This window comes from Pseudoalteromonas lipolytica (assembly GCF_003515105.1).
In the GTDB taxonomy this organism is placed as follows: Bacteria; Pseudomonadota; Gammaproteobacteria; order Enterobacterales; family Alteromonadaceae; genus Pseudoalteromonas; species Pseudoalteromonas lipolytica.
On sequence record NZ_CP032090.1, the window covers coordinates 1,996,545 to 2,227,230 of the forward strand.

Annotated in this window: 185 protein-coding genes, 9 tRNA genes and 1 riboswitch (1 of these 195 running past the window's edge); of the genes, 80 read left to right on the plus strand and 114 right to left on the minus strand. The window is 41.3% G+C overall.

All coding sequences use genetic code 11. The features are described from left to right. Window positions 1-126: 126 nt before the first annotated feature. The gene (gene bla, locus D0907_RS09110) at window positions 127-882 is read right to left on the minus strand and encodes a subclass B1 metallo-beta-lactamase (protein WP_118844353.1); all 756 of its coding nucleotides are present in this window, start codon (window positions 880-882) and stop codon (window positions 127-129) included. A gap of 288 nt (window positions 883-1,170) precedes the next feature. Here bla and D0907_RS09115 point away from each other — a divergent pair, with 288 nt between their 5' ends. Continuing rightward, window positions 1,171-2,079 (plus strand): substrate-binding periplasmic protein, encoded by a 909-nt coding sequence (locus D0907_RS09115; RefSeq protein ID WP_036968026.1) that lies wholly within the window; start codon window positions 1,171-1,173, stop codon window positions 2,077-2,079. A gap of 15 nt (window positions 2,080-2,094) precedes the next feature. Here D0907_RS09115 and D0907_RS09120 read toward each other — a convergent pair whose 3' ends face one another. The 8 genes from D0907_RS09120 to D0907_RS09155 form a co-directional block, all read right to left on the minus strand. Continuing rightward, complete coding sequence (locus D0907_RS09120; RefSeq protein WP_118844354.1) at window positions 2,095-3,963, minus strand: hypothetical protein; 1,869 nt, start codon at window positions 3,961-3,963, stop codon at window positions 2,095-2,097. Window positions 3,964-3,972: 9 nt separating this feature from the next. Further along, window positions 3,973-5,064, minus strand: coding sequence for a hypothetical protein (locus D0907_RS09125; RefSeq protein WP_075593509.1), 1,092 nt, complete (start codon window positions 5,062-5,064; stop codon window positions 3,973-3,975). 59 nt (window positions 5,065-5,123) lie between these two features. Next, window positions 5,124-8,198, minus strand: coding sequence for a hypothetical protein (locus D0907_RS09130; protein ID WP_118844355.1), 3,075 nt, complete (start codon window positions 8,196-8,198; stop codon window positions 5,124-5,126). A 362-nt stretch (window positions 8,199-8,560) separates the two neighbouring features. Further along, complete coding sequence (gene prpF, locus D0907_RS09135) at window positions 8,561-9,730, minus strand: 2-methylaconitate cis-trans isomerase PrpF (RefSeq protein WP_118844356.1); 1,170 nt, start codon at window positions 9,728-9,730, stop codon at window positions 8,561-8,563. A 2-nt stretch (window positions 9,731-9,732) separates the two neighbouring features. Beyond that, entirely contained in the window at window positions 9,733-12,324 is a 2,592-nt protein-coding gene (gene acnD / locus D0907_RS09140; protein WP_118844357.1) for a Fe/S-dependent 2-methylisocitrate dehydratase AcnD, read from the minus strand. Between the two features lie 116 nt (window positions 12,325-12,440). Further along, on the minus strand, window positions 12,441-13,565 hold the full coding sequence (gene prpC, locus D0907_RS09145) for a bifunctional 2-methylcitrate synthase/citrate synthase (protein WP_118844358.1): 1,125 nt from the start codon (window positions 13,563-13,565) through the stop codon (window positions 12,441-12,443). A 24-nt stretch (window positions 13,566-13,589) separates the two neighbouring features. After that, the gene (prpB, locus tag D0907_RS09150; RefSeq protein ID WP_036968012.1) at window positions 13,590-14,465 is read right to left on the minus strand and encodes a methylisocitrate lyase; all 876 of its coding nucleotides are present in this window, start codon (window positions 14,463-14,465) and stop codon (window positions 13,590-13,592) included. Between the two features lie 87 nt (window positions 14,466-14,552). Further along, on the minus strand, window positions 14,553-15,254 hold the full coding sequence (locus D0907_RS09155) for a GntR family transcriptional regulator (RefSeq protein WP_036968009.1): 702 nt from the start codon (window positions 15,252-15,254) through the stop codon (window positions 14,553-14,555). A gap of 281 nt (window positions 15,255-15,535) precedes the next feature. On the opposite strand from D0907_RS09155, the gene rsmF reads away from it, so the two are divergent. Both rsmF and D0907_RS09165 read left to right on the plus strand, forming a co-directional pair. After that, a complete protein-coding gene (gene rsmF / locus D0907_RS09160) occupies window positions 15,536-16,975 on the plus strand; it encodes a 16S rRNA (cytosine(1407)-C(5))-methyltransferase RsmF (RefSeq protein ID WP_118844359.1) in 1,440 nt (479 codons plus the stop codon). Window positions 16,976-17,285: 310 nt separating this feature from the next. Further along, on the plus strand, window positions 17,286-18,101 hold the full coding sequence (locus tag D0907_RS09165) for a polysaccharide deacetylase family protein (RefSeq protein ID WP_118844360.1): 816 nt from the start codon (window positions 17,286-17,288) through the stop codon (window positions 18,099-18,101). Here the strand turns inward: D0907_RS09165 and D0907_RS09170 are convergent. The 14 genes from D0907_RS09170 to yceD form a co-directional block, all read right to left on the minus strand. Further along, window positions 18,098-19,951, minus strand: coding sequence for an alkaline phosphatase D family protein (locus D0907_RS09170; protein ID WP_118844361.1), 1,854 nt, complete (start codon window positions 19,949-19,951; stop codon window positions 18,098-18,100). The genes D0907_RS09165 and D0907_RS09170 overlap by 4 nt on opposite strands. Before the next feature lie 2 nt (window positions 19,952-19,953). Further along, window positions 19,954-20,733, minus strand: coding sequence for a TatD family hydrolase (locus D0907_RS09175; protein ID WP_118844362.1), 780 nt, complete (start codon window positions 20,731-20,733; stop codon window positions 19,954-19,956). Between the two features lie 12 nt (window positions 20,734-20,745). After that, window positions 20,746-21,072 carry a PilZ domain-containing protein gene (locus D0907_RS09180; RefSeq protein WP_036967997.1) on the minus strand — a complete coding sequence of 109 codons (327 nt, stop codon included), beginning with the start codon at window positions 21,070-21,072 and terminating at the stop codon, window positions 20,746-20,748. 8 nt (window positions 21,073-21,080) lie between these two features. Further along, on the minus strand, window positions 21,081-21,974 hold the full coding sequence (locus tag D0907_RS09185) for a DNA polymerase III subunit (protein WP_118844363.1): 894 nt from the start codon (window positions 21,972-21,974) through the stop codon (window positions 21,081-21,083). A gap of 1 nt (window position 21,975) precedes the next feature. Beyond that, window positions 21,976-22,602: a dTMP kinase gene (tmk, locus tag D0907_RS09190; RefSeq protein WP_036967991.1), complete on the minus strand. Its 627-nt coding sequence runs from the start codon at window positions 22,600-22,602 to the stop codon at window positions 21,976-21,978. A 15-nt stretch (window positions 22,603-22,617) separates the two neighbouring features. Beyond that, window positions 22,618-23,598, minus strand: a complete 981-nt coding sequence (gene mltG, locus D0907_RS09195) for an endolytic transglycosylase MltG (protein ID WP_118844364.1) — start codon at window positions 23,596-23,598, stop codon at window positions 22,618-22,620. Further along, window positions 23,595-24,407 (minus strand): aminodeoxychorismate lyase, encoded by an 813-nt coding sequence (gene pabC / locus D0907_RS09200; RefSeq protein WP_065978484.1) that lies wholly within the window; start codon window positions 24,405-24,407, stop codon window positions 23,595-23,597. Before pabC ends, mltG begins: the two co-directional genes overlap by 4 nt. 59 nt (window positions 24,408-24,466) lie before the next feature. Next, window positions 24,467-25,705: a beta-ketoacyl-ACP synthase II gene (gene fabF, locus D0907_RS09205; protein ID WP_118844365.1), complete on the minus strand. Its 1,239-nt coding sequence runs from the start codon at window positions 25,703-25,705 to the stop codon at window positions 24,467-24,469. A gap of 117 nt (window positions 25,706-25,822) precedes the next feature. Next, window positions 25,823-26,059, minus strand: a complete 237-nt coding sequence (gene acpP, locus D0907_RS09210; protein WP_016707440.1) for an acyl carrier protein — start codon at window positions 26,057-26,059, stop codon at window positions 25,823-25,825. 238 nt (window positions 26,060-26,297) lie between these two features. Beyond that, window positions 26,298-27,044: a 3-oxoacyl-ACP reductase FabG gene (fabG, locus tag D0907_RS09215; RefSeq protein ID WP_036967976.1), complete on the minus strand. Its 747-nt coding sequence runs from the start codon at window positions 27,042-27,044 to the stop codon at window positions 26,298-26,300. 11 nt (window positions 27,045-27,055) lie between these two features. Then, the gene (gene fabD, locus D0907_RS09220) at window positions 27,056-27,982 is read right to left on the minus strand and encodes an ACP S-malonyltransferase (RefSeq protein WP_036967973.1); all 927 of its coding nucleotides are present in this window, start codon (window positions 27,980-27,982) and stop codon (window positions 27,056-27,058) included. Between the two features lie 71 nt (window positions 27,983-28,053). Then, window positions 28,054-29,082: a phosphate acyltransferase PlsX gene (plsX, locus tag D0907_RS09225; RefSeq protein WP_036967971.1), complete on the minus strand. Its 1,029-nt coding sequence runs from the start codon at window positions 29,080-29,082 to the stop codon at window positions 28,054-28,056. Window positions 29,083-29,093: 11 nt separating this feature from the next. Continuing rightward, entirely contained in the window at window positions 29,094-29,264 is a 171-nt protein-coding gene (gene rpmF, locus D0907_RS09230) for a 50S ribosomal protein L32 (protein WP_036967969.1), read from the minus strand. 10 nt (window positions 29,265-29,274) lie between these two features. Continuing rightward, window positions 29,275-29,799, minus strand: a complete 525-nt coding sequence (gene yceD / locus D0907_RS09235; RefSeq protein ID WP_036967966.1) for a 23S rRNA accumulation protein YceD — start codon at window positions 29,797-29,799, stop codon at window positions 29,275-29,277. A gap of 141 nt (window positions 29,800-29,940) precedes the next feature. On the opposite strand from yceD, the gene D0907_RS09240 reads away from it, so the two are divergent. Further along, window positions 29,941-30,549, plus strand: coding sequence for a Maf family protein (locus D0907_RS09240; protein WP_036967964.1), 609 nt, complete (start codon window positions 29,941-29,943; stop codon window positions 30,547-30,549). On the opposite strand, the gene D0907_RS09245 is transcribed toward D0907_RS09240, so the two are convergent. Both D0907_RS09245 and rluC read right to left on the minus strand, forming a co-directional pair. Beyond that, window positions 30,485-31,177: an HAD family hydrolase gene (locus D0907_RS09245; RefSeq protein ID WP_118844366.1), complete on the minus strand. Its 693-nt coding sequence runs from the start codon at window positions 31,175-31,177 to the stop codon at window positions 30,485-30,487. The two genes, D0907_RS09240 and D0907_RS09245, sit on opposite strands and share 65 nt — an antisense overlap. Continuing rightward, window positions 31,164-32,132: a 23S rRNA pseudouridine(955/2504/2580) synthase RluC gene (rluC, locus tag D0907_RS09250; protein ID WP_036967959.1), complete on the minus strand. Its 969-nt coding sequence runs from the start codon at window positions 32,130-32,132 to the stop codon at window positions 31,164-31,166. Before rluC ends, D0907_RS09245 begins: the two co-directional genes overlap by 14 nt. Before the next feature lie 622 nt (window positions 32,133-32,754). On the opposite strand from rluC, the gene rne reads away from it, so the two are divergent. Beyond that, window positions 32,755-36,024: a ribonuclease E gene (rne, locus tag D0907_RS09255; RefSeq protein WP_118844367.1), complete on the plus strand. Its 3,270-nt coding sequence runs from the start codon at window positions 32,755-32,757 to the stop codon at window positions 36,022-36,024. 79 nt (window positions 36,025-36,103) lie between these two features. Here rne and D0907_RS09260 read toward each other — a convergent pair whose 3' ends face one another. From D0907_RS09260 to D0907_RS09290, 5 genes are all read right to left on the minus strand, one after another. After that, the gene (locus D0907_RS09260; protein ID WP_118844368.1) at window positions 36,104-36,973 is read right to left on the minus strand and encodes a PhzF family phenazine biosynthesis protein; all 870 of its coding nucleotides are present in this window, start codon (window positions 36,971-36,973) and stop codon (window positions 36,104-36,106) included. Between the two features lie 279 nt (window positions 36,974-37,252). Continuing rightward, window positions 37,253-37,672 (minus strand): hypothetical protein, encoded by a 420-nt coding sequence (locus D0907_RS09265; protein ID WP_118844369.1) that lies wholly within the window; start codon window positions 37,670-37,672, stop codon window positions 37,253-37,255. Window positions 37,673-38,651: 979 nt separating this feature from the next. Then, window positions 38,652-38,924: a hypothetical protein gene (locus D0907_RS09280; protein WP_162898039.1), complete on the minus strand. Its 273-nt coding sequence runs from the start codon at window positions 38,922-38,924 to the stop codon at window positions 38,652-38,654. A 24-nt stretch (window positions 38,925-38,948) separates the two neighbouring features. Beyond that, window positions 38,949-39,314, minus strand: a complete 366-nt coding sequence (locus D0907_RS09285) for a cupin domain-containing protein (protein WP_074989399.1) — start codon at window positions 39,312-39,314, stop codon at window positions 38,949-38,951. A gap of 155 nt (window positions 39,315-39,469) precedes the next feature. Next, window positions 39,470-39,973 carry a DinB family protein gene (locus tag D0907_RS09290; RefSeq protein ID WP_118844372.1) on the minus strand — a complete coding sequence of 168 codons (504 nt, stop codon included), beginning with the start codon at window positions 39,971-39,973 and terminating at the stop codon, window positions 39,470-39,472. 383 nt (window positions 39,974-40,356) lie between these two features. Here D0907_RS09290 and D0907_RS09295 point away from each other — a divergent pair, with 383 nt between their 5' ends. Further along, window positions 40,357-41,370 carry an IS110 family RNA-guided transposase gene (locus D0907_RS09295; protein ID WP_065979998.1) on the plus strand — a complete coding sequence of 338 codons (1,014 nt, stop codon included), beginning with the start codon at window positions 40,357-40,359 and terminating at the stop codon, window positions 41,368-41,370. 383 nt (window positions 41,371-41,753) lie between these two features. Here the strand turns inward: D0907_RS09295 and yejK are convergent, their stop codons facing one another. After that, complete coding sequence (yejK, locus tag D0907_RS09300) at window positions 41,754-42,770, minus strand: nucleoid-associated protein YejK (RefSeq protein ID WP_118844373.1); 1,017 nt, start codon at window positions 42,768-42,770, stop codon at window positions 41,754-41,756. 63 nt (window positions 42,771-42,833) lie between these two features. On the opposite strand from yejK, the gene D0907_RS09305 reads away from it, so the two are divergent. The 6 genes from D0907_RS09305 to D0907_RS09330 all read left to right on the plus strand — a co-directional run bounded on the left by D0907_RS09305 (window position 42,834) and on the right by D0907_RS09330 (window position 48,511). Continuing rightward, complete coding sequence (locus D0907_RS09305) at window positions 42,834-43,046, plus strand: YejL family protein (RefSeq protein WP_036967930.1); 213 nt, start codon at window positions 42,834-42,836, stop codon at window positions 43,044-43,046. 5 nt (window positions 43,047-43,051) lie between these two features. Beyond that, complete coding sequence (locus tag D0907_RS09310) at window positions 43,052-44,545, plus strand: DUF3413 domain-containing protein (RefSeq protein WP_065978494.1); 1,494 nt, start codon at window positions 43,052-43,054, stop codon at window positions 44,543-44,545. 75 nt (window positions 44,546-44,620) lie between these two features. Beyond that, on the plus strand, window positions 44,621-45,094 hold the full coding sequence (locus D0907_RS09315) for a DUF4124 domain-containing protein (protein WP_036967925.1): 474 nt from the start codon (window positions 44,621-44,623) through the stop codon (window positions 45,092-45,094). A 100-nt stretch (window positions 45,095-45,194) separates the two neighbouring features. After that, complete coding sequence (gene aceK / locus D0907_RS09320; RefSeq protein ID WP_036967922.1) at window positions 45,195-46,919, plus strand: bifunctional isocitrate dehydrogenase kinase/phosphatase; 1,725 nt, start codon at window positions 45,195-45,197, stop codon at window positions 46,917-46,919. 16 nt (window positions 46,920-46,935) lie between these two features. Further along, window positions 46,936-47,874, plus strand: coding sequence for a LysR family transcriptional regulator (locus tag D0907_RS09325; RefSeq protein WP_036967919.1), 939 nt, complete (start codon window positions 46,936-46,938; stop codon window positions 47,872-47,874). 193 nt (window positions 47,875-48,067) lie between these two features. After that, a complete protein-coding gene (locus D0907_RS09330; RefSeq protein WP_036967916.1) occupies window positions 48,068-48,511 on the plus strand; it encodes a ferritin-like domain-containing protein in 444 nt (147 codons plus the stop codon). 57 nt (window positions 48,512-48,568) lie between these two features. Here D0907_RS09330 and D0907_RS09335 read toward each other — a convergent pair whose 3' ends face one another. Beyond that, entirely contained in the window at window positions 48,569-49,546 is a 978-nt protein-coding gene (locus D0907_RS09335; RefSeq protein WP_051501756.1) for a catalase family peroxidase, read from the minus strand. Window positions 49,547-49,835: 289 nt separating this feature from the next. Here D0907_RS09335 and D0907_RS09340 point away from each other — a divergent pair, with 289 nt between their 5' ends. Continuing rightward, window positions 49,836-50,234, plus strand: a complete 399-nt coding sequence (locus D0907_RS09340; protein ID WP_036969180.1) for an ExbD/TolR family protein — start codon at window positions 49,836-49,838, stop codon at window positions 50,232-50,234. A gap of 58 nt (window positions 50,235-50,292) precedes the next feature. On the opposite strand, the gene D0907_RS09345 is transcribed toward D0907_RS09340, so the two are convergent. From D0907_RS09345 to D0907_RS09355, 3 genes are all read right to left on the minus strand, one after another. Further along, window positions 50,293-53,199 carry a TonB-dependent receptor plug domain-containing protein gene (locus D0907_RS09345; protein WP_065978534.1) on the minus strand — a complete coding sequence of 969 codons (2,907 nt, stop codon included), beginning with the start codon at window positions 53,197-53,199 and terminating at the stop codon, window positions 50,293-50,295. A gap of 125 nt (window positions 53,200-53,324) precedes the next feature. After that, window positions 53,325-54,395 (minus strand): FecR family protein, encoded by a 1,071-nt coding sequence (locus D0907_RS09350; protein ID WP_036967913.1) that lies wholly within the window; start codon window positions 54,393-54,395, stop codon window positions 53,325-53,327. Further along, window positions 54,392-54,952, minus strand: coding sequence for an RNA polymerase sigma factor (locus D0907_RS09355; protein WP_118844374.1), 561 nt, complete (start codon window positions 54,950-54,952; stop codon window positions 54,392-54,394). Before D0907_RS09355 ends, D0907_RS09350 begins: the two co-directional genes overlap by 4 nt. Window positions 54,953-55,626: 674 nt before the next feature. Between D0907_RS09355 and D0907_RS09360 the strand changes: the two genes are divergently transcribed. The 8 genes from D0907_RS09360 (at window position 55,627) to D0907_RS09395 (ending at window position 67,364) form a co-directional block, all read left to right on the plus strand. Further along, window positions 55,627-56,832: an efflux RND transporter periplasmic adaptor subunit gene (locus D0907_RS09360; RefSeq protein ID WP_065978498.1), complete on the plus strand. Its 1,206-nt coding sequence runs from the start codon at window positions 55,627-55,629 to the stop codon at window positions 56,830-56,832. A gap of 14 nt (window positions 56,833-56,846) precedes the next feature. Then, a complete protein-coding gene (locus tag D0907_RS09365; protein WP_036967904.1) occupies window positions 56,847-60,020 on the plus strand; it encodes an efflux RND transporter permease subunit in 3,174 nt (1,057 codons plus the stop codon). 117 nt (window positions 60,021-60,137) lie between these two features. Then, window positions 60,138-60,731, plus strand: a complete 594-nt coding sequence (locus D0907_RS09370) for a hypothetical protein (protein ID WP_065978500.1) — start codon at window positions 60,138-60,140, stop codon at window positions 60,729-60,731. 84 nt (window positions 60,732-60,815) lie between these two features. Then, complete coding sequence (locus D0907_RS09375) at window positions 60,816-61,874, plus strand: agmatine deiminase family protein (RefSeq protein ID WP_118844375.1); 1,059 nt, start codon at window positions 60,816-60,818, stop codon at window positions 61,872-61,874. Beyond that, a complete protein-coding gene (locus D0907_RS09380) occupies window positions 61,867-62,760 on the plus strand; it encodes a carbon-nitrogen hydrolase (protein ID WP_118844376.1) in 894 nt (297 codons plus the stop codon). The genes D0907_RS09375 and D0907_RS09380 overlap by 8 nt, the downstream gene beginning before the upstream one ends. Window positions 62,761-62,782: 22 nt before the next feature. Beyond that, on the plus strand, window positions 62,783-66,256 hold the full coding sequence (gene mfd, locus D0907_RS09385) for a transcription-repair coupling factor (RefSeq protein ID WP_118844377.1): 3,474 nt from the start codon (window positions 62,783-62,785) through the stop codon (window positions 66,254-66,256). After that, window positions 66,256-67,089: a CsiV family protein gene (locus D0907_RS09390; RefSeq protein ID WP_036967893.1), complete on the plus strand. Its 834-nt coding sequence runs from the start codon at window positions 66,256-66,258 to the stop codon at window positions 67,087-67,089. Before mfd ends, D0907_RS09390 begins: the two co-directional genes overlap by 1 nt. Before the next feature lie 11 nt (window positions 67,090-67,100). Further along, window positions 67,101-67,364 (plus strand): lipoprotein, encoded by a 264-nt coding sequence (locus D0907_RS09395; RefSeq protein ID WP_036967891.1) that lies wholly within the window; start codon window positions 67,101-67,103, stop codon window positions 67,362-67,364. A 26-nt stretch (window positions 67,365-67,390) separates the two neighbouring features. On the opposite strand, the gene D0907_RS09400 is transcribed toward D0907_RS09395, so the two are convergent. The 3 genes from D0907_RS09400 to D0907_RS09410 all read right to left on the minus strand — a co-directional run bounded on the left by D0907_RS09400 (window position 67,391) and on the right by D0907_RS09410 (window position 72,568). Further along, window positions 67,391-68,758 (minus strand): hypothetical protein, encoded by a 1,368-nt coding sequence (locus D0907_RS09400; RefSeq protein WP_036967889.1) that lies wholly within the window; start codon window positions 68,756-68,758, stop codon window positions 67,391-67,393. A gap of 108 nt (window positions 68,759-68,866) precedes the next feature. After that, a complete protein-coding gene (locus tag D0907_RS09405) occupies window positions 68,867-71,569 on the minus strand; it encodes a TonB-dependent receptor (protein WP_075593483.1) in 2,703 nt (900 codons plus the stop codon). Window positions 71,570-72,145: 576 nt separating this feature from the next. Next, window positions 72,146-72,568, minus strand: a complete 423-nt coding sequence (locus D0907_RS09410) for a hypothetical protein (protein ID WP_118844378.1) — start codon at window positions 72,566-72,568, stop codon at window positions 72,146-72,148. 343 nt (window positions 72,569-72,911) lie between these two features. Here D0907_RS09410 and ccoN point away from each other — a divergent pair, with 343 nt between their 5' ends. The 11 genes from ccoN to ttcA all read left to right on the plus strand — a co-directional run bounded on the left by ccoN (window position 72,912) and on the right by ttcA (window position 82,840). Then, on the plus strand, window positions 72,912-74,345 hold the full coding sequence (ccoN, locus tag D0907_RS09415) for a cytochrome-c oxidase, cbb3-type subunit I (RefSeq protein WP_036967883.1): 1,434 nt from the start codon (window positions 72,912-72,914) through the stop codon (window positions 74,343-74,345). A gap of 12 nt (window positions 74,346-74,357) precedes the next feature. Further along, window positions 74,358-75,032: a cytochrome-c oxidase, cbb3-type subunit II gene (gene ccoO, locus D0907_RS09420; RefSeq protein WP_036967880.1), complete on the plus strand. Its 675-nt coding sequence runs from the start codon at window positions 74,358-74,360 to the stop codon at window positions 75,030-75,032. 5 nt (window positions 75,033-75,037) lie between these two features. Continuing rightward, the gene (locus tag D0907_RS09425) at window positions 75,038-75,223 is read left to right on the plus strand and encodes a cbb3-type cytochrome oxidase subunit 3 (RefSeq protein WP_010373992.1); all 186 of its coding nucleotides are present in this window, start codon (window positions 75,038-75,040) and stop codon (window positions 75,221-75,223) included. Then, window positions 75,220-76,185 carry a cytochrome-c oxidase, cbb3-type subunit III gene (ccoP, locus tag D0907_RS09430; protein ID WP_036967877.1) on the plus strand — a complete coding sequence of 322 codons (966 nt, stop codon included), beginning with the start codon at window positions 75,220-75,222 and terminating at the stop codon, window positions 76,183-76,185. The genes D0907_RS09425 and ccoP overlap by 4 nt, the downstream gene beginning before the upstream one ends. Window positions 76,186-76,335: 150 nt before the next feature. After that, window positions 76,336-76,827 carry a FixH family protein gene (locus tag D0907_RS09435; RefSeq protein WP_036967874.1) on the plus strand — a complete coding sequence of 164 codons (492 nt, stop codon included), beginning with the start codon at window positions 76,336-76,338 and terminating at the stop codon, window positions 76,825-76,827. 9 nt (window positions 76,828-76,836) lie between these two features. Then, complete coding sequence (locus tag D0907_RS09440; RefSeq protein WP_036967870.1) at window positions 76,837-79,212, plus strand: heavy metal translocating P-type ATPase; 2,376 nt, start codon at window positions 76,837-76,839, stop codon at window positions 79,210-79,212. Next, on the plus strand, window positions 79,209-79,376 hold the full coding sequence (gene ccoS, locus D0907_RS09445) for a cbb3-type cytochrome oxidase assembly protein CcoS (RefSeq protein WP_036967866.1): 168 nt from the start codon (window positions 79,209-79,211) through the stop codon (window positions 79,374-79,376). The genes D0907_RS09440 and ccoS overlap by 4 nt, the downstream gene beginning before the upstream one ends. After that, window positions 79,369-80,040, plus strand: a complete 672-nt coding sequence (locus D0907_RS09450; protein WP_036967863.1) for a sulfite exporter TauE/SafE family protein — start codon at window positions 79,369-79,371, stop codon at window positions 80,038-80,040. The genes ccoS and D0907_RS09450 overlap by 8 nt, the downstream gene beginning before the upstream one ends. A 38-nt stretch (window positions 80,041-80,078) precedes the next feature. After that, the gene (locus D0907_RS09455; protein ID WP_036967860.1) at window positions 80,079-80,813 is read left to right on the plus strand and encodes an FNR family transcription factor; all 735 of its coding nucleotides are present in this window, start codon (window positions 80,079-80,081) and stop codon (window positions 80,811-80,813) included. A gap of 102 nt (window positions 80,814-80,915) precedes the next feature. After that, complete coding sequence (uspE, locus tag D0907_RS09460) at window positions 80,916-81,839, plus strand: universal stress protein UspE (protein ID WP_036967857.1); 924 nt, start codon at window positions 80,916-80,918, stop codon at window positions 81,837-81,839. Between the two features lie 95 nt (window positions 81,840-81,934). Continuing rightward, window positions 81,935-82,840: a tRNA 2-thiocytidine(32) synthetase TtcA gene (gene ttcA, locus D0907_RS09465; RefSeq protein ID WP_065978506.1), complete on the plus strand. Its 906-nt coding sequence runs from the start codon at window positions 81,935-81,937 to the stop codon at window positions 82,838-82,840. Window positions 82,841-82,914: 74 nt separating this feature from the next. On the opposite strand, the gene D0907_RS09470 is transcribed toward ttcA, so the two are convergent. The 4 genes from D0907_RS09470 to D0907_RS09485 all read right to left on the minus strand — a co-directional run bounded on the left by D0907_RS09470 (window position 82,915) and on the right by D0907_RS09485 (window position 85,763). Next, window positions 82,915-83,490, minus strand: coding sequence for an NAD(P)H-dependent oxidoreductase (locus D0907_RS09470; RefSeq protein WP_075593481.1), 576 nt, complete (start codon window positions 83,488-83,490; stop codon window positions 82,915-82,917). Window positions 83,491-83,536: 46 nt separating this feature from the next. After that, window positions 83,537-83,896 (minus strand): MerR family transcriptional regulator, encoded by a 360-nt coding sequence (locus tag D0907_RS09475; RefSeq protein ID WP_118844379.1) that lies wholly within the window; start codon window positions 83,894-83,896, stop codon window positions 83,537-83,539. A 387-nt stretch (window positions 83,897-84,283) separates the two neighbouring features. Continuing rightward, the gene (locus D0907_RS09480; protein WP_374027199.1) at window positions 84,284-84,862 is read right to left on the minus strand and encodes a DUF2987 domain-containing protein; all 579 of its coding nucleotides are present in this window, start codon (window positions 84,860-84,862) and stop codon (window positions 84,284-84,286) included. Between the two features lie 82 nt (window positions 84,863-84,944). Further along, the gene (locus D0907_RS09485) at window positions 84,945-85,763 is read right to left on the minus strand and encodes a glucosaminidase domain-containing protein (RefSeq protein WP_075593478.1); all 819 of its coding nucleotides are present in this window, start codon (window positions 85,761-85,763) and stop codon (window positions 84,945-84,947) included. Between the two features lie 214 nt (window positions 85,764-85,977). Between D0907_RS09485 and D0907_RS09490 the strand changes: the two genes are divergently transcribed. Beyond that, a complete protein-coding gene (locus tag D0907_RS09490) occupies window positions 85,978-87,273 on the plus strand; it encodes an anti-phage deoxyguanosine triphosphatase (RefSeq protein ID WP_036967839.1) in 1,296 nt (431 codons plus the stop codon). 97 nt (window positions 87,274-87,370) lie between these two features. Beyond that, entirely contained in the window at window positions 87,371-88,462 is a 1,092-nt protein-coding gene (locus D0907_RS09495; protein ID WP_083202724.1) for a DUF481 domain-containing protein, read from the plus strand. Window positions 88,463-88,541: 79 nt separating this feature from the next. On the opposite strand, the gene D0907_RS09500 is transcribed toward D0907_RS09495, so the two are convergent. From D0907_RS09500 to D0907_RS09525, 6 genes are all read right to left on the minus strand, one after another. Beyond that, window positions 88,542-90,695, minus strand: a complete 2,154-nt coding sequence (locus D0907_RS09500) for a prolyl oligopeptidase family serine peptidase (protein ID WP_036967836.1) — start codon at window positions 90,693-90,695, stop codon at window positions 88,542-88,544. 159 nt (window positions 90,696-90,854) lie between these two features. Then, entirely contained in the window at window positions 90,855-91,850 is a 996-nt protein-coding gene (locus tag D0907_RS09505; protein WP_118844380.1) for a branched-chain amino acid aminotransferase, read from the minus strand. Between the two features lie 182 nt (window positions 91,851-92,032). Next, complete coding sequence (locus D0907_RS09510) at window positions 92,033-92,821, minus strand: SDR family oxidoreductase (RefSeq protein ID WP_065978510.1); 789 nt, start codon at window positions 92,819-92,821, stop codon at window positions 92,033-92,035. Between the two features lie 35 nt (window positions 92,822-92,856). Then, the gene (locus D0907_RS09515; RefSeq protein ID WP_118844381.1) at window positions 92,857-93,360 is read right to left on the minus strand and encodes an Mpo1 family 2-hydroxy fatty acid dioxygenase; all 504 of its coding nucleotides are present in this window, start codon (window positions 93,358-93,360) and stop codon (window positions 92,857-92,859) included. 92 nt (window positions 93,361-93,452) lie between these two features. Then, on the minus strand, window positions 93,453-93,857 hold the full coding sequence (locus D0907_RS09520) for a hypothetical protein (RefSeq protein WP_118844382.1): 405 nt from the start codon (window positions 93,855-93,857) through the stop codon (window positions 93,453-93,455). Between the two features lie 53 nt (window positions 93,858-93,910). Beyond that, window positions 93,911-94,573, minus strand: coding sequence for a Crp/Fnr family transcriptional regulator (locus D0907_RS09525; RefSeq protein WP_036967820.1), 663 nt, complete (start codon window positions 94,571-94,573; stop codon window positions 93,911-93,913). 54 nt (window positions 94,574-94,627) lie between these two features. On the opposite strand from D0907_RS09525, the gene D0907_RS09530 reads away from it, so the two are divergent. Beyond that, on the plus strand, window positions 94,628-95,917 hold the full coding sequence (locus tag D0907_RS09530) for an amidohydrolase (RefSeq protein WP_118844383.1): 1,290 nt from the start codon (window positions 94,628-94,630) through the stop codon (window positions 95,915-95,917). Between the two features lie 70 nt (window positions 95,918-95,987). On the opposite strand, the gene D0907_RS09535 is transcribed toward D0907_RS09530, so the two are convergent. From D0907_RS09535 to D0907_RS09570, 8 genes are all read right to left on the minus strand, one after another. Beyond that, window positions 95,988-96,443, minus strand: coding sequence for a GNAT family N-acetyltransferase (locus tag D0907_RS09535; RefSeq protein WP_036967814.1), 456 nt, complete (start codon window positions 96,441-96,443; stop codon window positions 95,988-95,990). Further along, window positions 96,430-98,463 (minus strand): exodeoxyribonuclease V subunit alpha, encoded by a 2,034-nt coding sequence (gene recD, locus D0907_RS09540; protein WP_081759723.1) that lies wholly within the window; start codon window positions 98,461-98,463, stop codon window positions 96,430-96,432. Before recD ends, D0907_RS09535 begins: the two co-directional genes overlap by 14 nt. 5 nt (window positions 98,464-98,468) lie before the next feature. Beyond that, the gene (recB, locus tag D0907_RS09545) at window positions 98,469-102,050 is read right to left on the minus strand and encodes an exodeoxyribonuclease V subunit beta (RefSeq protein WP_118844384.1); all 3,582 of its coding nucleotides are present in this window, start codon (window positions 102,048-102,050) and stop codon (window positions 98,469-98,471) included. Next, complete coding sequence (gene recC / locus D0907_RS09550) at window positions 102,037-105,339, minus strand: exodeoxyribonuclease V subunit gamma (protein WP_118844385.1); 3,303 nt, start codon at window positions 105,337-105,339, stop codon at window positions 102,037-102,039. The genes recB and recC overlap by 14 nt, the downstream gene beginning before the upstream one ends. A gap of 113 nt (window positions 105,340-105,452) precedes the next feature. Beyond that, a complete protein-coding gene (locus tag D0907_RS09555) occupies window positions 105,453-106,502 on the minus strand; it encodes an alkaline phosphatase D family protein (RefSeq protein WP_118844386.1) in 1,050 nt (349 codons plus the stop codon). Continuing rightward, window positions 106,499-107,626 (minus strand): alkaline phosphatase family protein, encoded by a 1,128-nt coding sequence (locus D0907_RS09560; RefSeq protein WP_118844387.1) that lies wholly within the window; start codon window positions 107,624-107,626, stop codon window positions 106,499-106,501. The genes D0907_RS09555 and D0907_RS09560 overlap by 4 nt, the downstream gene beginning before the upstream one ends. A gap of 57 nt (window positions 107,627-107,683) precedes the next feature. Beyond that, window positions 107,684-110,041, minus strand: a complete 2,358-nt coding sequence (locus tag D0907_RS09565) for a TonB-dependent receptor domain-containing protein (protein ID WP_118844388.1) — start codon at window positions 110,039-110,041, stop codon at window positions 107,684-107,686. Between the two features lie 212 nt (window positions 110,042-110,253). Further along, window positions 110,254-111,297: an alkene reductase gene (locus D0907_RS09570; RefSeq protein ID WP_065978515.1), complete on the minus strand. Its 1,044-nt coding sequence runs from the start codon at window positions 111,295-111,297 to the stop codon at window positions 110,254-110,256. Window positions 111,298-111,423: 126 nt separating this feature from the next. Here D0907_RS09570 and D0907_RS09575 point away from each other — a divergent pair, with 126 nt between their 5' ends. Together D0907_RS09575 and D0907_RS09580 are read left to right on the plus strand one after the other, a co-directional pair. Next, window positions 111,424-112,005, plus strand: coding sequence for a TetR/AcrR family transcriptional regulator (locus tag D0907_RS09575; protein WP_074989412.1), 582 nt, complete (start codon window positions 111,424-111,426; stop codon window positions 112,003-112,005). Window positions 112,006-112,637: 632 nt separating this feature from the next. Beyond that, complete coding sequence (locus D0907_RS09580) at window positions 112,638-113,036, plus strand: DUF2750 domain-containing protein (protein WP_074989413.1); 399 nt, start codon at window positions 112,638-112,640, stop codon at window positions 113,034-113,036. A gap of 119 nt (window positions 113,037-113,155) precedes the next feature. Here the strand turns inward: D0907_RS09580 and D0907_RS09585 are convergent, their stop codons facing one another. Beyond that, window positions 113,156-114,568, minus strand: coding sequence for a pectate lyase family protein (locus D0907_RS09585; protein ID WP_118844389.1), 1,413 nt, complete (start codon window positions 114,566-114,568; stop codon window positions 113,156-113,158). A gap of 174 nt (window positions 114,569-114,742) precedes the next feature. On the opposite strand from D0907_RS09585, the gene D0907_RS09590 reads away from it, so the two are divergent. Both D0907_RS09590 and D0907_RS09595 read left to right on the plus strand, forming a co-directional pair. Next, window positions 114,743-117,700, plus strand: a complete 2,958-nt coding sequence (locus D0907_RS09590; RefSeq protein ID WP_118844390.1) for a TonB-dependent receptor — start codon at window positions 114,743-114,745, stop codon at window positions 117,698-117,700. An 80-nt stretch (window positions 117,701-117,780) separates the two neighbouring features. Then, entirely contained in the window at window positions 117,781-123,948 is a 6,168-nt protein-coding gene (locus tag D0907_RS09595) for a pectate lyase family protein (protein WP_118844391.1), read from the plus strand. 94 nt (window positions 123,949-124,042) lie between these two features. Here D0907_RS09595 and D0907_RS09600 read toward each other — a convergent pair. From D0907_RS09600 to D0907_RS09705, 21 genes are all read right to left on the minus strand, one after another. After that, window positions 124,043-124,130 (minus strand) — tRNA-Ser (locus D0907_RS09600). Between the two features lie 150 nt (window positions 124,131-124,280). Then, entirely contained in the window at window positions 124,281-125,321 is a 1,041-nt protein-coding gene (gene nadA, locus D0907_RS09605) for a quinolinate synthase NadA (RefSeq protein WP_036967789.1), read from the minus strand. A gap of 130 nt (window positions 125,322-125,451) precedes the next feature. Beyond that, a tRNA-Lys gene (locus D0907_RS09610) sits at window positions 125,452-125,527 on the minus strand. 53 nt (window positions 125,528-125,580) lie between these two features. Next, a tRNA-Lys gene (locus D0907_RS09615) sits at window positions 125,581-125,656 on the minus strand. 53 nt (window positions 125,657-125,709) lie between these two features. Then, window positions 125,710-125,785: transfer RNA gene (locus tag D0907_RS09620), tRNA-Lys, on the minus strand. A gap of 64 nt (window positions 125,786-125,849) precedes the next feature. After that, window positions 125,850-125,925, minus strand: a tRNA-Lys gene (locus tag D0907_RS09625). A 62-nt stretch (window positions 125,926-125,987) separates the two neighbouring features. After that, window positions 125,988-126,063, minus strand: a tRNA-Lys gene (locus tag D0907_RS09630). Between the two features lie 61 nt (window positions 126,064-126,124). Then, window positions 126,125-126,200, minus strand: a tRNA-Lys gene (locus D0907_RS09635). A 64-nt stretch (window positions 126,201-126,264) separates the two neighbouring features. Then, window positions 126,265-126,340 (minus strand) — tRNA-Lys (locus D0907_RS09640). A gap of 168 nt (window positions 126,341-126,508) precedes the next feature. Next, window positions 126,509-127,267, minus strand: coding sequence for a tol-pal system protein YbgF (gene ybgF / locus D0907_RS09645; RefSeq protein WP_036967786.1), 759 nt, complete (start codon window positions 127,265-127,267; stop codon window positions 126,509-126,511). A gap of 12 nt (window positions 127,268-127,279) precedes the next feature. Beyond that, window positions 127,280-127,822, minus strand: a complete 543-nt coding sequence (pal, locus tag D0907_RS09650) for a peptidoglycan-associated lipoprotein Pal (RefSeq protein ID WP_036967784.1) — start codon at window positions 127,820-127,822, stop codon at window positions 127,280-127,282. Window positions 127,823-127,856: 34 nt separating this feature from the next. Continuing rightward, window positions 127,857-129,215, minus strand: coding sequence for a Tol-Pal system beta propeller repeat protein TolB (gene tolB / locus D0907_RS09655; RefSeq protein WP_036967780.1), 1,359 nt, complete (start codon window positions 129,213-129,215; stop codon window positions 127,857-127,859). 9 nt (window positions 129,216-129,224) lie between these two features. Continuing rightward, complete coding sequence (gene tolA / locus D0907_RS09660) at window positions 129,225-130,163, minus strand: cell envelope integrity protein TolA (protein WP_036967778.1); 939 nt, start codon at window positions 130,161-130,163, stop codon at window positions 129,225-129,227. A 2-nt stretch (window positions 130,164-130,165) separates the two neighbouring features. Further along, on the minus strand, window positions 130,166-130,600 hold the full coding sequence (gene tolR / locus D0907_RS09665; protein ID WP_036967776.1) for a protein TolR: 435 nt from the start codon (window positions 130,598-130,600) through the stop codon (window positions 130,166-130,168). Further along, on the minus strand, window positions 130,587-131,291 hold the full coding sequence (gene tolQ, locus D0907_RS09670) for a protein TolQ (protein WP_036967773.1): 705 nt from the start codon (window positions 131,289-131,291) through the stop codon (window positions 130,587-130,589). The genes tolR and tolQ overlap by 14 nt, the downstream gene beginning before the upstream one ends. A gap of 478 nt (window positions 131,292-131,769) precedes the next feature. Next, entirely contained in the window at window positions 131,770-132,012 is a 243-nt protein-coding gene (locus tag D0907_RS09675) for a hypothetical protein (protein ID WP_036967770.1), read from the minus strand. Window positions 132,013-132,391: 379 nt separating this feature from the next. Further along, on the minus strand, window positions 132,392-133,396 hold the full coding sequence (gene ruvB / locus D0907_RS09685) for a Holliday junction branch migration DNA helicase RuvB (protein ID WP_036967767.1): 1,005 nt from the start codon (window positions 133,394-133,396) through the stop codon (window positions 132,392-132,394). Window positions 133,397-133,403: 7 nt separating this feature from the next. Further along, window positions 133,404-134,024, minus strand: coding sequence for a Holliday junction branch migration protein RuvA (ruvA, locus tag D0907_RS09690; protein WP_036967766.1), 621 nt, complete (start codon window positions 134,022-134,024; stop codon window positions 133,404-133,406). 1 nt (window position 134,025) lies between these two features. After that, a complete protein-coding gene (gene ruvC, locus D0907_RS09695) occupies window positions 134,026-134,550 on the minus strand; it encodes a crossover junction endodeoxyribonuclease RuvC (RefSeq protein WP_036967765.1) in 525 nt (174 codons plus the stop codon). 126 nt (window positions 134,551-134,676) lie between these two features. Further along, complete coding sequence (locus D0907_RS09700) at window positions 134,677-137,178, minus strand: ABC transporter permease (protein ID WP_118844392.1); 2,502 nt, start codon at window positions 137,176-137,178, stop codon at window positions 134,677-134,679. After that, entirely contained in the window at window positions 137,168-137,887 is a 720-nt protein-coding gene (locus D0907_RS09705) for an ABC transporter ATP-binding protein (RefSeq protein ID WP_036967761.1), read from the minus strand. Before D0907_RS09705 ends, D0907_RS09700 begins: the two co-directional genes overlap by 11 nt. On the opposite strand from D0907_RS09705, the gene D0907_RS09710 reads away from it, so the two are divergent. Together D0907_RS09710 and D0907_RS09715 are read left to right on the plus strand one after the other, a co-directional pair. Then, window positions 137,888-138,505, plus strand: coding sequence for an arylesterase (locus D0907_RS09710; RefSeq protein ID WP_065978522.1), 618 nt, complete (start codon window positions 137,888-137,890; stop codon window positions 138,503-138,505). A gap of 103 nt (window positions 138,506-138,608) precedes the next feature. Beyond that, window positions 138,609-138,685, plus strand: a tRNA-Pro gene (locus D0907_RS09715). Window positions 138,686-138,707: 22 nt separating this feature from the next. Here D0907_RS09715 and D0907_RS09720 read toward each other — a convergent pair. Further along, window positions 138,708-140,039, minus strand: a complete 1,332-nt coding sequence (locus D0907_RS09720; RefSeq protein WP_118844393.1) for an ABC1 kinase family protein — start codon at window positions 140,037-140,039, stop codon at window positions 138,708-138,710. A gap of 280 nt (window positions 140,040-140,319) precedes the next feature. Between D0907_RS09720 and D0907_RS09725 the strand changes: the two genes are divergently transcribed. After that, complete coding sequence (locus D0907_RS09725; protein WP_118844394.1) at window positions 140,320-141,618, plus strand: diguanylate cyclase domain-containing protein; 1,299 nt, start codon at window positions 140,320-140,322, stop codon at window positions 141,616-141,618. An 87-nt stretch (window positions 141,619-141,705) separates the two neighbouring features. Continuing rightward, the gene (locus D0907_RS09730; RefSeq protein ID WP_036967749.1) at window positions 141,706-142,599 is read left to right on the plus strand and encodes a TIGR01777 family oxidoreductase; all 894 of its coding nucleotides are present in this window, start codon (window positions 141,706-141,708) and stop codon (window positions 142,597-142,599) included. Between the two features lie 109 nt (window positions 142,600-142,708). On the opposite strand, the gene D0907_RS09735 is transcribed toward D0907_RS09730, so the two are convergent. Then, window positions 142,709-143,668, minus strand: coding sequence for a LysR family transcriptional regulator (locus D0907_RS09735; protein ID WP_036967747.1), 960 nt, complete (start codon window positions 143,666-143,668; stop codon window positions 142,709-142,711). Between the two features lie 108 nt (window positions 143,669-143,776). Here D0907_RS09735 and D0907_RS09740 point away from each other — a divergent pair, with 108 nt between their 5' ends. Together D0907_RS09740 and D0907_RS09745 are read left to right on the plus strand one after the other, a co-directional pair. Further along, a complete protein-coding gene (locus D0907_RS09740; protein WP_065978525.1) occupies window positions 143,777-144,721 on the plus strand; it encodes a sodium-dependent bicarbonate transport family permease in 945 nt (314 codons plus the stop codon). An 85-nt stretch (window positions 144,722-144,806) separates the two neighbouring features. Beyond that, window positions 144,807-145,226: a hypothetical protein gene (locus D0907_RS09745; RefSeq protein WP_065978526.1), complete on the plus strand. Its 420-nt coding sequence runs from the start codon at window positions 144,807-144,809 to the stop codon at window positions 145,224-145,226. A 10-nt stretch (window positions 145,227-145,236) separates the two neighbouring features. Here D0907_RS09745 and D0907_RS09750 read toward each other — a convergent pair whose 3' ends face one another. The 3 genes from D0907_RS09750 to D0907_RS21040 form a co-directional block, all read right to left on the minus strand. Further along, entirely contained in the window at window positions 145,237-145,617 is a 381-nt protein-coding gene (locus D0907_RS09750; RefSeq protein ID WP_036967741.1) for a hypothetical protein, read from the minus strand. A 125-nt stretch (window positions 145,618-145,742) separates the two neighbouring features. Beyond that, entirely contained in the window at window positions 145,743-146,318 is a 576-nt protein-coding gene (locus D0907_RS09755) for a hypothetical protein (RefSeq protein ID WP_074989318.1), read from the minus strand. Between the two features lie 88 nt (window positions 146,319-146,406). Next, a complete protein-coding gene (locus D0907_RS21040) occupies window positions 146,407-146,583 on the minus strand; it encodes a hypothetical protein (protein WP_162898040.1) in 177 nt (58 codons plus the stop codon). Window positions 146,584-146,849: 266 nt separating this feature from the next. Here D0907_RS21040 and sbcB point away from each other — a divergent pair, with 266 nt between their 5' ends. Next, complete coding sequence (sbcB, locus tag D0907_RS09760) at window positions 146,850-148,295, plus strand: exodeoxyribonuclease I (protein WP_118844395.1); 1,446 nt, start codon at window positions 146,850-146,852, stop codon at window positions 148,293-148,295. A 103-nt stretch (window positions 148,296-148,398) separates the two neighbouring features. Further along, window positions 148,399-149,202 carry a hypothetical protein gene (locus D0907_RS09765; protein ID WP_118844396.1) on the plus strand — a complete coding sequence of 268 codons (804 nt, stop codon included), beginning with the start codon at window positions 148,399-148,401 and terminating at the stop codon, window positions 149,200-149,202. 65 nt (window positions 149,203-149,267) lie between these two features. On the opposite strand, the gene D0907_RS09770 is transcribed toward D0907_RS09765, so the two are convergent. Further along, entirely contained in the window at window positions 149,268-150,149 is an 882-nt protein-coding gene (locus tag D0907_RS09770; protein WP_118844397.1) for an NAD(P)-dependent oxidoreductase, read from the minus strand. Between the two features lie 119 nt (window positions 150,150-150,268). Between D0907_RS09770 and D0907_RS09775 the strand changes: the two genes are divergently transcribed. Together D0907_RS09775 and D0907_RS09780 are read left to right on the plus strand one after the other, a co-directional pair. After that, a complete protein-coding gene (locus tag D0907_RS09775) occupies window positions 150,269-150,784 on the plus strand; it encodes a glutathione peroxidase (protein WP_065978532.1) in 516 nt (171 codons plus the stop codon). Then, window positions 150,750-151,733 carry a 2-hydroxyacid dehydrogenase gene (locus D0907_RS09780; protein WP_118844802.1) on the plus strand — a complete coding sequence of 328 codons (984 nt, stop codon included), beginning with the start codon at window positions 150,750-150,752 and terminating at the stop codon, window positions 151,731-151,733. Before D0907_RS09775 ends, D0907_RS09780 begins: the two co-directional genes overlap by 35 nt. A gap of 117 nt (window positions 151,734-151,850) precedes the next feature. Here D0907_RS09780 and D0907_RS09785 read toward each other — a convergent pair whose 3' ends face one another. Next, window positions 151,851-153,176 (minus strand): sodium-dependent transporter, encoded by a 1,326-nt coding sequence (locus tag D0907_RS09785; protein ID WP_036967729.1) that lies wholly within the window; start codon window positions 153,174-153,176, stop codon window positions 151,851-151,853. 148 nt (window positions 153,177-153,324) lie between these two features. On the opposite strand from D0907_RS09785, the gene D0907_RS09790 reads away from it, so the two are divergent. After that, the gene (locus D0907_RS09790) at window positions 153,325-154,065 is read left to right on the plus strand and encodes a 4'-phosphopantetheinyl transferase family protein (RefSeq protein WP_074989314.1); all 741 of its coding nucleotides are present in this window, start codon (window positions 153,325-153,327) and stop codon (window positions 154,063-154,065) included. Here D0907_RS09790 and lysC read toward each other — a convergent pair. Further along, complete coding sequence (gene lysC, locus D0907_RS09795) at window positions 154,042-155,421, minus strand: lysine-sensitive aspartokinase 3 (RefSeq protein WP_118844398.1); 1,380 nt, start codon at window positions 155,419-155,421, stop codon at window positions 154,042-154,044. The two genes, D0907_RS09790 and lysC, sit on opposite strands and share 24 nt — an antisense overlap. Window positions 155,422-155,502: 81 nt before the next feature. Continuing rightward, window positions 155,503-155,675: riboswitch (Lysine riboswitch) on the minus strand. Window positions 155,676-155,760: 85 nt separating this feature from the next. Then, window positions 155,761-157,008 (minus strand): sodium:proton antiporter NhaD, encoded by a 1,248-nt coding sequence (nhaD, locus tag D0907_RS09800; protein WP_118844399.1) that lies wholly within the window; start codon window positions 157,006-157,008, stop codon window positions 155,761-155,763. A gap of 148 nt (window positions 157,009-157,156) precedes the next feature. On the opposite strand from nhaD, the gene D0907_RS09805 reads away from it, so the two are divergent. The 5 genes from D0907_RS09805 to D0907_RS09825 all read left to right on the plus strand — a co-directional run bounded on the left by D0907_RS09805 (window position 157,157) and on the right by D0907_RS09825 (window position 164,501). After that, window positions 157,157-158,431: a hypothetical protein gene (locus tag D0907_RS09805; protein WP_118844400.1), complete on the plus strand. Its 1,275-nt coding sequence runs from the start codon at window positions 157,157-157,159 to the stop codon at window positions 158,429-158,431. Window positions 158,432-158,433: 2 nt separating this feature from the next. After that, window positions 158,434-158,979 (plus strand): condensin complex protein MksE, encoded by a 546-nt coding sequence (locus D0907_RS09810; RefSeq protein ID WP_062564547.1) that lies wholly within the window; start codon window positions 158,434-158,436, stop codon window positions 158,977-158,979. Beyond that, complete coding sequence (locus D0907_RS09815; RefSeq protein ID WP_118844401.1) at window positions 158,979-161,765, plus strand: AAA family ATPase; 2,787 nt, start codon at window positions 158,979-158,981, stop codon at window positions 161,763-161,765. Before D0907_RS09810 ends, D0907_RS09815 begins: the two co-directional genes overlap by 1 nt. Before the next feature lie 164 nt (window positions 161,766-161,929). Next, window positions 161,930-162,481 carry a DUF4136 domain-containing protein gene (locus D0907_RS09820; RefSeq protein ID WP_036967710.1) on the plus strand — a complete coding sequence of 184 codons (552 nt, stop codon included), beginning with the start codon at window positions 161,930-161,932 and terminating at the stop codon, window positions 162,479-162,481. 181 nt (window positions 162,482-162,662) lie between these two features. Next, complete coding sequence (locus tag D0907_RS09825) at window positions 162,663-164,501, plus strand: TonB-dependent receptor plug domain-containing protein (RefSeq protein WP_118844402.1); 1,839 nt, start codon at window positions 162,663-162,665, stop codon at window positions 164,499-164,501. Window positions 164,502-164,552: 51 nt separating this feature from the next. On the opposite strand, the gene D0907_RS09830 is transcribed toward D0907_RS09825, so the two are convergent. Together D0907_RS09830 and D0907_RS09835 are read right to left on the minus strand one after the other, a co-directional pair. After that, complete coding sequence (locus tag D0907_RS09830) at window positions 164,553-164,804, minus strand: hypothetical protein (protein WP_065978689.1); 252 nt, start codon at window positions 164,802-164,804, stop codon at window positions 164,553-164,555. Between the two features lie 107 nt (window positions 164,805-164,911). Then, window positions 164,912-165,160 carry a YkgJ family cysteine cluster protein gene (locus D0907_RS09835; RefSeq protein WP_174403858.1) on the minus strand — a complete coding sequence of 83 codons (249 nt, stop codon included), beginning with the start codon at window positions 165,158-165,160 and terminating at the stop codon, window positions 164,912-164,914. A gap of 162 nt (window positions 165,161-165,322) precedes the next feature. Between D0907_RS09835 and D0907_RS09840 the strand changes: the two genes are divergently transcribed. The 5 genes from D0907_RS09840 (at window position 165,323) to D0907_RS09860 (ending at window position 174,095) form a co-directional block, all read left to right on the plus strand. Then, a complete protein-coding gene (locus tag D0907_RS09840; protein ID WP_036967700.1) occupies window positions 165,323-166,495 on the plus strand; it encodes an efflux RND transporter periplasmic adaptor subunit in 1,173 nt (390 codons plus the stop codon). Window positions 166,496-166,498: 3 nt separating this feature from the next. After that, a complete protein-coding gene (locus D0907_RS09845) occupies window positions 166,499-169,651 on the plus strand; it encodes an efflux RND transporter permease subunit (RefSeq protein WP_036967697.1) in 3,153 nt (1,050 codons plus the stop codon). Between the two features lie 320 nt (window positions 169,652-169,971). Continuing rightward, on the plus strand, window positions 169,972-171,591 hold the full coding sequence (locus tag D0907_RS09850) for a L,D-transpeptidase family protein (RefSeq protein WP_118844403.1): 1,620 nt from the start codon (window positions 169,972-169,974) through the stop codon (window positions 171,589-171,591). Window positions 171,592-171,599: 8 nt separating this feature from the next. After that, the gene (locus tag D0907_RS09855) at window positions 171,600-172,463 is read left to right on the plus strand and encodes a D-Ala-D-Ala carboxypeptidase family metallohydrolase (RefSeq protein ID WP_065978691.1); all 864 of its coding nucleotides are present in this window, start codon (window positions 171,600-171,602) and stop codon (window positions 172,461-172,463) included. A gap of 189 nt (window positions 172,464-172,652) precedes the next feature. Then, window positions 172,653-174,095 carry a serine hydrolase domain-containing protein gene (locus tag D0907_RS09860; protein WP_118844404.1) on the plus strand — a complete coding sequence of 481 codons (1,443 nt, stop codon included), beginning with the start codon at window positions 172,653-172,655 and terminating at the stop codon, window positions 174,093-174,095. A gap of 166 nt (window positions 174,096-174,261) precedes the next feature. On the opposite strand, the gene D0907_RS09865 is transcribed toward D0907_RS09860, so the two are convergent. Continuing rightward, complete coding sequence (locus D0907_RS09865) at window positions 174,262-175,200, minus strand: LysR family transcriptional regulator (RefSeq protein ID WP_118844405.1); 939 nt, start codon at window positions 175,198-175,200, stop codon at window positions 174,262-174,264. Window positions 175,201-175,303: 103 nt separating this feature from the next. Here D0907_RS09865 and D0907_RS09870 point away from each other — a divergent pair, with 103 nt between their 5' ends. Then, window positions 175,304-175,960, plus strand: coding sequence for a nitroreductase family protein (locus tag D0907_RS09870; RefSeq protein WP_074989299.1), 657 nt, complete (start codon window positions 175,304-175,306; stop codon window positions 175,958-175,960). Window positions 175,961-176,004: 44 nt separating this feature from the next. On the opposite strand, the gene D0907_RS09875 is transcribed toward D0907_RS09870, so the two are convergent. From D0907_RS09875 to dapB, 5 genes are all read right to left on the minus strand, one after another. Continuing rightward, the gene (locus D0907_RS09875) at window positions 176,005-177,048 is read right to left on the minus strand and encodes a S66 family peptidase (protein ID WP_065978695.1); all 1,044 of its coding nucleotides are present in this window, start codon (window positions 177,046-177,048) and stop codon (window positions 176,005-176,007) included. 118 nt (window positions 177,049-177,166) lie between these two features. Further along, window positions 177,167-177,643, minus strand: a complete 477-nt coding sequence (greA, locus tag D0907_RS09880; protein ID WP_036967677.1) for a transcription elongation factor GreA — start codon at window positions 177,641-177,643, stop codon at window positions 177,167-177,169. 51 nt (window positions 177,644-177,694) lie between these two features. Then, a complete protein-coding gene (carB, locus tag D0907_RS09885) occupies window positions 177,695-180,913 on the minus strand; it encodes a carbamoyl-phosphate synthase large subunit (protein ID WP_036967675.1) in 3,219 nt (1,072 codons plus the stop codon). Window positions 180,914-180,929: 16 nt separating this feature from the next. Next, the gene (gene carA / locus D0907_RS09890; protein WP_036967672.1) at window positions 180,930-182,066 is read right to left on the minus strand and encodes a glutamine-hydrolyzing carbamoyl-phosphate synthase small subunit; all 1,137 of its coding nucleotides are present in this window, start codon (window positions 182,064-182,066) and stop codon (window positions 180,930-180,932) included. Between the two features lie 207 nt (window positions 182,067-182,273). Next, complete coding sequence (gene dapB, locus D0907_RS09895) at window positions 182,274-183,071, minus strand: 4-hydroxy-tetrahydrodipicolinate reductase (RefSeq protein WP_065978698.1); 798 nt, start codon at window positions 183,069-183,071, stop codon at window positions 182,274-182,276. Window positions 183,072-183,361: 290 nt separating this feature from the next. Between dapB and D0907_RS09900 the strand changes: the two genes are divergently transcribed. Then, window positions 183,362-184,675, plus strand: a complete 1,314-nt coding sequence (locus D0907_RS09900; protein WP_036967666.1) for a Na+/H+ antiporter NhaC family protein — start codon at window positions 183,362-183,364, stop codon at window positions 184,673-184,675. Window positions 184,676-184,801: 126 nt separating this feature from the next. After that, window positions 184,802-185,584 (plus strand): nucleoside-binding protein, encoded by a 783-nt coding sequence (locus tag D0907_RS09905; protein ID WP_065978699.1) that lies wholly within the window; start codon window positions 184,802-184,804, stop codon window positions 185,582-185,584. A 78-nt stretch (window positions 185,585-185,662) separates the two neighbouring features. Here the strand turns inward: D0907_RS09905 and D0907_RS09910 are convergent, their stop codons facing one another. After that, a complete protein-coding gene (locus D0907_RS09910; protein ID WP_118844406.1) occupies window positions 185,663-187,570 on the minus strand; it encodes a hypothetical protein in 1,908 nt (635 codons plus the stop codon). A gap of 95 nt (window positions 187,571-187,665) precedes the next feature. After that, a complete protein-coding gene (locus D0907_RS09915; RefSeq protein WP_065978701.1) occupies window positions 187,666-188,463 on the minus strand; it encodes a M48 family metallopeptidase in 798 nt (265 codons plus the stop codon). A 195-nt stretch (window positions 188,464-188,658) separates the two neighbouring features. Between D0907_RS09915 and D0907_RS09920 the strand changes: the two genes are divergently transcribed. Continuing rightward, window positions 188,659-189,858: a multidrug effflux MFS transporter gene (locus tag D0907_RS09920; protein WP_036967656.1), complete on the plus strand. Its 1,200-nt coding sequence runs from the start codon at window positions 188,659-188,661 to the stop codon at window positions 189,856-189,858. Between the two features lie 24 nt (window positions 189,859-189,882). Here D0907_RS09920 and grpE read toward each other — a convergent pair whose 3' ends face one another. Both grpE and D0907_RS09930 read right to left on the minus strand, forming a co-directional pair. Next, a complete protein-coding gene (gene grpE, locus D0907_RS09925; protein ID WP_036967654.1) occupies window positions 189,883-190,491 on the minus strand; it encodes a nucleotide exchange factor GrpE in 609 nt (202 codons plus the stop codon). Between the two features lie 58 nt (window positions 190,492-190,549). Further along, on the minus strand, window positions 190,550-191,494 hold the full coding sequence (locus tag D0907_RS09930; RefSeq protein ID WP_036967651.1) for an HrcA family transcriptional regulator: 945 nt from the start codon (window positions 191,492-191,494) through the stop codon (window positions 190,550-190,552). Window positions 191,495-191,615: 121 nt separating this feature from the next. Here D0907_RS09930 and nadK point away from each other — a divergent pair, with 121 nt between their 5' ends. From nadK to D0907_RS09950, 4 genes are all read left to right on the plus strand, one after another. Further along, window positions 191,616-192,500 (plus strand): NAD(+) kinase, encoded by an 885-nt coding sequence (gene nadK / locus D0907_RS09935; protein WP_036967648.1) that lies wholly within the window; start codon window positions 191,616-191,618, stop codon window positions 192,498-192,500. 95 nt (window positions 192,501-192,595) lie between these two features. Further along, window positions 192,596-193,159, plus strand: a complete 564-nt coding sequence (locus D0907_RS09940) for a hypothetical protein (protein ID WP_118844407.1) — start codon at window positions 192,596-192,598, stop codon at window positions 193,157-193,159. Between the two features lie 68 nt (window positions 193,160-193,227). After that, a complete protein-coding gene (recN, locus tag D0907_RS09945; RefSeq protein WP_036967644.1) occupies window positions 193,228-194,901 on the plus strand; it encodes a DNA repair protein RecN in 1,674 nt (557 codons plus the stop codon). 78 nt (window positions 194,902-194,979) lie between these two features. After that, the gene (locus D0907_RS09950) at window positions 194,980-195,378 is read left to right on the plus strand and encodes a hypothetical protein (protein ID WP_118844408.1); all 399 of its coding nucleotides are present in this window, start codon (window positions 194,980-194,982) and stop codon (window positions 195,376-195,378) included. A 206-nt stretch (window positions 195,379-195,584) separates the two neighbouring features. Here D0907_RS09950 and D0907_RS09955 read toward each other — a convergent pair whose 3' ends face one another. The 3 genes from D0907_RS09955 to gltB all read right to left on the minus strand — a co-directional run bounded on the left by D0907_RS09955 (window position 195,585) and on the right by gltB (window position 203,801). Then, entirely contained in the window at window positions 195,585-197,702 is a 2,118-nt protein-coding gene (locus D0907_RS09955) for a S8 family serine peptidase (RefSeq protein WP_118844409.1), read from the minus strand. Window positions 197,703-197,918: 216 nt separating this feature from the next. Next, window positions 197,919-199,334 carry an FAD-dependent oxidoreductase gene (locus D0907_RS09960; RefSeq protein WP_118844410.1) on the minus strand — a complete coding sequence of 472 codons (1,416 nt, stop codon included), beginning with the start codon at window positions 199,332-199,334 and terminating at the stop codon, window positions 197,919-197,921. 9 nt (window positions 199,335-199,343) lie between these two features. After that, the gene (gene gltB / locus D0907_RS09965) at window positions 199,344-203,801 is read right to left on the minus strand and encodes a glutamate synthase large subunit (protein WP_036967633.1); all 4,458 of its coding nucleotides are present in this window, start codon (window positions 203,799-203,801) and stop codon (window positions 199,344-199,346) included. A gap of 697 nt (window positions 203,802-204,498) precedes the next feature. Between gltB and D0907_RS09970 the strand changes: the two genes are divergently transcribed. From D0907_RS09970 to D0907_RS09995, 6 genes are all read left to right on the plus strand, one after another. Then, the gene (locus D0907_RS09970) at window positions 204,499-205,752 is read left to right on the plus strand and encodes an efflux RND transporter periplasmic adaptor subunit (protein WP_118844411.1); all 1,254 of its coding nucleotides are present in this window, start codon (window positions 204,499-204,501) and stop codon (window positions 205,750-205,752) included. A 21-nt stretch (window positions 205,753-205,773) separates the two neighbouring features. After that, entirely contained in the window at window positions 205,774-206,481 is a 708-nt protein-coding gene (locus D0907_RS09975; protein ID WP_036967628.1) for an ABC transporter ATP-binding protein, read from the plus strand. 2 nt (window positions 206,482-206,483) lie between these two features. Continuing rightward, the gene (locus D0907_RS09980) at window positions 206,484-207,797 is read left to right on the plus strand and encodes an ABC transporter permease (protein WP_118844412.1); all 1,314 of its coding nucleotides are present in this window, start codon (window positions 206,484-206,486) and stop codon (window positions 207,795-207,797) included. Window positions 207,798-207,808: 11 nt separating this feature from the next. Beyond that, the gene (locus D0907_RS09985) at window positions 207,809-209,014 is read left to right on the plus strand and encodes an ABC transporter permease (RefSeq protein ID WP_036967624.1); all 1,206 of its coding nucleotides are present in this window, start codon (window positions 207,809-207,811) and stop codon (window positions 209,012-209,014) included. Between the two features lie 117 nt (window positions 209,015-209,131). Beyond that, the gene (locus tag D0907_RS09990) at window positions 209,132-210,460 is read left to right on the plus strand and encodes a sigma-54-dependent transcriptional regulator (protein ID WP_036967620.1); all 1,329 of its coding nucleotides are present in this window, start codon (window positions 209,132-209,134) and stop codon (window positions 210,458-210,460) included. Further along, window positions 210,460-211,743, plus strand: coding sequence for a sensor histidine kinase (locus D0907_RS09995; RefSeq protein ID WP_118844413.1), 1,284 nt, complete (start codon window positions 210,460-210,462; stop codon window positions 211,741-211,743). Before D0907_RS09990 ends, D0907_RS09995 begins: the two co-directional genes overlap by 1 nt. Window positions 211,744-211,783: 40 nt before the next feature. Here the strand turns inward: D0907_RS09995 and D0907_RS10000 are convergent, their stop codons facing one another. Beyond that, window positions 211,784-212,122 carry a Grx4 family monothiol glutaredoxin gene (locus D0907_RS10000; RefSeq protein ID WP_036967616.1) on the minus strand — a complete coding sequence of 113 codons (339 nt, stop codon included), beginning with the start codon at window positions 212,120-212,122 and terminating at the stop codon, window positions 211,784-211,786. Between the two features lie 262 nt (window positions 212,123-212,384). Between D0907_RS10000 and D0907_RS10005 the strand changes: the two genes are divergently transcribed. From D0907_RS10005 to D0907_RS10025, 5 genes are all read left to right on the plus strand, one after another. Continuing rightward, the gene (locus D0907_RS10005; RefSeq protein ID WP_036967613.1) at window positions 212,385-212,966 is read left to right on the plus strand and encodes a superoxide dismutase; all 582 of its coding nucleotides are present in this window, start codon (window positions 212,385-212,387) and stop codon (window positions 212,964-212,966) included. 239 nt (window positions 212,967-213,205) lie between these two features. After that, the gene (locus tag D0907_RS10010) at window positions 213,206-215,128 is read left to right on the plus strand and encodes a PrkA family serine protein kinase (protein ID WP_036967610.1); all 1,923 of its coding nucleotides are present in this window, start codon (window positions 213,206-213,208) and stop codon (window positions 215,126-215,128) included. Between the two features lie 26 nt (window positions 215,129-215,154). After that, entirely contained in the window at window positions 215,155-216,441 is a 1,287-nt protein-coding gene (locus D0907_RS10015; RefSeq protein WP_036967607.1) for a YeaH/YhbH family protein, read from the plus strand. Window positions 216,442-216,461: 20 nt separating this feature from the next. Then, complete coding sequence (locus tag D0907_RS10020) at window positions 216,462-217,976, plus strand: SpoVR family protein (RefSeq protein WP_036967604.1); 1,515 nt, start codon at window positions 216,462-216,464, stop codon at window positions 217,974-217,976. 5 nt (window positions 217,977-217,981) lie between these two features. After that, window positions 217,982-218,863, plus strand: coding sequence for a universal stress protein (locus tag D0907_RS10025; RefSeq protein WP_118844414.1), 882 nt, complete (start codon window positions 217,982-217,984; stop codon window positions 218,861-218,863). A 203-nt stretch (window positions 218,864-219,066) separates the two neighbouring features. On the opposite strand, the gene D0907_RS10030 is transcribed toward D0907_RS10025, so the two are convergent. Continuing rightward, window positions 219,067-220,032 carry a sensor domain-containing diguanylate cyclase gene (locus D0907_RS10030; RefSeq protein ID WP_036967597.1) on the minus strand — a complete coding sequence of 322 codons (966 nt, stop codon included), beginning with the start codon at window positions 220,030-220,032 and terminating at the stop codon, window positions 219,067-219,069. Between the two features lie 3 nt (window positions 220,033-220,035). Beyond that, on the minus strand, window positions 220,036-221,040 hold the full coding sequence (locus D0907_RS10035) for a response regulator (protein ID WP_036967595.1): 1,005 nt from the start codon (window positions 221,038-221,040) through the stop codon (window positions 220,036-220,038). 207 nt (window positions 221,041-221,247) lie between these two features. On the opposite strand from D0907_RS10035, the gene tpx reads away from it, so the two are divergent. Next, window positions 221,248-221,829 (plus strand): thiol peroxidase, encoded by a 582-nt coding sequence (gene tpx / locus D0907_RS10040; RefSeq protein WP_065978729.1) that lies wholly within the window; start codon window positions 221,248-221,250, stop codon window positions 221,827-221,829. Window positions 221,830-221,893: 64 nt separating this feature from the next. On the opposite strand, the gene adk is transcribed toward tpx, so the two are convergent. From adk to D0907_RS10080, 9 genes are all read right to left on the minus strand, one after another. Beyond that, window positions 221,894-222,538 (minus strand): adenylate kinase, encoded by a 645-nt coding sequence (gene adk / locus D0907_RS10045; RefSeq protein ID WP_036967590.1) that lies wholly within the window; start codon window positions 222,536-222,538, stop codon window positions 221,894-221,896. Window positions 222,539-222,718: 180 nt separating this feature from the next. Further along, a complete protein-coding gene (htpG, locus tag D0907_RS10050) occupies window positions 222,719-224,632 on the minus strand; it encodes a molecular chaperone HtpG (RefSeq protein WP_036967589.1) in 1,914 nt (637 codons plus the stop codon). Window positions 224,633-224,791: 159 nt separating this feature from the next. Continuing rightward, the gene (gene recR / locus D0907_RS10055) at window positions 224,792-225,400 is read right to left on the minus strand and encodes a recombination mediator RecR (protein ID WP_036967569.1); all 609 of its coding nucleotides are present in this window, start codon (window positions 225,398-225,400) and stop codon (window positions 224,792-224,794) included. 10 nt (window positions 225,401-225,410) lie between these two features. After that, entirely contained in the window at window positions 225,411-225,737 is a 327-nt protein-coding gene (locus D0907_RS10060) for a YbaB/EbfC family nucleoid-associated protein (protein WP_036967566.1), read from the minus strand. A gap of 59 nt (window positions 225,738-225,796) precedes the next feature. After that, on the minus strand, window positions 225,797-228,184 hold the full coding sequence (dnaX, locus tag D0907_RS10065) for a DNA polymerase III subunit gamma/tau (RefSeq protein ID WP_075593167.1): 2,388 nt from the start codon (window positions 228,182-228,184) through the stop codon (window positions 225,797-225,799). A gap of 3 nt (window positions 228,185-228,187) precedes the next feature. Beyond that, the gene (gene apt / locus D0907_RS10070) at window positions 228,188-228,733 is read right to left on the minus strand and encodes an adenine phosphoribosyltransferase (RefSeq protein ID WP_036967559.1); all 546 of its coding nucleotides are present in this window, start codon (window positions 228,731-228,733) and stop codon (window positions 228,188-228,190) included. A gap of 139 nt (window positions 228,734-228,872) precedes the next feature. Beyond that, a complete protein-coding gene (locus D0907_RS21205) occupies window positions 228,873-228,995 on the minus strand; it encodes a hypothetical protein (protein ID WP_256213662.1) in 123 nt (40 codons plus the stop codon). Between the two features lie 86 nt (window positions 228,996-229,081). Beyond that, window positions 229,082-229,840 (minus strand): HvfC family RiPP maturation protein, encoded by a 759-nt coding sequence (locus D0907_RS10075; protein ID WP_259369851.1) that lies wholly within the window; start codon window positions 229,838-229,840, stop codon window positions 229,082-229,084. After that, window positions 229,833-230,686, minus strand: partial view of an HvfB family MNIO-type RiPP peptide maturase gene (locus tag D0907_RS10080; protein ID WP_118844415.1) — the 3' portion only. 10 nt of this gene lie beyond the right edge of the window; 854 of the gene's 864 nt are visible here — the last part of the coding sequence; the start codon falls outside the window, past its right edge — the gene reads right to left on this strand; its stop codon occupies window positions 229,833-229,835. The genes D0907_RS10075 and D0907_RS10080 overlap by 8 nt, the downstream gene beginning before the upstream one ends.

A 230,686-nucleotide genomic window follows, 5' to 3' on the forward strand; every position in this document is an offset into this window, starting at 1 on the left:
AGAGGATTAGCGACAGAATTTAGGTTTTCTAACGCGTAAAAAAAAGGGGGATAAACGGGGGCCATTGGGCTTTTAATCATTGCGAAATATTCCTAATAATTTTATTAAAAACCCAACGTTTTGACGTTACTTAAGTTGATTGAGAATGAGTTTTTCGGTGTGGCTCAATAAGTCATAACCGCCTATTTCACCGTGTCCGGGAACCACTCTTCGTAATTTTTGGTAATCATTCTTCAACTGCTGAGTAATTTTCAGCCATGAATGAATATCTCCATGGGCCATATTCCCTACATAGTTAGACTGTAATGCACGAACCGCACAGCCTGCGTATAAGATACGTTTATCTGGTAACCATACCATTATATTATCCATCGCATGACCGGGGCCTGGGAAAAACACATTCAATGAGCCAAATTTCACCTGTGCACCGACTGTTGCAAGTTCGGTTATCACATTGTTTGGCACAGCAGTCCCTTGCTCTATTGTCAATTGCTGCGTCAAAGGGTGAGAATACACTTTGATACCACGCGCTTCTAATACATCAACCCCTGAAGCTCGGTCTGCATGTGCATGAGTGACAAGTGCCTTGGTTATCGGCAAGTTTATTTCTGTGTTAATGACGCTTAATAACTGTTGTGTTTGTAACTCTCCCCACGCCGTGTCAATCAGGGTTAAACTTTGCCCCTCCCTGACAATCAAACCATTCGAAGGGAATGTTGTCCCGTTAGGATAAACATAAAAAGAGGTATGCAACCAAACGCCTTCATCTATTTTCGTGATAAAGACTTCATTCTCAGCGTGTATATTCGCTAAACTACTTTGAGTAAAGACACCGCAAACAACAAAAAATAATACACCCAATATCCTTTTAAATATCATCATAATTCCTAATCTTCTTGACGTTATAATATTATAATTTTTTACATGATCGTTTTGTACCAAAAACAACGCTAATTTTAAAAGTGGACTCAATTTACTCGATACGAATGCTCGCCCTAGTTCAGCCTCTGATAGCAGTGATTAAAAACGGGTGCATCGGCCCTTTATTCCCTGCTTTTAATTCTGCCAACTCGTTTAAGCGTATATTCTATTTACACGGTTACTTTTCGATGTTGTATATTTGCAACAAGAGGCTAAGCTTTATATACATAACAAATGCTTAGAAAAAATATGAAATTATTAGTAATGCTCTTTTTTTTCTTCTCTACTCAAGTGGTTGCAATGCTTACACCCGTGACCTATGAAAAAGATGGAGAAGTCATTACCAAAAATGCGGTACGCTACAAAGACGGCTATGGTTACAACGTAAATGCCGAACATGTATTAAGACTTGTTACGCTTGATTGGCCACCCTATATCGATGAACACCTATGTAACAAAGGCTGGCTTTACCAGTTTACAATTCAATCTTTGCTTAAAAAAGGCTATGGCGTCTATATCGGCTTCTACCCATGGGCACGGGCAGTAAGGGAGGCAGAGCTTGGCAAAGCAGACATCCTTTTTCCTGAATACTTTATTGAAAGCACGGTTATTTCAGATAACTTTTTAGACAAGACACGCAACGAGTTATTAGCTCTCAGCCAACCGATTCCTGGTGGGGATCTCTCATTTGTTGCCTTGAAAGGAAACCAAATTCGTTTTAATGGCGACCTAAACTCTGTTAAAGACCAGGTGATTGGCGTTGTCAGATCTTACAAAAACACTCAGCAACTTGATGAAATGATTGATAATAAACAAATTGACACCATCGTTGCAAACAATGAGTACCAACTTATCCACCTACTACTAAGCAATCGCGTTAGTCTCATTGTTGCAGATCTTGAAGTGCTTAAAGCCAGTGTTTATAAATCAGAGTTATCGATTAATGGCAAAAGACAAATCATTGAATCATTGGTTGCGCTTGAACCAAAACTTGAATATAAGCCCCTCTATTTTTCTATTAGTAAATCAACACCACACTGGCAAAAAGTACTGAAAGATTTAAATGACGAGATCAAGCAAAAACGACAAAGCGGCCAATTTGAAAACTTCATTAAAAAGATGAAACAGCAATGCTATGGAGTCGAAAAAGCGGCATGAATGCCGCTTCTTAACTTAAAATAATGATTCAAACGTACCATCAGGGAACAAGATACCGGGTGCCCCCCTCACAGTAGTAACATCACCAATCTGGGTATCTCCAAAATAAAGTCCACCACTAAAATTACGTCCTTTTTGTTTCAAATCTAACCATCGGCCATCAGCACCTTTGATAACTGCGTTTACATTATTACCAACAGTTCGTAGGTTAATATCTAGTGCTCGGCTATTCTGCCTGATAAATATATCTGTATTCGTCAACTGCGCTAAAGCAGTTAACTTACCAACAAAGCCAAACTCAAAATCTGTAGCACCATTTAGTGGCGTGCCTAAATGTAATGCGAAAACAAGATTTTCAGTTTCCTCATTTATAAAAGGCGTAGCCTCAATAGCCTGAAGATTAAATGATGTTGTTTTCGATGCGGTTGAAAACTCACCATCAAGATCAAAGTCAGATACAATAGTAAGCAACTCTTCAAACGGTGACACAAAGCGATTAAGTGTCAAGTTTAGGTTTCCTACAAGTTCGCTGTCTTTTTTTACTAAGGTAATATCTGTATTAAGAGTCCCTTCACCAGTAGAGTCCTCACTTAAAATTGTAAAGGGATCATCCGTTCCATCAAACGATAACAGTAACTCACTAACATCAACCAATAACTGAGTCTCATTGCTGCTAATTTGGGCGCTCATAACGCCTGTTATTTGATTTCCTAGTAGACTACTAATCCGCCATTGAGGAACGTTTATATCCATATTCACATCGATGCCATCGTATTGCCCTGAAATTGACCATCGATAAGGGGAATGTTGATACTGCACTGTAAGACCATTTACAGTATAAAGTCCCGGTAAGGTATCATCTGCGGGCGATACATTTGAGAGAACATCAAATAGTACATTTGCTAATGCAACTACAACCGACTGTGAATCATCATCCAATGCATTCGTGAAGCCATTTAAATGTGACGACAACTCAGCGCTGTATTGTTGTTCTTGTAACCTTACGACGCCGATAACATTACGAATATCATCCAATAATTCGCGCGATTGAAGTATGGGAGGTTGTTCATCCAATGCTGAAAGTTCAGAAACCTTGCCTAATCCAACTAAACGTTGCTTTAAATTCCCCACAACCGTTTGAATAAGTTGATTTCCTTTTACATTCAATAAATTTTCACGAATATAGCGATTTGCATACTGCGCGTACTCAGGGAAGCGTGAAATTTGCGCCTGGCTTTCAAGTTCAATAAGCTCAGGTTGCGATAAGTTTGCTTCTAATTCAGCCGCACGCTTTAAAATGACTCCAAAACTTAACGCGTTAGTTAATAGTTCAGCTTCTAATGAATCATTCAATTGGCTATGTGTTAAGTGATAAAATGGAGTTGCGCTAACGCTCTGTGATGTAACATCTAGCTTTTGAGCGCTAATTACGGCACTGACTGGCGATAAAAATAGCCTATTTTCACCAGGAGCTGCAAAAAATGACGCACTGTAATCTAACGAAAGCGGTAAAACTTCTTCAAAATCAATTTGACGATTTACGTTTGTGTCATCAGGATTGTCACGATACGTTCTGCCGCACCCTTCATAACTTGGACACAAAACAAAGTCATCATTTGATACAAACTCAACTGAATAATTTGCTAGACTCGTTAGTGAGATATCTAAACTATTGAGATCTGAAGTTTCAAACGTTTGTCGTTCACCACTTGCGTTATTTGTAAGTATCAGCGTTCCAGCATTTGACTGCCATGGCGCAATGTAGAAGTTTGCTGTCGAGGTAGTTTTAATCACGACTTGTTCGGGTACGATGTTTTGCTCTGATGAGCCTCCGCATCCTACCAAAAATAAAAAAATGCCTAAGGGCGCTATTCTTTTTACCATGCTTTATCCTTAGAAATTCACTCTAACAAACCAATTCAAATTTGCATAATATGCTTCGTCTAAATCTAAGCTATCAGTTTGCAAAGTTAACCCTATGTATTCATTTTCTATTCCGACTAAAAATGCCTGGCTGTTACTCTCATATCCACCAAGTAGTTTCCATGTATCTGCAAAATGATAGCGTCCAGTTACTTGAGTAAACGTGTCACTTTTTATTTGTTTAGCCATTAAATGCGCAGAGAATGCGTTGTTAATACGATAATTTAATGATGCTTTTAGCCGTACTGGCATTTCAAATGTATGATCAACCTCATGACCATTCGCTGAGGTAGTAAGCCTTATTGTAGGCTCAGTAATGATGCTACCACTCTCACTTTCAGTGAATGGCACTTCGGTTGTATAGCCTTGAACAAAACCCGCCTCTTTATATTCTGTTTCATACGCGAGGTCTTGAGCTTGTACATTCAACTCTAGCTCTGGTGTAATTTGCCAATTAATATTTAGATCGAAGCTATAGCCTAAACCCGTCGGGTTTTCATCTGAAGTAAATCGCTTAAAAAGTAGGTCCTTAGAGTAATAATAATCAACCTCCAAAGCTCCTTGAATTTCATCACTAAACACCGTGCCATCGACCTTGGCGTCTTGGAAATGTGCACTTGAAAAAATGGTGATTTTGGGGGTAATTGTCAGCGCATTATTATCTAAAAATTTAAAATCATAAGCGACAAAAACACCATTAGTAGTTGCTTGTTTGCCGTCTAAAAAATAACGATAATCACGTTCTTCAAACGGCAGATCATTTTTTTCTGTGTGTAAGTATCGTGCGGTATCAGGATCAAATTCAAGCAAGTAATCAAATCGACTTTGTACACCCACTGTATAATTTCGGGTTTTAATACCTAACTCAAAAATATTAAAAGTAAACGCACTATCTCCGCTTTTTAAAGGAGCATCAAAGTCATCTATAAAAGACTTTACAGGTTGAGATTCAGTGTAAACTTCTGCATCTAGGGTGGTGAAAAAAGTAGTTGGCTCTGCGGCAGCTGTAAAGGAAGAAAATAAAGAGCTTGTTATAGCCATAACAAGTAGTGTTTTTTTCATAGTTTATCCACTTATTATTATAAAGGGGAGCAAGCTCCCCTCTTTTTTATACTGCGTTATTACTTAGTCATGTCTAAAAAACTAATATCAGTGTAGTCAATAACTTCACCATCAATATATTCTATAGAGATACCATTGGTAATTTCAGTCACTGTACCAAACTTCATCATTTTCCCTGAATATAATGCATCAACAGAACCAGAGAAGTCAGCACTTTCAACAGCACTGAGTGACATCATATAAGCAATATCGTTATGAAGCTCTACGCTGACCATGTATGTTTCCATCTCATCAACAGCACTGTCTAAGCCAATCATCGCCGTAAATTCAGTGTCACCGGTCATACCTGATGCTTTAATATTAGCAAGACTAGTTAGATCAGAGCCTTCTAAACTTAACATCCCCGTAAAGCCAGAATCGCCATCAGTTACTTGAACTCGAGACCATGCTTCGATAGTTTCAACTTCACCATCCACTAATGTATCTGAAGATATCTCATCGTTAAATTTAACAATCAAACATGAATCAGATAAATCTGCAGCGATCTTACCGTCTTTTACATCAACACAATCTTGCGTTGCTTGCGCTGTATCCTCAAGCGTTTCAACGATAACGGTGACTCCATCTTCGGTGGTAACTGTACCACCAAATGCGAACACAAGTGTATCTGTTTCAATAACACCATTAACACTGATCATTTCAGATGTTGTGTCGTTAGACAACGATAACTCTAACGCATCTTTATCAAAGCTGTATGTCCATTCAGGGAAACGAGTAGACTGTACATTGTCGGCTTCGTCACCTAAGTCCCAAGCTTCTGTTAGAATGTCGTAGATTACTTCAGCTTTATCAAAAAGTGCTTTACCGCCTGACTTCGTAAGAATCGTTGCTTGAGTAACAGTCTCTGTTCCCGCTTTCACGTCGACTAATACTGTGAACTTAGCAATTGCATCCATAGCAGTATCATAAAGCGCTTGTGCTGCTAATAGTGCATCATCTGCGTTATCTGCATACATAGCGGCTGACTTAAGTTCAGCTGCTGCAGTTTCGAGTTGCGCATCCGCCATTGCAATATCATCAGCTTCAGTGGCGACTTTCTTGAATGCTGTGGCAGCATCTGTTGATAAATTAGACGCAGAAATTGAAGCCGCAGCTTTCATTTGCGAGTCTGTTGCAGCCGCTATTGCTTGTTCTGCTGCCTCTAAAGCCGCAGTCGCACTTTCAAGGTTTGATACATCAGCAGCTTCAACGGCGATCATCGCAGTAGCCAAAGTTGTATCAGCTGTCATTGCAACCGTTGCGGCTTCAAGTGCAGCAGCTGCTGCAGCTACCGCATTCGCTTTCGTTACTTCAAACTCTAAACCTAATGCCGATACCGCTTCATCTGCTCGTACAACTTCAGCTTCGATACCTGCAATCAATGACACAACGTTGTCGTATTCCTGTGCTACCGCATCACGGACACTTGCAGCTTGATCTGCAAGTTGTTGGTAATCACTATTTTTAGCTGCAAATGCCGCAGCTGCTTTCGCAATACCATTCATCTTAGATTTAACTGATTTTAATTGCTTCTGCCATACCGTGTAAGTATCTACATTACCATTTAGTAAATATACCGCTGAACTATATGCTATTACTTGCTCATTGGTCTCAAGTCCTGCATCACCTAATTCAGTAACATCGGCAAGTGACGCTTGCGCAGTATCAATAAGAGCCATCACAGCATCTAGATCAGCTTGGGCTTCAATCACTTTTTCATTTAGTTTTTGTGCAGCTTTCGAATCAAAGTCATCCCCAGCATCACATTCTTCACCAGAACAACCAATCTTACTTAGCGCATCTTTTACATTCTTAGCTGTTTCTTTAAGCTCATCATCAGCGCCTGCTTTCTTAGCGTCTTTTACTACTTTTTCAACAGCTTTCGTTGCTTTCGATTTTAGTTTTGCGATAGCGTCAGAATCCGTTATACCTAAGCTTTGAGCTACCGCGGCAAAAGCTTCGTCAACACCTTCACCTGTTACAAGGGCTGCAAAAATTAAACTCGTATTAATTACCGATTGTTGTAATGCCGCAGCAACAGCTTTGACAGTATCATCATCATTATCGGCGACTTTGCCATCAGAAACACCTTTAGCAAGCTGTGACATCAGTTCATTAAGCGAACCGTTTGTACCCGTGCCAGCCATTGATTGTAGAGATATAGCAGTTTGAATTAGCGCTAATGTACCCGCGTCTAATGAATCACCGTCTTCAAGTTCGGTAAAATCTACCGCACCACCTGTTGAAATATCAGCTAACAAGGCTGCAGCCTCAATGGCAGTATCGGGACCAAGTAGTTGAATTAATGTTTTTAGACTTGCTTGAGAGATTGCGTCTTCAGAAATTGCTTCACCGTTACCCGCACCTTCAAGTAGAAGCTCTGCAGCAATACTGGTAAACAACGTTAAATTAGCAAAATACTGAGTTGACTTATTTTCGCCTTCAGCATAACTCATACCACGAACAGATGCCGCTGCAGCAGGAGCACTTATAAATTTAACAACTTGCAATGTTACATCGTCTTTATACCACTCGCCGAAATCGATGTTGCTATCACCATTGTTTTCCATGCCCGCTTCTTCTGATACACCTGGTGCTGTATCGTAGTCGCCACATCCTGTGAAAGAGTCACATTTGACCATACTGTCATCACCTTCAGATGAGGTTGTAACTGTGATATATAATGGTCCAGTAAAATCATCTTCAACAAATAGTGAGTAACCACCATTCATTGCCGTTAAAACTGACTCTGGGTTTGCAGCAAGAACTTTTGCTTTTGCCATCGCATCAGCTTCAGCTTGTGTGTTAGCAGTTGCTGTAAACGATTCGTCTGCAGAAGCTGCTAAACGAAATGCAACCGGTATCATCTCTCCTGCATCATTCATCGTTTTGACAACGACCGCTGCGTTTGATAATGAGCCTTTTACAGCTCGACCTGTTACTTCTGTTCCAAAGCTTGCAGAAGCTGAACCTTCAAATGTTTGAACCGGCTTGACTGTTTCTTTTTTATTGTCGTCGTCAAACCAATTACAACCCGTTAACCCAAGTGATAAAGCAACAGAAGCTGCTATCGGGGTAAATTTATTAATTCGCATTGTCGTTATTCTCCTTAATGGCTACTTCTGTAGCTTAGCAGTAATAAAATACTAGGTTACAATTTATTATCAAACATTAATTAAACGTAACCGAGAAACTATGCAGGCATAATTCCTTTTTATGGCGTGACAAAATAACGGATGTTTATGACATTCATAAGAAAATGGAATATAAAATGCAGAAATACACAGAGTATTTCATCTAAGAAATAAAAAATAAGACATTGATTTTCATTAGGTTACATAAAAACCCTCCGTAAATTACAAAAAAAAATGTGAATAACTAAAAACAGTGCCATAAGGCGTTATCCCTGTTTACAATTATTCACATTTACAATGTAACTTTTTGTAACTGAAAGCTGTTAAGCTGGCACTCTTACCCACCCTTCCATGAGTACTCGCGCACTGCGGCTCATACTGGCTTTTTTTACTTGCCAATCTTCACCAACTCGTTCTGCTGCGGCTCCCACTTTTAACGTACCCGATGGGTGCCCAAAATTTACTTCATGGCGCTGTCCGCCACCTGCAGCTTGATTTACTAAGGTGCCGGGTATCGCAGCTGCAGTGCCAATAGCAACCGCTGCCGTGCCCATCATGGCATGATGCAGTTTACCCATCGACATAGCACGAACGAGTAAATCAATACTGTCGGCTGTTACTTCTTTTCCACTGGATGCATGGTAGCTTTTAGCGGGTGCAACCCACGCAACTTTGGGTGTATGCTGGCGTGATTTAGCTTCCTCTACGTGCTGAATTAAACCCATTTTTAGCGCACCATAGGCACGAATTGTTTCTAGCTTTTCAAGGACTGAAGCATCACTATTGATAGCATCTTGAAGCTCAGTACCGTCATAACCGATTTCACTGGCATTAATAAATACAGTAGGAATACCCGCATTAATCATGGTCGCAGATAGCACCCCAACGCCCGGAACGTCGAGTTCATCAACGAGATTACCCGTTGGGAATAACGCGCCTTCACCATCAGCCGGATCCATAAACTCAAGCTTTACTTCGGCTGCAGGGAATGTCACACCATCTAGTTCAAAATCACCTGTTTCTTGAACTTCACCATGGATAATGGGGACATGTACAATGATGGTTTTACTAATATTTACTTGCCAAACTTTAACTTCTACAACGCCGTTATCTGGAATCTTGCTGGCATCAACCAAGCCATTACTCACCGCAAATGCGCCCACTGCAGAGGTTAAGTTACCGCAGTTACCACTCCAATCAACGAATGCCTTATCGATAGCAACTTGACCAAAAAGATAATCAACATCGTGATCGTCCTTGCTGCTCTTCGATAAAATAACGGTTTTACTGGTGCTTGATGTAGCTCCCCCCATACCATCCGTTTGTTTACCGTATGGATCTGGGCTACCAATAACACGCAGAAGTAAATTATCGCGTGCTTCACCTGCCTCTTGGGCAGGTTCAGGTAAATCAGTTAAATTAAAGAACACCCCTTTACTGGTGCCGCCACGCATATAAGTAGCAGGCACTTTAATTTGTGGTTTAAAGGCCATAATTAATGCTCCTCAGACTCTAAAAAGTCTTGAGCAAAGCGCTGAAGTACACCACCAGCTGAGTATATTGATACTTCTTCGGCTGTGTCTAAGCGACAGGTCATCGGTACTTCAACCACCTCACCACTTGTGCGTGTAATGAGCAGAGTTAATGTCGCACCAGGTGTTGGCTCGCCTTTAACGCTAAAGGTCTCACTACCATCAATGCCTAATGTAGTTCGTGTTGTGCCCGCTTTAAATTCAAGTGGTAACACACCCATACCAATAAGGTTTGTGCGGTGAATTCGCTCAAAGCCTTCTGCAGCAATAACTTGTACACCAGCAAGACGAACTCCTTTTGCAGCCCAGTCACGTGATGAACCTTGACCATAATCAGCACCCGCCACAATGATGAGTGGTTGTTTACGCGCCATGTAGGTTTCGATTGCCTCCCACATACGGGTCACTTTACCTTCAGGCTCAATACGAGCATAAGAACCTTGCTTTATTTCACCATTTTCTTTAACCATTTCGTTCAATAGTTTAGGGTTTGCAAACGTTGCACGTTGAGCAGTTAAGTGATCCCCTCGGTGAGTAGCATACGAGTTAAAGTCTTCTTCGGGTAAGCCCATTTTAGCAAGATACTCACCCGCAGCACTTGATGCTAAGATTGCATTCGAGGGTGATAAGTGATCAGTCGTAATATTGTCACCTAATACAGCTAATGCACGCATATCAGTTAAACTACGCTCACCAGCCAATGCACCTTCCCAATATGGCGGGCGACGAATATAAGTGCTTTGCGGACGCCATTGATAAAGTGGGTCGTTGTCTTCACCATAATCAACACTTAAATCAAACATAGGCTCGTAAACCTTTCTAAATTGTTCAGGTTTAACGCTTTGTTTAATCACTGCATCAATTTCTTCATCTGATGGCCATAGATCCATTAAGCGGATTTCGTTGCCGTGTGAATCGATTCCCAATACGTCTTTTTCGATGTCAAAACGAATAGTACCTGCAATGGCATAAGCAACCACTAAGGGAGGTGACGCAAGGAACGCTTGTTTGGCATAAGGGTGAATACGACCATCGAAGTTACGGTTACCCGACAACACAGCAGTTGCGTATAAGTCACGGTCAATAATTTCTTGTTGAATTTTAGGATCAAGCGCGCCACTCATCCCATTACAGGTTGTGCATGCAAATGCCACAATGCCAAAGCCTAACTTTTCAAGCTCTGGTAATAAATTGGCTTCTTCAAGGTATGATTTAACCGCTTTAGAACCTGGTGCCAAAGAGGTTTTAACCCACGGTTTACGTGATAAACCTTTCGCGTTCGCATTGCGCGCAAGTAAACCAGCAGCAATCACGTTACGCGGATTACTGGTATTAGTACAACTCGTAATTGCTGCGATAATACATGCACCATCAGGCATTAAGCCTGCTTCATTTTCAACAACCCCTGTGATCCCTGCTTTAGCAAGGTCACTGGTTGCAACACGACGGTGTGGATTAGATGGGCCCGCAATATTACGGCCAACGGATGATAAATCGAACGTTAAAACACGTTCATATTCAGCCGTTTTTAAACTATCGCTCCACAAGCCAGTTTCTTTTGCATAGGTTTCCACCAGCTTAACTTGCTCTTCTTCGCGGCCGGTTAGACGCAAGTAATCAAGTGTGTTGTCGTCAATATAGAACATAGCTGCTGTGGCACCAAATTCAGGTGTCATGTTTGAAATCGTTGCACGGTCACCTAACGTCAGTGCATCAGCCCCTTCACCATAAAACTCAAGGTAAGTTGAAACAACTTTCTCGTTACGTAAAAACTCCGTGATCGCAAGTACGATATCGGTTGCAGTAATGCCTGGTTGTGGTTTACCGGTAAGTTCAACACCAACAATATCAGGTAAGCGCATGTACGAAGCACGGCCAAGCATGACGCTTTCAGCTTCAAGCCCGCCCACGCCCACAGCAATAACGCCTAATGCATCAACCATAGGAGTATGGCTGTCTGTGCCGACTAAGGTATCTGGAAATGCAACGCCATCACGTTTTTGAATAACAGGCGACATTTTCTCTAAGTTGATTTGGTGCATGATGCCGTTACCCGGTGGAATAACATCAATGTTCTTAAATGCCGTTTTTGTCCAATTTATAAAGTGAAAGCGATCATCGTTACGACGATCTTCAATGGCGCGATTTTTTTCAAACGCATCGGGTTCAAAACCTGCGTGTTCTACTGCTAACGAATGGTCAACGATTAATTGAGTAGGTACCACTGGGTTTACTTTCGCAGGATCGCCGCCTTTAGCGGCAATTGCATCGCGTAAACCGGCTAAATCAACCAGCGCTGTTTGGCCTAAAATGTCATGACACACGACACGTGCAGGAAACCACGGAAAATCTAGGTCACGTTTACGTTCAATTAATTGCGAAAGTGCATCGTTTAACATTTCAGGTTCACAGCGGCGAACTAAGTTTTCAGCTAATACGCGTGATGTGTAAGGAAGTGTGGCGTAGCTGCCTGGCTTAATAGCATCAACAGCAGCGCGAGTATCAAAATAATCAACGCCGGTGCCTGCTAATGGTTTTCTATATTCTGTATTCATGATGACTCTACTTGTACTTGGTGACGATGAAGGAAGTTGGGCTTGTTTTTAGTGTTTTTATGCCCTTTTATAAAAGGGCGGCTTAGCCGCCCCTGTCATTGGTTTGATTGGTGTTATTAACGCTCAGTAATTGGCGTATAGCTTCGTGCTTCTGGGCCCGTGTAATCAGCGCTTGGGCGGATAATACGGTTATTAGCACGCTGCTCTTTAACATGAGCAGTCCAACCTGTTACACGGCTCATCACGAAAATAGGCGTGAACAACTTCGTTGGAATGTCCATGAAGTGATACGCTGATGCATGGAAGAAATCAGCGTTACAGAACAATTTTTTCTCGCGCCACATAACTTCTTCACAACGAACAGATACCGGGTATAACACAGTATCACCCACTTCTGCTGCCAGTTTTTCAGACCATTTTTTGATGATCACGTTACGTGGGTCAGACTCGCGGTAAATGGCATGACCAAAACCCATAATCTTATCTTTGCGCTCAAGCATGCCCATTAATGCTTCTTCAGCTTGATCGGCGCTCGTAAAGCTTTCAATCATATCCATCGCAGCTTCGTTCGCACCGCCATGTAGTGGACCACGCAAACTACCAATTGCACCTGTCACACATGAATGAATATCAGACAAAGTTGAAGCACACACACGCGCTGTGAATGTCGATGCATTAAACTCGTGCTCTGCGTATAGAATGAGCGAAACATTCATTACTTGCTCAAATAATGCCGATGGCGCTTTGTCATGTAACAAATGTAAGAAATGTGCGCCAACCGAATCATCATCTGTTTCTGTATTAATACGTACACCGTCATGACTAAAACGGTACCAGTAACAAATAATGCTTGGGAATACAGCCACCATGCGGTCAATTGCATCATTGGCTTCACTAAAATCTTGCTCCATTTCTAGGTTACCTAGCATAGAACAACCCGTACGCATAACATCCATTGGGTGTGCATCTTTAGGAATGTTTTCTAGTACTGTTTTTAGTGCGTCTGGTAAACCGCGAAGTGTTTTTAATTTAGCTTTATATTCAGTAAGCTCTGCGGTTGTTGGTAATTCACCGCGCGATAGTAAAAAAGAGACTTCTTCAAACTGGGCTTTATCAGCCAGTTCACTAATATCATAACCACAATACGTTAAACCAGAGCCTGACTTACCTACTGTACACAGAGCTGTTTCACCTGCTACTTGACCACGTAAACCTGCGCCGCCTAATGCTTTATCTACCATGAGTGTTCTCCTTCAATGTTGTCGTTATGATTTTTTAGCTGAGAAAAGGTTATCAAGTGTATTTTCATATGAGTGATAGTCTAAAAACTCATATAACTCAGCACGTGTTTGCATATTATCGATTTGGCTTTGTTGTGAGCCTTCGTTAAGAATAGATGCATACACGTTAAGTGCTGCTTTGTTCATGGCTCTGAATGCACTTAATGGGTAAAGCACCATTTCAACACCCACTTCACTTAACTGCTCTTTGGTATAAATCGGTGTTTGGCCAAATTCTGTGATATTCGCAAGGATTGGCACATTTAACGCTTTCGCAAACGCTTGATAATCGGCTAAATCATGAACTGCTTCAGCAAAAATTGCGTCAGCGCCCGCTTCAACACAAGCTGCTGCACGGTCGATAGCTGCATTTAGGCCTTCTTTTTGGAATGCATCAGTACGCGCCATAATGTAAAAATCGCTATCCGTTTTTGCATCAACCGCGGCTTTAATACGGTCAACCATTTCATCTTTAGAAACGATTTCTTTATTTGGACGATGACCACAGCGCTTTTGTGCTACTTGGTCTTCAATATGAAAACCCGCCGCGCCCGCTTTCGTCATTTCTTTAACTGTACGCGCAATGTTAAATGCCCCGCCCCAGCCTGTATCGGCATCAACAAGAAGCGGTAAGTCGGTAGCGCTGGTAATTCGACGAATATCTTCAAGTACGTTGTCTAGGCTGGTCATGCCTAAATCTGGCATGCCGTATGATGCATTAGCCACACCAGCGCCTGAGAGGTATAACGCTTGGTGGCCTGTTTTTTCAGCCATCATGGCACAATACGCATTGACAGTGCCGACCACTTGCAGTGGCTTATTGTTGGCTATCGCCTGTTTGAACTTTAATCCTGCTGACATTGGATAACTCCTATCTTTGAACGGTCACAGCTCTTTGGCTGTGTCTAATTTTTAAAATTAATCTGTGACGATTTGACGACAACTCGGCTATTTTTTTGCCGCGTGTAAATCAAACTTAGTCTGTATATTGGCCTGAGATGCGCTTATATGGCGCTTCATTAGCATTTCAGCTAACTCCCCATCATGATTTTCAATGGCATTAATAATTGCAAGATGCTCATCAAAAGCCTTTGATACGCGAGGCCCCGCCATGCCCATTTGTACACGGTACATACGGATTAACTGATACAACTCATTACATAAAAGATGAATTAAGTGTGCGTTTTTAGAGCCTTTGATTATGCGATAATGAAAATCAAGGTCACCCGCTTCTTGGTAGTAAGATTCACCTTCTTTGACACGTTGTGTTTGCAAGTGTTGATTAAGTAACTGCTTTAAACCTTGCACTTCTTGTGGCTCCATATTGTCGGCAGCTAAACGACACGCAAGCCCTTCAAGCGCACTACGAACCTGATACACTTCAATAAGTCGCTCAGCAGTCAGTGCCACAACACGACAACCCACGTTTGCTTTACGTTCAACTAAGTAGCAACTTTCTAAACGATTAAGTGCTTCACGTAATGTAGCGCGACTAACGCCATAACGCTTCGCAAGTTCAGGCTCAGAAATTTTACTACCCTGTTCAATAGTGCCTTGAACTATTTCACGGCGCATGTCGACAAACACTTGGTCTGACGCTGTCGTTATCGTGATATCGTTATAGTTATCGTTGGCTTTTTGCTCTGTCATAGTCACTTCTTTAAACGTGCTGAATTTAGATTGTCGACAATTAATAACGTCACTATGCGCGCTATCGTATAAACTGTCAACCTTCAGACCATGAAAATAGGCTAAAAAAACAGCTAAATGTCGACATAAAGTGATATCTTTTGAAAATATTGACCATAAACAGTGTTTATAGGGGTGAAGTGTCGACAGTTTAGTCATACGTGTAAAACTATAAAAAAGTCCCCCGTACACATCAAAAATGATATGATCAGCACATTATCACGTGACTTGAGAGCCCTTTCGTGGACGCTAATACATTTATTCCCGATTCATTTATTGATGATGTAAAAAGCTACCTTCCTGCACATTTATCCCTAGACGATTTTATTGCTGCCTGTAGGCGCCCGCTCAGACGCTCTGTACGCGTTAATACATTAAAGATGTCTGTTGAAGAGTTTCAGCGCCAATGCGCACGCAAAGGCTGGGAGTTAACGGCCATTCCGTGGTGCGAAGAAGGGTTTTGGTTAACGCGACCAAGCGAAGAGGAATCCGCTCTTGCCATAGGCAATACTGACTTGCATTTAAGTGGCGCTATGTATGTACAAGAAGCAAGCTCAATGCTCCCCCCGGTTGCACTTAGAACAGAAGTACAGCACAGCGATGCGGTACTTGATATGGCGTCGGCGCCGGGTTCTAAAACATCACAAATTGCCGCCATGATGAATAATCAAGGGGTTTTAGTCGCGAATGAATTGTCGTCATCACGCTTAAAAGTACTGGCTGCCACACTTAAACGCATGGGCGTGGGTAACTGTGCGCTGTCACATTTTGATGGTGTGATCTTTGGTGATTACATGTATGAATGCTTTGATAGCATTTTACTCGACGCACCGTGTTCTGGTGAAGGCACCGTTCGTAAAGATGCAGACGCCCTTAAAAATTGGTCCATTGAATCTAACATCGATATTGCAGCGGTTCAAAAAGCACTCATTAAAAGTGCGTTTTATGCATTGAAGCCTGGCGGTACACTCGTTTATTCAACCTGTACCCTAACCCCACTTGAAAACCAGCATGTTTGTGAGTATTTATTAGACACATTTCCTAACTGTGTTGAAGTACAGCCACTTGATTGTTTATTCGAAGGGGCAAATAAGGCGACAACCCCTGAGGGCTACTTACACGTATGGCCACAAACATACGATAGCGAAGGCTTCTTTATCGCAAAATTCAAAAAAGTAGCTTCAGTTGATAACCCGAATCAAAGAGTCAAAAAAGGGGCATTTCCATTTACGGCGTTTGATAAAAAACAAAGCCAAGCATTTATGCAAACAATTAAAAAACAGTTCGGTCTAAAATCACTGCCAGGCAGCTTAATGCAGCGTGACAAAGAACTTTGGTTATTTCCTGAATCCTTTAATGCACTTCAAGATAAAATCAAATATTCCCGCTTAGGAATCCAAATTGGTGTGATCCATAAAGGGGGTGTGCGCTTAACGCATGAGTTTGCCACAGTATTTGGCCAAGATTGCGATAAAAACACTTATGAAATGACAGCTTCTCAAGCAAATGATTACTTCAATGGTAAAGATATCCGTCTTGAGAAACCGGTTCAAGACAATGGTGAAGTTGTGTTATTGCTGTGTGGCTGTCCCGTGGGTTTAGGTAAATGGCAAAAAAATAAAATTAAAAACTCTTTACCACGCGATCTCGTGCAAAATACCCAGTTGATAACATGGGTATAACATGCGAATAAACGCTGTATAAACACGGTTCTACTTTGGGTAAACAAAGGTAACAACTTGATTTTAAAGCAGTATAAAATTTATACATTTATAGTGCAATTTTCATCTCATTAACTACACTTAAAAGTACTTTCTACTTCTCCCTACTGAATTTAGAAGGTGTTTTTTTAAAGTTAGCGCAGGCTCGCAAGAGCCACCCCCTAAGCCCAGAACAATGCGGATTCGTTCTGGGCGTTTTTTATTCAAAAGTCGCATAGCCAAACATAATCCTTTTTGATTTCATTAATAAAATAACTAAAAAGGATCCTCCATGTTAAAACCGCTGTGTGTATTATTTCCCGTTTTTATTAGCTTCCAAAGTATTGCGAAAAACAGCCAATACGAAGGCTTTAGCTATCCGAATAAGGCAAAGAACGCCATTAGTATTTCCTTTGATGATGCCAGACACAGTCAGGTAGACACAGGGTTAGCACTATTAGACAAGTATCAGGTTAAGGCCACCTTTTATGTCTCCCCTTTTAATGTCAAAGAACGCGTTGAAAAATGGCAAATGGCAGTAAAGTCTGGGCATGAGATAGCGAACCACACTACCAGCCATTTATGCACCGGCAATTTTGAGTGGTTGCGTAAACAGGGGGTTTCTCTTGAGCAAATTACGCTCAAAGGCATAGAACAAGATATTCTAAAAGCGCAAGACTATATCAAGCATACGTTGGGCATTGAACCAACCTCGTTCGCATATCCGTGTGGAAACACATTTGTAGGGCGTGGTGCTAACACAAAAAGTTATGTGCCTGTTATTGCCAAGCACTTCGAAACAGGTCGAACTTGGCTAGATGAAACCGCCAACAACCCTAATTTTACCGATTTTACTCAGCTTACTAGCTTAGCGATTGATGGCCTTACCTTTGAACAAATAAAAACCATGCTTGAGCAGCACCGTACAAATAACAGCTGGATTATTCTTGCGGGGCATGAGGTGGGTAAAAGCAGTCAGTACACCACAGACAGCGAAGCACTTGAGAAGCTTATCGTGTATTTACAAAACCCAGACAATGGTTTTTGGCTTGAGACCGTGAGTAACGTGGCTAAATATGTAAAAGCTAACCGACAAGAAATTGATTAATGATCATTTAAATCAAATTCAGTAATTTGGTTATCAGCGTGAATAAGCTCATACTTTGCAAGCAACCCGTCATTAAGTTCAATCAAGCTGATAGCCGCATTACTTACAAGGTATTTTTGCCCGTCGCCTTTAGTTTGATGTTTATCAACTTCCATCTGCCAGCGCTTAGTAAAAAAGTTAAGGGGACTTTTCGGGGCATATAAAATTGAATCAAGCTTATCGAGTACGTTAATAAGTTTTCTCGGGAACTCATTTTTAATACCACTGGCCGTTAATTGCCAAATACGGTTTTTATGTTTCCCAAAGCGCTTTTGAACAGAAAAACAAAATGAATAATGGACATCGCCAGAAAGAATTAATGTTTCTTTAGGTGTATCTTCACGCCGAAATGTATCGAGTAACTTTTTAGCAGAGCCTTCGTGAGCCATCCAGTTTTCAACATCAACTAATAAAGGCTGACCACAAAAATTAAACATAGCCTGAATCGCTTCTATTGATTTCACCCCAAATACGGGCGCTGGAGAAACGATAATAACCTTATCATGCGAAAGTAAGCTTTCTTCAAGTTCGGTTAAGCGTTCCCAGTCGAGTAAACCTGAAGGCTCATTAAAGTTTTGCTCATTACGCCAGCGATGGGTGCGCGTATCAAGCACCACCACTTTAGGAATGGTATTGAGCTCGTAATGCCAATAATTAAAATTGAGGATCAGCTTATCGAACTCTTTGAACTGCCATGTTTGGCCGTCAAAGCTTTTTGTGAAAGCAGATAACAAAGACAGCGTTTTTTCACCCGCATCATTACCAATCCCTTGCATTAACCAATAACTTATTAAACCGTTATTAACGATTCGTCGGCTGACTGGGTGTTGATAGATAGCGTGCTCCCACCCTGCCGTTAAATTCCAGTCATCTGTGACATCATGGTCGTCAAACATCATCAGGGTTGATACATTAGCAAACAACCGCTGTGTTTTATTCAACCCATCCGCAAAGCCAAGGAGTGCATCCTTTTCAAGCTGAAATTGCGTGGCGTGTTTAGGCGGCAGTGTTGGGCAATCTGCCTGTGCAAAATCAATTAGCTGCCACGAAACAGCACTAAAGTTAAGTATATAAAGTGCAATGAACTCTTGAAAATGTACTAAATGATTTTCAGCTTTTAAACTAGAAAAATGAGGCTCATCTTTTTTAAGCCAATAACCGACTCCCCATTTGCTGCGATTTTGCCAAGGCACTTTAGGTAAATAAAGATGGCGACTATAAAGCTGTTCGCTAAAACAAGCGGGTAAATTGAGCTTAAGCGGCGGCTCTTTAAAGATCCCAAACAGCGTTATGATTTTTTCTATCGCCAGTAACATCGGCCCTGCAACATCATCTGCGTATACTTGATCACCCGATAACAAAAGTAAATCAGCACCCGCGTTTAGCGATTGTCGCTGCTCATTTTGCCACGTGTCGGCTGCCACCAAACTATCTTTAGCAGGATGATGGGGGTTACGGCACGAACCATGTAAGATTTTATCGAGTCTATTAGGAATTACAAATGCAGGAAAATCGGCACGTTCGTAGCAAAATGCAGATAAATCGAGGCTTTTATCACGATCATGAAGTGAATAATAGATCAGTGAATCAACCCCAAATGGCTGTGAGGTTGGTAAAACAATGACATAATGAAGAAAGAGAGCCTCGCCTAATTGAATGACCTCATGCTGACAGGTCGATTCAAGGCCCTCAAACTCAATTCTATAATCACTATTTCGGGTTGTTACAAACTGAAAACAGACTTGATGAGGATCTGCACGGCGTACCATAGGCCCCATAATAAGTTGAGGTAAACTTGATACGCCGGTCATTGTTAAGCCCTTTTTGCTTGCTTAAACAGAGAATAGAAATTATCCGTCGTTGCGTTAGACAATTCGTTAAAAGTAAGCCCTTTTAACTCAGCAATATAATACGCAACGTCTTCTACATACGCGGGTTGGTTTGTTTTTCCACGGTATGGCACAGGGGCTAAATAAGGCGAATCTGTTTCGATTAAGAGCCGATCTAATGGGATTTTCTTCACAACGTCTTTTAGTTCAACGGCATTTTTAAATGTGACAATGCCTGAAATCGAAATATAAAAGCCCATATCAATCGCTTTCTTAGCCATATCCCAATCTTCAGTGAAACAATGCAGTACACCACCACATTTTTCAGCATTATGAGCGCGCATCAGGTTAATTGTGTCCTCACGCGCATCTCGAGTGTGAATGATAAGGGGTTTGTTAAGCTCATTAGCAACGTCTATATGCCCAACGAAGCTCTCTTGCTGAACGATATGCGTTTCTTTTGAGTAATAATAATCAAGACCTGTTTCACCAATTGCAACGACTTTATCGTGAGTAGCAAGGTTGATCAGTTGGTGTTTATCAAGTGCATCTTTTTGATCAAGAGGGTGTACGCCACACGAAGCGGATACATCTGGATAATCTTTAATTTTTTCAAGCATGCTTGGAAACTGCTCCAAAGTCACACTAACACATAAAAAGTGTTCGACTTGCTTTGTACGTGCGTTTTCAAGTACTTGGTCTAAATTAAGGTCGAGTTTGTCGAAGTCAAGACGGTCTAAATGACAATGAGAATCTACAAGCATGGTACTACTTTTTTACATGGTATACGTCGGATTGTCAGAGTTTAACATAGTACCCAGCAGTTTTTCGATCTTGGCATTTAAATTGGTTTTATCGTCGATAAAGCTTATACCAATACCTGGCGGATTCGAGCTTTGTGCACCTTGTGGGGTTATCCAAGCAACCTTCCCAGTAATTACGTCATCTTCTAAAGCATCTGGTAATGTCACTTTTAAAGCCAATGAATGCCCCATTTCAAACCGCATATTAGTACGTACAAACAAACCACCATTTTTTATGAAAGGCATGTAACAGCGATATAATTCTTCTAAATCTTCGATATCTACTAATAATTCTTGCACAATATGTCCTAATTATGGCTTTCACGTAAAGAAAACGCTAGTTGCGAAATGGCCAGCGGCATATTCAAACCAAGCACATGTGAGCTGTTATAAATAAACTCAGAAATTGCAGATTGCGCTTTTTGATAGCTGAAAAAATCCATTCCCAATACTAATTGCGTTTTTAGATGCTCAGTTAAAAACAAAGTAAAGACATTAACCAAACTTGTATCTTTATTCAGTATGTCGACTAACGCACTGAAATTATGGCTGTCTTTTATCTCAGTTGCAAATTTATAGAGTGTATCAATAGACTCTAATTGCTGTTCATTTTGCCATTGTTCTACAAGGAGTGGTTGTTGCGAAAACAAACCTAACCAAGAATAATTAGGAATATCTAGGGAGGCTAACCATTGTGTCGTAGTTTCTATATTAACTTTCACTTCGTGCACAGCACAACGACTGAGTATGGTCGCAGGTAATTGCGCGATTTGTTCACAGGTTAATAATAGGTAGCGGTGTAAACTTGGCTCTTCAAGCGTTTTTAATAGCGCATTGGCAGCGGCTGTGGTCATTTTATGGCACTGCTCAAGTACAACCACCTTATTACCGTTTTGAGCAGCTGAATGGTTTATAAAATCGGTAATATCACGAATTTCATCAACACCGATCGTTTGCCCGTCTACTTTAACCACCCGTTTATCGGGATGCGTGCCTGCTTGATTTAACAAACAACTTTTACAATGACCACAGGCAACCAAATTATTGGCTGAGGCACATAACAAACCATCAGCTAACTGCTCTACTAAGCGCTGCTTGCCAACCCCTTTATCACCATTAAACAATTGCGCATGGTGAAAACGATGCTGAGAGTAGCTCTGTGCTAACTGCTGTTGTAAGGGTTCAAGCCAAGGCAATGGCATATTATTTTAAACTCTCAAAAAAGGTATCAAGTACCGTGGTGATGGCAGCATGCACTTCAGGCATCGCTTTATTTGCGTCAACAGTTTGAATACTGGGATCATGTTCAGCAAGTGCCAAATAACGCTCACGTGTACGTTCAAAAAAGCCGAGCGCTTCTTGTTCAATTCGATCAAGTTCTCCGCGTCCCTTCGCACGTGCAAGTCCCACAGCAGGGTCAATATCTAAATATATTGTTAAGTCTGGCTTTAAGCCTTTTAAAACCATATCAGCCAAAAAAGAGAGTTTTGATTGCTCAATACCACGACCACCCCCTTGGTAGGCTTGCGATGAGAGATCATGACGGTCTCCCAGTACCCAGGTCCCTTTATCGATTGCAGGTTTAATAACATTCGCAACAAGTTGAGACCGTGCAGCGTACATAATAAGCAATTCTGTCTCACCCGTTATTTGCTCTTCATGAGCCTGTTTTACAATGTGACGTAGTGCTTCCGCCACAGGGGTACCACCTGGCTCACGTACATTAATAAATTCAACCTGCTTGTGCTGTAGGTAAGCTTGGCACACGGCGATTGCCGTTGATTTTCCAGCCCCTTCAAGACCTTCAATCACTATAAATTTCGCTGTCATATGACTCTTTTCTGGTTATTTGTTTAATTGGTACTGCTGCACAGCACGATTATGCTCTTTCAATGTTTTTGAAAATTGATGGCTCCCATCGCCTTTCGCTACAAAATAAACATACTCTGACTCAGGCGGATTCACCGCTGAAAGTAATGCCGCTCGCGATGGCATGGCAATCGGCGTTGGCGGCAGCCCTTTAATTTTATACGTATTATACGGTGTGTAAGTGGTTAAATCTTTACGTTTAATATCACCATCAAAGTCGGCTCCGATGCCGTAAATTACCGTTGGGTCTGTTTGTAAGCGCATATTGCTCTTTAACCGATTCGTAAAAACAGCCGATATTAAGGGCCTTTCACTTGCAAGCCCTGTTTCTTTCTCGATAATTGAGGCAAGTATTAGTGCCTCATACGGTGAGTTCAAGATTAAATCGTGTGCTCTATTTTGCCACGCATTATCGAGCTCTGTTTGCATTTTAGAGTAGGCACGCTTTAATACACTGCTGGCCGTGTCTTCACTATGATAGTGGTACGTATCAGGGAATAACCAACCTTCTAAATTTTCATCTTTATTGCTAATTTGCTTTGCTAAATTCTCTTCATCAAGGTCTTGCTTCAAATGAGTTTGCTTAGCAATGTTGGTAATTACTTCTCTCAGTGGTTGCCCTTCAATAATAGTAAAACTAAAGCTGACTTGAGCGCCTTGATTAATGCGGCGAATATTATCGATTACAGAGGTAGAATCAAGCTCATACAAGCCTGCTTTTAAATCCGTTAAGGTCGGGTCTAACTTTGCAAGCACCTGAAATTTAAAACAACTATCAAGCCATTGCTTACTTTGCCACTGTTTGCATAATTGATTAAATCCGGTTCCGCGGTCCACTTTAAACAGTGTGGTGTTAGTAACATTTAATGGCATACTCAATGCTGCTTGAAGTTGTTGATAGCCAATACCACAACATAGCAATGCTAATAAAAGCACGCTAACAATGACTTTTATCACACATTCTCCTTGGCAAACTGGGTCGCTAATAATGCTTTACTTCGAGTAATGTCAAACTGTGTATCCGTAATGGCTGCAACAGGCACAACACCCATTAAGCTATTACACATAAAAACCGCATCCATCGCTAATAACTCTTCTACGCTAATTTGTTTAAACTCAATTGCTAACTTAGCACATAACGATTTTAGGTAAACCCCAGTAATCCCACAGTTATTTAATTGTGGCGAAAAAATCTGTTCATTTTTTATCGCAAATAAATTAGCAGCAGAGCTTTCTATTACATTGTCATTAATATCAAGCACCACAACATCGTCGCAATTAAGTGTGTTCATTTGATTTTTAATGAGCACTTGCTCGAGGCGGTTTAAGGTTTTTAAACCGGCAAGCACAGGCTGATGTGCAAGTTTAATACTGCTTATAGCGAGTGAAACCCCCTGCTCTTGCCATGTTTTATAATGTGCAACAGCAGGTAATACCGTGATAAGAACTTGAATCGAAGGCGCTTCAGGTAAGCCGTAACCTCGGCCGCCACTGCCGCGGGTAATAACAATTTTTAAAATGCCTGATTGTATATCGCCTATGGCCTGAAGCGAGGCATTTTCTATTGCCATGACATCTAAAGTTGGGAATGCTAAGCGCGCTGCACATTCTATTAAACGGGCTTTATGTAATGGCCAGTGCTCTATACTGGCATCATTAATGCGAGCCGTAGTGAAGAAGCCATCACCATAGTTTAGACCACGATCTTGAAAGCTGACCATGGTGTGGTCGTTGGTTATAATTATTGTTTGTTTAAATTTACTCATATAAAAAAGCCCAGTTAAACAACTGGGCTCTTCTTAATTTAGTCCGTTGTTACCGGCAATTATACCTTTTTAAATAGCAACGAGCCATTAGTACCACCAAAACCAAACGAATTACACAGTGCATAATCCAATTTAGCGTCACGTGCTGTGTGCGGTACATAGTCTAAATCACACCCTTCATCAGGGTTATCAAGGTTAATTGTTGGACTTACTTTTTGGTCTTGTAAAGACAAAATAGTAATAATAGACTCAACAGAGCCCGCTGCACCTAACAAATGACCCATCATTGATTTAGACGAACTAACCATCACATCTTTTGCTGCATCACCAAAAATTGATTTAACAGCCGATGTTTCAGCTTTATCACCTGCATGCGTTGAAGTACCATGCGCGTTAATGTAGCCCACTTGGTCAGCATTTACTTGTGCATCTTTCAACGCATTTTCCATAGCAAGTGCTGCCCCAGAGCCATCTTCTGGCGGTGAGGTCATGTGGTAAGCATCACCACTCATACCAAAACCTACAAGCTCTGCATATATGTTTGCACCACGTGCTTTTGCATGCTCATACTCTTCCAGTACGATAACACCTGCACCATCGGCCAGAACAAAACCATCGCGGTCTTTATCCCACGGACGAGATGCGGCTTGTGGATCATCATTACGTGTTGATAATGCACGAGCTGCATTAAATCCGCCCATACCAATTGGCGTAGATGCTTTTTCAGCACCACCCGCAACCATCGCATCAGCATCACCGTATGCAATCATACGCGCTGCGTGGCCAATGTTATGCAAACCTGTTGTACAGGCCGTAACAATTGATATATTAGGACCACGTAGCCCATGCATGATCGATAAGTGACCCGAAATCATGTTAATGATGGTCGACGGTACGTAGAACGGAGAAAGCTTACGCGGACCACTGTTTAATAGTTTTACGTGGTTTTCTTCGATTAACGTTAAACCACCGATGCCCGAACCCACTGCGACGCCAACGCGTGTCGCGTTTTCGTCAGTGATTTCTAAGCCAGAATCTTGTAGTGCTTGTACACCCGCTGCAATGCCATATTGGATAAACAAATCCATTTTTTTTGCATCTTTCGGTGACATGTAAGCTGATGCATCAAAGTCATTCAGCAAACCTGCGAATTTGGTGCCGAAACTTGAGGTATCGAAATGCGTGATAGTTTGAATACCACTTTTACCGTTTAACAAACCTTGCCAAGTAGATTCAACATCATTACCTAGCGGTGTCAACATTCCTAAGCCAGTTACGACGACTCGACGTTTAGCCACGGGTTGCCTCCAATAAGGAAATTATTTTAGGTGGGGTGTATACCAAAATATTCAGTATCATTCTTTAGATAGACTAAGGGCAGCCTAAAGCTGCCCTTAAAATCAAAATGCGATTGATTACTCAGCGTGAGCTGTAACGTAATCGATTGCAGCTTGAACTGTAGTGATCTTTTCAGCTTCTTCGTCTGGGATCTCAGTGTCGAACTCTTCTTCAAGAGCCATTACTAGTTCTACAGTATCAAGTGAATCAGCACCTAAGTCGTCAACGAAAGAAGCTTCATGTTTTACTTCTTCTTCTTTAACACCTAGTTGCTCGATAATAATTTTCTTTACGCGTTCTTGGATGTCGCTCATTCTTCTTTCCTTTATTAAATACGCCAATGCGTTATTTTCAGATTGCGGCGTAGTTTACGCCGCATAATTCTGTGATTCAAGGATTTGCTGATAATTACTTATCTGGTCAAACCTCTTGATTGGTATTTGTTCATTTATCGCTTATTTTCATAGCGAATTCAAGTATGTTTAAAGCAAGATCACAAAAAATTCAACATTTTTCGATAATCTTTTGTTAGCACTTTGGTGCTAACATTCATTAAACCATGTACATCGCGCCATTTACGTGCAATGTTTCACCCGATACATACGCAGCTGCGTCAGATGCTAAATAACACACTGCGGCTGCAATTTCTTCAGGCTGACCTAAACGACCCGCTGGCACATTTGCTAGCGTGGCTGCTTTTTGCTCATCTGTCAGCTCATCAGTCATGTCTGTTTGGATAAATCCAGGCGCTACAACGTTAACCGTGATACCACGAGACGCCACTTCGCGTGCAAGTGATTTAGTAAAACCAATCACACCTGCTTTTGCTGCAGCATAGTTTGCTTGACCCGCATTACCCATCGTGCCTACAACTGAACCAATGTTGATGATACGGCCATTTTTCTTTTTCATCATAGGACGTAAAACAGCCTTAGATAAACGGAAAACAGAGCTTAAGTTGGTGTCAATAATGTCATCCCACTCGCCGTCTTTCATTCGCATAAGTAAATTATCGCGCGTAATACCCGCATTATTTACTAATACATCAATATCACCTAAATCAGCTTTGATCGCAGCAAGTGTTGCTTCAATCGACTCTGGATCAGTCACGTTTAACGCATAACCTTTACCATTATCGCCTAAGTACTCACTGATTTTTGCAGCACCTGATTCGCTTGTCGCTGTGCCCGCAACTTTTGCACCTTGTGCCACTAAGGTATTCGCAATCGCTTTACCTATACCGCGGCTAGCACCTGTGATAAGGACAACTTTGCCCTCAAGAGAAAATAAATTTGTCATTCTATTCCTACTTATTTCGCTTCATCAATCGTAGCTTGCGTGTTTACCGCTGCGCATACCATTGCTTTATCAATACGTTTAGCCAGACCCGTTAATACTTTGCCTGGGCCAAATTCATAGCTTTGTGTAATGCCTTGCGCTACAAGGGCCTGTACAGTTTCAGTCCAGCGTACTGGGCTGTATAGTTGACGTACTAGCGCATCTTTAATTGCTTCACTAGATTGCTCTGCTTTAACGTCAACATTATTAATTACATCACACTTAGGTGTATTAAATGTTAAAGCGGCTAAATCAGCGGCTAATTTTTCTGCCGCAGGTTTCATTAATTCACAGTGTGAAGGCACGCTTACAGCAAGCGGTAAGGCACGTTTTGCACCTGCTTCTTTACACGCTTCTGATGCGCGCTCTACCGCGGCCTTGTGGCCTGCAATAACAACTTGACCAGGTGAATTATAATTAACTGGTGAAACCACTTCGCCATTAGCCGATGCTTCACATGCGGCTTTAATTTCATCATCACCTAAACCGATAATAGCTGCCATAGAACCGGTACCCGCTGGTACTGCTTCTTGCATATATAAACCACGGTTTTCAACAAGCTTGACGGCTTCGCTTAAACTAACAACGCCTGCACAAACAAGCGCTGAATACTCGCCTAAACTGTGGCCAGCCATAACAACGTCTGCATCAGGGTTTGCTGCTAACCATTGGCGGTAAATTGCCACACTGGCAGTTAATAAGGCCGGTTGTGTACGATGGGTTTGATTTAATTCTTCTTCTGGACCATTAAGTACAAGTGCAGCTAGATCATAGCCAAGCGCGTCTGATGCTTCTGCAAATGTTGCTTTAACAATATCAGAATCGGCTAAAAGTTCAGATACCATGCCCACAGTTTGTGAGCCTTGACCTGGAAATACGAGTGCAATTTTATGTGCCATACTTTGCTCTTATCATTAAACAAAAAAATAATTCTTTTGTAGGCAGCATAACAAGTTTTTTAAATGCTGCACTACTTTATTGTTGGATGTGTTTGCTCAAAAATCGCAGCGATTTTTTCAGGGAGTTGGCGTTCGACTTCCCGCACGGCTTCATCTATAGCAGCATGGAACGCCTTTGCAGAGGCATTACCATGGCTTTTAACAACAATACCGCGCAATCCTACCAGACTTGCGCCATTATACTGGTCGGGGTTCACCCGCTTGTAGAGCTTTTTTATCACTGGTCGCAATAAAAACGCCAAACATTTGTATAAAAAATGTTTGTGTAAGGCTTTCGTTAATTTATGCATGATAAGTTTGGCAATCCCTTCACAGGTTTTTAATGCCACATTACCTACGAATCCTTCGCACACAATCACATCGGCTTTACCACTGAAAATATCGCTACCTTCACTGTAACCTGTGTAGTTGAGATATTTACATTGCTGCATTAGTTGTGCAGCTTGCTTTATTCCCTCATGCCCTTTGATGTCTTCAGAGCCAATATTTAATAAACTAACGCGAGGATTATCACAGCCAAGCGCTTGTCCTGCGACCACAGAGCCCATAATGCCAAACTGATAAAGTGTTTGCGCATCGCAATGCACATTGGCCCCTAAATCTAATAGATAAACGGGATCTTTTCGCTCAGTAGGGACGGCTGAAATAAGGGCTGGTCGTTTTACACCCGGCAGCATCTTTAATACATAATGCGCCATAAAAAATAACGCGCCAGTATTACCCGAGCTTACACAGGCTTGCGCTTCACCCGATTTAACTAAATCAAGGGCAACTCGCATTGAGGAATCTTTTTTTGAACGAACAGCTGAAGCGGGTTCACACGCATTAGTAACAACTTCACTACAATGACGAATGATTAATCGCGGGTGAGAAAGCGAATCAAGCGCTTCAAGTTCTTTAAGAATAACTTGCTGATTACCACATAAGATCAGTCTTAAGTTGGTATTAGCATTTACCGCTCTTACGGCGGCGGGGATAGATGAACGGGGGCCGTAATCGCCCCCCATCATATCTAACGCTATGGTTAGATTGGTCAGCATATAGCAATCTCTTAGTTAGAAATTACTTTAACGCCTTTATAGTAACCGTCAGCAGTTACGTGGTGACGACGGTGAGTCTCACCAGAAACTTGGTCTACAGTTAAAGTTGGACCACTGATCGCATCGTGTGAACGGCGCATGCCGCGTCTTGCACGAGACTTTTTGCTTTTTTGTACAGCCATTAGTCTTCTCCTAAGAATCTTTCTTAAGTTGTTTCAAAATATCAAATGGATTTGGTTTGTCATCTTTTGCTGATAATTTACCAAAGCTTGTAGGCTCTGATGAATAACTGCACGAGGCTTCGTTGTGTGTAGGCACTATAGGAATTGCCAAAATCAGTTCGTCTTCGATTAACTCAAACACGTTGATTTCGCCATTTTCGTCCAGTTCTACTTCATCGTAACCTTCAGGAAGATGATCTGACTCTGCATCCAAACCGACTGGCGAATACACAAAGTCTTGATCCAAATCCAACCCTAATTCACCATTGCAGCGTTGACAAGTTACGGTTACATGTACTGATAAATTACCACTTATCACTACTAAACCCTGGTCATCAATTTTGCAATGAATCTTTACCGCTATTTCACCTGCTTCTTCCTGCACAACTTGCTCTAAACGAGAAAGTTTTTCAAGCGGTACAATACCGTCATACGTTAAACGATGTTGTGCTGCTTTGCTGGGATGAAGAGTGATGGGAATTTTCACCTTTTGCATAGGGGCTGCATCATATAGATAGTTAGTTGGTTAGTCAAAGTAAAAAACCAATTTTAGTCGGTTTTTAACGATCTTCTGCTTTGTTTTCGGATTCATTGTGGCTTATCCTTGCCAAAAGACATTTTATACCCAGAATATTTTATGAAACCAACACTTATATTAGCGTCAAGCTCACCATTTAGACAGCAATTATTAACTAAATTAAATCTACCTTTTGAAAGTTTTTCACCTGATATCGATGAATCAGCGCTAGAAAATGAAACGCCCTCGCAACTTGTTAAGCGACTAAGTGAGCAAAAAGCGCGTGTCGCAGTTGAACATTTTACCAATGGCTTAGTGATAGGCTCTGATCAGGTGGCCGTTTTCAACAATAAAATACTAGGTAAACCACACAATAAAGAAAACGCCGTTGCGCAATTATCCGCATTTAGCGGCCATACTGTGAGATTCTTAACGGGTTTGAGTGTCTTCGATATAGAATCAAATAACGCAATCACGACGGTTGTGCCATTCGACGTGACTTTTAGAACACTAACACTTGAGCAAATTGGCGCATATTGCGATGCTGAGCAACCTTACAATTGTGCTGGCAGCTTTAAAAGTGAAGGATTAGGTATTTGCTTATTTGACAAGCTCAGTGGCGATGACCCAAATACACTTATTGGCCTGCCACTGATCACATTAACTAAAGTACTGGCTGAGTTTGGTGTTGATGTACTGACTCTTCAGCATGAGATGTCAACACGCTAAGTAACTGCCAATACGAATCAACGACAGTAATCGGCGCATGTTGTTGCAACTGTGCCTTACTGTGGGCACCAAAGCTCACACCAATACAGGCTATACCAGCGGCATTCGCCATCGCCATATCCAATTGGCTATCGCCAATCATCACAGCATCACTTTTCGTTATGCCCTGCTCGTGCAAAATTTGCTCAAGCATATCAGGGGATGGCTTTGACATAGCATCATCTGAGCATTTTACGTTCATAAAATACTTACCGAGGCCCGACTCATTAAGTAATCTATCAATACCTTCACGTCCTTTACCAGTAGCCACAGCGAGCTCTATACCTGCGTCTCTTAACTGCGTTAGTACAGGTTCTACATCTGCGAATAGAGGTGTAGGTGTGACATCTAATTCGCGATATTGTGCTTTATAACCTGCAACGAGTTCATCGTTTAAATGCAAATGAGCAGGAAAAAGTACTTCAGTGGCCTTGGTTAGCGACAAACCTATCACATCTTTCGCTTGTTGCTCTGTTGGAACTGGAATACCTAAATCTCGCGCAGTATTTCGCAGGCAGGTCACAATTTTTGGCACAGAATCCATGACTGTGCCGTCCCAATCAAAAATAGCGAGTTTAAACCTGTTCATTATCAGCACGTAACTTTTTAATACAATTACTTAAAGCTTTATCTAACGGCGCTTCAACATGCATCGTTGTTTCGTTTTTAGGGTGGATAAAGCGTAAATCATGCGCATGTAAAAATAACCGATTTAACCCCGTTAACTTATTAACGTATTGATCAAATTCAGCCACACCATATTTATCATCACACGCAATTGGGTGACCTTTGCATTGCGTATGAACACGGATTTGGTGAGTACGCCCAGTCACCGGCGACGCTTGCACCAGTGAACACTCTGCATAACGCTCTAGAACACGGAAACGTGTGTGCGATGGTTTACCTTCGGTATTGTCTACACGCACCACGCGCTCACCAGACTTTAAAGTATTTTTACGTAAGCCTTCAGTGACGTTTTTAGTTTTCGCATCCCATTGCCCATCAACCAGTGCCCAATAATTTTTTTCCATGGTTTTTTCACGCAACTGCTGATGCAAGTGTGTAAGCACTGAACGGCGCTTTGAAATAAGTAAACAGCCTGAAGTATCACGGTCAAGACGGTGAACCAGTTCAAGGCTGCGCTCTTCTGGGCGAAGTACTCGCAGTGCCTCGATTAAGCCATAACTTAAACCACTGCCGCCATGCACCGCCATTCCTGACGGCTTATTAATCACCATCAAGTATTTATCTTCAAATAAAATGGCCTCTTCAAGCTGTTTAACCTTATCTAGCTTTTTCGGCACAAATTCATCTTTTTCGGCCACTTTTATGGGCGGAATACGAATAACATCATCAAGTTGTAATTTATAAACGGGTTTAATGCGCTTTTTATTTACTCGCACTTCACCTTTACGAAGAATTTTATAAACTGCACTTTTAGGCACACCCTTCAGGTGAGTAATAAGAAAGTTATCAATGCGTTGACCTAAGTGGTCTTCACCTATGGTAACAAATGATACTTGTAAGCCGGTTTTTTCTGACATTGCCTAATCACTGATTTAAGTAAATAATTTAGTTGCTAACGCGGTTGTAATAGTGGGATAATCACCGCTGCGAACATAAAGTTTGCAAGTAACAACGGTGCTTTTTACCACATTAAAACATTCGTGATGCATATTCTGGGTTGCCGATCATACAGATCCGCGCTAAGTTTTCCAAAGCTTTTATAATTACCCAGCCAACACGAGCGTTCAATTATCGGCGATGCGCGTAATATATTGCCTGCATAATTTGAGCACGAATGCTGATTAATGAATAGAAAAAGCAATTGAACAAGATAAATTGTCTGATAGTGACGACGTAACAACGTCATTCAGAGTAAGCTGTTGTAGCAAGACATTGAATTAAAATTTGAACATGGTCGACTTCGGAACAGAACTCGTAAATTAAAACCGTGAAAGACGCGGCAGTTTTGGCACCAAAAAGAATTTAATAACGTGACAACATGTTATTGTCAGCCACACCATAGACACGCTCAATGTAAGCGAACAACGTCGGTTTTTGATTTTAACCAGTCGTGAGATTGCACAAGAATAACCGTCAAAAACCACTGAACAGACGAAATGATATCGTCATGTCAGCGACAGAAATTAGTAGAGTAACAATATGAAACGTATGCTAATCAATGCGACGCAGCAAGAAGAAATGCGCGTTGCACTGGTTGATGGCCAGCGCCTGTATGATTTAGACATAGAGAGCCCAGGTCACGAACAAAAAAAAGCCAATATTTACAAGGGTAAAATTACCCGTATCGAACCATCATTAGAAGCAGCCTTTGTTGATTATGGCGCGGAAAGACATGGTTTCCTTCCACTTAAAGAAATTGCACGCACATACTTCCCACAAGGCTATACATTCCAAGGTCGTCCGAATATTCGTGACGTAATCAAAGAAGGCCAAGAAGTAATTGTTCAGGTTGATAAAGAAGAACGTGGCCAAAAAGGCGCGGCACTAACAACCTTTATAAGCGTAGCAGGCAGCTATTTAGTGCTTATGCCAAATAACCCTCGTGCCGGCGGTATTTCACGTCGTATTGAAGGTGATGAGCGTACTGAACTAAAAGAAGCGCTAAGCCGTTTAGAACTTCCTAAAGGTATGGGGCTCATTGTCCGTACTGCGGGTGTTGGTAAATCATTCGAGGAACTAGACTACGACTTAAAAGCGCTTTTAGTTCACTGGGATGCCATTCAACAAGCTGCAGATAGCGGCCCTGCACCATTCTTAATTCACCAAGAAAGTAACGTTATTTTCCGTGCTATCCGCGACTATCTACGTCGTGATATTGGTGAAATTTTAATTGATAAAGCCCGTGTTTTTGAAGAAGCTAAAGCGCACATTGAACGCTTCCGCCCTGATTTCATGAGCCGTGTTAAGCTTTATCAAGGCGATGTGCCATTATTCACACATTACCAAATCGAAAGCCAAATTGAGTCAGCGTTCCAACGCGAAGTTCGCTTACCTTCTGGTGGTTCAATCGTTATTGATCCGACAGAAGCGCTTACCTCTATCGATATTAACTCGTCAAAAGCAACCAAAGGCGGTGATATCGAAGAGACCGCGCTTAATACGAACCTAGAAGCCGCTGATGAAATTGCACGTCAATTACGTCTACGTGACTTAGGTGGTCTTATTGTTATCGATTTTATCGATATGACACCACCTCGCCACCAACGTGAAGTTGAAAATCGCCTAAAAGATGCTGCACGTCCAGACCGTGCTCGCGTACAAATAGGCAAAATTTCACGCTTCGGCCTTCTTGAAATGTCACGTCAACGCCTGCGTCCATCTCTAGGTGAAGCAAGCCAAGGTCCGTGTCCGCGTTGTAATGGTCAAGGCACTATTCGTTCAAACGAATCAATTGCATTGTCTATCCTTCGTTTAATCGAAGAAGAAGCAATCAAAGACAATACATCGCAAGTAAACGCACAAGTACCTGTTGCGGTAGCTGCTTACTTATTAAATGAAAAACGCCGTAGTGTGCACCGTATTGAAAAACGCCATAGTGTTGATGTGGTCATTATTCCAAATCAACACATGGAAACACCGCACTATGAAGTAGTTCGTTTACGCAAAGATGAAACGATTGAAACTGTTAGCTATGAGCAAGTCGTTGCACCAGAGCCAGAAGCATTTGAAATGGCTAAAGCACCCACAGCACCGGTTCGTGAAGAGCCTGTGTTAAAAGGTGTTGTTATGCCAACAAACCCAGCGCCACAAGCTGCTCCAAAAGCTGAACAACCAGCTCAAGACGTTAAGAAAAGTGACGGTGGTTTATTTGCAGCCATCGGTAAATGGTTTAAATCACTCTTCAGCAACTCTGAAGAAGAGACTGAAAAAGAGCAAGAAGAGAAAAAAGCGGCACAACAGCGCAGCAACAACCGTCGTAATAACGACAACCGTCGCAGAAGCAATAACCAACGTCGTCGTAACAACACTCGTAATAAGCGCCCTTCAGACGTTGAAGCGAAAGAAGATAAACCGGCCACTAATTCAGCTCCTGAGCAAAAAGAAAGTAACGAAAACCGTAATAAGCGCCGTCGCAATTCGACTAACCGAAAGCGAAATGAAAAGCGTACTGATGACGTAGAAACAACGTCAACAGAGGCAGTTCAAGAAACGCAAACGGAGCAACCGAAAGAGACTAAACCTAAGGTTCGCCGTCAACGTCGTAATATTCGTAAGAAAGTGCGTTTACAAGACGAAAATGCCGAGGAAGTGAAATCAACTCAGAGCAGTGATACTGTTCAGGCTGAGAAAACAGACAAAGCAGCAAAGCCTGCCAAACAGGCGAAAGAAGCGAAAGACGATGTAGTACCAGAGGTTAAATCTGAAACGCCTGCACAGACTGAGGTTAAAGCAGAAAAACCTGCAAAAGCTGACGTTAAATCGGTTAAAACAGAAGAAACCAACACACCGGTTGAGGAGCAAAATGTAAACGCTGAGTCAGTTGCTGATGATGAACAAGCACAGCCGCGCACACGCTCACGTCGTTCACCTCGTCACCTTCGTGCAGCTGGACAACGCCGTCGTCGTCCTGAGCAAGATGAAAAGCAAAATGAAGATAAAGGTGACACACCTGCCTTTATTCCTGTTGCGGATCAAGCTGCTGCTGAATATGAAGCTGAATTAAAAGCTAAACAAGCGCAAACTGAGCAACCAGTTGAAGCGCCTGAATCAGCTAACACTGATGAGCCAGTTAAAGCTGAAGAGCCAGTAAAAGCTGAAGAACCAGTAAAAACTGAAGAACCAGTGCAAGCTGACGAACCAGTAAAAGCTGAAGAACCAGTTAAAACTGAAGAGCCAGTACAAGCTGAAGAACCAGTTAAAACTGAAGAGCCAGTACAAGCTGACGAACCAGTAAAAGCTGAAGAACCAGTAAAAGCTGAAGAACCAGTAAAAGCTGAAGAACCAGTAAAAGCTGAAGAACCAGTAAAAGCTGAAGAACCAGTACAATCTGAAGAGCCAGTACAAGCTGAAGAACCAGTGCAAGCTGAAGAACCAGTAACAACTGAAGAACCAGTTAAAGCTGACGAACCAGTAAAAGCTGAAGAACCAGTACAAGCTGAAGAGCCAGTTAAAGCTGAAGAACCAGTAAAAGCTGACGAACCAGTAAAAGCTGAAGAGCCTGTTAAAGCTGACGAACCAGTGCACGCTAAACAAGCACCTAACAATGAAAGAACAGTGTTAGTTAAGGGTTCAGCAAGCGCTGCAATGGCAAAACCTGCACCAGTTGCAGACAGCGAGCCAGTACCAACACCAGGTGCTATGGCACACGATAAACGTGAAGCTATTCCAGACAGTGGTTTACGCGCAGGTTCAATTAAACCTGCCGGTAAAGCCCGTGCTGATATGGCTAAAACATTATCGGCTGACTAGTCTAGCTGTTATATGAAAAAAGCCGCGTTATGAAAATAACGCGGCTTTTTTGTTTAGATTTTTGTTTTAGATATATACACTATATTTCGATTATTTGGGTTCCGAAGCCACTGGCGTATCCACCCACTAACACCTGACTCACACCTTGTTTGTCTGATCTAACGCATGCTGAGATATGTGAAGCACATCCCATAAATCGTCCTTGTTCAAATTTGAAATGATTAATGTGTTCAGAATAAAGATGCCTAGTTAAGTAACAAGCAAGCGCACCACTCGCGCTCCCTGTTGCCGATTCTTCTGGAATACCCACTAAAGGTGCAAAGTTTCGACAACTTGCAGTCAGCTTTTCATGCGCATCGTAAAGCTCAAATGCATGCACACCAATCACTTCATGTTGTTTACAAAAATCACTGAGAGCAGCGTTATTAACTTCAATTTTATCGAGATAGCCCCGTGGTACAGGAACGATAATATCGGGTAAACCTGTTGTGATTACGTCTATCGGTAAAGCCGTTGATGCTAAAACCGCTTCATCAACCCCCAATAATCCAGCGACCTCATGATACGCAAAGCTGCCGAGATATTTAGGTAAGGTTTGCTCCATCGTAACTTGACCGTCATTGGCAATCGTTATTCCGAGTAGACCCGCTTTGGTTCTCTGCGTGTAATTACCCGCAGCTATCACACCTTGGTTGAATAGAGTCGAAAATACAGCAAGCGTAGCATGACCACAAAAATCGACCTCTTCTGTTGTGGTAAAAAATGACACCGAAAAATCGACCTCTTCATCGTCTGATACAAAGGCCGTTTCTGAAAAGCCCACGGCTTTCGCAATAGTCAGTTTTTCCGCATCAGAAAGTTTACCCGCATTGAATACAACACCGGCAGGGTTACCTCCGCTTCCATCTGCAGTAAACGAGTTAACTAAAATGCTTCTACTTTCATTCACACAACTCTCTTTTTAGATTTAACGAATAAAAGCTACAGATAGTGTCAATATAGATAGTATTGTTATAGTCAGTACCAATATAGATATCACCGATATAGAGAGTACTGATATAGAGAGTACCGATATAGACGTTGAATATCCGTAGTTTTAATTTATAGCTTTCCTTATTCTCAAACAGCACTATCAAATCTTGCGCAGTGCAACTTGTCTCACCTTATCTGTTGACGAGATGGCACTTTGGATATGTGCTGCAATCACAATGACTTTATTTAAATTTGCCTACAAACTAGCCCATTGTTGTTTCAGTCCTATTAGATGAACAACGCCTAAAGATAAACAAATAATTGAACTCCAGATCCAAAACTCGGGAGTTCGACCTTGGGGTGACTTTACAAACAAAAAACCGACGATGCCCCGGGCAATATAAATGAATGTAATTAATATAAGCGCTAAACGCGTTAATGGGAGTTTGAAAATAATCCCAGCAGCAGAAAACGCATACATTGACCACATTGAGAGCACGAATGTAATGCCACTGGTTATAAGGGTTGGTTTTATACTACCTTGCTCAGATAGTAGCGCCATTTGTTCCCCCGCACCAAAAAAGCGATACCACGGTGCGCCAAAATAAATACACCCAAGATGCAAAATTGCAACGATTCCACTTAATACACCTGCAATAATAAGAAATATATTCATACTTTAAAATCTCCTTGTAAACAACTCAATAGTCATAACAGAAAAACAATAGCATTAAAATGCGAATAAAAATTTTAAATATTTTCGTGCTTATTTAACTTCTATTCGCCTAAATATTGCACAAGCCCTGCAAGTAAAAATGCCAACCACAGTAATGAGACTATTGCAGAAAATAACAAAGATGGTTTAACTGGCTTCCGTCTACATAAAGTCTTAATAGTGCTTAGAACACTTATAATGCCTATAAACGGAAAGCACAAAACTGTTAGTATTACCCTCAAGCTTGGCTCTGCAAAAAATAAAGAGAAAAAACTAGAACCTTTATCTTCGAACTGTTCAAGTTTTAATGTTATATAGTAAATATAAATGGGCAAACTAAAAATAATAAATATTAGAGCAAGAGAAAAATAAAGTTGATACATAGGCTAGACATCCTTTTCTAACTAAAACTAAATAATGGAATAATCAATTTGAGAAAAAACAGGGATAAAACCTTCTCATATTACCCACGAAATACTTTTGAAATGGATTAATTTTTACCTTAATATCACCTTCATCGAATAATCCTGTAGAATTAACGACATGATGGATTTGTTCCATAATACATTCTTCATGATGAGATTTCAGGATACTTTCAGAGCAGTCCATTATAAAGTGTGGCATTAGTTCTCCTAACTAATATTTTCATTTTAACAACTTGCTAAAAATGGGTTAAATGTGTTCAAAATAAAGAGCAGTATTAAAAGAAATTTACACCTCAAAACCTTTTCTTAGAATACGTCGTAATCATCTCAGTAGATTAGCGGTTATTTTGTCTCTGTTACAGATAAATATTAATAATTAGGCAATTATATTTTTCAGCATCAGAAAGCTTATCCGCATTTAATACAACGCCTGCAAGGTTCGCGACTGTGCCACCTGCAAATTTGCTACAAATGCAGTTACCATCATTACACGCTTCTTTTATATAAATTAAATACTAAGGCCATTGCACTTGCTCTATAACGTAACGATATGACGCCAATGCTTTATAGATCGATATTAATATTGGCTGTTTTTTATAAACTACGTGAAATATAAATACGGGTAATTGCCAAATAACAACTATGCTAATCTGTATCACTAAAGCGATAAACACAAACTCTGTATTACCTAAGAAAAACAACAGCAACAGACTGCTATTTAATAGCAAAAACACCCACACACTGCGCAGTGCTGCCTTTTTCAGGGTTTGTAATTGCTGCTGATTCAAATCTGACACCATCAGACTTGTTTGTTACACCCAAACATCATTCGCTGCGGTCAGTTCACCACCAGCTTCACCGGTATTTACCACGCCTTTCGGCTCAACAAGCATAATTTTACATTCAGTCTTCGCATGGGGTTTATGTTCAACCCCCTTAGGGATTACAAACATTTCACCCGACTCTAAATTTACAATGCCATCTCTAAATTCGATTTCTAGCTCGCCTTCAATAACAATAAACACTTCATCAGTGTCAGGGTGATCGTGCCAAACAAATTCACCTTCAACTTTAGCGAGTTTAAATTGATAGTCGTTCATTTCTGCAATTACTCGCGGTGACCAATGTTCAGTAAATTTAGAAAACTTCTCTTTAAAATTAATTGCTTTGTAAGTCATAAAATCCCTATTTATAAATTTAATTTGAGGGTCGAATAAATCAAAAGACTCATCTCATTTATCTCTGTTATCTTCACTTTCAGTGACAATTAAACTCTGGATATACGCTTTATGTCGTCTTGAGGTTTTGCATATAACGCCCCATAAAAAAGAGGCTATACTATAACTCTTCTTAATGGCTCTAATTGATGCAGATAGCGAGTGAATGTGTCCTTAGGTCTCTCTAAATTATTTGCCGCAAGTACCCTAGATGCCATACCTCTGTGATTACTGCCATGAGTTAACAAATGGATTAGAATCTCTGTCACTGACATCTGCCCTGTATCACCATCAACAAATTTAAATGAAACAACCCGCTCTAGTACTTCTTGCTGTACTGTTTTAGAATACTGAACTAACCATGAGTCATTTTCATTTACTCTCTCGCGCAACTCTAAAAATGTTGGTGTTTCAACGGTATTATCATCACTGTATTTTTCAGGTTCTCTCAAAATTCGGCTAATAAACAGGCTATCGACGACAGTTGTGTGATTTAAGATTCTGACGAAAAAGGTAGCATCACTTTCTGGAAGTCTTGAAAAATGCTGTTCTCCTAAATCAAGCAATTGAGTATTTGCCCACTTTTTGTAGTGAAACGCCTTAGAAAAGTCCCTATTCATCCTTACGTATACGCCAGATTTTTACCAATAATGACCGATAATACCCTAAACGATTAATACACAATAATAAACTGTCTTATACCATTACGCTTAATTAAGTAGTCTATTTTGAGGCAATAAAACCGCGTTGATAACAAGGCAAAAATTTAGTTATTTAGTTATTTAGTTGTTCTCGGCAATTGCTCCTGCATTGCTCTACCTCCTGCATCCATGCAGTCGTAAATCAGACATTTTTAACGCAGGTAGCGACTGGTTTAATCACTCAAAATGATTAAGTATTTTTGCGGATTAATGGAATGGACTCTCTCCACTCCCCAACGGCGTCATAATGCGCCATAGTAGTTTAGGGTAAGTTTTAGCGTAAACAAAGTAGAGAGAGTCACATGAATAAAATAACAATTGGATTAGATATCGCCAAGAACATTTTTCATTTAGTTTGGTTATCAAACTCGGGAAAAGTGCTCAAAAAGAAAAAGCTCAAACGCACTAACATGAAAGAGTATTTTTGTAATTTAGAGCCCGCAATTGTCGTCATGGAAGCGTGTGGCTCATCAAACTACTGGGCACAAAGTATTCAAAACTATGGTCATGAAGTGAAAGTTATCGCTCCACAATATGTAGTCCCTTACCGAAAAGGAAATAAAAATGATTTCAATGATGCAGAAGCGATAGCTGAAGCTTCACAACGAGTGAATATGCGATTTGTGCCAATAAAAAGTGTAGAGCAACAAGACATTCAACTGTTGCACCGTATAAGAGAGCGGCGAATAAAATGTAGAACGGCCTTAGTGAATCAAACCAGAGGCCTCTTAGCCGAATATGGTATTAGCCTCTCGCAAGGCGTTAATCAAGTGAGAAAGTCTATCCCCGATATTTTAGAAGATGCGAGTAACATGTTAACGCCATTGTCTCGTCGATACATAGCCAGTTTGTATGATGAATTAATTGAGGTAGATAAGTTAATCACGGATTTGGATAGCGAGATAAAAGCTTTAAGCCATCAGATAGAGCAGTGCCAGAAATTAGAAACAATGACAGGAATAGGTCCCATCATCGCAACAGCTTTGTATAGTGCAATAGGTGATGGTAAAACCTTTAAAAGTGGGCGTCATATGGCAGCTTGGCTGGGACTAGTTGCCAAACAGCATACGACTGGCGATAACCCCAAGTTAAAGGGAATAAGTAAACGAGGAAATACTTATTTGCGAACTCAGCTGATTAATGGTGCCAGAGCTGCGTTAGTCAAATCGGGGAGTAAAGCTGACAAGGTAAGCTTATGGGCAAATAACCTGCGGGAGCGGCTGCCATTTAATAAAGCAGTGGTTGCATTAGCGAATAAAATGGCGCGAATGGCATGGGCGATGACCGTAAAACAAGAGAGGTACAAATTTGTATAAAAACATTAACCGCAATTAAAAGACAAAAGTTCAATAGCAAAAATTGCAAAGATTGAGATTGACGGAAAACGGTTCATAGCCGTCCTATTTAAACCTGATAATACCAAAGGCTGTTAGAAGCCGTCGAGATTGATAAGGTGATAGGGGCGGATATCCATCAGGGCTAGAGCGGATAAATCTGCTCATAAAAAAGCCGAATATATGGCAGCAATGAACTTTGAAATTCTATCAATTACTGTCTTGCAATCGGAGAGAGTCCATATATGGTATTACTGCAAGCCTTAATTATTAAACAATAAAAAGCCCAGCAGTAACTGGGCCAAAAGTCTGTCAATTTTGTCGAGGTTTACCCAACTGTCTAATGCCTTAACGCATGACTTTATTTAATCTTCTTCTTGCTCCATAAAGCGTTGCAGTTGGTCTTTTAGGTTAGGTGGAATACCTTTAATCACAAGTGTGTCTGTTGCTTCATTATATGTAACGCGCTCGCCTAGGTGTTTGCGCTCAAAGCTCACACTTACGCCACCACCCATACCAGAGAACTTAACCATGCTCGTTACCGTCTTTTTATCAACAGGGAACGAGTCTTCCAAATCATAGTTTTGTTCTTGGCAAAAGCTGTCAAATGGGCTGTCATCACTTTTAGATAATGTCGCCGATAATTCTTTAACGTTGGCATCTTCACCTGTGGTCACACAGTCATTACAGTAATCAAAAACTTGTTTACGAAGCTCATCTTTTTCCAATTTATCAAACTGTTGCTCTGATAAGTAGTCTTCAACGGCGTTAAGCATTACTTGGCTTTGTTGTTTAGGGTCAATGCCCTCTTCACAACCTAAAAAGTCTAAAAAGAAATCCGCAACCTTACGACCCGCACGCCCTTTAATAAAAGAAATATAGCGATTATCTTCCGCTTGCGTGTCCCAGGCTGTCAAATCGACACGCGCAGCTAATTGCATGCGTGAGATATCTAAGTGACGCGATGACGCTAAATCAAGTTCCGAAGTAATTGAATAATGTTCTTTAATATTGATCAGCGCAATTAACACATAATCACTTGCAACATATTGATAATGGCAAAAAACTAAATAACCAGTTTCGTTAAACGCATACTTATTTAGCTCTTCTTTTAATACATTTGTGGCCTGCTCAGTCATGTGCCAAAAGCCCAGCTCATTGTTTCGATAGCTCTGCATTGCAGATGCTACAACACTGTTTTTCTCGCCACTGAATGCACAATACCCTTTACCCGGTTTACCATTGTAAGCATGGTGAAGCTGCTCTATGAATACAGCGACTTTGTCGTTAACAACCATTTCATCATTGCGTAAATGAATTTCAGTATCGTCGTCTTTTTTGTCTACATAATGAACGACTAATTTTTTAACATCTATTGTCATCTTTGTTTTTCACGCCTCTGGTGTTAAAATACGGGAATATAACTCTTTTTATCGAACCAACTGATGCCTATCATATCAAAATATTCTAATGAGCAAGTAGAACAAATCGTTGATCAGCTGATTGATGTACTTACAGAGCATAAAGCGCCTGTAGATTTAAGCCTTATGTGTTTAGGAAATTCTATCACGCATATTTTAAAAGAGCATGTACCTTCAGAGAAAAGACAAGCGGTTGCCGACAACTTTGCCAAAGCATTAGCGCAGTCGGTTAAATAAGATTTATGAATTTATCGCAACAAAGTCAATTTTCATCAAAAGTAAGTCAGCTTCTTAGTTGGGGCCATTGGTTCACCTTCGCAAATATAGGTTTACTGCTGTTTATCAGCTTGAGTTATTTATTTGCCGACAGTGCCCCCACTACTTTTGTGGGTTACCTGTACATGTTTGTAACTTGGTTAAGCCACACAAGCTTTATTACGTTTATTGCCTTTGTTCTGACGATATTTCCGCTGAGTTTGGTGTTTCCTTACCCTCGACATATTCGGGGGATGGCCGCTGTAATTGCGACCTTTGGTGCATCACTGCTGACACTTGATGCCTACGTTTATTTCAACCTAGGCTATCATTTGAATTCATCAGCTTTACCTGAGATTGTGTCGTTATTATGGCACCGTCTTACTGACTCCCCTGCACTCACGACTATTTTTGCGGGCGGTATCGTATTACTCATTTTAGCTTTCCAGTTATTAGTCAGTAATTACACTTGGCATCATCTGGCACGCTTAAAACAGTATAAATTCGCACGTTATGCTACGAGCACAATCTTAGTGTGTTTTGCTCTTAGTCACAGTATTCATATTTGGGCCGATGCTAATTTAAAATTTGATATTACTAAGCAAGATAACGTACTGCCATTATCGTACCCAACAACTGCAAAAAGCCTGCTGGCTAAAAACGATTTACTTGACCTTGACAGCTATAAAGAAGCTCATGATGTTAGGCTAGATCCGCACAATATTGATTATTTAGCACCGACGCCTCCAGCACAATGTGTTGATGAAACTACAGCAAAAATCGATATTTTAGTATTTTCAAACAACGACGCCCTTGAAAGCTTTGTAAATACTCAACCAAATTTACGTAAAACTGATTTATTCTTACAACCTATTGAAGTTGAAGATACGTTATTTAGCCTTGTTTATGGCTTACCGGCTTTTTACAAATCACCTATATTTGAAAAACAGCAGTCGCCTGTTTGGTTAAGCGAATCCCGCTCACTACAGGTAGAGGGCTTCGAACAATTTGAATTTATCAATTCAACCAATGAAGACTCATCAATAAGACTTGTCAGCGCAGATGAAACAACCACAGTGCGTAATAATGCACACGCTGTTTTCGCATTTAGCCTTGCTCAGCATAGCAACGGCATTGTGACTACGTCTCGCCTGTACAGCTCAGATAAAAAAGTTGTGCAAACAGACGGGCTTATTCAACCAAGTGACATAATAGCCACCAGTGTTGGGCATTATTTAAATTGCCAAACGCTCGCGAAACAAAGCATGCTAGGCAGTAATTTATATAAACGCCATGATGATACCGGCGTAAACTACTCTCAAAATGTGTTTATTGCATTTAAGAAAGATAGAATTACTTTAATTGACTCGGATGGTAATTTTAAAAACATCTCTGCAGCTCAGGGCTTTGCAATAGAGCAGCGACTTGATGTACCCTTTTTAGTGCAAAGCATTAAAAAACTAAAACGCTATACACCTTAGCCCTTTTGATTATTTGCTATACGAGCTGGCTTTATTATATTTAATAACACGTATTAAAGTAAGGACACGGATGTCATGAAAGCCACAATCACCGCGTTATTTTCCTCTCTTTTCATTACCTTTTCTCCCGCACTTACAGCGGCGGAATACTATAAATGCGTAACTGACAAAGGCACCGTATTTAGCCAATTTCCTTGTGGTAATCGCGCAACTAAACACCGCATTACAGTAACTGATCCTGATATACAAGCACCTGATAATTATGTTAAACAACTTAATGAACTGGAAAGAGAACAAATAATAAAGCGATTAGAAGCCGAAATTCGTAGTCAAAAACATCGCTTAGACATTTTAAGTCGCGAGCGTGACAGAGCGCAGTACCAACAAGAGCAACGGCTTAACCGCATTTTGTCTGATTCACAAAGCAAGCAAATCAGCAAAGACATACAAAAGCAGCTAAACAGTATCAATAAGCAATACCAACGAGACGTAAAAAAGGCTAATAAAAAGCTGGCTGACTTAGAAAAAAAATTAGCACGCTATAATTAATTAACTTTACTATTGGGTTTCACTAATAAATAACATATTCTTAACACGGATAGAGTTAATGCTCTAAACACGACATTTCAGCCGTTTCGAAGGAGTTTGTATGCAGCCACAACATATTGCGGAGTTAATTTTATCTGGCTTTCGTAATCACTATAAACTCTTCCAAGCAATAACAGCCAAAGCCCCTATCGCATTTGCCAACCGAGATTGGCAAAAAATTAATGAAATTAGTAAGCTCAGAATTAGCCATTATGATGATCGGGTTAACGAAACCATTACCAAGCTAAAATCGCTGAATGAACAACAAATTATTGAGCTCAATCAGACTTGCTGGCTCGAAACCAAACAAATATACCAACAATTTTTAAGCTTTCACCCACAAGCCGAGCTGGCTGAAACTTTCTATAACTCCGTTTTTTGTCGCTTATTTCACCGCCGCTATTTTAATAACGACTTTATATTTGTAAAAGCCACTCTCGCAGATGCTCCCGCCCTCCCAATGGAAGCTGAATATCGCAGTTATTTTCCTGTCGTAGATGGGCTAAGACCCACAATACGTAAAATTATTAATCAATTTGACTTTAAAGCCCCTTTTGTGGACCTTGAGCGTGATATTCGATTGTTGGTTAAGGCGTTTTATAAGCAAGCTCCCGATACACACCACCAAGCGTGGCACATGCGCTTTGATATTCTGCAAGCCCCCTTTTACCGAAATAAAGCCGCTTACATTGTTGGCCGAGTGGTGTCTGAAAGTGGCGTACAACCTTTTATCATTGCTGTTTTACACCATGAGGATAAAGGCTTATACCTTGATGCGTTGCTGACGAAATCATCGCAAATGCGGGTTATCTTTGGTTTTGCCCGCGCCTATTTTATGGTTGAAACGCATGCTCCTTCTGCATTAGTTCGTTTTTTAAATCAATTAATGCCCAACAAAACATTGGCAGAGCTTTACAATGCAATTGGCTTTCATAAGCAAGGTAAAACCGAGTTTTATCGTGAGTTCTTACAGCATTTAAATAACTCAAACGATCAATTAGTTATTGCCCCTGGCACACCGGGTATGGTGATGATGGTATTTACTCTGCCATCCTTTGGCTATGTGTTTAAAGTGATTAAAGACACCTTTGGCGAAAGCAAACCGTTTGGGCGCGATACCGTGCTTAAACGCTATCAATTAGTTAAAAGTCATGATCGTGTCGGACGCATGGCCGATACTATAGAGTATTCTAACGTCGTATTTCCTCTGAGTCGTTTTGATAGTAAATTGTTAGCAGAGCTGCATAAAACAATCGCCTCTTCAATGATTATTGAAGGTGACTGGCTGATCATAAAACACTTATATATTGAGCGGCGCATGACACCATTAAATATCTACCTTGAAAATGCCAGTGAACAACAAGCATTTGAAGCCATTGAAGAATATGGTCAAGCATTAAAAGAAATGATAGCCGTGAATATATTTCCAGGCGACATGCTATTGAAAAACTTTGGGGTAAGTAAGCATAACCGCGTTATTTTTTATGACTACGATGAAGTGCAATATTTAACTGATATGAACTTTCGTGCCTTACCAAAAGCCAAGTCATACGATGACTACTTAACGAATGAGCAAAGTTATTCAGTGGCACCGCAAGACGTATTTCCTGAGCAATTGTGCACCTTTGTTACGGCTAACCCTGTGTACAAACACTATTTATTAAGTACACACCCAGAGCTTGAAGACCCCGCTTATTGGCGACAAGCTCAATATAATATTAAGCAAGGCGTGGTAAGCCACATTTACCCTTACCCTGCTGCACAACGATTTATCCATTATTGGTAAACACCAAGGACACAGAATGAATATAAGTAAAATAGATTTAAACTTACTTGTTTACCTAGATACATTACTCAGAGAGTGCAATGTAACCAAAGCGGCTAATCAGTTAAGCATTACACAACCCGCAATGAGTAACGGTTTAAAGCGCTTGAGAAATTTATTTAATGATCCGATTTTGGTACGCACCAGTGAAGGGATGGTGCCGACAGAGCGTGCTAAAGAGCTACAACCTGTCATACGCGGTATTTTAATGACGTTAGAAGAAACACTCGCTCCTAACCGTGAATTTGAAGCATCTCAAAGTAAACGTGTATTTCGTATTATGGCCAGTGACTATGCGGCCAGTACCCTTGCGCCCAAACTACTTAGTAAGTTACACGAAGAAGCGCCTGACACCACGCTTGATATCCTGACCCCCAGTGACGTTACGTTTCATGACGTTGAAAACGGCAAGGTCGACATGGCAATTAACCGCTTTGAAAACTTACCCCAATCGTTTCACTACAAACAAATTTGGAAAGACAGTTTTTGCTGCTTAGTAAAAGCCGACAACCCTATCATTAAAGACTTTAGTCTCGATAGTTACTTAAAAGCGCGCCATATTTGGGTAAGTAAAACAGGTTTTGGTGTTGGCGTAGGGATGGATCCAAAAGATGTCCAAAAGTTAGGTTGGGTAGACGAAGCGCTTGCTCATTTTGGTAAGCACCGGAATATTGCAACCTTTACTCGAAACTATCATGTCGCCATTCACCTGGCTAAAGAGCAGAATTTAGTGGCCACACTGCCATCAAAAGCGGCGAATATTTATTTAGATGATCCGGGATTAAAAATTCTTGAGCCACCTTTCCCTATTCCGCCTTTTGAACTCGACATGATTTGGAGCCCTCTTTTACACCGTGATGCCAGCCATATTTGGCTTAGACAAAAAGTGGCTGAAGTGGCCAATGAGCTTAAGTAATATTTTACCTATTAACCTGTAATTATTGCTGGTACGCCTTTTTATATGGGCGTACCAAACTCGCTTTATCTCAAAATAAAAATGTAACACTCTGATTATTAATGATAATACTTTTATGTTAGGGATTGGAACATGCTTTGCTTCATGTAGAGAGCATTGTTTTAATTCAGTCTATATTATTAGAGAGGTCATTATGCAAACACATCAAGGACATGACGTTCATCATATTGCAGATATCATTCAAGTTATGAACAGTGGTATCGATTTTTATGAAAAAGCACAGGAAAAAGTTTCAGACCCCAGTATCGTCGCGTTATTTCAGCGCATGATCGATGCCCGTAAAGTAAGTATTGAACGTTTACAGCCATACGCCATAAACCAAACAGGTCACCGTGAAAATGGCTCAGACTTTGCGGTAGAAGCTCGTAAAGCTTACACATCTTTAATCACTAAACTCGGTGCAGACAAAGATGCAACCTACGTCAGTGAGCTTGAAGAAGTCGAAGACAAAACACTCGCAGAAATAAAAAGTGCACTCAAAAAACCTCAACCCCACGACTGTGAAGCAGCGTTATCAAAAACCCTGCTAACTATTCAAAGCTGTCATGCCGAAATGAGTAAAATGAAAAAGCATTAACTGCTAATCATATGAAGCCCAGCATAACTGGGCTTCATATTGAAAATTTAAAGAACGTTATTGCCCAGTAATACGTTTTGAAAATGAAATAGCATAAGCAGTTGAGCGCAGCTTTAACACTTCATCTTCACTTGGCATAAAGCCTTGTGAAAGCAGATTTGGGTCGTAATTAGTTAAATCACACCCTGATTCACCCGTGGATTCTATCGTGAGCTTTCCTAAATTAACTGTTTTGCGATCAGCAGGCCATTGCACTGAAGGATCCGTTAATGCATCACCCGGCTCGGCTAATTCAGCTTGAAAACGGTAATGAACTTTCCCTTTCGCTAAATCCTCTTCAAGTCGCTTAGCAAGAAATGATTTAGGTAATGCTTTCATTTGTTCTTCAGTTAGTACTTGTTCTTGCGCTTCTGGCACCATGGTCCATCTAAAAGCTTGCTTAGTGCCCTTTTCATCAACCATGTAAAAGGTATGCACACCAAAATAACGTGAAGACACATACGATGCTGGCGGGTTATGGCTTTGTAGCCAATTAAATTGTCCTAACGTACTCGGGTTTTGCTCTCTGTATGCTTTCACTTTTGCAAAATCGATTTCACCTGTTTTTTCGTCAGGTACTAAGGTACTTAGCAAACCAAAAAATGCTTCAGGGCTGTTACCTGCAAATACTGGCGTAGTTAGCCCTGCAATATTGTGCACATCCCCATTTTCTAGCACAAACTGCACCCCTATTCCTCGCGGAGAACGTGATGTTTCATCAGCATTAGGGTTACCCCCACCCATAGAAAAACGAATATTTGCTTTTGACGGTGCGTTAAATAAAGGACTGATTGAATACTGTTTTGCTGCTTGATTAGGTGTAAATGTGCCCACAGCGCATACACCTTTGGCGTGACCTTTTCTAATTCCGGGCTGCTTACCTGACAGCTTCTCAAATAAATTTATGAAATCTTGCCCGTTAACTGATTGCTCAGCAAAACTTGCTGTCGGTAAAACAAGGCACATAGCACAAACTAAAGACTTAATTTTTAGCATTTATCCATCCTTTAAACTTAGTTCCAACAAAAATGACCTGACAAACCTCGAAATGATTTCATCAAAGTTAATAAATATTTTTACCAACAAAAACGCTACAAACATTTAATAAACTTAGAATATTTATTTAACTACAGTATTTTTAAAAGCTGCTAACTTTAAATTTAGGATCCGAAAAATGGCTGTGGCGCCCAGCATTTTAAAAATAATCCGTGTTCTTAACACGACTATGGCTAGTCCACTTAATCGTAAATTTTGTGGCTTGGTCAAAAACAACAAGGACCTAATTATGGTGAAACAACCTAAAAAAACCACTGCAAACGCTGATGTAGATATGACCCCGATGCTCGATATTGTATTTATATTGCTGATATTTTTTATCGTTACAACCTCATTTGTTAAAGAGCGCGCTATAGAAGTTAATCGCCCTTTAGCAAAACCAACTCTTGAAAACCCAAAAAAACAAGCGCAATTTACTATTACTGAAAACGACAGTATTTACTTTGCAAACCGACTTATAACACCAGAGCAAATTATAGCTAACCTCGCGTTATTTGCCGCACAGTTTGAAATGACACAGGTGCAAGTAACTGCAAGTGAGCAAAGCAGCCACAAAACCTTAGTCACCTTGCTTGATAAAATAAAACAATATCAAGATGTTCCAATCTCTATAAGCACGTCTCTATAACTAAAAAAGGGCCTAACGGCCCTTTGAAGGTTAAATAATAAAGGAATCGATAGGATTTTTAGAACTTATATTCTGCGCCTACGTAGTAGTACGCACCGTTAAAGCCAAAGGGTGCTGAGCGACGTGAATAAGTGAACACACCCGGGCTTGAAACAATAGTATTTCCATTTGCATCAACAATGGTACCCGAACGCGAATTACCAATGGTATTCTTATCGGGGTAAACATCAAATAAGTTGTTTGCACCAATATTAAACGACAGATTTTCGTTAAAGAAGTAGTTAACTTTTACGTCAGTTAAGATTTCAGCACCATACGTTTGGCGACCTCCATCTTCTACCGTGTACTCACCGTAACGATTAAGTGATAAATTGACCGTCCAGTCTTCTAGTCGGTAAAGTGCACTTAAGTTAATGCGGTCTTCGGGTTGCCACTCTTCAATAATCGATGTTTCTTGCGCAGAAAACACATCTTCAACCGGAATCGTTTCAAGCCCACTGCCTGCAGGGGTGAATAAATCAACGACATCCGTTTTTGTAAAGTTAGCAGCAAAAGTAAAATCAAGTGTTCCACCAAGGCCCTCGGTATTCCACGTTGCGACTAAATCAACCCCTTCGGTTTCTGTATCAGCGCCATTTAAGAAGAACTGTCCAGCTCCCGCGCCAGCGCTTTCTAACGCTGCATCTAATGTGTCGGATAATCCTTTCCCTAAACGATTACTGATCACAATACGGTCATCGATATCAATCGCATAGTAGTCAATAGTTAGGTTGATGTTATCTGTGACGTTGTAAACAATCCCTAAACTACGATTTTGCGATTTCTCTTCTTTAAGTTTAGGAATACCAATAGATTGCGCCAGCGTACTGTCGTTTCTAAAGGTGCCCACTTGCTCTGCAATTAAGTCACCATTTGGTCCAACAACAAACTGTGTGCTTACGTTATTAAAGTACAACTGCTGCATTGAAGGCGCTCTGAATCCTGTACTCACAGCCCCACGTAACGAAACATCTTCAGTGATTGACCAGTTACCCGCCAGTTTAAAGTTAACGGTATCGCCAAAACCTTTATAGTTATCGTAACGAAGTGCCCCTGAGATAATCACATCATCAATTACATACGTTTCGGCGTCTAAATAAAATGAAATTACATCGCGTGACTCATCCACTGACGAGGCCGGATCGGAACCACCAAACCCTTGAGCACCACTGGCAGCATCAACACTTCCTATGCCGTCATTAAGGCCTGCATAAATACTTACCCCATCAACTGTATCGTAATCACGATACGCATACTCACTTCCCTCTAGGATGCGAAATTCATCGGTACGAAGCTCAGCACCCAACGCCAGCGAAAAGTGCTCGTAATCTTTGGTGTAGTCAAGATTGAGTGTTTGTAGTGATAACTCAAGACCATAGGCATACGCCGAGCGCGGGATCGTAGTTCGAATTTCGTCAGCCGTTAAGCCTTGCTCATAACGAAGGTAATTAGCATACGAGCCATTAATCGTATCGCTTGTGGTGTAATCGATGCTGTTTTCGCCATAGGTGTATGACAAATCAAGACTCGCGTCATTATCAAATGATTTTTTGAAACCAACATTGTAGGACACGTCATCGATTACTGTGTTAATTTTTGGTAGAAACCCCATAGGAATGGTTGCATCGCCATCTTGTAAAACAGGGTTACCACTTGCATTGGCATTATGTCGGAAGAATGCGGCTGATTCATTTTCACGGTTCGAATAAGTAATAAAACCATAAAGCTCACCACCAGCAAGTTCATAGCCTGTATTAACTGTGAGGGCAAATTGCTGTGAATCTGCATCACCAATTCTAAAAGTATCGCGCGGGGCTGTTAGCTCACGAGGATCGCCCGCGAGTAATGTGCCATCTTCAAGCTCAGTACAGCCATAAAATTGACATGAACCATGTAAGCCTGCACGGTTTGTTGGCGCACGATCTCGATAATTAATCGTCGTATTTAAATACCCTTCGTCGCCTAACGCAAACCCTTTATTAAAATCGATATTAACTGTTTCGCCATCGCCCTCTGAGTACTCACCATAATTAATCGCCGCTTTACCGCCTTCTTCTGCGTCTTTTAATACGATGTTGATAACGCCCGCAATCGCATCTGAACCATATTGTGCTGCGGCACCATCACGCAAGACTTCAATACGTTTGATGGATGCAGCGGGAATCGCATTCATGTCTGTACCGGCCGTACCACGACCAACAGAGGTATTGATATGAATAATACTTGCCTGATGACGGCGCTTACCATTAATCAGAACTAACGTTTGATCAGGCCCTAAACCGCGCAATGTTGCTGGTCTTAACGCATCTGTACCATCGCTGATAGACGAGCTGGAAAAGTTAAATGAAGGCGCAATGGCTTGCAACATACGGCCAACCTCTGTTTGACCTGTATTTTCCAGTGCTTCTGCGCTTAAAATATCTACCGGTACAGGTAAATCTTCAACTGAACGCCCTGCGACACGGCTACCCACGACAGCTATTTTCTCAATATTTTCCTGTGCAGCTTGATCAGCAGCTACCGCCTGTGTATTCGAAGCAAGCAGTAACGGCACGACTGCAGCGCTGATCCCTGAAAGGTTTTTCATGTTGTTATCTTTCCTATTGATTTGTTTGAGTTTTATACTCAGTAAACCATTTTGATCAACAACCGCATCGAGCTCAGTGCCTTTTAGCATGGCATCTAACGCATCTAATTTGGTGTAAAAACCAAACACAGATTGCGCTTGATATTGCTTTGCTAAATCGAACGAAAATATGACTGTTTGGTCGGTTTGCTTTGCAAATTCAATCAAAGCCAAATCAGCTCGTTGCGCTTTAATATCAAATTGCAGCATTTGTTTTTCAGCAGCGATGACTGTTTGACTTACATTCAGTCCATAAACAAAACAGGCCGCTGGTAACAAATACACATGTTTACTGCGCAACTTAACCAAACAGTTGAGAAAGAAAAATCCACTACATAAATTTAATTTTTTTGTGTTTAATTTTTTATGACAAGCAGCGTCTGCACCATTAACTGCATGAAATAAGTGTGCTCTCATAGGCAATATTAACTTTTAGTCGCTAAGGTCAAAGTAACACGATGTTCACCTAATCGTTGATGTTCAACAGCTAAGTTAGCAGCCAAAGAATCAAGTAAGCCTTTAATGTCGCCAGCTTTAAATACTCCCGCCACTTTCAATGTTGAGAGTTCAGGGTCAAGGAGTTCAAAGCGTGTTGCGGTGTATCGACTCACTTCCTGTAATGCGTCGCTGAGGGGCTCACCATTAAAAATAAGCATGCCATGTTGCCACGCTAAATCACGTTGCACATCATCTGCTGATAATTGTTTTATTGGCTCTGTTTTACTGTGTTTAATCAATGCTTTTTCACCTGAAACAACAACATTCGCTTTAAGTTTTTTAATATCGTTGCTGGTGTCTGTTGCATCTTTAAGACGATTAAAATCAGTGGCGTCAACCTGAGTACTGGGGTCGGCAATCATCACTTTGCCTTCTGTTACAACGAGTTCTAGATCTGATGCCGTGTTCCGCTGCACGTTAAACACAGTGCCTAATGCCGTAAACGATTTATCACCCGCTATCACAGTGAATGGACGACTCGCATCTTTTGCAACATTAAATCGTCCTTCACCTCGATTCAAAATGAGTTGGCGACGATTACCTGTGTATGCAACTTCAAGATTTGTGTTGGTATTTAACTGAACAATAGTACTGTCTGGCAGGACAAAGGTGGCTTGTTCGCCAACTTTTGTTCGGTAAATTTTTGTAAATTTAGCATGATCGTTTTCAGCTGAATGCCAATAGCTTGAATAGATTAACATGATGCAACCAAGTAGCATCACCACTAAAAAGCTCGCAGCGGTAGCCATCCCAAATGAAGTACTTTGTTTTGTAGGCGCTTTATGTGGAAACAAACTGCTTAATTCATTTAGCACACTCATTTCATCCCATAATTGTGCTAACTCAAACAATGCATCCTGATGCGCTCGGCTTTGACTTGCCCAAACTTGTAATTGTTTAACTTCTTCATCTGATAAGCCACGATCAATCGCGCTTATCCAACGGCTTGCCTGCGCTTGAATCATGTCGTGTGACGTAAATGGGTGAACATTACTCATTTATTCACCTCTTTGGCTGTAAATGTGTTTGTTTCAGGGTAATTGTTTTGTTGAATATCGTGGGCTTTCATCGCACGGTGCGCATGTAACAATCCTTTAGCGATATGTTTTTCAACAGTGCTCGTACTTAGGTTCATTTCTTTGGCAATTTCCTTTTGGCTCAAACCATATACTTTTTTAAGGATAAAACACTTTTTAACTTGTGGGCTCAATTCATTTGTTACACGACAAAAGAACAAAAATCGCTCTTTAGAGGTGACTTCATCTTCCAACGCCATTGTGCGCATATGACGTTCAACTTGCTGCTGTTCATCCAATGAATCTTTGTATTTATTATCCCACTTAGCTACATGATTAAGTGCTAAGTGCTTTGCTGTTTTAAGCATATAACTGTGCGTAAATTCAATATTTTGCTTAAGATCAGCTTCATAACTTTTAATAAAGGTTTCTTGCACTATGTCTTCGACATCATCTGGGCTCACAATGCGAGATACAAAGCGCCTTAGTTTATTAGATATTTCAGCAAACGTTGATGTTACCCCAATGTGTTTCGTCATCCCTAACTCACCTTTATTATTTTTATTACTTTAGGGTACGAGTTTTCATTATAAATACAAGCGTATTTGTTAAATTTTTGTTCCTCACGTAAACAAAGATTTCATAAACTCATACAAAGTCTGTTTTTACGAGTTGCTAAACTACAAAACAACTTAATATAGCCTCCTGTGAGCCACTGTGCCGACAGGCAAAAAACCGAACTATCAAGTCAATACAATTATACCAACCTGTCATAATACTGAATCATTCTGAGGGAGAGACCTGTCGCTACCTGCGCTAAACATGTCTGATTTACGCCTGCATGGATGCAGGTGGTAGAGCAATGCAGGAGCAATTGCCGAGAACACCTAAATAACGACTCTTTTGCCTCCTTAGCAACGACGTTTATCGCCTCAAAATAGCTCACTTCGTTAAGCAAATTGGTATGGATGAACTGGCTAAATTATTTAATCACTAACCCGCAATTAGAGTACACTGTATGTGCGCTATCTCTTTGTGAAGATAGCATTTAATTCTCTGATTATCTCACCTGTAAAAAGTAAACTAAAGGGTGTACCTTTCGCTAATTTGGGTATAAACTAAACGCGCTTAATTTCTGCATAGTATCGCCTTTCGATAGTGTATAGGCTATTTTCTATGCTTACCTACTTAACAATTGGACTGTGGAGTAAACATGCGCCTGCCTTTCGCGTCTGCCAAATTATCATTATCTGCGTTGTTTTTTGTAACTGCACCTTTACTATTACAAGGTTGCTCAGAAGCACCTCAGCAGCAACAGGGTCAAATGCACCCTGCCGCGGTAGCAACTATGACAATGACACCGCAAGATGCCCCCTTTACTATCGAATTACCTGCTACGTTGTCTGGTTCAAAAGAAGTCGAAGTTCGTGCTCGCGTTGCGGGAATTCTTGAATCACGTAATTTTGAAGAAGGTCAACGTGTTGAACAAGGTCACTCTTTATTTACTATCGACCTTGAACCTTATCAATTAGCGGTTGACCGTGCTCAAGCTGCACTTGATGGAGCCAATGCAGCGTTAGTACAAGCTAACAGAGATGTAAAACGTTTAGCTAAATTACGCGCAGAAAAATCTGTGTCGCAACGCGATTACGATAATGCGAGTTCAGCTTACGACATTGCAAAAACAGATCTCGAGGCGGCGAAAGTTGCCCTAAAACAAGCGCAGTTGAACCTTGAATATGCACAAGTTAAAGCCCCGGTTGCCGGTGTAATGGGTCGTGAATTTGTCTCAGAAGGGACCTTTGTATCGGGGCCCGATTTATTGCTTACACAAATGACACAGTTTGATCCAATCCGTATCCGCTTTGGTTTATCTGAGCGAGAGCAGTTACAAATGCGTCAAGATGTTCAAAATGGCTCTCTGACCTTACCTGAGCAAGGCCATTGGCAAACAAAAATTAAACTTCAAGACGGCTCTGTGTACGGTAAAACAGGTGAAGTTAACTTCTCAGATGTGCGTATTAACCCAAATACAGGCACCAGTGAATTTCAAGCGATTATTCCAAACCCTGATTTTCAATTACGTCCTGGTCAATTCGTCCGTATTGAGTTAAGTGGTGCTGTGCGTAAAAATGCGATCATTGTGCCACAGCGTGCTGTACTGGATAACGGCACAGGTAAGTTTGTGTACGTTGTCAGTAAAAATGAGCAAGGCATGGATGTTGCCCTGCCGGCTCCCGTAACGGTAGGAGAATGGGTTAAACAACCAAATAACGAGCAATATCAGAACTTTTGGCTGATTAAAAGTGGCCTTAAAGAAGGCGATAACGTGATAGTTGATGGAATGGCGCGTATTTTCTTCCCTGGTATGCCAGTGAATGTTGGCCAATCGGCTGCAAATTCAAACCACGCAGAATAAACACAGGGAGTCTTATGTTTTCTCGTTATTTTATAGACAGACCTATTTTTGCGTTTGTTATATCTATTGTCATCGTATTGGCAGGTCTTGCTGCCATGCGCAGTTTACCCATTGCCCAATACCCTGAAATTGCGCCCCCAGTCGTTCAAGTAACAGCTGCATACCCAGGTGCGTCTGCAGACGTACTTGAGCAAACAGTTGCTGCCCCAATTGAAAATGCGATCACCGGTGTTGAAGGCATGATGTATATGTCATCAACCTCGACGAGTGCAGGTTCAACCACTATTGAAGTCACATTTGAAATTGGCACAGACGTAGACCAAGCCGCAGTAAATGTGAACAACCGTGTTAAACAAGTTGAAGCGCGTTTACCAGAAGAAACACGCCGTCAAGGTGTGGTTGTTCAAAAAGGTTCATCCAGCTTTTTACAAGTGCATGCCTTTTATTCACCGGATGGTTCTCGTTCAAGTTTATGGACATCAAACTATGTCACCATGAACGTGCTAGACCGTGTAAAACGTATTCCAGGCACTACGAGTGTGCAGATTTTTGGTGCCAAAGACTACGCTATGCGCATTTGGTTGCGTCCTGATGTTATGAGTCAATTAGGCGTGACTGTCGAAGAGGTGGCCGGAGCGATTCGCGTTCAAAACTCCCAATATGCCGCAGGTAAAATTGGCGCTACCCCCACTGCATCCTCACCACAAGAGCTTGTTTATAGTGTAACGGCACAAGGCCGACTCTCTGAGCCTGAACAGTTTGAAAACATTATTATTCGTTCAAACCCCGATGGCAGTAGCTTACGCTTAAAGGATGTCGCGCGTGTTGAGCTCGGGTCCAAAGATTATAACTTTAAAGGCACAATCAACGGTAAAGAAGCGGTCCTGTTGGGTATTTTCTTACAACCCGGCGCGAATGCACTTGATGTCGCAGACGAAGTAAATACTGTAATCGAAGAGATGAAAAGCCAGTTTCCAACTGGTCTCTCACATTTAACTTCTTACGACACGACACGTTTTGTTGAAGTCTCTATTCGTGAAGTTGTTAAAACACTGCTCGAAGCCATGGTACTGGTATTTTTAGTAGTGTATTTATTTTTGCAAAACTGGCGCGCAACATTAATCCCCACCCTTGCTGTGCCTGTGTCTCTGCTTGGAACATTTGCCGGCATGTACATGCTTGGCTATTCGATTAACTCATTGACATTATTTGGTATGGTGCTCTCGATAGGTATCGTGGTTGATGATGCCATTGTGGTACTCGAAAACGTTGAGCGTATTATGCACGAAGAACACTTAAGTGCACGCGAAGCGGCAATTAAAGCAATGCGTGAGGTCAGTGGCCCTGTTGTTGCAATCGTTTTAGTGCTGTGTTCTGTGTTTGTGCCTATTGCATTTTTAGGCGGCTTAACCGGTGAATTGTTCCGTCAATTTGCGATCACCATCTCTATTGCGGTGAGCTTATCGGGCGTAGTTGCGCTAACCATGACACCTGCACTGTGCGTCCTAATCTTAAAACAAGAGCATAAACAAACCGCGCGGTTTTTCTTATGGTTTAATGCAACCTTCACAAAAATTACGAGCCGTTATGTTGGTGCCGTCGGATTTATGGTGCGTCGTGGATTACTCGGCTTAATACTCATGACAGCAATGATTGCTGCCACAATCGGACTGTGGCAGAACACACCCGGTTCATTAGTACCAGACGAAGATCAGGGCTATTACATATCGGCTATTTTCTTACCCGATGGTTCATCGCTTGAGCGTACAGAGCACGTTACTCAACAAGTTGTTAAAGCGGTGCAATCAAACCCTGCCAACGAAAACGTCGTGGCATTTACGGGGTTTGACTTTATCGGTGGCGGGTATAAAAACAGCGCTGCAACCTTGTTTGTCACTCAAAAACATTGGGATGAACGCGAGGTCGACACGAAAGCGCTTGTTCAAGAATTGTTTATGAAAACAGCCGGGATAAAAGAAGCACTGGTACTTGCCTTTAATCCCCCCGCTATTTTTGGTCTGGGAAATACAGGTGGTTTTGAGTTTTATATTCAAAACAAAGGTGACAGTGACCCTGATAAACTGCAACAAGCGATGCAGTTAATGACAGCAGAAGCACAAAAGAGCCCTATCATTAGTGGCCTTCAAACTCTGTGGCGCCCAGATGCCCCGCAACTGCGTGTTGATGTTGACCGCGAGCAAGCTCGTGCAATGGGGGTTGAAATAGACGATGCCTTTACCGCACTGGCTGGTAACCTAGGCACCTATTATGTAAACGACTTCAATAAGTTTGGCCGTGCATGGCAAGTGCTTATGTCTGCGGATGCTGAATTTAGAATGAAACCTGATGACATCAAACGTATCTATGTTAAAAACAACCTAGGCAATATGGTGCCCTTGTCAGCGTTTACAACAATTGAATACAGCCGAGGCCCTGAGAACTTAAACCGCTACAATAACTTACCAGCCGTAAAACTAATGGGTAATGCAGCACCAGGTTATAGCTCAGGCCAAGCAATTGCCGAAGTAGAACGGATCGCAAACGCAGTGCTCCCCCCTAACATGACCTACGAATGGACAGGGTCTGCGTACCAAGAAAAACGCAGTTCAGGGACAACGGGTATTGCACTAGGGCTTGCTGTGATCATGGTGTTTTTAATTCTGGCAGCATTGTATGAACGTTGGTCATTACCGCTCTCAGTGATGCTAGCATTACCCTTTGGTACGTTTGGTGCATTGATTGCTGTTTGGCTGGTAGGCATGACTAACGACGTTTACTTCCAAATTGGCTTAGTCACCCTACTCGGTCTAGCGAGTAAAAATGCCATATTAATCGTTGAGTATGCGCTAATGAAACATCAACAAGGGTGGAGCGCAAGTACTGCTGCATTGGAAGCAGCTCGCTTACGTTTTAGACCCATTATTATGACCTCATTAGCCTTTATATTGGGTGTTGTACCATTGGTGTTAAGCTCAGGTGCCGGTGCTGGAGCCCGTCACAGCGTTGGTACAGGCGTAATGGGCGGCATGATGGCGGCTACCTTCCTCGCAGTGTTCTTTGTACCGCTGTTCTTTTATTGGCTGACTGAGCGTAAGTTAACTGAAAAACGTTCAAGGCAAGAGCTTGCTGATGAAATTGCTGCGCACCATAAGCAAGAGCATGTCGATACGCAAGAAGGCAACTTATAAAAAACGAAGGGCAAACAATAAGTTTGCCCTTTTTTTATAAGTCATTTGTCAGTATTTCATTACTGGTAATTTGTGCTTTGCGGCGCTAATATTAACTAAATATGTGTGGAGTACAGCATGAACAATCAAAAATTAAGCGAATTTGAGCAATACTTTCAGATAGAAGAAAGCAACCGCGTGAACTTATACGCTGTTGAGCCACATGTTGTGCCGAAAACGCATGCTGAACTTGAAGCCGATATTCCCGCCCTATTTAAGCTTGCAAATGAAGTGAATGAACTTGAGCAAAGTACATTACGCCCACTGCGTAATTTAGGTGACATAGCTCAAGAGCTGGCCATATTTTTACAAGCTCAATCACGTAAAATAGACTTGATTATGAGCCACATTCTGGCCTCTGAACAGCCCGAAGATAACGCAAATTATTGTGATAGTTATGGTGGCGGTGGCGTAAAACTCACATCGACTGAGGTATACGAATTAGGGCAAACGTTTAGAACCAAACTATTTTTGCAGCATGAAGCATCAGCGATATATTGTTATACCGAATTAGTTGCGATTGAAAAGCGCGATGATGATAAATACCAATACACTTTATTATTCACTGCCATTCGCGATGCAGACCAAGATTTAGTCGTTCGGGCAGCATTGCATGCACAAACTCGCCAGCTTAAAAAACGTCAACAAGAAAACACGTCGCAAAGCAGTTAAAAATCCTGCTTTATCGCGCACAAAAAGCTGACATCTATGGCTAAAATGCTAAACTAGCCCCACCTTTGTTTGTTTAATACCTTCATGAAATTTAGACTTTTACCTGAATGGGCTGAGCAAGACGCTGTAATGCTCACTTGGCCGCACCAAGATACCGATTGGGCTGCAATTTTAACGGTTGTAGAACCCGTTTACGTCGCCCTATGTCAAGCAATTAGCCAACAACAAGATGTGGTGATTGTTGCTCATAACGACGCACTTAAAAACCACATAAGTGCCCTACTGGCCGACGCGGGTGTTGATGCACACCGTATTCACTTTGTCGTTACCCCGTGCAACGATACATGGGCTCGCGACCATGGACCGTTAACCTGTGCGAACCTTGATAACGCAGCTGATTTAAAAATCATGGATTTTATTTTTAATGGCTGGGGTAATAAATTCGAAAGCCAGCTTGATAACCATATTAATCAAGTGCTCGTCAAACAACTAGCAAACCCAAACACGGCTTATCAGCAAAGTGATTTAGTGCTTGAAGGTGGCGGCGTTGAAATTAATGAGCACGGTGTGCTGTTGACGACCAGTGAATGTTTGTTAAACCCGAATCGTAATCCATCGTTATCTAAAACAGACATCGAGCAAATCCTTAAAGAACAATTAGGTGCCGAATCGTTTTTATGGGTTGATCACGGCTATTTAGCGGGTGATGACACAGACAGCCACATTGATACGTTAGTGCGTTTTGCACCAAACAATACGCTTGTATACGTTAAGTGTGATGACGAAAATGATGAGCATTTTGCTGCATTAGACGCGATGGAAAAACAGTTACACACGTTTAAAACACACCAAGGTGAAGATTACAGGCTTATCGCTCTTCCTTGGCCTAAAGCGGTGTTTAACGATGACGGTGACAGATTACCCGCCACTTATGCCAATTATTTAATCATCAATAAAACAGTGCTTGTGCCAATTTACGGTGATGAACATGACTCACTGGCATTAGCTCAAATTGCAATGGCCTACCCAGAACACACCGTACTGGGTATTAACTGTTTACCAATTATCCATCAGTTTGGCAGTTTACACTGCATTACGATGCAATTACCGCGCGGCTTTTTAGCAGGAGCAAACAATGACTAAACCAACGCATTTAAAGGTTGCCCTTGTTCAGCAATCTAATTCTGATAACGCCCAAGAAAACATGGCAAAATCAATTGCAGGCATTCGTGATGCAGCAAGCCAAGGCGCTAAACTGGTTGTTCTTCAAGAACTACACCGCAGTTTATATTTCTGCCAAACAGAAGACGTTGATGTTTTCGATTTAGCAGAAACAATTCCAGGCCCAAGTACAGACACACTGGGTGCGCTGGCAAAAGAGTTAAATGTGGTGATCGTGTCATCATTATTCGAAAAGCGTGCCACAGGCCTTTACCATAACACCGCCGTTGTACTTGAAACAGACGGCAGCATTGCGGGTAAATACCGTAAAATGCACATTCCGGATGATCCGGGGTTTTACGAGAAGTTTTACTTCACACCGGGGGATTTAGGGTTTCAACCAATTCAAACCTCAGTGGGTAAACTCGGTGTGCTAGTATGTTGGGATCAATGGTTCCCTGAAGCCGCACGCTTAATGGCGATGGCGGGAGCTGAAATCTTAATTTACCCAACAGCCATCGGCTGGGATCCTCGTGATGATAAAGACGAGCAAACGCGTCAAAAAGACGCCTGGGTTATTTCACAGCGTGCGCATGCTGTTGCCAACGGTTTGCCCGTTATTAGCTGTAACCGCGTTGGTCATGAAAGTGATCCAAGTGCGCAAAGCGAGGGTATTCAGTTTTGGGGTAATTCGTTTATCGCAGGCCCTCAAGGTGAAATCCTTGCACACGCAAATAACAGCGACGAGCAGTTACTTGTTGTTGAACTTGACCAACAACGCAGCGAAAACATTCGCCGTATTTGGCCATACCTACGTGATCGTCGTATCGACCACTATCAGGATCTAACAAAAATTTATCGAGACTAAACACAGTTTAAAGGAGTAGTAAATGGCGTTTGCGCAATGGGCAGCATTGCCTTGGGTAAAATCTGAGAAAGATAAAATTCACTGGGGACAACTAACCGGCAGCGGGTTGAGTATCGCAATAGCCGAAGGTGTGAAACAACATAACGAACTTGTTGTGATTGTCACCCCAGATACACCAAGCGCCCTTCGCCTTGAAACTGAACTCGAATTTTTATTACCTGAAAACCCAGTCATGGTCTTCCCTGACTGGGAAACGTTACCTTATGATCATTTTTCACCGCATCAGGATATTATCTCTGCGCGTCTTGCCACTCTTAACACCTTAAAAAAAGAACAACAAAGCGTGTTAATTGTGCCCGTGTCGACCTTGATGCTACGCACTGCTCCCGCGTCATTTATCTATGGTTCAACCCTTAATTTTACGGTGGGTGACACGCTAGATACTCACACCCTACGTGATAACCTTGAGCAAGCAGGCTACTTACATGTTCAACAAGTGATGGAGCATGGTGAATATGCAATACGTGGCTCAATTGTTGACTTATACCCGATGGGGAGTCCTCACCCATTCAGATTAGACTTTTTTGACGATGAACTAGACAGCATCCGCTTGTTTGACGTAGAAAGCCAACGTTCTGATGAAAAAGTCGATAAAATAGAGCTCTTACCGGCCCATGAATTCCCGACAAACGATGCAGATATAGAACGGTTTAGAATTAATTATCGTGAACAATTTGGTGCCAGCTCCGAGCAAGATTCTATCTACATGCAGGTAACCAAAGGCACTTGGCCTGCGGGAATTGAATATTACATGCCGCTGTTTTTCGATCAACTAGCGACAATTTTCGATTACCTTCCTAACAATACCACTTTCATGCACTTTGGTGATATTGAGCATGCCGCTGAGCAGTTTTGGCATGATGTAAATGTACGCTATGAAAACCGCCGTGTAGACCCTCTTAGACCGCTTCTTGAGCCTATAAAACTTTATCAAAGTGTCAATGAACTGTTTGGTGAGTTTGCACACTTCGCGCGAATACGTTTATCACAGGCAAAGCTTGGTACGAAAGCAGGACACACAAATTTAGCCAGCAACGATTTACCCAACGTACGTATTGATCATAAATTGCATGAGCCGTATCAAGGCTTAATTGACTATGTTGCCAGTGAAAAAAAACAAAAAGGCCGTGTGCTACTGTCTGTAGAGTCTGACGGACGACGTGAATCGCTGCTGACACTGTTAAGACCAAGTGGTTTAAAGCTTAAAGAATTTAATTCATTCACCGACTTTACCCAAAGCACCAGTGATGTGGGTTTAATTGTCTCGCCCCTTGAACAAAGTGTGGTACTGGATGGTAAACCCCGTTTAACCATCATTACAGAGCAAGAGTTATTAGGTATTAAGGTGTCTCAGCGCAGACGCCGAAAACATAAATACGAAGCAAGCCAAGATGCATTAATTCGCAATCTGGCAGAACTGCGTCAAGGTCAACCAATAGTGCACCTAGATCACGGTGTGGGTCGTTATCAAGGTCTTGAAACCATTGATGCTGCAGGGGTGATTACCGAGTTTGTTACGATCACCTACGCAAACGAAGCCAAACTCTATGTGCCCGTTTCTGCACTTCATATGTTGAGCCGTTATTCAGGTGGAGAAGAAGCAAGTGCCCCACTTCATAAACTGGGTTCAGATGCATGGGAAAAAGCGAAAAAACGCGCCGCAGAAAAAGTACGCGATGTCGCTGCTGAGCTGTTAGATATTTACGCAAAACGCCAAGCTAAACCTGGCAATATGTTTAAGCTTGACGGCAGTGCTTATCGCCAATTTAGCGACAGCTTTCCATTTGAAGAAACAGACGACCAACGCAACGCCATCGAAGCTGTACTGGGCGATATGCAAAGTAAACAGGCTATGGACCGATTAGTGTGTGGTGATGTGGGTTTTGGTAAAACAGAAGTCGCCATGCGCGCTGCCTTTGTTGCCGTAAATGATAACAAGCAAGTCGCCGTGCTTGTCCCGACTACGTTACTTGCACAGCAACATTTTGAAAACTTTAAAGATCGCTTCGCTGATTTGCCAATAGAAGTCGGTGTTTTATCGCGTTTTAATTCGACAAAAGAGCAAAAAGAAACACTGGATAAAATGGCCGAAGGCAAGCTAGATATTGTCATAGGTACACACAAATTAATTCAGCAAGACATTAAATTTAAAGACTTAGGCTTATTAATCGTTGATGAAGAACATCGCTTTGGTGTTCGTCAAAAAGAAAAAATAAAAGCACTGCGCGCCGATGTCGACATTTTAACCCTCACCGCCACCCCGATTCCGCGTACACTGAATATGGCAATGAGCGGCATGCGCGACTTATCGATTATCGCCACACCACCGGCTAAACGATTGGCCGTTAAAACCTTTGTAAGACAACGTGATGCTGAGCTCATTCGCGAAGCTATTCTGCGTGAAATTAAGCGCGGCGGCCAAGTTTATTTCTTACACAATAATGTTGAAACTATCGACCGTGTTGCTGAAGAAATTACTGAGTGGGTACCAGAAGCAAGCGTTACCACTGCACACGGCCAAATGCGTGAACGCGAGCTTGAGCAAATCATGAGTGATTTTTATCACCAAAAATACAATGTAATTGTGTGTACAACAATCATTGAAACCGGCATTGATGTTCCGACTGCGAATACCATCATAATGGATAGAGCCGACAAGCTTGGCCTAGCTCAGCTGCATCAGCTTCGCGGCCGCGTTGGTCGAAGTCACCACCAAGCGTACGCGTATTTATTAACAGGCAATCCAAAGTCATTAACCAAAGATGCAGTAAAACGCCTTGAGGCCATCGAGTCTTTAGAAGATTTAGGCGCAGGCTTTGCGTTAGCGACGCATGATTTAGAAATTCGTGGCGCGGGTGAGCTACTCGGTGATGATCAATCAGGGCAAATGCAGAGCATCGGTTTTAGCCTTTATATGGAAATGCTTGAGCAAGCCGTTAACGCACTAAAAGAAGGCAAAGAGCCAACACTGGAGAACCTGCTAGGTCAACAGACTGAGGTTGATTTAAAACTGCCAGCCTTATTACCGGATGATTATATTCATGATGTAAATGCACGCTTAGGAATCTATAAACGCATCGCAAGCTGTGCTAATCTCAATGACATGGACGAGCTACAGGTCGAGTTAATAGACCGATTTGGTTTACTCCCAGATGCCACGAAAAACTTATTTAGTTTGCAACAACTGAAATTGCAAGCCAGCAATATTGGCATCAAAAAGATTGAAGCAAACCCGAAAGGCGGCTATTTTGAGTTTAGCCAGCATACAAAGGTTAACCCTAGCTTCATTATAGGTTTGATACAAAGTGCTCCGCATATATATAAAATGGACGGCGCAAATAAATTGCGTTTTGCGATCAGCGAGGCGAACCCTCGTGAACGCTTGAAAATGGTCACTGCAATGATTGCAGATTTCGAAAAAAAGGTTAGCCATTAATGTTGTTTAGAAATAGTTTTATTTTACTTTGTTGCTTATTTACAAGCTCATCGTTTGCAGCACGCTGGTTCGAAATAGAAGTGCTTATTTATAAACAACGTCCAGCGCCCTACTTACAAGAAGATTTCTCGTTAAAACATGATGAAATCAATGCAAAACGTTCGAAAGACTTATTATCACCTGTCTACAAAGCGCACGCTAAACAAGCTTGTATTAACGGTGATAGTCGTTTTCGTTCACAGTCATTTACTGATGAATTGATTAATTCAAACCCACATTCGAATGTCTGTGACGACAGCGTTGATTTTTTAGCAAGCTACAACGAATTACCAGTCTCTCCTCCTGTCGAACCACGTGAAGACACCGACGAAATTTATTTAATGGCGCCTGAGCAACTGCAATTTACTGAACAGAAAAACCAGCTTGATAGAAAAGGTTTAACACCGTTATTACACACCGGTTGGCGTTTTCCTGAAATGAGTGAATCACGCGCTCAAAGTATTCGGTTATTTGCAGGCAAACATTTAGCAGCAAGTTCACCTGCTATTGAACCAGATAACAATGACTTTATTAGCCTAGTAACTCCATCAGAGCAATATATTCCAGAGAGTTTGCAACAAACGCCTGATTGGGAATTAGATGGTTTAATGAAAATTTACGTTCGTCATTACCTTTTTATAAATGCTGATTTTGATATTAGTCAGCGTTTAGAAACCGGTGATTATGAAAAAGCCCGCTTTTCACAATTTAAGCGTGTGATCAGCAACGAAATACATTATTTCGATCATCCTCGTATGGGCATGATCGTGCAAATAAGACGCTACAACCATTAATGGAATCTATTATGAAAAAATACATGGCAATTGCTGCTGCCGCTGCAGTGTTAACATTAGCAGGCTGCTCTAAAGTAAACCTTGAGAACTATGAAAAAATAAAAATCGGTATGGATAAAGCAGAAGTTGAAGCTATCTTAGGTTCAGCTGATAAGTGCGAAGAGAAAACACTGCATACGAACTGTATCTGGGGTGATAATGATAAAAATATCGAAATCACTTTGGTTTCAGATAAAGTATCGCTTTATAGTAAAACAGGTTTAGACGCTAAATAATCCTGCAAGGGTGGCATATAGCCACCCTACTCACTCTTATCTAATTGGCTGTGGATCAGCTCTATATTAATAATTTTGCTGCGATTTAACGTAATTTTGTAGCGTTCATACCTAGTTTCGTGCTCATTTTCTGAAAAAACTAACACCAAATTTAATTGGTAACGCCTCTCAACTGCCTGCTTTGATATTTTATTACTGTCGAGATGATAGAGTTTTCCCTCACCACGTTTTAAGTAACGCGCAAACGGCGCTAAACTAAAGCTAACAGTTTGTTGCAACGTATCATACCCGGGCAAAAACTCTTTTGCATTGACGTGTGTTTCACTGGCAAAGTGTAACCATTGTGCTGCTTGTTTATTTTGATGGCGACGCTTAGAAAATATCTGACGCACTTTTTTTGGGATCCGCTTGAACGAGGTGTATTCGAGCCAGATGTACTGACTGGCGATCCTATCTTTTGTAATACTGTTCTTAAACTGAAAACGCCATTTCGGCCGGCCTCTCACAATGGCACGCCAAATAACACGGGTTATATCTTCTTTAAATATTTCACGCAGCCCGTAGATCACCCCTAAAATCAAAATTAATGTTGCTGTTACTTCAGTAAAGGTTGAGCGTGCATTAAGTACAACCAGCATCACAAAAGCCATTATAACGGCAGTGACAGTGCCTTTAACCATTCGCTTTAGATAACTATTAAGATGGCGTGTGGTGCGATTTAAGATAACGCCATGCTCAATTAAGCGTTGTAATAAACGCATTTTATTTGTAATGCGGTTTGCATCTTCAAGGGTTGATTGCGAATTATACTCTTGTTCTTCTCGGTAGCTGTTTTCTGCTTTACAGAAATCGAGCAACTCACCACGCTCTTTTGCAAAATCGCTACTGCGCGGCCCTTCGTCTAATAACTTTAAAAATGATTGTTCAACATGCCAGCTTAAATAGTTATCGGCATTTTTATAAAATGGCAGCAACTTTTCATCATCTGGGGTATAACGACGTAGTTTTTTAAGTAACCCTTCAGTTTGCTCACACAACTCCATCGCCGCAGGGTAAAACTCGTCAGCTTCGTTATGTTTTAGGGTGTCTTTAATATCTGCATTGAGTGCTAGACGAACCTGATAACAATATAAATTTAGGTTTTGCCTATAATCTTGTTGCTCACCTTTGTTTTTACTCACAAACCGACTTCGCACCAGTGGCAAGTGAATATTGTTCGCATTGTAAGCTAGGTGCGACTTAAAGTGGTTGTTGAAGTACGCTTCTTCACTGAGTGTTTGTGGGTTGACACTCATTTCATTTGGAATAGAAAAATACAGATCGAGACGCTGCTCTGCGCGGGGACTTAGCTCAGGTTCGATAATAAAAGATAGGTTTTCGTCTTGTTTAAGCAATATCACCTCGTTGTTTACTTTTACACTGTAAGTTTACGCCGAGATAGCTTTTCAGACAATAAAAAAGGCCCAGTAAAAACCGGGCCTTAATAATCATTTCAAACTAGATTAGAACTTAACGTTCACACCAGCGTGGAAACGACGACCTAGTACATCGTATGTGTACGGGTCAGTGTTAGAGTCATTGTTACCTGTGTAGTAAGGTGGCTCTTTATCGAACAAGTTATTAACACCTGCAGATAGAGTCACTGTATCAGATAGTAAGTATGAACCACTGATGTCATGATAAACAACTGATGGTGTTGTAGGTGCTAAACAGCTTGATGGATCACTTTTACATAGGTAGCTATCCATTCCTGCGATATAACGTGCCTTGTATGTTGCATCCCAGCTTTCGCCACGTGCTGATAATGTAAAGTTAGACTTGATATCAGCGTAGCCACCAGAACCAGAAGTGATAAGACCCGCGTAATCAGTCGTATCATCAAGTACTGTTACAACGTACTCGTCTAGGTAAGTAGTATCTAGACCCGCTTTCCAGTTAAGACCTGCAGCTTCAAAGCTGTAAGTTAGGTTTAAGTCGATACCAGAAGTCTTCTCAGAACCAATGTTTTGTAATTGGTTGTTGAATTTAACACGACCCGTGCTATCCATGCTGATATTCGCTGATTGACATAGCACTGTATTAGCATTGTCAGACGTTGCTAAACACTGATCAACAATGTATTGCTCATTAACTGACGCAATCGCATTCTCAATTTCAATTTTGTAGTAATCAAGTGTCATGCTGAAGCCTTCAAACCACTCTGGCTCGTACACGATACCAGCAGTGAACGTATCAGCTTCTTCTGGAGTAAGTAGAGAGTTACCACCAACAGTTACTTCAGCTTGGTCCTGAGCACCTGGGAAAGTGATCTGTTCAAACGATGGTGAGTTACCTGAGTAAAGCTCTGATACAGTTGGTGCACGGAACGCAGTTGACACAACGCTACGTAGCATTAATTCATCGTTTGCTTTCCATGTTAAACCTAGTTTCCATGTTTCATCTGAACCGAATGTGCTGTAATCAAACGCACGGATTGCTGCGCTTAGTTCAACATTTTGTGCAAATGGTGCATCAGCTAGTAGTGGTAATGCAAATTCAATATATGCTTCATTTACATCAAAACCGCCTGCTGTCGGCTCAACCATAGGGTCATTTGCAAGACCTTGTGCTGTTAGAGAGTCTGGTGTGTACCATGCTTTCTCTTGACGGCGCTCAACACCTGCAGCGAATGCAGCATAACCTGCTGGCATTTCAAACATTTCACCAGATACTGATGCTGCTAGGATGAATAATTGGCTACCACCATTGTTTACTTCTGTGTAAACATTTTTACGGAAATCTTCAGATACCCATGCTGCTTGGTCTAATGGGTTAAAAGTACCCGCAGTGATTTGATCTTGGATAGCACCCATATTGTGAAGGTTGCTTAGCTTATCTACAGAGTCGTTACGACCGAAGTTAGCAGATACATCCCATGAGTAGTCGCCTACAAAACCTTGTGCACCAACAACAGCACGAACTGTATCTACAGACTGTTCGAAGAAACGAGCACCGGTGTCAGACATACGACGACCGTAAGAGATCTTGTCGCCATATTTGTAGTTCATTTCTTGAGTCACGTAGCTGCCATCAGCATTTTTATCTAAGTAACCGTCACCATCTAGATCAACACGTTGATCATAGCTTTGGCTAAGAAGTGAATTACCCATGTTTTCAGTGTATTCAAAGTCAAACCATACTGGCTGTGGTGCCATTTGTTGCTCTGACCAACGCTTCGTGTAAGTGAACTCAGTGAATAGAGATGTATTATCTGATAATTCATAAGTTGCTAAACCAGTCAGGTTTAAACGCTCCATTGGCGTATAAAGGTAGCTTGCTGGTGAGTAGTTATATGCATCAGCATTGCCATAACGGTGATATTCACCACCACGGCCCGTTACACCGCTGTCGTCGATAAGAGATACTGGTGTATCTTCGCCTTTAGCATTAACCGTTAGACCTTTCTCACCGTTACCATTCCAGATGTGACCACCTTCGTTGTAAGATGAACCAGTACAGTAAAGACCATTGCTGCCTTCAGCTAGTGGACACTCAGAGAAGCTACGGTCAGCTTGAGATGCTTTACCACGGTCAGTGTACTGCATACCGATTACGATATTACCTTTATCGAATGATGTACCAACAGTGAAGTCAACTGAGTTTTCTGTTGCATCGCCTTCGCCAGTGATCGCAGTATTTGCGTTCATGTCTAGGCCTTCAAAATCATCTTTAAGAATGATGTTAACAACACCTGCTACCGCATCAGTACCATAAACAGCAGAAGCACCATCTTTAAGCACTTCAACTGATTTGATCATTGATACAGGAATTGTGTTTAAGTCAACAGTAGAAGCTGCACCAGTACCCGATGCAATCATACGGCGACCGTTAACAAGAACCAATGTACGGCTGCTACCTAGACCACGTAAATCGATACGTGCATTACCACCAGAACCATTGTTGATACCTGGGTTAGTCATCGCACCGCCAGTGGCAGTCATTTTTTGTAGTACGCTATCGATGCTTGTTGCACCCATCGCTTTAATATCGTCTGCGCCGATAATTGTTACTGGGCTTGCGTTTTCCATGTCAGAACGCTTAATGCGAGAACCCGTAACTTGAATTTTTTCAATAGACTCTGCTGCATTATCAGCAGCTAATACTTGCATGCTTGAGAACATTGGGATTGCTGAAACAACAGCTAAACCAAGAATTGATTTTTTCATGTGAAACCCTACTTGTTGGAAATTTACCTTTAGTTAGGTAGCGCTCGTTATTATTAGAATCACGAGTCAGCGGAGGGCAACTTAGGCGCAGTTAACTGAACGAAAACTGAATGTTAGATTAAATAATAAACACCCCGAAAATTACGTACCCATTTAAGGTAATAAGGTTTCACTATGTATCAATGTTAACAATAAAAAACCAATACAAAACAAATAGGTACAAAATGTTTAAAACAAAAAAAACACGATTGAAATCAATTACACACACTTTGTAATCAAGTGTAACTATGATGAATATTTGTCTTTAAATGAAAATTTTACAAGTTGATCACACAACGTTATAAAAACCGTAATAGGTCAATATGTCTGCTAACCATAGTTATTCACAAAAAATAACTAAATTGGCAAAGTTAGCTTTTAAACAAGGTATTAGAGGATGGTTTTTGTATTTTGTTCACACGGATTAAATTTCCATGCAAAAAAGCAGTGAGAGCGTGTTATTCTACATAAGTGGCAAACGTAAAAAGCTATTACCTATTATAAGGCAATGAGGAGGCTGTTAATGCTCAACCTTATTTACACAGCATGGCGAGAGTCAAAGTAATAAAAAACACTCTGTTGACGGTTTTGCGCATCGGTAAAAACGACTGTCATTTTCCAAGTCATCACAGGTTCGGAGCACACTCCTACCATCGTCTGGGCCGACCAATAACTGCCTTTTTGGGTAAACTGTAAAGGGATATACCCCATATACATCGTAACCCCTTCTAGTTTTGCCGAAACGTTATACGCATTTGAAGGTAATTTAAGGTTAATTGAAAAGGGAATTTCTGGGCTAATGACTGAATTGGGCAACCAAATTTCCACACCGTTCGCAAACTGACAATGTGTATTTTTTTCGCACGTTGCACTTGTCTGTGGCTCATCTATACTTTGCCTGTCACAAGCAACTATGAAAACACTCAAAAACAAAATGTAGATGGTTATTGTAGTTCGCACTCAACTTACCTGTATAAAATAAAAGCGGATACTAGTCCGCTCGTCTATGAAAAACAACTAGGCTAAGTAGAATAAGTTAATAAAAATACAATGACTGACAAAAAATAACCAACAAAGCGGGAAAATTTGATTGATGTCATAATTTTATGCAATTGACCTATCTTTTTAAGGTCAAAAATTTTATCATTTCCATCGCAAAATAAGGGTTTCTCGAGTTTGTTTTCTGAAGCTATCATCTACAGCTAGCTTTGGGTAACACGCTTGTGAAGTAATAGTAGGCCCCACTTATTACTAAGTGGGTAATTCATTTCTAAAACGCATTAATTGCAGCGGAAGCCAGAAAATGAGCCAAACAGTAGCATCACAAACTGAGTACAATTATAAAGTTGTACGCCAATTCGCTATTATGACAGTGATTTGGGGCATCGTTGGCATGAGTGTTGGGGTTCTGATTGCTGCCCAATTAGCTTGGCCAGCACTTAACTTTGATACACCATGGTTAACTTACTCTCGACTACGTCCGTTACATACGAACGCAGTAATTTTCGCATTTGGTACAAGTGCACTTTTTGCGACGTCTTATTACGTCGTACAACGTACGTGTCAAACGCGTCTTTTCTCAGATAAACTAGCGGCCTTTACCTTTTGGGGTTGGCAACTTGTTATCGTACTTGCCGCGATTACCTTACCGTTAGGTATCACGAGCTCAAAAGAATACGCAGAACTAGAATGGCCAATTGATATTCTTATCGCGGTAGTTTGGGTAACCTACGCCGTTGTATTCTTTGGTACGCTAATCAAACGTAAAGTATCGCACATTTATGTTGCAAACTGGTTCTATGCTGGTTTCATTATCACTGTTGCCGTATTACACATTGTAAACAGCATGGCAATTCCAGTGTCACTAACTAAATCATACTCTATTTATGCGGGTGCGGTAGATGCGATGGTTCAGTGGTGGTACGGTCATAACGCTGTTGGCTTCTTATTAACTGCTGGTTTCTTAGGTATGATGTACTACTTCGTACCAAAACAAGCAGGTCGCCCTGTATATTCTTACCGTCTATCGGTTGTTCACTTCTGGGCGCTTGTTTCTTTATACATCTGGGCAGGTCCTCACCACCTTCACTACACTGCGCTTCCAGACTGGACGCAAAGCTTAGGTATGGTTATGTCAGTTATCTTATTCGTCCCATCATGGGGTGGTATGATTAACGGTATCATGACGTTATCAGGTGCATGGCACAAACTTCGTACTGACCCAGTACTTCGCTTCTTAGTTGTTTCACTGTCTTTCTACGGTATGTCTACGTTTGAAGGTCCAATGATGGCTATTAAGTCTGTTAATGCACTTTCACATTACACAGACTGGACAGTAGGTCACGTTCACTCAGGTGCGCTAGGTTGGGTTGCGATGATTTCAATCGGTGCAATTTATCACTTAATCCCTGCACTATTCTCTCAGGGTCGTATGTACAGTGTTAAACTGGTTAATACACACTTCTGGTTACACACTGTAGGGGTTGTTCTATACATCGTAGCAATGTGGATTTCAGGTGTAATGCAAGGTCTTATGTGGCGTGCAGTAAACTCAGACGGTACGTTAATGTACAGCTTTGTACAATCACTAGAAGCATCGTATCCGTTCTACATCATGCGTTTCCTTGGCGGTGTATTCATCGTAACGGGCATGCTAATTATGGCTTACAACGTTTACCGTACAATTGCTGCGAAGAAAGATTCGCTTCAATTAGACGCTGACGCACAATTAGCATAACGGAGTAGGATGATGAGCAATAATAATTCACAAAACAAACATGAAATAGTCGAAAAAAATGTTGGCCTTATGGCTATCTTGACTGTCTTTGCGATCAGCTTCGGTGCACTTGTAGAAATTACACCGTTGATGTTCCAAGATGATACGACTAAGCCTGTTGATGGCCTGCGCCCTCTTACAGCTTTAGAAATGGAAGGTCGTGATATTTATGTACGTGAAGGTTGTTACAACTGTCACTCACAAATGATTCGCCCTTTCCGTGACGAGGTTGAGCGTTATGGTCACTACTCTGTTGCTGGTGAATCAGTATGGGATCACCCATTCCAATGGGGTTCTAAACGTACTGGTCCAGACCTAGCACGTGTTGGTGAGCGTTACTCAGACGATTGGCATCATGCGCATTTAATGGACCCACGTGCTGTGGTTCCAGAATCAAATATGCCAGCGTTTCCTTGGTTAGACGAAAACAGAGTCGATACGACCCATACTCTTAAAAAGCTTCAAATATTCCGTGATAGCTTCGGAATTGATAAAGCAAGCACCCGTTACGACGGTAAAGGTTATGGAAGCGATGAAGAGTTACAAGCTGACATTGCGAAAATTGAAGCCATGAACAATGGTGAAGGCGCAACTGAGATGCAAGCTCTAATTGCTTACTTACAACAGCTTGGCACACACTTGAAGTAATTATTATGGATTACGGAACATACAGAGGCATTTTAACTCTGGTAATTTTAGTACTGTTTATTGTGATTGTTGTATGGGCATATAGTAAGCGTAGCAAACGTCGTTTTGATGACGCAGCTAATGCCATATTTGAAGATGAAAAAAAACACAACAACACAATCTCTAACGAGGAAAAGGAGTCTGAGAAATGACTAGCTTTTGGAGTATATGGGTTATTGTATTAACCCTTGCGTGTCTTGCTATCATCTTCGGCCTACTTCTGTGGAACTTAAAAAACTACACAGGTGTTAAAGAAGGCGAAAGCTGTGGTCACGAATTTGATGGCATTGAAGAGCTGAATAACCCACTACCAAAATGGTGGACTTACATGTTCTTTGCAACATTCGTTTGGTCAGTTTATTACTTAGCGGCTTACCCGGGTTTAGGTAACTGGGAAGGTTTAGGTAAATGGACAAGTTCAAACCAAGGTATTACGTCTTTAGAAGAGTCTAAAAAGGCTACTGAAGAAGCGTTAGCCAATGGTGAGAATGTTCAGTTAGACCAAGAGTTTATTGCAGCAGATGAGCGTTTTGGCCCAATCTTTGAGTCGTTCGCGAAACAAGACATTGAATCACTTGTAAAAGATGAAAAAGCGCTTGAGATTGGTCAACGTTTATTCTCTCAAAACTGTGCTCAGTGCCATGGTTCAGATGCGCGTGGTGGTCAAGGCTTCCCTAACCTAACGGATAACGATTGGTTATACGGTGGTTCACCAGACAAAATTAAAGAAACGCTTCTTTACGGCCGTGTTGCAGCAATGCCACCTTGGGGTGATGCACTTGGCGAGCAAGGCATTAAAGAAATGACTGCTCACGTACTTAGCCTTTCGGGTCGTACAGTTAACCAAAAAGATGCTGAAGCTGGTGCAGCTAAATTTGCAATGTGTGCTGCGTGTCACGGTGCTGACGGCAAAGGTTCGGTTGCTCACAACTTACCGTTTGGTGCGCCTAACCTAACCGACAATATCTGGTTATACGGTGGTTCTAAACGTGCTGTTGAAGAAACACTGAGAAATGGTCGTGCAGGTGTGATGCCAGCATGGAAAGACATTCTTGGTGAAGACAAAGTACACCTTTTAACAGCGTACGTTTACAGTCTGTCACAAGAAAAATAACCGCGCGGTTAATAAAATGTATATACAATTAATCTTTTAATTCAATAGATTAATTAAGATCAAAAAAGCCTCCATCTGGAGGCTTTTTTTTAGTCTTTTGCTTTTAGATCCGATAAAATGCGTACAACGTTTTTTGAGGTAATAAATACTATGAATCCCACTCCTTGGTATAAAAATTTCTGGCCATGGTTTTTAATCTCTTTTCCACTTGCCGCTATCATCGGTTGTGCGGGTCTTATTTATATGGCAATAGGCAACGGACCTGACATGGTTGTTGATGATTATTATAAAAAAGGAAAAGCAATCAATTTAGAACTTAGTAAATTTAATAAAGCCAAAGCGCTTTATTTACATGGTGATTTAAACGTTGCTGATGACAAAGTCACGTTTGTTTTCACTAAAGGTGATGCCAGTAATGTTCATTCTTTAAAAATGTCATTTTATCATCGCACCATTAAAGCTAACGACTTTGATGTAAGCTTGATGAAAAACGCTCATGGTGACTTTACAGCCCTGCTCGATGCTCATGTTGATGGTGCGTATACCGTATTTATTGAACCTGTCGATAACAGTTGGAAACTAAAAGAAGATATTATTCTTCCAACAGCTAAAACAATTTCGATTAGCCCTGAATATAAGTAGTTAACGCTCATGTCTGATAATTGCTTTCATTGTCTTGAAAGTGTGCCAAAAGGCTTTAATGCAACTGTCGTAATAGATGGGAAGGCACAGCCTATGTGTTGTATTGGCTGCCAAACAGTGGCCGAGAATATCGTTGCCCAAGGCATGACCGATTACTATAAGTTTAGAACTGTTCGCTCTGGGAAAGTTGAACAACTAGTTCCAGAGCAATTAGAGCTTATAAAAAGTTACGATAACGAAGATATTCAAGATGAGTTTATTGCCACCTCCCATGAGTTATCTGAGGTTTTACTGACCGTTGAAGGGATTACCTGTGCCGCCTGTGCTTGGCTTATTGAAAAGCAGTTACTTAATTTGTCAGCCATCAGACGCGTAGATGTAAATACCTCAACAAATCGTGCCATGATCCAGTGGGATAAATCAGTCACCCCACTGAGTAAAATAATTACTGCATTACATGAAATAGGTTACAAAGCCTACCCCTTTCAAGCCGACTTAGAAGCCAGCCAAAAGCAACAAGCTGCAAAGGCCTATATTCGCCGCTTAGGTGTCGCCGGCCTGATGACTATGCAGGTAATGATGTTTGCTTTTGCAATGTACTTTGGCATGTTTTCTGGCATGGAAGAAAATTTTGAACAATACTTTCGCTGGATAAGCCTCGTACTTGCTTCGCCGGTTATTCTTTACAGTGCATTACCCTTCTTAACGAATGCAATTAATGGATTAAGAGCAAAACAGCTGAATATGGACTTACCCGTCTCTTTGGCTATTTTTGGCGCGTATGGCGCAAGTTGTTATGCAACCATAATGTCGGTTGGCGAAGTGTATTTTGAATCAATCTGTATGTTTACCTTTCTATTATTGTTGGGTAAGTATTTAGAGTTCAGAGCACGATTAAAAGCCAGCGAATTCACAGCAAACCTACAAAAACTACTCCCGCTTACCGCACGCATTATTGATAACACCCATCAAGAATCAATCGTTGCCGCTAAAAAACTCAAACTGGGCGACGTGGTGCTTATAAAAGCTGGTGAAACAATCCCCGCTGACGGGATAGTTATTAAAGGTAAAACAACGGTCGATGAAGCGATGATGACAGGCGAGCATCAACCCGTTAATAAATTTGTTAATCATCAAGTATTTGCTGGCACCATTAACCACGATGGCGTGATCAGCATTGAGATTAATAAAATTGGCCAAAACACCCTTATTAATCAAATTATAAAACTGCAACATACAGCCCTAACTAAGCGCCCACGACTTGTTGAGATAACGGATAAAGTGGCACAATGGTTTGTCGCATGCTTATTGCTTTTTGCCTCAATCACCGCTATTGGCTGGTATCAAGTTGATCCTGAACATGCATTTTGGATCACCATTTCTGTATTGGTTGCAACCTGCCCGTGTGCGCTCAGCTTAGCGATTCCTACGGCACTCACTTGCGCCGTGGCAAGCTTAACTAAACGCGGTATATTAATAAAACAAGCCCACGTCTTAGAGACACTCCCTCAACTAAGTGATATCGCCTTTGATAAAACAGGCACACTCACACAAGGTCGTTTTACAATTGAGCGCATTGAGTTAATAGATAATACGTACTCAGAAGCTGAAGCATTAACTCTTGCTGCTCAGCTAGAGAGCTTTTCCGAGCACCCGATTGCCAATGCCTTTGCAGGGTTTAACAATAGCGTCAATCCGTTCGAAAATGTCACTATTGAACCAGGCAAAGGTATCACTGCTAACCTTAATAATGAGCACTTTGCGATTGGTAAAAGTGGCTGGTTTGAAACCGATAAAGCAGACGCCCAAGCCACTTTATATGTAAACAAACAGATTGTTGCACGCTTCTACCTATCGGATAGTTTGCGTAATAATGCCGATAAACTCATTAAAAACCTTCATGCGCAACACATAAAGTGCCATATGTTAACTGGGGATGCCTCAAACAGTGGAGAGCGATTGGCTAAACAACTAAATCTGGACACTGTTCACGCTGGCTGCAGCCCACAAGATAAGCAAACGCATGTTGATGCCCTTGCAAGTAAAGGTGCTGTGGTTGCTATGGTTGGAGACGGCGTTAATGACAGCCCAGTTTTTGCAAGTGCACACTTATCAATTGCGATGGAAACTGGGGCAGATATTTCCAAAAACAGTGCTGATGTGGTATTACTCAATAGTGATTTAAGCGCCATTGAGCATCTGCTTAGCGTCTCGAAAAAAACGCGCAGAATTGTGAAACAAAACTTGGCGTTATCACTTATTTACAATGGTTCGATTTTACCTTTAGCAGCATTGGGGCTCGTTGCGCCTTGGATGGCTGTTATTGGCATGTCTGCAAGCTCCATTTTGGTTATTACCAACTCATTAAGGTTATTAAAACTATGAGTATCATTTACATGTTAATCCCGATTGCGATTTTGTTTGTAATAATCGCTATTGGTGTATTTTTTTGGGCTGTAAAAAGTGAACAATTCTCAGATTTAAATAAACAGGGCCACAGTATCCTGTTTGAAGATGACAAAGAGCAGCACAACAAAAGTAATGATTGATCCCCTTTTCATTAGTGCATTTGTTATGGGGTTACTTGGCAGTGGCCATTGCTTAGCGATGTGTGGTGGCATTGCAAGTAGCTTACAGCTTGCCGCCGACAAAAATCGTGCTGTGAGCTTTTCTGTTGCCTACAATGTAGGGCGCGCGCTGAGTTATATGTTAGCGGGTGCTTTAGTCGCGGGTATCAGCAGTCGCTTTGCAGCACAGAACACCAGTATCGCCCTCGCTTTATCATTTTTGAGTGGCATTTTTATGCTACTTGTAGGCATCTATATTATGCGTTTGGCTGCCACATTACAGTGGTTAGAAAAACTTGGAAAAACGCTCGTGTGGCAACATTTAGCAAAATTAAATCGCTATTTATTGCCGGTTAATACAACCCCTAAAGCCCTGCTTTATGGTGCGCTTTGGGGTTGGCTGCCGTGTGGATTAGTGTACTCTGCACTGACATGGGCCCTGACGAGCCCTTCTGCGCTTCATGGTGCAGGGGTTATGCTATTTTTTGCCCTAGGCACATTTCCAGCGATGGTCAGTGTTGGCCTCGCAAGTCAAAAAATAAACGTTTTTTTAAACCATGTTTGGACTAGGGTTATTCTAGGAAGCGTAATAATATGGTACGGTGTATACTTATTAATTATAGCAACTGACAGGCTCGTTCATTAACCTTACGAGTTGTTAACTTATTAGAATGGATTTGATGTATGGACTTTTCACAAAACAAGTCAAAAGGCTTATGCACTATTAGCTGTAATAATTGCAGTATTAGTCAGCTGTGTTTACCATTTTCGCTTAACGGCCAAGAAATGGATCGTCTTGATGAGATTATCGAGCGTAAAAAGCCTCTTCACAAAGGCGACTTTTTATTTGAGTCGGGTGAAAAGCTAAATGCAATTTATGCAGTTCGCTCAGGTTCATTTAAGTCTTATACGCTTTCGGAGCAAGGTGATGAGCAAATCACAGGCTTTCATTTAGCCGGTGATCTCGTTGGCTTTGATGCTATCAATAAAATGTCTCATCAAAGTTTTTCGCAAGCGCTTGAAACATCAATGGTATGCGAAATTCCATTCGATACATTAGATGAATTGGCAGGTAAACTACCAAAGTTACGCCAACAAATTATGCGCTTGATGAGTAACGAAATTAATTACGACCAAGAAATGTTGTTACTGCTTAATAAGAAATCAGCAGAAGAGCGTTTAGCCAGCTTTATTTACAACCTTGCAGAACGATTTGGTGAACGTGGTTTTTCGCGTAAAGAGTTCCGTCTTACAATGACTCGTGGCGAAATAGGTAATTATCTTGGTTTAACTGTCGAGACAATTAGCCGCTTGCTAAGCCGCTTTCAAAAAGCCGACATTATCAAAGTTGAAGGTAAATTTATTACCATTTTAGATCAACAGGCGCTTGCTTCAACAGCCGCGATTAAATGTAAATAGAGTTTGATATAGCGCAACTTTCTATTGCTTGCCCCTTTAACTGCTCAGAATTTAGGTTACACTCAAGGTATACCTTTTTGCAGAACAGTTAAGGAGCAGCATATGGACGCAATAAAACGAATTTTAGCAGTAATAGATCCCACCAAGGAACAGCAGCATAGTTTAAGCCGCTCAATTGACCTAGCCAAAAAGTCAGGCGCAACCATCACTGCTTTTCTTAGTATTTATGACTTCTCCTACGAAATGACCACAATGCTTTCTTCTGATGAGCGTGAAGCCATGCGCGAAGCTGTCATCAAAGACCGTCAAGTCTGGTTAAATGAACAAATCGCCCTTTACCCTGAATTATCAATTGATAGTTGTGTTGTTTGGCACAATCGCCCTTACGAAGCCATTATTAATACGGTGATCAATGACGGTTATGATCTTGTGGTTAAAGGCACACATCAGCATGACACCCTTAAATCAGTGATTTTTACACCGACTGATTGGCACCTCATTCGTAAGTGCCCTGCACCGGTGTTATTAGTTAAAGAAAAAGAGTGGCCTGCACATGGCAACATACTCGCAGCAGTAAATGCAGTCAGTGAAAATGAGCAACACCTTGCGCTGAACAAACGTATTATCAATGATGCACGCTTTATTTGTGACCTTGCTAATGCGCAGCTTAATTTAGTGAATGCCTACCCTGCTACACCGGTAAATATTGCTATCGAAATTCCTGAGTTTAACCCGGGTGTATACAACGAATCGGTTAAAAAGCATCATTTTGAATCAACCTTAGAACTAGCAAAAAGTTTTCAAATTGATGAAGCACAATGCCACATTGAAGAAGGTCTTCCTGAAGATGTGATCCCTGATGTTGCTGCAAAACTTAACAGCGAGCTTGTGGTTATTGGCACTGTAGGCCGCACCGGTTTAAGTGCTGCATTGGTTGGTAATACAGCTGAGCATGTAATTGATAGCCTAGATTGCGACGTATTGGCTCTAAAACCAGATGGCTACGTGAGCCCTTTAGCAAAATAATTCTCATCGTTGCGGGAAACAAATAATTGTTGTTTACCCGCGCTTCAAATATAATACGCCCCTTTATTTTACCCATGTATTTATAAGGGGGCGTAGTGTCTCACTCAGCAGAAGCTAAAGCGCAATATAACTTTAATAAGTTACAAAAACGCTTACGTCGATTAACCGGCCAAGCCGTTATGGATTTTAATATGATCGAAGATGGCGATCGTATCATGGTCTGTTTATCAGGCGGCAAAGACAGCTACACCCTATTAGATACATTACAGCATCTACAACGTGTCGCACCGGTTAAGTTTGATTTGTTCGCCATTAACTTAGACCAAAAGCAACCAGGGTTTCCTGAGCACGTTTTACCCGAATACTTAGATAAACTCGGTATTGAATACAAAATAGTTGAAGAAGACACCTACAGCATTGTTACCGATATTATTCCTGAAGGTAAAACAACCTGTTCGCTGTGCTCACGCCTTCGTCGCGGTATTTTATACCGTACAGCGAAAGAAATGGGCGCGACTAAAATTGCCCTTGGTCACCACCGCGATGATATGATAGAGACGTTGTTCTTAAATATGTTCTACGGCGGTAAATTAAAAAGTATGCCCGCTAAATTAATGAGCGATAACGGCGAGCATATGGTGATTCGCCCACTGGCATATTGTAAAGAAGTCGATATCGAAAAATACGCAGAGCGTATGGAATTCCCTATTATTCCATGTAACTTATGTGGCTCTCAGGAAAACTTGCAGCGTAAACACACAAAAGCCATGCTTGCTGAGTGGAATAAACAGCATCCGGGTCGTATTGAAAGCATTTTCACGGCAATGCAAAACGTCGTGCCGTCGCACTTAGCTGATAAAGACTTATTCAATTTTAAAGACCTGCAAACAGGTGATGTAATTGATGGTGGCGATATCGCCCTTGATAAGCCAGATATCCCAAAACAGCCTGCGCTTGATGACGAGCACATTAGTGACGTTGTGACAATTAACCTAAGCTAATGGTTTAAAAAAACATTCAACTAATTATTAGGAGAGCAAAGAAGCTCTCCTTTTTATTTTTGGTAAAAAATTATCTAACTAACTTTCGCTCCTAATCGAGCTGCTTTCTCAAGCCAGACTTTTCTTTTATTGCTACTGGAATTTATAACTGGCCCAAAATATGTAGTGGTTTTATTTTTAATGCCAGAAAAGTCCAAAATACAATGTTTAAAGTTCTTATAGATAACATTCCCTTGAATGTATTTATACCAAAAAGCTGGGGTATCTAACGTTATTAATAACTCTGATGTACGTCCTTTTAATAACTTTTTCGGTATTGATTTACCTTCGACATATTTAAACGAAAACCCCGGTAAAAAAACTCTATCAATCGCCCCTTTAAACTTAGCAGGCATGGTTCCCCACCAAACAGGACTAACAATCACAATATGCTCAGACCACAGAATCTTCTCTTGGAGATCTGCTAAACAAGGCTCTAAATCAATCACTTTGTCATAGCTTTCGGCTAAATTGATTTCGAAATTTAAGTCACCGATATTCACGTGCTTAACGTCATGTTTTTTTATGGCAACTGCTGCATACTGTTCCGCTAAAGATTTACACAGGCTGGTTAGTTTGGGGTTAGCATTGATTACTAATATTCTTTTCATACACTGACATATCCATTTAGAGTGAGGACACAGTGTAAACTCTCACCTAAGGGTAAGAGTCAAGTTCTTGAATACACTTATCAATTGAAATTCGGTAATTTTTAATGCGCTCTCTTTGAAGTTCAAGCTCCTTTATCTTTTCTTCGACTGCAGCTTGCTTTTGAATAAGGCAATGGCTGACAGCCTGCCAATCAAAATCCTCGTTTTCTCCCTTCAAAGCAACCATATCTGACAGTGCAACTCCCAGAGTTTGAGCCTCTTTTATTAATTTGATTAAATAAATATTCTCTTGATTATAAACTCGATACTTTCCAACCCTAGAAACAGTCAATAATCCCACTGATTCATAGAGCCTTATTGCTCTTTGTGTTGCCCCATACAGTTTAGATACCTCATTGAGATACATTCGAACGTCCTTATCCACCAAATCAATTTATGTGACATGCTTTGTTTGTATTTAAGAGATAGTGTTAGATATAGATTTTTCAGATTAATAACCTTGTGCTTAATTAAGTGGTCTATTTTGAGGCAATAAAACCGCGTTGATAACAAGGCAAAAATTTAGTTATTTAGTTGTTCTCGGCAATTGCTCCTGCATTGCTCTACCTCCTGCATCCATGCAGTCGTAAATCAGAAATTTTTAACGTAGGTAGCGACTGGTTTAATCACTCAAAATGATTAAGTATTTTTGCAAAATGGTATAAATCATTAAAGCGTAATTTAAAGCAACAAAAAAGGACCTGTAAAGATCCTTTTTTGAATAATAAGCTATGCTATCAAAAAGATGACTCAGCTATTTTACAATCCACGGCGTTGCACTAATAAGATTTGCACTGCTATTAAGCAGAGTCTTATCATCTTGCCACTCATCAGTGATTTTAATCGTGCAGCGGTTTTCTTTACAGCTAACCCCCTCACCCGACATATTTGCAGGAGCGTCAAATTTAAGTACGACTCCTTGTTGCTCAGGTAATAAAAACCACATTAGTTTGCTAACAAAAAAGCCCGATAAATCAGATAAAAGCTCATCAAACTCTTGGTTAAGCTCAAATAAATTCGCTTTTGTTAGTGCAAAGTTACTAAGCTCTGTTGCTTCAATTTGCAGCTTTAATTGGCAATCATGCTGAGGGTTTTTAGGCTGTACGACAATCACAGCTTTATCCGTGTCTAACTGCTTATCAAAAGGCAATAACAGCTGTGCATTGTCGGTGTACGTTAAATCGAACTCTTGTTTTTCGGTCAGAATTTTACCTGACTTAATCGTACATACTTCGTTAGTGGCAATATCACTTAAATAAAAGTTAACTTGTGCGTACTGAAACTCCCCCTTGTTTACGACTTTTAAACGGTCGTAAAAACCGTCATATGCAATCACAAACTCACTGGCAGTTGCTTTAAAGCTCGTAACGCTTAATGCACTGATCACACCCACCACTTTTAACAATAAAAAGATTTTATTCATCAAAATATGCTCTGTTCTGATTAATCATCGTGTTTAATTCTTCTATGTATGCTTCACGTCGCTCAGAATACGATAACAACCCTTGGGTTAGTTTTGTCGCTTCAATCGGTTTTTGTTGGCGACGTAAATCTGCGCGGATTGTGCGTAAATCTTTATACGCCGCATGGGTATTAATATTCTTAAAGTAAGAGCTTACAGCAGCACGAACAGATTTGAATGCCGTCACTTCATGAGCCGCCTCATTTGCACGACGTCGTGGTACCATGCCACAGCCTTTGTTATAACACCATTGGCCAAAAAAGTTTAAGCCAATACGCGCAAAACGCGATGTTCCCCATGCTGACTCATTCGCCGCCTGCATTAAGGCAAGTTCTTTTGGAATGATATCAACACGACGCAGTGCTTGTGTCAAAGACAATACATCAATACTTGTTGGTAATTTATAACTGGTAAGAATTTTCTTAATATCAGACAGCTGCTTACTCGTCAGAGGCTCATTATATTCTAGCATCATACGTGCAATTTCTAAGCTGGCACGCTGCTGTAGAATTTTCTTGTTTTCAGCTTCAACATGGGGACGAATAAAATCAAAAAACGCCTGTTTCTTTTCTTTTACATCAGTAAAGCCCGCAAAGTCAGGCAGCTTTACATTATGTAATGGCTTTTCTTTTTTAATTACTCGCTGTTTACCCTGTTGAGTTGCCTCGGTTTGGTCGGCCTCCTCCACTGCAACATCTTGATCCATGAAAGGCGATAATAACGCCCATGCAAAAAAAGCGGTAAGTAAACCTCGAAAAACGTACTTAAGCATGTATTCTCTCAAATAAACTACAACTCATGTGCGGTAAAGCCACGCACACATAAAGGCGGATTATATCAAAGAGCTAATTTTTTCGCGAATATCAGCGTATTTTTTTGCCCTAACTCAACATGACTTGCTGCGAATCACGTCCAATTTACTCGCAATTTTCAAGTGCTTGCGTATACTAAAGGGCAACTGAGCGAATAATTATAAGGTTCTATTTATGTGCCAGTCTTGGCAAGCGCGTATCATTGATCAGCAAAAATATCGCCCAAACGACAACCGCACTGCCTGGCAGGTTGACCGCTCTCGTATAATTCACGCGGCAGCATTTAGACGTTTACAAGCTAAAACTCAAATAATGGGCATTGGCCTAAACGATTTTTATCGTACTCGCCTCACCCATTCTCTTGAAGTCGCACAAATAGGCAGTGGTCTACTGCGCCACCTTAAAAAACAACACCCAAATTTTAGCCATTTCCCCAGTGGTAGCTTACTTGAAACCTTGTGCCTTGCTCATGATATTGGGCACCCTCCTTTTGGTCATGGTGGTGAAATAGCCCTTAATTACATGATGCGTGAACACGGTGGTTTTGAAGGAAATGCGCAAACCCTAAGAATTGTTTCTAAGCTTGAGCCATACAGCAATGGCTATGGTATGAACCTAACACGCCGCACTTTGCTTGGTTTTATAAAATACCCCGCTTTTATTGATGACTTATGGCACACCATTCCACCGCTCTCTGAGCAGCGCAGCTTTATTAAAGCTGATCACTGGCGTCCTGCAAAAGGCTTATACAAAGACGACAAAGATGTGTTTGATTGGATTGTCGCGCCACTATCAAAAAACGATCAGCACATTTTAAGTCGCCATTATAACGTTGATGAATTCAGAGCAAAAACACACTATAAATCGATTGACTCTGCCATCATGGAGCTCGCCGATGATATAGCTTATGCTGTTCATGACCTGGAAGATGCTATCGCCACAGAAGTACTCACATTAGCTGATTGGCAAAACCATGCATTAACGCAGTTACAAGCACTAAACTCACCATGGTTAACAACGCATTTAAGCTCTATTACGGCGCGCCTTTTTTCACACCATGAATATGAGCGAAAAGATGCCATCGGTGAGCTTGTTAATACTTTTATAATTCACGCCAATTTAGTGGTGCAAAATGCTGATTTCGAATCAGAAATTTTGCAATACACGGTTAGTTTACCCGACGAATTTGCAAGCATTCTTAATGTGTTAAAACACTTTGTATTTAAACGTTTAATTCGTGAACCGAAAATGCAGCAAGTTGAATTTAAAGGGCAAAATTTACTCATTGAACTGTTCAGTGCGTTTGCAAGTGATCCAATGCGTTTACTACCAGAAACCACCCAAGAAATGTGGCTAAATGCACACCAACAAGGTGATAACGCAATGCGTATTATCTGCGATTACTTATCGGGGATGAGTGACGAATACGCATATAAAACCTATCAACGCCTATTTTTACCCTCTGCTTAAGGACTTTGAAGAGGGTAAAATATTGAGCTAGTATTTAATTAGTACCTAATTACTATAACAACTTTCTTTCGCATTTTATTAAACATGGATTGGAATAATGCTCAAAAAACACCTGCTTATTAGCACGCTTTTACTCTCTCCTTTAACTTGCTTCGCAAATGAATCCCTGCCTGATCCACTGTTAGAAGAGCGTGGTGTCATCATTAAAGATGCCAGTCAATTTGACTGGGTAAGGCTCAACTCAGGTGAATGGCTCAAAGGTGAACTTATCGCAATGTACGATAAAGAGCTTGAATTTGACAGTGATGTACTCGACACCCTCGTAATTGACCGTGAAGATATCTATATGATTGTCTCTGACCGCCATCACACAGTACGCTTTAACGACGGCACAGAACTCAGTGGCACACTTAATATATCAGGCGGTTATGTAAAGGTCGGTGACTTACCGGCAAAGTATCGCTATCGTGATTTAGTGTCGATTGCCCCTTCAATCGACAGTGAGCTCAGCGCGTGGACAGTAAAAATTTCCTTGGGTGCTGATTTATCGCGAGGTAATACAGACCAAACAGAATACTCTGCCAGAGCCGATATTAAACGTCGTACGGCATCGAGTCGCTTTTTAGCCGAGTTTTTAGGCTACCGTACCACCAGCGATGAACAAGTAACTAAAAACAACATTAGAGCCAATGGCACGTTCGACTGGTTTTACACTCAAAAAATGTATTTCCGTCCTATCTTTTTTGAATATTACCGTGACCCTTTTCAAAACATTGCTAATAAATACACTGTAGGCGCAGGTGTCGGTTATTACGTGATGGATACCGACAAAACTGAGTGGGATTTTTCAACTGGCCCTGCGTATCAAAAAACTGAATTTGATACTGTCACCACCGGTGAAGACAAAAGTAATGCGTCAATGTCTTACTTTATTGGCACTAATTTTGAGCATGAACTTACTAAAAAAATCGACTTTACCTTCAATTATCGCTACCTCACGGCCAAAAGTGATACAGGAGGAGATTCTCAATACGCTATGGCAAGTTTCGAGATTGATATTACTGACGACATTGATTTTGATATCTCTCTGGTTTGGGATTACTTAGCAGACCCGATTGCCGACGAGAATGCCGTGGTGCCTGAAAAGGAAGACTATAAAATGATTTTTGCTTTGGGAATCGATTTATAAAATACGCGTTTAAAAACGATCGTTTAAAACAAAAAACGCCGAACAATTTTGCTCGGCGTTTTTGTTACCACTCATTAAATTAAAGTGATTTAACACCCATATTATAAAGCGTGAAACCATAGATATCAGCGTACTGATCAATAATCTTACTGGTTGGTGTACCCGCGCCATGACCCGCGTTAGTTTCAATACGGATCAGGTAAGGGTTCTGTTTTGCACCTTTTGCTTGTAACTCAGCGGCAAATTTAAATGAATGAGCAGGTACAACACGGTCATCGTGATCGCCTGTCGTCACAAGCGTTGCAGGGTACGTTACCCCCTCTTTTACGTTATGAACAGGTGAATACCCTTTCAAGTAGTCAAACATCTCTTTACTTTGTTCACTAGTACCGTAGTCATACGCCCAGCCTGCACCCGCTGTAAATGTGTGATAGCGCAGCATATCCAGTACACCAACAGCCGGTAATGCTACTTTGAATAGCTCTGGGCGCTGGGTCATAACCGCACCAACTAATAAGCCACCGTTTGAACCACCACGCACAGCTAAATAGTCTGGCGAGCTGTATTTTTTATCGTTTAGATATTCTGCAGCCGCAATAAAATCATCAAATACATTTTGTTTTTTAAGCTGTGTACCATTAATGTGCCACTGTTTACCATATTCACCACCGCCACGAATATTAGCAACTGCATACACACCACCGTGCTCAAGCCACGCTGCAACTGTTGGGCTGTAGCTTGGTGTTAAACTTACATTAAAGCCACCATAGCCATATAAAATCGTTGGATTTTTACCGTTAAGTTCAGTGCCTTTCTTATACGAAATAATCATCGGTACTTTCGTGCCGTCTTTCGATGTGTAAAACACTTGTTCAGACACGTACTCGTCGCTGTTAAATTTAGCACCCGACTTGCGATATACATCCGATTGCCCTGACTCAATATCAAATGAGTAAGTGTTACCCGGCGTCGTGTAATTCGTGAAAGAATAATACAGCGTGTCAGCGTCATGCTTGCCACTAAAACCATAGGCTGTGCCTACACCTGGTAAACTGATTTCGCGAACTAACTTACCTGATTTATCGTACTGCTTAACTTGCGAGATAGCATCGACCATATACTTAGCGAAGAAGTAATTTCCCCCTTTAGTCAGGCTCAATACATTGTCTGTTTCGGGAATAAGATCTTGCCAGTTTTCTGGGCTTGGATTATTCGCATCAACTGTCACAACACGTTTATTCGGTGCATTTAAGTTTGTTACCAAATACAATTTACTGCCATCATTATCAATAATGGATGTATCAGAATCTGTGTTGTCTAAAATTGTCACCAATTCGCTATCTGGATTAGATAAGTCTTTAATAAACAGTTTATTACCAGATGTTGAGGTACTTGCCGAGATGATCAAGTAGCGATTATCGCGGGTAACAGCAGCCCCAATATAACGATGTTTTTGTTCTTCTGTGCCACCATAAACTAACTGATCATCCGCTTGAGAAGTGCCAAGCTTATGATAATACACTTTATGTTGATCAGTTTTAGCCGACAGCTCACTCCCTTTTGGCTTATCGTAGCTTGAATAATAAAAACCTTCATTTCCTAACCACGAAATACCACTAAATTTCACATCAACTAACGCCTCTTCAATAGGCTGCTTAGTGGCAGTATCAATAATAATAATTTTACGCCAGTCGCTTCCACCCTCTGAAATCTGGTACGCTGCTAGCGTGCCATCTTCGGTAAACGTTAATCCCGACATAGAGGTTGTGCCATCAGCACTGAATGTATTTGGGTCAAGGAAAACTTCAGCCTCTGAGTCACCTTTTTTACGGTAAACAACGTATTGGTTTTGTAGGCCATCATTTTTGTAGAAATAGGTGTACTCGCCCTCAGTGAACGGCGCAGTGACTTTTTCATAGTTCATTAGCTTTTCGAGAGTCGTTTTTAATTCATCTCGATAAGGAATATTCTTTAGGTAAGAAAATGTCACCTCATTTTCGGCTTTAACCCATTGCGCCGTCTCTTCGCTCATGTCGTCTTCAAGCCAACGGTAAGGATCGGCAACCTTTTCACCGAAATACTCGTCAACAACATTGCCTTTTTTAGTTTCAGGATAATTCACGGCAGCTTTTACCTCTGCAGTTTTTACTGTTTGTTCTGTCTTCGTTGTGGTTGATTCACTGCAACCAGCCAGTGCAATTAGAATTGCACATGCAAGCGTCTTCTTAATCATAATCTTCATACTTTTTAGTTATTGTTAACAAACAGAAAATAGAGTTAATGAAATAGAAAGTCTAGCAATTTGCGGTTAAACACAGCCTAGGCTGTAAACCAATGTAAAATACCAATAAAAAAGCCACGCAAGTGCGTGGCTCTGCAATAAAAAGGGTGCCTATACTTTAGTCAACCAACCGTGGTTGTCCGGTGATTTACCCCATTGAATATTATTCAATGCTTGGCGTAACTTCGCCACTTTCTCACCCGGCTCGCCCGAGCCTACTTTAAACTCTTGGTCGTTATGAATAAGTGTACCAACAGACGTCAGCACTGCAGCAGTGCCTGAAAGCGCAGCTTCAGTACCTGGCTTAGCGGCACGCTCTAGTAATTCACTTACGGTAAAGTTGCGTTCAGACACCGTCATACCTAAATCTCTGGCAATAGTTAAAATACTATTACGCGTAACACCGTGTAAGAAAGTGCTATCAAGTGCCTTGGTGATAATTTCATTACCATCAATAAGAATGAAGTTGGCAGCACCCGTTTCTTGTACGTCACCACCTGGGCAGAACAATATTTGGTCAGCCTGATGCTCAGAGCGTGCTTGTAAAATAGGCCCTAATGCACTGGCGTAGTTACCACCACTTTTTACCATACCCATATGAGGCGCACAGCGCATGCCGTCTTCTTCAAGTAATACACGAAGTGCTGTTGCCCCCCCTGCAAAATAATCACCTACAGGCGAAAGAAGCACATACAGTAATGAACTCATTGAAGGCGCAGCCGCTTTACCAATTGCCGCTTCTGTACCAATATGAGTTGGGCGAATATACATTGAACCCGGAGGGGCTGGCGTTTCGTCTGCGTACTCTTTAACAATGTCTTTGATCATTTGCTCAAGCATACTTTCATCAAAATCAGGCAAGTTTAATAGCTTTGAGCTTTGCTTCATTCGGGCAATATTTGCGTCCATACGAAAGATATAGACCGAGCCATCTTCGTGACGAAATGCTTTTAATCCTTCAAAACACGTGCTTGAATAATGTAATACGTGAGCACCTGCGTGTAATTCGATTTTATCAGATGGGACCAGCGCGCTTTCACTCCATGTGTTGTCTGCAAAGCGTGCTTGGATCATGTGTGGCATAAATACAGTACCAAATGCGGCCATTGTTGTTCTCTCTTGTTTGGACTACTTTTTCTCCATTGTATGCTAATACATCCCCGTTTAACCATAGCTAACGCATGCCTTTTATCGATTAAAGTGCAAATAATTTCACCTCGCAGTATAAAAAACACGCAATTTAATTGCGTGTTTTTTATTAATAATCATTCACGGTCACGTTTTTGCTTTTACCGGTAATTCATTCGTGCCGTTAGTCGATTAAAAAAGCGAGGGAAAAAGCGTTTAATTGTCGGCGCTAAACCGCTGATCCCTTCACCAACGACAACCTCATCCTTTTCCGCTTCTATGGCTTTGATCATTTTCGCAGCAGCTCTGCCAACATCCATCCCATTTTCAATCGACTCTTCGGGTTTATTTTGTGGTTTACCTTGCCCATCCAACGAATTATGCGCAATGGCTGTTTTGATTGACCCGGGACAGATTGTTAAACAATTGACATTTTTATCTGCCAGTTCAGCACGCAAACAATCCATAAACCCCACAACCGCATATTTTGAGCCCGAGTAACCGGTTCTGAATTTAGAGCCAACTTTACCCGCCACACTGCTTATAGATACAACCATGCCCATACCTTGTTTAACCATCTGCGGCACGACCACTTTCGTTAATGCAATAAGGCCAAAGTAGTTCACCTCCATTAACTGGCGATACACACTGAAATCGTTTTCTAAAAACAAACTGCGCTGCGACACCCCGCCGTTATTAATTAGCACATCAATGCGCTTAATACGTTCAACAACCGCAGGCATCTCTTTAAGCAGCGCCTCAGGCTCTGCTAAATCGAGTGGCACAACATGATGCATTCCGCCTAAACGTGTATTTAGCGCTTTTAATTTATCTTCATTACGGGCAGATAAAACCAAGATTGCCCCTTTTGCAGCCAATTGTTCACACAGTGCTTCACCAATACCTGATGATGCCCCCGTAACCCAAACTATTTTATCTTTTAAATTCATGTGTGTTCCTTTTCTTATTGTTATTATTGCTGTTATCACGCTTTATGTGGACCTGCATGTTGCTCAATGTAATCAGCAACATCTTTATAAAAACCAAGTATGATTAAGGCTTCTACGACAACAAATAAGGGGCCAATAACGAGGCCAATAATGTCATCAACAAAGGCGGGTTTTTTACCTTCATAGTAATGACCCATAAATTGAAATAGCCAACCCACCACAAAGCAGCCCACACTCACAGCCAGCCACATTGATGTTGAAAGCAAAACGACAGGCTGTGCAATAATGCTCAATAAAGCAAAGCACACAGCCATAATTAGCCCCATAGAAACACTGAGCATTAAGTAATACAGGCACGTAATCGCAATAACAATACTTGCCACTGTTAACGTAACGGGTTCAAGCATGATTGTTGCGCGTTGCAATAAACAAATAATGGCAAACACAATCAAGGGAATACCAATAAAATGTGTATAGATATTGCGTTTTGAACGGTGATAAAGGGCGTAATTGCTCAGCTGTTGTTTGAGAGTTTTCATTATTATTCCTGCCAAAACTGTGTTCAAAACTCAGATTAGCAGAAAATTTACCACTAAGAATGTCAACTAGCCGACATTTTAAAGTAACTGTATTAAACTAGCGCATCGATGACCTTGCCTTTTTCGGCTTCTGGCTGCATATCCATGCGCTCGCGTCCTTTTTGATATTCTTCATCAAGCATGCCTTGCAACTTATTCATTTTTTCTTGCAGTGCTTTGGTATCAGCACCTTGTTGTTGCATTTGTTCCGCAAGCTTTTCTATTTGCGCTTTGATTTCATCGATTTTCTCTTTATCTACCCCTAAGCGCTGATAAACAAGAGCTTCGTTTGCTGTCTCTAAAAATGAACTTGGTTCGGGTTGTTTTCTTAATAGACTTTGTGCATCAGAAGACGTTTGAGGCATCAATTTTGATTCTGATATATCCAGTGCTCGCTCAAGTTTATTAGTGCCTGAGTAATGATAAGCTTTATATTGGTTATGAAAAGTAATAGCCACACGTAATCGTCCTTTAAACTTGTCTGAAAAGATGTAGCAATTTTAGTTTCAAGCTAACATTGAGCTAAGAGTTTATCTATATTTTCTATTTCAACTATCTGATACTTAAGACTAATAACTGACTCTGTTTGCAATGATTGTAATATTTGATTCACTGTTTGCCGTGTTAAATAAGTCATATCGGCAAGTTGTTGCTGAGAAAGTGGCAACCTAGTTTGCCCCGATGAGTGGCACAACATATACAGTCGCTTACTGACTTTTTGCTTTGCCGTAAGTAACGCATGATCTTCTAAAGAATCAAACAAACTTCTCACTTTCTCGGTTAATAACACCCCAAAGTCATGCCAGTATATCGGGTGTTCGTTCAGCAATTGAGTGAGTGCTCGTTCAGACACATGTATAAGGCGCACTGAAGTATGGGCATACACATCGTGGGTGCGTTTGCCGCCATCAAAAAGCGCCACTTCACCAAACCACATGGCACTTGTTACAAAACTAAGCACCGCTTCTTTACCTTGTTTGTTTACGCCCGATACACGTAACACCCCACTTATTACACAATACAAACCCGTATTTTCATCACCGCGCAAAAATAAGGCATCACCTGCATTACACGTGATTAATTTAGCGTTTTTAAGTAAGTGTTGCTTAAACTCTTGGCTGCGATTTTTAAACCATTTATCGTGGTTAATTATCGAAAGGTCTTGTTCATTCAATTATTTATACTTACATTGTTATGAGTGCAATTACTTATAATAAGAGGATACAGGATGTTTAACAAACTACTTTCGACCAGCTTACTGCTCAGTGCTATGTCTGCTCCTGCATTTGCCAGTGATATAGAGGCAGAACTTAAATCAGCCAACAATAGTGTCAGTGAAAAGGTCATAAAATGGCGCCGCCATCTGCATCAATATCCAGAACTGAGCAATCGTGAATTTGAAACGGCAAAGTATGTTGCTAAACACCTTCGCTCATTAGGACTAGAAGTGCAAACAGGCGTAGCTCACACCGGTGTGGTGGCCAAATTAAAAGGCGGCAAAAAAGGGCCACTTATCGCGCTTCGTGCAGATATGGATGCCCTGCCGGTTAAAGAGCAAGTTGATTTACCTTTTGCATCAACACAAACAACTGAATATAAAGGTAATACCGTGGGTGTTATGCATGCCTGTGGCCACGATAATCATGTTGCAATCTTAATGGCTGCTGCTGAGTCTTTGGTAAAAATTAAAGATAATCTCGCTGGCGATATTCTATTTGTATTCCAACCTGCAGAAGAAGGTGCACCCGATGGCGAAGAAGGGGGTGCTGAACTAATGCTAAAAGAAGGCTTATTTAAAGAAAAACCCGAAGCCATCTTTGGTTTACATGTCACCAGCTCACTAAACACAGGGCAAATTGGTTTTCGTGAAGGACCGCTAATGGCCAGCGCCGATAAATTTACGATTACTGTAAAAGGTCGCCAAACTCATGGCTCGCGTCCTTGGAATGGGGTTGACCCCATTGTCGCGTCATCACAAATTATTATGGCAACGCAAACCATTGCATCACGCCAAGTTGATGTAACAAAAGCCCCTTCTGTTGTCTCCTTTGGTGCCATTAATGGGGGTGTACGTAATAATATAATCCCTGATCAAGTTGAAATGGTCGGTACAATTCGTACTTTTGATCAAGACATGCGTGCTGATATTAAAAAACGCTTAGCTAAAACCGCCGAAATGGTGGCTGAATCTGGTGGCGCAGAAGCGCATGTTCACATTGATCACGGTTACCCAGTCACCGTGAACGATGTTGAATTAACCAAGAAAATGACACCAACACTTGCAGGTGTGGTTGGCAAAGAAAACCTGATCACAACGCCATTAATAACAGGGGCAGAAGACTTTAGTTACTATGCCTTAGAAACACCAGGAATGTTCTTCTTTTTAGGAGTTACGCCAAAAGGTCAAGATGCTGTAACAGCGCCTAGTAACCATTCACCACACTTTTTTGCAGACGAGAAAGCATTACAATTGGGTGTAAATGCCATGACGCAATTAGTGGTTGATTACCTTAAATAGTTGATTACCTTAAATAGTTTATTACCTTAAATAATAATCTTGTGAAAAGAGCCGAACTAATCGGCTCTTTTTATTTAACCATGTAGATACAGTCTGCCAAAGGCATTAGGGCTGGGTACTTGGATTCTTGAAAACCTAATTTTTTATAAGCTGCAATGGCCAAGGTATTGTGGGTATATACGAACAACGACACTGTATTACAGTGCAATTGCTGTTTGCCTTGCTCGCTTAATAAATTAATCAGTATTTTTGCAAGCCCTTGCCCCCGCATATTCAAAGCCACGACCAAACGTCCTAAATGACAGCATCCTTCACGTAAGTAATATTGGCCAAAAGCCAACATCTGGCCCTCATTATTTACCAGCGCGTATGAGTTCAGTTCATCAAGATTTAAATCTTGTTTAAAGCTGTGTGCATCAAATGGGAAGTTAAAAAATGGCCCAGACCAAATACGCAGCTCCGCCTCTGTGTTAAACCAACCCATTAGCTTAGTTAAATGCTCATCAGTCACGCTAACTAGCTGCATGTTTTAACCTATCGAATAAACCCGATGCTCGGGTAACTGATTTATTCATTGCCATTAGTAACACGTTTTTATCTGCCACCAGCTCAAAGGTGTTTTTTGCACGAGTGATCCCCGTGTACACAAGCTGTCTGTTAATCCCTTGGTTTGCTTGATTTATTGGCGGTAAAATCATCGCCGTATACGCAAACTCAGAGCCCTGCGATTTATGAATAGTCATGGCATACACTTTATCGTGAGCGGGTAAACGAGCTGGCGAAAAAGCACGAATGTTTTCTTGCTCATCAATAAACATTGCTTTTAGTTGACCTTGCTCATCGTGCATTAAAATACCAATATCACCATTGAACAGTTTTAACTGATAATCGTTTTGGCTGATCATAATGGGCATGCCCAGGTAATGGCGCTGATACGGTGAAATAAGCCCTTGTTGTGAAAGTGCTTTTTCAATTCGAAGATTAAGGCTGTTTACGCCATAATCGCCCTCTTTCACCGCTGCCAGTAATTGATAGTCAGAAAAAGCATTGTGCACTTTAGCCACCCCAGCACCTTCGCGTATCAGTGTTAAATACGCCTGATAATGCTGGGCTGCTAACTGAACAAAATGCTCAATCGGTTTGTTAATCACATTGTAATTAAGTTTAAGGTCGCTAAAGCCGCCCTCGTTCACCGTTTGCTCAACATACCCAAGTAACCCTTGGCTATTGGTATTAACAGCTTGCGCTAATTGACCTATGCCGCTTTTGCCGTCAAAACGGTAGCTTTGCTGTAAAAACGCAATACAGTCGCTTAACAAGTAACTGTCTTCACTGTGTGAAAGCACGGCGCGATTATTAAAACACACCCGATTGAGTTGCTCTGCCCGCGCTTGGCTGTAGGCGGGCATTTTTTCAAGTGTTAATCCTTGGCATAAATCGCTGAGAATACTGCCAGTATCAACTGAGGCTAATTGGTCTTTATCTCCCAGCAGAATTAACCGAGCATGACTTGGCAGCGCCTCAATTAATTTTGCCATTAACGATAAATCAACCATGGAGGCTTCATCAATGATCAACACATCTAAATGCAGTGGATTACGTTTGTTATGGCGAAATTTATTCGTGTGCGGAATCACGCCAAGTAAGCGGTGAATCGTTTGTGCCGTTTCAGGAATAAGCGGTGCGATGTCTTTTGGGATCATACTGAGTTTTTGCTTCGCTCCCAAAATTGACTCACTTAAACGAGCCGCGGCCTTACCCGTGGGTGCAACCAACTTAATTGTCAACGGTGCACTGGCATACAACGACTGCATAATAGCTAATAATTTGGTGACAGTTGTGGTTTTACCGGTGCCTGGCCCTCCGGTAATCACACTAAAGCCTTTGGTGGCGGCTATGGCACACGCTACTTTTTGCCAATTTAACGTTTTAATAGGATCTGCGGGGTCTTCACGGTGAGCTTCATCAGGGAAATACTCTGTCAAAAGCGCAGTTAACGCCGTTTCATCGATGTTTAGTGGTTTTGCTGCCAAATGACTCAAACGTGACGCTAACACAGTTTCATACTGAGCTAATCGCGCAAAATATAACTTATTAGCAAACAGCAGCAGTGGCTTGTCATCACCCACACAAGCTGCAGCCATGAGCTGTGTTTCAGCTTGCTGCGCGTCATAGTTTTCTGAAAACGGCGAAATAATATCAGGTGCAGCAATGCTTGCGTCTGATACTGCCTGTTCTCTAATTGCAAACGGATTTTGCCAATTAATAGCGTTTAAATCTAAGCAACTATGCTGGCTTTGCTGAGCGACGGCAAGCAACAAAATAAGGTAGAACACCTCATTTTTCTGGGAGGTATCAGTGCCTATTAAAAGCTCAGCAAGTTTTACATCCACTAAGCGAATACGTTTCGTCTCTAACAAAAAGTCCAGTAAGGGCTGTGTTTTCATTTCAACCTCAGTCCCCTCTAATGCCTGTACAGGCTCCTTTAACGGTTCTTTGTGTTTGCGAGGTTGCTCTGGTTCACGTTCATCAAAGCCAAATGTCATCTGACTCATAACATTGCTCCTCGTGCAAATAAACTATCCAGCTCAAGTACTTGCTGCTTTGTAAGCTGATTAAAGTACACCCCTTGGCCATCACTCATGCCCCGTAAAAAGGTGTAATACACGCCGCCTAAATGGGTCTCTATGTCGTAATTTTTAACACGTTGTTGTAATAAGCGATGCAGTGCAACAGTGTAAATCAAATACTGTAAATGATATTGGTGACTGCTCATCGCTTGCTCAAGCTGATCATGTTGATAATCAGCTGCGCTGTTGCCTAAAAAGTTCGACTTATAATCAAGAATGTAATACTTATCCTGCCAACAAAAAATTAAATCGATGAAGCCTTTTAGTAAACCTTGCACATCAGTAAAGTCGAGTTTCCCCGGTAAACCAAAATGCTTTACCAAAATTTGATTTAACTTATCACTTGAAAGCGATAATAACGGTAAATTAAACTCCATTTCGACTAAACACACTTCAGGCGAAAGCGCCGATAAACAAAGCCCTTTATCGTTTAGTGGACACTTTAAAGCGGCATTGATCCAGCTTTCGGTCATTGCCTCCCAACTATCATCAATGTGATACTTGGCAAACAGTTTTGTTATTACCTTATCAAGAGCATGGTCGTCACGCTCGTTGTCAGGTCGTTTCAATGCATAGGGATCTGTAAAATCCAATTGCTCAAATATTTCGTGTAAACAACTGCCCGGCTTTGCACCTTTCGGGAAACTATAGGGGGTTAGTTGCACTGCTTGCTGCGCTAAAAATTCATCTTTTTCGTGATCTTCATCACTGCGCCCCAGTTCAATATGATCAGTCTGCTTTTTAAAGGTTAATGCACTAAAGCTGGTTGAACGCCAATCTCGTTCAATGTGGGTTTCGAGTGTGTTGACTTGATATGACTGCTCAGCATCTGTGCTTGTTAGGTCAAGCACAGTGACCTCATCGGGTTGCGTAAAAGCTTCAAAATGCATATGCGCCGACTGAGCACAAAAATCGCTTAATAACCTGTGCCACTCATCAGCCGATTTAATTTCTTCCCCTGCAAACAGTACATGACCAATACTGGTACTTTGTATACCAGGGCGATTACTGCGCCCTTGTGCAATGTTATACACACCGACTGAGCAAAAATGTACAGCACGGGTCAACGCCACATACAATAAACGCAAGTCTTCAGCTAAGCGTTCTTGCTCTGCTTTTTGTAAGGCCTCATCACTGTTAGCAAGGTCGTAAACCAGTTTTCCGTTATGATGATAAAGCGCTTCTTTGGTTTCACGGTAGCCACAAGCAAACGGCATAAACACTATCGGATATTCCAAGCCCTTTGAAGCATGCATCGTGACGATTTTTACTAAATTGGCATCGCTTTCAAGACGAACTTGCACCGCTTCACCCTCTTGTTGGCTGACCTTTTGCGCAAACCAGCGCAATAATCGGTGAGTGCCTTCTAGTTCAATTTGCTTTTGCTGCAAGATTTCACCTAAATGGCGAAAATCAGTCAGCCAACGTTCCACGTTATAACCAAGCCCCTGCCAGCGTGCAGCGAGTTGGTTGTGGCTCAGTAAGCGCTCAAGCATCGCCATCGCACCTTGCTTATGCCAAATATGTGAAAGCTGAGCGAAAAAGTTTAAATGTTCTTGCCATTCGCTTTCGTTTTCATGTAACGCATAAATACGGTTATAGCTTAAGCAAAACAAGGGGCCTGCCAGTACGCCGCGCAATAATGATTCATCGTACTGGCCATGAAGCGCAGTTAAAAAGTTTAATAAATGATGACTAAGCTCTTGCTGAAACACGCTATCGCGAGACAAATACACGCTGGCAATGGCTGCCTCACTCAACGCCGACTTCATCAGTTGTGCTTCGTTTCTATCTCGCACTAATACACAAATATCGGCAGCGGTGACCGCTTTGCCAGCAATTGTGGCTTCACCTGAATGCGCCTGCTTAAGTAAGCGTGTGATTTTTTGCGTGTAGTGCTGGGCAAGCGCCTGCTGGGCAACCCCTTTGCTGGTTGGCTTATTATTAGCCTGAGCGTATTCATCAACAAACACTGAAAACTCAAATGCATTGGTGGTTTCGCCATTGATTAAAAACGCTTTGTTTTCAGGCTTCCCCTTTGCATGAACTGCTTGAAACGGAATCGCATCGTTATAAATAAAGCTATTAGCGTTTTTAGAAAAAATGCGATTTACACTCTCGACCACCCCTTCACTTGAGCGAAAGTTAGTGTCTAATGTGTATTGTTTTTGCGCAACAACCGCTTTTTTGGCACCAATATAGGTAAAAATATCTGCACCACGAAAACCATAAATAGCCTGCTTTGGGTCGCCTATCATAGCGAGTGTGGTATTTTTAGCGTTATAAATGCGGCTAAAAATACCGTATTGCACAGGGTCGGTATCTTGGAATTCGTCTATCATGGCAACAGGAAATAAGGTCGCTATTTTTTCACTTAGCACGTCTCCTTGGTCGCTACAAAGTGCCTGATGCAAGTTAGTTAGCAAATCATCAGGGGTGATAACCCCTTGCTCCTGCTTACGTTTTATAAGTGCATTCGCAACCCATTTTGTTGCATATTGCACTATCGCAATATTCAAACCGTTATTAATAAGGCTACTCAGTTTGGCCATTTCATCAAACTGTGTCGTCATTGCGTGACTAAGCAAACTGCCGTTTTTCTTATAATTCGCAGGGTCGCTTAAATTCTCTGTGCTCCAAACTTCAAACGAATACTTGCTGGTGCCAAATACAAAAAAGGTGTCGTCATTGTTTAGATATTCTTCAAGCGCTGCAAGGCTGTTTTTGCGGCCTGGCGTTTTAGAACCACTCAGATCAGACGCTTTTACAGCATTGATAAATTCACTGTCACGGCATGCCTTTTTAAAAGCAGGTACTTTTGCGACAAAGTTATCGCGTGCTTGCCATATTTCATCAAGGTTGTATTCAGGGGTAATAATCGCCCCTTGTTTGCTGAGCAAACTGACCACGTGCGGATACATCGACGCTGGCACCGGGAAAATATCAGTAATCGCTTCTGTGCGCGCTTTTGACTGTGGGTATACAAAGGCACGCCAAAAATCATTGAGTGTTTCTTGAATGAGTTCTCGCTCATCTAAAATAAATTCTAAGTTAAACGCTACACCTGACTCAAATGCGTGCTGTTTGAGCATGCGCTGACAAAAGCCATGAATAGTAAAAATAGCCGCTTCGTCCATTGATTTGGCCGCAGCGTCGAGTAAATCAAACGCCGCGTGTTTGTCATTAACTTCATTGATAATTTGACTAATTAATTCATCTTCAGGATTTTTGCCCAGCAGTGCATCTCTGGCATTGATTATACGTGCGCGCACACGGTCTTTTATTTCTTGGGTAGCCGCCTCAGTGAAAGTAACAACCAATATTTGTTCAACACTGAGCGGGGTATTTAAAAGCGCAGTGCCATCTTCGTCCGTCGCTTTTTGTAAGCCCAATAAATAACGTAAATACAACCCCGTTATAGTGTACGTTTTACCTGTACCGGCACTGGCTTCAATCAGGCTTTGCCCACAAAGCTCCATGCTAATAGGATTAAGCGTTTGCATGGTCAGCCTCCTGCGCTAATTCAACCAGCGGCGATAAAAGCAGCTCACTCCAATGAATAAACTCGTCTTCGCAGTCTTTTAGATTCCGAATGGTTAGGCGAATATAGGGGTTTTCTCCTTCACCCACCCCGATATATTGCGGGGCAAATTTATTATTCGCTTTTGCCATGTCTTTATTTGTTTTAATGTACTCGTAGCCACTTACTGGAAAAAATGCCACTGGCCGTGTAAGTAATGCTTTATAGAGCATAAACCAATCGTTCAAATAACCACGTGCATCATCTTGTGAAAGCGCTGAAAAACTAATTTGTTTATCTAAACCAAGTATTAAGGTTTCAACATGTTGGCCCATGATCTGTGCAGCTAAATGCTGAATAAAGCCCTTAATCACGTCTTTGGCTTTAATGCTTGCGGTACGATAAAACACCTGTTTTTGCCCGTAAATGTGGTTAAGCCAGCCCTCTAAGGTGGTATTTTCAAGAGTTATTTTGACTTCAATTGGCAGCAACTCATCATCTTGAATATGGGCTTTCACCTGCCCTGCTAACGCATCAACACGGTGCTGCATACTTTCAAACACCAAATCGCCAACATGCGCTTGGGGCAACTCGCCGCGTTGCATGATTTGCGCTTTATTAAGTGGCGTTTCAAGAATACTGGCCTCTAAAATTTCATCTAAGTAGAAATAGCGACGCAGTGCATCAAGGCTAAATGGCTCTTCATCTTTCGCAATATCATTAAATTGCGGCAACCTTAAGCCCAAACTCTGCTGATAAAAGCTTTCGTGCGGCTGACACACACTGCGAATAAACTGGTTTAGCTCAACAATTTGCTCGGGTGATACACACAGGTCTTGCTGTGGCTCTGGCGTAATACTTTGAGCGGGTATCCACACCGGGTTATAGCTGTGTAATTGCGTTACCGCAGGCTGCTTAGCCTTGAGATAATAGGCAGGATTAAACGGTTGCAAGTGCTGATAATTAATCAGCGCCTCGGGCAGTGCCGCGTGACAGTCTTTTTCATCGTCAAACTTAAAGCTACGGGCGATGTATTCTAACAGCTCACTGACGAGTGTTGAGGGCATTCTTGGTTGGTTATCAAAACACGAGCGCCCAATATAACTGATATATAAGTTTTCACGGGCGCTTAAAATGGCTTCTAAAAACAGATACCTGTCATCTAGTTTACGCGAACGGTCGCCTTTTTGGCGTTTTGAATACGGCACTAAGTCAAAACCAATGGGCTGCACAGTACGAGGGTAATCGGCATCGTTCAGACCCAGCATACACACCACTTTAAAGGGCACGGCACGCATTGGCATCAGCGTACAAAAGTTCACTTGCCCAACTAAAAAGCGCTGTCCTACGCCTTTCTCTTGAATACCTTGCTTTACTAAATAGCTAACAATACGCTGCGAAACATCCCCTTGGTAATCACCGTTTTCGTAGTGCTTAATGAACGTATCAAGCACTTTTTGCAGTACCAGTAAATCCCAGCTTTGCTCGCCCTCATCACTGTAAATTTCGCCAAGCAGGGCTTTTAAAATCGCGGCTTTTTCGTTTAATGGTGCATCATCGTGTAGTTTTTCTTTATAACGAGCCAATACATCAATAAATTCAATTAATTTATTAAGGGTATTTAACGCCATGCCTTCGACTTCATCGGCACTGTAAATTCCCGAAAATGGTAGGTGCTCATCACGTTGTGCCACCCCTAGCAGTAACCGGTTTAACCCATGCTGCCAGGTATTTAAATCAATAGCAGGAAGACCAAAACTGTCTTTATGCGCGGCATCTAAGCCCCATTTAACGCCCACTCGCTCAAGCCAAAAGCCAATTTGTTCGTATTCATGAGCCTCTAAGTTAAACTTTTCGGCTATTTGTGTGACTTGCAGTAAATCAAGAATGTCAGACACACCAAACCGTGAGTAAGGTAAATCGGCCAAACTTGCAAATGAACTCAGTACAGGCTTTTCTTGTTCAATGGCTAAATCGGCTAACGCATAAGGAATAAAACGACGACCTTCTGCACCACCAAAAACGGCCTCGATATACGGGCTGTAGGTGCCAACATCGGGCATCATCACAATAATATCTTTCGGCGTTAAGTGTGGGTTTTGGTTAAACAAATTTAGTAAGTAATCATGAAGCCGCTCTACTTCACGCAGTGGCGTGTGACAGTCACTGAGCACAATACTGGTATCGCCTGCTTTAATTGGCAGTTTACATTCATCGTTAATAAACCATTCTTTATCGGGTGTAAGCGATTCGCCTTTAAACGCTAATTGATAAATCTCAGCGTGAATTTGCGATAATAAAGTGTCATCAAATTCATTCTCAAAACCATCTAACCACTGCGCGTCTAGCTGCAATAATTGCTCAAAGTAATCTCGGCCTAATTTCCCCCACGACGATAGCAGCGGATTGCCAATAAAAAAGTACTCATGGTCGGGATTTTTTGCATGGTCTTCAAGCGCATCTAGGTGCGGACGTTTGGCATATTTTGCAGCAATTTTAGCAGCCGTTTTTTCATCTAAAGTGTCACCCCAATAGTGCTCGCTTGGATTGAAGAAAAACAGAAACACCTGCGTTTTTTTCGCAATGGCTTGGAATACTTCAAGCTGACTACTGGCAATCGCCGAAATACCAAATAAGCTAATACGCTCGGGTAATAAGCTGCTATCCATCGTTTCAAGCGCAGCGAGTAATTGATCTTGCATATTGGCACGATGATATTGGCTTTGGCCAAGTTGTTTACTGTGCGCCACCAGCCTACGCCAAAGGTCAGGCTGCCAAGGTGCTATGCCTATATCAACATCATCGAGTTGATCTGTGCCCTGCTCCCACGTGGCAATCCAATGTGGACGATACATTAGGTATTGGTCATACACATCGGCGATTTTTTCACATAATGCGAAGGTCTTTTGGCCATCAGTATCGCCATCTAAATACGTTTTTAGAGGTAAATACAACGGCTCGTCAATACAATCAGGCAGAATAGCAAACAGCTTCCACGCAAGGTTTGCTTTATTATAGGGAGATTCACTGGGCACATCGGGCAATAGTTGCTGATACAGCTGCCAAATGAAACTAGATGGCAGTGGAAAATCAACCTGTGCGGCAATGCCTAAATGTTCACTTAAGCCTATTTTTAGCCACTGCGACATACCGGGTGACTGCACAAGCACAATTTCTTTTTTGAATGGACTCGTTAACGGATTAACTTTAAGAAGAGCGTGAAACCGCGCTTGCAGTGCTTCCATGCGATTTGATTGAATTATATTCAGCACTTTACACTGTCCTTGCTTGAAACTAACTAATTGACACAGTGTAAGATATTTTAATTAGATGGGATAGAGAGAAATACCTGCAAACATGGCTCAATCCACGTTGCAGGCATCGATTATTGGTACGGGCTAATACTCGATAACACAAACTCTGTGTGCAGTATCTCTTTACCATTTATACCTTTAAGCGCAATACGAATACGTGGATCCGTCGTTTGCCAATCTATTGATAAATCACCGTAATTAACTTCATGAGTGTAATCACCAACACGATATTTATTTGGGCTGACGTCTTTCCACTTTTCAGTAAGCCCGGAGCTGGTCATCTCATACAAAGGATAATCAAGCCCTTGCTGATACTTTGACAACTCACCCCAATGCGTATCACCACTGACTATTATCACGCCATTTACTTTGTGTTTTTTAATGAGCGCAAATAAACGTTCCCGATCAGCGGGATAATTAGCCCATGACTCCCAGCCTGTAAAATCGGCTAATAACTGTAAGCTCGAGGCGATGATTTTAATTTTTTCATCAGACTTAAGCTCATTTTCAAGCCATTGCCACTGAGTTTCACCTAGCATTGAGGCTTTTTTATCAGTCGATGGGCTATAAGGCCCTTGTTTGGCAGGTTTACGCTCAAGTTGGTACGTTGTGGCTGACACCTGATTTAACGGCGCCCGATTAAAGCGTAAATCAGGCATGATAACTTTTACTGTGCGCTCTCCTTCACCATAAGTGTATGAAGTGTAAATACCATCAGCGCGTGTTCTGCGTGCTGAATTTGCCGGTTCTTGCCAAAAGTCGAGCATGATTTGACGTGATTGCTGCTTTTGAGGGTAGTCGCTGCCGGCATCATTTTCACCGTAATCATGGTCATCCCACATTGCAATCACTGGGGTGTTAGCGCGTAAGGTTTTAAAGCCTGGTTTTTGCCCTAAACGCTGATATTTTTCAGCAAGCACAGCCATGTCTTCAGTATCACCATAAATATTGTCGCCTAAAAACATAAATAAATCGGCTTGCTCTTTGTTAATAGCATCAAAAATAGCAATGGGTTTGTCTTGATGGCCACATGAGCCAAACAAAATCTTACTTGGCGCTGCAATCGCACTCACCGTACCTAGCAGCAATAGACCTGAGAAAACGCTATTAATTACAGTCATTTTAAAATTTCCTTGATTGGCGATGCCATTGCTGGATTAATTTGCGTACTCTGCTCTCCTAAAATAGTCAGGATAGTTGCCGCTACTTGCGCTTGTTTAAGCTCACTGACAGGTTTTATCAAGCCTTTCGCTTTAATGTCTGGGCCTATCGCTGCAAGCCAAATATGGTCAGAGCCAACAATACCGTTTGGAAAGCGTTGCTTTCCCTGCGCTGAATGCGCTAAAGCACGCTGTGAGCTATGGTGTTGCCAATCATCAGCATGGCTACCACGACCATGATCTGTCGTAATAATCAAAGTGGTGTTGTCTTTATAACCCGGTGTTTGTTGAATGGTTTGCCAAAGGTCTCGAATAAACGCATCACTTTGTTTAGCCGACTTTAAGTAAGCATCGTATTTACCGTTATGCGCAAAATCATCGGTTTCGCCTAAGCTAATCACTAATAAACGCGGCTGTTTATTAAGTAAATATTGCTTAGCAAATCGGTAAGTAAAACTGTCTAGGCGCACGTTATGCCACGGGCTTGGGATTTCGGTTTGCAGCTGATTAAGTAAAGTCACCTCTGCAGAGTTTACCGCATCAAACGATTCAAAGCCGGCATTAACAAATACCCCGCTTCGCTTTCGATTAACAATATAAGGAAACACATCCCAGCTACCAAATAAGGCTGTTTTGCCCTTAAATGTTGGTAATGTATTGAGCTGTTCTAAAATGGTTTTATTCGGGTTAGCAATTTTATCGTTACTATCGATGTTTTCATCAACGATTCCCGTTAGTATCTCACTGTAACCTGGGTATGAGAAGTACCATGGATTACTCACCGATATCAATGAGCCTTGGCTTCTGTCGCCAATTAACACTCCTTGTGTAGTAAGCGTTTGGCTAAAAAATGGCATGAGTGCCTTAGTGCGCTCGGCTTGATTTTCACGCCAAAAAAGTGCGGTTATCTCATCTTTATTTTCAACAAAATCACTGTTATTTATGAGCTCTTTGTCGGCTCCCGAAAACACTTCTTGCCAGCGTAAGCCATCCAGAGTCACTAATACGACATTGTCGGCCGATTTCGCCCATACACTGAATATTGATGCAACAAAAACAACTGTCGCTGTCATTAATTTTTTCATCATATTTCCTGCTAAAAAGCCCATCAATGATGGGCTGTTTTCAAGTTGGCGTATTATTTAAAACTGCGCTGTAAGTGTTAACGCTGCAGTACGTGGTGCACCGATAAAGTATGAAGAACCATTTCCAGTACCGCCTGATAAATAAGATTTATCAAACAAATTATTAACCACAAATGCAAGATCAAGTGACTTAAACACTCCAGAGTCAAGGCTTGTATTATAACCAATGTTTAAATCGACTAATGTGTATGCATCTACTTTATTACGCGCACGAGTTTGCTCATCGGTCCATGCACCTAAACGCTCACCTGTGTATTTAGCAGATAAACCAAAGCGGAAATCACCACTGTAATAATCTGCCGAGACAACAAATAAGTCCTGCGCCGAGTCAATCACCTCATCACCGGCTTTAAAGCTTGCTGATTTTGTTTCGAGTAATTCACCGTCACTATTGTAAGCGCTTGGGTCGTTCGATTGATACTCAGAGTTATTGTAAGTATATGAAGTATATAGATTCCATTTATCGGTTAGCATATAGCTTGCCGATAACTCTAAACCTGTTGATTCAATACCGCCGACATTAATATAAGAACCATTCGTACCAATGGTGTAGTCAATGCCATCGGTATCACTGCCTGGGGCAATAAAAGTAATGCGGTTATCAAATTCAATACTGTAAGCCGTTGCAGTTAAACGTAAACGCTCATCACTGTAACGTACACCTAGATCGATATTTTCTGCGGTTTCAGGTTCGATTTCAGTCAGGGTTGAGTCGTCACGCTCAAGCACGCCATCTTTGATTGCGGCAAAATTTTCACTGTAGCTAGTGAAAAGTTCCGTGCTTGTTGATAACTGATATAACAGACCACCACTGAATAGTATGTCTGAATCACTGTCAATTTTATCTGAGTATTCGTCATCAAAATGGTTATAACGCTGAAGCTCAACAAGATATTGTTTAGCACCTAAGTTAAGAGTGAAATCACCTAAGTTCATTGAATCTTGAACGTACCATTTGAAGGTGTCGGTTTCGAAAGTGTTTTTGTACTGTGTCCAGTATGGAGTCTGATCGAAATGATGATACACGCGTGCATCAATCACTTTGTGCCAATCACGAGATTCATCACGGTCTGTTTGTTCAAACCAAAAGCCCGCTTCAATATCATGTGCACCCAATGTAACTTGATACTCACCTGTCATACCTAAACGGTCTTTTTTATAATGAGTATGACGATATGACATCACAGGAATTGCATCGTCTGAGTAGCATGCGGGGTTTAAACCTGGGCCCGATGCCCATGGCCATTCCAAACTAGCTGTACAATCTGCTGCGGGGGCAAGTGGATTACCTTCACTGTCGGTAAACCCATAACTACCTGCATTTTCGCCACCCATTGTTGTTGAGTTACCATCCGCATCAACCGGTGAGGTTAAATAAGGAGGGATCCAATCACCACGGCCTGAGTTTTTATGATAATAAGGTGACAAACTCAGGTTTGATGTCGCACTTAATGCATAATCAAACTTCACATAAGCTAAGGTGTTCTCACGTAACGTCCCCCAACCTTCGGCGAACATTTGGTCAAAATGTGGGATGCCTGTCCAGTTCCACGTTAAGCGATCCCATTCGGGATTTTGTTCAAACTCTGTAATGCTGATGCTATTGTAGTTCGTTTCGCTAACATCATCATACGAAACACGACCCGTTACCGTTAAGTCATTAAAGTTCGATACAAACTTTGCTTCGATGTGTTGATTGTCTTTTCCACCATTACTGCCATCACCTATCCAACGGCTTGTGTCAGTTTGTGAATAACTGATGTACGCTTGGGTGTTATTAAAAACAGTGCCTGTTTCATGCTTAACAAAATAACGACTGGCATTATAATCGCCTGTTGTGTAGGCAAACGTGGTGCTTTGCTCTGTGCTAGGCTGTTGGCTGACAAAATTAAAAGTACCGCCCAATGCCTCCAGTGAAGCTGACGCAATATCAGAAGTACCTTGCCCTACTTCGACAGTCGCTAAGTTTTCACTGTCTAAATAACGGTTCGCTTTCGCACCACCGCCATAGTTAGAGCCGCCATTTGGGATACCATCGATAGTCATACCTAATTGTTGTTGGTTACCATCAATACTAAAGCCACGCATAGAAATGGTCGTTGACCAATCGTCACCACCAAATGCATCGCCTTCGTTAATGCTAATACCTGGTAAGTTATCAATAACCCCTAACACGCTTGATACTGAACTTTGTTGTTCAAGCATCGCAGGTTCAATCATGTTATTAGCATAGCTGGTTGGCTTTGCAACAACGATGACCTCTTCAATTTCATTATTACTGTTTGCATTTGCCGATGTTGCTAAAAGCGTTGCGATCACAAGGCTTAGCTTTGTTTTTATATTCACTGTGCTCATTGTTTTTCCAAGGTTTCGTATTTAAAAGCGGGCACAGTATGCAAAGGTGATGTGACATTTAAGGTCAAAATTTTTGACACAACAATTAAACAATTAATGCAATCTGATGGCAGATTTAAGACTGAACTGTTTAACAAATAAGAAAGTATTAAAAAACGCTCAATTTGATCAACGGTTCATCAATTGATTGAGCGTTTTGTATTAGAGGTAGATTAGATAAGTTCTGCCAGCATTTCTTCGCTGTAAGGTGTTAATGCTTCACCATGGGTAACTTTACTAATGTAATCTGGGTTTGCGATAAAGGGGCGCCCAATCGCGATTAAGTCAAATTGGTTGTTATCGATTGCCTGATTAGCTGACTCAAACGTATAACTACCTACGCCCACTAATGTACCTTTATATGCACTGCGTAAGTATTCAGATGTCGTTTTATTTTCAAGGCTTGCAAAACGCATGCTGTCATCAAAAATACCCGCATGAAGATAGGCAAGATTGCGACTTTCAAGCGCTGTTAATAAATAATCAAACACGGCCTTATCGCGGTTATCTTCACTCATATTAAAATATGCACCCGGAGATAAACGTAATGCTGTTTTATCTGCGCCAATGGCTGCGATTACAGCATCTACCACCTCTAAGGCGAAACGTGACATATTTTCTGGTGTTTGACCGTATTGGTCATCGCGTTGGTTGGCAGCAAAGTGTAAGAATTGATCAATTAAATACCCATTTGCACCATGGATTTCAACTCCGTCAAAGCCCGCTTCTATAGCGTTTTCAGCCGCTTTAGCGTAATCAGCAATTAAACCTTGAATGTCTTCAATGGTTGCTGCTTTTGGTGTCACGTAAGTTAATTCACGCATGCGTGGCACAGACCCTTCTACACCGATTGCCGAAGGAGCAAGTACATCACCACCAAAAAAATGAGGGTGAGCCACACGCCCTACATGCCAAAGCTGAGCAAACATTTTGCCGCCTTTCGCATGCACTGCATCGGTGACTTTTTTCCAGCCTTGAATCTGTTCGCTGGTAAATAGCCCTGGGGTATTTGGGTAACCCTGTGCATCAGGGCGAATAATTGTCGCTTCACTAATGATTAAACCGGCATCAGCACGGCGTGCATAGTAGTCAACCATTGCTTGAGTGGGGACTAAATCATCATCACTCATACAGCGCGTAAGCGGTGCCATTAATACACGGTTTTGCAATTCAATAGTGTCGTTTAACCTAAAGGGAGTTAATAAATCAGTAGCCATAAATGTCTCAATTATTTTTGAATGTACATTCAAGATAGGGATTCTTGAATCATTATTCAAGGCTATTTTTGAATATTTGTTCAAGATTAAGTAGACTGCAAATAATGACCTCAAAAAGTTGACGTAATGAGAACCGCTGAATTTGATAATGACTATGTGTTAAGACAAGCCATGCTAGCCTTCATGGAGTTTGGGTATGCTAAAACCAGCATGCAAAAACTAACGCACGTTACTGGCCTTCACCCCGGTTCGCTGTACGGCGCCTTTGGCAATAAAAAAGCGATATTTTTAAGAGCAATAGAACAATATCAAAAAGATCGTAATCAACAGTTCACAGCGTTATTTCATAATAAACAGCCTATTTTAGAGACACTTAAAAATTATCTGTCCCTCATTGTTGATGAGTGTATCAAAGGCGAAGTAGCAAAAGTGTGCTTACTCACCAAGAGTATTTCAGAGGTAGAAGGCAACGATCCACAAATTTGCAGCGTGCTACGTGGCAACTTAAATGCCTACGAAAATACACTTGCCGAACAAATTCAAAAAGCCCTTGATAACAACGAATTTAAAAGCAGTAAAACCGCGCAGCAATTGGCGCGCTTTTTAGTTATGGGTATTTATGGTATCCGTACTTATGCGCTCACTAATAGCGATCCGAAAGCGCTACAGCTGCTTGCCGATGATTTATATTGTGCCCTTCTTAATTAACTCACGGCACTCGCACTATTAATAACTACTATGTCGCCACACCAATAGCGAATAGTTATCTTACAAAAAAGCAGATCAATTTAGGAGACCACTTTTCTCTTATTACACATACACATAAAGCAACTGAGCCTGGAAAATATATATTTACAATCACAGCAAGTAACCATGACTTCATTGAACAGCTCAGTGTTAAATTAACTGTCCTGCCCCATAATCCCACCTTGTAGGTTTACTCATCCCGAAAATTTGCCCCTTCCTGACAACCCAACTCACAGCGTTATCAGCACGATTACTATTGTAGAAAAAGTGCACGTGTACCCTGCTTATGTCACTGTTAATATTAATTCTTCGTGGATAAATGATTTATCTTTTGCATTGGTGCCACCTTCCAGTGAACGATTTCAGTTACTTAAATCTAAATCGATAAGTGCAAAATCAACACATACCGAACCAACAACTATCTAATTTATAAACAGCGAATGCACCAATGGCTTGCCGCTTACGTTAATAGCCGGGAAGGCGCATTAACCACCATTCATTGCACAGAGATAATCGCTTTATTACTTGTCATATTAATTTATCACCTTATGATTAAGATGATACTGTGTATAACTAAAAAGAGTGAGCCTGTCATGAATAATGCAACTGCAAAACGTGTTGAAACAGAATTAGACGAAATCCTTGCCCTTGGTACAAAAAAACGACTCGCTTATATGTTTGAAATGGTTCACGAATTTAAACAGATTTGGATCCTTAATGATGAGCACGGCTGTGTAATGCTTACCAATGAAGACGATGACTGCGTACCCGTTTGGCCTAGCCGTGAGTTTGCACAAAGTTGGGCAACCGGAGAGTGGCAAGATTGCGAGCCCAAAGCGATACCCGTCAAAGATTGGTTGAGCCGCTGGACGCCAGGTCTTGAACAAGATGACTTACTGATTGCCGTTTTTCCAACTGAACAAGATGACGGTACTATTTTATTCCCTGACGAATTTGACTCGCAACTAAGAGTGCCAAAAAGACGTTTTTAAATCATGCTTATAACTTAACAAAGGGAGCAATAGCTCCCTTTTTTATGCGGCATTTACCGATAGGCTATGATACCAATCCGTAAAATACCTAATCCTGCAAATTTAACAAAAATTATTGACTACTTTGCTAAATGCTCTAAATATAATTCTAATTTTTGTGATTCGTTTAATGTTTTTAACACCGCTTCTTGTTGTGCAAACCAGCTATCGGCAATACCGTCGTTATTTTTATCTTGAACAACAGCAACATCTTTAAATTGAGCTTCATACGCTTGCCAGCTAGGAATAACGTCAAGTTCATGATTAATTAACCCATCCCCTGTTACGGGACGCTTGTCATTGAGTTGGTCATAAACTAACTGATCAATGCTGTCTATGAACACGCCATGTGCATTTCTATTCGCTCCCGCTAACTGATTTTGTGCGATGTCATAAAACACCTGCTTCGCATTCTTTGCTTTAAAATCAGACTCTTTCTCAACTATAATTTTTTTATCACTCAACCAAGGGCTGTTTGCTTGGCTGGCGATACGTTTCCCTTCTTTTTTATTTCTATAATTGACAGCTAACCAGTTTTTATCATCAAACTCTGGGTACCCTTCTAGAATATTTCCAGCGATATAAGCTTGGTTTTTGCTAATGAATGGGGAGAACCAAATATCCGCAAATTGAATGCGCTTGCTCGCTTTACCCGGTTTGTAATAATTCGCTATCAGATTAAATCGCCCATTCTCAGAGCCATACACATTATTGTGTCCCCAATTAAAAATAATATTATTACTCACTTCGATAAATTCATCTGTGTAAGGGTAAGGAGATTTTAGTCTATGTCCATTTATACGGGGAGTTCTACTTGCATGATTTGCTATTATATTATTAATAAAAGAGGCATTAGCTCCTCCCCAAATACCACCATAACCATGCTTTCCTTTAGGATGAATAGAGTCGTTTAAGCTATATGAAATAATAGAGTTTTGTAATGTGAAATTACGATTATTGTAAAAGCTACCCGTTTCATCAACAGACCAGCTTAATGAACAATGATCTATAATAACATTGTTAGAATTGCGCACAGTTAGTGCGTCTTCTACCACCTTAAATGTCCCTAATCGAAAACGAATAAACCGAATAATCACATCCTCTGCATTTGAGACAGTAAATGGCGCACCTGAAATGGTAATGCCTCCCGCAGAGGTTTGCCCTGCTAGCGTAATTCGACCGTGGTTTACTTTTAATTCTTTTGACAGCTTAATCACCCCAGACACAGCAAATGTAATAACGCGAGGATGCTTTTGATTAATTGCGTAACGTAAGGTTCCGGGCTCATCTTTGTCTTCGAGGCTCGTTACAATATACAATTTCCCCTTTGCGCCACCTCGAGAGAATTTACCAAACCCTTCAGCACCATCAAAGGCAATAGACCTAGGCGTTAACGACTGACCCATACTATTTGCACTAAATAGTGACACACTCAATGCACCAAACAGTAGCAATAGGACATTTCGACGAAACCGGTATTGTTCACTTTTCATTCAAACCCACCTTTTTGTACCTTATAGAAAAAAACCAGCCTTTATGCTGATTAAAAAATTGACAGTTTAATTAATGCGGTGTTAACTTTATGTTATCTTCATTTGCCACCGGTGGCAAATGGATTTTTAAAAAGAAAATAGAACACAATAAAAGCCTTTTAAAAAGGAACAACAATGAAAACGATAAAACTCAGCGGTATTGCAGCAGCACTTTTGGTTGCCCTGCCCGTCTATGCACAAGACGCACAGACAACCAAACCCGTACCGCAAACAGCGTCTAGTAGTAATGAAAAAACAGCGATAAAGAAAGCCCAAGATGAAGATGATGACATGGAGATCATCGCTGTAACAGGCATTTATCAGGCTGATTTAAAAGCCCGAGCAATGGAACGTGAAAGCAAAGCATTTAGCTCTGTGATTGCTACAGATGATTTAGGTAACTTAGTTGACCAAAATGTCGCTGAGTCTCTACGTCGTGTTCCCGGTGTCACCTTAGAAAGAAGCGAAGGCGAAGGTAAATATGTAGCTGTACGTGGTCTTGGTCCCAAATTTGTGTCGGTAAATATGAATGGCGCGGAACTTTCTGGTGCAGGTGATGACCGAAAAGTCGGCCTTGATGGCATAACGGGTGACTCTCTTGGTGCAATTGAGGTGTTTAAAACGCTCACACCTGATATGAACTTAAACTCAATCGGTGGCGCAGTAAACGTGAAAGCTATTTCGGCTTATGACCGTGGTGACAATACACTGAAAATAAAACTTCAAGATTCTTACAATGAAATGAGAGAGGCACATTCACCGAAGTTTAGTATTGATGGTACACAGTTGTTATTTGATGACAAAGTTGGAATTGGCTTTGCGGCCAGCTATGAAGACAGACAAACACAAGTCGATGAAGTACGTCATCACAGCTCTCGTGATATGAACTTTTTAAAAGGGGGCATTGGTCTCTCTGAAACAGAATTAGCAAATGCAGAAGAAATTTTAATCCCTGCACAGCTCGAAAACCGTCGCGAAATAGCGGATCGTAAACGTACCAATGCCACACTTAATGTCGAATTCAAACCAAATGAAGACAGCTTTTACTATATTCGTGGTAATTATTCAAAATACACCGACGACGATATCGCTCAACGTGAATTTTATAACTTTTATAATGGCGATCAAGAAGACGAAGTTATTTATGTTAACCCACAAACTAAGGAGTTTGCACTTTCAGATATTGATGTTTACAACCAGTATTTTATTCAAGAAGGTGAAACTGTAACCACCAACTATAGCTTTGGTGGTGAAAACTACTTTGCTGAGTCGTGGCGCGTAGATTATGAATATGCTTACTCTAAAACAGACGATGAATCAGTGGGCGATCGTCGTGTGCAATTCCGCGAACGAGAAAATATCGTTTATGGCAAGGCAGGCCGTGATTTTATTACTGCGAAAGTATTAACGCCTTCTGAAGCTGCGGCTCTTGGTGGTTTTGAGCTTGACCCAGACAATGATGTTTTTGCTGGTGAGGCCGACGGTGATTTAAGCGATCTTTCTAATATGCAATACGATAACCTATTCATGGAAGACAGCACCCGCACAGACGAAATCACAAGCTTTAAACTTAACTTTCAAAAGGAGTTTGATAGTCAGTTTTTAAATTCTATAAAGTTTGGAGGCACCTACAACGAACGTGAACACTACAGAGATAAAGATCGTTGGAGTTATACGGTAAATGCTGATGATTGCGATGGTAATGAAACCTGTATCGCTGTTGCTAACTCTAATATTACCGATTATGACTATAGTGTGCCCGCTGGTGATTTATTCACCTACCCTTTAGTGTCCGCGCAGGATGTTGAGTACATGGTTGATTCAACAAAAATCACGCGAGAAAATGCCACCGGTGGCGAAGTATCAATCGACAGCACTAAAGAAGACTATATACTCACCGAGGACACGTATGCCGCTTATGTTATGGCAGAACTGCAGTTATCAGAAAAAGTAAGCGTAATAACGGGTGTGCGTTATGCGCATACCGAGTTTTCGTCGACTGGTTTTATGTCACTTGAAAATGACGATTGGTCATTTGGTGGTGAGCATACCTTAGATATTGCAGTTCCGTTACCTGAATCATCAATAACTTACAGTGAATACTTCCCTAGTATGCATCTTCGTTATGAACCAAATGAAACGATGTTAGTTAGAACCTCTTTATGGACCAGCTACACTCGCCCTTCGTTTAAACAAGCACGAGGATATGCACGGTTTGATGATGATATCAGTTTATGCGACCCCACAACCAATACATGTTATAGCGAACCCGATGGGCAAAGTGCATTAGAATTACAAAACTATATTTTGGGGCCCGACAATGCACTTCAAGTTGGTAACCCAAATCTTGTCGCAATGACATCAGACAACTTTGACGCCTCATTTGGTTGGTATCCTTCCAAAGAATTATTCGTTGAAGTAGCTGTTTTCTATAAAAATATTGATAACTTCATTGTTGATGTCAGTGGTATTCAAATGGGGTTAGATGAGCTACCTCTTACATTACCTGTTGATCATGTTTCTGACTTCGCGATTCCACAAGACTTAGTCATAAATCAAGTTGATATCACCTTAAACGGTGATAAAGCAACCGTATATGGTATGGAGCTTAGTTATAACCAGTTTTTTGAAAACGGCTTATTTTGGCAAAGTAATATGACCGTCGTCAGTAGTGAGTCAAAACTCGATGACACCATACGCTATGAAAAAATGCCGTTACCAGGCCAAGCAGATATTACCGCTAATATTGCGCTGGGTTGGGAGAATAAAACAGCGTCACTTAGGCTAATCAGTAATTACCGTTCCGATATTTTAGAGCAAGTAGGCTCTTGCCCTATTTCAGCAGACAAAAATGATGCTAAAGCATGTAAAACATGGGCTGATATCTACCAAGATGACATATTAACCTTTGACATAAAAGCGACTTACGACTTCAACGAACACCTTTCATTCTACTTTGATGCAATCAATATCACCGACGAGTCAGATCTTCGTTATTTCACCGGTAATGATCAGTCTGGCGGCGAAATTTTGTATCAACGAGAAGATTATGGTCGGACATATCAACTAGGAATGAATTATAAGTTCTACTAATAATTCAACTACTTAAAACAACAATAATCACTGAACACACGCGTTTGTGTTGCTAAACGCGTTCATCCTTGGAGGGATGTATGAATAGCACAATTAAAATTCCATCTTGCTTATTGCTTGCAGCCGTACTTGCAGGCTGCGGCGAAGAAAGCTCTGTCAACGTAAAAGAGGCGCCACTCCCCCCTATTCAAGGGGTTTTTATAGATAGCCCTGTCGCCGGATTGACCTATAACAGCCCGTCTGTGACAAACGGTAAAACGGACAGTAATGGCCAATTTGATTATTTCCGTGGTGAAGCGATCACATTTTCTATTGGTGAGCTGACATTTCCAAGTGTCGCGGCCAGCAATGTTGTCACTCCACTGAGCGTATTCTCTACAGACACCGTATTTCATCCTGCTGTAATCAATAGTTTGCGTTTATTGCAGTCGTTAGATGTGGATGGTGACACCAGTAACGGTATTACCATTAGTGACGCAGCAGCACAGGCTGCCGTAATGGAATTAGCCCAAGGACAAACACCTGCAGAATTCTTTGCCAGTGACGATTTTGACGAAAAGGTAAATCAATGGCTTGCTAACGCTGGGGGAGCAAATACCAGCTTAGTGAGTGCTGATACTGCCATTATGCATTTTGTAGATTTTATTTTTGAGCAGTATAACAGTACACAGCCTCTCGCCTTCACTCCTGCCGACTTCACGGGAACAATTTATAACCCCGTTGTAAAAGGGGCAAAAGCGAGTATTGAAATGTGGCAGTTTACACCCAGTGAAGAAGGAGCAAGCACGGGGTCATTCACTAAGCTTGTCGATGGGAATGAAACGCTTGTTGGCAGCTATGAGTTTCAGTTTGGTAATCGCGTTTTAGTATTAACAACCAGTGAAGGTGATACACCGACTAAGCATTATTTAATTTCTCGCTCGCACAACACTGTCAATAATACCTTTAGTGTGTGCTCTACAAATGATGCAGCACAGCTTGCAACATTAGTACTTAGCTGTGATAACAACGATGATGCATACGACAATATTTTAGCATTTGATGAACAGCAAGCCCAAAATGAGTTGGTAAAGCTTAGTGAACTTGCTGAACAAACCGGTCTTGCGTTAAACGAAGAATTCGATACCGACACTGATACATTCTTCTCATCCAGTTATAAAAGTCTCTCTGATGAGCAAGGAAGTGGGCCTCTTTATTTTAAATCTGGCGGCAGTGCCATTATCAATGAATTGGGTCAGCTTGTTTTGGAAGGTGACCGTTTCACAATCGGTAATACCCTACCTGGTAAAGAATCATCGCCAAGCGATACAACGGGTGTGGGGATATACAATTTAAGCGAAGGCTTCACTATTAGCTTTGACGTTATTAGCCATAATGGTGCAGGCTCTCTTTCTTTATACGTTGATAACAATACAACAAGCCAAAGTAACTCTGTGCATGCTGATGCATCAAAGTTTTATGGAAAATCGATTGATGAAACCAACCTGCCTGTCGGACAACGCTTCTCTTATACTTATATACCTGGGCAAGATGTTAATACAGGAACTGAATTAACGCACCCAGATGCACGCGGTATCCTGAGCGCAGATATTAAAAACTCTTACTTTCAAATCAGAACCGATTCAGCCGCTTTATTAGTCATAGATAATCTAAAAATAGAAACAGTTGCGACAGATGTGCCAGAAGTTGAGCCTCCTGTTGAACCGCCAATTGATCCACCTGCAACAGGTGAGATCCCCACTGTTGAACTGCCTTACACAAACGATTTTACGACTGTTACTGGTGATATTTTTTCTGTCGACTATCAAAAAATAGTTGATAGTCAAGGTAATGAAGTTCCGATGTTTTCAAAAACTGGAGGATCCGTCACCGTCGTGGAAAACGGCTTAGAACTGGACGGGGGCCGATTCACTTTGGGTAATACCACTGCGGGCGTGGAAACCAGCGAAAATGATACAAACTCAACGGGGGTATTTGATTTATCAAGGCCTTACCAAGTCGTCATGGATATTGTCAGTGCTAGCGATCCTGAAGGTGACAACAAGTTCCAAATCTATGTCGACAACAATACATCAAGTAGCTCTAAATCGATGCACGGTGGTGAATCTCGTTTCTTCAACAAGTTAATCAATGACTTAGTTGTTGGCGAAACCTTAGTCGTACCCGGAAAACTCGCTACCAAGAACTCTTTTTTACAATTGCGTACCGAGACAGGCGGTAAAGTAGTGATTAATAATTTACGCATTGAGTACGTTGAAGACCCAAGTATCTTTAAGTGTTCAGATGCACCTGAACTGTATTTTTGTGATGATTTTGAAAGTGGTGATTTGAGCAACTGGAAAATTTTAGCAACGCCTACTAACGTAGACGGTGCCATGGGTGAATTCGATATTTTAAATATCAACGGTAATAATATGATGCGATACACCGCAGGCAACGCAGGCGGTGAACTTATTTTAGCCACAGACGAAGCAATGCAAAATATCCCACAAACAGGTAATTATTTTGTAGAAGCGAAAATTCGTCCTCGTCAAAACAGTACAACAGCAAACAAACAGTTGTACATGATGGCCCGTTATCAAGATACAGGAAACTGGTACGGTGGCGGTTTAAATGTGCAAAACTCATCTAGTAGCACGCGAGTAGAAGTTGCTGTCAGCACCGAGGGCTCTATTGCACGCCCTGTTCAGGCAAGTACACCTATTTTACTCGGCGAAAAAGGGGGCACAGAAGACGGTGTTTGGTACACCACCCGTTTTGAATTAATCAATGATCAATTAACCATTTACTTAAATGGTGAAAACTTAGGCTCAGTGAGTGATACAAATTACAGCGCACGTGGGCTAATAGGTTTATTTACTAATAACCGTTCATTTGAATTGGATGACTTAAAAGTTGGCGATCCGACTATCAAACCCATTCAACTCACACTGGATTACAAGGACCCTAACTGGGACACCTCAACGACAGCTGAACCATTAACAATTAATGTCACCGCCATTAAAAATGATGGGGTAACAATTGATGAATTCACAGTGACTTCAACTGATGACAAAATTGTCAGTGTCGATATCAATGGGAGTGTAATTACTCTCACCCCAATGGCGGCCGGTAATGCCACGATTACGTTCGTCTCTGGTTCTGATAGTACCATAACCCGAACAATAGAGGTGAGTGTGGCTGAAGGGTTTGTCATGCCAACAACTGACTATGGCGACTTAACTGGAAAGTTATTTCCTGAAAAAAACAGTGCCAATCAATTTATTGATACGCAATTTAGCCTTACATTTGATAATGAACCAAGTTTAGGCGCTTTAGGTGAAGTACGTATTTATAAAGTCAGCGATAACAGTTTAGTCGATACCCTTACCGTTGGTAAAAACATTGACCACATTGGTTTTGCTGGACAAGCTAAAGTTCGCTCTGTTTACTACTATCCACTACAGCTAAATGGGAACACGCTCACCATTAAACCACGCAATAATACCCTTGAGTATGGACATACATACCGTGTTGTAATTGGTGATGATGTCGTGGTTGGTGCAATGCTAAATGGTCAAGAATTTAGTGGCCTAGGTGATAACAGTCAATGGGACTTTGTCACTAAAGTAAGCATGCCTGCAGGTAATCAGCTGCTCGTTGATGATGAAGGTGCGGCAGACTTTAGAACTGTGCAAGGTGCACTTAATTTTGCTATGCAGTACTTGGGCAAAGATGAGCACACCACTGTCTCCATAAAAGACGGCATCTATAACGAACTGTTATTTTTACGCGATAAAAACAACCTCACTATTCAAGGTGAAAGCCAAGAAAACACCGTTATTCAATATGAGAATTACGAGTCTATGAATGGCGGCACGGGTGGCAGTGCACCTATTAGCACAGGAATACCTAACGGAGGTAGAAGTGTGTTTTTAGTAGAAGGTGTCGACATGCTGACCCTTAATAATCTCACCCTTAAAAATACGCATATTCGTAATAAAGTGGATTCAAACCAAGCAGAAACTATTTATTTCAATAGCCCGTACCGCCTAGTTGCGAACAATGCCCGCTTTAAAAGTGAACAAGATACCCTCCTGTTAAAAGGATACTCATGGTTCTACAACACGCTTGTTGCAGGGAATGTTGATTTTATTTGGGGTTACCCAACAACGGCGTTATTCGAGAGTTCAGAGATCCGTACAATCGGTGATTCAAAAGACGGTGATCCTTTAACTGACTCAGCGGGTGGCTATGTTTTACAAGCGCGTGTACCTGTAGAAACAGACCCTGGTTTTATTTTCTTGAATAGTCGATTCACACATGGTCCTGGCCCCATTGGCAATGATGTTTTAGATAACTCAACATACATTGCAAGAAGTGGAGGCAGCGATACATACTTTGATAATATAACCTTAATAAACAATAGGTTTGATACACATATCGCTAAAATTGGCTGGGCTGTTCAAGGTGTAAATAATCAACCTGCTCCTAACCCTAGCGTTGCCACAGCAACCAGTGGTTGGCGCGAATATGGCAGTATGGATTTAGACGGTAATCCACTTGATTTATCTGAACGCGAAGGTGGCTATATTCTTTCAGATTCAGAAGTCAGCGAGCTGCTAGACCGCGAAAACATTTTTGCAGATTATAACGACGGTCAAGGATGGAGTCCAAAACCACTTGCTATTCCTCAACTACCGGATGAGCCTGTCAGCATTGCGCCAATCAATCCTAGTCGAGGGTTTGCAGGGTATAACTATAATATCACCGGAGGTGAAGGCGGTACTGTTGTTACTGTTGATAATGGGGCTTCATTAAAAGCAGCCCTAGCACAAGCGAAGTCTTCAGCATCCGCTATTACTATCTATGTTGATGGTGTAATCACAGATGCTAACAGTGGCGGTGATAATAAATCTATTGAAATTAAAGATATGAATAATGTCTCAATTATCGGTGTGGCTGATAGAGGTGAGTTTAATGGGATTGGCATTGCTATTCGCCGCGCTAACAACATTATCATCCAAAACTTAAAAATTCATGAAGTACTCACTGGTGGTAAAGACGGAATTTCAATTGAAGGTGATGAAAACGAAACAACAGCAAACATTTGGATTGACCATAATGAGTTGTATTCTTCGCTCTCCGTGGATCAAGACTATTATGATGGCTTAATTGACTCTAAGTCGGGTGCTGAGAACATTACCATTTCTTACAACTATATACATGATAGTTGGAAAACTTCATTACATGGCCATAGTGACAATGACGACAGCAGTAATAAAAACCGTCATATCACCTTCCATCACAACCGCTTTGAAAATATTGTCTCTCGGGTCCCTTTATTTAGGTTCGGTAATGGTCATATTTTCAATAACTACTATAACAATATCACTTCAAGTGCAATTAATTCACGTATGGGAGCTGAGCTACACATAGAGAATAATTACTTTGAAAATACCAAGAACCCTGTGGTTTCTTTTTATTCAGCACAGATTGGTTATTGGAACACATCAGGTAATTATCTAGGCGAAGGCATTACATGGAGTGATGCGGCAGATGGGGATGTACGAGCAGAAGTGACTGAAAACGGCATGACGCCAACCAGCTCATATAAAGCACCTTATGAATATACGCTTACGCCTGTAATGGATGTTAAAGCACATGTACTTGCTCATGCAGGTGTTGGTAAGCTGGATCAAAGTGATTTAAACATTCCTGATATTCAGTCTCCAACGGAGCCTCCTATACAAGAACCACTTGGATTGCCTTTTACTGAAAACTTCTCTGCTGCTAATACTGATGAGTTTTTTAGTAACAGCTATCGTGATATTTCAGGAGCTGCGGGTAACGAACAAGCGCTGTTCTACCGTGTAACAGGTAATGTTGACGTCGCTGGCGGACAGTTAACAATGACTGGCGCTAGAATTAGCATTGCTAACACAACCCCAAGTACCAGTACGACAGGAAATGACACCGAAACAACAGGCTTGCTTGATTTATCAAACAACTACCAAGTAACGTTCAAAGTTGCAGCGGTGGCTGGAAACACAGCCAAAAACTTTCAAATTTATGTCGATAACAATACTTCGGGTAGTAGCAATTCAATTCATGGCACTGCGTCTAAGTTTTATTCTGTGCCGCTGTCTGACTTAACAGCAGGCCAAACTTATACTGTGGATGGACTCGTTGCAACCAGCACTTCATTCATCACCATAAGAACGGAAAGTGAAGCGACTATCACATTGGATGAAATAAGCATTCAATAGTGCATTTCGCATTACGCTATAAACCTCGCAATTGCGGGGTTTATTTTTTTATAAAGAAAATTTGATAAAAATAGACAAGTATATTGAAAGGAAATGGCGGTGACGGAGAGATTCGAACTCTCGATACGTTGCCGTATACACACTTTCCAGGCGTGCTCCTTCAGCCACTCGGACACGTCACCTAAAGCGTTAACTGATTAACGCGGCGTTATAGTATGAAAACAACCCTACATACGCAAGGGGTTTTTAAAATAGCTAACTTAAGTGGCTAGTAAACAAACAAAAAAGGCAAGGTATGTACACCTTGCCTTTCATTTCTATCGCAACAATTCTTAGCGTTGTAGTGTCGCAGAGAACTCTAACATGCGATTAAGCGATTTTAACGCGCCTTCGCGTAAGTCCATATCAACAAACACTTCTTTGCCTTGTGGGTCTGTTAGGGCTTCTTCAATCGCTTTTAAGCCGTTCATAGCCATCCACGGGCAATGTGCACAGCTTTTACATGTTGCGCCTTCACCGGCTGTAGGTGCTTCAAAGAATTCTTTCTCTGGGCATAACTGCTGCATTTTATAAAAAATACCGCGGTCTGTCGCCACGATGAACTTTTTGTTGTCCATGGTTTGCGCAGCTTTAATTAGTTGGCTTGTTGAACCAACAGCATCAGCAAGGGCAACAATCTCAGCAGGTGACTCTGGGTGTACTAACACCGCTGCATCTGGGTGTAGGGCTTTCATGTCCTTTAACGCTTTGGTTTTAAACTCGTCATGAACGATACACGCGCCATTCCACATAATCATATCGGCACCGGTATTCTTTTGAATATAAGAACCAAGGTGCTTGTCTGGACCCCAAATGATTTTTTCGCCTTGCTCATCTAAGTGCTCAACGATTTCAAGCGCACATGATGAGGTAACAATCCAATCGGCACGTGCTTTTACCGCCGTAGAGGTGTTAGCGTACACCACTACTTTACGATCTGGGTGTTGATCACAAAACGCAGAAAACTCTTCAATTGGGCACCCTACGTCTAATGAACAGGTCGCAGCCAAAGTTGGCATTACAACTGTTTTGTTTGGCGTTAAGATTTTTGCTGTTTCGCCCATAAAACGCACGCCGGCGACAACAATAATATCCGCATCGTGTTTAGCACCAAAACGTGCCATCTCTAACGAGTCGGCCACACAGCCGCCTGTTTCTTCAGCAAGTGCTTGAATTTCAGGATCCGTATAGTAATGGGCAACAAGAACTGCATTCTTGTCTATTAGTAATTGTTTAATACGTGCTTTGTACTCAGCTTGCTCATCTTTTGATAACGGCGCTGGCTTTGGAGGAAAGATATAATCCTCAGGCATAATTTGTTCAGCTAGACTCATTTCTCGACCACTTAGTCCACAGTGCATTCATGGCGCGAATTATACGAGAATATAACTCTAAAGAACAGTATTGCTGAGTGCTGTTAAAGATAATTAAGGGATAACTTAGATAAAAAAGATAAATTAAGCGTGGTGGGTCATGATGGACTTGAACCATCGACCAATGGATTAAAAGTCCACTGCTCTACCAACTGAGCTAATGACCCGCTCTGATATGTAATGCGTAAATCCGCCGATATGCATGACCATTCAAAAAGAATGGTGGGTCATGATGGACTTGAACCATCGACCAATGGATTAAAAGTCCACTGCTCTACCAACTGAGCTAATGACCCGCTCTTGATATGTGATGCGTAAATCCGCCGATATAAATAACCATTCAAAAGAATGGTGGGTCATGATGGACTTGAACCATCGACCAATGGATTAAAAGTCCACTGCTCTACCAACTGAGCTAATGACCCGCTCTATTACTTACTAAAAGCTATACGTAAATCCGTCGATTTTAGATTACCATTCTAGAAAGAATGGTGGGTCATGATGGACTTGAACCATCGACCAATGGATTAAAAGTCCACTGCTCTACCAACTGAGCTAATGACCCGCTCTATTGCTTATTAAAAGCTGCGTAAATCCGCCGATATTAACAGTACCATTCAAAAAGAATGGTGGGTCATGATGGACTTGAACCATCGACCAATGGATTAAAAGTCCACTGCTCTACCAACTGAGCTAATGACCCGCTCTGCTGCTTATTAAAAGCTGCGTAAATCCGCCGATATGTAACTGTACCATTCAAAGAATGGTGGGTCATGATGGACTTGAACCATCGACCAATGGATTAAAAGTCCACTGCTCTACCAACTGAGCTAATGACCCGCTCTGTTACATTATTAAAGCTGCGTAAATCCGCCGATATCTAAAAGTATACCATTAAAAATAATGGTGGGTCATGATGGACTTGAACCATCGACCAATGGATTAAAAGTCCACTGCTCTACCAACTGAGCTAATGACCCGCTCTTTTAGCCGCATTTTGGCTGTTGTTACCAATCGCCTGCTGCGGGCGCTTATAATACTTATTTAAATGCTGAGTGCAACAGAAAATATCTCTTTTTTTAAGTTTTTATGTCTAGTTGCCTAATTTTAGACCGCTTAAGTCAAAAAGCAGTCTAATCAGGTCAAATCTACAGTTGCGACAGACGTTCTGTGGCTAATTTAGCAGCGGTTGTACTTGGGTACTGATTAATTAAATCATTAAAGGTTTTAAGGGCTTGTTCGCCTAAACCTTGATCAACAAGTAAGTTGCCTAACTTCAACATAGCATCAGGACGTTTATTCGAATTCGGAAATTCATTCACAACCACTTTAAAGTGTTTAGTTGCAGCAGCGGGATCGTTTTGAATTGTTAAAAGCTGCCCTAACCAATAATGCGCGTTTGACGCATACACTGAATTTGGATAAGTCGTTAAGAATGTTTGGAACTCAGGTATTGCTTGCTCATAACGCTTATCTTTCATAATTAGCGCCACAGCACGCTCATAGGCTTCATTTTCAGATAAGTCTGAGCTGATAGTCTGTGATGCATTTATATCTGTGTAAGTATTCGTTGGCTGAGTTGCTGCCGCAGGCTGAGAATAGGCCTGACTAACGCGATTCTCAATTTCTTGATAAAGCTCACGTTGACGTTGGAGCACTTTTTCAAGCTTATAGCTTTGCTCTTCAGTAATGCCACGAACCTGACTCACTTCGTCTTGTAATATATTCAACTGCTGCTGAAGCTCAGCTTGCAATAAATTACGTGACTTCATCATGTTTTCTAATGCGATTAAACGCTTCTCTATGCTCGATTGCGAGCTTGCAGCTTCTGAAACAGGAGCGGGAGCAGCCCATAACTGGGTGCTCCCGCTTAAGATCATTGCTGCCAAAATAATTTTCGGCTTCATAATGTCTCTTTCTTAGTAAACTAATACTGCGCGACGGTTTTTAGCGAACGCTTCTTCAGTGCGAGATTTAACCATTGGCTTCTCTTCACCATAGCTCACTACCGACATTTGGCTAGCAGAAACACCTAAGCTTTGTAGATATTTTTCTACTGCTTGACCACGGTGCTCACCTAATGCGATGTTGTATTCAGGCGTACCGCGCTCATCTGCGTGACCTTCGATTAGTACTTTAACTGAAGGGTTTTGTACTAAGAACTCAGCGTGTGCTTGTAGAAGCTCAGCGTATTTGCTTTGGATTTTAGCGTTATCAAAACCAAAGTAAATGATTTGTTCTTGACGTAACGCTTCGTATTTTTCACGAAGTGCTTCTTCAGCTTGTTGCTCTGGAGTAAGCGTTGCAACTTCAACTGTATCATTGTTGTTTGCTTGCTCAACCGCACCTTGGTTTGTTTGGTTTGCAGCACCTTCGTCAACACCTGAAGAAGAGCTACATGCTGCTAAAGTCATCACTGGCACAGCAATTAGCAGGCCTTTTAAAGTTTTATTAAGTTGCATTGAATTGATTCCTATATTGAGTAAACCAGTAAAATTACTGTAAATAAGGCGACCAAGCCGGTGCCTTAACTTGTCCGTCTAGCACAGGTAAGCGTGCTTTAAAGCGACCATCCATAGAAACTAACGCTAACACCTGTTTATTATTATGAAGCGTGCTGTAGATAATCATCGAGCCATTGGGTGCAATACTCGGCGATTCATCTAGGCGTGTTCTCGTTAATACTTGGAACGCACCTGTAGCTAGCTCTTTCTTAGCAAGATGGTATTGACCGTTTGTACGGTTCACCATCACTAATTCTTTTCCATCCGGTGAAACCGAACCTGCTAAGTTCATGTCACCATCAAAGGTCATTCGTTTTGACCTACCTGTTTGCAAATTTAACTTATAAATCTGAGCATTACCACCCCTTTCAGAGGTAAACACGATATCTTGACCATTTGGAAACCATGATGGTTCAGTATCTATACTGCGGTGATTTGTAAGTCGAGTTTCTTTGCGTGTTGCAAGGTCTAATAAGTACACTTCTGTTGCGCCATTACGGTCTTTTGATAGCACTAACAGTAGTTTTTTACCATCAGGAGAAAACTGAGGCGCACCATTAATACCAGGGTGACTGGTAATTAGTTCGCGTTTTCCTGTATATAAGTCTTGAATGTAAATTTGGCTTTGGCGATTTTCAAACGTTACATACGCTAACTTAGTCCCATCTGGCGACCACGCTGGTGACATAAGCGGCTCTTTAGAGCGAAGCAACACTTGCTCATTAAAGCCATCATAATCAGCAACCACCAATTGATAAGGTTTAGCGTCATTTTCACGCACAATGACATAGGCAATTTTTGTTAAAAATGCGCCTTTTTCACCCGTAAGAGCTTCGTAAACCACGTCGCTGATACGGTGTGCGTACCGACGAAAACCATTTTCACCAATAACACTTTCTCGTGCATCTAAAATATGATCTTGGCTTTTAACCAACTTACCGTTGCTCATTAATTGTGTTTCGCCGCCCGTAATTTGGCCACGAATCACATCAATAAGTTCATATTTAACACGGTAACGGCCATTAGGTTGTTGCTCTACCTCACCCACTAACACAGCCTCGACACCTTTATTAACCCACGCGCCGTAATCAACATCTGAATCTTTAGCAGGAAGCTGAGGCATGGTATTAACGTCGATCGGCTTAAATTTTCCGCTGCGCATTAAATCGGCAGCAATCACTGAACTTAACTTTTCAGGGATAGGACCCACACCTTGATATTTAAAAGGCACAACCGCAATTGGGCGCGCACCATCGATACCATCGGTGATCACGATTTCTAATGCAGCACTGGCAATGCCATGAAAGCCCAGTAATACAATAAAACATGCTGTTTTTATCTGGTTAAACATATCATTCCTTTAAAATTGAGGCGCTATTGTTAAATTAATATTTTTTAATTGCTCAAATACTTCACGATCTGGTGAAACAGGTAGCGTGTCAGCCATACGCACTGCGCGCATCGCAGCTTCGCACACTAACGTATCTCCACCCAATGATTTAACTTGGGTCACCAAACCATTAAAGCCAAGGCGAATATTAAGGCGACATTCTTTGCCTTTCATCTTCTCATCTTTTAAGAAGTTTTGCTGAATACGCGCCATAATTAACGCTTTATATTTCTCAACTTCGCCAACAACCTGCTGCTGACGCACTTTATCACGTGCAGCCTGTTCTGCAGCCAGTTGCTCTTGGAGCATTTGCTCTTGCAATGCCTGCTGACGCTTACGCTCTGCTTCAGCCTCTTTGCGTTTACGTTCAGCTTCAGCTTCTGCAGCTTTACGCTTGCGCTCTTCTTCCGCTTTTTTCAATGCTTCTTCTTCGGCTTTACGCTTCTGTGCTGCGGCTTTTGCTGCTGCTTCGGCTTCTTGCTTTTGTTTTTCAGCTTGCTGCGCTTTAGCACGTTCTTTCTCTTGAATTTCACGCGCTTTCTTTGCTTGAGCTTCAGCTTCGGCTTTTTCTTTCTCTTTCGCACGACGCTGCTGTTCTAATTTTTTCAGACGGCGGTCTTCAGCTTCACGTTGCTTACGCGCGTCATTAGCACGACGCTCTAAATCACGAATACGTTTTGCTTCTGCTTGCTTTTTAGCTTCTTCTTGCTTTTTTAGCTCGGCAATCTTTTGCTCAACCTTCTGCTGATCAACCGTGACGGCTGACACCGCTTTTTCAGGCTCAGGTAATGCAGGGTTTAAAGTCACCTCCATTACTTTTGGTGCTGGCATATGAAAATTGGCTGTCGCCACTAATAAACCTGCAATTGCCAAGTGCAAAAGAACTGATTTTATTACTGATGCACCCATAACTAGCCTTTATTCCCCTCAAACGATTCGGTCATAAGGCCAACTGAAGGCACCCCTGCATTTTTAAGAAAATCCATTAACAACAGTACTTCTTGATAAGATACACGACCTGAACCTTTGATCATAACCGGAGTATCGGGATTTTTTTGCAACTGTAATTTAATCACAGCAGCGACGTCTAATGCTTCCATCGGTGCTTCTGGGTCAGTGCCGATACTGACATAATACTTACCTTCAGCGTCAATTGACGCAATGATAGGCGGTGTATCTTTTGTATCGACAAGATCAGATTCTTCCATTTTTGGCAAATCTACTTTCACCCCATGAGTAATTAATGGGGCTGTTGCCATAAATATAATAAGTAGTACCAACATAACATCAATGTAAGGTACTACGTTTATCTCCCCTACTGGGCGACGTTTTTTACGCTGATACATTCGCTTTTGCCTCTATTTGCGTAGCTGCTTGGCGGTGTAAAATATTGGCGAACTCTTCCATGAAGTTAATATAATTACCTTCCAGCTTTTCTACTTTATTTGCAAAACGGTTGTAAGCAATAACGGCTGGAATTGCCGCAAATAAGCCCATTGCAGTTGCAATAAGTGCTTCGGCAATGCCCGGTGCAACCATTTGTAATGTAGCTTGTTTCACTTCACCTAGTGCGATAAATGCATTCATGATACCCCATACAGTACCAAATAAGCCGATATAAGGACTAATAGAACCAACGGTCGCCAAAAACGATAAACTAGATTCTAATTTTTCAACTTCACGCGACAAAGCAACACGCATTGAACGATGCGTGCCTTCCATAACGATACTGGCACTTTGGAACGTATTTTTTTTGTGGCGTGCAAATTCTTTAAAACCGGCAACAAAAAGAGCTTCAACGCCCGAAGCTCCGCCTGGGCGGGCAGACACTTCATTATATAATTTACTAAGATCAACACCTGACCAGAACTTTTGCTCAAAACGCTTTGCGCCATTTAATGCATCAGAAATCGCTTTTTTACGTTGAAAAATAATTGCCCATGACATGACCGACATACCCACTAATGCCAACATCACTAATTGGACAAGTACACTGGCTTCTAGAATAAGATCTAAAAAGTTAAGCCCTGATCCCACGTTAAACTCCTAAAATAGATTTCTATATAATTTGTTATATTTTTTACACTTGCATTTATTGACCACAAACTTGGCCAAAAGTTACATCTAGTGTATCTAGTCAATAATGAACTGACAACGCTCTTGCTGTGAAATAGCGGCAAATAACGGTGAAAAGCACTCAGCTTAGCTATTTTTTGCTCACAATCCTTTAAAAACTTATTTTTGCTATGTTTTCACTGCAAAAATGAGTACCACCATTAGGCAACTAAAAATATAGCAAAACCTCATAAAACACGGCGTTTATTCATATTTTACGCATAAACACCCAAAACATGTTTTGCAAATCTACTACAGAATACTTAAACTAATCCTGAACAATGTTTGTTGATATTATAAAAATCATTTTATTCATAAACTTAAAGTAAAAACACTCAATAAGTGAACAAAAAGAAAACAAACCAACAAATCACTCACATTAGTTTTTTTTATCTGAAAATTAAATTTTTCTAGTTTGAAGAAAAATCCACCATTGCGTATCATTTCCCCATACCGAGCTGCAACCTTTGAAAGTTTTTTCATTAAGCTCCGTTTTTTGCAATATGAAGTTTCGTATTGCACTTGGTTGACTTAAACAGGATAAAACCTCTTTAAGAAAACCGTAGTTCCCTGGATTACTTCCTTCAACTTGTTGTTTGCCCGCATGCTTATGCGGGCTTTTTTTTGCCTGCACAAACGTCAATGAGAATACCTACAGATAACTTAACAGCATGTGAATTACAGATGTTAAAATGAGACCATCAATCGTGGTTTGTGGTTTGTGGTTTGTGGTTTGTGGTTTGTGGTTTGTGGTTTGTGGTTTGTGGTTTGTGGTTTGTGGTTTGTGGTTTGTGGTTTGTGGTTTGTGGTTTGTGGTTTGTGGTTTGTGGTTTGTGGTTTGTGGTTTGTGGTTTGTGGTTTGTGCAAAATAAATCCACATTAACCTAAGGCAAGCTTTTTATATTTAATCGCTACAGTAACCCCCGCTCGATCCACCTTCTAATATCTACCTTCTAATATCTACTTTCTAGTATCTACTTTCTAATATCTAAAAACTAAAAACCCCGCTAAGCGGGGTTTTGTTATTTATCTGGGGTAAGACCAAAATGAAGGTAGGCAATATCAGAAACGAGTCGCCCTCTGGGCGTGCGTTGAATAAATCCTTGTTGAATTAAAAATGGCTCAATGACATCTTCAATAGTCTCTTTTTCTTCGCCAATGGCAGCCGCTAAGTTATCGAGACCAACAGGGCCACCCATAAACTTTTCAATGATGGCAAGAAGGTATTTTCGGTCCATGTAATCAAAACCGCTTTTATCAACATCGATCATATCAAGTGCTTGTTCAGCGACTTCGGCATTTACTTTACCGTCTGATTTAACTTGCGTGTAATCTCGTACTCGGCGCAAAAGTCTGTTTGCTATTCGTGGTGTACCGCGTGAGCGTTTAGCAATTTCAACGGCGCCTTCGTCACACATGATTAAATCTAAATATCGAGCAGAGCGGGCAACAATTTTTGATAAATCTTCAACCGAATAAAACTCTAAGCGTTGCACAATGCCAAAACGATCTCGTAATGGCGATGTTAACGAGCCAGCACGCGTTGTAGCCCCTATTAATGTGAAAGGCGGTAAATCGAGCTTAATTGATCGTGCCGCAGGACCTTCACCAATCATAATATCGAGTTGATAATCTTCCATTGCGGGGTAAAGTATTTCTTCTACTTGTGGACTTAAGCGGTGAATTTCATCAATAAACAGTACATCGCCTTCTTCAAGGTTAGTTAATAGCGCGGCTAAGTCGCCCGCTTTTTCAAGAACCGGCCCTGAAGTCGTTTTAATGTTTACATTAAGCTCATTCGCTACAATATTAGCCAGTGTTGTTTTACCCAAACCCGGCGGACCAAAAATGAGTAAATGGTCTAACGCTTCACCACGATGACGAGCGGCTTCAATAAAAATTTCCATTTGTTGCTTAACATGCGGCTGGCCTGTGTAGTCGTTTAATAGTTTTGGACGTATTGCACGATCGACACTGTCTTCATTACTTTGTTCACTCGCATCAATTAAGCGATCTGCTTCAATCATGGTGTACTCACAACATTGACTTTAGAGCTTCTTTAATAAGAACCTCTGTTGTCATACCTGGTTTATTTACAGCTTTAACCGCTTTTTGCGCTTGCGGTAGTTTATAGCCTAAAGATTCAAGTGCTGAAACAGCATCATCCGCAGCATTATTCGCTACTAGCGTATCATTACTTGCAGGCTCAATAATGGCATTATCGCTAAATGGTGTGAATAAGTCATTACCCCAATTTTTTAGCCTGTCTTTCATTTCAAGTACCAAGCGCTCTGCAGTCTTTTTGCCCACCCCAGGCAGTTTAACCAAGGTTGTCGCATCTTCATTGTTAACACAACTAACAAACTGCTGCGCCGACATGCCCGACAAAATGGCAAGGCCAAGTTTAGGGCCTACCCCATTTGCTTTTAACAGCTCTCTAAATAAAGCACGTTCAGTTTTATTATTAAAACCAAATAATAACTGTGCGTCTTCGCGAACAACAAAATGAGTATAAATAACCGCTTGTTCACCCACATTGGGTAAATCATAAAAACAGGTCATTGGCATTTGCACTTCGTAACCGACACCACTTACCTCTATAAGTATTTCTGGTGGCTGCTTTTCAACAAGTAACCCGTTTAATCGACCTATCATATTACTTCCTTAATCGTCCTCTTACGGTTTTGCTCGCGCTGCCCGCAAGTTTAATTAAATTTTGTTCTGAGTGAGCATGGCAAATGGCAATTGCTAACGCATCGGCAGCGTCGGCTTGCGGGGTTCCCGGCAGTTTTAGAATATTTTTAACCATATGCTGTACTTGCGATTTATCGGCACCACCATTCCCCACGACCGCCTGTTTTATTTGTCTGGCTGAGTACTCAAATACGGGCAACTCTGCCATTGACGCACCGACTATGGCGGCCCCTCGGGCTTGACCAAGTTTGAGTGCTGAGTCAGGATTATGTGCCATGAACACTTTTTCAATGGCAAAATTATCCGGCGAAAACTGTTCAATTAACTGGCTAACACCTTGATAAATCATTTTTAAGCGTATAGGAAAGTCGTGATCAGCAAGCTTTATACAGCCACTCCCTAAATAAGTAAATTTAGTACCTTGGTGGGCTATTACCCCATAACCTGTTAATCGTGAACCAGGATCAATCCCTAAAATAATCGCCAACTAACTGACCCATCTATAAAATCATCATCTGCATTTAATAATGCCAGAGCACTGTATAAATTACCAGTAACTAATTACAGTTCATAAAAAATGCCCGCAATTGCGAGCATTTTTTAAACATCGTCTTTATCCTAGCGACCGCAGTAAACCTTGAGTATTTTTTCGCATAGTGCGCGCTATCATTAAATACCCTAAACACGCAACAAATAACCCACCTGCTGCAGGGCCTATTAACCAAATATGTGGATGCAACTTACCTGCTAATTCGAACATTTGTTTTTGTACAATTAACAAAGCAACATCACTGACAACAGCCGCGACTAAACCGGCCGTAAAGCCTAATAATAAAAATTCATACAAGGTCGCGTTTTTAATTAATCGCCCTTTAGCGCCTAGCGTACGCAAAATAACAATTTCTTGCATACGCTCACCTAGGCTGGCTTGCACTTGCGAAATAAGCACTAAAGCACCACACGCAACAACAATCGCGAGTACAAAGCCAATCGCTAACGATACTTGCTCTATTGTTGAGCGTATTTGCTTAATAAAGCTTTCAACATCAATCGCATTCACCGTTGGGTATTGACGTAATAACTCACTAAACTCTCGCTTTTGATCTTTATTTACACGCACCGATGAAATGTACGTCGCAGGGAAACTTTGCAGCACATCGGGGCTCAAAATAATAAAGAAATTCGGTTTTAAGGTGTTCCAATTTACTTTACGTACACTGGTAATTTTGGCATCGAATGACTGAGCGCCAATTAAAAAGGTGAGTGTATCGCCCAACTCTACATCTAAACGCGCTAACATTGACTCTTCTAATGACGCCTCTGCCACTGAGCTCTCGGTAAACCATGTACCGTCAATTAACTCATTTTGCTTGGGTAGCTCAGCGCGCCACGTAAGATTTAACTCTCGGCCAATACCTGAACGTGCTTCTTCATCTTTTTTCTCATTGTCTTCTAATGATACCTCACGAGCCACCAGCTCACCATTAACGGCATTAACACGACCACGAACAATCGGGTAAAAATCTGACGTAGGCATGTCACGCTCTGCTAAAAACGACGTGATAGGTTCAAGCTCAGCTTCTGTTATATTCACTAAAAATGAGTTTGGCGCATCGGCTGGCAATTGTGACTGCCAATCTGAAATCATGTCGTTTTTAAGTACGATTAAAAACAACAGTAATTTAATAGCAAGCGCAAAGCTTATAAGCTGCACCGCATTTACGTTCGCTCGCTTTTGAATTGAAGCAATCGCTAAAGACCAGCTATTACCAGGACTTAAGCCTAGCTTACGACCCCCACCAAAAATAAGCTTCGATAGACCAAATAGCACCACGATTAAAAACGCTGTTGAGGTAAATAAAATGGCCGTAATTTTAATGTTATTACTGAACAACCACATTAACAAAAACACCGTTAGCGCCGACATTGCAAGGTGAATTTTGCTCACTAATAAACGGTCACCCAAGTTGCGACGAAGTACACGCAATGGGGGAATATCAAATAAATCCAGCAGCGGCTTAATCGAGAACATAACGGCACAAATCACGCCTGTACTGACTGCGATAAGCCAAGGTTTTGCCGATGCGCTTGGCAGCTCTGTGCCCATTGACTGAGCAAGGTAATCACTGGCTATCATTTGTAAAGAATAACCAATAACTAACCCCAAAATGACCGACATTGTGCAAACTAAACTTAAATGTAATAAGTAAATTTTACGGATAGTTGCCCTACTGCCGCCAAGAGTTTTCATCATTGCGACTGGGTCATATTGCCTTTCACAGTAGCGTTTTGCCGATACCGCAATTGCCACTGCCGCTAAAATGATACCTAACAAACCTGCCAGTAATAAAAAGCTCTCCGCTCTATTTAAGCTGTTCGCAATAGGTGATTGCCTGTCTTTAACACCATACCACTGTTGGTTTTCTTTCATTTGGGGTTTAAGCCAAGCATAAAAGGTGTCTAAGTCACTTTGCTCACCAGCATACAATTGACGATAAAACACGCGACTCCCCGGCTGGATCACCTGTGTCGCGTCTATGTCACGTTCATTAATTAAAATGCGTTGACTACTGGAAAAAACATTAAAAGGAGCATCGGGTTCTTCGGCAACCACTCGACTTGCTGTAAACGTTGCAGCGCCCAGCTCAACTTGACTACCAACCTGAATATTAAGCGCATAAAACACTGACTCACTAAGCCATACTTCACCCATTTTTGGCACTTCGTCAGTAACAATAGCATCTGAAGTTAAGCGTGTTTTTACTTTAAGTTCGCCTTTTAATGGATAACTATCAGAAACCGCCTTTACTGAGCCAAGTTGCATTTCGTCACCTGCAAATAGCATGGTATCGAAATACGTAATTTTTGCAGTGCGTAAGCTCTGTTCCTGCGCTTTTTGCAAATACTCTGTTGGTAACTGATGATTACTGGCCAACACACGATCCGCAGCGATAAAGGCACTACTTTTTTGCGCAATACTTTGACCAATTCGGTCTGTTACCATAGAAAGTGTTAATACAGTGAGCACAGCCAAAGCAATAGCCGCACTGATCACCGTTAATTCACCCCGTTTAAACTCACGTGAAAACAGTTTAAGTGCTAACTTAGCCCACATTCGCTTGCACCTCTTCGCTCTCTTTTACTGTTACTAATTGACCTGCTTCAATGTGTAAAATTTGTTGGCATTTTTCAGCAAGCTGTTCATCATGAGTTACTAAAATAAGCGTGGTACCGTGTTCTTTATTCAGTTCAAAAAGTAAAGATTCTATCAATCTGCCATTTTTGCTATCAAGGTTTGCAGAGGGCTCATCCGCGAACAAAATTTTAGGCGTACCAATGAATGCACGCGCAATTGCAACACGCTGTTGCTCACCACCAGAAAGTTGCGAAGGATAATGCCCCACACGGTGGCTAAGACCCACTTTTTCGAGTAACTCTAGGGCTTGTTGTTTTGCATTTTTACTACCAGCAAGCTCTGCCGGTAGCATCACGTTTTCAAGCGCGGTTAAACTTTGCACAAGCATAAAAGACTGAAACACAAACCCCACTTTATCAGCGCGTAATGCCGCGCGGGCTTCTTCATCTAAATCGTGCAATGCAGCGCCGTCTAAATGAATGCTGCCACTGGTTGACTGGTCAAGACCTGCTAATAAACTCAGTAACGTAGACTTACCCGAGCCCGATGTGCCAACAACGGCCACAGAATCGCCCGACTTGACATTAAAGCTGATGTCACTGAGGATGGTTAGGTCACCCTCCACTGTGGTGACTGTTTTAGTAAGTCCATTAACTTGAATAATGTTTAATTGAGAAAGCGCTGACATATGATGCATCCAATCCTACGTTTTATATTCGTTTTACTGTTAGTAATCAAACCACTTACGGCAGCAGCTGACAACACAATTTTAATTTTAGGTGACAGTTTAAGCGCCGCTTACGGCCTCAAACAAGAGCAAGGTTGGGTTAAATTGTTACAAGATAAGTACGATGAAAAAAGCCAACCTGTTAACTTAGTTAATGCAAGCATTAGCGGTGAAACAACTGGCGGAGCACTTAGACGACTCGATACCCTGCTAGCCGAATTTGAACCCACTCATGTACTTATTGAGCTTGGTGGAAATGACGGTTTACGTGGTTTTCCAATCAAACGTTTACACGCTAACTTACGTGATTTAATTAACAAAAGCCAACAAGCAGGTGCCAAAACTGCCGTGATGGAAGTTCAGATTCCACCAAATTATGGCCCCCGCTACACTAAGTTATTTACCGACAGCTTTGAAAGTATTGCCAATGAAACCGACAGCGAACTTATGCCATTCTTTATGTTAGACATAGCAGGTCGCCCGGAGCTCATGCAAAACGACAATTTACACCCAAACGCTGATGCCCAACCATTAATACGTGATTTCATGTATAAAACGATCAATGATTGGCTAGATTAACACCTAGCCTCTGTCTTTATTGCTTAAAATGAACAATAAACAAGCAATCAGACCACAGGTGTATTGATTTTTATAAAAAAAGACGTACTATTGCCTCAAATGTCGGCATATAGCGCAGCTTGGTAGCGCACTGTCATGGGGTGTCAGGGGTCGCAGGTTCAAATCCTGCTATGCCGACCATTTTCCTCCCCCCACTGTATCTCTAATCGCTTTCTTTATTGCGTTGCAGTTTAAACTCAGTGAATATTTGGTTCACATCTACTTTTGCGCCTAACTTTGCAGCGATTAAAAACAACCCTACTAACTTCCTGTGTACGAATAGTGCGTCAACTGGTGGTGCATGCCAGTATTGCGATGCAGTGCTCATTTCAAGACCGAGTTCTTTGATGCGTTTTGGTAAATCGCTTTTAGCGAAATCGTACTCGCCTTGGCAGCTAAGTGGCTCACACGCGAGTAGAAAAATATCGACAACGTTATCAATGTATTCTTGCGCTAGTTCTTGCCCAAAATACCCGATACGCTTGGCTGCTGCTGCAACTTCTGCTCTGTCATTTTTGGCGGCTGCAGATAATAATTGCAAATAACCATTGCTTATATGTTGTGGTAATTCACGCGTTGCGCCAAAGTCTAATAACACTAAACGCTGCTGGTCCATTTGATACTGATAGTTAGCAAAGTTCGGGTCTGTTTGTATCAGCTTAAAGGTAAATAGCTCATTCAAAAACAAACGCAGTAACTGTTCTACCGCTTTGTTTCTTAACGCTTGCTGTGCATCTACAAGTGCCTCTATCTCTTGCCCTTCAACAAAATGCATGACCAGTATCTGCTTTGAGCTGAGCTCATCAACCACTTTTGGAATAACGTAGTTTTCATCATCGGCTAAGCAAGCGCGATAACGTGTTAGGTATCGTGCTTCAAGCTCGTAGTCTGCTTCATTTATCAATTGCTGTTTAGCTTCATCAATAAGGGGTTGCAGGTCCACATTTTTTGGGAGCAAGCCACTTATTTTGAGTAGATAAGCAAGGTTATCAACATCACTGGCAATCCCTTTTGCAATGCCTGGGTATTGAACTTTCACCGCCAGTTTTTTCCCCATTTCAGTGTAGGAAATATGCACTTGCCCTATCGACGCAGCAGCGAACGGCCGTAATTCAAAGTGCGATAAGTGCTCTAGCCACGCATCCCCCCAGTGGTTGCGCATTACCTGTACGAGCTGTTTGTGTGGCATAGGTGTCGCCTCAGCACGTAACCGAGCGAGAATTGCCGACAATTCGGGCGTAAGTAACTCACCACTGTCCATCGACAACAGTTGGCCCAATTTCATCGCGGCACCACGTAAATGGGCAAGCTGCTCGGTAAGACGCTGAATATTCTTAGGCTGTAATAATAATTCTTGACGAGAGGTTTCCTTGCCAGCGACCCATGCTTTTGCGCTTGAAAACAGCATATTTCCCGCCACTTTCGAGACTAAAGCACCAAGGCTTGCAGCCCTTGAAAACCTTGATGTAGGCACTGCACTTTGTTTAATAGTCATAGCGTGTCACGTATTTTATGTATCATGTTTTAAATACGTAAGTAAAAGAACTTTAGATCCCCTTTGTATTGAGCTTTAACAATGTATGTAATTTTAAACGCGACACAATACACGCTATAAAAATCAATTAACTTGTAGTGAAGATAAAAAGTGATTTCGTCATTTATCACTCAAACTACGTCATTTTAAGCCACTAAATTGAGGCGAAAATTGGAAAATTTCTAAGTATCGACAATACTTTATTATTATAAATCACTCATTTCTCAGCTCTGGCCTCTCAATGTCTCTTAGAACACAATTAATATTATTATTGAGCACTTTGTTTATTGTCGTTTTGATAAACACTTTTATTGTCTTTATTCTCGACAGAGAAGGCCGTTTAAAATTTGATGTACTTAATCATACTCATGAGATTATTGATCAATCTGAACGACTCTATAACCATATTATTAATGCTGAAACGGGCCAAAGAGGTTATCTTTTAACAGAGAACCTCAATTATCTTGATCCCTACTACCGTGGTTTAGAAAAAACGAAAGAACAATTCCTAATACTCAATAAGCTGACTCTGAATGACAAAAAACAGCAACAAAACCTTGCACAACTCGATGCATTGATTGAGAAAAAATTCGCCGAACTGAACTTAACGATTAATTTAATAAAACAAAATACGCCTCATGCAACCGAAGAGGCAAAAAGCATTGTTTACACCAACGAAGGTAAAGCGTTAATGGAGCAAATTGAGGCGTTAATAAAACAATTTCAAAATGTTGAGCGTACAAGGTTGGCTGAGCGAAACGCAGATTTCCAGAATAACCGGTTACTTATTACGCAAGTCGTATCTGTGCAAATTCCGTTATTTATTTTCCTATCCATTTTTTGTGCTTTTTACATTAACAATAAGCTGTTTAAACCGCTAAAGAGATTACTTAAAAATACCGAAAAGCTAGAAAAAGGCGAAATACCTGATCATATTGAAAAATGTGACACCAATGAAATTGGCTATTTACTTCGACGTTTTCATCGTATGAGCAACATTATTTACAGGCGCACCAACAAGTTAAGTTTTTTGGTAAGTCATGACCACCTTACAGGTGTGTTGAACCGAACAGAGCTTGACCGTCAATTAAAATTCGCCATTAGTGCAAGCTCAAAGAACAATAAGATGGCTGTTATATTTATCGATATTAATCAGTTTAAACAATTAAACGATCAATACGGTCATGTCATTGGTGACAAAGTGCTTGTTGAAGCTGCTAAAAGAATAACTGGCGCTGTGCGTGCTGATGATGATGTATATCGTTATGGCGGTGATGAATTTATTATTGTGGCTCACCACCTCAGAAAACTAAGTTATATTGATGCGATGATCAAGCACTTGCTCGATAAGTTCAACAGCCCCTTTGAGGTAGAGCAGCATAACTTAAAAGTCACTTTAAGTATTGGTATTGCTGTCTCACCCGATCACACAACTGACCATACACAATTATTAAAATTTGCTGATCAGGCAATGTACGAAGCCAAGCAAAGCCAGTTACACACATATAAAATTTTTCAAGGAATTGAGGGAGATAACTGAACTTATTCAATGCTTATTACGTACAAATTTGCAAAAAGCTCAGTCGCTATGTATAAAAAACATACATTCATTTAATTAAGGTGCCCTATGCATATTTTATTAACAGGTGGAACAGGCCTCATTGGAAAGCATTTGTGCCCATTTCTTTTAAACCATCACAAAGTCACAGTACTGAGCCGAAATCCTATTCAAGCCAATGTATTACTGACTCATCAAGTGCATGCTGTAAAGTCGTTGGATGAGGTTGATTTTGAAGATATAGATGCAGTGATAAATTTGGCTGGCGAGCCTATTGTTAACAAACGTTGGAGCGAGTCACAAAAACGCCGTTTGCTCGACAGTCGAATAAACCTAACATTGCAAATATCTAAAGCGATTAGCCGGTGTGAAACGCCTCCTCATACCTTTATTTCTGGTAGCGCCATTGGTTTTTATGGTCGTCAAGGCGACAAACATATAGATGAGGAATTTAATGATATATACCCAGAATTCAGCCATGTTCTTTGTCGAGATTGGGAGCATGCTGCCACCAAAGCGCAATCAAGCAAAACCCGTGTTTGCTTGCTGAGAACGGGTGTTGTTCTTGCCAAACAAGGTGGCGCACTGAGTAAAATGTTACCTGCATTCAAGTTTGGTTTTGGTGGGCCTTTAGGGCATGGTCACCAAGGTATGTCTTGGATCCATATTGACGATATGATTCAGCTGATTTTATTTGTACTGACCCACGACGACTTGCATGGGCCAATTAATGCCACAGCTCCAAATCCAGTTGATAATAATGAGTTTAGCCAAACATTAGGGACGGTACTTTCACGCCCCGCCATGCTCAGAATGCCTAGTTGGTTACTTAAGCTGATGATGGGTGAAATGTCAGACTTACTTATCCATGGTCAGTTCGTCATGCCGAATAAATTACTCGCGCATAACTATCGCTTTCATTACCCTGAGCTAAAACCAGCGCTGGAAAGTTTGAAACTGTAAAACATTGATAAGTAAAATTAAATTTGTATAAACCTTTACTGTACACTGTTATGCAGAAAGGTTTCCAACTATCATGGCAAACCAGCGACGTACCAAAATATACATGTAGCTACGTCTTCATGGTTAAACTGTGGTTTAGCGTATGAAGCTCATTTGTAACCCATTCTTTGTCTAAGCACTGTTCTAAATTAAGTTCTGCAAATCTTAAAAAATTACGTGCAGCATGAGATAAATGCCGATCTGTCCGAACAACAAAATACCAATGACTTGCCAGCTGAACATCAACAACATTAAGCATACAAAAGCTTTTATCGTGTGCTGGCAATACATGACGAGACACAACACCTAATCCCATTCCAGAACCGACGGCAACCCTAATAGCCTCATTACTTGCCATTTGCACGGTGTCACTAAGTACAAAGCCACGGCTTTGTAACTCACTTTCGAATAACATGCGTGTCGCCGAACCAGGCTCACGCAGTAAAAAGCGCTCAGTCATTAAATCATGCAGTGTTACGTGTGAAGATTTAGCCAGTGGGTGATTCATCGGGGCGATAAACACTAAGGGATTTTGTAAAAAACGCCCTGCTTTCGCGTGCTCAAGCGACGGTGGATGACTAAATACATAAATATCATCTTCACCTCTTTCAAACCGAGCCAATACTTCGGCCCTGTTTCCTATTTCTAATGGAAGCTCTACATGCGGATGTAAATTACTGTATGGCCCTAATAGTTTTGGCAGGATGTATTGCGCTGTATTTACAATCGCTATTTTGCAACGTCCCCGCTCACCGCCTCTCAATTCCACCAAATAATCTTGATAATCGTCAAAATGACCAAACACTTGCTGACAAGTTTGAAATAAAGCAAACCCAGCTTCGGTAATATGAATACGCTGCTGGTTAACCACAATGAGAGGCTCGTTTACAGTTTCTTGCAGTCGCTTTATTTGCTGCGATACTGTTGGCTGCGTTAAATGTAATTGCCTTGCCGTTTCACTAATTGAACGTGTTTTAACTACACACATAAACACTTCTAATAGCCGAAAAGAAATATGTCGTAAGTCCACAACCCCACCTCATAGATAAAAACCTATATGATGGTAGCATTCATTTAATTATTTACTATGTGTTTTTTTATTTAGAATAGCGGCGCTTTTAACTAAGAGGAGAAAAAAGTGCCTGATATTGTTGTCATGTTTTTTGTTTTAGGGTTAGCCGCAGGTTTATTACGATCTGATCTAAAAATTCCGCAAGCAACTTATGAAACTCTCAGCCTATTGTTAATGCTAACAATTGGTTTAAAAGGTGGCATGGTGCTACACGGAAATATACATTGGCAATTATTACCTGAAATGGGATCGGTATTGTTACTCGGAGCGTGTATCCCTCTTCTACTTTACCCCGTGCTCAAACGCTTACTTAATTTATCGGTCGCAAACAGTGCGAGTATTGCAGCACATTATGGCTCGGTGAGTGCAGGTACATTTGCTGTTGCTTTGGCGTACGCCGAATCAAATTCACTTGTGGTAGGTGCCGAAGTAACCCTGTATCTCGTCATGCTAGAGCTGCCGGCCATTATTGTTGGCTTATTGCTTTATCGCCGACTAGGTAATAAAGCCTCTGCAGGTAACCTATCGCTTAAGGCGCTGTGGCATGAAACCTTAACAAACAAAAGTGTTATTCTGCTTGTGGGTGGCGTTATTATCGGCATGATGTATGGCACACAACAAGGCAGCCAAGTTACGAGCTTACTAACTAATAGCTTTAAAGTTGTATTAGCCTTGTTTTTACTTGAAATGGGTCTTATGGCAGCACAAACATTACGCCCTATTCCATGGCATCATTGGCGCTTAGCGTTGTTTGCACTTATTACACCCAACTTATTAGGTGCGATTGGTGTTGGGGTTGGCACCGCATTGCAGCTTGAGCTTGGCTCAATCGTAATTTTAGGAAGCTTAGTTGCTAGCGCATCTTACATTGCAGCACCTGCAGCGATTAAAGCAGCAATCCCCGATGCAGATATTGGCTTAGCCATGTTAAGCTCGCTTGGGATAACCTTTCCGTTTAATGTATTAGTCGGTATAGGTTTGTATCATCATATGGCATTACTAATCTCATAAAAAAGTGAATTTAAACATCACTTTATGAATGCGATTTGGACTAAAGTCGTTTAATATAAAGAAAAAATGTGCAAGGACTTGCTATATGTTTGATCAATCTCTCAGCACAGAGCAACAGCATGTGAGTAACATTTTTAAGCGCTTATGTGCTGAATACAATGTGCAAAATAATGCAGAACTTGAGCACCATTTATCATTACAAAGCGGATTTAGTGAGCACTGTATTTTCAGTGCCACCATCCCTTATTCATTAATTGATAAAACGAGTAAAGCAACACACGTGAGTTTTGACTATTTACTTAATGGTCAAAATCAACACACGGTGCAATTAAGTAATGACCAATTAAAAGCGATTAAGAACGGCATTATCAAAAGTATCAAAAAAATGTCTATGGCTGGCTTAATTAAGGGTGAAAATCACAATCAAGAAACACTGGGTGAGCTGGCAGAAATTCATGTAGAACAGATTGAAAACGAGTTAAAAATACAAAGCCAAGTTAAATAACTTGGCTTTTTTAATTCTTGCCTTTGTATAACTCATTATAGATATCGGCAATATTATTTTGTTTATCATAGTAGCGCTGCAATTCGCCCAGCGATAAATCTTTTAACGTATCATCAGTAAAATCTATTGGTTCGGCAAATTTAAAGTTGGCTACATTTGGCGACTCGCCTAGTAAAGCCGCAATTTCACTTTTTAAAGCTTCGGCTTTATTAAATAATTTGAGCGCTTTATTTATATCGGTTTCATTTTCAGCCTGAATGGTACACCAAACGACTTCAACCGATTTGCTTCTTATTTGATCTTCAAATATGTTTTTACGCGCAATTAGCCATGTACTCGCTATAAGCAAGATAGCTAAAACGGCAATTGCACTGTAAATTAGTTCAAGCATCACGTTCCCTCGGTAAACTAAATGTTACTATACACCCAAACTTGGTTCGTAATACATCAGGAAAAAGCATTATAAATGATAGTACGAGGCTGATATATAAGAAATATCTGATTCGCGCCCAATCTCTAGTGTGGCCAACTTGGACTCACCAAAAATTTTAACTTCGTTTTAAGCAAACTGGGGAAAAGCATCACCACAGCTAAGGCAATACTAATGTAAAGGACGACAAAACTGTAAATGTAATGAATATAGGCGTGCTCGGCTTGGATATCCAAGACAACAAATTTAAACCATAAAATAAAATGAGATAAAGCAATAATGATTGTTAATTTGAGCACACAAAAAAATAATAAGCCAAATTTATAGCTAAGCTTTTCGTGCAGCTTTACTAGTATATACATACTTAAGAAGCTGGTTACACTCAAACTAAGATAAACATTTTGTACATTGTCAACTGCATGGTTTTCTTCGATGTATGTTAAAGCGTACTCCATTAATAATGTTGTAATCATATATTTAGTAACAACAACAGCAATAGTTAAGAAATCACTAAATAGCTCTTTATCTTTTAATGCTCGAAGCATTGACAGTACTAGTGCAAGTAGATATGACAAAGAAATTAGCACTTGGTATGAAAATACTTCTCTATTTTCACTGACCAATAATGCCTTATTATATAAATCTGCTAAGAATTCAAACATAGATTACCCTTGGTACCAACCATTAGGATATTACTATGTAGTAAAAAAAACCAGCTATTTGAGCTGGTTATTTTGAATAGTCTATTGTTTAGTTTGGCTTTTTTTCTTTAATGATAACTATTCCGCCAGAACCTTGTAGCTCTTCTTTTTTCTTCTCTCTGATAATAACGATACCACCAGAACCCTGTAGCTTTGTAGTATCAAAACTTGTTGCTGGTGCTGCGTCGAATGCTAAAGTAGATAGTAATAGGGCTGATAAAGTCATTTTTTTGTTCCTTCATTGTTAAAGATGCTGTTTCTAAGCAAGTACTGCGCCACTTATATTGCTATTTTAGTAACACAACACTCTTAATCTCTATATAAGCATAAAAAACAATCAATAGGCTATTTTTTGTTCTTCCCTTGTTGGTAAAATAGACATTCCCTAACACCTTTACGCTTTGCTCTATAAACTAATAAGGCTCTATGCCATAATTCTGTTAACTAATAAATTTAATGGTAAGCGCACATACGCTTAGCAAGGTTTAATGCATGGCATATCAAGAACAACAGCAACCAACAATTTACTGGCATGACTACGAGACCTTTGGCGCCAGTCCGCAAAAAGACCGCCCGAGTCAATTTGCTGGCATACGTACCGATCTTGATTTAAATATTATTGGTGAGCCGCTCATTGAATATTGTAAGCCCGCGGCAGACTATTTACCGCACCCAGAGGCGTGTTTAATAACCGGCATTACGCCACAAATAGCCATGCAAAAAGGACTGCCTGAAGCCGAATTTATGGCGAAAATTCATGCCGAGTTTAGTCAGCCTAACACCTGTGTAGCTGGCTATAATAGTATTCGCTTTGACGATGAAGTAACACGTTACAGTCTATATCGTAATTTTTATGACCCTTACGAGCGAGAGTATAAAAACAATAATAGCCGTTGGGATATTATTGACCTTGTTCGTGCTTGTTATGCGTTGCGACCAGAAGGTATTGAGTGGCCATTAAAAGATGATGGCACACCCAGCTTTAAACTTGAGCATTTAACTGTTGCTAACGGCATAGAACATGCCGCAGCTCACGACGCGTTAAGTGATGTTACTGCAACCATTGCGCTTGCAAAGCTTATAAAAGAAAAACAACCCAAGCTGTATCAATTCTTTTTTGGTTTACGCTCTAAAAAAGCGCTGGCTGATTTAGTTGATGTGTTCAACATGACACCGCTGGTACATACTTCATCACGCATACCGGCAAGCCAAGGCTGTACTAGCTGGATAGCGCCAATGAGTTTTCATCCAGTCAACAAAAACGCCATCATCTGCTTTAATTTAACAGATGATCCGCAGGTGTTATTAGATTTATCTGTTGAAGAGTTACGGACACGCCTTTACACCAAACACACCGACCTTGGCGAAAACGAGGCCCCTGTCGGCTTAAAACTAGTTCACTTAAATAAGTGCCCTATTCTTGCGCCCGCTAAAACACTATTACCAGAAAATGCCGCACGCCTAGGGATAGACCGCGAAAAGTGTTTGCAAAACCTTGCTATATTAAAAGCCAATACTGAACTTCGCGACAAAGTAACCGAAGTATTTAACGAACAACGTGACTACGGTGAAACACAAAACCCTGACTATCAACTTTATGACGGCTTTACGAGCCATGCCGATAAAGCCAAATTTGCCATTATTCGCGATGCAAGCCCTGAGCAACTGGCCACAATGCAGTTAGATTTTGAAGACAAAAAGTTTAATACCTTGTTGTTTAGATACCGTGCTCGCAACTGGCCACACACCTTAAGCCAAGACGAACTTGCACAGTGGCGTATGTATTGCCAAAATAAATTAATGCACGGCGATGACAGTCCTTCTATTAGCGCACACGATTTTATGATTACGCTCGAAAATTTAGCTCATGAGCACGACGATAATGAAAAAAATCTGCACATTTTAAAAGCACTGTATAACTACGCACAAAGTATGTAATATAACCATCAATTACCATGCTTTTTGTAAAAATGGCACCTTATAAGATTAAACCGTTATACAAAAAGCAATGCTCTAACATTATATAAATAAAGGAATATTTATGAAAAAAAGTATGCATTTCACCCTGTTTGTCATTTTATTCATTGGCACAAGCCATGCCTACTCTTTTGAATCCAAAATGGATTTCGAAACTTACATACGCGCTTGTATATATAAACCTGATGCTAGCTATATGGGTCAGTGTAATGAGATGGGAGTAGATTACGAGAAGATTGATACAACACTTTATTCTGAAAATAATGATTCAATCTCATTTTCTACAAATGTCATTAAATCTAGGGCAGTTATATTTAAACAGTTCCACCATGGCTTTATAATTAATTGTAATGCTTGCTCAGCACCAACAAGTGTTTCTGATGCTTTCAGTGCCTTCACTCGCTTTAAAAAAGCTTTTGAATCAAGTGCATTACATAGCGCATTTACTTCCACAGTTGTAACCAGAAATAACCGCAATACCTCAGAGCCAAGTGTGCAAAATAATGGAACAAGTTTCAGTGAAGACTTCAAAAACTTTGCAAGCGGAACTATAGATTTCAAAGATGTATTTGCATCCTTGTTTGATAGTGGAGACCAAAATATCGTCTTAGTAAAAGACAGTCGCGGCGAACCTTTTGCACTAATAGAGATAAAAAATGGCAAATATAGCTTAGTCGCAGATTTAACGAAAACAGTTAAGAACTCAGATGGTTCAACACTCTTCAATGCAAACCTAAGTACCAGTAATACACAGCCTTTTGTAGATATTGTCTATGGGGGCTCACTTAATATAGGCACTCATTGTAAAATTGCCTTTACGAGAGCTGAAAATGGGCAAAGATTAGTCTCGCAAGTTAGCTGCTATTAAAATAGTTTTTATAAGAGTTCACATGTGCCTAGCAATGCTAGGCACTATTTATGACCAATACCCCATTACTTTTTATGCAACGCCTCAATACGTGCTAATAAACTAGAGGTATCGTATCGGCCGCCGCCTAAGGCTTGTACATCGGCATAATACTGGTCAACTGTTGCCGTCATAGGCAACGTTGCGCCGTTCGCTTTTGCCTCATCAAGAGCAATGCCTAAATCTTTACGCATCCAATCGACTGCAAAGCCAAATTCGTACTCACCTGCCCACATTGTTTTGTAGCGGTTTTCCATTTGCCATGAACCTGCGGCACCTTTAGAAATTGTTTCAATTACTTTTTCACCATCAAGACCAGCTTGTTTAGCAAAGTGAAGTCCTTCTGCTAAGCCCTGTACTACCCCGGCAATACAAATTTGGTTCACCATTTTGCAAAGCTGACCTGAACCTACTTCACCTAATAGTTGGCTAAAACGACTAAAAGCAGCCATGACCGGTTGCACAACACCAAAGTCAGCCTCTGCGCCGCCCACCATCACCGTGAGAACACCATTCTCTGCACCAGCCTGACCACCAGACACAGGGGCATCTAAAAACGCAATACCTTGTTGCTTAGCTTTAGCGCCCACTTCACGAGCGACTTCTGCTGAGGTCGTTGTATGGTCAACTAAATAGCTACCGGCTTGCATGCTAGCCAGTACACCATTTTCGCCGTACACCACTGAGCGTAAATCATCGTCGTTACCAACACACATAAACACAATGTCAGCGTCTTTTGCCGCTTCTTTTGGCGTTTCGCTGTAGTGACCTTGATATTCTGATACCCACTTTTGTGCTTTTGCTGTTGTGCGGTTATAAACAGTCACGTGATGACCTGCGCTAGCAAGATGACCCGCCATAGGGTAACCCATGACACCTAATCCGATGAAGGCGACTTTCATTGACATAAAACTGACCTATTTGAGTGATAAATTAGTAACAATTTCATTATCTCAATCGAATAACTAAAAAGCGAATGAAAAAGCGTTCATTAATTTTAAGTAAGTTAAAAACACACAGGTAAAACATGGATAGTATATATCGTTTTAATGCCCAGCTTGCGTCTGGTGAAAATTTTAGCCTTGCGTCGCTACAAGGCAAAACCACTCTTATTGTTAACATTGCCAGTAAATGTAATTTTTCGATGCAAATGGCAAGTCTCGAAAAACTCTACAACACATATAAAGACCATAATTTTACTGTGCTGGGTTTTGCCTGTAACCAATTTGGTCATAATGAGCCACTCGAAGGTGGAGAATTATTAGCGTATTACCAGCAACACTTTAATGTAAGCTTTCCTCTTTTTAATAAAGTGCTCGTTAATGGGCCTGAGGCGCATCCGTTATTTAATTATTTAAAATGCCATACACGTGGAATTGCGCAAAACCGCGCAATTAAATGGAATTTCACCAAATTTCTTATAAACTCAGAAGGTCAACTCATTGCACGGTACGCCCCGCGTACCAAACCTGAAACCCTCAAAATGGTGATAGAGAGTAATTTAAATGATAAAGCTGGCCTTATTCAGTGCGCAAAAATATGAGAAACCCTTCTTTGACAATAACTCAACTAATTACAGTGAGTTTGTTTCTCTGAGCTTCATTGAGCAATCACTGAATATAACAACCGCACCATTAAGCAAAGGTTTTGATGCTGTATGCGTGTTTGTTAACGATACCGTTGATAAACACGTCATTTCTGCTTTAGCGAACGATGGTGTTAAAGCCATTTTATTACGCTGTGCTGGCTTTAATAATGTTGACCTTGAAGCCGCCAAAGAGCATGGAATAAAAGTTTGCCGCGTACCCGCTTACAGCCCAGAAGCAGTTGCAGAGCATTGTATTGCGCTCATGTTGACACTTAATCGCAAAACACATAAAGCATTTAATCGCGTTCGCGAAGGCAACTTTGATTTAAATGGCTTACTCGGCTTTAACCTATTTAAAAAAACCATTGGCATTATTGGCTGTGGTAAAATTGGCTTAGCACTGGTAAATATTTTAAATGGTTTTGGCGCTAACGTTTTAGTGTGTGATCCTAAAGTAAAAGCAGGGCCATTTACGTTATGTGACTTAGATACCCTACTCACGCAAAGTGATGTCATTTCTTTGCACTGTCCACTAAATGAGCACACCCATCACTTAATTAATGAAGCTGCATTTGAAAAAATGAAAGAAGGTGTCATGTTAATCAACACCTCACGCGGTGCGCTACTAGACAGTAAAGCCTGTATCAATGCGCTAAAATCAAAAAAAATTGGCTATCTGGGGCTTGATGTTTACGAACAAGAATCAGAACTGTTCTTTAAAGATCACCGTGAAGAAATTATGCAGGATGACATTTTTTCTCGCTTAGTCAGTTTCCCAAACGTACTTGTTACAGGCCACCAAGGTTTTTTCACTCAAGAAGCCCTTAACGAAATAGCTTGCACCACACTGCAAAGTGCTAATGAGTTAAGCCAAGGCTTGCCACTGACTAATGAAGTTATTTAAATGCGCTTAAAATAGTTCTATGCTCTTAAAATAACTCTATGCACTTAAACAATAAGGGCGTAAGGTTTGCGCCCTACGCCTTTTAAACAAGTGACTCTCGAATTAAAGCTGATCGTTTTATTTCAACAGTGCCACATTCACGAACACTGCGGTCATCAGTAACGGACACACAAAACGAATGTACTGAGCGAACCAATAATGTGGGCCACTCGACACTTGGTGTAATTTGTTACCACGTTTCCATAACCAACCTACAGTAATGAAATAAAACAGCCCCATCAGCGGTAATTGGTATTGTGTTAATACCATAATCACTAAGCCAAATAACCAATCAAAGTTAAGAATGATCAAAGATGAAGCAACAAACACAACTAAGGTCACAAATAACGTGGCTTGTTTACGCTCAATGCTGTGATTTTCAACTAAAAATGCGACAGGGATTTCAGTTGATGAAATAGTTGAGGTCACCGATGCAATCGACATCAACACAAAAAACAACAAGCCAACCAGTAAGCCTACTTGCCCCATAGTGCTAAAAAGCTCAGGTAATATTGCAAAAATTAATTGCCCCTCACCGACTAGCTTACCATTACTGAATACCTCAACGCCGTTGTGCTGAGCAACAAAAATGGCAGGAATAATTAATAACCCTGCTAAAAATGCCACACCCGTATCAAGCAATGCAACCGTGCCTGTAAGTTTTGGTAAGTTGGCGTCTGGCTTTAAATATGAGCCATATACCATCATACACCCCACACCTAACGACAATGAAAAGAACGCTTGCCCCATCGCGGCAATAATTAAGTTTGCATCGAAAATTTGACTAAAATCAGGGACTAAATAAGCAGCAAAGCCATCCATTGCGCCATCAAGGGTGGCAATATAAGCAATTAAAGCCACCAGCAACACTAACAATAGTGGCATTAAGCGGCGTGACCAGGTCTCGATACCCGATTTAACCCCTTTTAAAATAATACTGGCTGTTAAGATAAGCATGAGTGGCGTAAACACAAAATTGCGCGCCATTGAATCACTGTGTAAAAAGTCACTGAGCTTAGCTAAACCAAAAAAGCTAGCGATTGGTTCAAGCGCATATGCGAGCATCCAACCTGCAACAATCGAATAAAAACTTAGCATCACAATGGCGCCAAATAGGCCTATGTAACCCGCTGCGGCACCGACTTTTGGCGAGGTATCTTGCCATGCACTTGATAACGCTTTAACAGGATTTGCTTGCGCTTGATGACCTAAATACAGTTCCGTGTACAAGGCTGGAAGCGCTAATAAGAAAATAACAATAAAATAAACAAGTAAAAATGCACCGCCGCCATGGTTTGCCGCTTGCGTTGGGAACCCCCAAATATTACCTAAACCTACTGCCGCACCAGAAGCGGCGAGAACAAAACCAATACGACTTTGGAAGCCGTCACGAACTTGTGCCATACATCTACATTTCTGTTATTATTTTTCCTCATTAAACCATAATTACAGTCAACTGCGTAAACAATTTGCGTTTGTGTGTGCCTGCAACCGTGCATTTGCTGTAAAAATAAACAAATCTAATTCTGAGTATATGCGAAAGCCGCAAACCATGAGCAGTCACTATTTTTCTAACACTTTAAAAATTGATTCAGCAGTAAGTTCAGCTGATAAACAAATCGTACTTGTGGATGCTTCACATATCGATATTAGTACCCTGCCGGTTAGTAAATTACTCAGCCAGTTTGAGCAAAGCGTACTTGCAAAGCGCAAAGTACAAGCAGCAAAACAAGAGTACATTGCCACACGGTTAACACTTAAGTATTTATTAAAACTCAGCGTTCCAGCATTTAAAAACACACCTCTTTGCGACATTTCAAGCCAATTTGATGACGCAGACAGCAAGCTTAAACTACACACGCCTGAGGGTGAGCCCATTTGGGCCTGTTTATCGCATTCGCGTGGTTTTATCGGCGCAGCACTCAACCCTGAGCAACATAAATTTGGTTTCGATATTGAACACTGCACAAAAACACGTCCCTTTGTAAAACTTGCCAAACACTTTTATCACCAAGAGGAAGTCAACCTAATTAGCGCCTTTAACGATATAAACGAGCAAGCTGGGTGTTTTTTTAGAATTTGGACACTCAAAGAAGCGTTGGCCAAAGCAACTGCACAGCCTATCGCTAAGCTCTTGAGCCCAAATGTGTTTGAGGAAATTGAAAAACATAGCTTGACCGCATCAAGCCGAACCGTAAATGATTTTGATATTAGCGTGGTGGCACAAAAAAGCACTGACTGGCAGTGCTCTTTTATGACATTTGACGACTTACGCCGCGTTTTGGCTTTCTAATAAACGACTATGAATAGCTTGAACAACAAGGTCAGACTCACTCTGCTCAACTAAAAAGCACAGGTTATGTTTACTTGCACCATGGCAGATTAAGCGAATATTAAAATCACTCAATACCTGCATTAAGTTAGTTTCTTGCTGACGTAATTGAATTTCTGAACCAATTAATGCTACCAGCGTTAAGTTATTCTCAACCGATACATGACAAAACTCAGAGAGTTTATCTAAACAGGCTTGATCAAGCTCTGGGCGTGATGCGTTAGGTGCGTTATCTAAGGTAATTGCCACACTAATTTCAGAGGTTGTTACTAAATCAACCGAGATATTAAACTCACTTAAAATAGTGAAAACACGCGCTAAGAAACCACTGGCTAAAAGCATTTCTGGGCTTTTAACCGTTAAAAGAATTTGGTTTTTACGCTGTGTGACTGCTCGAATACCAGGCTGCTCTGACTTTTCTTTTTCAATCCATGTGCCCCCTAATTGCGGTTCACGGCTTGAGCCAACAAACACGCTAATATGGCTGCGACTTGCCGGTAAAATAGTCGCGGGGTGCAATACTTTTGCCCCAAATGTTGCCATTTCAGCTGCTTCGTCAAAGCTTAGTCGTGCAATAGGCGTGGCTTTTACACATAAACGCGGATCAGTACTGAAAATACCCACTACATCAGTCCAAATATGCACACTTTTAGCGTTAATTGCTTCTGCAAGCAATGCCGCGCTGTAGTCAGAACCACCACGGCCTAACGTGGTTGTTTGGTTGTGCTCATCACTGCCAATAAAGCCTTGGGTTACCACAACTTGTTCTGCTAATAAGGGCACTAAATATTTTTGCGCCGCCGCGGCTGTTGCAGCAATGTTTGGGGTAGCTTTTGCAAATTGACTATCTGTTTTTAAGACTTTACGCACATCAAATCGCACAGCATCTAAGCCCTGACCACGCAGTACTTGAGTAAATAAATAAGATGACAAGCGCTCACCAAAGCTCAGCAGTTCATCTTGCTCAGCGGCCGATTTAGCCCCTGCTGCTGCAAGCGTTTGAAATGCTTTTAAGGTTTCATCAAAGCCATGAGCTAAATCGGCATCCAGCGACAGCTCGGCTAAAATATTTTCTTGAATAGCAATAACACCTGTGATGTGTTCATCGCGCTGTGCTGCGCTTAAATCATCTTTACACAGTGCAACTAAATGATTGGTTACGCCCGCACTTGCACTCACTGCAACAACGCGTACTTGATTATCTGCACAGACAATTTCTGCACAACGACTCATGGCGTCAAAGTTAGCTACACTGGTGCCACCAAATTTTGCAACTACATAATCTGATTTCGAGTTGGCGGCTAATTGGGTATTCATGTCGTCTCCTTTTGTGGGTAACAATCCACATTAATTCAAGAAGAACTCGGCAAGGGGTGCTTTGATAAAAAAGAGTAGTCCACTGCCAGAAGCTCTCCACCTAGTTTGGTGACAGTTTTGAGGATTCAGCCCCATAAACCGAAAAATAACCGCGACGACCGATTACTTTCCTCGGCGAGTACTTCCCTCTTTAATGGTCATTGGCAATCGTCACCTCACATTAAATACCTAAGTATCGCACCTCTTCTGAATGTTAAGTTAACACCTGGTTAAAATAACAAAGCCTGCTATAAAAAGCAGGCTTTGAAACTTATCGTTTAGACGTCTAGCTGTCAAGTATTAAATAAAACTTCCCGCTAGGTATGAGCCATAATAACCCGTTGTATAAGCTATTAATAAATACAGCGACATTTTTAAATAACTCATAAACGTTAATGCTTTTACTTTACTCATTGCGATAATACCCGCTGCAGAGCCGATAATAAGCATTGAGCCTCCCACACCTGTTGCATAGGTAAACGATAACCATTGCTGAGGGCTCATGACAATATCGGCTTTCAGTAATGCAGCCGTTAGCGGCACGTTATCAACCGCAGCCGACAACAAGCCCATTAAGTAGTTTGCATACTCAGGCGCCATAAGCTCATATAAGTGCGTAAATTTAGACAGCATACCCACTTCTTTAAGCGCACCTACGAGTAGCAATACACCCACGAAGAATAAGAGCGTGTCGTATTCAATTTCACGAATATAATCAATAATTTTTTTGTTAACGTCTTTCTTGCGCATTAAAAATTGCGCCACTAAAAACATTAACGACAAACCAAATAAAAAGGTTAATAGTGGTGGCACACTATAAAGCACACTGAGTGTTAGGGTTGCGATAATCGTCGAGAAAAAGATCACCGCAATGGTGATGTCGGTCTTTTCTATGCGGCGGACCGCTTGTTTTTCGAATACGACATTCCCTGACATCCCCGCAGATAGCATAACAGCCAATAGCGCCACACTTGCAAGTGAAGGCACAATAAGCAATAACAAGTTACCGATGGTGACTTTCTCATCAAGGAAAATCATTAAGGTCGTTACATCACCCGTAATAAGTGATACCCCACCAGAGTTCACACTGAATACAATGAGGGTCGCGTATTTTATTAATTTTTTTGGATCAAGCTTTAGCGACATCACAACTGCAAGCGAAATTAATGTTGCTGTGATATTGTCGGAAATAGAAGAAAACAAAAACGCAAAACCACCAATCAAAAACATCAGCTTTCGTTCGCTGATTTGATTTGGCATAATTTTGTGAACAATATTTTGAATAAACCCTTTCGAGTTTAAATAAGCGACAAAGGTCATAGCAGCCATTAGGAATAACCACAAAGTAGCAATTTCTAAAATATTGTGATCAAGTTGATGTTGTATAGTTTCTGGGCTTTGCCCATGAATTGGAGAGATAAACAAGATAATCCAGCATAAAGTGCCAAAAAAAAGCGTCGTTTTGGCCTTGTTTACATGGATAATATCCTCTATAACGATAAGCAAAAATGCCACCGCTATCAGGGTTAGGATAAGTGGGGTTACCATGGTGTTTGAACAACCTTTATAAAAATGTAAAAATTGTAAGTCGAGTGTTTCGGCGCGGATTCTAGCAGCATCTAAGTCATAAAACTATTCTCAATTACATAAATTACTACTAAACGCTAACACCAAAATTTTGATTTACTGGAGCCGTATGATCCCAGCTAAAAAGTTATTAAATACCCTTACAGAGCATTGGGGGGTGTTAGAACTCTTATTTAAACGTTTTAAGATGGCTGATTTCAGCTTAAAAGACGTACAAAATGCGATAAAACAAAAACAGCCAAGCTGGTCAAATGAACGCATTTATAAAGAAACAAATCGTTTATTGAATCAAGATATTATTATTCCACTGGCAAAATCTTCGCAATTAGAAATCAACCGCGCAATTGCTGACTTTGCAACCTTTTTATTGCAAGAAGAGCATTTGGGTTTAGCACAAGAGATCAACGTATTAGTTGATGACTTAGCACGCTTGGGCAACCGCTTAGCAAAAGCCGGAGAAATTGAAGATTACGACGAGCTGCGTCGCTTTAGCCGAATTATGGATGATCGGGTTCGCAAAATAATGAAACTGTTTAGCCATAACGAAAACGCTATTTTAAATATTGTTGAACAAGCTAAAGCTAATAACGCAGTACAATCGCTACAAAAACGCTATCAAGCTGTTATAGAAGCGTTTGACGAATACATAGAGCCAATGCTTGAAATGGTTGATATACGTGGCGATTTTCATGCTTGTTTTAACACCATTGAAATGCAAATAAGCCTACAGATTGAACAAATTGATCGGCTCGGAAAGTCATACCAAGACAAACGCATGCTTGAGCAACTTCGAACGCGTATTTTAGAAATGCATTTAGTGGGTCGCGAAAGCCTGCGTAAAAGTGCTGATATGCTAATGCCACTGCGTGAAGAGCTGCGCCGTAATAACTTAATCACCCGCCAAGCAGCGAAAGTACTTGGGCTTGTGCGTAAAAATGGCGTTGATAACATGCTGAGCGCCGTGCAACCTAATTTTGTCTCTGATTCACAACGCTTTTCACTCGGCCAACAACGCCATATTATCGCCTATATGGCAGGTTTAGTTGACTTTGAGCACGATGAATACGAGCTACCAGAGCATCAAGATGTGCCGGCGTACCAAAGCCCTAATATCCCCGATTACAACGATGTAAAATCACAGTTTAAAAAGCGCTTCAAAAAGGCCACCAAAAAGTCACAACCGCTGCTTAGTTTCTTAGATGAAAGCTACCCCGACCTTGACGCTGACGAAATGCTGTTTTTATATCAAAAACTCATTAGCGATGGCGACCTTGAAATCAGCCAAAGCCAAGAAAAAGTAAAAATAAAGATTGCCCAGCAGCACTTTTCACTCTACCCGTTTAATTCATCGCCTGCTGATGACAAACAAGCAACAGAGCAATAACTATGACAGATATTAATTTAGATGATTTAACACATCTACAAGCGATTAATAAAAAGCTCACCTCAGGCTATCACATTAGCGAGCAAGACACCTTAATGTGGCAAGAGCTTGATCAACACATTGATGCTTATCGTGCCCTATTCAATGCACTCGGTCATGATTTACAACACGATAGCCGTGGCTATTACTACTTTGGCAGCGATGAAAGCACACCTAATATGGGCAAGATCTCGCGCGCTATTGCACTGACTATTTATATTTTGATTGAACACTATGCCAACACAGGTAAAGACCCGATGCGCGCTTTGTTCGACGAAGTTAATGACTTAGAGCTCATGCAAACCCTTGTGCAAATTAATAAACATTTGTTTGATCAACTTGAAATTTTCTCTGGCTCAGATTTACGTAAAGATGTGTATCTACGTATGGTGCGCTTAGGACTTGCCCGCGAAGTTGAAAACGGCTTTATGCTACAAGCCCCTATTTATCGTTATATCGATGCATTAATGGAAGTAAACGAAGAAACCTACCTAGGAGATGACGAATAATGCAAAGCCAAAGCCTATACGGACTCAGTAAGCTTGCGCTATTAAATACCGCTGGCTATGCAAAATGCGTGATCCCGCTTGATAAAAGTAGCTCGATTTGTGCCCCTAACAATACCGGGAAAAGCTCTGTTATCAATGCCCTGCAGTTTCCGCTAATTAATGATTTACGCCTTACCGAGTGGGATGGTCACGATTTAGATGAAACCCGAAAGTTTTATTTTTCATCCGACCAATCATATATATTACTTGAAGCCGACTTACCAAACGGCCCAGTGGTCATTGGGGTTGCTGGTTTGGGTAAAATTGCAGGGTTCGCACATCAGTTTTTTTGCTATCAGGGAAAACTACACCTTGACCATTACACCCAAGGCAAAACTATTATTAAGTTCACTAAGCTGTTTAATCATTTAAAAGAGCAAGGATTCAATCCTATTGAACTTAAAGCACAAGAGCTCAACGCCCTTTTAACTGGTGGTGCGACGCCGTTTGATGGCGATATCAATTTAAAAATGATCCCGCTGAATAACGTACAAGACTCGGCAATTTACAAAGAAATCTTCCGCCGTATTCTTAACTTGCACAAGCTCGGTGCCAGTGATGTTAAACGCTTTATGCTGCGTGTGTTTGAGCGTCATATGTCAAACTCTCGGGTAGACTTTTATGAAGTATGGCGTCGCTCATTCGACAAAGTAAACCGTGCCAAACGCGAATTAAAAGCCCTTGAATCAATGCAAGAGCCTATTGCAGCCCTTGAATCTATGCTTGAAAATCAAACCGTATTAAAAGGTAAACTGGCTGCGTACGCACCTAAGATTGACCAAGCTTTAATTGACTTTGAAAGCTATCAACAAGAGCAGCTAGCAGAGCTCAATATTGCCCTTGAAGATATCGAGCACGAAAAACACGAATTTGAACAAAAGCAACAGTTATACATTCAACAGTCTCGCGATATTGAACGCAAACAAACGCAAATTGAGCAATGGTTTTTAGACTACCGAGCATTAAAATCTGAGTTTGAACTGGTTAATAAAGCCACTTTAAAAGTTAGCCTTACCCAGCTTAAGCAAGACTATGAGTCGCTGTCGCATTCATTAAACAGCGCACAAGGGCAAAGCTTACACACGCTTGATTACCGCATCAGCGAAACACAAAAGCAAATTAAAAGCTTAAAGCTGCAGCTGAAAAACTTAGAGTTCAACCTCTTTACTCGTATGCGTGAAGACTTGTCTTTAAAAGAAGTTGAAGAAATCTCGCGTATTCTCAATCCCGATATTCTCTCGTTTGCGACCACCAGCAATGGGGATGTCGAGATTACTGACGAAGATGCCTTTGGGGAATTTTTAGAGCAATTATCAGCCAACGTAAAAGGCGGTATTCTTACCCTACCAGGTGCAACGATTAAGCTCAAAAAGCTTAGCCCAGTGCAAATGCAAACTGGCGAAAACAAAGAGCAATTAACCGCACAATTAGCCGCACTTGAAAACTCATTAAAAGAGTTTAAGCAACAGCGCGAAGTTGCTGCCAATGTCGCCCAAAAGCAAAAAGAGAAAGACGCGCTTTATGATGAGCTAATGGCCTCTGAAGAAGCGTTAAAACGCTTTGAGCAATTTGAAATCATGCAGCAATCTGTTGATGCGCAAACCCTGCTTAAAGAGCAGCTAAATGCTGAACGCGAACAAGTGGACGACTACCTGCAAGATATCCAAAAAAACAGTGGGTCAATTAGTGATCGTCGTTCAATTATTAAATCGAAAAAAGATCTACTCGCCCGCCAAGCTGACCGCTTACGCCAAGTTAAGTCGGAGCGAATTGACCATACTCTCGATTTTTACTCGGGCAAAGTAACGCCGTACATGATCGAAATCAGCATTGATTTTGATAATTTAAGTGATCTCATTCATCATTTTAATAAAGATTGCCAAGAGCTGAGAAACTTTGATATCAACGTGCGCAATACCTACATGCATATTTACAATGCAGGAATTACAAAGTTCGATAACGAAAACGATGAGTTCACTAAGTACGAAAAACTAATAAGCGCGTTTCACAATATTGATAACGAACGCGATGCGGTTGAGCGCCAAGGCCGAGTTGCCCTTACCGAAGTAGCTGCCACCATTAAAGGCCTGCGTGAAGACCTAGATCGCCTTCGCCGCGAAATGAACAGCTTTAACAAAGGCATTAGTCAGCATCGTATTTCAAACTTACAAGCCTTTAAGATCAATGTGATCCCGCGAAAAATGTTGGTTGATAGCATCGACACCATTATCAGTACCTCAAACCAGTTTAAGCAAGGTGATACTCTCGATTTATTAAGCCAAGAGCCGTACAGTGAGTCGGCAGTAAACGAAGCAAAAGATCATTTAATTAAGCTCGCTTCAGATAAAGCGGGATTAACACTGACCGATTTATTTGATATTCGCTTTGAGGTAGTAAACCGTGCAGGTGAAACAGAGCACTTTGAAAAAATTGACTCCGCGGGCTCTAACGGCACACGTATAACAATTAAGTTACTATGTGGCATGCTGTTTATTCGCTACCTGTTAAGTGATCAAGAACAAAACTTATACCGTATCCCTATTTATATTGATGAAGCGGCGGATATCGACCCACAAAACCAAAAAGCAATAATAGAAACCGCATTGAGTTTTGGCTTTGTGCCAATTTTTGCATCTGTTAAGCCACAAGTGAGTTGTGACTACATTGTGCCTATTCGGACAGTAAAAGATGGGGCACAAAACTGGGTCGATGAAAAAGACTGGATTGAGGTCGAACACAGCGCCTAATCACATAAATTAATAAATGATTCAGTCAAGGATGACTATATTTACATTCTATTACATTACTTTTTTTGAAATGTGCCATAGTAACTAAATAATCATTCAGTTGAATTATTTTTGTGTTATGTTATCAATCAAGTAGTGGAAATTTTTGCCAAGGAGCAAACAGTATGAAGAACTTATTAATCGCAACGGCTGTTTTATTTTTAGCGGCTTGTGCTAAAACCCCTGATTGGGATTACGATAAATCAGCTGACTTTAGCAACTATAAAACTTTCTCGTGGGTTCCTAACGCGAGCCTAACAAAGAATGTTGCAAACTACCAAATCAGTCCATTAATGGAAAAGCGTGTCCGCGAAGCGGTAAATGCTGAACTTGAAAAAAGTGGTATGCAACTGGTTGACGTTGCACAAGCTGATGTACTTATTAACTACCATGCATCTGTTGATACTAAAATCGATGTAGATACGTTTAATGTTGGTTATGGCGCACGCTGGAATTATTGGGGCATGGGCTACAACACGCAAACGACAACGCGTGAGTACGAAGTAGGCACATTAATTTTAGATGTTGTCGACCGCGCTTCTAACCAACTTGTTTGGCGTGGAGCTAAAGAAGGTCGTTTACAAAAGAACCAGTCACCAGAAAAACGTACTGAAGTGATCAAAGAAACTGTCGCGAATATTTTAAGTAACTTTCCGCCACAGTCAGTGAAACAATAATTACATGTTTCGATAAAAGACCGCGATTAATTCGCGGTTTTTTTATGCCTAAATCAATGCTGGTTGGAGTGGTATAACTCAGTGATTCAGATACAATAGCCGCAATTTTGCAGTGGTTTGCCATGTTTATACGGTAATTAACCCCACTGCTCTCAACACAGTAATCATAAGAGAGTTTTAGATGGTACGAGCGGTACACTTCACACTTCCTGCATTATTCGTCACTTGCTCACTGTTTGCAGAAGAAGCAAACAACATTGAACAAATCACCGTTGAAGTATCAGCAACAGCCAATAAAGAACCTGTTGGCACCTTTGATGCGCCCGTTTCAAATTTAGAATACGACCCACGTGTCGACTTACAATCACGTAATATGGCTGAGGCACAAGCCGATGTGACGATACGGGGGGGTATTTTTGAAAATACCGGCTTTCGTGTTGGCAGCAGCACCTTATTCGATCCACAGTCAGGGCATTACTTTGCAGAAATTCCTATTGCACCGCAGATGCTAGCAGGCCCAGCTGTTCTAACCGGTGCTGATAACGCTCTATATGGCATGAATAGCTCTGTAGGGACCGTTTCATTTGGCTGGCGACCTATTACAAGCACGGGGAGTGCTTCGTTAGGGGTTGGTAGCAATGGCTTTAACTTACAGAGTATTCATGCAGCGCACAGCCAAAAGCTTGAGAGCATGCCTGATTGGCGCTTAGGCTTTGAAGGTGAGTATTCGCATTCAAAAAGTGATGGTTCTATTAAGAATGGTGACCATGATTTTGAACGCGCATCGGCACGCATTCAACTGGCAAGTGACACTTCACAAACTGATTTAATGTTCGGTAAACAAGCAAAGTTTTTTGGTTGGCCCAACTTATACACGCCGTTTAATTTTAATGAAACCGAAGATCTTGAAACCACTTTGGTAATGTTAAATCACAAACACTTGTACGGTGCGAGCAATACATTTGAAGTGACCGGTTATTATCGTAAACATAACGATCACTATGTATTATCACGTGAAAACCCCGCTATTTTTGAAGCATTTCACGAAACAACGGTAAAATCACTGGGCTTATCGGGCCGCCACGCACTCAACACGGCATATGCAATTAACTACTCAGGGCAATTTATTGCAGATTCAATTGAGTCTACTTCTCTTGAAAACAACTTTACTTCACGCAATTACACAAAGTTAAGCGTATTGCCAGAATACACAACAGCACTTGCTACTGACAAACAGCTTACCGTGCGTGCGGGTGTAGCATTTGATAACACAAATCGTGATAGTTCAGATACCTCCTTCATTGCTGATGCGAGCCTTAAAGTTGTCAATCAAAATGGCAGTGAACACACGTGGTATGCGTCATACGCAGAGGCAACTCAAGTACCAGGTTATACAGCGATTGGTGGCAGCGAAACAGGTGGTTTATTCAGAAGTAACTACAACCTTGAGCGCGAAACGACCGACAACCTCGAGTTAGGCTTACTAATTGAAGAGCAAACATGGCGCTTAGATTCAGCGATATTTTATCGTAAAGATAAAAACCTCACTGACTGGACCTACCGCTTTGATGCAACCTCAGCGCGTTTTGCCAACCCTGTTGATATTGATACTTTAGGGGTTGAGTTCCTAGCTAATAAGTCGTTTGACACCACCGAGCTTATTGCCAGCTACACCTATTTAGAAAAGTCCGAAGATTATGGCGCAGCGGATATTGATGCGAGTTTTTACGCCCTAAACTATCCAGATCACCGTGTAACACTCGGTGCAGTTTGGCAACCAATGGACGTACTTGAACTGCGTATTGATAATGAATGGCGTAAACAGCACAGCAATCGCCTGAGACGCTCAAGCGATGAAGCCTTCTTTACGCAACTGACGCTAAAATTCACTCCGGCTCAGCTTGAAAATGTGTTTATTACTTTAGCAGCAGACAACATATGGGATGAATCATTCGAAGAAGTCCCCGGCACTCCAGGACGTGGCGAGCAATATACACTAAGCGCTACGTATAGCTGGTAGTTCACAAACCAAAAATGCCAGTCAATAAGACTGGCATTTTTGGTTATATTCTTAGGCTAAAAATGAATGATATAAGCCATAAAATATCGGAGAGCTAACTAAAAAACCCACAAATAATATTTTAAAAAAACTATCTTTGCTTTCAATAGAACTCATAATCGATACAGAATCCGTATCAGCCTGTTCTATGGGTTTAAATCTTCGGTAAGTTTTTACCACCACTAAACCGATAATGAATGGCATGACGATAGCTAATACAACTAACAACAAAAATAACCACGCTTCATTGGATGTGTGTCTCATATTCTTCCTTAATTACAAAATCAGTGTATCGTAACTAAAATAGAACCAGCTTGCTAAATGTTTTATGATAAATATTGTTTAAAGCTTTTCAGCAACAACAGCCAAATTTATGTCATCTGTTCAAGTTCGGTAATTAAATACAATGCTTGTTCGTTAGTCGTGCCACACACATCTATCGTGGCAGAAAAATCACTGCATACTTTGGGTCTTGATTCGTCACCAAATAATTTACACAAATTATTCTCATCAAGCTGAATACAGCGCTCTCCGGCCGCTTTGCCGTTTGGCATCCCTGGAATGGGTGAGCTAATACTAGGTGCAATACAACAGGCGCCACAGCCTAATCTACATGCCATTTTATCTGTCATCACGTACCTCTTTAAGAACCTTTATCGCGTCTTTGTAATATGTGTAATGGTTTGTTACATCTTCAAACGCCTTGTAAACACTTTATTGCGTATGCTTAGCCTAACAAATTTTAAATTTAATCATTACCGTCAACCGTGAGGGAATATCCCGTGGCTAGTAAAAAACAAATCATTCTCCCTATTGCCGTTTTAGTCGGCGGCTTAGGAATGGCTTTTGCGTTTGCCTCAATGAAGCAAGCCCCTGTCGAAAAACCAGAACAAGATACGCGTCCGCTTGTATCGATTAAACCATTGAGCTTCGATACGATTACTCTCGATGTAAAATCGTACGGCATTGTTAAGCCAAAGAATCACACCGAGCTTGTAGCGCAAGTTAGCGGCCAAGTTGTATCGCTTTCTGATCAGTTTGTACAAGGCGGTTTTGTTAAGCAAGGCGATATTCTAGCACGAATTGACCCAAATGATTACGAAGCAGCACTTATCGAAGCCGAAGCTGGGCTTGCACAAGCAAGTTCTGCTCTGGAGATTGAACGTGCACAAGTTTCTGTTGCGCAAGCTGAGTGGGATCGTATCAAAGGCGACTCTCATCAAGTTATTCCCTCTGAACTTTACCTACGTAAACCACAACTCGCTGAAAAACTTGCTAATTACCGTGCAGCGCAAGCAAGCGTTAAGCGTGCTAAACGCAACTTAGAACGTACTTATATTAAAGCCCCTTACGATGCCATTATCGAAGAACGCTTAATTAGTTTAGGCAGTGTTGTTAACCCGGGTAACAGCTTTGGCAGTTTAAGTTCTACCTCACTTGCTGAAATCCGCTTACCCGTTGCCGATAAAGACTTACAGTATCTGGATAATCAAGGTATTGGTGCAAACGTTTCTATTAGCGCTGAGTTTGCTGGTAAACAAACCACGTGGCAAGCTACCATTGTTCGCACTGAAGGTGTGGTAGACCAACGCAGTCGAATGAATTATTTAGTTGCCCAAGTTGCTACGCCCTACCAGCAAAAAAATCCATTACGTTTTGGCTCATACATCAACGCGACTATTCAAGGTCGCGCTTTAGATAATGCCATTGTTGTGCCACACCACTTAGTAAAAGACAACAAAATTGCCGTTTTACAAGAAGGCGAAACACTGACATTTAAAACCCTTCATATCGTGCGTGAACAAAATGGTATGGTGATCGCGGATAACGGCCTTGCGAATGGCGAAAAACTCATTACCTCAGCCCTTGAGTACCCCACTGAGGGGATGGCAGTAAAGTTAGATAACGCTGAGTTAAGCGCGCCAACCACGCAACTCGCGTTAAAAGAGGACTAAGCCATGACCACGCAAAGAGAAAAAGGTTTAATCGCGTGGTTTGCTCGCAACCCTGTTGCAGCAAATCTCCTCATGATCTTTATTTTAGTGGGCGGTTTACTAACAGCTATGTCTGTTCGTAAACAGATGTTCCCACAGTTTGAAAGTAACTGGATCAGCATTCAAGCTGTTTATCCGGGTGCTGCTCCACAAGAAGTCGAAGAAGGCATCACAATAAAAGTCGAAGAGTCACTTGAAGGACTCGAAGGTATTAAACGCTTAATTACCTATTCGAACCGCGGGTTTTCACAAGCCTGGATCGAAATTGAAGAACAATACGATCCGCAAGAAGTGCTTGACGAAATCAAGATGCAAGTTGACTCAATTAATACCTTTCCTGCAGAGATGGAACGGCCTATTGTTCGCCGTGATAAGTACGAGCAAGAAGTCATGATCTTGGCGCTTTATGGCGATATGAGCAATTACCAATTAAAAGAGCTGGGTAACGACATAAAAGATGAACTTCAAGCGTTACCACAAATCAACTTAGTTGAATTTCACAGTGGCCTAAATTATGAAATTGGTATTGAAATAAGCCCTGATAAACTGCGCGAGTATGGTTTAACCTTCCGGGATATTGCGACTGCCGTGCGTAGCTTTTCGGCAAATATGTCGGCGGGTCAAATTCGCTCTGAAAATGGTTATATTTCAATGCGTGTTGAAAACCAAGCTTACCGTGGTAAAGAGTTTGAGAACCTCCCGTTATTGCACCTACCCGATGGCGCACAAGTGCTACTTGGCGATGTAGCCACCGTGAACGATGGCTTTGAAGAGGGTCTGCAATACTCAAAATACAATGGCAAAAACTCATTAACGTTTGAAGTTAATGCCTCTAAAGATCAAGATATCACCAAAGTTGCAGCGGTTCTTAAACAGTACCTTGCTGATAAAGCCCCACTCTTACCAGAGGGTGTAAAATTATCACCTATTGTCGATTTAACTTACTACCTTGAAGGTCGTCTAAATATGATGATCGATAATATGATTTGGGGGGGTATTTTGGTGATGGTGGTACTCGCCCTATTCTTGCCATTGCGATTAGCATTTTGGGTCATGATGGGGTTGCCTGTGTCTTTCCTAGGTGCTTTTTTAATGATGCCAATGGGCTTTTTAGATATCACCGTTAACCTTGCATCCTTATTTGCCTTCATATTAGTTCTGGGGATCGTCGTTGATGATGCCATTGTGGTCGGTGAGTCAGCCAGTGCTGAAATTGAAAAACACGGCCATAGCCTTGATAACGTTGTGCGTGGTGTAAAACGCGTTGCCATTCCTGCTACATTTGGTGTACTAACAACCATTGCTGCATTCTTACCGCAAACACTGGCGTCGGGGCCTGGTTCTGCGTTCTCTAAAGCCATTGGTGGGGTTATTATTTTATGTTTAATTTTCTCTTTGATTGAATCGAAACTTATTTTACCAGCTCACCTAGCGGCAATGAAAAATAAACCTGCCAACCCTAAAAACCCTTTACATCGTTTGCGTTTAGGTATGGATAACGGTTTGAAAAACTTTGTCGATAATTATTACACGCCATTTATTGGTCACTGTATTCACTATCGATATACCGTTATTGTTGGCTTTATTTGTGTCCTTATTGTGAGCGGTGGTATGTTTGCAGGTGGTTTAGTGAAGTTTGTTGCGAACCCTAAAATTCCGCATGACTTCCCGCGCATCTCAGTCGAAATGAACTTATCGTCATCTGAGCAAGCAACGCTTGAGACAGCAAAAACAATTGAAAACGTCATATTAAATGTCGATAAGCAACTGCAAGAGCAGTATGGTCAATCGATGATCCGTGACTTATCAGTCAGCTTACGAGGTCGCACCAATGCCAATATTATGGCTATTTTAGTTGAGCCTGACTTACGCCCTATCGATACATTTCAGTTAAGTGCGTTATGGCGTGAACAAATGCCGCCACTGCCTGGTGTAAAAACACTTAACATTCAAGACAGCATAATGAATGGCGGCCGTGATGATGGCGATGTAAGTTTTCGCTTAGAAGGCAAAGACATTAACAAACTAAAAGAAGTCGCAGCAAAACTTAAAGAGAAACTTAACAGCATGGAAGGTGTTGGTGACGTTAATGACTCACTACAATCGGCGACCGATGAAGTACAGCTAGAGCTTAAACCTCTTGCGTATAGCTTAGGTCTTACACTGTCTGATGTTGCTTCACAAGTGAGTTTTAGTTACTACGGATTAGAGGCACAACGTATTCTTCGCGAAGGTGAAGAGATCAAAGTCATGATTCGCTATCCACGAGAATCACGCAATGCTGTGAGCGACATTACCGATGCACGTATCATTACGCCAACGGGTGTTGAAGTGCCGCTGGCAGAAGTTGCTAAAGTAAATATCGTAGATGGGGTTAACCGTATTCGCCGAGAAAATGCAAAGCGTACTGTTAATGTGTGGGCTGCGGTTAATACCGAGCAAGCAGAACCATTTGCAATCGCAAAAGAAATTCGTGATGAGTATTTACCCAGCCTACTTAAAAACTACCCAGGTGTAGAAAGTAATGTAGCAGGACGTATTCAAGAAGAAATGGACAGTGTGGCTGAGCAAGTACGTGATTTTGCTCTGTCGATGATGATTATTTTTGCATTATTAGCGATTCCACTTCGCTCATATTCTCAGCCATTTATTATCATGTCGGTTATTCCATTTGGTGTGATTGGTGCCATGTTTGGTCACATGATTTTAGGGATGACCATGAGCAGCTTGTCGGTATTCGGCATTATTGCGGTTGCAGGTGTAGTTGTGAATGATTCACTCGTAATGGTCGATTTTGTTAATAAAGCCCGAGCAGAAGGAGTCGCAATTAAAGAGGCAGTAATGCAAGCAGGGGCACGCCGCTTTAGAGCCATTTTATTAACGTCAATCACTACATTTATAGGTGTGTTGCCAATAATTATGGAAACCAGTTTACAAGCCAAAATAGTTATCCCAATGGCTGTATCGCTGGCGTTTGGTGTGTTATTTGCGACCGTGATTACATTAATTTTAATTCCATGTCAGTACGTGGCATTAGAAGACTTCAAGCGTTTAATTGCTAAACTAAGAGGCAAAAAAACAACGCCTGATGCCCCACTACAGACATCGAGTAACTAAGCCCTCTCATTATCCCAACCAAGCGCTTGGTAAGCTTTCTTACCAAGCGTTTTTTGTTAAAAAATAAACAAATATGTTCCTAAAATTTTCATAACTTTGCTAAGCTTAAGTGTGTAAAAAAGAAACAAATTCAAAGAATACTAATTTGCATATTCTAAGAGTTATTTTTAGGCGAAAACCCTCGTCGCGAGCACTGCAAAATTTCGTTGTTCAAAATCAGAAATTTTTAACGCTGTCAGCATCAGGTTTTACCCCTCTGAATAATTAAGTATTAATGCTAATTAGTGTCACTCTTACAAACACGTTATAAGGACATAGCTATGAAATTTATTCGCTACACTGCCTTGGTTAGTTGTTTATCTTTTTGTATTCCTGCGCTGGCTGAAAACCCATATTTACAACAACAGCTTGAACCTATTTTAATTGGCGAATCTCATTCTGTAGAAAGCGAACTAATCCACTCCCCTGAAATGACTGTTGCCACCTACAAAGCAAATAACTTTGAACGTGTTTGGTCTGATTTTGCGTACACAAAACAAGCTCTTAATTTAATTGCACAAGCTGAGCTTGAAGGACTTTTCCCTAACGATTACCACTTTGACACGCTGATGGCATTGGCAAAAGAAATTGACAAGCGCGGCACGCAAGCCGTCGAAGCACAATTCGATGTGCTGATGACCGATGCCATCATGACTTACGCAAAACACCTGATTCGCGGTAAAGTGAACCCTAAACTACTATCCGACACATGGAATTACGAGCAGTCTGATGTCACCCCAGATGCCGCTGCAAAAGCGCTGCTTAAACATGTAAAATCAAAAAGCCTCGAAAAAGGCCTTAATGATTTAAAATCCACTCTGCCCCACTATAAAACCTTGAAAGATGCATTGGTTTTTTATCGCGAACTTGACACCAAAGGTGAGCTTGCAAATATCACATTACAAAATAAGGTATTAAAACCCGGTCAATCAGACCCCGCTGTGCCACTATTAAAACAAAAACTACAACGCTTAAACTACTACTCTTCTGGTATTTCAGATGAAACCAGTTACGACAATGAACTTGTTGAGGCTGTTAAAAAATTCCAATATTTACATCAAGTTGCTGACGATGGTGTAATAGGAAATGAAACCATAAAGCTGCTCAATAGAGATTACAGTGAATATGTTAATGATATCTTAGTTAATTTAGAGCGCATTCGCTGGGTAGACAACACCATTACCGAGCGTTTTTTAATCGTTAATATTGCGGGGTATATGCTTTATCTGTTCGAAGATAACAAACTTCAATGGAAAACCAATGTAGTTGTAGGCCAAAACTACACAAAAACCCCCATATTCAAAGGGCAAATGAGTTACATAGTAATGAACCCGACTTGGACAGTACCACGGAGTATTTCTGGAGGGATTATTAAAAAAATGAAAGATAACCCCAACTATCTGAATGAAAAGGACTTTGTGGTAGTAGATAGCCGCCGTAACCCCGTAGATAGCAAGAGCATTGACTGGGCTAATGCGAACCGCAAAAACTTCCCGTATTGGTTTGTACAGCAACCTTCAGAAAATAATTCACTGGGACAAATCAAATTCATGTTCCCAAATAAATACTCAATTTATTTGCACGACACTCCTGCAAAAAGTTTATTCCAGCAAGACCAACGTGCATTCAGTCATGGTTGTGTGCGGGTTGATGAGCCACTCACACTCGCTGAAAAAATATTAGGAACCTCGGATGGTTGGTCTCGCAGTAAAATTGATGACGCTATCTCTGCTCAAGAGACACAAAAAGTAACCCTGTCAAACCCGCTTGATGTCTTTTTAATGTATTGGACCGTGGCTGCAAATACAGATGATGGACTGCATTTTTACTCTGATGTGTATAATCGCGATCCTGTGTTACTAAAAAAACTCACTAAGCCACTTTCAAATGATTCAATCTAGAGGTATCTATGAAATTTAGCCTAGTGGTTATCAGTACGTTGTTTGCATGCATAACACTGCCTATCAGTGCACTTGAGCTCAACAACTCGCTGCACAGTATTGTAATGGATGCGAATGAAGTGCTCACCCTTGATAACACGGCTGACTTTTCTGCTACCGATGTGTCAGATGTAAAAACAGAACGGTTAGGCCCAGCAAGCCTCGCCGTTTATGCTCCTGAAAAAGCAGGGTTTTATTCTTTAGTACTGGCAAATTCACACGCTGAACGCACCTTAATGGTTATTGTAAAAAAGCCGTTTAACGCCAAAAACAAAGTACTGAATAATTACCAAATTGGCACGTACCCTGCTCCATACAAAAACAACCCACAGTACAGTGCCCCATCAGGGCTTATTGAAATAACAGAGCAGGATTTAACACGCCAATTAACACCTCATGTGCAAGTTAGAAATGTGATTTGTAAACAAGTAAGCGGTTTTCCAAAATACCTTTATGTTAATAACGACGGGTTAATGATGCTCGAAGATTTACTTAAATTTGTGCAACGTGAAGGAATTAAAGTAACTAAATTTGCCTTTATCAGTGGCTACCGTACGCCTCATTACAACCGCTCTATTGGTAATGGACGACACAGTCGTCATCAATATGGTGATGCATTTGATTTATACATCGATGAAAACGGCGATGGCCGCATGGACGATTTAAACGGTGATGGCAAGCTCACCATTGCCGATGTCGATGTACTTTATAAACTGTTCGAAAAATTTCAAAAGCAAAGCCGCTACACTGGCGGTATTGGCCGCTATAAACCTGCGTCTCATCATGGTGGTTTTGTACACATAGACAACCGTGGCTTTACCGCAAGGTGGTAAGACACTCTATTAATAAATGAATTGTAATAGAATGTTTCTTTTATATTCCAATGAGATAATGATTAAGCTATTGTGAATTAGTACAAAAATCACACTAAATAGAAAATCCATCGCTCACATAGTGTCACGGCTAAAACGAGACTGCCTCTTTTGGAATTAGAATGGATTAGATTCATCATAAGGACAGCAATGAAAACATTTATAAATTACATAAAACTGCTCTTTATCATTTCAATAATTATTTTTACAAGCCTTGCCCGCAGCCAAGATATGCAAACTGAGATGGCTCACTTTATTCAAGGTTTTCATGACTACAAGCAGTTCAATGGCAATGTACTAGTCGCTAAAGATGGAAAAGTACTGTTTGAAAAAAGTTATGGCTACGCAAACTTTGAATGGGATATTAAGCACAGCGAGAAAAGTAAATTTAGAATAGGTTCGATTACAAAACAATTTACTGCCATGCTCATTTTACAACTTGCGCAACAAGGTAAGCTCAAACTTGATGAACCTCTGGCAACGCACCTTCCTGATTACAGGCAAGATATCGCAGCAAAAATTACTCTTCGACAAATACTCAACCATACTTCTGGGCTTAGTAATTACACTCAATTAAAAACATTTCGCGACGAATATAGTAAAAACAACTACAGCGTTGATGAATTTATTCGCTTATTGTGCAGTGATGATCTATTGTTCGAACCTGGCACTGAATTTCGTTATAGCAACTCAGGCTACTTTATTTTAGGTGCGGTAATTGAAAAGGTAACGGGTCAAAAATACAAAGACGTATTACAGAAGAATATTTTAGATCCACTCGGAATGAGCGACACTGGCTATGATTCTCACAATAAAATAATTAAATTTCGCGTATCGGGTTACGACAATGGCCTAACTGGCTACAGCAACACAGACTACTTAGATATGTCTATCCCGTATGCTGCTGGGTCTATGTATTCAACAGCACGAGATTTACTAAAATGGGATCAAGCCCTTTACTCAGATAAGTTATTGAACAAAGAATATAAAAAGCAGATGTATCACGTGTCTGAGCAAAGAAATTATGCGCTTGGTTGGGAAGTAACTAACCTTGATAAAAGCACCTATGGAAAACCCCTGACACGTATTCAACATGGCGGTGGCATCAATGGTTTTAATGCATTTATAAGTAGGATCATCGAAGACAAATTACTGGTTATCATTTTAAATAATACCGGTGGTGCGCCACTCACCCCCATGACTAATGGCTTACTTGCAATCTACTATGACAAACCCTACGAAAAAGCGACAGAGCATGTAGATAGCAAACTTTATAACGTATTTAAACGTGAAGGTATTGAAGGGCTAAAGAAAACCTATCAGCAAATGGTGAGTGATGGTAATACGCCAAGAGAAAGGTCGCTAAACTACTTTGGCTATGAATTAATGCAGATGGGTGAGCTAGACGCCGCAATCACGGTGTTTGAACTCAACAATCAATCTTATCCAGATTCCGCAAATACGTTTGATAGTTTAGGTGAAGCATATTTAGCAGCCGGTGATAAACAAAAAGCATTAGCAAGTTACAAAAAAGCGCTCAAGCTAGACCCAGAAAGTAACAGCGCACACGACGCGATTGAAAAACTGCAATAACAAAAGAAGCCACGCCACGTGGCCTCTTTTTACTTTTAGCATGACTAAAGCGCTCGCGGGCTCACTTTAATTAAAAGTATAAAGCCTGAGGGGAATTTCACCCTGCTCTGAGAATGTTGCTTAGCCATAAAGATGAAAAAGCCTCGTTATTCTATACTTAAAATAATTAGTTATCGAGTACCCGCTTATCTAAAATACCCTTTTTAATCAGTTGATTGAGTATAGCTTTGGTTTTTTCGCGGCATATATCCCGAACTAAACGAACCGCAGGTGTAATTGATTGCCGACTTGGACAGATAAGCCACAGCTCTGCACACAAATGCGGATAATCTTGCATAACAGGTATTACACGTTCATTAAGCAAATCATCACTGATATCAATGCATGATTTAACTGCAAGGCCTTTACCTGCAACACACCATCGTCTGACTAAATCACCATCATTAGAGGCACGGCGACCTTGCATTTTTACCTTAAAACGTTCTGTGCCGTCAGTAAAATCCCAGACATTATTAATGATATCTTGCAGTTGATAAAAAAGCCCCTGATGTTGTTTCAAATCATGTGGGTGCTTAGGCATACCATGCTTGGCTAAATAGTCTGGGGTTGCACATAATATACGTGGCACATTACAAATTTTGAAACCATAAAGATTGGAATCTGATGGCGAGCCATAGCGCAGTGCAAAATCGACTGAATCACGGTAAAAGTCAACATTACTATCACTGATATGCGGTCTCAAGCTGAGTTTGGGGTACTCATCTAATAATTCATCAAGCCAAGGAATAATCATATTACGGCCCAGATCAGATGATAACGCCACTCTAAGCTCCCCTTCAATTTCATCATGCTCGCCTTTTAATGCAAGAGTTGCTTGCTCAAGCATGGCAATTGCCTGCTGACATTGAGGCAAAAAGCGCTCACCAGCTGCTGATAAACGCAAGTGACGCGTTGTTCGCACAAATAACTCAGTACCGAGTGCTGCTTCAACACGCTTTATTGCTGCACTCGCTGTTGCTGAGCGCATATCTAGTTTTGCAGCAGCGGTAGTAATGCTGCGGAATTCAGCGACCTTGAGGATTAATTTCAGATCTTCAACCAACATATTAACTAAAATTTTTTGATAATGTTTATTGAATTATGCGCTTTATCACTAAGTATGCAAGGCGTACACTCGGTCATATTGTTATACATGCGGGAGCAATTACATGACACACCCTATTATTTCAGACTTACAACGCCGTTATACAAGCAAGCGCTACGATGCAACTAAACGCATTAGCCAAGATGATTTGGCCGTTATTTTAGAAGCACTGCGCTTAACTCCTTCATCGATTAACTCGCAACCATGGAAATTCGTAGTAATTGAATCAGACCAAGCAAAACAGCGTTTACACGACAGCTTTGCAAACAAGTTTCAGTTTAATCAATTACATGCGAAGGCCGCCTCACACACTATATTATTTGCTTATAATCCTCGCTACAAACGTGAAGATTATGAAAAAGTCATAGAGGCAGACATTGCTAATGGACGTACAAAAGCAGAAAACAAAGAAAGCGCTTTTGGTGCCTTTGCTTTTGTTGATTTAAATACCGATGAACAAGGTAATAATGCACAGTGGACTAAGTCACAAACGTATATTGCGTTAGGCAATACCATGCATGCCGTGGCTCGTTTAGGCATTGACTCTACTCCGATGGAAGGGGTTGATAAAGATTTACTCGGTGAGCTTTTCGCTGATGAGCTAGATGGGTATGTCTGTGAAGTTGCTTTGGCAATTGGCTATCACGAACCTGAGCAAGATTATAATGCTGCATTACCAAAATCGCGTTTAGATAAAGATACTATTATTTCAGTGATTTAAGCGCTACATGCCGTGTATTACGCCTACTCTCGTAGGCGTAATATTTAATTTAACGTTGTATTGACCTTCACATTACGCGCCATACCTTCACTTAAGTCAGCAGTAATCGTTGCAAAACCACCATTAATAAGCGCTAAATTTGGCGCAACATGTCCAATGTCTGCATCGACAATAACCGGAAATAAGTTGCCTTTAAATGCGAGCTCAATTGCTTGGTATTCATCAAAGTAGCAGTCGTTATTTATTGCAGGGCTGCGACCAAACACAACGGCATTTACATCGGTAAAAACATCATTCAATTTTAACGATAACAAACAGCGTGCAAGTGCCATCGGGCTGAGCTCTGCATTTTCTAAATATAAAATAAGTCCTTCAGGTGCATACTGTTTTTTAAATTCATGTAATGCGTAGTAATTAGAAGGTAATAGTAAACCTAACGTATCCAAACAGCCGCCTATCAAGCGCCCTGACACTTCAATTTTACGTGTGTCTTTGTAGTTTATACAACGCCATTGGCTCGGTGCAGTTAAATCAAACTGTGCCTGCGGCTGGTGCGAATAATCTATAACAGACTGCTGGTAATAAGGTGAGGCCACTTGATTTAATTGACCTTTTTCACCTAATTGTAGTGCTTTGAAAATGTTTGCTAAGTATTCATCAGGATCGTCTGGGTGAATTTGCATTAAATTTGCTGCGTGCAGTGTTGCCCAACCACATCGTGTCGTTAAAGCACATGCAAATGTACTGATATCTGAAAATCCCACTAACCACTTCGGTTGTGCTTGGCTTATCGCATTAAAATCAAGTAAAGATAAAATTTCCATGGTGAGATCGCCGCCCCATGGCGGCATGATAGCGGCAATTGAGTCATCTGTTAAAAACTGCATTAATTCATCTGCACGCTGTTTTGCAGGACTATGGGCTTCGCGTAAGCATGCCCCTTCTATAACTTGAAAGCCTTTTGCTTTTAAGCCCGCCAACACAAGATCTAAACGTGCGTGATATGCTTGATCAACCCCTGATGAAAAAGCGCAAATGGCTATTTTATCGCCTTTTGAAAGCGCTTTAGGGTAGTGAATTTTTGCCATTGTCACCTCTATATAATCGTTAATAGAACGCCAACGTAACGAATAATTGGGTGGCTGTAAACAGGCATAAAAAAACCGCGGTATAAAACCGCGGCTTCATCAATGCTTGGTTAAGCTATTAAATATACTCAACTTCAATGATTTCGTATTCAACTTCACCATTAGGTGTTTTAATGGTAACGGCGTCATCAACCTCTTTACCAATTAAACCACGCGCGATTGGCGAGTTTACAGAGATCAGGTTATTTTTGATATCTGCTTCATCATCACCCACGATTTGGTATTTAACCTCAGCGTCGGTTTCAACATTAACGATAGTAACCGTTGTACCAAAAATAACTTTACCTGTCTTAGGCATCTTAGTTATATCGATGATTTGTACATTTGAAAGCTTCGCTTCAATTTCTTGAATACGACCTTCACAAAAACCTTGTTGCTCACGAGCAGCATGATATTCCGCGTTTTCTTTCAAATCACCATGCTCACGTGCGTCAGCAATATCAGCAATGATTTTTGGACGGGTAACTGTTTTTAATTCGTTAAGTTCTTCGCGCAGTAATGCTGCACCACGAACCGTCATCGGAATTGATTGCATATTATTCTCACTTAATCCCAAGGGCGAATCACTCGCCCTTGGCACATTTCCTTAGTTCATTCGCTGGTGTAGTTCCTGAACTGACGTCACTTTGCTACGGTCGTCTGCTTGGTTTGCAGTACAGTTAGCAAATGCCGCGTTCAGTGTCGTTGTGTAGTTAGTCTTGTGCTGTAACGCACCACGACGTAACACCTTCGAATCTTCAATCGCTTGGCGACCTTCAGTAGTGTTTACAATGTAGCTGTATTCACCATTTTTAATTCTATCAAGAATATGAGGACGACCTTCGAATACTTTGTTTACGCGACGAACTGCAATGCCAGCGTCTTCAAGTGCTTTGGCAGTACCACCTGTTGCATCTAGCTCAAAACCAAGTTCAGTCATAGTTTTAGCAAGTTCAACAATACGTGGTTTGTCACTGTTGCGTACCGATAGTAACGCGCGACCACCGCGTGGTAAAGTGTTGCTTGCACCTAATTGTGCTTTAGCGAACGCTTCGGCGAATGTTTCACCAACACCCATTACCTCACCCGTTGAGCGCATTTCTGGGCCACGCATTGGGTCAACACCTTGGAACTTAGCAAACGGTAATACAACTTCTTTAACGCTGTAGTAAGGAGGAATCACTTCTTTGGTGATACCTTGGCTTGCCAATGACTGACCTGCCATACAACGCGCTGCTACTTTAGCAAGTGCTACACCCGTTGCTTTTGATACAAACGGTACTGTACGCGCTGCACGAGGGTTTACTTCGATTAAGTAAACTTGGCCGTCTTTCACTGCAAACTGTGTATTCATAAGACCCACTACGCCAAGCTCAAGTGCCATGTCTGTCACTTGCTTACGCATTACGTCTTGTACTTCAGCAGTTAATGAATGAGCAGGTAATGAACATGCTGAGTCACCTGAGTGAACACCTGCTTGCTCGATATGCTCCATAATACCGCCGATAATCACTTGCTCACCGTCACAGATAGCATCAACGTCAACTTCGATTGCGTTATCTAAGAAACGGTCAAGCAATACTGGGGCTTCATTTGATGCAGATACCGCTTCAGTCATGTAACGACGTAAGTCATCTTCATCGTAAACGATTTCCATCGCACGACCACCAAGTACATATGAAGGACGTACAACCAGAGGGAAACCGATTTCAGCCGATTTTACAATCGCTTCTTCTAGAGACGTTACTGTTGCATTTTCAGGTTGAAGAAGGTTTAAACGCTCAACAAGTTGTTGGAAACGCTCACGGTCTTCAGCACGGTCGATTGCATCAGGTGACGTACCAATAACTGGCACACCATTCGCTTCAAGTGCACGAGCCAGTTTAAGTGGAGTTTGACCACCGTACTGAACGATTACGCCTTTTGGTTTTTCAACACGAACGATTTCTAATACATCTTCAAGCGTAATTGGCTCGAAGAATAGACGGTCAGATGTGTCGTAGTCTGTTGAAACAGTTTCAGGGTTACAGTTAACCATGATTGTTTCGTAACCGTCTTCACGTAGCGCTAATGCCGCGTGAACACAGCAGTAATCGAATTCGATACCTTGACCAATTCGGTTAGGACCACCACCAATTACCATGATTTTATCTTTGTCAGACGGGTTCGCTTCACACTCTTCGTCATACGTTGAGTACATGTAAGCTGTGTCTGAACTAAATTCTGCCGCACACGTATCAACGCGTTTATAAACTGGCACGATATTTAATTGGTGACGTTTTTTGCGAATTTCAGCTTCAGATACACCCGCAATTTCAGCGATACGTGCATCAGCAAAACCTTTGCGTTTAAGCTTGCGTAAGAACTCGGCATTTAAACCAGCCATACCTACTTCGCTGATTGTTTCTTCGTCTTTTAAGATATCTTCGATTTGTACTAAGTACCATGGATCGATTTTAGTCAATTCGAATACATCTTCAACGCTCATACCATGACGCATTGCATCAGCAACATACCAAATACGCTCGGCACCTGGCTCACGCAATTCACGAATGATTTTCTCTTTCGCTTTCGGGTCATCAAGCGCAACAATTGGGTTAAAGCCTGTTGCACCCACTTCAAGACCACGTAATGCTTTGTGTAGTGATTCTTGTTGGTTACGACCAATAGCCATAACCTCACCCACAGATTTCATCTGTGTAGTAAGACGGTCGTTTGAACCTGCGAATTTTTCGAAGTTAAAACGTGGGATCTTAGTCACAACGTAATCGATTGAAGGCTCGAATGAAGCAGGTGTTTTACCACCCGTGATATCATTTTGAAGCTCGTCAAGCGTATAACCTACAGCTAGTTTCGCAGCGATTTTAGCAATTGGGAAACCCGTTGCTTTAGACGCTAGAGCCGATGAACGAGATACACGAGGGTTCATTTCAATGATAACCATACGGCCATCAACTGGATTCACACCAAACTGTACGTTTGAACCACCTGTTTCAACGCCGATTTCGCGAAGTACCGCCATCGATGCATTACGCATGATTTGGTATTCTTTATCCGTCAACGTTTGTGCTGGTGCAACGGTGATTGAGTCACCCGTGTGAACGCCCATTGGGTCAAAGTTTTCGATAGAACATACGATGATACAGTTGTCGTTTTTGTCACGAACAACTTCCATTTCGTACTCTTTCCAACCGATTAATGATTCATCAATTAGAAGTTCATTTGTTGGTGATAAATCTAAACCACGCTCACAAATTTCATCAAATTCTTCTTGGTTGTATGCAACACCGCCACCGGTACCACCCATGGTGAATGATGGACGGATAATACATGGGAAGCCGATACGAGTAAGTACATCGTGTGCTTCGTCCATTGAGTGAGCGATTTCAGCACGCGGACACTCAAGGCCAATATTTTTCATTGCAGCGTCAAAACGCTCACGGTTTTCTGCTTTATCGATGGCATCCGCAGTTGCACCGATTAGCTCAACACCGTGTTTAGCCAACACACCGTGCTTGTCTAGGTCAAGCGCACAGTTTAATGCTGTTTGACCACCCATTGTTGGGAGTACAGCATCTGGCTTTTCTTTTTCAATAATTTTTTCTACCACTTCCCAGTGAATTGGTTCGATGTACGTCGCATCAGCCATTTCAGGGTCAGTCATGATAGTTGCAGGGTTCGAGTTTACAAGAATAACTCGATAGCCTTCTTCTCGTAGTGCTTTACACGCTTGTGCACCAGAGTAGTCAAATTCACAAGCTTGACCGATAACGATCGGGCCCGCGCCTAAGATAAGAATGCTTTTTATGTCGGTACGTTTTGGCATTGTTACTCCGGTTAAATTAGTTAGAACGAGCTTGCATCAAGTCGATGAAGTGGTCGAATAAAGGTGCTGCATCGTGTGGGCCTGGGCTTGCTTCAGGGTGACCTTGGAAGCTAAATGCAGGCTTATCAGTACGGTGAATACCTTGTAGCGTACCATCGAATAATGAAACGTGAGTTGCACGTAAATTCGCTGGTAATGTCGCTTCATCCGCTGCGAAACCATGGTTTTGCGCAGTGATCATAACCACATTGCGGTCAAGGTCTTTAACTGGGTGGTTACCACCGTGATGACCGAACTTCATTTTTACTGTTTTTGCACCAGAGGCAAGCGCAAGTAATTGATGACCTAAACAAATACCAAAAATTGGCGTATCTGTTTCTAAAAAGGTCTTAATTGCATCAATTGCGTAGGTACATGGCTCAGGGTCACCAGGGCCGTTCGATAAGAAAATACCGTCTGGGTTAAGTGCGAGTACGTCTTCAGCAGATGTTTGTGCCGGCACAACGGTTAATTTACAACCGCGGTCAACTAACATGCGTAAGATATTACGTTTAACACCGAAGTCATAAGCAACAACGTGAAATTTCTCGTCTGCTGCTTCTAGCGTTTTAAAGCCTTCACCTAATGTCCAGCTTGATTCACGCCACTCAAAATTTTCCTTGGTTGAGACAACTTTTGCTAAATCCATGCCTTTTAAGCCTGGGAAGGCTTGCGCAGCTTCGAGCGCTTTATTCTCATCTAACTCGTCGCCTGCAATGATACAACCATTTTGAGCGCCTTTATCACGTAAGATACGTGTTAATTTACGAGTGTCGATGTCAGCAATACCTAGGATATTGCGTTCTTTTAAGTAATCACTTAACGATTGCTCGTTACGGAAATTACTTGCTAGCAGTGGCAAATCACGGATCACTAGGCCTTTAGCCCAGATTTGACCCGCTTCTTCGTCTTCGCTGTTAGTACCCGTATTACCGATATGTGGGTACGTCAAAGTTACGATTTGTTCCGCGTATGAAGGGTCAGTCAAAATTTCTTGATAACCAGTCATAGACGTATTGAATACTACTTCACCGACTGACATGCCGTCAGCGCCGATTGCAGTACCGCGAAACACTGTGCCGTCTTCTAGGACTAACAGAGCGGATTTAGTCAAGTTAACCTCCTAACAGTAAAAAACGGGAGTAAAGTCATTTGCTCTACTGCCCGTTTAAAGCGATTGGAAACACGCATTTATGAATTTTTGGCAAATTGGCGCTATTTTACAGTAATTTGCTTTTCAGATCTAATCATAATTAATAAAATAGTAAAAATAAGCGTTATTAACTTAATTTTCACTGAAACTGCCAAAAAAGAAACTAAACTACTTCAAGTCAAGCACATCTTGCATGTCATAAAGTCCAGCCGGCTTATTTTTCAACCAGCCCGCAGCTCTTACAGCACCTAAGGCAAAGGTCATTCTAGAACTTGCTTTATGAGTTAATTCTAGTCTTTCGCCAGAAGTTGCGAAATATGCGGTGTGTTCACCTACTATATCTCCGCCTCGCATGACCGAATAACCGATTTCATTTTGCGATTTTGCTTGTTCATCGTGGCTTCTATCGAAACGTGCAACGTCATCATGTTGCCAGCCTTTTGCCTCTGCAATAGCCTCACCAATAGCTAAAGCCGTGCCCGAGGGCGCATCAATTTTATGACGATGGTGCGCTTCAAAAATCTCTATGTCCATGTCATCGCCAAATTTCACAGCTGCAGTCTGCACTAAGTTAAGCAGTAAATTAACGCCTACGCTATAGTTACGAGCAAAAACAATCGGGATATACTTTGCTGCATCGTTTAACGCTTCAAGGTCGTCGTGGGTTAAGCCTGTCGTGCCGATCACCATGGCTATATTTTTTTCTACCGCTGTTTTGAGGTGATTACGCATCCCCGCGGGTAAAGTAAAATCAATAAGTACGTCAGTCTCTTTTACATCAGTTTCTTTGCTAAATTGCACATCCGCATCAGCGGCACTGTTTAATTGATTAACAGCTAAATTAATAAGCGGTGAATTTTCACGGACATACGCCCCCGTTAACACAGAGTGCTCATTTTTTGTAACAGCCTCTAATAGTGCAAGCCCCATGCGGCCATTGGCACCAAATACACCTATACGGTTCATACTTTTACCTTATCTATTCTTATTAGCTGGCTAGATTTTATCGAAAACTCATGTAATAGTCAGGTTAGCTTATAAAAAATACAGCGCTAATTTTTTGGATTTATAAAATAACAACAATAATAACAGATAGCCTTTGCATTTAGCCATCTATACATTTAAACTTCTTCCTTTGCGCCGATTTGGTCTTTGGCTTGCGGGCGCTGTTGTTGTTTTTATTTTCATAAAACAACAACTAAATACAGCTAAAAGAAGTTTTTGGCTGTGTTTTTGGTTATCTAACGAGGAATATGATGCAGCCATCATTTAATAAAACAAAAGCAAAACTTTCTTTGCTGCCGCTTTTGGTGTTTGTCGGCTTATTTTTAGGCGCAGGCTTATACTTACAATCTCAAGGTGTTGATTACGCCTTTTATCAACTACCGGCACCGGTCGCTATTTTACCTGCCATTATGTTGGCCTTTATTTTAAATAGAAACACGATTAACCACAGTGTTGAAACGTTTATAAAAGGTGCAGGTCATAGCAATATCATTACTATGTGCTTGATTTACCTTCTTGCAGGTGCGTTTTCTGCCGTCGCAGGCGCAACGGGGGGTGTTGATGCCGTCGTGAATGCCGGTTTATCTCTTATTCCCCCAGCTTTATTACTTCCGGGCTTATTTTTAATCGCTGCCGTGGTTTCAACTGCCATGGGCACATCAATGGGCACCATCGGCGCGATTGGCCCTATTGCCTACGCCGTAGCGCAAAAAACGGGTATCGATCCGGCATTGATGGCCGGTACAATTGTATCGGGTGCAATGTTTGGCGATAACCTATCAATCATTTCTGACACAACTATTGCGGCTACCCGTACACAAGGTTGTGAAATGAAAGATAAATTTCGCGAGAATCTAAAGATTGCTCTGCCTGCTGCTGCACTCACCATTGCATTATTGTTCTTTTTAACACCGGCAGCTGAAGCGGTTGAAACACAGGATTACGATATATTACTCGTGCTTCCGTATGCCTTTATTTTAGTGCTAGCGGTGATGGGATTTAATGTATTTGTGGTGCTGTTTAGCGGGATTATTTTCGCAGCACTAATGGGCTTTACAGGCAGTTATGAAGGCGCAAGCTTTGTAAAAGATATCTACAAAGGCTTTACCGATATGCAGGAAATTTTCTTGTTATCTATGTTTATTGGCGGCCTGTCAGAATTTATTCGTATAAACGGTGGCCTTGATTACATTGCTAACAAAATTCAGGCAATCACGAAAATTATTGCTAAATGGCATCGTAAAGTTGCTGATCAATTAGGTATTGCAGCACTCGTAATGACGAGTAACGTATGTATTGCTAATAATACGGTGTCTATTATTGTTGCAGGCCCTATTGCGAAAAAACTGGCCGATGACGGTGAAATCACTGGCAAGCGCTCAGCCAGTTTATTAGATATTTTTGCCTGTGTAACACAAGGCTCTTTGCCCTACGGCGCACAAGCCTTATTGTTAGGTGCAACGTTTAAAATCAGCCCTTGGCAAGTATCTACATCGTCATATTATTGTTTTATTCTCGCGTTTACTGCGATTGCGGTAATATGCTTACGCCGTAATAAAGCCTAAGTTAAATATTTTTGAGCAGATTCGTCATTTTAAGGACGTATCTGCTATAATCCTCACTTTGTATCCCCCTTTATATACTAATTCGCTTAATCAAGTGAATTGTTATGACTACATCAATATTGAGATATGAACTTGAAAAAGATCCTTTCTATTGCTGCGCTATGTGCAGCGAGTACTTCGAGCTATGCGGCTAATTGGAGCTCAACGCAATTACACATCAATAACGGTGAGCACAAAAATCCGTTTTCTTTGGCTAAATCAAACACAACGGTTGTGTCATTACAGCATGCATCTGGTTATGACTATGGCGATAACTTCTTTTTTATTGACTACAGTGATGATGATTTACAAGATGGATATCAAGATAAAGACTTTTATGGTGAATGGTATTCAACCTTTAGCCTGTCAAAAATCTCAGGCAACGATTTTTCATATGGTGCAATTGCTGACGTAGGTTTAACTGCGGGCTTTAACGCTGCTGGAGACTCAAAGGTTCTAAAATATTTACCCGGTGTAAAACTAAGCTGGCAAGCACCAGGTTTTAGCTTTTTATCAACGTTGTTTACAGCCTACATTGATGACAGTGAAGGTGTTGCTCGTGGTGGTGCTCCTACTGAAACAAACAGCTGGATGATTGATGTAGCATGGGGCTACCCATTCACTATTGGCTCACAAAAATTTAATGTGACAGGCCATGTTGAGTACATTGCAGAGCGTGAAAACGAATTCGGTCAAGACGTTAAAGCATGGATTTTAGCACAGCCTATTATTACATGGGATTTAGGTCATGCAATCAGCATGAAAGAAAATACCCTGTTACTTGGCCTTGAGTGGCAATACTGGCATAACAAACTAGGCACAGATACCACTGAATCAGTCCCACAACTTCATGTTGAGTGGACGTTCTAAACGTTATCAATAAAACTGCGAAATGATTATTTATTTCGCAGTTTTAGAATTTATAGCAATACTTTTACTTAAAAGTACTCATAAGCAACTTAAAGAGAAGAACTCATCTACATTTTCGACCTTTAACTCTGGGAAATGACTAATTAGTGCTTTATAAGCATCTTGCTCAGATATTTTACGTTTAAATATAGCTCGCCGATGCTGAGGCTTAATTTTTACCCCACTCACCTTAAAATAGTTTATGAAAGCCGCATTATCTTTCTGTTCATAAGCATTAATATCACCAAAGTGTAATGTCATAGAAGAATAGTTTTTTATAAAAAAATAAAATGGATCCAGCTCAGTCTCTAAATCAAACTCAGCCCCTACCATACTATTAAGATCAGAAAATGCTTTATATGCACCTTTACTGGCAAACTCATTTAAAAGGGCTTTAGCGTCCTTTGGTTCGTCGAAAGAAAGCGTTTCAAGCCACATTGTGAAACCTTTCAAACTAGCCAATCCCGAAAAACTTGCAATATGCTTGCTTGACGGCTTTAAGCCAACATTACTCAATCTCATCATAATTTCTTGCTCATTGAGTGATGTTGCTTGTAAATAATCGCGAGCAAGAATGATTCCTAAAATAGATTTAACTTCTGGTAACATCGTGTCTGGTACATCTAACGTTGTTAAATCAAGTTTTTCTAGTGAAGTATTCTGATTCGCTATTGTTTGAGTGATCTGTTTTCTCATTTCAGTAAACTGACTTTTAATGAGGGGAAAATCATCTGGGTGCTGTTGATTTTTACAAAAATAAAATTCAGGTGACGATTTAATTGATTCAATAAAAGACGTTGATTCGAATGTATCAAGCTGCAAATAATTGAGTTGACGTCCTTCAAGCCACTCCCTTGTTAAATTACATTTATCTAAACTACGTTTTTCGTCATCAGTTAATTCATTCTTATCAATATTCAATACAAAAATAGGTTCTGGCTTTTCTAAATCCTCTACTGGGATTAAGTTAACAACGATACCTTCATGATTTAACTTTTCTACTGCATTTTTGACCTCGACATTACTAAACAAAGGATGATTAATTTCCTGATAGTAAATACCTTTTCCACTCAAGCCCAACAAATCAAAGAGTTGCTGATAACTTTCAGAGTCTTCAATCTCATAACCTTCATTACCGATTATCATAAGGAGTTGAGTTGCTGCTTCGTTAGTAAAGTTAGCCGTTGAAAACTCAAGTCCAGGATAGCGCTGTAAAAGCATTATGGCAGTAGGAATGCGTTTCTTAGCAACTAAAAAACCTAAAATGGAATTTAAAGGGGAAATAGATTCACTATTAAGTATTTCGTATGGGAAATTTGAAAAAACCCGTTCAATTTCATTGAAAGTTTCGACCGATGAAATATTAGTCGATGTAATCTTCCGATTAAGCTCCTCAAGTGGTAAGTCTGCCCAAAGTCTGTCTAATGAATCCTTATAATCCAAAACTTCCGTCGCCGATGAATTTGGTCCATTAACAAAATTATATTGACTAAGAAAGCGTTCATTATTCGGCAATGATTTTATAACTGGTATCAATTCAGAAACGGATTCATGCAACATAGCCCTTTCATACCAATCTTGCGCTTGTGACCAACTGCTAACAAACCAAATTGCATCCGCAACCTGCTTTGCTGAATAACCATTTTTGAAAGCGTGCAGTGCTTTAAGTTCTATCTCATCTGAAAAATCATAGTGTAAATTGCTTTGCTTAAGATTTAAATCTCTGCACAGTTGTTCGTCTGGAACTTCATTTGGAAAAGGGCGTTTTTTGTAGGTTTTTTTTTCTGAAGTCGCTTCGGTATTTTTATCTAATGAGCTAATGTCATTTGTTGTATTGACGGTTTCTTTTGATTCGTTCGTGTGTGAAGTTTCAGTATTGGTTACATAAAATATTAACGTTGTTACAACGGTAGCTAAAACAATTACTGATAAAGCTTTTTTTTTCATCCCTAAATGCTCTGTACTTATTTTGAAAACATAAGACTAACCATATATTGATTAGGCTTATGTTTAAAGTATAAAGCTAAGAAAATAGTCCTAATTTACAGTTTACACTGTGGGTTTCTGCCCTGCGCTTTTGCCGCTTGTTGTGCTTTTAAAGCCGTTGGCATGTGTTTTTGTAGCTCTTTAATTCGATTACCCGGTGCTGGGTGAGTCGACATGAATTCGGGTGTACCGCTGCTGCCAGCTGCACTCATGTTTTGCCATAATGACACTGACTGCTCTGGATTAAAACCAGCCTTTGCCATTAAATCTAAACCTACAATATCAGCTTCAGATTCATGTGAGCGGCTAAAAGGTAACACCACACCAAATTGTGCGCCGAGTCCAAGTGCTTGCATAATTTCACCGCGATATTGCACATTACCCATATCAAGCGCAGCACCACCGACTTGTAAACCTGTTTGAATCAAGGAGTTTTGCGATACACGTTCATTCGAGTGCTCAGCAATAACGTGTGCAACTTCATGGCCTAACACGGTCGCTAGTTGATCCCTGTTAACCGCTACTTTTAATAATCCGGTATGTACGCCAATGTAGCCGCCTGGTAATGCAAACGCATTCGCAGAATCTTCTTCGAACACCACCACTTCCCATGCTTGTTGAGCATATTCACGCGGCAAAACAGAAATCACATCGTCTGCGATGCATTTTACATACGCATTAACTTTTGGGTCGGAGTTAATCGGCTGTGTTTTCTTCATTTCAGCAAAACTTGCTTGGCCCATTTGACTCATTTGTTGATCTGAGTAGAGCGCGATCTGTGTACGTCCCGTTGGAGACGTTTTACACCCTGCTAAAACAGCGGTGGCTAACACGACCATCATTAACTTTTTCATGTGAATCCTTACAAATACTATTAGTGCAATTGTTGCTAATATAGCAAAGCATTCATTAATTTTATATGAAAATACATTTCCCACCGTGCAAATGTGATTTTTCAGTTAAATCTTTTAGTTAGCAGGCAAACTAAGTTCACCAACGAACCACTCGCTGCTACAATAGGGGTCTATTGATTGATAAATGAGTTTCCAATGCCTTCCCCCGACACATTAAATAAACGCATTTTATTGCCGTTGCTGGCAAGTATTGTCGCCATTACTCCGCTGGCAATTGATTTGTATCTACCTGCGATGTTGGTCATTGCCAATGACTTACAAACAACCATGCCAAATGTACAAATTTCATTGAGTATCTATTTAGCTGGCTATGCACTGGGTATGCTATTTTTTGGCCCTATTGCCGATGAGCTTGGTAGACGATTACTGGCTAAAGTAGGCTTAGCGCTGTTTGGTTTAAGTTCGTTAGCACTGGCATTTTGCCATAACATAGAGCTTTTTTGGTCACTTAGGGCAGTACAGGCTTTCACTGGTGCCGCGGCAACCGTGGTTGTACCGGGTATTATTCGTCATATTTACCGTGAGAATACGGCAAAGGGGATGTCGTATGTATCGATGATCATGATGGTAGCGCCCCTTATCGCCCCCACGCTTGGCTCTTTAATTATGGGCATTTCGACATGGCAGGTTATATTTTTAGTGTTAGCTGCGTATAGCTTTGCGATTTTAGCACTTGTGCAACTTTACTTAATTGATATCCCTATTTTCAAAAGTCAGCAACGTGGTTTAGCGTTATTTTTTAACAGCTATAAAACCGTCTTTTCACGTCAAAGTGCGCGTGCCGACATCGCTAGCTCTATGTTTGCCTCGTTCGCATTTTTCTGCTTTTTAACGTCTGTGCCTTACGTTTATTTGGACTTTTTTAAAGTAGATGAACAACTCTTCGGTATTTTATTTGCCTTTAACGTACTTGCCTTGATGTTCGGTAACTTTATGAATACCCGACTTGTACCACGCTTAGGATCGCGCAAATTACTGTTTATAGGCTTAGGTATTGGCTTTGCATCGGGCTCAGCATTACTGCTGTTTAGTTTAATGCATTTGTCGCTGTATTTTATCGTCGCAAGCATAGCGCCTTTAATGATGAGTTTGGGGATTGTGGCAAGTAATGCCGACTCATTGATTTTAATGCAATTCGAGGAAAAATCAGGGACTGCAACGGCGGTAATTGGTACGTTACGTTTTGGCAGTGGCGCACTCGTAGGACCTATCCTCGCGTTTATTCACCCACAAAGTGCGGTGCCATTTTCAGCCATGATGTTCAGTGCGCTTATCCTTATACTACTTGTGCAGCTTTGGCATCGAAAATTAGACAAAAAAAATGCCTGTCTATGACAGGCATTTTTCTCTAAAAAGCGTTTATTCAGCTTCTTTCGATACCATTACCATAGCAGGACGCAGTAAACGACCGTTTAACGTGTACCCTTTTTGCATAACTGCAAGTACCGTATTAGGTGCTACATCATTGCTTGGTTGAATTGACATTGCTTGATGGAATTCTGGATTAAACTGCTCACCTTGTGGGTTAACAATTTCTACACCAAACTTAGACACGGCATCGTTGAAGCTTTTTACCGTCATCTCGATACCTTCAAGTACAGGCTTAAGCTGCTCATTTTCTTTGTCAGAAAACTCAATCGCACGCTCTAAATTGTCAATCACGGGTAATAATTCGTTAGCAAACTTCTCAAGTGCAAACTTGTGAGCTTTTTCAACATCTTGTGCGGCACGGCGACGCATGTTTTCAACATCTGCTGCGGCACGTACAACACTGTCTTTTTGATCATTTATAGTTTGCTTCGCAGCTTCTAGTTCACTATAAAGTAGTGCAATTTCAGCTTCAGGGCTTAGTTCTTCGCCTTCAACTTGCTCTGCTGCTTCAACGGCTGCGTCAACATCCGCTTGCATTTGTTCAAATTCTTCGTTTAGTTCAACTTCTTGCTCTGGTGATTTTGTCTGCTCAGACATAGCTTAAATGCTCCAATTCTTTACAACTGCGGTAATTATGGGGATTGAATAAAAAGATTCAAGAGGTTGATGACCCGATTAACTCAAATTCTTGGATGATTGCTTCAATTTGTGCTGATTTTGGACAAATAACACAAAAACGACTCTGATATTCGAGGTTATTAAAGTAAGGAAGGCTGATCACCATTAACTCATCACAATCGGTAAATGGAAGTTGTTCTGTGTTTAATACCGACAAACCGTTTCTAAATGCGAGCTTATCTTCAACAAAATTTAGAAATGAGACGCCTATATTTAAGCTCGTTTGACAGTCTACTTGCTTATATAAATAATTTTCACCTACCACAATACTGTTATCAGACCCCAGTTTCTGGCTCAATTGGCGAGTCCATTGGGTCAACGAGTCATGGCAGTTGCGCGGTGCAGTATTCGCCATTGCCTGCATACGGTAAAGACCTTCCATCAGAGTTTGTTGACTGAACACCGTATTAAGCCACGTTGCAAACTGATAGCGAACCGAATCACTGGCGTCCTCAGGTTTACTAATACAAATATTGTGACTTTGCCCTGCTCTATCAATCAGTAAAATAAGCCAATCACTGCCATCAAAGTCAAGCACTTCAACCCTAAAAACCAATTGCGAACTCACTTGCGGTAAACCAACACAACAACATACTTTATAACGTTGGCTCAAGCCGTGGGCCAGCTCAACAAGTTGTGCTTGTTGAGGTTGCCAATACGTCGCAATTTCGGGCAAAGAGAAAAATTCGGTTAACCAATAGTCAAACCCAGCATTTGTTGGCACGCGGCCTGCCGAGGTGTGTGGCGAATAAAGCAACCCTTCTTTTTCAAGCCTTGCCATTGCATTTCGCACTGTGGCAGAGCACACAGCCATGCCCTTTTGCTTTGCTATACGCGTTGAAGCCACTGGTTGGCCCTCGCCATTACAATATAGGCTCATTACGGCTGAAAAAATTTGTTGATCGCGGGGGTTTAATTTCATAATTCTTACATCTTGACTCTTGCCCTAAGATATTTGGGCACTGCAAGTTTATTTCAAGTTATTTTCAAAGCATTAATTTTTAATGTAATCTATCCCTATGAAATAGTTAAGTGCACGTACCATGGACTCACCGTTTAAAACCATAGGTTTAATTGGTAAACCTAACCACAGCGCCGCGGCTACAACGCTACAGCGATTACACACCTTTTTACGAGCGTTAGGTTTTGAGGTGCTCGTTGAGCAACGAACGGGTCGGCAATTAGAAGATGTGCCTGCGAACAACCTCGTTAAACTCGTTGAGTTAGGCGAGCGTGCTGATTTAGCCATCGTTGTCGGTGGCGATGGCAACATGTTAGGTGCTGCACGTGTTTTAGCGCGTTTTGACGTTGCAGTGATTGGCGTAAACCGTGGTAACCTCGGATTTTTAACCGACTTAAACCCAGAAGGTTTTGAAGCAAGTTTAGAGCAGGTTCTAAGCGGTCAATTCATTGAAGAAAAACGCTTCCTGCTAGAAGTAGAAGTATACCGGCATGCTGAACTTAAAAGCGCAAATTCAGCGGTTAATGAAGCGGTACTCCATGCCGATAAAGTCGCTCACATGATTGAGTTCGAAGCCTTCATAAATAATGATTTTGTATTTTCACAACGTTCTGATGGTTTAATCGTATCTACACCGACGGGGTCAACGGCCTATTCTCTCTCTGGTGGCGGGCCTATTTTAACACCAGAACTGAATGCTATTTCGTTAGTACCCATGTTTCCTCATACTCTTTCGAGTCGCCCTTTAGTCGTTGATGCCGATAACGAGGTACGCCTTAAACTCAGCTTAGAAAATACCGACAGCTTACAAGTGAGCTGTGACAGCCACGTTGTTTTGGCCGTTTTACCTGGCGATGAAGTGGTTATCAAAAAAGCTGACAAACGGTTACGCTTAATTCATCCAAAAGAATATTCTTATTACAATGTACTGCGAAAAAAACTGAACTGGGGTAGCCGCTTATTTTAAACAGCAATTTTCTTCTTAAATAATTGCCAAGTGAAATCTATTAGCGCAAAATAATTCACTTTACCGTAGTACACATTTAAGGAACCTAAGCAAAAATGAGCTATATAGTTTTTCTTGCTCTTTTATTGTTGATCACTCTACTAGGCTGCTATTGGATCATCGAAAGCAACCGTCGCAAAGCGATAGAAGCCGAAAAAAAACGCTTTAATCAACGTGTAAAAGAGATCAATAACGACTTCAAAATTAAATTAATCGAATTTAGTGAAGCAAAGCTCATTCGCCCTAAAAATGTTGCACGTTTGAACCAAATCACCAGTAATTACTTTGTCGTTCAAGCTCACAACGAAGAAAATCTAACGCATTTAGAGTTTATTAGTGAGTTGTTTATCAGCACCATAATCATGGAAGCAAACAAAGCACAAAGCCCGCATGAACATGACCAACTTGCCGATAGATTACAATACTTTATGGCACAACTTCCTTATAATGGCATTGAATACAATAAAGCGTTTTATCAAGAAGTATTACCCTCATTAATTGAAGTTATTAAATACGCGCCACCTATTAATCAACATGATGACCCTGTGCAAAGCCAGAGTCCATCAATGCCTGATGAATTAAATCACGAAAAACAGATATCAGAATTAACAAAAGCATAAAAATTTAATTTGCAAAACCCGAAAACACTGTATAAATTAACAGTTAATTAGCTGGATGGATAAACAGTATGTTAATCGGGTTAGAAATTAAAAACTTTGCCATTGTAAGTAACTTGAGTACTGAGTGGCACAATGGCATGACAGCCATTACAGGTGAAACAGGTGCAGGGAAATCAATTGCTATTGATGCCCTATCGTTGTGTTTAGGCGAACGCGCCGATGCGGGTGCTGTTCGTCCAGGAACTGAGCGTGCAGAAATCTGCGCGCAATTCGATATTACCCAATTACCCCTTGCTCAACAGTTTTTAGAGCATCACTTACTGTCTAATGCAGAAGGTGAATGCTTACTGCGCCGTGTTATTTGTAAAAATGGCCGGAGTAAAAGCTATATTAATGGCAGCCCTGTCACTGCTGCGCAGCTTAAAGAGCTTGGGCAGTACCTCATTTCTATTCATGGTCAACACGCGCATCAGCATTTATTAAAAGCCGAGCATCAGCTGCATTTACTGGATGCATATGCTGGCCATACAAACCTGCTTTCCAATGTTAAAGAACGCTTTAAAGCCTATCAGGCGCTAGTAAAAGAGTTTAACCACTTAGAACAACAACAAGCGCAACAAGCGGCTCAAAAACAGCTACTTGAATACCAAGTTGCTGAATTAGACGAGTTTGCCTTACAACCCGGTGAGTTTGAAGAAATAGAAGCTGAGCACCATAAGTTAAGCCACAGCCAAACTATTTTAGAGTCGTGCCAGCGTGAACTTCAGCACTTATACGAAAGTGATGAGCAAAGTGCATGCTCAATGCTGCAACACAGTGCACAGCAATTTGCTGAACTTGCTGGCTACGATGATAGCCTATCTAGCATTGCAGCGCTTTTAAGTGAAGCCGCTGTTCAAGTTGAAGAAGCAAGCCGTGAAATTCGCAGCTACGTAGATATAACAGATTTAGATCCTGCTCGCCTCGACGAAGTAGAAACTCGTTTAACTGGGGCAATGGATTTAGCACGCAAGCACCATATAAAACCGGAAGAGCTGGTAGAATTTCACCAATCAATTGCGAAAGAGCTTGCTTCAATTAGCTACAATAGTGACCGCTTAGCATCACTAGAAACCGAGATAAATACAGCCCTTGATGAATATAAAGACGCTGCACAGGTTTTAAGTGATAGCCGCCAGCGTTATGCCGAAACACTCAACACATTGATCAGCGATAGCATGGCTAACTTATCAATGGAAAATGGCCAGTTTGCGATTGATATTCAACAAACGAGTGATAAAGCCCCCAGTGCAATGGGATTTGATACCGTGGCGTTTTTGGTATCGACCAACCCTGGGCAACCAATGCAAGCTTTATCGAAAGTTGCATCGGGTGGCGAGCTTTCGCGTATCAGTTTAGCGATACAAGTCATTATCGCCCAGCGCGTGACAACGCCAACACTCATATTCGACGAAGTCGATGTGGGTATTTCTGGCCCAACGGCCTCAGCGGTTGGCAAGTTATTGCGCCAGCTTGGCAAATCAACCCAAGTTATTTGTGTTACGCACTTGCCACAGGTTGCTAGCTCTGGGCATCAGCAATTTTTTGTTGCGAAAGAAATTGCAAATGGTGAAACCTACACACAAATGAATAAGCTCAGTAAAGATGGACGAATTGATGAAATTGCCCGTCTACTCGCTGGCGATAATATTAGCAAAATGGCCAGAGCAAATGCTAAAGAGCTGATTAGTGCGCATGCATAACCACTCTCGCACTTAATGACATTAACGTTTTAGTAAGTAATTAAGGCTACTGTGCATAGCCTTTGACCGGATTATACAATGAATAAACAACGTAAGTTTGGGTTAGCAAGCGGGTTATTATTGAGCTTAAGCTCACCTTTACTGCACGCCTCTGTGTCATATACACCTGTCGTGTCACAAAATTATATGTTCGCTCTACTACAATACACTTTATTTGCGTTTCCTATCGTGGCGCTACTTTTGGTGCTATGGAGCCGATGGAAGCACCTAAGGTTTAAACAACGTTTACAAACATATTTATATGCTTCTGCAGCTATGATGCTCATACTGTTTGTAATAGTGAGCCAGCAATCAGAGACAATTTCTGTTTGGTCTGTTGTTGTAATGATTTGTCATTTTATCGTGGTAAGCCTTGCTTACTTTTTATTAAAACAACACAGCAATAAAGTAAAAAACACGCTATCAGGCTGCTGGTAGTCTGTTTTAACTTGTCGGGCTTTTTCTCTCATTTAAAAAAACCTACTGATTTTTAGCCATCATTACACATAGCTTTAAACAGGGTCAGTTAATAAGAATAAGCAATTATAATATTAGTAACGTAGTTAATATTGGTAACGTAGTTAATATTGGTAACGTAGTTAAAGAAATTAGCGGGTAAGCGTAATGTTTACCCGCTGCTTATATTAGTCTTGAGTGACTATCTGCCAGTCGATACGATAATTAGTCACGACGCTGGTATACCCTTTTACTTTGAAAATATAGTCTCCAGCTTCTGTAACCGATAACTGTGCTGTTTCGGGGTTATCAAGTGTCGCAGAGCTTGCGAGGTCTTCTCCCTGACTGTTTGCTATTGAAAAATCAAGGTCTGCAAATGGTTGCCAACTTAAGACCGCAGTCACGCCCACAACATTATCAGGTACTGAAACTAAATGCTCAATAATGCTATAGGCTGGGTCAACACCAAGCCCTGCAAGATCTAAACTTACTGATGGTCCCATTGTACCCTCAATACTTGGCATTAACTGTGTAGTAAATGACACACCGGGCTGGGTGACAATACCGTCAAATTCGAATCGATCTAATGCGACTTGTCCTGATATAGTGCGCACTTCAAGTGTATGTGCTGAGTCGTCTAATTGGTTAATTGCCACGGTAATGGCTTCGCCTTTTTCACCACTGACGCTCAACGATTCATACTCGACCCCATCAACTAATATACTGACCTCTCCTCGGTTAGTTGCCGCAAAGTGTATTTTCGCACGCTCACCTTTAAAGCCAACATAAGCAATATTTCCAGGCCCTTTTGCTTTTGCCAGTGTGCCGTTATAAGCACTGCTATCCGTTGTTTCTGACCACTTGCCGGCAAAGTAGACTTTATCAGCAGTGTTGTCTGCTTGCTGCCAAGCACCTTGACTCGAAAATTCAGTGTCTCCAGCTAAAAACTGGCGCATATTACCTTCAGTTTGTAATGCAAGCTCAACTGCTTTTTTCACATTAATATGACCCGCCCCTACTTCGTGCGGTAAGTACTGTCGCCCTGTTTCATCAAACATGTCATCGGCACTGGCTTTTAAAATTTCGTCAATTTGATCAGGCGATAAATGCGGGTTTGCTTCAAGCAGCACAGTCGCAGCACCTGCAACAAAAGGGGCTGCCATCGACGTGCCACTCATCGTCGCATAGTAAACATAATAATCAGGGTTATCTAAATCGATGACCGGTCCTAAAGCGGGCAAAGGGGTATTGAGTGCTCGCGTCGAATATATGCTTGAGCCAGGTGCTGTAATGTCGGGTGTTTTAATCGCATCACCTGGCACACCACGGCTAGAAAAATCAGCCAGCATTCTATTCGGCGTGCCTGCTGCGACGTCAATAACCCAAGGAGCGACGGCATACACATTGAGGGTATCATCACCGTCGCCATCGTTACCCGCAGCAAAAGTGACAATCATGCCGCGTTTGTATGCCTCAAATGATGCTTTGTTCACAGGGTTATTAGGGTCGAAGTTACTTCCTGCTCCCCCTCCCCAACTATTTGTAATAACATCAATATCGTATTTGTGCTGGTTGGCTAATGCATAATCAAAGCCTTTTAAAGAATGTAAAATTGAAATGGCTTCACCAGCAGAAATACCGACAATCTTTGCATCTGGGGCAATGCCATCATGCAAATTAGCACGTGTAGGATCATTCGCAGATGCAGCGCCACTGCCCGCAACAGTGCCAGCAACATGGGTGCCATGTCCTGATGATGTATCGGTGTTTGGTAACCCTTCTATATCGGCGGTCAAACCGTATAAATCAAGATCGTTTATTAGTTTTACATTTTGAATGGTTTTATCACCGTAAGCTAAATCGGGATGTGTCGCATCGACTCCTGAATCGAGTACAGCCACAACGCCACCTTTGCCTGTAAATAAATAGTTATCATGTACAAAATGACCGCCAGTGATCTCACCCGAGTTATAGTTGTAATAGCGCAGTGGCGCATCATAATAAATACTTTCGATGGCAGGGTTATTTTGTAACTGTGTGACGAGTGAAGGAGTCAGCGTAGCGCCTACCATGGGTAATTCTTTTAAGGCTAAGTACGGTACACCGAGTGACTGCATTACATTATAAACCTGCTGTTTATCTTTAAAGCTTATAATGACTTTGATACTTGGTTCAGTAAGGCTTTGAGTTAGGCTTGTTGTTGATAATTTTTCTGCTAATTCTGGGCCTAGTAAGGCTTGTGCTTGGGTGGCAAAGCTGCCAACCATGCCAAGACCGATGAGTATACTAGAAAGTTTAGTTCGCATTGGTTTATCTCCTGGATTAGTTTGTTACTTTTTTGTAACTACAGAACATATACTCGCAGCGAGTGACACTCACCGATATAGGGGAAAACCCTCATAAGGCTTTAGGAATAGCCCCTGCGTACGCAATCAATATTTTACAGGCACAAAAAAAGCAAGCCCGCAGGCTTGCTTTAATGTCTATACAAAATTATGAACGGGGAGTATTGCAGATAGCTATTACACCTCTAGGTAATCCATAATTCCTTCTGCCGCATTGCGACCTTCAAAAATAGCCGTTACCACCAAATCTGAGCCGCGAACAATATCGCCACCAGCGAAGATTTTAGGGTTCGTTGTCTGATGGGTAAATTCACCTTGTTCAGGTGCATTAATACCACCCCAATGGTTAATTTCAACGCCATATGGTTCAAGCCAATCCATTTTGTGCGGTTTAAAACCAAATGCCATTAACACTTTAGTGGCTTCTATCACATGCTCTGAACCAGCCACTTCTTCAGCACGACGGCGGCCATTTTCATCTGGTTCACCCAGTTGCGTTTTGACCATTTTTACGCCTGCAACTTTACCTTGCTCGTCAACTACAATGCCTTTAGGTTGCACGTTAAAAGTAAACTCAACCCCTTCTTCGCGGGCATTTTTAACTTCACGTTTAGAGCCTGGCATGTTTTCTTCATCACGGCGATAAGCACATGTTACTTTGCTTGCACCTTGGCGAATTGACGTTCTTACGCAGTCCATTGCGGTGTCACCACCGCCCAATACAACCACTTTTTCGTTGGCCATATCAATATAAGCTTGCTTGTCTTCAGCGTAGCCCATAACACGATTTGTGTTACCAATTAAGAACGGTAAAGCATCATGTACGCCATCGGCATCTTCATTTTCAAATCCTGCGCGCATACTTTGATAGGTCCCTACGCCTAAAAAGACTGCATCATATTCAGCAAGAATTTCATCTAGGGTAATATCAACACCGACTTCCGTGTTTAGTTTAAACTCAACCCCCATTTCAGTGAAAATTTCACGACGCTTCTGCATCACTTCTTTTTCAAGCTTAAATGAAGGAATACCGAAAGTAAGTAACCCCCCTATCTCAGGGTGACGGTCAAATACCACCGGTTTAACACCATTACGCACTAGAATATCAGCACAACCTAACCCGGCTGGACCTGCACCAATAATCGCCACTTTTTTATCAGACCAAACCACATAAGACATATCTGGTTTCCAGCCCATTTTAAAAGCAGTGTCTGTAATATATTTTTCAATATTACCAATTGTTACAGCACCAAACTCTTCGTCAAGTGTACATGAGCCTTCGCATAAGCGGTCTTGTGGACACACTCGACCGCACACCTCAGGTAAACTATTTGTACGATGTGACAGCTCAGCCGCTTCTAATATACGGCCTGTACGAATTAGCTTTAACCATTGCGGTATATAGTTATGTACTGGGCATTTCCACTCACAATACGGGTTACCACAATCTAAGCAACGGTCCGCTTGTGAATTTACTTGCGTCTCAGAAAACGGCTCGTAAATTTCCACGAATGATTGTTTACGTGCCGAAATCGGTTTTTTACGCGGGTCAACACGTTGTACATCGATAAACTGGTATACATTTTCGCTCATACTACCCCCTTACTGAGCCTGAACACGAAGCTCTGCACTACTGCGTGCTCGGTGTCCGAGTAAACTTTTTACATCACTTGATTTTGGCTTCACCAATTTAAACATCGGAATGTATAAATCAAAGTTCGCTAAAATCTGCTCAGCGCGGTTAGACCCCGTTAGCTCTAAATGCTCTGCAATAAGACCACGAAGATGCTCTTGATGAGACGCTAAATCTTCCAGCGTAACAATTTCAACAAGCTCAGGGTTAATGCGTTTTTCAAAGTCATTGCTTTCATCAAGAATATAAGCAAAACCGCCCGTCATCCCCGCACCAAAGTTAATACCGACTTTGCCAAGGACACACACAACACCGCCTGTCATGTATTCACAGCCGTTATCGCCCACACCTTCTACAACCGCTTGCACACCTGAGTTACGAACAGCAAAACGCTCACCCGCACATCCTGCTGCAAACAATTTGCCGCCAGTAGCACCGTACAAGCACGTATTACCTGCAATGGTTGCTTTGTGGCTTTCAAATGATGATCCCATTGGTGGGCGAATGACAAGTTTGCCCCCTGCCATGCCTTTACCAACATAATCGTTAGCGTCACCCACCAACGTCATTTCTAGGCCTCCAGCATTCCATACACCAAACGACTGACCTGCAGTGCCGTGTAACTCTATAGATACAGGATCGGCAGCCATACCTTGGTTACCGTGCTTAGATGCAATGTATCCTGATAGCATCGCCCCCACAGAGCGGTCTGTATTACACACGCGGCTCACTAATGAAATACCCGATTTTTCATCAATTGCTTGCTTGGCTTTATCAAGCAAGGTTTCATTAAGCTGACCTAAATAGTGCGAGCTGTTTGGCGCACTGCAATACAAGGTTTCACCGGTTGGGTTGTTCGGCACAGCCACAACTGACGATAAATCAATTTTCTTTTGCTTCGGCGTTTTACCTTCAATCGCCTCAAGTAAATCTAAGCGACCAATTAAATCGGTTAAATGGGTTACCCCTAAGCTTGCCATGATTAGACGCGCTTCTTGTGCAATAAACTTAAAGTAGTTCATCGCCATTTCTGGTAAGCCATGGTAGTGCTTCTGACGAAGTGTATCGTCCTGCGTTGCTACACCAGTCGCACAGTTATTTAAATGACATATACGCAAGTATTTACAACCCAGTGCCACCATAGGACCCGTACCAAAGCCAAAGCTTTCAGCACCTAAAATAGCGGCTTTAATAATATCGAGACCGGTTTTCAAACCACCATCCGTTTGTAATCTAATACGGTGGCGTAAGCCATTTTCAACCAAAGCTTGTTGTGTCTCAGCTAGGCCCAACTCCCAAGGACTGCCTGCATATTTAACAGAAGTAAGCGGGCTTGCACCTGTACCACCGTCATAACCCGCAATCGTAATGAGGTCTGCATAGGCTTTTGCTACACCCGTTGCAATCGTACCGACACCGGGTTCAGACACTAATTTCACTGAAATTAGAGCTTCAGGATTCACTTGTTTCAAATCAAAAATTAGCTGGGCTAAATCTTCAATAGAGTAAATATCATGATGCGGTGGCGGTGAAATCAACGTTACACCCGGTACTGAGTAACGCAGTTTAGCGATATAAGGCGTTACTTTTTCACCCGGTAACTGACCTCCTTCACCGGGCTTTGCACCTTGTGCTACTTTAATTTGAATCACATCAGCACTGCGTAAATAATGCGGTGTTACACCAAATCGGCCTGAGGCGACCTGTTTAATACGTGAATTTTTCTCGGTGCCATAGCGAAGTTTATCTTCACCCCCTTCACCTGAGTTAGAACACCCACCTAAGCGGTTCATGGCAATAGCCAATGCTTCATGTGCTTCAGGTGATAGTGCACCAATACTCATTGCCGCCGAGTCAAAACGCTTATACAGCTCTGTTGCTGGTTCAACATCATCGATACTGATTCCGGCATCAGGAATTTTAAGCGCCAACATGTCACGTAAATTTGTGATTGGGCGGTTATTAACTAAATCAGCGTAGGCAACGTAATCACTGTACTCACCCGAGCGCACTGCTTTTTGCAGAGTTTGGATCACATCAGGGTTGTAAGCATGATATTCACCACCGTGAACATACTTTAATAAACCACCATGGCTTAATAACTTGCGCTTACTAAATGCGAGCTTATGAAGCTTACGTTGATCATCATCAAAGTCAGTAAAACACGCACCTTTAATACGGCTTGCTACACCATTGAAACAGGTTTCAATAACCGCTTCTGACAAACCAACCGCTTCAAACAGCATCGAGCAACGATATGAGGCAACTGTACTGATCCCCATTTTCGACATGATTTTGTAAAGGCCTTTGTTGATCGCATTACGATACGCCAACGTGACTTCACAATAGCTCTTGTTAATAATCTTTTTATCGCTCATTGCAACCAGCGATTCATAGGCCAAATAAGGGTAAATCGCCGTCGCACCAAAGCCTAATAACACAGCAAATTGATGAGCATCTCGCACGCTACCTGATTCAATAATGATGTTTGATTCACAACGTAAGTTATTATCAACTAATCGTTTTTGAATTGATCCTACCGCCATTGCAGCAGGAATGGGTAGGTGCGTTTCACTAAAGTTACGGTCACTCAAGACTAACATCACACACCCTGATGCGGCTTTTTCTTGCGCTTCGTCACAAATACGTGTGATCGCTTTTTCAAGGCCTTCTTCGGCTGTGTAAGTAATATCGATTTTGCAGTAGCTGTAATGCGCTTGGTCAGCACTTAACAGCTGTTTCATGTCTGCGTACATCAAAATCGGTGTTTCAAATTGCAGACGTTTCGCATGACCCGTGGTTTCATTGAACACGTTTTGCTCACTACCAATACACGTGGCAAGTGACATAACATGATTCTCACGCAGAGGATCAATCGGTGGATTGGTTACTTGTGCAAACTTTTGACGGAAGTAATCAAATAATGAACGGTGCCCTTCAGACAGCACGGCAAATGGGGTGTCATCACCCATTGAGCCCGTTGCTTCTTGACCGTTTTCGCCCATGACACGAACAACACTGTCGAGTTCTTCGTTAGTAAAGCCAAACATTTTTTGATATTTCAGCAGTGTTTCGTCATCAAACGAGCGATTACCTGCATCTTTTTCAGCCAGTTTTTCGAACGGAGTCAAACGCTTAACGTTAGCTTCTAGCCACGCTTTATACGGGTGACGTGATTTAAGATCTTGGTCAATTTCGTCAGAGTGCCAAATTTTACCTTGGTGAGTATCAATTACTAATAATTCACCCGGACCAACTCGTCCTTTTTCAACCACTTCGTCTGGCGCGTAATCCCAAATACCCACCTCAGAAGCAAGCGTAATAAATCCATCTTGCGTAATGACATAACGCGCTGGACGAAGGCCATTTCGATCAAGGTTACAGGCCGCAAAACGACCATCAGACATAACAATACCAGCAGGGCCATCCCATGGTTCCATATGCATAGAGTTAAAGTCGTAGAAAGCACGTAAATCGTCATCCATGGCTCGGTTTTTCTGCCATGCAGGCGGAACAAGCATACGCATCGCACGGAATAAATCCATACCACCCGCTAAGAACAATTCAAGCATGTTATCTAAGCTTGATGAATCAGAGCCACTTTCGTTGACAAATGGGGCTGCTGATTGCAAATCAGGGATCAGTGGAGATGCAAATTTATAAGCACGGGCACGTGCCCACTGGCGGTTACCTTGGATGGTATTAATTTCGCCGTTATGCGCTAAATAGCGGAACGGCTGCGCCAATGGCCAACGAGGTTGTGTATTGGTAGAAAAACGCTGATGAAATACACAAATCGCACTCGTCATGCGCATGTCAGCTAAATCGAGGTAAAAGTTCGGTAAATCCACAGGCATCATCAAGCCTTTGTAAACCGTTACCAAGCCAGACAAGCTCGCAATATAGAAATGCTCATCATTTTCTAGACGCTTTTCTGCACGGCGACGCGCAACATACAAACGACGCTCTAAATCTTTTGGACGCCAGCCCTCAGGTGCGCTGACAAAAATTTGTTCAAAGCCAGGTAGTTGTTTTTTTGCAATTGGCCCTAAACAAGATGCGTCTGTCGGAACGACTCGCCATCCTTGAATATTTAAGGTTTCTTTTTCGAGCTCTTCACTCAAAACATCTTTAGCAGTCTGTGCAAGCACGGGATCGGCATTTAAAAACACCATGCCGACTGCGTAGTTCTTCCCTAAATGCCAATCGTGTTCACTGGCAATTGCACGAAAGAAACTATCGGGTTTTTGCATTAATAAACCACAGCCATCACCTGTTTTACCATCAGCAGAAATACCACCACGGTGTTCCATGCGATCTAGGCCTGTGATTGCGGTTCGAATCAAGCGATGACTCGCCTGACCATTGACCTGGGCGATTAAGCCAAAGCCACAATTATCTTTTTCTAATTTTGAGTCGTATAACATAGACCCCTCCCCTTGCTACAACGACTAGCGGTTCAGTCTTTTGTGACAGTGCTAGCAGACGAACAAAACTATCGCCAAATAAACCATGAGTCAATAGAGTTTTGAATACATATTCATATTTATGAATATTTCTCACTTGAGGACGCACTTTAAAGTCTATGCTATTTTTTTACATTTAGACGCTATTTAACCATTATTTTTTTATGACACTGGTGTCAATTTTAACAGTTTGTAAAAAACCATCCTGAAAACGGATAGTTTACGTTAACGTAAACTGACAATTCATTTTGCATAAATATTCAAATCATGCATAGTAATGCAGTTATTTTGCGCTCTCTCAGCTGTTAGCTGCTTAAATATTTACCAATACATTAAGCTTAGTTACAAATAGCACTTTTTTAGCAGCCGACCTTAGTCTTACTTACCTTTAGGTGTTTACCTCTGCGTCAACCAATGCACTTTAAAAAGTGTCCGCTACGGACACTTTTTCTGTCCGCGGACAGAATAAAAACCTCAAATAAAAATAAAAACATTAAAAATCAGTAAGTTAAATATTGGCACACTATTGGTATAGATAGGTCATTATCGAATTAGAGGATCGAAACATGTTCACTATGAGTTTGTTTATGACATCACCACTTACCATGATTGCCATTGGCTTCATGATTATATTTTTTGAGAATCGTAAGGAAGTATGATGATTAAAGATACCAGTGCCCAAGATATAACCGTGGCTAAAAAAAGAAACATTAAAAAACCACTGTTGTTCACTGTGAGTGTTCTTATTGTGAGTGCCCTTGGCTTTCAAGCACTCTTTGCGAGCAACGATGGGAGTGTGTCTGTTGATAAAGCCAGCTTACAAATAAGTGAAGTGACTCAGCAAACCTTAATTAGAGATGTGGCAGCAAGCGGGAAAATTGTCGCGGCTAATGCACCTAAAGTTTACAGCCCCGAGCGCGGCTTTGTCGATCTTAACGTAAAGGCTGGCGACAGTGTTGAAGTAAACGAAATTATTGCTGTGGTTAAAAGCCCAGAGCTTACCAATGAATTAAAACAACAACAATCTGTGTTGGCGCGTTTAGATGGTGAATTACAACGAAAGCAACTTGAAGCACGTAGACAAAAATTAAGCTTAACAAAAGCACTTGATTTGGCACAGGTAGAGCTAAATGCCGCTGATAGAGAAAACCGCCGTGCGCAATTATCTATCGAGAAGCACCTTATAAGTCAGATCGATTTAGAAAAAGCCGTAGACGATTTAGCCCGCGCGAAACTCTCCTTCAAGCATGCAGAACAAGAAGTCAGCCTTGCTAAAGACACACTGGCATTCGAGCTAAAAGCTGCAGAGCGAGACCTTGCTCGTCAACAACTCATTGTGGATGACTTATTACGCCAAGTTAATGAGTTAACAATTAAAGCCAGCGTCAGTGGCATTGTCGGTAATTTACTCGTGCAACCTAAAGAAGCGGTTACACAAAGCCAACCATTAATGACACTGGTTGACTTAAGTAATTTTGAAGCACAGTTGCAAGTACCTGAAAGCTATGCCAATGAGCTAGGCCTTGGCATGCAAGTAGAGTTAACTCTCGGTGCCCGCCAAGTCATGGGGACATTATCAGCAATCTCGCCGGAGGTGAATAACCGTGAAGTCACAACACGTGTTCGCTTCGATAAAGAAATTACCGGCATTCGCCAAAACCAACGTTTAACCGCACGCATTCTTTTGGAGAACCGCGACAATGTTTTACAAGTTAAACGTGGTGCGTTTTTACAACAAGGCGGTACCCGCGCCTATAAAGTAGACGGCGACATGGCCTATTTAATCGATATAAAAACAGGTGCTAGCAGTATCAATGCCGTTGAACTGTTAGAAGGGGTAAAACCAGGCGATAAGCTAATCATCTCTAACTACGACCGTTATAAACAAGCACCGACTCTCGTATTACGCTAACAGCAACAAGGAATAATTATTATGCTTACAATGAACAACATCAGCAAAGTGTATCAAACAGACATGGTACAAACTCATGCATTACGTGATTTCAATCTCCATGTAGAAGAAGGTGAATTTATTGCTGTTACTGGCCCGAGTGGTTCAGGCAAAACGACCTTTTTAAATATTGCCGGTATGCTAGAACCGTTTTCAGAAGGCCAGTATCTTTTAGATGGTATTGATGTAGGTGGTCTTAACGATAATCAGCGTGCTGATTTACGGAACCAAAAAATAGGCTTCATCTTCCAGGGGTTTAATCTGATACCCGATTTAAATCTATACGAAAATATTGAAGTACCTCTGCGATATCGAGGAATTAAAGCTGCTGAGCGTAAACGTCGTATTGAACAATGTTTAGAGCAAGTAGGTTTAGCGTCACGTGCTAAGCATTTACCGCAACAACTTTCAGGTGGGCAACAGCAACGCGTGGCTATTGCCAGAGCACTTGCGGGTGAACCCCGTTTTTTACTTGCCGATGAACCAACGGGTAACCTAGACAGCTTAATGGCGCGCCAAGTAATGGAATTGCTCGAACAAATTAATCGTGATGGCGCCACCATTGTCATGGTTACTCACGACCCTGAACTTGCCCGAAGAGCCCCGCGTAATATCCAAGTGGTGGACGGTCAACTTGCCGATTTCACGCTTTACCAAGGCACGCAAAACCTCAAAGCGGCAGGAGTATAGTCATGTTCCTTCATTATCTAGATTTAAGTTGGCGAAGCTTTAAGCGCACGCCCTTAGTGAGTTTTTTAATGGTATTAGCGATTGCCATTGGCATTGGTGTAACGATGACGAGCTTGTCGGTGTATCACATGATGTCTGCCGATCCGATCCCGCAAAAGAGTAGCCAACTATACAGTGTGCAATTGCAAATAATGGACGAGGGTTCAACTTGGTGGACAAAAGATAATTTACCAATGCAATTAACCTATCAAGACGCGGTTAATTTAAATAAGGCAGAAGCCGGTGGTAAGCGCGTCACGATGGTGCGCACTGGGTTTTCTGTTTATTTAGACTCCGATACCGTAAAACCATTTATTGGTCAGGCGCGTTTAACAACCCCCGACTTCTTCGACATGTTTAACTTATCATTTTTATACGGTGGCGTGTGGAGTCAGCAACAAGAAGCAACTGCTGCACCCGTAGTCGTTATCAGTAAAAAGCTCAACGACAAACTATTTGCGGGAGAAAACTCTGTTGGCAAAATTATCTTCCTTGATGATGCAAGCTATGAAGTGGTTGGGGTTATGGATGACTGGAATATTACGACCAAATATTACGATTTAAATAACGGCGCATTTAATAAAACCGAACAACTCTACCTGCCTTTTAGCTTATTAAAAGCACGTGAGCTTGAAAACTGGGGCAATACAAACGGTTGGAAGCACGAAAAAACCAATACGTTTAACGACAAGCTTAATTCTGAATTAGTTTGGCTGCAATTTTGGGTCGAACTAAAAACACCCGCAGAAAAGCAAGCGTATGAAGATTTCTTAATGGCTTATATGCAAGAACAGCAAAAGCGTGGTCGCTTTAACCGCGAAAAGCTTGAAGCGAAATTGCGTGATGTAAACGAATGGGTGGAATACAACAATGTGGTAAGTGAAGATAACGAAATTCTCGTTGGCCTAAGCTTTATGTTTTTAGCGGTATGTTTGGCAAATATTCTAGGCTTATTACTGGCTAAATTTCTTCGCCGTGCGCCAGAGGTTGGCGTACGCAGAGCTTTAGGCGCAAGCAAACGCCAAATTTTCTTTCAACACATTGTCGAAGTGGCCATGCTCGGATTTTTAGGTGGTATTTTCGGGGTTATTTTAGCCCAAGTGGGACTTTTAGGTGTGCGCCAAAGCTACAGCTACTATCAAAGCTTAGCCACCATGGATTTAACCATGTTACTTAGCGCCCCTGTAATAGCAATTAGCACCTGTGTAATCGCAGGTCTTTACCCTGCGTGGCTGGTGTGTAAAACCAACCCTGCTATATACCTTAAGAGCCAATAAGGAACTGTGTTATGTTAGAAATTAAACCTATATTTCATGCCTTATGCCGCTCAAAGGTTGGGGCTATTCTGTTACTAATTCAAATTGCCATTACCACAGCAATCGTCAGTAACGCCGCGTTTATTATTCAAGATAGAATTAGCTATTTAAGCCAAGAAACAGGCTACCCAGAACAAGACATTTTTATTTTTAATGTGATGATGTTCGGCCAAGACACCTCGCCAAGCCAACAATACGAGCTTGATGAAGCTATGTTACGTCAAATTCCAGGGGTGGTTGATGCTGCTTACTCTAGTACCACACCTCTTTCGGGCAGTGGTTCATCATCTGACTTTAGTTTAAAACCGGCACCACAAGAGAGTAAATCAGCACGTAGCTCATATATGTTTATCGACGAGCACGGCATTAACACGTACGGTGTTAACTTAATTGCTGGGCGTAATTACAGCGAAGACGAAGTGATCGTAACAGAGAATTACGATGAGCTTTCGAAGGTCATCGTGGTGAGTAAAAGTCTATCTGATGAGCTTTTCCCTGATGGTAATGGCTTAGGTCAATCTATTTACTTTGGTGATATTCCTTTAAAAATTATTGGTATTGTCGATGTAATGAAAGGCCCATGGCTTAAAGATAGTCGCCCAGATAATGTGGCATTAATTCCGTTCATTAAAGCAGGTAGCAATGCACGCTTTGTCGTAAGAACAGAGCCTGGGCAACGCCAGTCTGTAATGAACCGTGTTGAAGAAGCCATGCTTAAAAACTACAACAAACGCGTTATCTCGCGCATTCGCGGCCTTGATGAAGACAAAGAGCAGTACATGGCTGAAGACACGCTTATGATGCGTATGTTAATTGTTTTAATCACAATTTTAGTGTTGGTCACTGCGCTGGGTATCTTTGGTCTTACACTCTTTAATATTAGTAAACGCACGAAACAAATTGGGACTCGCCGTGCTCTTGGAGCAAGAAAGTCCGCCATTATTAGCTACTTTTTAGTCGAAAATGCCATGATTTGCAGTGTAGGTTTAGTAATAGGCATGATAGCAGCGATGTATTTAGGCCAATTACTGATGCAACATTTCTCGATTGCTCAGTTAGATGTGCGTTATGTAATTGCCACTGCAAGCGCTGTGTTTATTATGAGTTTGCTTGCGGTTCTTGCGCCAGCCAAACGAGCTGCGAACATTTCACCCAGCATTGCAACACGCACCATTTAGTTCTCCCAAGCTATGCTACACTGGATTTACAGTGTAGCATTTATAAGTACACACTTAAGTTGGCTCTTGCACCGGACTTACTTAACATATTTAGGAAAACAGCAAAAAAATAATAATATGGAAAAAATACTTATTGTTGATGACAACCCCGCGATATTAGACGCCTTGTCATTATTATTAGAGATCCACAATTATACCGTGGTTACTGCAAGCACCCCATTTGAAGCAATCCAAGCAGTACAGTACCAGCGTATTTCATTAGTTATTCAAGATATGAACTTTACCGCCGACACCACCTCGGGTGAAGAAGGCAAGGCGCTGTTTTATGACTTACGCGATATAAACCCATTACTGCCTATTATCTTAATCACCGCATGGACCGAGCTTGCAACAGCTGTTGAACTTGTAAAGGCGGGTGCCGCAGACTATTTACCAAAGCCGTGGGACGATACAAAACTGCTTACTTGTATCAATAATTTACTCGAACTTGGTAAAGCGAAACAACAAAATGAAACTTTCGCACGCCACCAGCAAGAACGCGAAGATTCCATTAAAACTGCCAACCTTGTCGGCCTTATTTATAAAAGCACAGCGATGGAGCATATTGTTAATCTTGCTATTCAGGTGGCAAAGTCAGACATATCAGTGCTTATCACTGGCCCAAATGGCAGTGGCAAAGAGCGCATAGCACAGATAATCCAAGCCAACTCTCTGCTTGCAGACCATCCTTTTATCACTGTTAACGCCGGTGCATTGCCAAATGAACTCATTGAAGCTGAATTGTTTGGCGCTGAAGCTGGCGCGTACACAGGTATCACCAAGCAACGCATTGGCCGTTTTGAAGCCGCCGATGGGGGCACATTATTTTTAGACGAAATAGGCAACCTACCGTTGTCCGGTCAAATGAAATTATTACGTATTCTGCAAACTGGTGAATTTGAGCGTTTAGGATCAACGCAAACTCGAAAAGTAAATGTGCGGGTTATATCAGCAACAAACGAAGATTTAACGCACGCGATTAAAGCGGGTCATTTTCGGGAGGACTTATATTATCGTCTCAATGTTATTGAGTTAAACCTGCCTAGCCTAGCTGACAGACCCGATGATATTCTTGCCCTAGTGGCACACTTTTTACCACATCGCAGTGTGTCTCTAAGCACCGAGAAAGCCCTGCTTGCCCATCCGTGGCCGGGTAATGTACGTGAACTTGAAAATGCGTGTAAACGGGCTGCCGTATTAAAACCAACTGGCACTATTGAACTTGCCGACTTTGGCTTAAACGTCGATACCACTAAAGCCACATCAATAAAAAGTGAACCGACAAAGCACGATATTGAACTGGCAATGCGCGAACACCAAGGGGTGATTGCTAAAGTTGCGCGACATTTTGGTCTTAGCCGACAAGCGCTGTATCGCAGACTCGATAAATTTAAGATAGATTACTAATGTTAAGAAATAAGATTATTCTATTGTGTGTTGTTGCAGCGGTAGTCCCTCTATTACTGGTAAGCTATTTTGCTGCTCTTCCTGGATTATATACTTTGCTTGCGGTCATTGGTTGCGCCTTGCTAGCTGGCCTTTTGGCGTACCAGTTAAGCCGCCCTTTAGCTGACGGTATTGCGTCTCTTGAATCTGGATTGCTTAACTTTAAAGACGGTGAACTGGCCACCCTTTTGGCCTATGATAGCAAAGATGAACTGGGTGACTTATGCCGACTTTATAACCAAACAGCAAAGCAACTTCGCCAAGAAAAGCAATGGATATACCAGCGTGAATTAATGCTCGACAAAGTACTGCAAAGCTCGGAGCAAGCGGTGCTACTTATTAACGATCAAGGTTTTATTGTTTACAGTAATCACAGTGCTCGTAGCTTGTTTGAAGCAAAATCAGCTATCGAAGGACTTAAACTAGAAAATGTGATTAGTACCTGCTCTGAACAACTGACACGTGCTATCAACAAAGGGATTGATGGCTTATTTACCCTCGATAAAACGGAACAAGAATCACAAACTTGGCATATGGCAACGGGCCGCTTATTACTTAATAATCAATACCACCAACTGTATGTGTTCAAACAGCTCACACGGGAACTCAGCCGCCAAGAGGTTGAAGTATGGAAAAAAGTAATCCGTATCATCAGCCACGAACTCAATAATTCGCTGGGCCCAATGTCATCAATGCTCCACAGCGCACAATTATTAACAAAAGAAGTCGACGAGCCACGTTTAAAACGCGTATTCACCACCATTGAAGACCGTATCAAACACCTTAATGAATTTGTTCAAGGCTATGGTAAATTTGCCAAATTACCCACCCCACAGTTATCAGCGATTAACTGGCCATCGATCGTCGAGCAATTAAAAAGCCAATGGCAAGTCAATATTACTCTTGGCGATAACGTAAACACACAAGCCGATCATACTCAGCTTGAGCAACTGCTGATTAATTTATTAAAAAATGCGTACGAATCGGGTACTAAACCTGAAGACATCAGTCTGAGTATTCAACAAGAAATGGCCAGCACCCACATTACTGTGAGCGACAGAGGCAAAGGCATGAGCGAAACTGTAATGGCGAATGCACTGATCCCCTTTTACTCCACTAAATCGACAGGCAGTGGTTTAGGGCTAGCGTTGTGCCGAGAAATAGTTGAAGCACATCACGGGCAAATTAGCCTTCACAACCGCGAGCAAGGTGGCTTAAGTGTGCATGTGATTTTAGCGCAATAAAAAAGCCGCTTATGCGGCTTTCTCGGCAAACTAAGTAAGATTACTCAGCGTCTTGTTCTTTGTACTTTGCAGCTGTTTCTGTGATTAATGGTTGTAATTCACCACGTTGAAACATTTCGATGATAATGTCACAGCCACCAATTAATTCACCTTCAACCCAAAGTTGTGGGAATGTTGGCCAATTAGCGTAAGCAGGTAACTCTGCACGAATATCTGGATTAAGAAGAATGTCAACGTAAGCAAACGGTTCACCACACGCCATTAAAGCTTGTGATGCTTGAGAAGAAAAACCACAGTTAGGTAATTTTGGTGATCCTTTCATGTATAAAAGGATTGGGTTTTCAGAAATTTGCTGTTTAATTTTATCGATGGTTTCCATTTACAACCTCAAAAGACATTGACTTACTACACTGGCCTTGAAAAATATTCACTGTGGCCTCAGATATATAACTTAAAATGGACTATCACAGTCACAATTTTAAAGAGTCTTTAGCAATAGCATTGCTGTTTGCTAAAACTTGAGTAAAATACTCAACAATTATAGTAACACTATAATACCATTTGGTATAGGTGAGTACGCTGTTTACCTCGCTATTACCTATAACTGAGTGGACTATCAACCAAGAAGATGGAGATAAAAAATGGCATTTGAACTACCGTCACTACCATACGCAATCGATGCATTAGAGCCACATATTTCAAAAGAGACTCTAGAGTTTCACCACGGTAAACACCACAACACATACGTTGTAAAATTAAACGGTCTGATCCCAGGCACTGAATTCGAAAACAAATCTCTAGAAGAAATCGTTTGTTCTTCAGAAGGTGGTGTATTTAACAATGCTGCGCAAATCTGGAACCACACATTCTACTGGAACAGCCTATCTCCAAACGGTGGTGGCGAACCAACTGGCGCTATTGCAGACGCTATCAACGCTAAATGGGGTTCTTTCGAAGCATTCAAAGACGCGTTAAACGACAAAGCTGTAAACAACTTTGGTTCAAGCTGGACTTGGTTAGTTAAACTAGCTGACGGCACACTTGATATCGTTAACACATCAAATGCTGCTACACCATTAACTGATGAAGGTGTTACACCAATCCTAACTGTGGATCTGTGGGAACACGCTTACTACATCGATTACCGTAATGTTCGTCCTGATTACCTAAAAGGTTTCTGGGCACTTGTTAACTGGGATTTCGCGAACGCTAACTTCGCTTAATTCTGTTTAACTTGCAGTAATTAAAAAAAGACGCTCCGGCGTCTTTTTTATTGCCTTTTTTATATCACTGTTCAGCCGCAGCCCAAGCGCCATAATAAATGCGTACCAAGATGATCTTTTTTCAATTAAATTCTTAATTTTCTTGCGCAAAAATTCAAAATCGTGACTAAGCTTTAATTAACCTTTGCTTTTTTCTTAATCTAATTACACGTCATTTTAGCGGGTTTTCGGAGGTCTCTATGAGTATTTTTGAGCATTACCAATCACGATACGAAGCAGCGCAAGAAGAAGAATACAGTATTGAGGAATTTCTCGAGATCTGTAAGAAGGACAAATCAGCTTACGCAAGCGCACCTGAGCGCCTGTTAATGGCCATTGGTGAGCCTGAAATTATTGACACATCGACCGATGCGCGGCTCAGCCGATTATTCTCCAATCGTGTCGTTGCGCGCTACCCAGCATTTCACGATTTTTATGGTATGGAAGACGCCATTGAACAAATCGTTTCTTACTTAAAGCATGCTGCGCAAGGTTTAGAAGAATGTAAGCAGGTATTGTATTTACTTGGCCCTGTGGGCGGGGGTAAATCATCTATTGCCGAAAAACTAAAATACCTGATGCAACAAGTGCCTATTTATTCAATAAAAGGGTCCCCTGTCAATGATCACCCTCTCGCTTTGTTTGATCCAAACGAAGATGCTGAACTACTCGAGAAAGAATACGGCATTAAGCCTCGCTATTTAAAAACAGTGATGTCGCCGTGGGCAGCCAAGCGCTTAAGTGAGTTCAATGGTGATATAAGCCAATTTAGAGTGGTAAAACGCTACCCTTCTATTTTGAATCAAATTGCGATCGCCAAAACAGAGCCGGGCGATGAAAACAATCAAGATATTTCTGCTTTAGTCGGTAAAGTCGATATTCGTCAGCTTGAGCATTTTGCACAAAATGACCCTGATGCTTACGCGTATTCAGGTGCACTTTGTTTAGCGAACCAAGGGTTGATGGAATTTGTGGAAATGTTTAAAGCACCTATTAAGGTACTCCACCCGCTACTCACGGCCACCCAAGAAGGTAACTATAATGGCACCGAAGGTATTAGTGCCCTTCCCTTCAACGGCATGATTTTAGCTCACTCGAATGAATCTGAGTGGCAAACATTTAAAAATAACAAAAACAACGAAGCATTTTTGGACCGTGTTTATATTGTTAAGGTACCTTACTGCTTACGCGTTTCTGAAGAAGTGAAAATCTACAACAAACTTCTTGAAAACAGTGAACTTCACGATGCGCCATGCGCACCAGGCACATTAAAAACATTGGCACAATTTACCACTCTTTCACGTATTAAGGAGCCAGAAAATTCAAGCATCTATTCAAAAATGCGTGTCTACGACGGTGAAAGCTTAAAAGACACCGACCCGAAAGCGAAGTCATACCAAGAATACCGTGATTATGCGGGTGTTGACGAAGGTATGACTGGGCTCTCTACACGTTTTGCCTTTAAAATTTTATCGCGAGTGTTCAACTTTGATACCACAGAAGTCGCAGCAAACCCTGTTCACTTGTTTTATGTTTTAGAGCAGCAAATTGAGCGCGAACAGTTCTCAGCCGATGTGGAAGAACGCTACCTAAGTCACTTAAAGGGCTATCTAATCCCGCAGTATGTCGAGTTTATTGGCAAAGAACTACAAACTGCCTATTTAGAGTCTTATTCTGAATACGGACAAAATATTTTTGATCGCTACGTAACCTATGCTGATTTTTGGATTCAAGATCAAGAATATCGCGACCCAGATACAGGCCAACTTTTTGATCGAGCAGCATTAAATGCAGAGCTCGAAAAAATTGAAAAGCCAGCAGGTATTTCGAACCCGAAAGATTTCCGTAACGAGATTGTCAATTTCGTACTGCGCGCACGTGCGCACAACCAAGGCAAAAACCCGCTTTGGACCAGTTACGAAAAACTTCGCACAGTGATTGAGAAAAAAATGTTCTCGAACACCGAAGATCTGCTTCCAGTTATTTCTTTCAATGCGAAAACTTCTGCCGAAGATCAGAAAAAACACGAAGACTTTGTCAACCGTATGGTTGAAAAAGGCTATACCCAAAAACAAGTACGTTTACTTTCTGAATGGTATTTACGCGTTAGAAAATCGCAGTAAAAAACGTTTGTTTCAAGGGGGTTGTTATGGCGCATTTTATAGACCGACGCCTGAATGGAAAAAACAAAAGTACGTTGAACCGTCAGCGTTTCATCAGGCGTTATAAAAAACAGATTAAAGAAGCCGTATCTGATGCCATTAATAAACGCAGCGTAACCGATACGAGCAGTGGCGAGAGTATTTCTATTCCACAGCGCGATATTAGTGAGCCTGTATTTCATCAAGGACGTGGGGGCGATCGGGAGCAAATACATCCAGGAAATGACCAATTCTCAACAGGCGATAAAATTAAACGCCCGCAAGGAGGCGGTCAAGGGGGTGGCAGTGGCGAAGGTGACGCAAGTGATTCGGGCGAAGGCCAAGATGAGTTTGTTTTTTCTATCTCTAAAGACGAGTATTTAGATTTATTATTTGAAGATTTAGAGCTGCCAAACTTACAGCAAAATCAACTTGATAAACTCGTGCAAATGAAAACGCATCGCGCTGGTTTTTGTAGCGATGGTATGCCCAGTAATATTGATATAGTGCGCTCATTACAAGGCTCGCTCGCTCGCCGTGTTGCAATGACAGCGGGCAAAAAACGACATCTGAGCGAACTTCAAGGACAATTAGCGCTTTTGAAAGCAGAGGAAGAGCCCGACAAAGCTGCCATTGCCCTGCTTGAGCGTCAAATTGAAGAGCTTGAAAGTCGCATAAAAGCCGTGCCGTTTATTGATAATTACGACTTACGTTTTCGCAATTACGAAAAACGTCCCCACCCGACGAGTAAAGCCGTGATGTTTTGCCTTATGGATGTGTCAGGTTCGATGGATCAAGCAACAAAAGATATGGCAAAACGGTTTTATATTTTGCTGTATCAGTTTTTGACTCGCAGCTACAAAGATATCGAAGTCGTGTACATTCGCCACCATACACAAGCGAAAGAAGTTGATGAGCAGGAGTTCTTTTACTCACAAGAAACCGGTGGCACTATTGTGTCGAGTGCGCTGAAATTAATGAATGAAATTATCGCTGAACGTTACCATGCAGATGAGTGGAATATTTATGCTGCACAAGCATCTGATGGTGATAACTGGGCCGATGACTCTCCTCATTGCGGTGAAATACTCCGCAATAAATTACTCAAAGCAGTACGTTACTATGCGTACATAGAAATTACGGCGCGTGCGCATCAAAGTTTATGGCGTGAGTATCAATCTATAGCACAAACACACGACAACTTTGCCATGCAACATATTCGTGGTGTAGAGGACATTTACCCTATTTTCCGTGAATTATTTAAAAAGAATCGTCAGCAGCAAGGCGCCGCATAGCCTTGCGAGTGAGGTAAAATATGGCCGATAAACGTATTAGTGACGGACCGGATTGGACGTTTGATTTATTAGCACAGTACCAAAGTGAAATTGAGCGAGTCGCAAAGATCTATAAGCTCGATACTTACCCGAATCAAATAGAAGTGATCACTGCTGAACAAATGATGGATGCTTACTCAAGCGTAGGCATGCCTATCGGTTATAGTCATTGGTCATACGGTAAAAAGTTTATTCAAACAGAGCAAAATTATAAACGCGGGCAAATGGGGTTAGCGTACGAAATTGTTATAAATTCAGACCCCTGCATTGCTTACCTAATGGAAGAAAACACCTTGCCAATGCAGGCTCTCGTGATGGCGCACGCGTGCTATGGCCACAACTCATTTTTTAAAGGTAATTACTTATTTAAAACCTGGACCGATGCAGGTTCTATTATCGACTACTTATTATTTGCGAAAAATTATATTGCGCGCTGTGAAGAGAAGTACGGTATTAATGAGGTAGAAAACCTTATCGACTCTTGTCATGCCTTAATGAACTATGGGGTTGACCGGTATAAGCGCCCGCAAAGAATTTCGCTGTATGAAGAGCAAAAGCGTCAACAAGAACGCGAAGATTATCTGCAATCGCAGGTGAATGAATTATGGCGAACTATTCCAACATCTCAACAAGAGTCGAAAAAACACGAGCGTCGATTTCCTGAGGAACCACAAGAAAATATTCTGTATTTTATAGAGAAAAATGCCCCGCTACTTGAATCATGGCAACGTGAAGTAATCCGTATTGTGCGAAAAATTTCACAATACTTTTACCCCCAAAAGCAAACGCAGGTGATGAATGAAGGTTGGGCAACGTTTTGGCATTATACGATTTTAAACCACTTGTATGATGAGGGAAAACTCACCGATGCCTTTATGCTCGAGTTTTTACAAAGCCATACCAATGTGGTTTATCAGCCGCCTTATAACAGCAATTATTATTCTGGTATTAATCCCTATGCATTGGGCTTTAATATGATGGTTGATATTCGCCGAATTTGTGAAAATCCCACTGATGAAGATAAAAAGTGGTTCCCTGAATATGCTGGAGCCGATTGGCTAGAAACCCTGCATTTTGCCATGCAAAACTTTAAAGATGAGAGCTTTATTAGCCAGTTTTTATCACCTAAAATTATCCGTGACTTCAAGCTATTTACTATTATTGATCATGAAAAAGAGCCAACCCTTAATGTCGGCGCGATACATGACGAAGTGGGCTATCAACAAGTACGTGAAACGTTATCTGCACAATATAACTTAAGTAATCATGAACCCAATATACAAATCTATAATGTTGATATTAGAGGAGATCGTTCTCTAACCTTACGCTATGTACCGCATAAAAACATTCCGTTAGCTGGCTCAAAAGATGAAGTGCTGAAACACCTTTACAGGTTATGGGGGTTTAAGGTAAAACTGGAACAAGAATCTTCAACCGGTGAAATTTCACTACTTGGTGAATGCCCAAAAAGTGATGCACGACACACAACAGAGTAGATCACATGGATAAAAAAATACTGGTCATCATCGACGCTATCGCCGATGCCAAAACCTCGATACTTCACGCCAAACAAAAAGCGAAGGGGGTTAGGCATATTGATATCGTCGCATTTAGCTATGAAGATACCAACAGTATTTTATTTTCGATTCCACCCGAAGAAGCACTTGCTATTCAGGATAAAGAATTAGGTAAAATTCGTGACACACTATCACCTTTAATTGACAGCCATTTAGAGCAAGGTAGCTACACATTCCAAACGCTTTGGCATGAAAGTCCTGAGCAGTGGCTTGCTAATGAGCTTGATACGTCAGCGTACGAGCTTGTGATTAAAACGCGTCATATTGATGCAGAAACACAGTTTAGTGAGCTTGATTGGCAGCTTATACGCTTCAGTCCCCTACCGCTTTATTTAGCTGCTGATAACAAGTGGAAAAACAATACTAATGTGCTCGCTGCGCTCGACTTAGGCAGTGAGAAAGCCACTAAATATCGTCTTAACGAAGCAATGATAAAAATGGGTCTAGCGTATGCCGCTGATTATGAAAGTGATTTTTTTGCTTGTTATACCGTGCATGTATCGCCCTTTTTACGCGATTTGGGGTTAGTTTTTTCTGATGAGCAAGTTATTAATGCTTATGAAAAACTCCCCAGTGCCCAACGCGCACTGATTGAGTCATATAACCTCAAAGAAAAGCTAGAAATTAAGGCAGGTATCGTCGAGCAAGTGATCCCCAGTATCGCCGCAAAACTCAGTGCAGACCTTGTAATAATGGGTACGGTGGGTAATACAGGAATTAAAGGGCATCTTATTGGTAATACAGCAGAAAAGGTTATGAAATTACTAAAAACGGATATTTTAGTGATCCCTCCTTTCGATAACTAAAGCCAGACTTAATATCAATTAGCTTAATTAGGTGGTCTATTTTGAGGCAATAAAACCGCGTTGATAACACGGCAAAAATGTCGTTATTTAGATGTTCTCGGCAATTGCGCATACATCCATGCAGTCGTAAATCAGACATTTTTAACGCAGGTAGCGACAGGTTTAATGCCTCAAAAAGATTAAGTCTTGTTTTGCAATTGGTGTCATAAGTCTGAATAAGCCGTCACTTTATTACGGCCATTTTGTTTAGAGTGGTATAAGGCTTGATCAGCTGCTTCAATCCACTTTTCATAACGCTCAAACTTTTTCTCATCAGAGCACGCAAAGCCAATACTCACCGTGAGTTTAATTTGTTTATCACCAAAATAAATTGACGAATTTTCAATAAGAGCACGTAAACGCTCTGCAAAGATCATTGCACCTTCATGATCCGTATCAAGCAAAGTTACGGCAAATTCTTCACCACCATAACGGCCTGCTAAATCAGTTTCACGTAATGTTTTTCTCAATAAATCAGCAATATGACGCAGTGCTTCATCACCAGCACGATGCCCATGCTCATCGTTAACGGTTTTAAAATGGTCGATATCAAACATTAATAACGTACTGCAGCCACCGCTTCTGGAAATACGCATGTATTCTTTACGTAGTTTTTGCTCCCAGAATCCGCGATTAGTTAGCTGTGTCAATGCATCAGTGCGACTCATTTGTTCGAGCTTCGCATTAACGTCTTCAAGTTCTTTTTTATTCACCGCTTCATCGGTCACATCGTAAATAATAATACAGATATGTGATACTTCGCCGGTCGTTGTGGTGAGCGGAATAAAGGTAGCATTTTGATACATATGATCCGCTTTACCGGTAATTGGACGGTAATTTTTAAAACGGAAAATATAGGGTTGCTGCTCCCAAATCGTGAACGAGCGATTATTAAGAATAAACACAGATTCAGACTTACTACGAAACCATTTTTCATCAATTGATGGAAAGAGATCAAATAAGTCTTTGTCTTTTACTGCGCTTGGCAATAAACCCGAATGGTTTTCCATAAAACCATTCCAAATGCAGACTTTATAGTCTCTATCAAGCACCACAAGGCCTACATCAACGGTATTAAACATATCCATTAACCAATGGAGTTCATTCATATTAAAATCGGCTGCAGGCATAGTTTAGTCTTCTAATAAATAAGCTACTTTATATTTTAAAGTTTTTAATGAGTCCTCAGTAAACAGCAACATAAGATCACAATTAATGTTGTGATTTTCAATGCCGTAACTGATCTCAATGGCGAGAGTTCGTTGCCAACGTGATTTATTGGCTTTAACCAAATCAGACACATCACAATGCTGACCTAACACCACCGGATGACCTTGACTAAAACGCATATCAAGTTGCTTTGACAGCCCACTCAAAATAGCGCCTATTAAGATGTTACTGACATCCATTAACAGTTCAAGCTCAACTTTATTGTTAAGCTCTCCTTCGTAATTCATTAACGAAGCAATTTCTTTAAAACTCGAATCATTTAACAGCAATAACGCTTCACCCGACACGCCACCGCCAATAAAGCCTTGGCACACACCTGACGTTGAGGCATTGGCATCAATCGACCGCAAGGCCATATCAAGCTCATTGACTTCAAGTACATTTACGTTCGGAATTGGAAGCTTTACAAACACATTCAATAAACGTGCTAATAAGTCCCCTGCTTGGCCCATAGCAACATTGGTGAGTTCTTGGTATATGTCACGTACATCGGGGTCGACTTGCTCACCTAGCTTATTTGCTAAGCGCTCCCGCATGGCTTTGTCTTTAATACCATGATGTTCAATAATGTTCGCGAGCTTTTCTGCTGAGCAGGGTTTCTGAATAAAATCGATTGCGCCAAGTTCAAGCACGCGTTGATGCGCATTTGGCTGGATATCGCCCGAGACGACAACGGTTAATACATGTAAGCCTTGATCTTGAATGGCTTGCAACACTTCATAACCATCCATTTCGGGCATATTTAAATCAAGAAATAAAATTTCGGGCTGTAAACGCTTAATTTGTTCAATACAGTGAATGCCGTTTTCAGCAAATTCGACTTTTATATCCCAATCATCAGGTAAAGAGCGCGCTAATTGTCTACGCGCTAATTTTGAATCATCACAAACTAATACCGATGTTGACATATATTCTCTCTAAATACGCACTTTTGAACTAGCTAATACAAAATGCACTAACTTTATTATTATTTTTATAAACAAAAATCGGACTACGCACACATGTTAATCAAACTACAGGTTATTTACAATTTTAAATTGTGGTAAACCTTGGAGCTATTGGTTCAGTATAATACACTGATGTTAAATGCGTTAATTTGAAGGAATGAAGTAATGTTGTTACGCCCTCTTATGTTTGCTCTTGGAGCAGTTTGTACATTCAGTTATGCCAATGATTTAGTAGAAAATAGTTTAGATGCTGGCAAAGTTTCTGCACAATCGAAACCCGTCACATTACTTGGACAAGGTGTTAAAGTAGGTCAGCAAGCCCCTAACTTCAAGGTCGTAGATGGTAATTTCACCCCTGTCACTCTCAACGACTATCAAGGGCAAGCCGTATTATTAAGTGTTGTGCCAAGCCTTGATACGGGCGTTTGCAGTATTCAAACAAAACATTTTAATGAAAAAGTAGCTTCTGAGTTTCCCAGCATTGCAATGCTAACATTAAGTGCTGATTTACCCTTTGCGCAAAAACGCTTTTGTAAAGCCGAAAATATCGATAAGGTCACGGCATTGTCTGACTCTGTTTGGCGTGACTTTGGTCAAAACTATGGTTTGATCATTAAGGATATGGGGTTATTAACCCGTGCAGTGTTCGTTTTAGATAAGGAACACAAAATCGTTTACAAACAACTTGTCGATAACCTCTCTAAAGAGCCCGATTACGACAGCGCAATTGATGCACTGAAAAAGCTATAACCTCAGCGATACTAAAAACAAAAAACCGCCAACAGGCGGTTTTTTTGCTTAGTTAATCCTAAGATTAACCAAGTAGTTCACCAAGTTGTTGGCTTACTGCTTCAACAGCTTGTGTACCATCCAGTTTGTGGTACTGAGTGTTACCCGCTTTTGCTTCAGCTTGGTAATAGTCAACAAGTGGTTTAGTTTGGTCGTGGTAAATACCTAAACGTTTACGTACTGTTTCTTCAGTATCGTCATCACGAATAATAAGGTCTTCACCTGTGATATCGTCTTTACCATCTACTTTTGGTGGATTGTAAACAACATGATATACACGGCCAGAACCTGGGTGTACACGACGACCGCCCATGCGCTCAACGATGATTTCGTCAGCAACATCAAATTCAATAACATGGTCAACAACCACGCCATTTTCTTTCATTGCATCAGCTTGAGGAATAGTACGTGGGAAACCATCTAGCAAGAAACCTTTTTCACAATCAGGCTTTGCAATACGCTCTTTAACAAGACCAATAATGATTTCATCAGATACTAATTGACCTGCATCCATTACTTTTTTAGCTTCAAGACCAAGCGGTGTACCTTCTTTGATTGCTGCACGCAGCATATCGCCCGTAGAAATTTGTGGAATACCGTATTTGTCCATCAAAAACTGAGCTTGAGTACCTTTACCTGCACCCGGCGCGCCCAAAAGAATAATGCGCATATCATTGTCCTCTGTGTGATACTAATCTTTAATTATGGTCGATCAGTGGAGTTTTGTTTTTAGAGCCTGAATTCTTCCACAACTGAGGCTATACCTCAAGTAACTTATACCAATTGCCTATATTAGCGGCAATAAAAAAGGAAGCTGGGCTTCCTTTTCTAATTCAAACTGTAAAAACGCTTACTTGCTTAAATCTAGCATTAGTTTATTCAAGCGAGTTACAAAGCCAGCAGGGTCTTTTAAGGTACCGCGCTCAGCCAGTAATGCTTGGTCAAGTAGGACATGTGACCACTGAGTAAACTTGTCTTCATCTTGTTCAACATTTAAATGCTTCACAAGTTGGTGCTCTGGATTAAGCTCAAAAATTGGCTTTTGCTCAGGCACTGTTTGACCTACTGATTCCATTAGTTTTTGCATTTGCGAGCTCATGTCATGCTCATCAGCAACAACACAGGCAGGCGAGTCGGTTAAACGGTGCGTAAAGCGTACATCTTTAACACTATCACCCAGGGCTGTCTTAATACGTTCAACTAAGCCTGCCACTTCTTTTTCTGACTCTTCTTGCGCTTTTTTGGTTTCTTCATCATCCATGTTGCCAAGGTCTAAGTCACCACGAGTGATTGACTGGAATGATTTTTCGTTGAACTCTGTTAGGTAGCTCATCATCCACTCATCAACACGGTCACTTAGTAGCAATACTTCAATGCCTTTCTTACGGAAGATTTCTAGGTGCGGTGAATTTTTTGCCGCAGCAAATGAATCAGCAACCACGTAGTAGATCTTATCTTGTTCTGGCTTCATACGCTCAATGTATTGATCAAGCGATACATTTTGTGTGCTTTCGTCTGTGTGTGTTGAAGAGAAACGCAGCAACTTAGCAATAACTTCTTTGTTTGCCATGTCTTCTGCTGGGCCTTCTTTTAACACTTGACCAAACTCGTTCCAGAACGTTTGATAATCTTCTTCACGGTTTTTAGCCATGCGCTCAAGCATTTTAAGGACACGCGATGTACACCCTTTACGGATTGCTTGTGTCACTTTGTTATCTTGTAAGATTTCACGCGATACGTTAAGTGGTAAGTCATTTGAATCAAGTAGACCTTTCACAAAACGCAGGTAGCTTGGCATAAATTGCTCAGCATCATCCATAATGAAAACGCGTTGCACATACAGTTTTAAACCTGTTTGACGGTCACGATTCCATAAATCGAATGGTGCTTTTTTCGGGATGTATAACAAGCTTGTGTATTCAGTTTTACCTTCAACCTTGTTATGCGCCCAGCTTAATGGCTCTTCCCAATCATGACCAATATGTTTATAGAATTCTTTGTATTCTTCGTCTGTTACTTCTGACTTGTCGCGAGTCCACAGTGCCGTTGCGCGGTTAATACCTTCCCATTCGCCTGGTTGTGCTGGGATTTTCTCGCCATCAGGACCTTCAGATTCTGGTACTTCTGCTTTGTACATTTCAACAGGAATTGAAATATGGTCAGAGTATTTAGTAACGATACTGCGTAAGCGATATTCATCAGCAAATTCTTTTTCGTCTTCACGTAAATGAAGAATAATTTCAGTACCACGGGTTGGCTTATCAATTTCTTGTAGCGTGTATTCGCCTTCACCAGCTGATTGCCATTCAATACCTTGGCTCTCACCGGCTTTACGGGTGCGTACCGTTACTTTATCCGCAACGATAAATGCTGAGTAAAAGCCTACACCGAATTGACCAATTAATTGTGAATCTTTGCTTTGGTCACCCGTTAAGTTTTGAAAAAACTCTGCCGTGCCTGATTTTGCAATCGTACCTAATGAGTTAATTACATCTTCACGGCTCATACCGATACCGTTATCAGTAATAGTCACTGTGTTTGCATCTTTATCGGCACTGATACGTACTTTTAAGTCGGCATCGTTTTCATATAAATCGCCATTTGAAAGCGCAAGGAAACGTAATTTATCTGCCGCATCTGACGCGTTTGATACGAGTTCACGTAGGAAAATCTCTTTATTAGAATAAAGAGAATGAATCATCAGGTTTAATAGTTGTTTGACTTCTGTTTGAAAGCCTAATGTTTCTTTTTGTGCTGCAGTCATTGTGTAAATCTCCAATTAACAAAGTGTCTTATCTGCACTATGACTCATATATGGGGCAGGCTTTAGGAACTTCAAGGCAAAAAATTAAATTTGCAGGTAAATTGGAGATAAAACACAAAAAAGCCTGCATTAAGCAGGCTTTTGATACCGTTTTGGGTATTAGTTTTGATTTACTGCGCGTCGCCCGCTAAAGGCATGCATTAGGGTCATGCCATCAAGCAAGTCAAGCTCACCACCAACTGGCACACCGTGAGCAATGCGTGAAGCATTCACTTGGTATTTGTGACAAAGCTCTGCAATATAATGGGCTGTGGTTTCACCTTCAACACTTGGGTTGGTTGCGAGGATCACCTCATTAATGCCGCCGTTTTGCAGTTTACTTTCTAGGATATCAAGGCCGATTTCTTTGGGGCCTATGCCATCAATTGGTGACAAGTGACCCATTAAAACGAAGTAAAGCCCTTGATATTGTCCGGTTTGTTCAATAGCAAGTACATCGGTTGGCGATTCAACCACACACAATAAACCACTATCTTGGCGTTTAACACTTGAACAAATATCGCACACAGGCTGCTCTGTGAAGGTACGACAAGACTGACAGTGCCCTACTTCATCCATTGCTTTTGTGAGTGCGTGGCCAAGTTGTTTACCCCCTTGGCGGTCGCGTTCAAGTAAATGAAAAGCAATACGCTGTGCTGACTTCGGGCCAATACCCGGTTGGCAGCGCAGTGCTTCAATTAACTGTGTTAAACTAGGCGATAGTTGCATAAATGTTCACTTAGAATGGCATTTTCATACCTGGTGGTAATTGCATACCGCCAGTTACTTTGCTCATGCGCTCTTGTGTTTCTTCGGCAACACGGCGTACAGCGTCATTACATGCTGCTGCAAGTAAATCTTCGATCATATCTTTGTCGTCTTCCATTAGGCTTTCGTCAAGCTCTACACGACGTACATTGTGGTTACCTAGCATCGTTACTTTAACTAGGCCTGCACCTGCTTCACCTACAACTTCTAGGTTTGCGATTTCTTCTTGGGCTTTTTGCATGCGCTCTTGCATTTGCTGCGCTTGCTTCATCATGTTACCCATTCCACCTTTAAACATAACTGTCTCTCTTTCTAAACTACTTTAATTGGCATGAAGATAAGGGCTATTGTGTGTAATTACAATGCCTGAATACTGTTTTCGTCGATTATTGCGCTAAATAATTGTTGAAATTGCACAATGTTCTCATCGCTATTTATTACATCTATTGCTTGTTGATGACGGCCTGCATCAATCTTTTGCTGAATCAAATAAGGCGAATCTATCACCCCATCTGCAAAGTCGATATTGAGCTCTACATTATGGCCATAAATCTCGCTTAACGCTGCGTTGAGCTTTTGTCTTAGTACGGCGCTGTCGAGGTGACGTTGTGAAGAGTCGACTTCAATATGAAGCTGACGATCATTCTTTGTGAAAATAGAATGTAGCGCAAATTGACGCATACGCCCACCTAGTCCCATACGTTTTATTAAATAAGCCCATTCATCTTGTTCGTGTGCAAATTTAATACTGCTGATCGGGCTTTCAAAATCATCAGGAACAGGAATACTAGGCTCTTCTGCTACAGGCTCCGGTGCTTTTTGTGGATTAATCTGCTCAAGCAACTCAGGGGCTAAATTTTCTGTTATGGTTTGATGCTTTGCTTTAAAGTCGACTTTTTTTACTTTATGACTGCTCTCCCCCGTCGGCTGGGGGCTTGGCTTTTTTACATCAGCAGCCACTGTTTGCTGCTGAGGTTGAAAATTCGTTGATGCTGAACCATGTTGCGTTGGCTCATGTACTGTCGATTCCGCGGGCTCTGGCTTTATGTCAGTTTGACTTGCAGCACCGCTTAAACGCCCTGCACCAGAAATATTACGATCTTTTAAAATACGTGCAATTGCCGATTGAGCCAAGCTTTGCTGCTGTTGTAATTGCACAGGCGCTGTTTGCTCTGCCTGCGGCAGTGGTTGCACATCTGGCTCGTTAGCAATAAAACCCTGATCATAAGCGCTACTCATCACATCATCATATTGCGCTGCAAGCGATGAGTCCATTTGAGCATCGTAATCATCATAGTATTCTGTCGCTGGCATATCAGGCGTATCGGTACTATTTTGTTGATACAAAGAAGCCGCTGACTGTTTATCAGAACTCCCTGACGTATCAAAAGATTGACTAGGTTGTTGTGACTGCTCAGCTGTATTATCGACTTTTTGTTCAGGTTTTAGGTCAATCTGTGGTGCTGCCGCTTGTGTAACCGTAGGCTCGGCTTTTATTGGCTGTGGCTGCAAAGGTGCTTGGTTTACTGCCGTAGACGTTTGCTCGGATGCTGCTTGTTCACGCTGAGCTGATGATTTTTTTAAGATATCACGTAGTGCACCTGCACCACTTGGTTTCACCTGCTGTTGACTATTTGTCGGTGTTTGGCTTTGCGCAAATTGTGTCGGTTGGAATGCCAACAAACGCAACATGATCATTTCAAACCCTAGTTTTGCATCCGGTGCCCATTGCAAATCTTTTTTACCATTTAACAGCAACTGGTAATACACTTGCATTTGTTGAGCATCGGTTGTTTGTGCAACCTGCTCAATAAAGTCTCGGTTAGTCTCATCAAGTGCAGCGGCACTGGGGACTAATTGCACAAGCTGAATAAGGTGAGTAAGTGCAATTAAATCATCCAATAAGGCGACAAAATTTGGGTTTCGACTGACAACCGCTTTCACTTCGGCCAGAAGTGCATCACCATCTTGGCATAAAACGGCTGCTAACATGGTTTGACTGTAATGTGTATCCATCAAACCAAGCATGGTTTGAACAGCTTGATGATTAATATTACCGTTTGTCTGAGCAATAGCCTGATCGGTTAAGCTTAAGGCGTCTCGCATACTGCCATCGGCGGCTTTAGCAAGGATAGACAACGATTTATCATCAAAGCTTAATTGTTCTTGATTAAGAACATGAGCAAGTTGATCATGAATTTCTGATTGTGATAACGCGTTTAAATTAAACTGTAAACAGCGCGATAGAATTGTCACTGGCAGTTTTTGTGGATCGGTCGTGGCTAATAAAAATTTCACATGCTCTGGCGGCTCTTCCAATGTTTTAAGTAGCGCATTGAAACTGTGCTTTGAAAGCATGTGAACTTCATCGATAAGGTAAACCTTATAACGACCTCGCGTTGGTGCATATTGCACGTTATCAAGGATTTCACGGGTGTCTTCTACCTTGGTACGCGATGCAGCATCGATTTCTAATAAATCAATATAGCGACCCGCTTCAATGTCGGTACAGCTTGAGCATTGACCACAAGGTTCTGCAGAAATTCCTTTATCGCAGTTTAGACTTTTAGCAAATATACGTGCGATGGTTGTTTTACCCACCCCACGGGTTCCAGTAAAGAGATAAGCATGATGAAGTCTGTTTTGTGTTAATGCATTCACTAACGCTTGCTTAACATGAGACTGTCCCACTAACTCGTGAAAGGTTTGTGGTCGCCATTTCCTTGCTAGAACCTGATAACTCATTAATTATTCGCCTTCGAATTCAACCAACTTTAGAATTTTAATGCCCATTTGTGCAACACGCTGCTCTCCACCAAGCTCTGGTAATGAAACAACGAAAGCAGCATCGGTTGCATGACCACCTAATTTAGCAACAAGTTTAGCCGTTGCTTCAATTGTGCCGCCTGTCGCGAGTAGGTCATCTACTAATAACACTTTATCACCTGCAACGATAGCATCAGTATGAAGTTCAAGTGTATCTTCACCATACTCTAATTGGTAATTTTGCGAAATGACTTCACGCGGAAGCTTGCCTGGTTTACGCACAGGAATAAACGGAATACCCAGCGCATAAGATAGGGGTGCACCAAAAATAAAGCCACGTGATTCTGTACCAATGATTTTAGTAAATCCTTGATCTTTGTACGCAGAAATAAAGCTATCAATTGTTGCTTTAAAAGCGTCTGCGTTTGCCATTAAGGTTGTTACGTCACGAAACATAATACCTGGCTTAGGGTAATCAGCGATAGTTGCAATGCTCTGTTTAATGAGCGCTGAAGTTGCTTGAGTCATAATTTATACTGCTCAATAGTTAATATAACAAAGCTTGCGAGTATAACATCGCCTTATTTAAAAGTCGGTAGCAAGTTTTGAAATAAGCACAAAAAAGGCTGCATAATGCAGCCTGATGTCTTAAATTTGCATACGCATATTAAGATAAAGCGGTGATCCAGCCTAGGATAGCGTTAAGGCAACCAATACCAGCAAACACTGCTAGGAACGCAATAAAATACGTTGCGTTGAACGGATCTTTAAAGTCTTTATCATTCGACATAATTACTACCTTTCTATTAAGCACGATAAAACAAAGCGCACATAATAGTCGAAGTGCTTACATCAATAAAGCGTTTATGCTGTTTTTTAAGGTGCTCGCTGAGTGACAATGACGCCTCGTTCAGCCATTGAACTCAGTGTACTTAATGCTCCTTGATACAGCTGTTCTAATGTAAATTGTGGAGCATGTTTTGCAACCTGCTGACATACCTCAGCTAAATCAATACCGGGTTGTGATTCGATAATACTTAACAATAAAGCGGTCATTGCATTTGTTGAGAGAAATTGTACCTCATCGTTGTTATCGCGATACACAACAAAATAATAAGGTTCGCTGGCAGGCACTGTAGGTTGATGATCCTGACTGATTGTATGTACTGGGTAAAGATAACTTAAATTACGAGCCAAACTGGTTAAATATAAACCTGCACGCGCAACTTGGTTAGCTTCTAAATTTATTTCATGACTACCTTGATGTGACACCGATACATCGAGTTCAACCCATTCATAATGGGCTAATTCGAGCATAAATGGCGGATCGTTTTTTTGCTTTGTGTAGCTGCCAGCAAGAAACTGTAAAAACTCTCCTGCAATGTCTAAAAAAAACGGGGAACTGCAATCATGTTTACTAAAAAACTGCCGCACTCTTTGTTGCCAATCATCTTCTTTATACAAACTTTTTAAAACAGGAAATGCTGAACTTACAAAACCATCAACATTATTGAAAAATAAGTCACGATAAATCGCCATTCGTCGCTCTTCAACATCAGCTGGTTTTGCGTTGTGAGCAGGATCACGGATATGCGCCATAAATTGCTGTTGGACTTCAATAAAATGACTAGGCACTTTGTTTCACCGTTGGTTGATTTGTTTTTAAAGCTGCTCGTTGTAAGTTATTAATAATTGCCAGCTCAGCAAGAAGCTCATTCATTGGCGGTATATTAAAGTCACGCTCAAGCAGTGTTGGAAACACACCGTGCACATCATACGCCTTTTCTAGCAGCTGCCAAACAGGGTCTATAACGGGTGAGCCATGCGTGTCGACTAATAAATCCTCAGCTTCAGTATAATGCCCCGCAACATGTCCATACGCTATTCGATGGCTAGGCAAGCCCATTAAAAAATGCGTTGCATCGTAGCCATGATTTATTGAGTTTACATAGATATTATTAACATCGAGTAAAAGTTGGCAATCGGCTTCTTCAAGTATCGCTTTTGTGAATTCAAGCTCCGTCATTTCTTGGCCTGGAGCCGCATAGTACGACACATTTTCGATAGCGATAGTCTGCTCTAAAATATCTTGAACCTGTTTAATACGTGAAACAACATGTTTAATAGCTTCTTCAGTAAAAGGAATTGGCATTAAATCATACATATGACCCTCTCCCGAACAATAGCTTAAATGTTCACTAAACAAGCGTATGTTATGCTCTTTAAAAAAGGCTTTTAATGATTTTACAAACTCGACATCCAGCGCTGCAGGTGAGCCGATTGATAACGATAAACCATGACAAATAAATGCATGTTGCTCTGTAAGTTGCTTAAACTGTTTAGCAAAACGACCGCCTAGCTTCAACCAGTTTTCTGGTGCCACTTCTAAGAAATCAATTGGCTTTGGGACACCTGCGAGCATATCATCAAGCATTTCACGTCGAAGTCCTAAACCAATTTGGCCAAAATCCAAGGTCGATT

Excerpts from the sequence above, each read along its gene's own strand:
- D0907_RS09765 (WP_118844396.1), top strand. The coding sequence starts at position 148,399 with ATGAAAAAAAGTATGCATTTCACCCTGTTTGTCATTTTATTCATTGGC.
- D0907_RS10010 (WP_036967610.1), top strand. The coding sequence starts at position 213,206 with ATGAGTATTTTTGAGCATTACCAATCACGATACGAAGCAGCGCAAGAA.
- tolA (WP_036967778.1), bottom strand. The coding sequence starts at position 130,163 with ATGGGTGCATCAGTAATAAAATCAGTTCTTTTGCACTTGGCAATTGCA.
- D0907_RS09815 (WP_118844401.1), top strand. The coding sequence starts at position 158,979 with ATGCAAAGCCAAAGCCTATACGGACTCAGTAAGCTTGCGCTATTAAAT.
- D0907_RS09120 (WP_118844354.1), bottom strand. The coding sequence starts at position 3,963 with ATGGTAAAAAGAATAGCGCCCTTAGGCATTTTTTTATTTTTGGTAGGA.
- D0907_RS09700 (WP_118844392.1), bottom strand. The coding sequence starts at position 137,178 with ATGTGGGCTAAGTTAGCACTTAAACTGTTTTCACGTGAGTTTAAACGG.
- nadA (WP_036967789.1), bottom strand. The coding sequence starts at position 125,321 with ATGAGTCTAGCTGAACAAATTATGCCTGAGGATTATATCTTTCCTCCA.
- D0907_RS09355 (WP_118844374.1), bottom strand. The coding sequence starts at position 54,952 with ATGACGAAACACATTGGGGTAACATCAACGTTTGCTGAAATATCTAAT.
- plsX (WP_036967971.1), bottom strand. The coding sequence starts at position 29,082 with ATGCTGACCAATCTAACCATAGCGTTAGATATGATGGGGGGCGATTAC.
- nhaD (WP_118844399.1), bottom strand. The coding sequence starts at position 157,008 with ATGGTAACCCCACTTATCCTAACCCTGATAGCGGTGGCATTTTTGCTT.
- D0907_RS09835 (WP_174403858.1), bottom strand. The coding sequence starts at position 165,160 with ATGGCATGTAGATTAGGCTGTGGCGCCTGTTGTATTGCACCTAGTATT.
- D0907_RS09315 (WP_036967925.1), top strand. The coding sequence starts at position 44,621 with ATGAAAGCCACAATCACCGCGTTATTTTCCTCTCTTTTCATTACCTTT.
- D0907_RS09405 (WP_075593483.1), bottom strand. The coding sequence starts at position 71,569 with ATGAAAAAATCAATTCTTGGTTTAGCTGTTGTTTCAGCAATCCCAATG.
- D0907_RS09555 (WP_118844386.1), bottom strand. The coding sequence starts at position 106,502 with ATGACTGTAATTAATAGCGTTTTCTCAGGTCTATTGCTGCTAGGTACG.
- D0907_RS09830 (WP_065978689.1), bottom strand. The coding sequence starts at position 164,804 with ATGAGACACACATCCAATGAAGCGTGGTTATTTTTGTTGTTAGTTGTA.
- D0907_RS09185 (WP_118844363.1), bottom strand. The coding sequence starts at position 21,974 with ATGCCATTGCCTTGGCTTGAACCCTTACAACAGCAGTTAGCACAGAGC.
- apt (WP_036967559.1), bottom strand. The coding sequence starts at position 228,733 with ATGACTCAAGCAACTTCAGCGCTCATTAAACAGAGCATTGCAACTATC.
- D0907_RS09485 (WP_075593478.1), bottom strand. The coding sequence starts at position 85,763 with ATGCTTAAGTACGTTTTTCGAGGTTTACTTACCGCTTTTTTTGCATGG.
- D0907_RS09370 (WP_065978500.1), top strand. The coding sequence starts at position 60,138 with ATGAACAATCAAAAATTAAGCGAATTTGAGCAATACTTTCAGATAGAA.
- D0907_RS09855 (WP_065978691.1), top strand. The coding sequence starts at position 171,600 with ATGAAATTTAGCCTAGTGGTTATCAGTACGTTGTTTGCATGCATAACA.
- ruvB (WP_036967767.1), bottom strand. The coding sequence starts at position 133,396 with ATGATTGAAGCAGATCGCTTAATTGATGCGAGTGAACAAAGTAATGAA.
- nadK (WP_036967648.1), top strand. The coding sequence starts at position 191,616 with ATGGACTCACCGTTTAAAACCATAGGTTTAATTGGTAAACCTAACCAC.
- D0907_RS09730 (WP_036967749.1), top strand. The coding sequence starts at position 141,706 with ATGCATATTTTATTAACAGGTGGAACAGGCCTCATTGGAAAGCATTTG.
- rluC (WP_036967959.1), bottom strand. The coding sequence starts at position 32,132 with ATGTCAGAAAAAACCGGCTTACAAGTATCATTTGTTACCATAGGTGAA.
- D0907_RS10005 (WP_036967613.1), top strand. The coding sequence starts at position 212,385 with ATGGCATTTGAACTACCGTCACTACCATACGCAATCGATGCATTAGAG.
- recR (WP_036967569.1), bottom strand. The coding sequence starts at position 225,400 with ATGCAACTATCGCCTAGTTTAACACAGTTAATTGAAGCACTGCGCTGC.
- acnD (WP_118844357.1), bottom strand. The coding sequence starts at position 12,324 with ATGAATACAGAATATAGAAAACCATTAGCAGGCACCGGCGTTGATTAT.
- D0907_RS09395 (WP_036967891.1), top strand. The coding sequence starts at position 67,101 with ATGAAAAAATACATGGCAATTGCTGCTGCCGCTGCAGTGTTAACATTA.
- D0907_RS09330 (WP_036967916.1), top strand. The coding sequence starts at position 48,068 with ATGCAAACACATCAAGGACATGACGTTCATCATATTGCAGATATCATT.
- D0907_RS09810 (WP_062564547.1), top strand. The coding sequence starts at position 158,434 with ATGACAGATATTAATTTAGATGATTTAACACATCTACAAGCGATTAAT.
- D0907_RS09535 (WP_036967814.1), bottom strand. The coding sequence starts at position 96,443 with ATGCAGCTAGTTAGCGTGACTGATGAGCATTTAACTAAGCTAATGGGT.
- D0907_RS09245 (WP_118844366.1), bottom strand. The coding sequence starts at position 31,177 with ATGAACAGGTTTAAACTCGCTATTTTTGATTGGGACGGCACAGTCATG.
- D0907_RS09475 (WP_118844379.1), bottom strand. The coding sequence starts at position 83,896 with ATGTATCTCAATGAGGTATCTAAACTGTATGGGGCAACACAAAGAGCA.
- yceD (WP_036967966.1), bottom strand. The coding sequence starts at position 29,799 with ATGCAAAAGGTGAAAATTCCCATCACTCTTCATCCCAGCAAAGCAGCA.
- D0907_RS09510 (WP_065978510.1), bottom strand. The coding sequence starts at position 92,821 with ATGAATTTAAAAGATAAAATAGTTTGGGTTACGGGGGCATCATCAGGT.
- D0907_RS09425 (WP_010373992.1), top strand. The coding sequence starts at position 75,038 with ATGGATTACGGAACATACAGAGGCATTTTAACTCTGGTAATTTTAGTA.
- ccoP (WP_036967877.1), top strand. The coding sequence starts at position 75,220 with ATGACTAGCTTTTGGAGTATATGGGTTATTGTATTAACCCTTGCGTGT.
- D0907_RS10035 (WP_036967595.1), bottom strand. The coding sequence starts at position 221,040 with ATGTCAACATCGGTATTAGTTTGTGATGATTCAAAATTAGCGCGTAGA.
- D0907_RS09860 (WP_118844404.1), top strand. The coding sequence starts at position 172,653 with ATGAAAACATTTATAAATTACATAAAACTGCTCTTTATCATTTCAATA.
- D0907_RS09265 (WP_118844369.1), bottom strand. The coding sequence starts at position 37,672 with ATGAATATATTTCTTATTATTGCAGGTGTATTAAGTGGAATCGTTGCA.
- D0907_RS21040 (WP_162898040.1), bottom strand. The coding sequence starts at position 146,583 with ATGACTTTATCAGCCCTATTACTATCTACTTTAGCATTCGACGCAGCA.
- D0907_RS09720 (WP_118844393.1), bottom strand. The coding sequence starts at position 140,039 with ATGACTATTAAACAAAGTGCAGTGCCTACATCAAGGTTTTCAAGGGCT.
- D0907_RS09290 (WP_118844372.1), bottom strand. The coding sequence starts at position 39,973 with ATGAATAGGGACTTTTCTAAGGCGTTTCACTACAAAAAGTGGGCAAAT.
- gltB (WP_036967633.1), bottom strand. The coding sequence starts at position 203,801 with ATGTTATACGACTCAAAATTAGAAAAAGATAATTGTGGCTTTGGCTTA.
- D0907_RS09995 (WP_118844413.1), top strand. The coding sequence starts at position 210,460 with ATGTTAAGAAATAAGATTATTCTATTGTGTGTTGTTGCAGCGGTAGTC.
- D0907_RS09365 (WP_036967904.1), top strand. The coding sequence starts at position 56,847 with ATGTTTTCTCGTTATTTTATAGACAGACCTATTTTTGCGTTTGTTATA.
- D0907_RS09335 (WP_051501756.1), bottom strand. The coding sequence starts at position 49,546 with ATGCTAAAAATTAAGTCTTTAGTTTGTGCTATGTGCCTTGTTTTACCG.
- D0907_RS09375 (WP_118844375.1), top strand. The coding sequence starts at position 60,816 with ATGAAATTTAGACTTTTACCTGAATGGGCTGAGCAAGACGCTGTAATG.
- D0907_RS09310 (WP_065978494.1), top strand. The coding sequence starts at position 43,052 with ATGAATTTATCGCAACAAAGTCAATTTTCATCAAAAGTAAGTCAGCTT.
- recD (WP_081759723.1), bottom strand. The coding sequence starts at position 98,463 with ATGACATTTGGCTTTGATGAACGTGAACCAGAGCAACCTCGCAAACAC.
- D0907_RS09705 (WP_036967761.1), bottom strand. The coding sequence starts at position 137,887 with ATGTCAGCGCTTTCTCAATTAAACATTATTCAAGTTAATGGACTTACT.
- D0907_RS10020 (WP_036967604.1), top strand. The coding sequence starts at position 216,462 with ATGGCCGATAAACGTATTAGTGACGGACCGGATTGGACGTTTGATTTA.
- D0907_RS09305 (WP_036967930.1), top strand. The coding sequence starts at position 42,834 with ATGCCTATCATATCAAAATATTCTAATGAGCAAGTAGAACAAATCGTT.
- pabC (WP_065978484.1), bottom strand. The coding sequence starts at position 24,407 with ATGAGTAAATTTAAACAAACAATAATTATAACCAACGACCACACCATG.
- D0907_RS09175 (WP_118844362.1), bottom strand. The coding sequence starts at position 20,733 with ATGCTTGTAGATTCTCATTGTCATTTAGACCGTCTTGACTTCGACAAA.
- D0907_RS09170 (WP_118844361.1), bottom strand. The coding sequence starts at position 19,951 with ATGACCGGCGTATCAAGTTTACCTCAACTTATTATGGGGCCTATGGTA.
- lysC (WP_118844398.1), bottom strand. The coding sequence starts at position 155,421 with ATGAATACCCAATTAGCCGCCAACTCGAAATCAGATTATGTAGTTGCA.
- prpB (WP_036968012.1), bottom strand. The coding sequence starts at position 14,465 with ATGTCAGCAGGATTAAAGTTCAAACAGGCGATAGCCAACAATAAGCCA.
- D0907_RS09920 (WP_036967656.1), top strand. The coding sequence starts at position 188,659 with ATGCCTTCCCCCGACACATTAAATAAACGCATTTTATTGCCGTTGCTG.
- D0907_RS09595 (WP_118844391.1), top strand. The coding sequence starts at position 117,781 with ATGAATAGCACAATTAAAATTCCATCTTGCTTATTGCTTGCAGCCGTA.
- greA (WP_036967677.1), bottom strand. The coding sequence starts at position 177,643 with ATGCAATCAATTCCGATGACGGTTCGTGGTGCAGCATTACTGCGCGAA.
- D0907_RS09775 (WP_065978532.1), top strand. The coding sequence starts at position 150,269 with ATGGATAGTATATATCGTTTTAATGCCCAGCTTGCGTCTGGTGAAAAT.
- carB (WP_036967675.1), bottom strand. The coding sequence starts at position 180,913 with ATGCCAAAACGTACCGACATAAAAAGCATTCTTATCTTAGGCGCGGGC.
- D0907_RS09940 (WP_118844407.1), top strand. The coding sequence starts at position 192,596 with ATGAGCTATATAGTTTTTCTTGCTCTTTTATTGTTGATCACTCTACTA.
- ccoS (WP_036967866.1), top strand. The coding sequence starts at position 79,209 with ATGAGTATCATTTACATGTTAATCCCGATTGCGATTTTGTTTGTAATA.
- D0907_RS09770 (WP_118844397.1), bottom strand. The coding sequence starts at position 150,149 with ATGTCAATGAAAGTCGCCTTCATCGGATTAGGTGTCATGGGTTACCCT.
- D0907_RS10000 (WP_036967616.1), bottom strand. The coding sequence starts at position 212,122 with ATGGAAACCATCGATAAAATTAAACAGCAAATTTCTGAAAACCCAATC.
- D0907_RS09505 (WP_118844380.1), bottom strand. The coding sequence starts at position 91,850 with ATGGCCGCATTTGGTACTGTATTTATGCCACACATGATCCAAGCACGC.
- dapB (WP_065978698.1), bottom strand. The coding sequence starts at position 183,071 with ATGAACCGTATAGGTGTATTTGGTGCCAATGGCCGCATGGGGCTTGCA.
- yejK (WP_118844373.1), bottom strand. The coding sequence starts at position 42,770 with ATGACAATAGATGTTAAAAAATTAGTCGTTCATTATGTAGACAAAAAA.
- D0907_RS09820 (WP_036967710.1), top strand. The coding sequence starts at position 161,930 with ATGAAGAACTTATTAATCGCAACGGCTGTTTTATTTTTAGCGGCTTGT.
- D0907_RS09875 (WP_065978695.1), bottom strand. The coding sequence starts at position 177,048 with ATGGCAAAAATTCACTACCCTAAAGCGCTTTCAAAAGGCGATAAAATA.
- D0907_RS09495 (WP_083202724.1), top strand. The coding sequence starts at position 87,371 with ATGCTCAAAAAACACCTGCTTATTAGCACGCTTTTACTCTCTCCTTTA.
- D0907_RS09165 (WP_118844360.1), top strand. The coding sequence starts at position 17,286 with ATGTTAAAACCGCTGTGTGTATTATTTCCCGTTTTTATTAGCTTCCAA.
- D0907_RS09240 (WP_036967964.1), top strand. The coding sequence starts at position 29,941 with ATGAAACCAACACTTATATTAGCGTCAAGCTCACCATTTAGACAGCAA.
- rne (WP_118844367.1), top strand. The coding sequence starts at position 32,755 with ATGAAACGTATGCTAATCAATGCGACGCAGCAAGAAGAAATGCGCGTT.
- D0907_RS09125 (WP_075593509.1), bottom strand. The coding sequence starts at position 5,064 with ATGAAAAAAACACTACTTGTTATGGCTATAACAAGCTCTTTATTTTCT.
- D0907_RS09755 (WP_074989318.1), bottom strand. The coding sequence starts at position 146,318 with ATGTTTGAATTCTTAGCAGATTTATATAATAAGGCATTATTGGTCAGT.
- D0907_RS09750 (WP_036967741.1), bottom strand. The coding sequence starts at position 145,617 with ATGCTTGAACTAATTTACAGTGCAATTGCCGTTTTAGCTATCTTGCTT.
- adk (WP_036967590.1), bottom strand. The coding sequence starts at position 222,538 with ATGCGCATTATTCTTTTGGGCGCGCCGGGTGCAGGTAAAGGTACTCAA.
- D0907_RS09590 (WP_118844390.1), top strand. The coding sequence starts at position 114,743 with ATGAAAACGATAAAACTCAGCGGTATTGCAGCAGCACTTTTGGTTGCC.
- D0907_RS09325 (WP_036967919.1), top strand. The coding sequence starts at position 46,936 with ATGAATATAAGTAAAATAGATTTAAACTTACTTGTTTACCTAGATACA.
- prpF (WP_118844356.1), bottom strand. The coding sequence starts at position 9,730 with ATGGCCTTTAAACCACAAATTAAAGTGCCTGCTACTTATATGCGTGGC.
- D0907_RS09285 (WP_074989399.1), bottom strand. The coding sequence starts at position 39,314 with ATGACTTACAAAGCAATTAATTTTAAAGAGAAGTTTTCTAAATTTACT.
- D0907_RS10015 (WP_036967607.1), top strand. The coding sequence starts at position 215,155 with ATGGCGCATTTTATAGACCGACGCCTGAATGGAAAAAACAAAAGTACG.
- pal (WP_036967784.1), bottom strand. The coding sequence starts at position 127,822 with ATGCAACTTAATAAAACTTTAAAAGGCCTGCTAATTGCTGTGCCAGTG.
- D0907_RS09725 (WP_118844394.1), top strand. The coding sequence starts at position 140,320 with ATGTCTCTTAGAACACAATTAATATTATTATTGAGCACTTTGTTTATT.
- D0907_RS09450 (WP_036967863.1), top strand. The coding sequence starts at position 79,369 with ATGATTGATCCCCTTTTCATTAGTGCATTTGTTATGGGGTTACTTGGC.
- D0907_RS09975 (WP_036967628.1), top strand. The coding sequence starts at position 205,774 with ATGCTTACAATGAACAACATCAGCAAAGTGTATCAAACAGACATGGTA.
- D0907_RS09790 (WP_074989314.1), top strand. The coding sequence starts at position 153,325 with ATGAGCAGTCACTATTTTTCTAACACTTTAAAAATTGATTCAGCAGTA.
- fabD (WP_036967973.1), bottom strand. The coding sequence starts at position 27,982 with ATGGCACATAAAATTGCACTCGTATTTCCAGGTCAAGGCTCACAAACT.
- acpP (WP_016707440.1), bottom strand. The coding sequence starts at position 26,059 with ATGAGCGACATCCAAGAACGCGTAAAGAAAATTATTATCGAGCAACTA.
- D0907_RS09980 (WP_118844412.1), top strand. The coding sequence starts at position 206,484 with ATGTTCCTTCATTATCTAGATTTAAGTTGGCGAAGCTTTAAGCGCACG.
- D0907_RS09380 (WP_118844376.1), top strand. The coding sequence starts at position 61,867 with ATGACTAAACCAACGCATTTAAAGGTTGCCCTTGTTCAGCAATCTAAT.
- D0907_RS09155 (WP_036968009.1), bottom strand. The coding sequence starts at position 15,254 with ATGACAGAGCAAAAAGCCAACGATAACTATAACGATATCACGATAACG.
- D0907_RS09575 (WP_074989412.1), top strand. The coding sequence starts at position 111,424 with ATGAGAACCGCTGAATTTGATAATGACTATGTGTTAAGACAAGCCATG.
- grpE (WP_036967654.1), bottom strand. The coding sequence starts at position 190,491 with ATGTCTGAGCAGACAAAATCACCAGAGCAAGAAGTTGAACTAAACGAA.
- D0907_RS09825 (WP_118844402.1), top strand. The coding sequence starts at position 162,663 with ATGGTACGAGCGGTACACTTCACACTTCCTGCATTATTCGTCACTTGC.
- D0907_RS09390 (WP_036967893.1), top strand. The coding sequence starts at position 66,256 with ATGTTGTTTAGAAATAGTTTTATTTTACTTTGTTGCTTATTTACAAGC.
- D0907_RS09470 (WP_075593481.1), bottom strand. The coding sequence starts at position 83,490 with ATGAAAAGAATATTAGTAATCAATGCTAACCCCAAACTAACCAGCCTG.
- tmk (WP_036967991.1), bottom strand. The coding sequence starts at position 22,602 with ATGACAGCGAAATTTATAGTGATTGAAGGTCTTGAAGGGGCTGGAAAA.
- recN (WP_036967644.1), top strand. The coding sequence starts at position 193,228 with ATGTTAATCGGGTTAGAAATTAAAAACTTTGCCATTGTAAGTAACTTG.
- D0907_RS09115 (WP_036968026.1), top strand. The coding sequence starts at position 1,171 with ATGAAATTATTAGTAATGCTCTTTTTTTTCTTCTCTACTCAAGTGGTT.
- D0907_RS09585 (WP_118844389.1), bottom strand. The coding sequence starts at position 114,568 with ATGAAAAGTGAACAATACCGGTTTCGTCGAAATGTCCTATTGCTACTG.
- sbcB (WP_118844395.1), top strand. The coding sequence starts at position 146,850 with ATGGCATATCAAGAACAACAGCAACCAACAATTTACTGGCATGACTAC.
- D0907_RS09710 (WP_065978522.1), top strand. The coding sequence starts at position 137,888 with ATGATGCATCCAATCCTACGTTTTATATTCGTTTTACTGTTAGTAATC.
- D0907_RS09435 (WP_036967874.1), top strand. The coding sequence starts at position 76,336 with ATGAATCCCACTCCTTGGTATAAAAATTTCTGGCCATGGTTTTTAATC.
- rpmF (WP_036967969.1), bottom strand. The coding sequence starts at position 29,264 with ATGGCTGTACAAAAAAGCAAAAAGTCTCGTGCAAGACGCGGCATGCGC.
- D0907_RS09805 (WP_118844400.1), top strand. The coding sequence starts at position 157,157 with ATGATCCCAGCTAAAAAGTTATTAAATACCCTTACAGAGCATTGGGGG.
- D0907_RS09785 (WP_036967729.1), bottom strand. The coding sequence starts at position 153,176 with ATGGCACAAGTTCGTGACGGCTTCCAAAGTCGTATTGGTTTTGTTCTC.
- uspE (WP_036967857.1), top strand. The coding sequence starts at position 80,916 with ATGGACGCAATAAAACGAATTTTAGCAGTAATAGATCCCACCAAGGAA.
- D0907_RS09915 (WP_065978701.1), bottom strand. The coding sequence starts at position 188,463 with ATGAAAAAGTTAATGATGGTCGTGTTAGCCACCGCTGTTTTAGCAGGG.
- D0907_RS09350 (WP_036967913.1), bottom strand. The coding sequence starts at position 54,395 with ATGAGTAATGTTCACCCATTTACGTCACACGACATGATTCAAGCGCAG.
- aceK (WP_036967922.1), top strand. The coding sequence starts at position 45,195 with ATGCAGCCACAACATATTGCGGAGTTAATTTTATCTGGCTTTCGTAAT.
- D0907_RS09530 (WP_118844383.1), top strand. The coding sequence starts at position 94,628 with ATGTTTAACAAACTACTTTCGACCAGCTTACTGCTCAGTGCTATGTCT.
- D0907_RS09850 (WP_118844403.1), top strand. The coding sequence starts at position 169,972 with ATGAAATTTATTCGCTACACTGCCTTGGTTAGTTGTTTATCTTTTTGT.
- D0907_RS09130 (WP_118844355.1), bottom strand. The coding sequence starts at position 8,198 with ATGCGAATTAATAAATTTACCCCGATAGCAGCTTCTGTTGCTTTATCA.
- D0907_RS10025 (WP_118844414.1), top strand. The coding sequence starts at position 217,982 with ATGGATAAAAAAATACTGGTCATCATCGACGCTATCGCCGATGCCAAA.
- D0907_RS09295 (WP_065979998.1), top strand. The coding sequence starts at position 40,357 with ATGAATAAAATAACAATTGGATTAGATATCGCCAAGAACATTTTTCAT.
- mfd (WP_118844377.1), top strand. The coding sequence starts at position 62,783 with ATGGCGTTTGCGCAATGGGCAGCATTGCCTTGGGTAAAATCTGAGAAA.
- D0907_RS09985 (WP_036967624.1), top strand. The coding sequence starts at position 207,809 with ATGTTAGAAATTAAACCTATATTTCATGCCTTATGCCGCTCAAAGGTT.
- D0907_RS09490 (WP_036967839.1), top strand. The coding sequence starts at position 85,978 with ATGTGCCAGTCTTGGCAAGCGCGTATCATTGATCAGCAAAAATATCGC.
- D0907_RS10060 (WP_036967566.1), bottom strand. The coding sequence starts at position 225,737 with ATGTTTAAAGGTGGAATGGGTAACATGATGAAGCAAGCGCAGCAAATG.
- D0907_RS09900 (WP_036967666.1), top strand. The coding sequence starts at position 183,362 with ATGCAGCCATCATTTAATAAAACAAAAGCAAAACTTTCTTTGCTGCCG.
- D0907_RS09570 (WP_065978515.1), bottom strand. The coding sequence starts at position 111,297 with ATGGCTACTGATTTATTAACTCCCTTTAGGTTAAACGACACTATTGAA.
- D0907_RS09845 (WP_036967697.1), top strand. The coding sequence starts at position 166,499 with ATGACCACGCAAAGAGAAAAAGGTTTAATCGCGTGGTTTGCTCGCAAC.
- D0907_RS09360 (WP_065978498.1), top strand. The coding sequence starts at position 55,627 with ATGCGCCTGCCTTTCGCGTCTGCCAAATTATCATTATCTGCGTTGTTT.
- D0907_RS09560 (WP_118844387.1), bottom strand. The coding sequence starts at position 107,626 with ATGAAAAAATTAATGACAGCGACAGTTGTTTTTGTTGCATCAATATTC.
- D0907_RS09455 (WP_036967860.1), top strand. The coding sequence starts at position 80,079 with ATGGACTTTTCACAAAACAAGTCAAAAGGCTTATGCACTATTAGCTGT.
- D0907_RS09870 (WP_074989299.1), top strand. The coding sequence starts at position 175,304 with ATGACACACCCTATTATTTCAGACTTACAACGCCGTTATACAAGCAAG.
- D0907_RS10030 (WP_036967597.1), bottom strand. The coding sequence starts at position 220,032 with ATGCCTGCAGCCGATTTTAATATGAATGAACTCCATTGGTTAATGGAT.
- ybgF (WP_036967786.1), bottom strand. The coding sequence starts at position 127,267 with ATGAAGCCGAAAATTATTTTGGCAGCAATGATCTTAAGCGGGAGCACC.
- D0907_RS09930 (WP_036967651.1), bottom strand. The coding sequence starts at position 191,494 with ATGAAATTAAACCCCCGCGATCAACAAATTTTTTCAGCCGTAATGAGC.
- D0907_RS09865 (WP_118844405.1), bottom strand. The coding sequence starts at position 175,200 with ATGTTGGTTGAAGATCTGAAATTAATCCTCAAGGTCGCTGAATTCCGC.
- D0907_RS09910 (WP_118844406.1), bottom strand. The coding sequence starts at position 187,570 with ATGAAAAAAAAAGCTTTATCAGTAATTGTTTTAGCTACCGTTGTAACA.
- prpC (WP_118844358.1), bottom strand. The coding sequence starts at position 13,565 with ATGGTAGATAAAGCATTAGGCGGCGCAGGTTTACGTGGTCAAGTAGCA.
- D0907_RS09580 (WP_074989413.1), top strand. The coding sequence starts at position 112,638 with ATGAATAATGCAACTGCAAAACGTGTTGAAACAGAATTAGACGAAATC.
- D0907_RS09340 (WP_036969180.1), top strand. The coding sequence starts at position 49,836 with ATGGTGAAACAACCTAAAAAAACCACTGCAAACGCTGATGTAGATATG.
- D0907_RS09515 (WP_118844381.1), bottom strand. The coding sequence starts at position 93,360 with ATGAAAACTCTCAAACAACAGCTGAGCAATTACGCCCTTTATCACCGT.
- D0907_RS09955 (WP_118844409.1), bottom strand. The coding sequence starts at position 197,702 with ATGCGAACTAAACTTTCTAGTATACTCATCGGTCTTGGCATGGTTGGC.
- recB (WP_118844384.1), bottom strand. The coding sequence starts at position 102,050 with ATGCAAACGCTTAATCCTATTAGCATGGAGCTTTGTGGGCAAAGCCTG.
- tolR (WP_036967776.1), bottom strand. The coding sequence starts at position 130,600 with ATGTATCAGCGTAAAAAACGTCGCCCAGTAGGGGAGATAAACGTAGTA.
- ruvA (WP_036967766.1), bottom strand. The coding sequence starts at position 134,024 with ATGATAGGTCGATTAAACGGGTTACTTGTTGAAAAGCAGCCACCAGAA.
- ccoN (WP_036967883.1), top strand. The coding sequence starts at position 72,912 with ATGAGCCAAACAGTAGCATCACAAACTGAGTACAATTATAAAGTTGTA.
- D0907_RS09565 (WP_118844388.1), bottom strand. The coding sequence starts at position 110,041 with ATGAGCACAGTGAATATAAAAACAAAGCTAAGCCTTGTGATCGCAACG.
- D0907_RS09500 (WP_036967836.1), bottom strand. The coding sequence starts at position 90,695 with ATGATTAAGAAGACGCTTGCATGTGCAATTCTAATTGCACTGGCTGGT.
- D0907_RS09745 (WP_065978526.1), top strand. The coding sequence starts at position 144,807 with ATGTTTGATCAATCTCTCAGCACAGAGCAACAGCATGTGAGTAACATT.
- bla (WP_118844353.1), bottom strand. The coding sequence starts at position 882 with ATGATGATATTTAAAAGGATATTGGGTGTATTATTTTTTGTTGTTTGC.
- D0907_RS09960 (WP_118844410.1), bottom strand. The coding sequence starts at position 199,334 with ATGAGCGAAAATGTATACCAGTTTATCGATGTACAACGTGTTGACCCG.
- dnaX (WP_075593167.1), bottom strand. The coding sequence starts at position 228,184 with ATGAGTTATCAGGTTCTAGCAAGGAAATGGCGACCACAAACCTTTCAC.
- htpG (WP_036967589.1), bottom strand. The coding sequence starts at position 224,632 with ATGACTGCAGCACAAAAAGAAACATTAGGCTTTCAAACAGAAGTCAAA.
- D0907_RS09440 (WP_036967870.1), top strand. The coding sequence starts at position 76,837 with ATGTCTGATAATTGCTTTCATTGTCTTGAAAGTGTGCCAAAAGGCTTT.
- fabG (WP_036967976.1), bottom strand. The coding sequence starts at position 27,044 with ATGACAAATTTATTTTCTCTTGAGGGCAAAGTTGTCCTTATCACAGGT.
- D0907_RS09990 (WP_036967620.1), top strand. The coding sequence starts at position 209,132 with ATGGAAAAAATACTTATTGTTGATGACAACCCCGCGATATTAGACGCC.
- D0907_RS09905 (WP_065978699.1), top strand. The coding sequence starts at position 184,802 with ATGAACTTGAAAAAGATCCTTTCTATTGCTGCGCTATGTGCAGCGAGT.
- ccoO (WP_036967880.1), top strand. The coding sequence starts at position 74,358 with ATGAGCAATAATAATTCACAAAACAAACATGAAATAGTCGAAAAAAAT.
- tolB (WP_036967780.1), bottom strand. The coding sequence starts at position 129,215 with ATGTTTAACCAGATAAAAACAGCATGTTTTATTGTATTACTGGGCTTT.
- D0907_RS09950 (WP_118844408.1), top strand. The coding sequence starts at position 194,980 with ATGAATAAACAACGTAAGTTTGGGTTAGCAAGCGGGTTATTATTGAGC.
- D0907_RS09970 (WP_118844411.1), top strand. The coding sequence starts at position 204,499 with ATGATTAAAGATACCAGTGCCCAAGATATAACCGTGGCTAAAAAAAGA.
- D0907_RS21205 (WP_256213662.1), bottom strand. The coding sequence starts at position 228,995 with ATGTCGAATGATAAAGACTTTAAAGATCCGTTCAACGCAACGTATTTT.